This window comes from Kocuria sp. BT304 (assembly GCF_003290245.1).
Taxonomy (GTDB): Bacteria; Actinomycetota; Actinomycetes; order Actinomycetales; family Micrococcaceae; genus Kocuria; species Kocuria rhizophila_A.
Genome location: NZ_CP030039.1, coordinates 683827 through 914512, shown reverse-complemented (window position 1 = coordinate 914512; position 230686 = coordinate 683827). Strand labels below are relative to the sequence as shown.

Genomic DNA, 230686 nt, shown 5'->3' with positions numbered 1-230686 from the left:
GGCCGCAAGGTCGAGTCCCCCCGTTCGCTGGAGGAGACGTACACGCTCCTGCAGCGCGTGATCGACCGTTCCGAGGGGGACGAGCACGGTTCCGAGTCCGTCCTCGCGTGGATCGGGCTGTACCGGCCCACGCCCGAGGAGATCCGGTCCCTGGCCGAGCACTTCCAGCTCCACGAGCTCGCCGTGGAGGACACCATCCAGGCGCACCAGCGGCCCAAGATGGAGCGCTACGGGCAGACGCTGTTCACCGTGATCCGCCCGGCCGTGTACCAGGACGAGACCGAGACCGTGGAGATCGGGGAGATCCACATCTTCACCGGCCCGAACTTCGTGATCACCATCCGCCACTCCGAGTCCAGCGGGGTGAGCCGCGTGCGCAAGCGCGTGGAGGAGGACCAGGAGCTGCTGTGCCTCGGCCCGGACGGCGTGCTCTACGCGCTGCTGGACCAGATCGTGGACGACTACTTCCCCGTGCTCTCCGGGCTGGAGAACGACATCGACGAGATCGAGGACGCCCTGTTCGCCGGGCAGCCGAACGTGTCCCAGCGGATCTACGAGCTCGCCCGCGAGATCAACGACTTCCACCGCGGCGTGGCCCCGCTCAGCGACGTGATGCAGCGCTACTTCGCAGGGTTCACCAAGTACGGCACCCACCAGGAGCTGCAGCACCGGCTGCGGGACGTGCTGGACCACGTGATCGCGGTCAGCGGCAAGCTCGAGTCCATGCGCGCCTCCCTCACGGACGCCATGAGCGTGGACTCCACCCTCACCACGGCCCGGCAGAACGAGGCCGCGATGGTGCAGAACGAGCAGATGAAGAAGATCTCCTCGTGGGCGGCCATCCTGTTCGCGCCCTCGATCGTGGGCTCCATCTACGGCATGAACTTCAAGGCCATGCCCGAGTTGGAGTGGGCCCTCGGCTACCCCATGGCGCTCGTGCTCATGCTGCTCGTGGGCCTGGTGCTCTACGTGGTGTTCAAGGTCAAGGACTGGCTGTGAGCGGGCGGGCCCGTAAACCTGCGGGCCCGCCCGGTCGCCCGTTGGCCGTGAGCTCGCGGCGCTGCGAGCGGGCCCGACGGTCCGTCGGCTCGCGCGTGACGGGACGACGTCGCCCGCCCGGGTGACGCCCACCCCGCACCGAGCGCGCGCCCACCCCGGGCCGATACGCTGAACCGTGATGCACAATCTCGAATTCTGGCTCGACAAACCCTTCCGTGTGCTCCTGGTGCTGCTGGGGGCCGTGATCGTCTCCGCCGTGGTGCGCGTGGTGATCCGCAAGGTGACCCGCGGAATCGCGCGCGGCACGCAGTCCCGGATCGTCAAGCGCTTCGACCACGGGCAGTCCCGATGGGTCCAGGACGCCGGCGTCGCCGCGGAACGCCAGGCCCTGAGGGCGCGGACCATCGGGGCGGTGCTGGCCTCGGTGTCCACGATCGTGGTGTGGGCCATCGCGATCCTCATGATCATCTCCGAACTCGGCTTCAACATCGCCCCGGTGATCGCCTCCGCCGGGATCGCGGGCGTGGCGCTGTCCTTCGGCGCGCAGTCCCTGGTGAAGGACTACCTCTCGGGCATCTTCATGGTCGCCGAGGACCAGCTGGGCATCGGGGACTCCGTGGACGTGGGCGAGGCCATCGGCACCGTGGAGAACGTGGGCCTGCGGGTCACCCAGGTGCGGGACGTCAAGGGCACCCTGTGGCACGTGCGCAACGGGGAGATCCTGCGGGTGGGCAACCAGTCCCAGGGCTGGGCGCGCTGCGTGCTGGACATCCCCGTGCCCTACGACACCAACATCGACCTCGTGGCGGACATGATCGAGCACGAGGCCCAGCTGGTGCGCGACGATCCGGACGTGGGCCCCAGCATCGTGGCCGACCCCGAGGTGTGGGGCGTGGAGAACGTCACGGGTGAGAGCATCGTGATCCGGCTCGCCGTGAAGACCGCCCCGCTCGAGCAGTGGGACGTGGCCCGCGTGATGCGCGTGCGGATCAAGAAGATGCTGGACCGGGACGGGCTGCGCATCCCCCTGATCAACCAGGTCACGGTGCGCACCGGTTCCGAGCCGGAGACCCGCGCGGACATGCCCACCACGTCCTTCCCCGTGCCGCGCGTTCCCACCACGGGGCAGGTGCGGACCACGCCGGTCTACCCGCACGCCTCCCCCGCCCAGAGCCACACCCCGGACGGTCGCACGCCCAGCCGGGACGAGACGGGCGAGGGCACCAGCTCCTCGGAGCGCCGCGGGGACGGCTGAGCCCCCGGCCGCACCTGACGTCCCGTTCCCGCAGGCCCGGCTGACGCCGCCGCCCGGGGCCTTCTCCGCTCCGGTTGACGTGGTGCCGGACAACGCCCTCCGGTTCAGCGCCGCTTCTTGGAGCGGCTGTTCTTGACCTTGCGCCCGGGCTTGCGACGCAACCCCGGCTTGGTGCTCGCCCCGGCCTTCGCCCACCCACCGGACTGTGCCCTGCCGCTGCGCTTCGCGGGCACCTTCTCGCTCGTCGCGCCCGCCTCCGCCGGGGACGTCGTGCGCTCCGGGGCACCGGCGGCACCCTGGCGGGTGGTCATCGGCGCCGCATCCCGTCCGCCGTTCGCGGTGGCACGGACCCCGCACGGGTGTCCCCCTGTCTGGGACCCCGCGGACGACGCCGCGGGTTCGTCCCGCCCGCTGGACTCCTTGCGCCCGCGCACGATGCCCACGAAGCGCTGCACGGCGCCCTCCATGTCCTCGTCCAGACCCCGGGGCCAGACGAGGAAGACGGGAACGGTCGGGGCGTCCGTGAGTTCGCGGGCGGTGACGTCCTTGCGGGCGTGCAGCCGCGCCACGGACATGGGCAGCACCACGGGACCCACACCGGCGGCCGCGAGTTCCACGGCCATGGCGGCGACGTCGATGTCCGCGTGCGCCTGGGGTGTGGACTCCTCGTGGAGCTGCGCGGTGGTGAGGGTGTCCAGGACGCTCAGGACGTCGTCGGTGCTGAGCACGACCACCTGCCGCTCGTCGTAGAGGTGCACGGCGTGGTGGGTGGTCCGCAGCTGCTCCAGGGTGGGGTCCACAGACGACCAGCCGAGGCGCACGAAGCACGCGGTGACACTCGCGGAGTCCAGGGCCTCCCGCCAGCCGGCGGCCGTCAGCAGCTCGTCGCGCAGCACGGGCCGCAGGCGACGCTCACGCCACCGGCCGAGCCATTTCCCCGGCATCACGCCGGGAACGTAGCCGACGGTGAAGGCGGGGCCGGCGGCGTCGTGATCCTCGCCGGACCGTGAGTCCGGGCGGGGAAGGGCGTCCTCGTGCCCCGGAGCGGCAGCGGTCTCGCCCGGGGTCGGTGCGGCGGCGTCGTCGCCCGTGGGTGGTGCGGCAGCGGCGTCACCCGTGGTTGGTTCGGGAACGGCTTCCTCATGGGCCCGTGCGGCGGCGTCGCCGTGGGCCGCGGCGGGGGCACCGGTGCGGCCCGCCTCGTCGTGGCCGTCTGCGGAGCCCGCGGACGGGAGCTCGGGCGAGGATGGTGTGGGGTCCGCTGCGGTCATGGACCCACTGTAGGGCCAGCGCCGCGGCGGCGATCACGGGCCCGGTACGCCCGGTGCCCGGTGGATGTGCGAAATCGGCGCGGGAGGACTACAGTGACTCCTGTTGTTCGGGGCCTTAGCTCAGTTGGTAGAGCGTTTCGTTCGCAATGAAAAGGTCAGGGGTTCGATTCCCCTAGGCTCCACAGCAGTCCCCCGGACGAGCACCCCTCGACCCGCGGGCGACCACGAGAGGGTCCTGGAACGTCAGCGTTCCGGGGCCCTCTCGTCGTCTCCGATGATTCCTGACGCAGGGGCCGTGCATCCTGCCCGGGCAGCGACCGACCGACCGCGCGAGGATACGGTGGGCCCATGACCATCCTCGTGACCGGCTTCGAACCCTTCGGCGGTGAGACGGAGAACGCGAGCGGCGCGGCCGTTCAGCGCCTCGCCAAGATCAACGCCCCGGACGGCGTGCAGCTCGCCACGGCGATCCTCCCGGTGACGTGGTCCGGGGCCGCACCGGCGCTGCTGCGGGCCGTTGAGGAGCACCGACCGGACGCGATCGTGGCGGTGGGGGAAGCGGGTGGCCGCGCCGTCGTCACCCCGGAGCGCTGGGCCAGGAACCTGGGGCACGGGCGCATCCCGGACAACAACGGTGTGGTGCGCGACGCCGCTCCCCTGGCCCGCGGACCCGAACGCCTCGAGTCCCGCCTCGACCCGTTCGCGCTGACCCACGCCATCCGGAACGCGGGCGTCCCCGCGGAGGTGTCCGACGACGCCGGCGCGTTCCTGTGCAATGCCATCTTCTGGACCGCCCTGCACGGAACGGACCTGCCCGCCGCGTTCCTCCACGTGCCCGCGGCCAGGTCACGGGGAACGGCACACATCGGCGCCGAGACCGACCCGGAGCACGCGCACGCGGATTCCGCACTGGGTCTCGACGACATCACTCAGGCGCTGGCCGCCGCGGTGCACGCCGCGGCGCGCAGGACACACGCACGGCCGGCCTGAACACCCCGGTCACGCGGCCACCCATCATCGCGGGCCCCCGCGGGCTGGGGCGTTTCCCCGTGGACTGCACCCGGTCATGGCCGTTGCGCAGCGCAACGGCTCCCACTGCGGTGGAACGAAACGGCCCTCGCCGGGCCCGGGTGCGGTGGCACAGCAGACCTTGGGGCGATATCATCGCCCTATGGCGATCAGTCCCACCGACCTCCCCGCACTCGACGAGCGGGCCACCCAGGCCTACGCCCACCTCTTCCAGGCCCTGGGCGAACCCACGCGCCTGGCCGTCCTGCAGCACCTGGCCTCCGGCGAGCACCGTGTGCGGGATCTCGTGGGGCACATGGAGCTGGCCCAGTCCACGGTGAGCAAGCACCTCAGTTTTCTGGCGCAGTGCGGTCTCGTCCGTGCCCGCCCCGAGGGTCGCGCCACGTGGTACTCCCTCACGCACCCCCGCGACCTTGCGGGACTCTTCGCGGTGGCCGAGCAGCTGCTGCACGTGACTGGCACCCGCGCGACGCTGTGCTCCCACCTCCACCACCCGCCCGCGGACCACGAGCCCTTGCCGGACGGCCCCCTCTCCGGGGCCGTTTCCGGGCACTCGGACACGGGCGCCCCGCTCACCGGGGCCGCAGCTGCGCCGACGACGCCGCGGCAGGAGTCCCTCTGATGGGCGCCGGTCACACGCACGAGCACGGCACGGGAGCGGGCGACCACCGCGGACGGCTGTGGATCGCGTTCGGCCTGACCGCCGGAATGGTCGTGGCGCAGGCAGTGGGCTCCGTGCTCACCGGGAGCCTCGCCCTGCTCACGGACACCGTGCACGCCCTCACGGACGCCCTCGGCCTGCTCGTCGCTCTGGTGGCGGCCCACCTGATGCGCCGCCCCGCGAGCTCCAAGCACACGTGGGGCTTCCGCCGCGTGGAGGTCATTGCGGCGCTCGCGCAGGCCACCCTCCTGCTGGGCGTGGGGATCTTCGCCGTGGTGGAGGGCATCCGGCGGCTGCTGGAACCGCGGGACGTTCCCCCCACCGAGCTGCTGGTGTTCGGGGTGATCGGCCTGGCGTGCAACGTGATCGCCATCCTGGTGCTGGCCTCCGGGCGCGGGGCCAACTTCAACATGCGCGCCGCGTTCCTGGAGGTGGCCAACGACGCCCTGGGATCGCTCGGGGTGATCGTGGCCGCCGTGGTCATCGCCACCACCGGCTTCCAGCGCGCGGACACCGTGGCCGCCCTGTTCATCGCTGCACTGATCCTGCCGCGGGCGGTGACCATCATGCGGGAGACCGCCGCGGTGCTCATGGAGTTCACGCCGCGGGGCCTGGACCTGGACCTGTTCCGCGAGCACATCATGGGACTGCAGCACGTGGTGGACGTGCACGACGTCCACGCCTCCACGGTGGCCACGGGACTGCCCACCATCAGCGCGCACGTGGTGGTGGAGGACGAGTGCTTCCGGGACGGCCACGCCGCGGACCTGCTGCGGGACGTGAAGACATGCGTGGCGGAGCACTTCGACGTCTCCGTGCACCACTCCACGTTCCAGATCGAGACCGTGGAGATCCGCGACTCCGAGTCCCACGAGATCCTGCACGCCTGACCCGTGCCCGGCCGCCCCGGGGTGACCCGTGCCCCGCCACCCCGGGGTGACCGGCTGATCAGTCCCGCTGCAGGCGCCGCCACGCGAGCTCGGCGAGCGCCGCGGCCTGGGCGCCCAGCACGGCGTCGTCGAACAGCACCGTGGGCGAGTGGTTCCACCCGGGATTCTCCTGGGCCAGGTCCGGGGGGCTGCACTCCAGGAAAAAGAAGCAGCCCGGGACCTGGTCGAGCACGAACGAGAAGTCCTCCGAGCCCATGAGCGGGTTCGCGTCCAGTCGCACGTGGTCCTCGCCCACGAGCCCCGCGAGGGTGCCGGCCACGAACGCGGTCTCGGCGTCGTCGTTGCGGGTCAGCGGGTACAGCACGGTCCAGTCGACCTCGGCCCGGACGCCGTGGGCGGCGGCGATGCCGTGGGCGAGCTCGCGCACCGCGGCGGGGAAGGCCTCGTCACTGGCCGCCGAGAGCGTGCGCACGCTCGCCCCGAGGCTCGCACGGTCCGGGATCACGTTGAGGGCCTCCCCCGCGGAGAGCTGCGTGATGGAGGCGACCACCGGGTCGAACACGCTGAACCGGCGCGTGACCATCGTCTGCAGGGCGGTGCCGAACTCGAGCAGCGCGGGCACCGGGTCCTTGGCCGTGTGGGGCTGGGAGCCGTGCCCGCCCTCACCGTGGAAAGTGACCCGCATGTAGTTGGCGCCTGCCATGGCCGTGCCCGGGCGGTAGCTGAACAGCCCGCGCTGCCCCGGGAACACGTGGATGCCGTACGCGGCCAGGGGCTTCTCACCCGTGATCTCCAGGAGCCCCTCCTCGATCATGGGCTTGGCGCCACCCGGGCCCTCCTCCCCCGGCTGGAACATGAACACGATGTTCCCGGCGAGCTCCTCCCGGCGCGCGCTCAGCAGCCGGGCCGCCCCCACGAGACCGGCCATGTGCAGGTCGTGCCCGCACGCGTGCATCGCACCGTTGGTCGAGGCGTAGTCGAGCCCGGTCTGCTCCACCACCGGCAGCCCGTCCATGTCACCGCGCAGCAGCACCGTGGGCCCGGGCTTTGCCCCGCGCAGCACCGCCACCACGGAGGAGACCGAGCGCCCCAGGGTGATCTCCAGATCCAGCCCGTCCAGGGCGTCCACGATCCGCTGCTGGGTCCACGGGAGGTCGTTGCCCACCTCGGGGTGGGCGTGCAGGGCGCGGCGCAGAGCCACGAGCTCCGGCTGCAGGGATGCGGCATGGTCGAGGAACGTCATGGTGGAACTCCTTCACATCGGGAACGGATGGGTGGTGGTCGGTGGGCAGCGCGGCAACCCGGCCACGAAGGCGGCGGGCCGGCGCGCGGTGTCCGGGCAGCGTCGACGGACGAGGCCGGAACGAGTGCGGGCGGATCAGCCCCGCGCCACCCGCTCCCACGCCACCTCGGCGAGCGCGGCGGCCTGGTCCCCCAGGACGGAGTCGTCGAAGAGCACCGTGGGCGAGTGGTTCCAGCCGACGTCCGCGGGGTCCACCTCGGGCGGGGTGCAGTGCAGGAAGAAGTAGCACCCGGGGACCTCGCGCAGCACGAAGGAGAAGTCCTCCGAGCCCATGCGAGGGTCCGGGTTGCGGGACACGCGCTCCGGGCCGAACACCCGGGCGAGCGTGTCGCTCACTAAGGCGGCTTCGGCGGCGTCGTTGACCGTGGGCGGGTACAGCGGCGACCAGTCCACCTGCGCGGTGAGGCCGTGGGCTGCGGCGATCCCGTCCACGAGCTCCGTCACGAGCCGCGGGAAGCGTGCAGACGTCTCCGGGGACAGGGTGCGCACGTCCCCGGAGATCCAGGCGCTCTCCGGGATCACGTTGTTCACCTCGCCCGCGGAGAGCCGGGTCATGGTGGCCACCACGGGGTCGAACACGCCGAAGCGGCGGGTGACCATGGTCTGCAGCGCGGTGCCGAACTCGCACACGGCCGTCACGGGGTCCAGCGCGGTGTGCGGCTGCGAGCCGTGCCCGCCGCGTCCGTGGAAGGTCACGGTGAGGTTGTTGGCCCCGGCCATCGCGGTGCCGGGCCGGTAGCTGAACTGCCCCAGCGGTCCGGGGTTCACGTGGATGCCGTAGGCCGCCACCACCCGCTCCCCGGCGATGTCCAGCACGCCCTCCTCGATCATGGGCTTGGCCCCGCCCGGGCCCTCCTCGCCCGGCTGGAACATGAACACGATGTTCCCGGCCAGCTCGTCCCGGCGCGCGCTCAGCAGTCGGGCCGCGCCCACGAGGGCTGCGGTGTGCAGATCGTGGCCGCATGCGTGCATGGCCCCGTTGGTCGAGGCGTACGCCAGCCCGGTCTGCTCGACCACGGGCAGGCCGTCCATGTCACCGCGCAGCAGCACCGTGGGCCCGGGCTTCGCCCCTCGCAGCACCGCGGTCACCGACGTGATCGACTCGCCCTTCGTGAGCTCCAACCCGCACCCGTCCAGCGCGGCGAGGACCTGCTGCTGCGTCCACGGCAGGTCGGTACCCAGTTCGGGGTTGGTGTGCAGTGTGCGGCGCAGCGCCACCAGCTCGTCGTGGAGCCGGCGGGCGTCGTCCAGGAAGCTCACGTGGGGACTCCTCGGTCTCGGCGGGCGGGCTCACTCCCCGTCCGCGGGCATCCCCGCGAGGTCCGGTCCCGGTGCCAGCCGGATGGGACCGCGGGCTGTACAAGGGTCCACTGTCTCACCTTTCTGGGTGACCGTGATCTCACCCACACCGGCCATGTCGCCCGCCACGTCCCGGATCTGCGGCATGAGGTCCCGCCACTGCTCCCCGCCCAGGGTGCGGGCCACGTCCGACGGGCAGATGGTCTTGCCCGCCCGGTGCCGCAGCAGCGCGCGGATGGTCGCCGCCTCCCGCGCACGCAGCCCGTCCTCGGAGGGCTCCTCCCACCACGGTTCGCCGCGCTCGCCCAGCGCGACCTTCGCGTCCTGCACGCGGTCCCGCGCGTGCTCGTCCCTGGACTTCACGGCGCGCCGAGCGCTCATGAGCTCCGCGACCAGCTCCTTCCGGAATTTCTCGGGGATCCCGGTGTCCGTGGCCCGCCACTTCCGGCCGTTGACCACGATGTGGTGCCCGTCCGGGGTGCGATCCGGACCTGACGACGACGCCGCCGCGCCGCCTCCCTGCCCGTCCTCGCCCTGTCCCGCGAGACCGTTCGCACAGTCCTTGCCCGGCCCCGCGGACCCGTTCGAGCAGTCCTTGCCGGGTTCCGCGGACCCGTTTCCGCAATCCTTGCCGGGCCCCGCTGGCCCGTTTGCGCGGTCCTTGCCGGGCCTCGACGGCCCGTTCGCGCGCTCCTCGCCAGGCCCCGCGGACCCCTTCCCGCGTGCCTCGTCCGTGCTCATGCGCTCAGTCCCAGCCGGTGGATCAGGTGCTCGTGGCGCCGCAGCCCTGCGGCCACCACGGACGGGTGCTCCGCGTACCAGCGCAGGTGCTCGGCGGCGATGTCCTGCGCGGGAACGTGCTCTCCGTGGATGATCCAGTCCTCGTGCGGCCCGCCCTCCAGCTCGGCGGGGTCGTGCCCGAGGGCCTCGAGGGTGCTCGCCAGGATGGGTGCCCGGATGCCGCCCAGCAGCACCCGGCCCGGGTCGGGGACCGGCGCGGACAGCCCAGCCTCGTCCAGGACCGCGGACGCCACGGCCCGCAGCACCCCGTTGCCCGGGTGGTTGATCACGTGCACCGCGTTGGGCCCGGCGGCGTCCAGCAGGGAGGCGGCGTCGAGCGTGCGGTGGGCCTCCTGACGCAGCCGGAGCTGGTGGAGGGACTCCTCGCGGGCGGCCCGGGCGGCTTCGGCCGACGGCGGGATGAGGTCCACGCTCCGCTCACCACGGGCGGCCGCGGTGAGCACCCGGAGGTCGTGGTACGGCGCGATGGGCGGGTCCCCGACCCCGGGAGCGCGCACGATCGCGAGCGTGGGCATCAGAGCGGTCCAGCGCATCGCCGGCACCCGCACCACCCGGGCGTCCGGGGACAGCAGCGGCAGGACGTCGTCGGTGCCCAGGGGCAGCCCGCGGTATCCCGCGGCCACCGGCTGGGTGACCAGCAGGGACAGCCGGGGCAGCAAAGCGTGCAGGTGCGGCAGGTCCTGCTCCAGCAGCTCGTGCACCGGGGGCATCCGCACCCCGTGCCAGTCACCGCCGAGCGCCCCGTGCAGCAGCACACGCAGGGACTCCGCCTGACAGTTGCCGTGCACCGCGAACAGCGGCCGGTCCGGCAGCTCGCTCAGCCCGTAGAAGTCCCCGTAGTGGGCGCGGCGGCCCTCGTCCTGCGGGTCGAATCCCAGCTCAGCCATGGTGTCCCACCCTGTCCTCGAGTCGTCGGTCGGTGTGTGCGGCGCGCACCGCGCAGTCGGCGTGCTCGGACGGGGTGCGCCGCGGAGACGACTCCCCGCGGTGCACGGCGCGCACCGAGCGCACCGTGAGCAGCCCGGGCACGTCGCTCTCGCCGCGCTCGCACCACACCCGCAGGGGCTCGCCCAGCGTCAGCGGAGCGTGGGCGTCCGCGAGCACGAGGGCGCGCTCCAGCAGCCCGGCCGGCGGCTCTCCCTTGCGAACGCGCGGGTCCGCAGCCAGCGCGGCCGGAACGTCCTGGCGGTCCACGAACCACAGCCCGGCGTCCGTGTCCCGGAGCAGGTGGCATGCGGTGAGGTAGGCCTCGGCGTCGTCGCGGTGGCCGTGCACGCGCACCACCGCCCAGGGCTGCGCGAAGACCACCCCGATCCCGCGCGTGCTCGGCAGCGGGATCCGCTGCGCGAGCGCGAGGGTCTCGGCGTCCTTCACTGCGCGGGTGTCCGCGCGCCCGCCCAGGTCCGGGCCGTCGTGCCATGCCCCGGCCCCGGGCACGTGGACCAGGTTGGCCCCGAGCTGCCGGCACCGGTGGGCGAGGTCCCAGTCCTCGCCGCCGTAGCCCACGAGGGACTCGTCGAAGCCGCCGCAGCGCTCGAACAGTTCCCGGTCCACGGCCAGCAGCGCACTGATGACCAGCCGGAAGTCCTCCACGCCCGCCTCGCGCAGATTCGCGGTGCGTGCGTAGCCGTCCGCGAGCCACGCGGGGTCCTGCAGCCGCCACGCCCCGGGGACGTCCTCCCCCGCCACCCAGCGCAGCACGTCCTGGATCTCCAGCCCGGACAGCTCCGCGTGGTGACGGGACCCCACGGCGAGCGCCCCGTGGCCGTCGTCCGCGGCATCGCGACCCGTGAGCAGCGCGGTGAGAAAACCGGGCTCGGGAATCATGTCCCCGTCCAGGAACACGAGCACCGTTCCCGACGCCGCCCGGGCACCCAGGTTGCGCGCCGCACCGGCCCGGAAGCCCAGGTTCTCCTGCCGCACCACCGAGCACGCGAACGAGGTGGCGGGGATGGCGGGCGGGGTGGCGGAGCCGTCGTCGGCCACGACCACCTCCATGTCGTGCGCGGGCATGTGCTGGCGGGCGAGCGCGGCGAGCAACCGGTCCAGGCCGCGCTGGTTCTCGAAGTAGGGGACCACCACGCTCACGCGGGGCGGGGCGGCGTGCTCAACCGTCATGACCGGCCTCCGCCGCCGGAGATCTGCTCCCACTGCACGGCCGCGGCCACTGCACTGGACGGCAGGTCGGTGGTGCGCCACTCGTCCGGCGCGATCCACGTGCCCGCCGGGTCCTCGAGGGCGCGGCGCAGCGCACCGGGAAGATCGTCGGTGAGGGTGAGGGCCCACGGCGCCCTGGTGGCGAGCTCCTCGAAGAAGGGGTGGGGCGTCACCAGCGGGCGGCGCCCCGCGCTGATCCACCGCCCCACGGAACCGGAGGCCGAGACGTGGGCGGGAGCGAGCACCGGGACGGTGACCTGCTGAGCGGCACGGGTCAGGGCGGCGTGGTCCAGGAAGCCCGTGGCGCGGAACGTGTGCCCGGCGCGGCGGGCGGCGCGGTCCAGCTCCCCCACGAGGTCCTCGTGACCGTCCGAGGCACGCCCGAGCGCGAGCACGTCCACCGGCAGCGGCACCCCGGCCAGCGCCTCCACCACGCGGTCGTGGCCCTTGCCGGGGTAGAGGAAGCCGAGCATGGCCACGGTGGGGCGCTCGTCCACGGCAGCGCGCCCTCGTGCGGCCTCCCAGGGCCCGCGCTCGGGCGGGTCCACCGGGAGCGGCGCCACGAGCACGTCGGGAACGAGGGACGCCGGGACGTGGCGGCGCAGCAGCTCGCGCTCGAAGGAGCTGCTCACGACCACCGCGGACGCGACCTCCACCACCCGCGCGTAGCACGCGCGGCGGGCCTCGAACGCGTGGCCGTTGGAGGGCTGCGGGAGGTCGTGCAGGGTCACGGTCACCGGCCGCGCGCGGGCGATGCCGGCCACCGCCTCCGCCGCCGCGGCCGGCGTGGGGCCGAAGATCCTGTCGGTGAAGTGCAGGTGCACCGCGCAGCGCTCGCCCAGCAGCTCGGACCGCACGCGCTCCAGCGGCCCGGCGAGCACCCGGGCGTGCGGCGTGTGGGCCGCGAGGTTCTCCGCGTGCATCCGCACGCCGTGCTGGGCGGGGCCCACGCAGGCCAGGAGGGGTGCTGTCACACGCCCACTGTAGCGAGCGCCCCGGCTCAGCACCGCCGGCGCGCAGGCACGTGGAGGGAGGTCGCCGTGCGCGGTGAGCGGAATCATACCCACCGGGCAAACTCTGCACTTGTGCAAGTTTGCACGAGTGCATAATGTGTACCCGTGACCACACCCCAGCCGTCCCTGCGTGAACGCAACCGCACCCGCACGCTCGCCGAGATCCACCAGGCCGCCCTTGAGCTCTCCGCCGAGGGCCGCTTCTCGGACACCACCGTGGACGCGATCGCCGAACGCGCGGGCGTGTCCCGGCGCACGTTCTTCAACTACTACGCGAGCAAGGAGGACGCGGTGCTGGGCATCACCCCGCCGCGGATCTCCGAGGCCGCGCACGCGCGCTACATGGACCGCAGCACCGGCGACGAGTTCGCCCGCACCGTGCGGCTGTTCATGGACGTGCTGCGGGACGCCACGGGTCCACCCGAGCTCATGGCCGAGCGCCGCGCGCTGGTGGACCACCACCCCGAGCTCAAGCGCCGCATCGGGATGCACGTGACCACCGCGGAGTCCCTCGTGGTCTCCACGGTCGCGGAGCACTCCGGGCGCGGCCCCACGCCCCGTTCCGAGGAGACCACGCACGCTTTCGTGCTGCTGGCCGGCTCGGTCATCAAGTTCGCATTCCGCACCGACACCCACCTGGCTGCCGTGTCCGACGACGCCGCCGTCCAGCGCGCGCTCGACCACGCCATCGGTGTCTTCCGCACCGCTCTCAAGGAGATCTCATGACCGCCACCGCCACCCGGGCTGTGTCCAGCCCTCCCGTGGACGAGAAACCACCCCACCTCGGACTGCTGTTCGCGAGCCTCATGGTCGTCATGCTGCTCGCGTCCCTCGGCCAGACCATCCTCTCCACCGCCCTGCCCACCATCGTGGGAGACCTCGGCGGTGTGGACCACATGAGCTGGGTCATCACCGGCTTCATCCTGGCGTCCACCGTGATGATGCCGGTCTACGGCCGCATCTCGGACCTCTTCGGCCGCAAGCCCGTGCTGATCGCGGCCATCGTGCTGTTCATCGCGGGCTCCGCCCTGGGTGCGGCGGCCGGGACCATGAGCTCGCTCATCACCGCCCGCGTGGTGCAGGGCCTGGGCGGCGGTGGTCTGATGATCCTCGCCCAGACCTCCATCGCGGACGTGGTCCCCGCCCGTGAGCGCGGCAAGTACATGGGTGTGATGGGCGCCGTGTTCGCCGTGTCCTCGGTGGCCGGGCCGCTGCTGGGCGGCTGGATCACGGAGGGTCCCGGCTGGCGCTGGGCGTTCTCCTTCAACATCCCGCTCGGCATCCTGGCCATCATCGCGGTGGCCGTGTTCCTCAAGCTGCCCCGGCGGCCCCGCGAGGAGCGCGAGCGCATCGACTATTTGGGCATGGTCCTGCTGGCCGGTGCCACCACGTGCCTGATCCTGGTGTGCACGTGGGGCGGGACCCAGTACGACTGGAACTCCCCTCAGATCCTGCTGCTGTGCGCCACCACCCTGGCCGGGGCCATCGCCTTCGTGATCGCCGAGACCCGCGCGAGCAGCCCCGTGATCCCCCTGTCCCTGTTCAAGGACCGCAACTTCACCCTGACCACCGTGTCCGGGCTCGCGGTGGGCGTGGCCATGTTCGGCGCGATCGGCTACATGCCCACCTACATCCAGATGGTCAAGGGCGTGGACGCCACCCAGGCCGGTCTGCTCATGACCCCCATGATGGCGTCCCTGCTGATCACCTCGATCGTCTCGGGCCAGATCGTCTCCCGCACGGGCCGGTACAAACTGTTCCCCCTGGTGGGCATGGTGATCATGGGCATCGGCCTGTGGCTGCTGTCCACCCTGGAAGTCTCGGACTCCACCGTGCGGATGTGCGTGTTCCTCGCCGTGTTCGGCGCGGGCATCGGGCTGAGCATGCAGATCCTGGTGCTCATCGTGCAGAACTCGGTGCCCAACCGGATCGTGGGCACCGCCACCGCCTCCAGCAACTTCTTCCGCCAGGTGGGAGCCACCGTGGGCTCCGCCGTGGTGGGCTCGCTGTTCATCTCCCGGCTGAAGGACCTGCTGGCGGAGAACCTGCCCAAGATCCCGGGCAAGTCCGCCGGGGCAATGGACGCCAACTCCTTCACCCCGCAGAGCGTGCACGGGCTGCCGGCCATGTTCCGCGACCCGGTGATCCAGTCCTACAACGACGCCCTGCTGCCCATCTTCCTGTTCATGATCCCGCTCGCGGTGCTCGCGTTCGTGCTGCTGCTGTTCGTGGAGGAGAAGCCCCTGGCCACCCGCGTGGACCTGAGCACGGGCGAGATCTCCACGGTCGAGGCCACGGCCACCGAGTCGGATGCGGCTGCGAGCACCTCGGAGCTCCCCGTGGACACCGCGCGTGAGCCGGAGGCCGTCACGGTCGGTGCCACGCCCGAGGCCACGCGCGCCCCGGAGGGCTCGCAGGCGTCGTCGTCACCGCAGGCAGCGGCGGCCACGCAGAGCGCGCCCCGCCCGGCCCGCAGGGGCCGTCGCGGCGGCCGCCCGGCACCGCGCCACCGGGCCTGACAAGGCGTTGCGGGGCCCGGGCGGTGCACGCCGTTCGGGCCCCGGAACCGGCCACTCCGCGCGGGCCGGGTGCGCTCGGTGGGACGAAGACTGCCTGTCCACCGCAGGGCCAGACATCACGGGCCCGAAGCCCGCGGGACAGCACCGCCCCGCCCCCGGGAGGCACACCGGGGGCGGGGCGGTGCTCGTCAGTCCTCCGAGGGCAGGGCGTCCCGCAGGTCCTCCACGAGGTCCTCGAGGATCTCCGCCGCCTCCAGCATCCTGTTGCGCAGCTCCATGAGCTCCACACCGTGCAGCACCCCCACCGCGTAGCGGTCCTTGCCGGTGCGCTGGAAGGAGCGGGCGGCGCGGGCCAGCCACTCCTCCATGACAGCGGCGTCGGTGATGACCCCGAGGTCGTCCTGGTAGTCCTTGGCCACCACGGCGGCACGCGTGCGCTTCTTCCCGGCCTTGGCGTGCACCCCGATCAGGGCCTCGGAGACGTAGCGTGCGGACTTGGCGGCTTTGCGGGTCTCGTGCAGCACGTCGAACGCCGCGGCGGTCTGCTGCGGGTCCTTGCCGGGCAGGCTGATCCGCTCCCCCACGTCCTGGGCCATCTGGCTCACGGCCACCTCGGCCCCGGCCTCCGGCGCGGTGGTGGTGGCCGTGACGAGCACCCGGTTCAGGGCCGCGCCGAGCACGGCCCTGGCGAAGTTCTTGTCGGAGAGCTGCGCGGCCCGCTCCGTGAAGCCCTCGCCCCGCCCGAGGGCTCGCAGGTCCCGGACCAGCTGCAGGTACTCGGCGCTGTCCAGCTCGCGACGCACGGCACGCCCCGTTCCCGTGCCCAGGTGCCGGGCCGCCTCGCGCAGCTCGTCCTTGGCTGTGGCGCTCAGCACCCCCGCCGGCTGCGCCTCGAGCAGCACGTCCAGCCGCTCCAGCGCCACCTCCTGGTCCCTTGCGTCCCCCAGCACGCGCGCCAGGTCCTTGAGACGCTGCTCCATGTCCGCGACCACGTCCTCCGCCACGAAGCCGCGGGAGGCCTGCAGCACGCTGCGCAGCGCCCGGGAGCGCACCCGCATCTGGTGCACTGCGTCCGGTGCGTCGATGCGCACCGCGAGGTCCCAGCGCTGCAGCTGCGCGGTGAGGTGCCCGATCATCTCCGACAGCGCGTCCGCCCCGGTGCGCTCTCCCGTGCTCCGGGACTCCTTCGGGGACGACGCCGCCCGCTCACCCGTGCCGGCGTCCGCTGCGGACCCGGCGCTCTGAGCAGCGGTGTCCTCGCGGTCCGCCGCCTTCGTGCGGTCCTTCGCGCCCTTCTTCCCGCCCTTCTTGCCGTGCATTGTGCCCGACTTCTTGCCGTCCTTCGTGCCCGCCGTGCCGTCGGTTTTCCCGTCCGTAGTGTCCTCGGAGGAGCCGTCCTGCCGAGCGGCATCCGCGCCCGACGGCGCCGCGTCCGTGGCGCTGCCCGGTGCCGCGAGCTCGGAACCGGTGCGGGCGTCGTCGTCGGTCGCCTCGGGCGCGTTCTGCGGGGAGACCACGCGGACGGTGTCCCCGCCGTCCTGGCCGAGGGCGCGCGCAATCTTGGCCACGGAGCTGGAGGGCTCCGCGCCCGCGGCGAACAGCACCGCCTCGACCGCGCGGAACACGGTCTTCGCCTGCTTCTCCGTGAGGTCCTCGCGGCTGAGCTCGACCTCGCACTCGGTCCACTCCCGGGTGACCCCGGCCCGCTCGTCCCGCGCGGAGACGGCGTCCAGGCACAGTTCCGCGTACTGGCCGTCCTCGCCGAGCACCGGGTAGAGGGTGCGGTGGGTGCCCACGGTGGCCACGGGGGTGAGCTCCTCGCCGAGCGTGAGCCCCAGCAACACCTTGCGCAGGGCGGCGGGCACGCGTTCGGGGGCGGTCTTCAGCGGTTCGAAGTGCAGTTCGCCGCGCACGGAGCCGGTCTCGTACTTCACGTGCCAGCCGTCGTCGCTGCCCCCGGTACGACGCCGCACGGCCACCTTCGCGCGGGCCAGCAGCAGCTCCGCGGTGTCGTAGTACGTGGCGCTCATGTCGTGCTCCACGGCCTCCCCCACCGTGAAGTGCTCGAGCTTGTGCAGCTTGAGCTTGGGCTTCTTCTTCCCGGCGACGTCGTACTTGCGTTCGATCTCAACCTGGTGGGTGACCATGGTGCTCCCTGTGTGGAACACGCCGCGGCCCTGGTGGGTCCGCGGCGTGCTGTCTGCAAAGTGGTGGGTTCGGAACGGGTCAGGCGCGGCGTCGCTTCAGGACGTCGTCGAGGTTCAGTGCGGCGGGTTCCGGCTCGCCCATGCGCACCGCGTCCTTGAGCGTGGTGGACGTGGCGGCGGGGCGCTCGGGCACCGGCAGCGGCTCGGGCTCGCGGCGGTGCACCACGGGGGCCTGGGTGTAGAGCGGCTTGGGCACGGGCACCGGCTCCCACGTGGCGGAGTCGGACGCGGTGGTGCGGGCCACCTTGAGGGCCTCCGCGCGCAGCTCGGCCACCGTGTAGCTGGGCTCGGGCGCGGGCTGCTGTACCTCGGCGGCCGCGGGCAGCTCGTCCCCGGCGGGCAGGTCCAGGGCGGCGTCGTCATGCAGCTGCTGCTCCGCGCGGTCCTGGCGGGCGCGGTCCTCGTGGTCGAAGATCGCGTGCTGGGCGGGTGCGCTGCGCTGCTCGGCGGAGCCAGCGGCGATGCCCGCCCGGTCGGTCACGGCCAGGTAGCGCAGCCCCGCGACGCACCCGGCGCCCAGCAGCAGCAGCACCACGGGCACGGCCCAGGTGACGGCGGTGAACGGCGCGGCCAGCGCGGTGATCAGGGCTGCGGCCACGAGCACCACGCCGGTGAGGAACACGATGGTGCGGTCCCACCTGATCCGCAGCCCCGCCAGGAACCCGTGCTGGACGGTGCTGGCGGACGGCGCGTGTGCCGTTGACTCCATGGCTGTCGTCTCCCGTTCGTGACAAAGATGTGATGGGGCGCTCACGCCCACTCTACTGGGCGCGGGGCGCGCGTGCTCGCGGGTGTGGACGGTGGGGTCGAGCTGCAGGTCCGGTGCCTCCACCTGGGCCAGCACGGGGATGCTCGTGCGCCGTGCCAGGTGCGGTGCGCACCACATGACACCCAGCACGATCACGGCCACCAGCACCGCTGAACTACTCACCCATGACAATCCCACCGACTAAGGGTAGGGCAGGCGCGAAGAATTCCCGCGGTGGAATAGGCGTGTTGCTCACATCAATGTAATTCGATGCTTCTGTGACGGTCCGTGACCCTCTCCCGGGCGCATCGTGGCCGGTCACGCGGCGGGTCCGCGGTGGGCGGTCATGGCCCGCGGTGCTCGCGTTCCCCGTCGGTTGACGCCCCGGACGACCCCCTGCGGAGGTGCTCAGTGGGGCGCGCGGCGCACGGTGATGCCGGTCTCGGAACCGGTGAACCGCTGCACCAGTCCGTCGGGGACCTCCTCGGCGGTGAGCGCGAAGCTGCGGTGGTCCGCCCACCGCCCGGCGATGTGCAGGAAGTCCTTGCGCAGACCCTCGTCCCGGAAGCCCAGCTTCTCGACCACGCGCAGGGACTTGGCGTTCTCCGGGCGGATGTTGATCTCCATCCGGTGCAGCCGCAGGTGCTGGAAGCAGTAGTCCGTGGCCATGGCCACCGCCATCGGTGCGATGCCCCGGCCCGCCTGGCCGCCGTCCACCCAGTACCCCAGGGTGGCGGAGCGGAAGGACCCGTACGTGATGCTCGAGACCGTCAGCTGGCCCACGAGCTCCTGCCGGCCCTGCCCCGGGTCCAGCTCCGTGATCAGCCACGGCAGGGTCTGGCCCGCGCGCGCCTGCTGCCGCATCAGCCGCACGAAGCGGCGGTACGACGGCGCCGCGGCACCCGCCTCGGGGTTGCTTGCCTCCCACGGCTCGAGCCACTGCCGGTTGCGCGCCCGCACCCGGTCCCACTGCTCCCGGTCACCCATGGACAGTGGGCGCAGCATCAGCTGCGCCCACTGCACCGTGACGGGCCACTGCGCCGCGTCCACGTCCGGAAGGGTCCTCAGGACTCGAGGGTCTGGGCGTAGTCCTTGATCCAGGAGCGTAGACCGGGGCCGAGGTCCTCGCGCTCGCACGCGAGTTCGATGTTGGCCTTGAGGTAGGACAGCTTGTCCCCGGTGTCGAAGCGGCGGCCCTTGAAGACCACGCCGTACATGCCGTGGGCGCTGTCCCCGCGGTCCGCGATGGTCTGCATGGCGTCCGTCAACTGGATCTCGTCCCCGCGGCCGGGCGCGGTGTTCTCGAGGATCTCGAAGATCTCCGGGTGCAGCACGTAGCGGCCGATGATGGCGAGGTTCGAGGGGGCGTCCTCGGGAGCGGGCTTCTCCACGAGCCCGTTGATCCGGACGTGGTCCTCACCCTCGAGCACCGTGACGTCCGCGCAGCCGTAGGCGCTGATGTTCTCGCGGGGCACCTCCATGAGGGCCACCACGGAGCCGCCCGTGCGCTCCTGGACCTCGATCATCCGGGAGAGCAGGTCCTCCTTCTCGTCGATGAGGTCGTCCCCGAGCAGCACCGCGAACGGGTCCTGCCCCACGTGGGTCTTGGCGCGCAGCACGGCGTGGCCGAGACCCTTGGGATCCTGCTGGCGCAGGTAGTGGATCTCGCCGAGCTCGGAGGCGTGCTCCACCCCGGCCAGCAGGGCGTCCTTGCCGGACTCCTTGAGCTGCGCCTCGAGCGCGGGAACGCGGTCGAAGTGGTCCTCCAGGGCCCGCTTGGAGCGCCCGGTGATCATGAGGACGTCGTCCAGACCGGCGTCCACGGCCTCCTGCACCACGTACTGGATGGCCGGGCGGTCCACGACCGGCAGCATCTCCTTGGGCATGGCCTTGGTGGCGGGCAGGAACCGGGTGCCCAGCCCCGCCGCGGGAATGACGGCCTTGTGAACGCGCTTCGTCTCGTGTGGGCTCATGGACTTAGGGTAAAGCACGACACATCGGCGCTGGCGCTCCAACCCCCGTGTGGTGCGGTGAGTCCGCTGATGTACTCCCAAGAGCGGACACTCACGGCAGGAGCACGCGGATGGGGCAGCCCGGAGGTGGGACCCACGAGAAGGCGCGGCTGCGTGCGCAGGTGCGGCAGCGGCGTCGTCGTCGCAGCGCCGGGGCGCGCCACGCCGCACAGGCGGGCTTCGCGGCGCAGCTCGCGCGGGTGCTCGCACAGACGGGCCCGGGCGACGTCGCCGCGTTCCTCCCCCTGCCCGACGAACCGCCGCTGCTGCCCGGGCTGGAGGCCGCGCACGCGGCGGGACGACGCGTGTGGCTGCCGGTCGTGGAGCCGGGGCACCGGCTCGCGTGGGTGCAGTGGCACCCGGGCGCCGAGCTCGTGGCCGGGTCCCTGCCGGGGCTGCTGGAACCGGCCGGACCCCGCCGGGAGCTGGACGTCTTCGCCGCGGTGCGGCTGCTGCTCGTGCCGGTGGTGGCGGTGGACCGCGACGGCGTGCGGCTCGGCTTCGGCGGCGGCTACTACGACCGCTTCCTGGAAGGTCTCGGGAGCGCGGGACACCGGCCGCGGACCATGGCGTGCTGCTTCGCGGACGAGGTGCTCCCCGCCGGGCACGCGCCCCGGGAACCCCACGACGCCGTGCTGGCCGAGGTGCTCACCGAGCGCGCGGTGCTGCGGCTGGGCGGAACCGACTGAGGGGCTGCCGCGAGTAGGATGAGGGGTCGCCGAACCCCACCCCACCGAAGGAAGCCCCGTGCCCGTATACGCCTACGCCTGCAAAGACTGCGGCCATGCTTTCGACATCCGTCAATCCTTCTCCGACGACGCCCTCACGGTATGCCCCGAGTGCGGCGGGCAGCTGCGGAAGAAGTTCAACTCGGTGGGCGTGGTGTTCAAGGGCTCCGGCTTCTACCGCAACGACTCCCGCTCGGACTCCTCGGCCGGCGGGCGCTCCTCCGGCACCGGGAGCGCCGGGTCCGGGGACTCCGGCCCGCAGAGCTCCACCGCCTCGACCTCCGGTGACGGCGCCAGCTCCAGCGGGGCGGGGGCCGCAACCTCCGGCACGTCGTCAGCCAGCTCCTCGACCTCCGGCGGCTCCGGAAGCGGCAGCTCGGGCGGCGACGGGAAGAAGTGACCGCAGCCGCCGCGGGCTGAGGGCCCGCGGCATCCGCCCTGCCCATCCTGCCCACCGACGCAGCGCGGGCCAGAGCTGTCCACCGCTCCCTGATCGACGGCCGGGGCCCGGGTCACCCGTGCCTAGCGTGCGGTCATGAGCTCATCGTCTCGCCCGCACTATCCGCTCGGACTGCGCCTGCGCACGGCGGTGCGGCGCCGCCACCGTCTCGTGGCCGCCGCGCTGTGCGCACTGGCCCTGACACTCGTGGTCCTCCGGCTGGCCCCTCCCGGGGCCCGGACCGCTCCCGTGGTGACGGCCGCGCACGAGGTCCCCGCGGGCACTTCCCTGGGCGCGGGCGACCTGGTGGTCTCGCAGTTCCCCGAGGCGCTGGCCCCCACCGGGGCGTACGCGTCCCCCGCCGAGGCACAGGGGCAGACCAGCGCCGTGGCGCTCACCCCGGGGCAGCCCGTGACGTCCTCCACCGTGCTGGGCCCCGGCGTACTCACCGGCCAGCCGACGGGCACCACGGCCGCCACCGTGCGCGTGAGTGATCCGGCGGTGCTGCGGCACGTGCGCCCGGGGGACGCCGTGGACGTGGTGCACCACACGGACGAGGCCCGCAGCGCCCGGGGGCGCACCGCGGCACGGGCGGTCACCGTGCTGTGGGCGGCCGGGGCACCGTCCGGCACCGGCAGCTCGCTGCTCGCGGCAGGCACCGACGACGACGCCGGCCTCGTGGTCCTGGCCGCGCCCCGTGAGACGGCCGCGGAGCTGGCGTCCCTGGAGGGCAGTGGACGCGTGTCGCTCGTGCTGGTGTCCCGGTGAGAGCGCACATGGCACCCCTCAGGGTCCTCAGCCCCAGTGCGGGGGCCGCTGCTCCCGCAGCCAGGTCTCGTGCCCCGATCCGCTCACGGCCTCGCGGGGGTCGGGGGCGTCCGCTCCGAGCTCCGGCTCCGCGTGACCCCAGTCCTGCGAGCCCAGCGCACGGTCCGGATCGCCGGAGGTGCCTCCCGTGACCCGCCGGTGCGAGCCACGACGACGCCCGCCCGGCCGGGTGCCGCCGGTGTCTTCCCGGGCCGGGGGTTCAGTCCCCATCCTGTGCCCCGCCCCGGACGCCCCGCGGCTCGGCGGACGTGTCCGCGGCACCGTCGGCGGGCGGCTCGCCCGCGAGTCCCAGGTAGCGCTGCACGAGTGCCGCCACGGTCTGGGGATCCGTGAACACCTCCACGGACCACAGGCTCACGTAGTTCCAGCCCGCGCGCTCCAGGTGCTGCGGGACCAGCCGGGAGCGCTCGCGCACGCTCAGCGCCCGGCTGCGCGGCGAGCCGTCCGAGCGCATGGCCACCGGGATCCGCACCGGGGCTTCCGGTGCGCTCGGCTGCAGCACCGCCCCGGCGGAGAGGGACTCCGCGTCCGCGTGGGCGGCCACGTCCACCGCGTGCGCGTAGCCGGTGTGCACGGTGGCCCCGGCGCTGCGCAGCCGGCGGGCCAGGTCTGCCACCAGGGCATCGGTCACCGCCTCCGCGTCCTGCGGCGGGGCGGGCGCCCGCTCGGACGTGGTCTGCTCCCCGAAGAGCACCTCGAGCATGTGGTACATGTCCTTGGCGCCGTACTGGAGCCGGCGGGGCTCCGTGTCCTTGGGATGGATGGACGTGACGATGTGCGTGTGCCGCCGCGCGCGGGTCATCCCCCGCACGAACGCCTGGCGGCCGTCGCGCTCCGAGAGCGCCCCCAGCTGCGGGGTGCTGCGCCCGGACGTGGTGCGGCCGAAGCCCAGGGAGAAGATCACGGTGTCCCGCTCGATCCCCGCGGCCCGGTGCAGCTCCACCACGCGGAAGGAGTCGTGGCCCGGGGCGAAGAACTCCGCCGACTCCCCGGTCTCCCGCAGCCGACGCTGCACGGCCTGCGCCACGCGGGCCGCGTGCATCGCGCTCGCGGTGACCACGGCCAGCGAGCGCTGCGGGTGGCGGGCGGCGTGCGCGAACACGAGGTCCACGGTGCGCTGGACCTCCGCGGTGGGCGCCTGCACCCCCTCGCTGCCCGCGGTGAGCACACCCACGCCGTCCGCCACGTACTCGGCGGAGAGCCCGGTGGTGGCGGCCACGAGCTCCGAGGCGTACGGGATCCGGGTCAGCCCGCCGTCGTAGAAGGCCTCGTTGAGGTAGTCGAACAGCCGGGGGTCCATGGGCCGCCGCACCGAGGTGAGGCTGCGCGAGTCCACCACGCGGGACAGCGCGTCCCACGCGGAGTCCACCTCGGTGGCGGGCGGCGCCACGTCCCGGGCGCTCACGTGCGGTGCCACGGTGAACGGCTGCGGGCCGCCCGCGTGCGGGTCGCCGAACGCGATCACCTGCCGGGCCTTCACGAGCGCGGGCAGCGTGGTCGCGAGGGGGGTGGACTCCGCGTCCAGCACCACCACGGTGTCCACGCTCTGCTCCTCCCCGAGGGTGGCGGTGAGCGCGAGCGGGCTGGCCGTCCACACGGGCACGAGCGCCGGGGTGAGGTGCTGCACCCGGTCCAGCTCCTCGGTGCGCACCCGTCCGCTGCGCAGCATGTCCCGCAGCAGCCGCGCCTCGCGAGGGAACTGCCGGGCCGCCAGGGACCACCGGGTGGCGAGCTCGTGCTCCAGGCGAGCGGGGGCCGCCGCCACGTGGGCCGAGTCGGCGCGTCGGAACGCGGACTCGGTCCTGCGCAGCTGGGTGCCGTCCGGCATGGCCACGAAGTCGTCCCCGCTGATCATGGCCTCCAGCACGGACTGCCACCACGCGAGCTCCAGCTCGTCGTCCACGCGCTCCGCGGGCACCCCGCGCGTCTCGAGGTCCTCGAGGAACTCGCCCAGGCCCCGGGCGCGCAGGTCCTCGAGCAGCACGGTGCGCTCGGGCAGGGTGCTCAGGTGGGGCTCGTCGTTGATCAGCTCGTCCAGGATCACCGCGAGCTCGTCCACGCTCGCGGACTCCAGCCGGGCCGCGGTGGCCGAGCCTTCCAGGGCGATCGCGAGGCCCTCGAGGTCCTCGCGGAAGCGCCGGTGGGTGCGCAGGGTCTCCTCCGCACGGTCGGAGACCGCGGGCTGCTCCAGGGTGGTGGCCCACTGCCGCCACCGGTCCCGCTCCGACTGCACCTTCACGAGGGCCGCGTGCAGGTCCGAGAGGTGCACGCCGGGACGGATGTACTCCTTGGCAGCCTTGCGCAGCCGGGAGCGCTGCAGGCCGCTGAGCTCGATCTCGTGGTCACGGCGCCAGGACGCGGACGCGGTGGCCGCGATCAGGTCCGTCACGGGGCGGTCGTAGATGTCCGGGGTGAGGTGGCGCAGCGAGTTGCCCACGTCGATCACGAGCTCCAGCTGCTGCTCCCACTCGGCGATCGTGGTGCCCACGCGCAGCCCCGAGACCCCCAGCACGTGCCGCATGGCCGTGGTGAGGGTGGTCAGCTCCAGCAGCAGGGACTTCGCGAGCTCGTGCGCCTGCCGGGCCTCGTCGTCGTTGACCAGCCGGGCACCGTGCCACGGGCTGGCCAGGGTGGCGGCGTCGAACGCGCCGAGCCCGGCCGCACGCTGCAGCTGGCGCCGCACCTCCGCGCGGTGGGACACGGCGTCGAGCACCGACCGGCGGAAGCGGACCGCGGTCTGCGGGCCGGGTTCGCGCGCCGTGAGCTCCGCGAGCGCCTGCATGGCCTCGTACGGCGAGGCCTGCCAGCGCGGGCGCCGGGCGTGCAGGGACTCCTCGTGCACCCGCAGCTGCTCGCGCGAGCGCCGGAGCACGTCATGGATCTGCTCCGTCTGCGGCTGGACGGCGCGCTCGTTGCGGGCGACGGCGCGCACGAGCCGCTCGGCGACGTCGTCCGGGCTGAGGTGCGAGCCCAGGGGCAGCACGAGCGAGTCGAGCCCCGTGCGGTTCCAGGCGCGGGTGAAGGCGGCCAGTGTGGTGCGGGACTCGCCCAGGACCACCACGCTGCGCCCCCCGTGCACCAGGGCGCCCACGGTGGAGACCACGGTGTCCACGGCGGGGGTCCCCACCGGGGTGCCCACCACGAAGCTCTCCCCCTGCTCGGCCAGGTCCACGACCTCCTGCTGGTCCGCGGCCAGGTCCGTGAGCAGCAGCTCTTGCGCTGGATCGCGCTCGTCCAGGGCAGGGGCACGGTTGGTGACGGGCTCGACCACCGGCAGCTTGCCCACCTCGGGGTTCTTCAACCGCGCCAGGTCCGCCACGAACCGGCTCCGGGCCACCACGTGCTCGTCCGCCGGGCGCTCGTGCAGGTCCGCGAACGTGGAGACCACCAGCTGGTGCTCCACGTGCATCCCGGGCACCTCCGCGGCCAGCTGGCGCAGGGTCTCGAGCACGGGCGCCGGGTCGAGCTTGCGCGTGCCGTACGCGAGCCGGGACATCTCCGCCGTGGCAAGCTCGACCCCGTGGTCCTCCCGCAGCCGGCGGACCAGCGCCGGGTTCAGGTGGGCGGGGCCCACGATGTGCAGCTCGAAGTCCTTGTGGTCCGGGCGCAGCTTCACGCTCACCGGGGCCAGCAGCACGGGGGCGATGAAGCGCCGCAGCCCGTCCGCCACCGGGTCCGCGAGCCAGGAGGCGGTGCCCGCCGCGAGGTAGGCGGCGTCCAGCCCGTGGCCCACGGACAGCTCGTGGATCTTGGTGCGCAGCGCCCGCGCGGAGCGCACCGCCCGGTCGTAGGCGGGGGTGTCCTGGTGGATCATCGTGGACAGCCGCGTGGGGCGCTGCATCAGCAGCTGCGCCTGCCCCGAGGAGTTCGCCTCCGTGAGGTCGATGCACACGTTGTCCACCTGATTGAAGTCCAGGAGGGTGTCCGGGCCGGTGTAGGCGTCCATCTGCTGGGTCCACGCCCGCAGGGACACACGGGGGTGCTGGCCGTCCGACGGCGAGGCACCCGCGTCCTGGGGTGTCTCGCGGGGGGCGTCGTGCGGTGCGGGTGTCGGCATGGTGCTCCTACTCACGAGTGCGCCGGTCTGCGCCACGGGGAAGTGGGGCCGACCGGCGCACCGGAACTGACGATGGTCCTCAGGGGGCGGGGGTCACTCCCACTCGATGGTTCCCGGCGGCTTGGACGTCACGTCCAGGACCACGCGGTTGATCTCCTCGACCTCGTTGGTGATCCGGTTGGACACCCGCGCCAGCAGCTCGGAGGGCAGCCGGGACCAGTCGGCGGTCATGGCGTCCTCGGAGCTGACCGGTCGCAGCACGATCGGGTGACCGTAGGTGCGGCCGTCGCCCTGCACGCCCACGGAGCGCACGTCCGCGAGCAGCACCACGGGCATCTGCCAGACCTCGTCGTCCAGACCCGCCCTGGTGAGCTCCTCGCGCGCGATCGCGTCCGCGCGGCGCAGGATGTCCAGGCGGTGCTCGGTGACCTCGCCGATGATGCGAATGCCCAGGCCGGGGCCGGGGAACGGCTGGCGGCCCACGATGTTCTCGGGCAGCCCGAGCTCGCGGCCCACCGCGCGGACCTCGTCCTTGAACAGGGCCCGCAGCGGCTCCACGAGCTCGAACTGCAGGTCCTCGGGCAGGCCGCCCACGTTGTGGTGGCTCTTGATGTTGGCCGCGCCCTCACCACCGCCCGACTCGACGACGTCCGGGTAGAGGGTGCCCTGGACCAGGAACCGCACGGGTTCGCCGTCCTGGGCCTCGGCGCGCAGCACCTTCTCCTCGGCGGCCTCGAACGCGCGGATGAACTCCCGGCCGATGGCCTTGCGCTTGGTCTCGGGGTCGGTGACTCCCTTGAGGGCCTCCAGGAAGCGGTCCTGCTCCCGAGCCACGTGCAGCTTGACGCCCGTGGCGGCCACGTAGTCCTTCTCGACCTGCTCGACCTCGTCCTGGCGCATCAGCCCGTGGTCCACGAGCACGCACGTGAGGCGGTCGCCGATGGCGCGCTGCACGAGGGCCGCGGCCACGGCGGAGTCCACGCCGCCGGAGAGCCCGCACAGGGCCTTGCCGTCACCCACCTGGGCGCGGATCGCGGCCACCTGCTCCTCGATGATGTTGCCGGTGGACCACGTGGGGCTCAGCTGGGCGCCGTTGAAGAGGAAGTTCTCCAGGATCTTCTGCCCGTACGCCGAGTGCTTGACCTCGGGGTGCCACTGCACGCCGTAGAGGCGGCGTTCGCGGTTCTCGAAGGCCGCCACGGGGGCGCCCTCGGTGGTGGCCAGGGTGGTGAAGCCCCCGGGGGCGGCCGTGACGGAGTCACCGTGGCTCATCCACACGGTCTGCACGTCCGGGGTGCCGTCCAGGAGGGTGCCCACGGCGGTGTCCTGGCACGTGGCGGTGGTGGCACCGTACTCGCGCACCCCCGTGCGCTCCACGGTCCCGCCCAGGGCGGCGGCCATGACCTGGAACCCGTAGCAGATGCCCAGGACGGGTACGCCGGCCTCGAACAGCTCGGCATCGCGCTGCGGCGCGCCGGGCGCGTACACGGAGGCGGGGCCGCCGGAGAGGATCAGGGCAGCGGGGTTGCGCTGCAGGATCTGCTCCGTGGACCAGGTGTGCGGGACGATCTCGGAGTACACGTTGGCCTCGCGCACCCTGCGGGCGATCAGCTGCGCGTACTGCGCACCGTAGTCGACCACGAGTACCGGGCGTTGCTCCAGTTCGCTCAGGTTGTCAGGGGTTTCAGTCACGCCCCCAAGTCTAGAACACGTGGGCCCGTGCCCCGGCGGGCCTCAGTAGCGTTTGGCGGCCTTGGGATTGGCCGCGAGCTCCGCCTCGGTGGAGCGGTGGATCTTGCGCTCCACGATGAACGAGAGGAACGGCACCACACCGCCCAGCGCCATGACGATCAGCTGCGGGAACGGCCAGCGCATGAGGGACCACACGCGCAGGCACGAGAGCAGGTAGACCACGTAGAACCAGCCGTGCACGATCAGGATCCAGGTGGACACGTTCACGCCACCGGCCAGGTTCTCGAGATCCAGGTTCTGCCAGCCCAGGGCCACGCTCTGCCCCGTGGTCTTGTCGGTGCCCCCGGCGATGAGGTCGTAGCCGAGCGCGTAGCGGGTGACCATCTCGGCCACGAGCAGCAGCAGGAACGTGCCGGAGACCCACGCGCACACCTTGTAGATGTTCAGCGCGGTCCGGATCTGCGCCTCGGTGCCGCCGAAGCGGCGTCGCGGCCTGAGGGCGGCGGCCTTGGCACGCACGCTGTCCGGGACGGTCGCGCGCTCGGGGCTGGCGTCTTCCGGGGCGCTCACGCGCACACCGTCGGTGCGTCGCACCGGGCGGGGCTGCTGGTCGGGCTGCGGCGTCTGGTCAGTCATGGGTGGCTCCGTTGTCGGGTCGCGGGGTGTCGCGGGGCGGGGTGCGCTGCTGCCCACCGGCCACCGCGGGCTGGTCGTCGAAGTAGTAGTAGCGCTGGTCCTGGGCGTCCCAGTAGTAGTAGGACTGCTCGGACTCGTCCCAGAAGTAGTCGCCGTCGAAGTAGAAGTACTGCTCGGGGTTCTCGCGGCGCAGGTGCTCGTCCCGCACGAAACGCCACCACAGGAAGATGGCGAACCCCGCGAAGACCACCCACTCCACGGCGTAGAACAGGTTCAGTGCGTGCACGGAGGTGTCCGTGGGCTGCTGGTCGATCTGCAGCCGGGACAGCCCCGCCCCCAGGGGCCCGGCCGACGCCGCCACGGTTCCGTCATCGGCCAGCGGCGCGGGGTACTCCCCCGGACCCTCCGCGAACGCGGCCACGTACCCCGAGTACAGGGGCGCGTTCCACAGGTTGCTCAGCTGGGCGGAGGCCACCGAGGCCACCTGCCCGCGCTCGGTGTTTTGACTGGGCAGCGGGGAGTCGGTGGGCATCAGGCGACCGGTGACCCGGATCTCCCCCGTGGGCGCCCGGGGTGCGTCCTCCGGGGAGGCCACCCAGCCACGTGCCACGGCGATCCCGAGGTCCTGGTCCGCGGCATCCCAGCGCTGACGGGACTCGGGCAGCACCAGCTCGGTGACCACCCAGTACCCGGAGACGCCGTCCTGGAGCCTGCCGGGGACCAGCACCGTGGTCTCCGGGCGATAGGTGCCCACGGCGGTGACCACGTGGTCCGCCTGCTGGGCGGTGGTCGCCTCGCCGGGCGGGACCACGCTCTCCAGGTTGCTCACCCGGTCCTTGGAGGGGTCCGCCACGGTGGTGGAGGTCAGGGACGCGTTGAGCTGCCAGCGGCTCAGGAGGACGAACAGCACCGCCACGAGCAGGGCGACCGCCAGGAAGGCCAGGGAGCGGGGACGCAGGGCGGATTTCAGCACCCCTCAACCCTACTGGCCACCCCTGGACGTTCTCCACACTCCCGAGGCTGCACTCAGCTGCGGATGACCACCTCGGCGCGCTGGAACTCCTTGAGGTCCGAGTAGCCGGTGGTGGCCATGGCCCGGCGCAGCGCGCCCATCACGTTGGAGGAGCCGTCCACGTGGCGGGAGGGCCCGTTGAGCAGCTCGTCCAGGGGGCCCACCGTGCCCACGTGGGTGCGCACACCGCGGGGCGAGTGCGGGTTGTGCGCCTCCGCGCCCCACAGCCAGCCTTGACCGGGTGCCTCCTCCGCGCGGGCCAGCAGGGTGCCGAGCATCACGGCGTCTGCGCCCATGGCGATGGCCTTGACGATGTCGCCCGAGGTGCCCAGACCGCCGTCGGCGATCACGTGGACGTAGCGCCCGCCGGACTCGTCGAGGTAGTCGCGGCGGGCCGCGGCGACGTCCGAGATGGCCGAGGCCATGGCCGCGTGGATGCCCAGGATGGACTCGGTGCGCAGGGACGCTCCCCCGCCGAAACCCACGAGCACGCCGGCCGCGCCCGTGCGCATGAGGTGCAGTGCCGGGGTGTACCCCGCGGCGCCGCCCACGATCACCGGGACGTCGAGGTCGTAGATGAACTGCTTGAGGTCCAGCGGGTCCTGGGTCTTGGACACGTGCTCCGCGGAGACCGTGGTGCCTCGGATCACGAACAGGTCCACACCGGCCTCGAGCACGGTGCGGTAGTGCTCCACCACGCGCTGCGGGGACAGGGACCCGGACACGCTGACCCCCGCCTCGCGGATCTCGGCGAGCCGGGCGGTGATCAGCTCGGGCTGGATGGGCGCCGAGTACAGCTGCTGCATGCGGCGCGTGGCCTGCGGCAGGTTCTCGGAGCTGAGGTCCGCGATCTCGTCCAGGACGGGCTGCGGGTCCTCGTAGCGGGTCCACAGGCCCTCGAGGTCCAGCACGCCCAGCCCGCCGGCTCGGCCGAGGTCGATGGCCGTGGCCGGGGACATCACCGAGTCCATGGGCGCACCCACCACGGGGATGTCGAACTGGTAGGCGTCGATCTGCCACGCCGTGCTCACGTCCTGCGGGTCGCGCGTGCGCCGGGAGGGCACCAGGGCGATCTCGTCCAGGCTGAACGTGCGGCGCGCCCGTTTGGAACGCCCGATCTCGATGTCGTAGCTCACGAAGGGTCCTTTCACCGCGCGGTGCGCACGGGGGTGGGTGCGGCGCGGATCAGCGCTTGTAGTTGGGGGCTTCCACCGTCATGGTGATGTCGTGCGGGTGGGACTCCTTGAGCCCCGCCGGGGTGATCCGCACGAAGCGGCCCTTGTGCTTGAGCTCGTCCACGCTGTGCGCGCCCACGTAGAACATGGTCTGGCGCAGCCCGCCGTCCAGCTGGTGCAGCACGGAGGACAACGGCCCACGGTAGGGCACCTGGCCCTCGATGCCCTCGGGGATGAGCTTCTCGTCGTCGGAGACGTCCGCCTGGAAGTAGCGGTCCTTGGAGTAGGACGTGTTCTTGCCGCGGGACTGCATGGCTCCCAGCGAGCCCATGCCGCGGTAGGCCTTGAACTGCTTGCCCTGCACGAACACGAGCTCCCCCGGGGACTCGTCGCAGCCCGCGAGCAGCGAGCCGAGCATCACGGAGTCCGCGCCGGCCACGAGCGCCTTGCCGATGTCGCCGGAGAACTGCAGCCCGCCGTCGGCGATCAGCGGCACGCCCGCGGGGATGGTCACCTGGGCGGCCTCGTTGATCGCGGTGATCTGCGGGACGCCCACGCCCGCGATGATGCGGGTGGTGCAGATGGAGCCCGGGCCCACGCCCACCTTCACGGCGTCCGCGCCGGCGTCCACGATCGCCTGGGCGCCGGCGCGCGTGGCGGCCTGTCCGCCGATGACGTCGACGTGCGCCGCCGCGGGCTCCTTCTTGAGCCGGGCGATCATGTCCAGCACGCCCTGCGAGTGGCCGTTGGCGGTGTCGATGAACAGCGCGTCCACCCCGGCCTCCACCAGGGTCATCGCGCGCTCCCAGCCGTCGCCGAAGAAGCCCACGGCCGCACCCACGCGCAGCCGACCCTCATCGTCCTTGGTGGCCAGGGGGTACTGCTCCGCCTTGGTGAAGTCCTTGACGGTGATCAGCCCGGTCAGCCGGTCCTGCTCGTCCACCAGCGGCAGCTTCTCGATCTTGTGCTGGGCGAGCAGCGCGTGGGCCTCGTCCTTGCCCATCCCCACCTTGCCCGTGACCAGCGGCATGGGGGTCATCACGTCGCGCACCAGGCGGGTGTCGAAGTCGCTCTCGGGCAGGTAGCGGGTGTCGCGGTTGGTGATGATGCCCAGCAGCCGCTGGTCCTCGTCCACCACGGGCAGCCCGGAGACCTTGTAGTAGCCGCACAGCCGGTCCAGCTCCGCCAGGGTGGCGTCCGGAGACACCGTCACCGGGTTGGTGATCATCCCGGACTCGCTGCGCTTGACGCGGTCCACGTGGTCCGCCTGGTCCTGGATGGACAGGTTGCGGTGGATCACGCCCATGCCGCCCTGGCGGGCCATGGAGATGGCCATCGCGGACTCGGTCACGGTGTCCATGGCGGCGGAGAGCACGGGGGCCTGCAGCGTGATCCGGCGCGAGAGCCGCGTGCTGGTGGAGGCCTCCGAGGGGATCACGTCCGTGTTGCCGGGGAGCAGCAGGACGTCGTCGTAGGTCAGTCCGGTGAAGCCGAACGGGTCGTCCATGAGTGCCGTGGGCACGTTGTCAGACACGGGTAGTCCCTTCCACGCGAGAATGTCGCCCCCAGTCTACGGGCCGCGAACGCCCTCCCGGCGTCGGGCGCCCACCCCGCGGCACCCCGGACGACGACGCCGCTGCCGCGCTGCCCCGCCCGTCTCACCCCAGCTGCTCCACGGCCGCCACGAGGTCCTCCCGCAGCAGCGGCGCCATGCTGCGCGCGTAGTCCCACGTGAGGTGGTGGGAGTCCAGCCACACGTTCAGGTTGCCGATCACGGGAGCGCACACGCCCTGCGGGCAGATCAGGGGCGTCGGGTCGATGCCCCTGTAGCCCGTGATGGACTCCAACGACCGGGCGGGGTTCTCCGCCGCGAGCACCTCGTCCTTCGCAGTGGTACAGGACGGGTCCTCGCGGCCCTTCTCCGCGACGCACCGGGTGGGGTCGTGGCCCAGGCGCGGGTTGTCCCGCAGGCCCACCACCGTGGCGCCGTGGTCCGTGAGGCGCCGGACCACGGGCTCCAGGCCGTCGACCACGTGCTCGGCGCCCCCGTCCATGAGCTCGGCGCGGGTGGAGGTGGTCAGCACGGCGTCCGGCTGCAGCTGGTCCAGGTACTCGAGCACGGCCTCGTTGCCCTTGCGGCACTGCGGACTCTGCCCCTCGACGCCCAGCCCGCACCCGGGCTGGAGCACCGAGACCAGCTGCCAGTTCTCCTCCTCGGCCACCGGGATCACCGCACCCATGTACTGCTCCATGTGGGAGTTGCCCACCACGGCCACCACCTTGGTGGGGTTCTCCACGGCGCGTGTCTGGTGACAGAAGTCCTGCGCCACCGCGTTGTCGGCCTTCAGCGGGCCGCGGCAGGACTGCGGCAGTCCCACCCACTGGTCCGCCATTGACGCTGGCAGCACGGGTGCGTTGGGATCCCCCTCGAACTCGACACCGGGCTCCAGCACGCGTGCCCCGGGATTGTTGAGCTCCGCCTGCGCCTCGAGCTTCGCCTCCCGGTGGTGCGCCGCCGCGGCCCAGGATCCCGCCACGGTCAGCACCAGGCCCATACACACCGCGATCACCAGACCCAGCCGCCAGTTCTTCGCCTCGGGCCACGCCCAGTTCTTCAGGGGAGTTTCCACGAGACGGGTGAGCAGCAGGGCGAGCAGCAGCGAGACCACGACGATGACCATGCCCGAGCGGGGCCCGGCGACGGGACGTTCCCGGACGACCAGGTAGGTGATCAGCAGCGGCCAGTGCACGAGGTAGAGGGCGTAGGCGGCGTCGCCCATGCGCACCACCGGTGCCCACGAGAGGAACCGGTCGAAACCGATCGGCGAACCGGACTGTCCCGCCACGATGATCGCGGCAGCCGAGAGCAGCGGCCACAGCGCGATCCACCCCGGGAAGGCGCCCCGGACGTCCACGAGGAGGCCCACGGACACCATGCTCACGAAGCCCACCCAGCCCAGGAGCACCCGGAGCCAGCGGCTCGGCCGCAGGTACGGGATGGCCAGGGCCACGAGGGACCCCAGTGCGAACTCCCACAGCCGCGCGCGGGTGTCGAAGTACGCGAACGCCTGCTGAGTGTGGGTGGTGATCACCGAGAACGCCAGTGAGATGACGAAGACCGCCCCGAAACACCCCGCGAGCACGGGCACGCTGCTACGCCCGGTACGCCTCTTGACGAGCCACGCGAGCGCGAAGATGAGCGGCCACGCCAGGAACACCTGCCCCTGGACCGACAGCGACCAGAAGTGCTGGAACGGGGAGGCGCTGGAGTGGTCCGCCGCGTAGTAGTCCACGGCGTTGAAAGCGAGCGACCAGTTCTCCACGTACAGGATCGACGCCACGCCCTGGGAGCGGAAGGACGCCGCGTCCGCCACCGGGTAGAACAGCCACAGCAGCAAGAACGTCCCCAGGATCACCAGGGTGGCCAGCGGCAGCAGCCGCTTGAACGTGTGCAGCCAGTACCGGCCCAGCCCGAGCGGCCGCCCACCCTCGATCTTGTGCACGAAGGAGAGGGTCATGAAGAACGCGGAGATGAACAGGAAGATGTCCACCCCGCCGGAGACCCGCCCCACGAACACGTGGTAGACCACCACGAGCAGCACCGCCACCGCGCGCAGGCCCTGTACCTCGGGGCGGAACCCCGAGTACCGCGCCACGCGCTCGGAGGGGGTCGAGCTCGCCGCGGTGCCGACGCCCGGACCTCGGGTGTCCCAGGGCGGGGTCTTCTCGGGATGCAAAAGCGGGGGTGGGGGGAAGCGCATCGCGTCAGGCTATGCCAGGCGCGCAAGCGGGGCCAACCCGGGCACTGCTCGTGGGTCTCCCCGAACGGCCTCGTGCCCGGGCACCCCGGACGACGCCGCTCGTGCGGGAGCCGCGTGGCGTGGCACCCCCGCCGCGGGCAGCGCAGCGGCCCGCTCCGTGTGGAGCGGGCCCTCTCGCCGTCCCTGGCCCGGCGCGCGGTGCGCCCGGGAGAACGCCCGACGGCCCGAACGATCCCGGGCACGGCAACGGCGGCCCACTCCCTCGGGAGTGGACCGCCGTTGCGTTCACCCGCTCAGCCCGGGGCGCCCCCGCCGGAGCGGGCAGGGCACCCACGGGAGCGCGGGACCGGGATCAGTCCTCGTCCTGGTCCTTCTTCTCGGCGACGAGAGTCTCGGTGGTGAGCACCAGGGCCGCGATGGACGCCGCGTTCTGCAGGGCGGAACGGGTGACCTTCACGGGGTCGATGATGCCCGCCGAGAGCAGGTTCTCGTACTCGCCGGTCAGGGCGTTGTAGCCATTGCCCGGCTCCATCTCGGCCACGCGGGAGGCCACCACGTTGCCGTCCTGGCCCGCGTTCTCCGCGATCCAGCGCAGGGGCTGGGTCAGGGCGCGGCGGACGATGTTGACGGCCGTGGCGGCGTCGCCCTCGAGGCCGAGGTCCGTGCCGTTGAGGGACGCGGAGGCGTGGACCAGCGCGGAACCGCCGCCGGCCACGATGCCCTCCTCGAGCGCAGCACGCGTGGAGGACACGGCGTCCTCGATGCGGTGCTTGCGCTCCTTCTGCTCCACCTCGGTGGCGGCGCCGACCTTGATCACGGAGATGCCGCCGGCCAGGCGCGCGAGGCGCTCCTGCAGCTTCTCGCGGTCCCACTCGGAGTCCGTGCGGGCGATCTCGGAGCGGATCTCGGCCACGCGCTCGGCCACGGCGTCCGAGGACCCGGCACCGTCCACGAGCGTGGTCTGGTTCTTGGTCACCGTGATGCGGCGGGCGCGGCCCAGCTGGGAGAGCTCCACGCCCTCCAGGGAGATGCCGAGCTCCGGGGTGATCACGGTGGCATCCGTGAGCACCGCGAGGTCCTGCATGATCGCCTTGCGGCGGTCGCCGAAGCCGGGGGCCTTGAGGGCCACGACGTCCAGCGTGCCGCGCAGCTTGTTGACCACCAGGGTGGACAGGGCCTCGCCCTCGACGTCCTCCGCGATGATGGTCAGCGGCTTCTTGGCCTGCAGCACCTTCTCCAGCACGGGCATGAGGTCCTGGATGGCGGAGATCTTGCCCTGGAACAGCAGCACGTAGGTGTCGTCCAGGACGGCCTCCTGGCGCTCCTGGTCCGTGATGAAGGACGGGGACAGGTAGCCCTTGTCGAACTGCATGCCCTCGGTGACGTCCAGCTCCACCTCGGTGGAGGAGCCGTCCTCGATGGTGATCACGCCGTCCGTGCCCACGGTCTCGAAGGCGCGGGCGATCAGCTCGCCGATCTCCTCGGACTGGGCGGAGATCGCGGCCACGTGCGCCACGTCCTTGCCCTCCACGGGACGGGCGTTGTCGAGCAGGCGCTGGGACACGGTGGCCACCGCGGCCTCGACCCCGCGCTTGATGTCGCTGGGGGCGGCGCCCGCGGCCACGTTGCGCAGGCCCTCCTTCACAATGGCCTGGGCGAGCACCGTGGCGGTGGTGGTGCCGTCACCGGCGACGTCGTTGGTCTTGGTGGCCACTTCCTTGGCCAGCTGGGCGCCGAGGTTCTCGTACGGGTCCTCGAGCTCCACCTCACGGGCGATGGTCACGCCGTCGTTGGTGATGGTGGGCGCGCCCCACTTCTTGTCCAGGACCACGTTGCGGCCGCGGGGGCCGAGGGTGACCTTGACGGTGTCGGCCAGGCGGTTCACGCCGGCCTCGAGCGCTTTGCGAGCGGTGTCGTCGAACACCAACTGCTTGGGCATGTGAGTTGCTCCTTAGGGAACCGGGAAAGAGTGCGGAGACGACGTACGCGGTGCCCGCGCGGCCCGTTGCCGGGCGGTCGGGCACCGCGTACGAAAAGGGTGTGGAGAAGTTACTTCTCGATGACGGCCAGCACGTCGCGCGCCGGGAGCACCAGGTACTCCTCGCCGTTGTACTTGACCTCGGTCCCGCCGTACTTGGAGAAGATGACCAGGTCACCCTCGTTGACGTCCACGGGGATGCGGTTGCCCTTGTCGTCCACGCGGCCCGGGCCCACGGCCAGGACGGTGCCCTCCTGGGGCTTCTCCTTGGCGGTGTCCGGGATGACCAGACCGGAGGCGGTGGTCTGTTCAGCGGCCAGCGGCTGAACCACGATGCGATCCTCGAGGGGCTTGATGGAGACCGACACGATCTCTCCCTTTCTTCTAGGCGTGTGAGACGGTGTGCGTCCGCCGCGTGCCATGGGGTCCCATGACGGCGAGCGCCACAGGCCAGTTGGCGTGCCAACCGTCGTCGCGGTGCCGATTGAGCGCCTGGCCTTTAGCACCCTCCCTGGGAGAGTGCTAATAGCACTGTAGGGACGCGGGACGCGCCCGGTCAAGGCGCGCCCGCGCCACTCCCCTGTGGGCTGAACCGGGCCTCCGGGCACGTCCCGTCACGACGCCGCCCGGTCCCCTCGACCGCCTCGCCGCACCGTCCCCGGGGTCGCGCGAGCACGTTCCCGCAGCGCCGGCGCCCGGATCCCGCGCGGGGGCGGCCCGCTCCGTGCCCGGAGAGGGCGAGGTGGCGCGCCCGGGCGAGGAGCGGCGTCGTGACCCTCAGTAGTAGACCGCGAGCCGTCCGCCGGGGCCGTCGTGGCACGTGACCGGGGTGTCGAAGACGCGGGTGAGGGTCTCGTCCGTCATGATCCGGACGGGCGTGCCGAACTCCACGACCTTCCCGTCCTTGACCGCGCAGATCCGGTCCGCGTAGTGGCTCGCGAAGTTGATGTCGTGCAGCACGATCACCACGGTGCGCCCCAGCTCGTCCGCCACGCGGCGCAGGTGCTGCATCATGTGCACCGAGTGGCGCATGTCCAGGTTGTTCAGGGGCTCGTCCAGCAGCAGGTAGGCGGTCTGCTGGCACAGCACCATGGCCACGTAGGCGCGCTGGCGCTGCCCGCCCGAGAGCTGGTCCAGGTACCGGTCCTGGAGAGGGCCCAGGTCGAAGAACTCGATGGACTCGGAGATGATCCTCTCGTCCTCCTTGTTGATCCGCCCCCGCGTGTACGGGAAGCGGCCCAGGCCCACGAGCTGGCGCACCGTGAGCCGCGCCGTGAAGTGGTTCTCCTGGCGCAGCGTGGACACCACGGTGGCGAGCGTGCGCGGCGGGGTGGTGGTGACGTCGTGGCCGCCCACCACCACGGTCCCGGCGTCCGGGCCCAGCAGCCGGCCCATCATGGTCAGCAGGGTGGACTTGCCCGCCCCGTTGGGTCCCACGAGGGCCGTGATGCCGCCCTCGGGGATCTCCAGGTCCACCGGCCCGATGGCGGTGTCCGTCCCGTACTGCTTGATCAGTCCGTCCAGCCGGATCACAGTCTGCCCTTTCTCAGGATCACCACGAGGAACACGGTTCCGCCCACCAGCTCGATGATGATGGACACCGCGCCCTCCGCGTAGAAGACGTTCTTGAGGATGAAGTAGGCCCCGGAGAGCACCGCGAAGCCCAGCAGCACCGCCATGGGGAACACGAAGCGGTGCTCGTGGGTGTCCGCGAACTGGTAGGCCAGGGTGGCCACCAGGAACCCCAGGAACGTCATGGGCCCCACCAGGGAGGTGGACACCGCCATCAGCACCGAGACCCAGAACAGGGTGATCACCAGTTCCCTGCGGTGCTCCAGCCCCAGGTTCGTGGCCACGTCCCGCCCGGCGGCCATCACGTCCAGCCTCCGGGAGCGCAGCAGCAGCGCGGCGGTGCCCGCCGCGCACAGGGGCACCGCCAGCGGGAAGTAGGCGGGGTCCGCGTTGGACACAGAGCCGAAGAGCCGGGCGCTGAGCACGTCGAACTCGCTCGGTGACAGCAGCCGCTGCATGAACGTGGACAGTGACCCCAGCCCGCCGCCCAGCACGATGCCGATCAGCAGCATCACCTGCACGTTCGCATGCTTGCCGGACAGCAGCCGCCCGTACAGCACCAGGGCGAAGAGGACCATGAGGGCCACCTGCAGGGCGTACTGCGTGAGCCCCTGCACCGCGGAGACCCCCGCGACGCCCAGCGCGTACACCGCGGTGGTCTGCACCAGCACGTACAGGGACTCGAAGCCCATGATGGACGGGGTGACGATCCGGTTCTCGGCCGCGGTCTGGAAGGCCACGGTGGCCATGGCCTGGCACACGGCCACCACGGCGATCACCACCACGGCGCTCGCGCGAGCCCCGGCAATGCGCCAGAACCCCGCGGTGCCGAACGGCAGCGGGTTGGCCCACGTGAGGATCCCGGCGCAGAACAGCGCACCAGCGAGGGCCAGGGCCACCATGACGAGCCAGTACCGGCGCCGGTGGGCGGCGAAGGTGAACGCACGGGAGCCCCCGGCGGCGGGCCGGTCCGCACGGCGCCCGCAGCGGGCTCCTGCGGCAACGGAGGCCACGTGCCCGGGAACGGGTGCGGCCCCGGCAGGCGGCCGGGCGGCGTCGTGCCCGCGGGCCGGAGTGACCGGGGGACCGGCGGGGCGGCGGGAGCGCAGCTCAGACACGGCGGCGGCTCCTGAGCAGCAGCACGATGAACACGGCCGCTCCCACGACGCCCAGGATCAGCGAGACCGGGACTTCGAAGGGCATGATGACCGTGCGCCCGATCAGGTCGCACACCGTGACGAGCCCGATCCCCAGCAGGCACACCCACGGCAGGTTGGAGCGCAGGTCGTCCCCGCGGAACAGGGAGACCACGTTGGGCACGATCAGCCCCAGGAACGGCAGGTTGCCCACCACCACGGTGACCACGCCCGTGGCCACCGCCACGAGCGCGGTGCCCACCAGGATGATGCGCTCGTAGTTCAGACCCACGTTGGTGGCGACGTCCTCGCCGAGCCCCGCCACGGTGAGCCTGTCCGCGGCGAGGAACACCAGCACGGCCACGGCCGCGACGACCCACAGGGTCTCGTACTGGCCCTTGAGCACGGACGTGAAGCTGCCAGCGAACCACACCCCGAGGTTCTGCAGCCGGTCCGTGACGAGCGCCAGGTAGGTGGACACGGAGCCCACCACCGCGCCGAGCATGATGCCCACGATCGGCACGATCAGCGAGGAGCGCAGCGTGATCCGGCGCAGCACCGCGAAGAACACCATGGTCCCCGCGAACGCCGCGACCACGGAGCCCAGCATCCGTGCGCTCAGCCCGGCGTCCGGGGCCACGACCATCATGACCAGCAGCCCCAGCCCGGCCCACTCCGTGGTGCCCGTGGTGGTGGGCTCCACGAAGCGGTTCTGCGTGAGCAGCTGCATGACCAGTCCGGACATGGCCATGGCCGCGCCGGCGAGCACGAGGGCGAGGGTGCGCGGGATCCTCGTGAGGGTCAGGAACCGGCGGCCCTCCTCCGGGTCGGAGAGGTCCGCGACCCCCGTGAGCACCGAGGCGGCCAGCAGCCCCAGCACCAGGAGGGACGCCGCCCAGAACCAGGGGTCCCGCAGCACCCCGGTGGGTGCGGAGCGGGCCCTCGGTGCGGGGGCGGTGGCTGCGGCTGTCGCGGTCATGGGTACCTGTGTGCTTCCGTGTGCTCGTGCCGCGGCCCCGCGCGTGGCTGGCGCGGGGCCGCGGGATGGGGGCCTGGCGGCCCGGTCAGCTCTTGCCGTTGCGCTCCAGCTTGTCCGCGAGGTCGTTGAGGATCTCGGTGTAGGTCTGGATACCCTCGTTGGTGTAGGTGTCTGCGGGCAGGTACACCACGTTGCCGTTCTTCACCGCCGGGACGTCCTTGAGCGCCTCGGACTTCTCGATGACCTCGGCGGCCGGGGTGGAGTCCTTCTGGGACTTCAGGGCGGCGTCCCGGTCCATCACGATCAGCAGCTCGGGCTGGGCCTTGGCGATGGCCTCCACGGAGATGTCGTCCCCCTGGTGGTCGTCCGAGCCCTTGGTCTCGAGGGCGGGCTTGAGCCCCACCATCTCGAACAGCGGGCCGATGGTGCGCCCGGTCTTCGGCACCACGTATCCCATGTTCCCGCCCGAGACGATCAGGCCCATGGTGGACTGGCCGCTGTAGGCGTCCTTGGCGCGCTGCTCGGCCTTGTCGAGGGCCTCGGCGAGCTTGCCGGCGTCCTCCTGCTTGCCGAAGACCTCTCCCAGTGCCGAGGTCTGGCGCTTGAGCTCGGAGTCGAGGGGCTGGTCCTCCCGCGGGTCGAGTTGGAGCATGGTGGCGTCCGGCACGAGCTTGTGGATGGCGTCGTAGTGCTGCGCGAAGCGCTGGCCGTTGATCACGAGGTCCGGGTCCACGCCGGCCACTGCTTCCAGGTTGGGCTCACGGTGCGAGCCGAGGTCCACCACGGAGTCGTCGTGGGAGTAGGAGATGGTGTCCGGGACCAGCCGCTTGGGGGCGGCCTTGAGCGGCACCTCCCAGTCCGCGAGGGTCTCGAACACGCGGTTGTCGGTGGCCACCACGGAGCGCGGCGGCACGGTGACCTTCTGCTCGCCCTTGTCGTCCTGGATGCTCACGGTGGACGAGGAGGCGCTGGCCGAGGGATCGGCGGAGCCCCCGGAGGTGCCGCAGCCCGCGAGGGCGAGAACGGCGGCGGTGCACAGTGCCGCACCGGGCAGCAGGCGGTGGGAGGACATGGGTGTCTCGCATTCTGGTGGAGTCGTCAGGGAACGGGCGGCCGGCCACCAGGTGAGCCTAACCTAATTACGCATCATGTTTCCTTCGTAATTCGCATGCCCCGCCCGGAGCCCGTCCCGGCGCCGCCGCGGGGGCTGCGTGCCGCGCGTCCGGGTGCTCCGTGCACGGGCGGGCCCGCCCGTGGTCTGATGGAGCGGTGACTCCACCCACCGCACCCGACGACGCCGAGGCCCACGGCCTCGCCCGCCTGCTCACCCCCGAGGGCCGCGAGCTGCTGGACTCCCTGCCCCCGTACGACGCCGCGGCGTCCCTCGCGCTCAACGAGACCCTGCGCGCCCAGGGCCACGACCCCGAGCTGGTGGCCGCGGCCCTCACCCAGTCGCGGCTGCGCGAGAAGGCCCGGGCCAAGTTCGGCGAGTTCGCCCAGCACATGGTCTTCACCCGCGACGGCGTGGAGCAGGCCACCCGCTGGTCCGTGGCCGCGCTGCACGCCCAGCGCTTCGCGCAGGCCGGGATCGGGCACGTGGTGGACCTCGGCTGCGGGATCGGGGCGGACGCCATGGCGCTGGCCGCCCTGGACCGCACCGTCACCGCGGTGGAGCTCGATCCGCTCACGGCGGCGGCCGCCACCCTCAACCTCACCGGCTGGCCGCACGCTCGCGTGGTCTGCACGGACGCCCGGTCCCTGGACCTGCGGTCCCTCGAGGCCGGCCCCGCCCAGGGCGTGTGGCTTGACCCGGCGCGGCGCGTCACGGGGGACGGACGCACCCGGCGGGTCTTCGACCCCGAGGCCTTCTCCCCTCCCCTGTCCTTCGTCGCGGGACTCGCGGAGGCGGGACTGGCCGTCGGGGCCAAGCTGGGGCCCGGCATCCCCCACGAGCACGTCCCGCCCGGCGCGGAGGCCCAGTGGATCTCCGACCGCGGGGACGTGGTGGAGGCCGTGCTGTGGTTCAACGCGGTGCGCCGCCCGGACGTGGCCCGTGCGGCACTCGTGCTGGGGCGCGGTGCCGGCCCCGCGGCGTCGTCGGCGGTGGAGCTGACCGCGCGGACCTGGCAGTCCCCGCCCGCCGACGGCGCCCTGCTGGGTCCCGTGGGCGGGTACCTCCACGAGCCCGACGGCGCCGTGATCCGCGCGGGGCTCGTCACGGATCTCGCGCAGCGCCTGGACGCCCACCTGGTGCACCCGAGCATCGCCTACCTCTCCTCGGACACCCCCGTGGACACACCCCTTGCCCGGTCGTACGCGGTGCGCGAGGTGCTGCCGCACACCGTGAAGGTGCTGCGGCGCTGGGTGCGCGAGCACGACGTGGGCACCCTGGACGTCAAGAAGCGCGGCACGGACGTGACCCCCGAGCAGCTGCGCCGCCAGCTGGCCCCCCGCGGCACGCGGCGCGCGACCTTCGTGATGACACGCGTGGTGGACTCCGGCAGGGAGCGGCGCGTGGTGCTGGTGGTCGACCCCCTAGACTGAGGTTCCCTGTTCCAGGGACCACGGCAGCGCGTGGCCCGGTCCGCACCGCGGTCCAGGGCACCGATGCCGTTCCCGGCGCACCCACGAGAGGACCACGCCGTGCACATTGATTTCGAGACCTCCGAGAACTCCACCCTGGGTGTGGAATGGGAGGTCGCGCTCGTGGACCGCGAGTCCGGTGAGCTCGCCCCGCGCGCCCAGGAGGTCCTGGAGGCCGTGGTGGGCGAGTACCCCGAGCTCGGGGAGGAGGGCGACCACCCGCAGGTCACGGGCGAGTTCCTGCAGAACACCGTGGAGATGGTCACGGGCGTGTGCAGCGCCGTTCCCGAGGCGGTGGAGCACCTCGCGCAGACCCAGGACCGGATCCGGAAGATCACCGACCCCCGCTCCCTGGAGATCTTCGCCGCGGGCACCCACCCGTTCTCGGACTGGACCGAGCAGCCCGTGGTGGACGCGGAGCGCTACTACAAGGTCCTGGACCGGGCGCAGTACTGGGGCCGGCAGATGGTGATCTTCGGCATGCACGTGCACGTGGGCATCGACCACCGGGACAAGGCGCTGCCCGTGCTCGACGGGCTCATGAACTACTACCCCCACCTGCTGGCGCTGTCCGCGAACTCCCCCTACTGGTGCGGCCACGACACCGGCTACGCCTCCCACCGGGCGCTGATCTTCCAGCAGCTCTCCACCGCGGGGCTGCCCTTCCACTTCGACTCCTGGAGCGAGTACGAGGCCTACGTCTCGGACCTCATGGAGACCGGCGTGATCGAGGAGATCTCCGAGAACCGCTGGGACATCCGCCCCGTGCCGCGCTTCGGCACCGTGGAGATGCGCGTGTGCGACGGGCCCTCCAACCTCCGGGAGATCGGCGCCCTGGCCGCGCTGACGCAGTGCCTCGTGGAGTCCTTCTCCCGCACCCTGGACGAGGGGCGCAGCATTGCGGTGATGCCCCCGTGGCACCACCAGGAGAACAAGTGGCGGGCCGCCCGCTACGGGCTGGACGCCGTGGTGATCCGGGACGCCCAGAACCACGAGCGCCCCGTGGCGGAGGACCTCACCGAGGTGCTCAACCGGCTGGAGCCCCTCGCCGCCGAACTCGGCTGCGCCGACGAGCTGGGCTACGTGGAGACCATGATGACGGGCGAGACCGGCTATCAGCGCCAGCGGCGGATCGCGGAGGCCAACGGCGGGGACCTGCGCGCCGTGGTGCGGGACATCGTGGCGCAGAACCGCGAGATCCGCTGACCCCTGGGCCGGCCCGGAGCGCGCTCCGCGCGGCCGGGTGCCCAGGGCGCGGCCCGCGCGTGCGGCGCGGTGCCCGCCCCGCCACGTTCCGACCGAGCGGGGCGGGGCTTTTCTGACGGGGCCGTGCGGGCCGGGCCGACTCAGGCCGGGACGGGCACCGACACCGTGGTCACGGGCAACCCCGGATCCGCGGTGAACCCGATCCCCGTGGGCGCCACACCCCGGCTCACCAGCCGCGCGCCGAGCGCCGCCACCATGGCCCCGTTGTCCGTGCACAGGGACAGCGGCGGCACCACCACACGGATGCCGTGCTGCGCGCAGCGCTGCGTGACGAGCTCCCGCAGCCGGGAGTTCGCGGCCACTCCCCCGCCCATCAGCAGCGTGGTGATCCCGTGCTCGGTGCACGCCAGCACGGTCTTGCGGGAGATCACGTCCACCACGGACTCCTGGAAACTCGCGGCCACGTCCGCCACGGGCACGGGCTGACCGGCGGCCTCGAAGGCCTCGACCACCCGGGCCACTGCGGTCTTGAGCCCCGAGAAGGAGAGGTCGTAGCGGTGGGAGCCCGGGTGCTGCGCCGATCCCATGTACTTGCCCGCGGTCAGCCCGCGCGGGAAGCGGAACGCCTCGGGGTCCCCGTCCCGAGCGGCCCGGTCGATGGCGGGGCCTCCAGGGTAGGCCAGCCCGAGCAGCCGGGCGACCTTGTCGTAGGCCTCGCCCGCGGCGTCGTCGATCGTAGCGCCCAGCAGCCGGACGTCCCCCGTGATGTCCCCCACGGCGAGGATCTCCGTGTGTCCGCCGGAGACCAGCAGCGCGCCGAGGTGCTCGGGCAGCGCACCGTCCCCGTCCAGCAGCCCCACGCCCACGTGGGCCACGAGGTGGTTGACGGCGTACAGGGGCGTGCCCGTGGCCACCGCGAGCGCCTTGGCCGCTGCCACGCCCACCATGAGCGCCCCGGCGAGGCCCGGGCCGGAGGTCACCGCGATCGCGTCGAGCTCTCCGAGCGTGACCCCCGCCTCCGCGAGCGCCTGCTGCACCGTGGGCACGAAGGCCTCGAGGTGGGCGCGCGAGGCGATCTCTGGGATCACGCCGCCGAAGCGCACGTGCTGCTCCATGGAGGAGGACACGGTGTTGGTGAGCAGCTCGGTGCCCCGCACGATCCCCACACCGGTCTCGTCGCACGAGGACTCGATGCCGAGCACGAGGGGTTCAGCGGTGTTCATGAATGGTCCTTCCGTCCGCGCTGCGCTCCTGCGGCCCGGGCGGGACCAGTGCGCAGCGCATGATCAGGGCGTGGAGGCCGGGCCCGTAGTAGTGGGCGCGGCTGTGGATGTGCTCGTAGCCGAAGCGGCGGTACAACGCCTGCGCGCGAGGGTTGTCGGCCCGGACCTCGAGCATCATCTCGGTGGCGCCGCCGCGCACGGCGGCCTCGTGCAGCACGCGCAGCAGGGTGCTCCCGAGCCCCCGGCCCTCGTGGGCGGCGGCCACCGCGATGGTCTGGACGTCCGCGACCGGCGGGATGCACATCATCCCGGCGTACGCCACGATCTCCCCGTTCCGGGTGAGCACCCAGTACGCGCGCGTGGGGTGCGCCAGCTCCTCGTCGAACATGTGCCGCGGCCAGGCGTCCTCGGGGAACAGCACGGTCTCCAGCGCGTGCACGGCGTCCAGGTCCCCGGGCTGCATGGGCCGCAGCGCGTAGCCGCGCGGCAGGGACGACGCCGCCGCGCTCGCCGCACCGGGCGCGGACCCCTGCGGGCCCGTCACGCCGTGGTCCGCTTCGCGAACGCCGGCACCTTGGCGTCCGACTCCCGCAGGTACAGGGGCGAGGTGTCGGTGCTCAGGGGGGTGCCGCGGCTCGTGAGGGCCCACGCCGCGCGCGCAAGATCCGCCGCGGTGGGGTGCAGGTCCCCGGTGCCCGGCACGGGGTGCGCGAGCCGCTGCGGGTACAGCGCGGTGCCGGGACCGCAGCTCGGCAGGGCCGGGACGTCCTCGGGCGCGCCCACGCGGGGCTCACTGAGGGCCACGGCGGTTGCGGCGGTGTCCTCGAGCACGCGGTAGGGGCGCCAGTAGAGCTCCTTGCGGCGCGCGTCGATGACCACCGCGAACTCCTCGTGACCGGCCTCGGCGAGCCGGGGCGCGATCCGGTGGGCGGCGGCGTCGAGCGAGCAGAGCCCGTGCACGGGCAGCCCCCACGCGAAGCCCAGGGCACGGGCGGTCGCGAGTCCGGCGCGCAGCCCCGTGAACGGGCCGGGCCCGGTGCCCACGAGCACGGCGTCGAGGTCCGCGCCGGTGAGCCCCTCCGCGGACAGCACGTCGCGCACCGCGGGGGCCAGGGCCTCGGCGTGGGAGCGGGTGTCGGCGGTGGCGCTCTCCCGCAGCACCTCGCCGTCGCGGGCCAGGGCCACGGAGGCGATCGAGGAGGAATCGAGACTCAGCACAAGCACCCGCACAGTCTAAGCCCGCACGGAAAAGCCCCTCCGCGCGCGCCCGGGACGGGAGCTGCGGAGGGGCCTTCTCGTCAGACCTGCGGAGCTACTGCTGCGCGGTGAGGCGCGCGGCGGCCTTCGCGTTGTTGCGCTCGATCAGGCCGAACAGCACGCGGTACGCCACCAGACCCACCAGCGTGATGCCCACCAGGAACCACAGGATGGTGGAGAAGTAGTCGCCCTCGGCGGAGCCACCCACACTCAGTGCGCCGAACCACGTGGGCTTGGCGGACATCAGCATGGCCGTGTAGGCCACGCCGATCGGGGAGGCCACGTTGATCACCAGGTTGTAGAAGCCCACGGCCACGCCGGACTTCGCGGCGGGCATCAGCAGCAGCGCGCTGGACATGAGCGGTGCGTACAGCAGGCCGAAGCCCACCGAGAACATGGCCATCGCGATCACCATGGCCACCACGGACACGTTGATGAACACCCCGGCCACCGCGAGAGCGAGCGCCAGCAGGCACAGCGCCAGGGTCACGGCCTGCTTGGAGTCCAGCCGCTTGCTCACGGCACCGGACATCGCCGCAGTGGAGGCACCCAGCACGTAGCCCGGGATGGTGAGCAGCGAGACCTTGTCCATGGCCATCCCGTGCACGCCGTGGATGGCGAACGGGAACAGGAACACGAACGCCAGGTTCACCGAGTAGATGATGAACACGATCACCAGCGCGCTGATGTACGGGCGGTTGGTGAAGAAGGAGGCGTCCACGAGGGCGCGGGAGTTGGTGCGCACGTGGTGCACGAACAGCACGGTGGCCACCACCACGGGGATCCACCACCACCACGTGAAGTCCTGCATGAACATGATCAGCCCGGTGGCGATCACGCCCACCAGGAACAGCCCGTACACGTCCACGCCGGAGCTCGTGTGCTCGACGTCGTCCGACACGCGGGTCTTGATGAACGGCAGGGACAGCACGATCAGCAGCGGGATCAGGAACATCCACGTCCAGGACACATAGGTGGCCAGGAACCCGGAGACCAGCGTGCCGATGAGCGAGGCCAGCTGGAAGGACATGTTGGAGAAGCCCAGGTACTTCTTGAGCTCCACGCCCTGGAAGTGCTTGGTCACGTAGACCACGTAGAGGGTCTCCGCCGCGGCGAGGCCGGCCGTCTGGACCACACGGCCCACGAGCACCACCCCGAAGGACGCGGAGCCCACGAAGCCGATCACCGAGCCCACCACGATCAGCCCGATGCTCAGGTACAGCAGCTTGCGGATGGCCACGGAGTCCGCGAGCGCGGAGTACACCACGGCGCCGATGCCGATCAGCACGCCCGTGAGGGTGGCCTGCAGGCTCACGGTGGACTCGCTCAAGGACAGCGCCTCGGCCATGGGCTGGGACGTGAACTTGAAGCCCTGGTCGATCACCAGGCAGAAGATGAACAGGAACAGCAGCACGGGCACGGCCCGGCGCGGGTTCACGCCGCCCGCGGTGCGGGGGGCCTCGGCGGTGCCCGCATGGGTCGCGGGGACGGCCGCCGCGGGCGTCGAGGCGGCGCTGTCGGGGCCCGCGGTCTGGGCGAGGTCCGGGTTCTCGTCGGGGTGGTTCATGGGGTTCACAGCTCCGTCACCGTTGCGGCCAGCTCGATCATCTGCGCGAAGCCCGTCTGGCGCTGCTCCGGGGTCATCTGCGCGTGGGTGGCCAGGTTGTCCGAGACCGTGAACATGGCGAGCGCCTCCACGCCCGCGGCGGCCGCGTTGGCGTAGAGCCCCACGGTCTCCATCTCCACGGCGAGCACACCCATTTTCGCCCAGCGCTCGGTGGTGTCGTCCTGGGCGTGGTAGAAGGTGTCCGAGGAGACCACGTTGCCCGCGTGGGCGGTGATCCCCCGGCTCTCGGCGGCCCGGTACACGTGGTCCAGCAACCGGAAGGAACCGGTGGGGGCCCACGTGCCGGGCAGGTCGAACTGCGCGAGGTAGTTGGAGTCGGTGGACGCCGCCTGCGCGAGCACGAGGTCGTTGAGCGCGAGGCCCTCCGTGAGTCCCCCGCAGGAGCCGATGCGCACCAGCTTGGTGCAGCCGAACACGTTGATCAGCTCCCAGCTGTACAGCGCGATGGACGGGATCCCCATCCCGGTGCCCATCACGGACAGCTCACGGCCCTGGTACGTGCCGGTGTAGCCGAACATGTTGCGCACGGAGTTGAACTGCACGGCGTCCTCGAGGAACGTCTCGGCGATGAACTTGGCCCGCAGGGGGTCGCCGGGCAGCAGGATGGTCTCGGCGATCGGTGCGCCCTGGGGGTTGATGTGCGGTGTCGATGTCGGTGACAAACGATCCTCCTCGGGTCAGTCCGCGACGGAGGCGGCCGAGTCCTGCGGAACGACGACGCCGTCGGGTCCCCCTGGGGGTCGCACCGTCTGCGGTGGACGTTGGTGCTGCCCCCATTGTGGCACGTCGGGGCCCTACTGACGGCGTGTCCCGCGGGGGATCCTGGCGTGTTCCCGACGGGGCGCGCGACGGGGTTCACGGCGGGGTGCGCGGGTCCTGGTGCGGGACCGCCCGGGGACGCCGGGCAGCCGCGAAAGCCCCTCGTGCGACGTCGTCCCGGGGCGGTGCGCGGTGGTGCCGTTCGGGCACAGGGGATCCCGCCCGCGGTGCGCGGTGACCCGTCGCGCGGCACGACGTTCACCGGACCCGCGCGCGGCGTGGCCTCACACGCGCGGCGGCTCGGTCCAGCGCGGGCCCACGCCCCGCAGGGTGATCTGCCGGACCTCCCCCGCCGAGGCGTCCTCCTCCCACTGCGCGCCGAGCTGCGCGAGAACGCCCGCCAGGTCCGCCTGCTCGGGGGCCGCCTGCGCGCCGCGGGCACGCTCGATGTCGACCACCAGCCGGGACGCACTCAGGTGCTCGACCTTGGAGGTGCCCCACTCCACCACCGTGACGCACGTGTCCAGGGTGTCCTCGAGGTCGATGCTCTCGACGTCCTCGGCCGAGCCCAGCCGGTACGCGTCCACGTGCACGAGGTCCGGGCCGCCCGGGCGCGGCCCGTCCGCCAGGTTGGGGTGGCGGCGGGCCAGCACGAACGTGGGCGAAATGATGCCCTCGCGCACCCCCAGCCCCGCGCCGAGGCCCTGCGTGAACGTGGTCTTGCCCGCGCCGAGCTCCCCGTTGAGCAGCACGAGGTCCCCCGCGCGCAGGTGCGGGGCGAGCGCCGCCGCGAGCGCCCGGGTCTCCTCCGCGTTCGCGAGCTCCCGCGTGATGCTCCAGTTCTCACCCGCGGCACCCGCCCCGGGACCGTCCTGCGCGCCGTCCCCGGGCACGACGCCGCCCGGCCCGGCACCCGCCCCGTGGTCGCGGTCCGCGCCGGGGCCATCCACGGGCTCCGCGCCGGGGTGCCCACCGTGCTCCACGCTCCGGCTCCGGTCGCTGTCGCGCTGCGGCTCCAGCCCCACGTGCTCGCGGGGAACGCGCGGGGAGATGCGGGTGACCACCTCGTAGTTGATGGTGCCCGCCGCGTCCGCCCAGTCCGTCACGGACGGGTTCGAGCCCGCACCGAAGAGCACCGCCTCGTCCCCGATCCGCACGGTGTGCTCGGGGGCAGCACCGGGCTTCCCCGCGGCCTCCGTCACGGGCCGGCTCCGGGAGAGGTCCACGACGCACTGGTCCATGGCGATCCGGCCCACCACGGGGTGCAGCCGGTCCCCGATCCGCACCGGGGCGCCCGTGGCCACGCGCGGCACACCGTCCGCGTAGCCGAGCGGAATCAGGGCGAGCCGGGTGGGGCCCTCCGTGCGGTACGTGAGCCCGTAGGAGACCCCCGCTCCGGCGGGGACGTCCTTCACGTTGGCCACGCGGGTCCGCAGCATCATGGCCGGAACCAGCCCGAAGTCCTCGGGGGTGCGGTCCGCAAAGGGGCTCAGCCCGTACAGTCCCAGACCCACGCGCACGGCGTCCCGCAGCATCGCGTCGGGGTCCTCCCGGTCCGCGGCCGAAAGCAGCCCGGGGGTGTTGGCGGCGTGCACCATCGTGGGGCTCAGCCCGGCCTCCCGGGCCGAGCGCACCGCGGTGGTGAGGGTGGCGAGCTGCTCGGCCGTCTCGGGGCGGGCGGGTTCGTCCGCGACCGCGAGGTGCGTGAAGATCCCCTCCACCGAGAGCAGACCCTCCCCCTCGGCCTCCCGCACGCGCCGGACCAGGGCGGGCCACTGCTCGGGCGTGGCACCGTTGCGCCCCAGCCCCGAGTCGAGCTTGAGGTGGACCACCGCCGGGCGGCCGGCCTCACGGGCGGCGGCCAGCACGGCGTCGAGCTCTCCCCCGCTCACGCCCAGCCGCACGTCCTCCCGCACGGCCGCGGCGAAGTCGGTCGATGGGGTGTGCAGCCACGCGAGCACGGGGGCCGTGATCCCCTCCGCGCGCAGCGCGAGCGCCTCGGACACGTGGGCCGTGCCGAGCATGTGCGCACCCGCCTCGAGCGCCGCACGGGCCACCTGCGGTGCGCCGTGACCGTAGGCGTTCGCCTTGACCACCGCGATCAGGGTGCGCCCCCGCGCCAGCTCGAGCAGCCGCCCCACGTTGTGGCGCACCGCCGCGAGGTCCACCACCGCGCTGCGCTCGCTGGGCTGCCGGTTCTGCTCCGAGGTCATCTCACTCACGCCCCCCATTGTGCCCCGACTCCGCCGCGTGTCCCGAGGCCGTGGCCCGGCCTTCCCGACCGCGCGGTCGACGCGCCGCCGGATCTCGCGGGTCACGGCGATGCCGTCCGGCCTCCCCCGACCGCGCGGTCTGCGCGGGGCGCCGCCGGTGCGGGAGGTGCCGCCCGGCCACGGCGAGTTCGCGGGCGGGGCGCGGAGGGCCTGTGGCTGACCACCCGAGGGGCCGGCAGGGCCGACCCGTGTGTGACCCCGGGGCGCCGCCGGGGCTGAGGCGGGTCCGTTCGGGGCCCGCCCCCGCCGCCGTCCGCGCGCGCCGGTAGGCTGGGCCCGTGCCTCCCGCCTGCCCAGACCGCGTGCTGCTGCTCAGCATGCACACCTCCCCCGTGGACCAGCCGGGCTCCGGGGATGCCGGTGGGATGAACGTCTACGTGTGGCACCTCGCCCGCGCCCTGGCGCAGGCCGGGTGGCGCGTGGACATGGCCACGCTCGACCGCGATCCCTCCCGCACCGAGGGCGTGCACCCCACGGACCTGGCACCGGGCATCCGCCTGCTCGCCGTGTCCCTGCCCGGCGCGGGCGCAGCCCCCAAGCAGGACCTCCCGCGCTTCGCCGAGCCCTTCGGCCGTGCGCTCGCGCACTTCTACGACGGCGACGACGCCGCCCCGCGCGTGCTGCACGCCCACTACTGGCTGTCCGCGGTGGCAGGTGTGGAGCTCGCCGAGCACCTGCACGCCCCCCTGATGCTGACCCTGCACACGTCCGCGGCCGCCAAGAACCTGCGCGCCGGAGCGGACGAGGCCCCCGAGACCCGGGAGCGCGAGGAGGCCGAGCGTTTCGTGGTCTCCCGGGCGTGCCGCACCGTGGTCAACACCCCGGTGGAGAAGCACCAGCTCGTGGAGCTCTACGGCGCGGACCCGGAGCGCGTGGAGGTGATCCCGCCCGGGGTGGACCCCACCGTGTTCCGCCCCGTTCCCCGGGAACCGCTGCCGCGGTCCCCCCGGTCCGCAGCCGTGCCCCGCGCCGGGGACCACCCGGCCGCGCACCCCGACGACGCCCCGAGCGCCCCGAGCGGCGACCCCGGGGCGTCCCCGGACCATCAAGCACCCTTCACCGTGCTGTGCGCGGGTCGCATGCAGCCGCTCAAGGGCCAGCAGGTGCTCGTGCGGGCGCTCGGCCAGCTGCGCCGCACCCACCCGGAGACCCCCGTTCGGCTGGTCCTGGCCGGCGCGGGCTCCCCCGAGTTCCTGAACCACCTGCGGGAGCTGGCGCGCACGGAGGGGGTCGCGGGCGACGTCGTGCTGCGCGGCTCCCTGCCCCGCCCCGAGCTCGCCAGGCTCATGGGCTCGGTGGACGCGGTGGCCGTGCCGTCCTCCTCCGAGACTTTCGGGCTCGTGGCCGTGGAGGCCCAGGCGTGCGGGACCCCCGTGCTCGCCACGGACGTGGACGGGCTGCGCTACGCGGTGCGCGACGGCGAGACGGGCCGCCTGGTGCCCGGCCGGGACCCCGCCGTGTGGGCCGAGGCGCTGCACCGCGCGGCCGCGGACCCGAGCGCATGGAGAGCAATGTCACACGCCGCGACCCGGCGGGCCCGGGAACTGACCTGGGACGACGTCGCCGCGCGGCACGCGGGCGCGTACCTCGCCTGTGCGGGCGCCGCGGCCACCGCCTAAACTCCCCTGTGTGACCACCGCGTACCTGAGTCGAGACGCCCTCGCCCGATACCTGGACCGCTCCCGCATCACCGGAGCCGTCGCCACGCCGCGCGAGGCCAACCTGCGCAACGTCCAGGGGTTCCTGGACGGGGACCAGCACCAGCACATGGGGGTCGAGCGCACCCGCGAGTGGGACTTCGACTCCGTGTTCGGGCTCATGCGCGACCGCGTGGGCATCAACGACGACCCCTCCTACGTGAGCGGTCAGGACTCCATTTCCGCGCAGCTGTGCGTGGCCCGGCTGGACGAGTACGCGGAGATCTTCAGCCGCGCCGTCCAGGGCCGCAAGCGCCTGCTCTTCGCCACGGGCCACCCCTCGGGTCTGGCCCCCGTGTACGCCCGCCTGGCCCGTGTGGCCCGCGCCTCCGGGGCCCGGGTGATCCGCTTCGACGAGGCGCTGCCCTTCGAGGACGGGGACGTCCGCCAGATCGAGGACGTGGTGATGGTCGAGCAGTACGGCGGGCTGCGCCACACCCACTTCCCCGAGCCCATGCGGCTCGTGCTCGAGCATCTGCAGGAACAGGGTCGGCAGGCACCGGACCTCGTGATCGCCGACCACGGCATGGCCGGGTGGGCCGGTTCCCGCGCCGGGCTGCCCACCATTGCCATGGGCGACTGCAACGACCCCGGGATCTTCGTGGCCGAAGCGCAGGGCCAGGTGGAGGTGGTGGTGCCCCTGGACGACAACGTGGCCCCGCACCTCTACGACCCCCTGGTGGACTACATCATCTCCCGCGCGGGCCTGGCGGGGCAGGAGCGCCCCTGAGCCGCACCTCCCGCACGCGGGCGGACCCCGGAGGCACCACGGCGCCCGGCACCGGTTCTCCCGGTGCCGGGCGCCGTGGTCGGTGCCGGGTGCGTCAGCCGCTCAGCGCTCCACCTCGCCTCGGATGAACTTCTCCACGTTCTCGCGGGCGGTGTCGTCGTCGAACTGCTCGGGCGGGGACTTCATGAAGTAGGAGGACGCCGAGGTCAGCGGCCCGCCGATGCCGCGGTCCAGGCCGATCTTGGCGGCGCGGATCGCGTCGATGATGACGCCCGCTGAGTTCGGTGAGTCCCACACCTCGAGCTTGTACTCGAGGGAGATGGGCGCGTTGCCGAAGCCGTGGCCCTCCAGGCGCACGAACGCGAACTTGCGGTCGTCCAGCCAGCCCACGTAGTCGGACGGGCCAATGTGGACGTCCTTGGCGCGCATCTCGTGCGGCACGTTGGAGGTCACCGCCTGGGTCTTGGAGATCTTCTTGGACTCCAGCCGCGAGCGCTCCAGCATGTTCTTGAAGTCCATGTTGCCGCCCACGTTGAGCTGGTACGTGCGGTCCAGCACGTAGCCGCGGTCCTCCAGAAGCTTCGCCAGCACGCGGTGGGTGATGGTGGCGCCCACCTGGGACTTGATGTCGTCGCCCACGATCGGCAGGCCGGCGTCCGTGAACTTCTGCGCCCACTCCTCCGTGCCCGCGATGAACACGGGCAGGGCGTTGACGAAGGCCACCCCGGCGTCTATTGCGGCCTGCGCGTAGAAGCGGTCCGCCTCCTCCGAGCCCACCGGGAGGTATGACACGAGCACGTCCACCTCGCGCTCGCGCAGCACCTGCGCCACGTCCACGGGCTCGGCGTCGGACTCCGTGATGGTCTCGCGGTAGTACTGCCCCAGCCCGTCCAGGGTGGGGCCGCGGTCCACGGTCACGTCCAGGGGCGGGACCTTGGCGATCTCCATCGTGTTGTTCTCGCCGGCCAGGATGGCCTGGGACAGGTCCAGGCCCACCTTGGCGGCGTCCACGTCGAACGCGGCGACGAACTGCACGTCCCGCACGTGGTAGTCACCGAACTGCACGTGCATGAGCCCGGGCACGGAGTCGGAGGGATCGGCGTCACGGTAGAAGTGCACGCCCTGGATGAGCGAAGTGGCGCAGTTGCCCACGCCGGCAATGGCCACGCGGATGGGATGTTCGGACACGGTTCTCCTCGACTGGGTTGCTGACGGTCCGCGCGGACACGCCACGCACGCCGGGGCGCGGGCGGGGTGTCGTCCCCCGCGACCGCGCGGCCGTCGACCGGTTTCCCAGTGTAACCAGGCTCACGCCGGGTTCCCTCCCGCTGCCGTTTCACGACGCCGCCCGGTCGCGTGCGCCCCGCGGCGTCCCCGCAAACGACGTCGCCGCGCCAGGTCCCCCACCGCCCCCGTACATTCCTCCGCCGGCACCGGGGCTCACACCGTGAGCACGGCCTCCACGAACAGTCCCAGCGCCACGAGCACGAACACCACGCCCGAGACGATCTCGACCTCCGCGGAGCGGGCCCGGAAACGGCGAGCCAGTGCGGGCACGGATCCGAGCCACGCCACGGCCAGGAACCACGCGAGCCCCACCGCCACGAGCATTCCCAGGGCCGTGAGTCCCTCCCACCACTGCAGTCCCGTGGGCACCACGGAGCCGAACAGCGCCACGAAGAACACCACGGCCTTCGCATTGGCCAGGTTGGTGACCGTGCCCTGCACCAGTGCGCGCAGCGGCGTCAGACCGCTCGCGCCCAGCAGCGTGGTGCGCCCGCCGGCCGCGATCTCCTCGGCCACGGCGGCGTCGTCCGCCATCAGGGGATCCGTGGGTGGCTGCGCCGCGGGCCCGGAGGTGAGGGAGGACGCGACCTCCCCGTGCCCGGAGCTCTGCGCCCCGAGCCGCTGCGAGGCGTGGGGCGCGCCCACGGCCGCCGCGACGTCGTCGTCCGCCCCCGAGGCACCCGGCTCCGTGCTGGCCACCACGCGGGAGTGTCCCACCGCGGCACCGGAGCGGGCGGCGAGACCGGCGCGGATGGCGCCGTAGCCCATGCGCACGAGGAACAGGGCCCCGCCGATCTGCACCACCAGTTTGAGCACGTGGTTCCCGCTGATGAACACCGTCACGCCCAGGAGAGAGAGGGTGATCCACGCGAGGTTGCCCACCATCACGCCCAGCGCCGTGAACACCGCGCTGCGCCGCGAGGACAGGAACGCGTTGCGCAGGATGATGAAGATGTCCGGGCCCGGGACCACGATCCCCGCGATCCACAGCCCCAGCAGAGCGGCGTACTGCGCCCCCGTCATGCGTGCTTGGAGTCGGTGGCCGCGCTCCAGATGTTCACGCCGGCGTCCGTGACGAGCCCGTCGATCCGGCGCAACTCCTCCGCGGAGAACTCCAGGTTGGCCACGGCGCACGCGGAGTCCTCGATCTGCCGCGCCGAGGAGGCCCCCACCAGCGCGGAGGTGACCTGCCCAGAGTCCTGCGGGCGCAGGGTCCACGCGATCGCCATCTGCGCGAGGGTTTGCCCGCGCTCCTGCGCCATGGTGTTGAGCTCACGGATCTGGTCCAGGGTCTGCTCGCTGAGCCAGGACGGGTCCAGGGACTTGTCCTCGGACGCGCGGGATCCCTCGGGCACCCCGTGCAGGTACTTGTCGGTGAGCATGCCCTGCGCGAGCGGGGTGAAGCAGATGGATCCCATGCCGGCCTCGGTCAGCGCGCCCAGCAGGTTCTTCCCTCCGGCCTGCTCATTGGGCTGCTCGATCCAGCGGTTGAGCATCGAGTAGGAGGGCTGGTGGATCACCAGCGGCGTGCCGAGCGCGCGCATGATCCGCTGCGCCTCGAGCGTGAGGTCCGCACCGTAGGAGGAGACGCCCACGTAGGTGGCGCGACCGGAGCGCACGATGTGGTCCAGCGCCTGCATGGTCTCCTCGAGCGGCGTCTCGGGGTCCGGGCGGTGGTGGTAGAACACGTCCACGTGGTCCAGGCCCATGCGCTCGAGCGACTGGTCCAGGGAGGTCACCAGGTACTGGCGCGAACCACCCACGTCACCGTACGGGCCGGGCCACATGTCCCACCCGGCCTTGGTGGAGATCACCAGCTCGTGGCGGTGCCCCGCGAAGTCCTCCTTGAGGATCCGGCCGAAGTTGAGCTCCGCCGAGCCCGCGGGCGGGCCGTAGTTGTTGGCCAGGTCAAAGTGCGTGATGCCCAGGTCGAACGCGCGGCGCAGGGTCGCGCGCATGCCCGCCACGGGCTTGTCGTCCCCGAAGTTGTGCCACAGCCCCAGGGACACGGCGGGCAGCTTCAGCCCGGACTCCCCCACACGCCGGTACGGCATGGTCTCGTAGCGGTTCTCGGCAGGGGTCCACACGGTGTCGTCGCCATAGATCAGCATGGATCCCAGTCTGCCACCGCTCGACTCCGCACACCGCACCGCATGACGGCGCACCACGCCGCCGGGCTCGTTCGCGTGCCGGGCGACATCGGGCGGGGTCGGCGGCGGCGCACTGGCCCCGTGGGGTCCTGCGACGCCGGCGGCGCCCTGCGGGACCGGCAGCTCGATGGCAGGACCGGGCGTCCGCAGCGCCGTAACGGTTCGGTGGCGTCGCGCGGGGCAGGCCGCGCGGCGTCGTCGGGACCGGGGCCCGCGCACGGGCGCCGGTCCCGCGGGCGGTCTCAGACGCGCAGCACCACGGCGGTCTCCGGGGCCACGCGCACCGTGCCCTCGGCCCCGGGTTCGGGTCCGGTGCCGCTCGTGAACAGCAGCCGGGGCGCGTCCCCGCCCATCAGCGGCAGGTTGCGGGGCTCCCGCCCCAGGTTGATGGCGATCACCACGCCATGCTCGGACTCGGGCTCGGTCATGCGCTTGAGCACGAACCACTGCTCGGAGTCGCTGGCCTGGGTGGCCACGGTGTCCCAGCGCTGGTCCGTGAGCTCGGGGGTGTTCCGGCGCAGGGCGATGAGATCCCGGTAGGCCCGGTAGATCCGCTCGTGGTCGCCCTCGTGGACCTCGGACCAGTTCAGCTTGGAGCGCTCGAACGTCTGCGGGTCCTGCGGGTCCGGCACCGTGGCGTGGTCCCACGCCATCTGCGCGAACTCGGCCTTGCGGCCCTTCGCCACGGCCTCTCCCAGCTCCGGTTCGGGGTGCGCGGTGAAGAACTGCCAGGGGGTGCTCGCCCCGTACTCCTCCCCCATGAACAGCATGGGGGTGAAGGGCTGGGCCATGAGCCACGTGGCGGCGGCGATCGCGCGGTCCACGCTCATGGACTGGTTCATCCGGTCCCCGGCGGCCCGGTTGCCCACCTGGTCGTGGTTCTGCAGGAACGTGACGAACTGGTAGGGGCGCTGCTCCACGGGGTCGATCTCCCGGCCGTGGGAGCGGCCGCGGAACGTGGAGTACGTCCCGTTGTGGAAGTACGCGGTGTGCATGGTCTTCTCGAGGGCGTGCAGGGACGCGAAGTCCCCGTAGTAGCCCTGGGTCTCGCCCGTGAAGGCCGTGTGCGCGGCGTGGTGGACGTCGTCCAGCCACTGCGCGTCCATGCCCAGCCCGTGGCGGTGCGTGGCCGCAATCATGCGGGGGTCGTTGAGGTCCGACTCCGCAATGGTCACCAGGTCCTTGCCGGTGCGCTGCGCCTCCTCGGCCACGCGCTCGGCGATCTCCTCGAGGATGTGTTTCGCGCTGGAGTCCGCGAGGGCGTGCACGGCGTCCAGACGGAAGCCGTCCACGTGGTACTCGCGCAACCACATGGTCACGTTGTCCAGGATGTACTCGCGCACCCCGTCCGCGCCCCAGCCGTCCAGGTTGATGAGGTCCCCCCAGCTGGAGGCACCCGGCTTGAAGTAGTCCGCGAACAGGGGCAGGTAGTTCCCGCTCGGGCCCAGGTGGTTGTAGACCACGTCCTGGATCACGGACAGGCCCCTGGCGTGGCACGCGTCCACGAACCGCTGGTAGGCCTCGGGCCCGCCGTAGGGCTCGGCCACGGTGTACCACGCGACGCCGTCGTAGCCCCAGTTGTGCTCGCCGTTGAAGCCGTTGACCGGCAGCAGCTCCACCGCGGTGACGCCCAGGTCCACCAGGTGGTCCAGCCTGCCGATGGCCGCGTCCAGCGTGCCCTCGGGGGTGAACGTGCCGGGGTGCAGCTCGTAGAGCACGGAGTCCTGCAGCGGACGGGGGCGGAAGTCGGCGTCGTGCCACTCGAAGGCGTCCGCGTCGAACGTGCACGAGAGGTCGTGGACGCCCTGCGGTTGTCGGCGCGAGCGTGGGTCCGGCAGCACGTCCGAGACCTGCTCGCGCTCCTCGGGGGTGCCCTCGTCGAAGGTCTTGGTCAGGATGTAGCCGTAGCGCACGGTGCCCTGCGGGGCGGCGTCGTCGGCGGGCAGCGTCCACCAGCCGGGGCGGCCATCGAGACCCTCCATGGGGTGGTCCTCGCCCTCGATGCGCACGGTGACCTTGCGGGCGTGCGGGGCCCAGACGTCGAAGCGGTGGTCGGTGCTCATGGTTCAGCCGTCCTTCCGGCGCAGGATCGCCACGGGGTAGGTGTCGAGGAGTTCGGCGAGCGTGACGCGCGCATCCTGGGCGGCCGTGAACTCGCGGTGGGTCAGGACGTCCTGCCACAGGCCGGGGGCCAGCGCGACGGTCTCGTCCGTGAAACCGCCCTCGGCGGCGAGCGTGGCGGGGAAGCGCGTGACCACGGTGGCCGCGCCGCCGCGGTCGAAGCCCAGGGCGTGCTCCGCGAGCGCACCCGTGGTCTCCAGCGGCGTGTAGTCCGTGAAGAGCTCGGGGTGATCGCGGCGCAGCCGCAGGGCGCGGGAGGTCAGCAGCATCCGCGCGGCGCCGGTCTCGTCCGCTGCGGGCGTGGCTGCCGCAGAACCCGGCGCGGCGGCGTCGAGATCGGTCAGCATCGCCTCTCGCGCCGTGAAGTCCACGGAGCGGCGGTTGTCCGGGTCCACGAGGGACGGCTCCCACAGCTCCTGGCCCTGGTAGATGTCCGGAACACCCGGCAGGGTCAGCTGCAGCGCCGTGGCGGCCAGGGCGTTGGCCCAGCCCGGGCCGCTCACGCGGGCCACGCAGCCCTCCACGACGCCGCGGGCGCGCGGGTTCGTGAACAGGAAGTCGATGAAGCGGGTGAGCTCCCGCTCGAAGTTCTCGTCCCCGTCCACCCACGCGGTGGACACGGACGCCTCGCGCACGGCCTTCATGGCGTAGTCGACGGCGCGGTCCCGCTCCAGGGGCCACGCGCCCACCACGGCCTGCAGCACGAGGTTCACGGCGGGACCGTCCGAGAGCGAGATCCCGGCGTCCTTCGCGCGGCCCACGAGGGTGGAGACGGTCTCGGACCACACGCGCGGCAGCTCGGAGAGCACCGTGATGCGCGCACGGACCGCGGCGGAGCGCTTGGTGTCGTGGGTGGTCAGCGCATTCATGGTGGCCGGAGACTCGCGCTGGCGCTTCGCGGCCTCCTCGTGGAACTGCTCCGGGGTCAGGGAGAAGATCGAGGGGTCGCCGCCCACCTCCGTGAGGGACGTGAGCTTGGTCCAGCGGTAGAACGCGGTGTCCTCCACGCCCTTGGCCATGATCATCCCGGAGGTCTGCTGGAAGCGCCGGGCCACCTCCGCCAGGTCCTCCTGCCGGGTGGCCCCCTGCCCCAGCACGCGGGCGAGATCCGTGAGCACGACGTCGAGGTCCGCGCGCCGCTCCCGTGCTGCGGCCACCGCCACGCGCAGGTGCTCCGCGCCCTCGGGGAGGTAGGTGCGATACACGGGGAAGTTGGCGGCGATCTCCGCCAGCCCGTCGTAGGACGCCTCCGCGCCGTGCGGGAAGTCCCCGGGCAGCTCGCGCACCAGGCGGTGGATCTCTGCGGACAGGCCCTCGTCCGCCATGCGGCGCTTGGTCTCGTGGATCAGCTCGTCCCAACGCACGGGGGTGCCGCCGCGCAGCTTCGTGTCCAGGGAGGCGAGCTCGTAGTGGCCCCGCGCATCGGTCAGCACACGGTCGATCCACCCCAGGGAGTCGTAGCCCGTGGTGCCGGCCGTGCGCCAGTCCTCGGGGAGGTACTCCCCCGGTTCCAGGATCTTCTCCACCACGGTCCATGCGCCATCCGTGACCCCGGCCAGCATCTCGAGGTAGCCGCGCGGGTCCCGCACGCCGTCCGGGTGGTCGATCCGCAGCCCGTCCACGAGACCCTTGCGGAACCAGCGGGAGACCTCCGCGTGGGACTCGTCGAAGACCGCCCGGTCCTCCACGCGCACACCGGCCAGCGTGGCCACGGTGAAGAAGCGGCGGTAGTTCAGCTCGGAGTCCCCCCGGCGCCAGTTGACCAGCTCGTAGTGCTGGCGCGAGTGCACCTCCGCGGGGTTGTCGCCCTCGGACCAGGTGCCCTCGGCGAGCGGGTAGACGTTGTCGTAGTAGCGCAGCGTGCCGTCCTGGAGGGTCAGCGCCGAGAGGTCCTCGTCGCCGTCACCCAGCACCGGGATCAGCACCTTGCCGTGCCCGGCCTCCCAGTCGACGTCGAACGCGTCCGCGTAGCGGCTCTCACGTCCCTCGGCGAGCAGGGACCACCACCACGGGTTCTGCTGCGGCTCGGCCACCCCCTGGTGGTTGGGGACGATGTCCACCACCACGCCCAGCCCCGCGGCGTGCGCGGCCTCGGAGAGGGCTCGGAGCCCCTCGGAGCCACCGCGCTCGGGGTCCACCTCGGTGGGGTCCACCACGTCGTAGCCGTGGTCGGAGCCGCTCGTGGCCCGCAGGATCGGTGAGAGGTACACCCAGTCCGCCCCGAGGCGCCGGATGTACAGGACCAGCTCCGCCGCGCGGTGGAGGTCCTGCTGGGACGTGATCTGGAGACGGTACGTGGAAGTGGGTGTCAGCACCCCTCCAGTCTCGCGGAGTGCGCGCGCTCGTGCCAGTCCATCCGCCCAGGGCGAGCACCCCGCACCGGACACGACGACCGCGCCACCCCCGGGAGGGTGGCGCGGTCGTCACGGGTGCTCAGCCGCGTGGTCCGGCCGCCGGGCAGTCGCGGTCGGTGCTCAGCCCTCGTCCGCGTACACCGCGACCGACGCCGCCACGGAGGCGTCCGGCTCTTCCTCGGGCTCCTCCCACGCGCGCAGCAGCACGGTGGACTTTCCGTCCATCTGCAGCACGCTGGAGTGCTCCCGCACGTCCCCGTCCGAGTGCCGGCCGGCGGTGTCCAGGATCTCCTCCCACTTCAAGCCGTACTCGGCCGGGGGCAGGGTCACGTCCACGGGCTCCGGATTCGAGTTGAAGTACACGATGAAGTTGTCGTCCGTGATCCGGCGGCCGCGCATGTCCACGCCCGCGATGCCCTCACCGTTGAGCCACATGCCCACCGCGCGGGCCAGGGGCTCGTCCCAGTCGGAGGGAACCATGGGCGTGCCGTCGGTGTTGAGCCACGCGATGTCCGGCATGGCATCTCCCTCGCCCAGCTCCCCCATGTCCACGGGGCGGCCGTCGAAGAACTGCGAGCGCCGGAACGTGGGGTGCTCGTGGCGCAGCCGGGTGATGGCCGCGGTGAATTCCACGAGGGGCGCGTCCACCTTCTCCCAGTTGATCCACGTGAGCTCGTTGTCCTGGCAGTACGTGTTGTTGTTGCCCTTCTGGGTGCGCCCCAGCTCGTCCCCGTGCAGCAGCATGGGGGTGCCCTGGGAGAGCATCAGGGTGGCCAGGAAGTTGCGCTGCTGGCGGGCGCGCAGGGCCAGCACCGCGGCGTCGTCCGTGGGGCCCTCCTCGCCGCAGTTCCACGAGCGGTTGTGGGACTCGCCGTCGTTGTTGTCCTCGCCGTTGGCCTCGTTGTGCTTCTCGTTGTAGGAGACCAGGTCCCGCAGGGTGAAGCCGTCGTGGGCGGTCACGAAGTTCACGGAGGCGAACGGGCGGCGGCCGCTGTTCTCGTAGAGGTCCGCGGAGCCGGTCACGCGGGACGCGAACTCCCCGAGCGTTGCGGGCTCCCCGCGCCAGAAGTCGCGCACGGTGTCCCGGTACTTGCCGTTCCACTCGGTCCACTGCGGCGGGAAGTTGCCCACCTGGTAGCCGCCGGGGCCGATGTCCCAGGGTTCCGCGATGAGCTTGACCTGCGAGACGATCGGGTCCTGCTGCACGAGCTCGAAGAACGTGGAGAGCTTGTCCACGTCGTAGAACTCCCGCGCGAGGGTGGCGGCGAGGTCGAAGCGGAAGCCGTCCACGCGCATCTCGGTGACCCAGTAGCGCAGCGAGTCCATGATCAGCTGCAGCGAGTGCGGGTGGCGCACGTTGAGCGAGTTCCCGGTGCCCGTGTAGTCCATGTAGAACTTGTGGTCGTCGTCCACGGTGCGGTAGTAGGCGTTGTTGTCGATGCCCTTCATGGACAGCGTGGGGCCCATGTGGTTGCCCTCGGCCGTGTGGTTGTACACCACGTCCAGGATGACCTCGATGTCCGCCTGGTGCAGGGCGCGGACCATGGCCTTGAACTCCTGCACCTGGCTGCCCAGGTGGGAGGCGGCGCTGTACTCGTTGTGCGGGGCGAAGAACGCGATGGTGTTGTAGCCCCAGTAGTTGCGCAGCCCCTTCTCCAGCAGCGTGGAGTCCTGCACGAACTGGTGCACGGGCATCAGCTCCACCGCGGTGACGCCGAGCTTCTTGAGGTGGGCGATCACCGCGGGGTGGGAGACCCCCGCGTAGGTGCCGCGCTGCTCCTCGGGAACCTCGGGGTGCTGCTCGGTGAGGCCCTTGACGTGCGCCTCGTAGATCACGGACTTGTGGTACGGGGTGTGGGGGGTGCGGTCGCCCTCCCAGTCGAAGAACGGGTTGATCACCACGCCCTTCATCATGTGCGCGGCGGAGTCCTGGTGGTTCTCGGAGTCCTCGTCGCCGAAGTTGTAGGAGAACAGGGACTCGTCCCAGTCGATCCCGCCCTCCACGGCCTTGGCGTAGGGGTCCAGCAGCAGCTTGTCGGGGTTGCAGCGCAGCCCCTGGGAGGGGTCCCACGGGCCGTGCACACGGTAGCCGTAGCGCTGACCGGGCTGGACGGCCGGGAGGTAGCAGTGCCACACGTAGCTGTCCACGGCGGTGACCTCCACGCGGGTCTCGGCGCCGTCCTCGTCGAACAGGCACAGCTCCACGCGGTCGGCGACCTCCGAGAAGATCGCGAAATTGGTCCCTGTGCCGTCGAACGTGGCGCCCAGTGGATACGGGTGTCCGGGCCAAACTTCCATGTGGTTCTCCTCAGGGTGTGGTGGGGCCGAGCACGGGTCCCCCGCTCTCGGCCAACGTCCAACCATAGCCGTTCCGGGTGGCGCTCACGGACGGGTGAGGACCGCGCGGACGTTCTCGGCGAGTACGGACGGGGGCACGGGGCCCTCCCCGTGGGCGCGCGATGCGAGCGCGTGCAGCCCGGCTCCCAGCGCCGCGGCCGCGGCCCACCGGCCGTCCCCGCACGCCCACGGGCCGAGGCCGGCGAGGGCGTCCAGGTGCTCGGCCACGTGGGCGAGCACGGTACCGAGGATCCCGGCGAGGGTGTCCCCGGACCCCGCGGTCGCAAGCCAGGCACTGGCACCGCCCACGCTGAGGCACAGGCACTCGTCCGGCGTGCTCGGGGACGCCTCGCGGTGCGCGGTGCTCGACGACGCCGCGGGGTCGGCTCCGCCGCCCTGCTCCCGGTCCGGGCGGGGCTCGGACGGGGCCGCTGCCGCGTACTCCGCCCGGTGCCCCGGTGCGGAGGCAACGGGTGAGGCGATCACGGTGGTGGCCCCCTTGAGCAGCACGGTGGCCCCGGTCAGCCGGGCGGCCTCGCGGGCCCAGTGCAGCGGGTTCGCCTCGATCTCCGTGCGCTCGACCCCCGCCTCGCACAGCCCGAAGCCGTGCAGCCAGTCGAAGATCTGTGACAGCTCTCCCGCGTGCGGGGTGAGGACCTTGTGCGGACCCAGCCGGGCGTCCGCGACCGAGCGCGCCGCGGCGTCGAGCGCCCCGGCGTCCAGCACCGCGGGCTCGGCGGCCTCGATCACGGCCTGCACGCGCGCGGCCTGGGACTCGTCCCCCACCACGCCGGGGCCCGCGAGCCAGGCCTGCACGTGGACGTCCCACGGCTGGTCGTCGGAGCACACCACCTCGGGGCTGCGCGTAAGCACCATGGCCCGTGCCGCGGCGTCCCCCAGGAAGCGGACCATCCCGGCTCCGGCGTTCACGGCGGCCTGCGTGCACATGATGGCCGCACCGGGATAGCTGGGGGCCCCGGCGACCACGCCGAGCACCCCGCGCGAGTACTTGGTGTCGGTGGCCGTGGGCCGCGGCCACGCCTCCAGGACGTCCCGGTGCTCCACACGGTGCACGGCCGCGGGGCCCAGCAGGTCCTCGATGCCGATCGACACCACGGTCAGCGCACCCGCGGCCTGCTCCCCCGGGGAGACGACGTGGCCGGTCTTCGCGCTGCCGAACGTCACGGTCGCGTCCGCCGTGAGCACGGGCCCGGGGCTCTGCCCGGTGTCCGCGGACACGCCCGAGACGATGTCGCACGCCACCACGCGAGGGCGGCGCTGCCCGCCGCGCGCGTCCCGGCCCCGGCGCACCTCGAATTCCCGCACCAGGTCCGCGACCGGCCCCCTGAGCCCGCCGCTCGCGCCGGTGCCGAGCACAGCGTCCACCACGAGGTCCGCCGCCCACAGCAGCTCCGCCGCCCCGGCCACGTCGACGGGTTCCGCGGCGGCCACCGCCTCCGCCGGGGAATCCGCCGTGGCCGTCCGGTCTCCGGTCCTCCTGCTGCCACGACCTCCCGCGCCCGCTCCGTGGGTGGCCGCGCCGGTGCCGTCGGTGGCCGGGCCGTCCGAGCCCGCCCCATTGCCGGGGCTCGCACCCGCCTCGTCGCGAGCCGCCCCTGCCTGTTCTCCGGCCGCGCCGGGCCCGTGGCCGCGCACGGCGTCCTCGACCAGCCGCGTGACGACGCCGCCCGCCCGCCTGAACGCCTCCAGGCCCGCCTCGTGCGCGCGGGAACCCGTCAGCACGGCCACCACCGCCACGCCGCGGCGGCGCAGGAACGCCCCGGCCCAGAGGCCGTCGCCACCGTTGTTGCCCGGGCCCACGAGCACCACCGCCCGGGTGCCGCCGAGGGCCCCGGAACCGGCGCGCAGCTGCGCCTCGCACGCGCGGGCGAGCCCGCGGGCCGCCCGGTGCATGAGGGCGTCCCCCTGTCCCGCGTCGAGCAGGGGCTGCTCGGCTCGACGGATGCTCTCACCGGAGCGGGCCTCAATCATCACGGGATCCTTCCTGTGCCTCGGCCACCACGAACGCCACGGCCATGCCGCCGTCGTGGGAAATGCTCACGTGCCACGTGTCCACACCGCGGGCCCGCTGCTGCCGGGCCACCGTCCCGGTGGTGTGCAGGTGGGGCGCGCCGTGCTCGTCGTTGCTGACCCAGCAGTCCTGCCAGATCATCCCCGGCGGCGCCAGCAGTGCTTTGGCCGCCGCCTCCTTGACCGCGAAGCGCGCGGCCAGCGACCGCGGGGCCAGCTCCCGCTCGTGCGGCACGAACAGCCGCTCCCGCAGCCGGGGGGTGCGCTCGAGCTGCCGCTCGAAACGCGCGATGTCCACGATGTCCACGCCGGTGCCCACGATCATGCCGTCAGCCTAGCGGCGCCCTCCGACCCTCAGAAGGCACCGCGCGACGTCGCCCGCGCACCCCGGCGCCGCGCGGCCCGCTCCCCCGCCGGGGCACCGCGGCGTCGTCGTCCCCGCGGCGGCCGCCCCGGCAACGACGACGGCGGGTGACACCCTGTGAGAGGGCACCACCCGCCGTGTGCGGGAACGAGCTGCGGCTACTCGACCGTGACGGACTTCGCGAGGTTGCGCGGCTGGTCCACGTCGTAGCCCTTGGCCCCGGCGAGCTCGCACGCGAAGATCTGCAGGGGCACCGTGGCCAGCAGGGGCTGCAGCAGCGTGGGGGCCTCGGGCACGTGGAACACGTGCGTGGCGAACTCGCGCACGGCGTCGTCGCCCTCCTCTGCGATCACGATCGTCTCCGCACCCCGAGCGCGGATCTCCTGGATGTTGGAGACCACCTTGGCGTGCAGCGAGTCCCGGCCGCGGGGAGAGGGCACGATCACGATCACGGGCTGACCCTGGTCGATCAGCGCGATGGGGCCGTGCTTGAGCTCACCCGCCGCGAAGCCCTCGGCGTGGATGTAGGCGATCTCCTTGAGCTTGAGGGCGCCCTCCATGGCCACGGGGTAGCCCACGTGACGGCCCAGGAACAGCACGGACTCGGCGTCCTCCATGCTCGTGGCGAGCTCCTTGACCTGCGGCTCCACCTCGTCCAGCACGCGCTGGATCTTGGCGGGCATGGCCTCGAGCTCGGAGAGGATGCCGCCGATCTCGTCCTGGTACTTGTTGCCGCGCAGCTGCGCGAGGTACAGCCCCAGCAGGTACGCCGCGGTGATCTGCGCGAGGAACGCCTTGGTGGAGGCCACCGCGATCTCGGGGCCGGCGTGGGTGTACAGCACGGCGTCGGCCTCGCGCGGAATCGTGGAGCCGTTGGTGTTGCAGATGGCCACCACCTTGGCGCCCTGCTCCTGCGCGTGGCGCACGGCCATCAGCGTGTCCATGGTCTCGCCGGACTGGGAGACGGCCACCACCAGGGTCTTCTCGTTGACGATCGGGTCCCGGTAGCGGAACTCGTGGGCCAGCTCCACCTCGGTGGGGATCCGGCACCAGTGCTCGATGGCGTAGCGGGCCACCTGCCCGGCGTAGGCCGCGGTGCCGCACGCGATGACCACGATCTTGTCGATCGAGCGCAGCACGGACTCGTCGATCTTGATCTCGTCCAGCGTGAGCCGGCCGTTCTCGTCCAGGCGGCCTAGCAGGGTGTCCCCCACCGCGGCGGGCTGGTCGTGGATCTCCTTCTCCATGAAGGAGGGGTAGCCGTCCTTCTCGGCGGCGGCGGCGTCCCACTCGATGTCGAAGGGCTTGCCCTCGGCAGGGCTGCCGTGGAAGTCCACGATCGAGTAGTCGTCCGCGGTGATGGTCACGATCTGGTCCTGGCCCATCTCCACGGCCCGCTTGGTGTAGTCGATGAAGCCGGAGACGTCCGAGCCCAGGAAGTTCTCGCCCTCGCCCAGCCCGATCACGAGCGGGGAGTTGCGGCGGGCGGCCACCACGCGGTCCGGGACGTCGGCGTGCACGGCCAGCAGCGTGAACGCACCCTCGAGGCGGCGGCACGTGTCCTGCATGGCCACCGTGAGGTCCTTGTGACCGTCGTCCTGGGCGTTGTAGGTGCGGGCCAGCAGCACGGCGGCCACCTCGGTGTCCGTCTCGGACACGAAGGTCTCGCCCTGCGCGACCAGTTCGCGCTTGATCTCACTGAAGTTCTCGATGATGCCGTTGTGGATCATGGCGAGCTTGCCGCCGTCCACCACGTGCGGGTGGGCGTTGACGTCCGAGGGCCCGCCGTGCGTGGCCCACCGGGTGTGCCCGATGCCGATCGTGGAGTCGGGCAGGGGGTGGGCCTCCAGCTCCGCCACGAGATTGCTGAGCTTGCCGGCCTTCTTGCGGTACTCGACCTCGCCGTCCGCGATCACGGCGACCCCGGCGGAGTCGTAGCCGCGGTACTCGAGGCGGCGCAACCCTTCGAGGATCACGTCGAGCGCGGTGTGCGTCCGACCGTCAGCACCCTTGGAGCCCACATATCCCACAATTCCACACATGAGAGTGGATTCTACCGGAAACGGGTCCCCTCGTGCGCCGGTGCGGTACGGGCGGGCCTACACTGGTCCGAGCATGAGCACACAGCCCACCACCCAGCGCGTCTCCCCGTTCGTGGAGCTGGATCGTCAGACGTGGTCCAGACTCTCCCACGAAATCGACGTCCCTCTCACCGCGCAGGAGATCGAGAACCTGCGCGGTCTCGGTGACCGCCTGGACGTGGACGAGGTGCGCGAGGTCTACCTCCCGCTGTCGCGACTGCTGACCCTCTACGACATGTCCTCCACGCAGCTCAACGCCGCGACCAACTCGTTCCTGGGCGAGCACCACGCGCGCACCCCCTTCGTGATCGGGATCGCCGGCTCCGTGGCTGCGGGCAAGTCCACCACCGCCCGCCTGCTGCGGGAGATGCTCTCCCGCTGGCCCTCCACCCCGAACGTCCAGCTGGTCACCACGGACGGCTTCCTCCACCCCAACGCGGAGCTGCGGCGCCGCGGGCTCATGGACCGCAAGGGCTTCCCGGAGTCCTACGACCGCCGCGCCCTGCTACGCTTCGTGGCCGAGATCAAGTCCGGGGCCGCCGAGGTGCGGGCCCCCAAGTACTCCCACGTGACCTACGACATCCTCCCGGACGAGGAGGTGGTGGTCACCCGCCCGGACGTCGTGATCGTGGAGGGACTCAACGTGCTGGCGCCCGCCAAGCTGGAGAGCGGCAACCGCACGGCTCTGGCCCTGAGCGACTTCTTCGACTTCAGCATCTACGTGGACGCGCGCACCGCGGACATCGAGCGCTGGTACGTGGAACGGTTCCAGGCGCTGCGCTCCTCGGCCTTCGCGGACCCCCATTCCTACTTCCACCGCTACGCCAACCTCACCGACACCGAGGCCCGGGACGTGGCCACCGACATCTGGCACCGGATCAACGAGCCCAACCTGGAGCAGAACGTCCGGCCCACCCGGGGACGGGCCCGCCTGATCCTCTCCAAGGACCACGACCACAAGATCCGCCGGGTGCTGCTGCGCAAGAACTGACGGGGGCACGGCGGGTGATCACTGCGCTGCGCCGCCCCCGCGTCACGACACGTGCTCAGGCCCTCAGAATTTCCTGAATGATCGTGCGTCTCTGTACTGTGAGCGCCATGCTTAGTGGTTTCAAGGAATTCATCATGAAGGGCAACGTGATGGATCTCGCGGTTGCCGTCATCATCGGTGCCGCGTTCTCCAAGATCGTCAACGCCCTCGTGGAGAGCGTGCTCATGCCCGCCATATCCGCCGTCGTCGGGTCCCCCAACTTCGACACCTTCGCCGTGGTCACCCTGCGCGGCAACGAGCTGAAGTTCGGCGTGCTGCTCACCGCGGTCGTCAACTTCCTGCTCATTGCGGCCGCGGTGTACTTCTGCATCGTGCTCCCCATGAACAAGATGATCGAGCGTCGCAACCGCCGCATGGGCATCGAGCCCACCGCGGAGCCCGCCGATCCCAACACGGTGCTGCTCACCGAGATCCGTGACGCCCTCGCCGGCAACCCCGCCGCGCCGGGCGCCGAGGGTCGTCACTCCGGCCCTGCCGTCTGACCGCCCGTCCCTTCCGACCACGGGGGCCCCGCATCCACCAGGATGCGGGGCCCTCGTCCGTGCGTGGTTCAGCTCTGCAGGCTGAGGTGCTCCTCCACGGCGGAGACGAGCTGCTCCGCCTCCCGGCGGGCGTCCTCGTGCGTGGCGGCCTCGACCATCACGCGCACCACCGGCTCGGTACCGGACGGGCGCAGCAGCACACGGCCCTCCGCCCCGAGCCGCTCCTCGGTGCGGGCCACGGCCTCGAGGACCGGTTCGCTGGTCTTGGCCGCGGCCTTGTCCACGTTCTTCACATTGATCATCACCTGCGGCATCCGCGTCATGGTGCGGGCGAGCTCCTGCAGGGGCATGCCCGTCTGGGCCACGCGGGAGGCCAGCATCAGCCCGGTCAGCAGACCGTCCCCCGTGGTGGCGTAGTCCGCCATGATCACGTGTCCGGACTGCTCCCCGCCCAGGTTGTAGCCGTTGGCCACCATGGACTCCAGGACGTAGCGGTCCCCCACGGAGGCGCGCACCAGGGTGATCCCGGCCTCGTCGAGGGCGAGCTGCAGACCCAGGTTGCTCATCACCGTGGCCACCAGGGTGTCCTGGTTCAGCCGCCCGGCCTCCTTCATCGCAACGGCCAGGATGCACATGATCTGGTCCCCGTCCACCTCCGTGCCGGTGTGGTCCACCGCGAGGCAGCGGTCGGCGTCGCCGTCGTGCGCGATCCCGAGGTCCGCGCCCAGCTCCCGGACCGCCTGCTTGAGCGGGCCCAGGTGCGTGGAGCCCACGCCGTCGTTGATGTTCAGGCCGTCGGGCTCCGCACCGATCACGTGCACGGTGGCGCCCGCGTCCCGGAAGGCGTCCGGGGAGGCTCCCGAGGCCGCGCCGTTGGCGCAGTCCAGCACGATGGACAGTCCGTCCAGGCGGTGCGGGATGGCGCCCACCAGGTGCAGGATGTAGCGGTCCTCGGCGTCGGACAGGCGGGTCACACGGCCCACCTCGGCGCCCGTGGGGCGCACGAAGTCCTTGGCCTCGTAGACCTGCTGGATGGTGTCCTCCACGGCGTCGGGCAGCTTCTTGCCGCCGTGGGCCAGGAACTTGATCCCGTTGTCCGGCGCGGGGTTGTGCGAGGCGGAGATCATCACGCCGAAGTCGGCGTCGATGTCCCCCACCAGGTACGCCGCGGCCGGGGTGGGGAGCACGCCGGCGTCGTAGACGTCCACGCCGGAGCTCGCGAGACCCGCGGTGACGGCGGCGCCGATGAACTCACCGCTCGCCCGGCCGTCCCGCGCCACCACGGCCGTGGGGCGCTGTCCCTCCGGTGCGTGGCGGTGGCCCAGGACGATCGCCGCGGCCTGCGACAGCTCCATGGCCAGTTCTGCTGTGAGGAGGCCGTTCGCGAGACCGCGGACGCCGTCCGTTCCAAAGATTCTAGACATCGCAGATCATCCTACGACCATCCTCTGGGCGTTGGCGGCGCACCCGGCTCAGTCCTTGCCGGGGCGGACCACCGGGAAGCCGTCCGGGTTGGCGCCGTTGTCGTCCGTGAAGTCCGTGGCGCCGCCCACGATCTTGGAGTCCACCGAACCCACCAGGGAGTGGTCCTTGTTGGGGTAGTCGAACTGCGTGAGCACGTAGCGCATGGCCTCCAGCCGGGCGCGCTTCTTGTCGTTGGACTTGATCACGGTCCAGGGCGCGTCTCCGGTGTCCGTGTAGAAGAACATCGCCTCCTTGGCCTCGGTGTAGTCGTCCCACTTGTCCAGGGACGCCACGTCCGTGGGCGAGAGCTTCCACTGGCGCACGGGGTCCGTGCGGCGCGACTGGAAGCGCGCCAGCTGCTCGGCACGCGTGACCGAGAACCAGAACTTGATCAGGTGGGTGTCCGAGTTCACGAGCATCCGCTCGAACTCCGGGGCCTGGCGCATGAACTCGTAGTACTGCTGGGAGGTGCAGTAGCCCATCACGCGCTCCACGCCGGCCCGGTTGTACCACGAGCGGTCCATGAGCACGATCTCGCCGCCCGAGGGCAGGTGCTGCACGTAGCGCTGGAAGTACCACTGCGTCTGCTCGATGTCGGTGGGCTTCTCGAGTGCCACCACGCGCGCGCCACGGGGGTTCAGGTGCTCCGTGAAGCGCTTGATCGCTCCACCCTTGCCCGCCGCGTCACGACCCTCGAAGATGATGAGCAGCTTCTGGCCGGTCTCCTTGATCCACAGCTGCAGCTTGAGCAGCTCGATCTGCAGGGCACGCTTGGTGCGCTCGTAGTCCTTGCGGGAGAGCTTCTCATCGTAGGGGTAGCCGATCTTCCAGGCCTGCGAGTCCTCCGCGCCGCGCTTCTTGTGCAGCTTCCTGTCCAGCTCGCCGATCTCGTCGAGCTCCGCCGCGTAGTCCTCGACCACCGACACCCGGTGCTGCTCCTTCTTGAGGGCCTCGTCCACCGCGCTGTCCTGACGGGCGTGCTGCGCCGCCTCGTCCTCGGCCTTCGCGATGATGGCGTTCTCCTGCTGCTGGTCCGGCTGCTTGCTCATACGGGCCCTCTCGTGACGGTGCGGTGGGGCTGCGGTGCCCCACCTCGCACTTTACGCCCGCGTCACGTTGCGGATACCCGCGCAACACCGGTCACGACGACGCCGCGTGCGGCTCCCCCGCTCGTCCCACCCACCGCGCGGCGAACCCGGGCGCGAAACGAGGCAGGGCCCCGACCCCCGGCCGAAGCCGAGGAACGGGACCCTGCAAGGCGCAGTCCGGCCGGGGGGCCGGGTGGCGTCGTTTAGCGCTTGGAGTACTGCGGAGCCTTGCGCGCCTTCTTGAGGCCGGCCTTCTTGCGCTCGATGACGCGGGCGTCACGGGTGAGGAAGCCGGCCTTCTTCAGCGCCGGGCGGTTGTGCTCGGCGTCGATCTCGTTGAGGGCACGGGCCACGCCAAGGCGCAGCGCACCGGCCTGGCCGGAGGGGCCGCCGCCGCTGATGCGGGCGATGACGTCGTAGCCGCCCTGCAGCTCCAGCAGCGTGAAGGGGTCGTTGACCTCCTGCTGGTGCAGCTTGTTGGGGAAGTACTCCTCCAGGCTGCGGCCGTTGACGGTCCACTTGCCGGAACCGGGAACCAGGCGCACGCGGGCGATGGCCTGCTTGCGGCGGCCCACGGCCTGGCCGGGGACGGTCAGCGCGGGGCGCTCGGACATGGCGGCGGAGCCGGCCACGGACTCGGTGGACTCGGAGGTGTAGCTGGTCAGCTCCACGTCCTCGGTGATCTGCTCTTCAGTGTTCTGAGCCACGATTCTCCTTGTATGTTCTTCGTTGGCCCGAATTACTGGGCGACCTGCGTGAATTCGTAGGGCTTGGGCTGCTGGGCCTGGTGCGGGTGCTCGGCACCGGCGTAGACCTTGAGCTTGGACAGCTGCTGGGCGGCCAACTTGTTCTTGGGCAGCATGCCCTTGATGGCCTTCTCCACGGCGCGCGTGGGGTTCTTCTCGAGCAGCTCGGCGTAGCTGGTGGACTTGAGTCCGCCCGGGTAGCCGGAGTGCCGATAGGCGCGCTTCTTCTGGAGCTTGGAGCCGGTGAGGGCCACCTTCTCCGCGTTGATGATGATGACGAAGTCGCCGGTGTCCACGTGGGGAGCGAAGGTCGGCTTGTGCTTCCCGCGCAGCAGCGTTGCGGTCTGGCTGGCAAGACGACCCAGGACGACGTCGGTGGCGTCGATGACGTGCCACTGACGCTGGACGTCACCGGGCTTCGGAGTGTACGTACGCACGTTGATCTGCCTTCGTTTGTCTGGTGAAGACACGATTACTCGTGTCGATCGGTTCCGCTGTGCTTCGGGGCCCGGGTGAGATCCGGGCGGCATCCGTGCGTCCGCAACCCGGTGCACCGCACGGCCTTGCGCTCTGCAACATGAGCGACCGCTGCGGGTACACGTGAACCGGGGCAGAACACGCACAACAGCGTTCGATGATACCCGATCCCCGCGGACCCCGCCAGTGCCGGGCCGTGTGCCCGGGGTGGGCCCGCCGATGCCGCTCAGTCGCCGCCGCGCCGCGCGCGGGTGACGCGGGCACGCTCGGCGAGCAGGGCGTCGTCGGGATAGGCCACGGCGTCGAGCACCAGACCGTGCGCCGGGGCCATCACGATGGCCGCGTCCCGCGTGCGGGCCCGCAGCCGTTCCCCCGGCCAGGAGGGCCCGTGGCGGCCCTCCCCCACGCGCACCAGGGCCCCCACCACGGAACGGACCATGTGGTGGCAGAAGGCGTCCGCGGTGAGGGCCACGGTGATCATGCCGTGCTCGTCACGGTCCACGGTGGCGCGCTGCAGCTCGCGCACGGTGGTGGCTCCCGCCCGTGGCTTGCAGTAGCTCAGGAAGTCGTGCAGCCCCAGCAGCTCGCGGACCGCGCCGTCCATGGCCGCGACGTCCAGTTGCGGGTCGACCCACCACGAGAACGTGCGGGTCAGCGGGTCGTGGCCCGTCCGGGCGTCCGCCACGCGGTACCGGTACGCGCGGGAGAGCGCCGAGAACCGCGCGTCGAAGCCCGGCGGCGCCTGCGCCACGCTCTGCACGACCACCGCGCCCACCACGGGCTCCCAGCCCCGGTCGGCGCGGTCCTTGCCGAGCACGCGGTTCAGGGCGCCGTTGAGCCGCCGGGCCAGCACCGGGTCCACGGGCCCCCGTGCGTCGGACGCCGCAACCGGTCCTGTCGTGGCTGCCGTGGCTGCCGTGGCGGAAGCGTGCGCGGGGTCCGGGGACGCCGGCAGCGCTCCGGCGACGCGGCCCGTTCCCCTGCTCCGCGTCACCCGTTCCCATGCCTCGCGGGGCACGTCCACGTGCACGGTCTGGCTCCGGGCGTGGACGCCCGTGTCGGTCCGCCCGGCCACCACGGTGGGGCAGCGCACCCGGAAGACCAGGCAGAGCGCGTCCTCCACGGCCTCCTGGACGCTGGGCAGCCCGGGCTGGCGGGCCCAGCCGCGGAACGGCGCGCCGTCGTAGGCCAGGTCGATCCGCAGCCGCACGCACGGGTCCTGCTCGGGCATCCTCACTCCTCCTCGGATACGACGACGCCGCCGCAGGCAACCTGCGGCGGCGTCGTTCCGGCCGTCCCCTCGCGGGGAGATCCCTCGACTACTCGGAGATCTTCTGGGCGGCGGCTCCACCGGCCGGCTGGAAGCCGGCGGCCTCGGCGTTGGCCGGGGAGTCGAACCAGATCTCGGCGGTGGTACCGGAGTACCAGCGCGAACCGGGCACGTGGTACTTCATGGAGTTGCGGTTGCCCTTGACGGCGAAGCCCTCGGGGGCCTCACCGGACTCGAGCGGTGCGTGCGAACCCGGGAACTCGGCGTCCTGGTTCTCCGCGGCGACCTCGGCGGCCTCCTCGGAGCCCACGGCGGGAGCCTGCTCGTCGGCCGGGATCTCCTTCTCCTGCACGTCCGCGGTGGTGGAACCGGCGGGGGTGTCCACGGGAGCGACGGGAGCCGGGGCGGCCTTGGCGGTGGCGCGCTCGGCCTCGGACACGGTGGCCTTGGAGGCGACCGGCTCCATGACCAGCTCGATCACGGCCATGGGGGCGTTGTCGCCCTTGCGGTTGCCGATCTTGGTGATGCGGGTGTAGCCACCCTCGCGGCCGTCCATGGCCGGTGCGATGCTCGTGAAGAGCTCGTGCACCACGGACTTGTCGGTCAGCTGGCGCATCACGCGGCGACGGGAGGCCAGGTCACCGCGCTTGGCGAAGGTGATCAGGCGCTCGGCCACGGGACGCAGGCGCTTGGCCTTGGTCACGGTGGTGGTGATGCGCTTGTGCTCGAACAGCTGCTGGGACATGTTCGAGAGGATCATGCGCTCGTGGGTCGGCCCGGCGCCGAGACGGGGTCCCTTGGTAGGGGTAGGCATATCAGGTCTCCTGGTGATCGGGCCCGCGCGGTAGGCTCAGCCGCCGCGGGGCACGGAAAGTGGTGTGGGCGTCAGTCGAGGTCGACGTCGAACGGGTTGTTGTTGTCGTCCTCGTCCTCGAGGGACGCCGCGTGGGCGGCGAGGTCGTAGCCCGGAGGGGAATCCTTCAGGGCCAGACCGAGCTCGCCGAGCTTGTCCTTGACCTCGTCGATGGACTTCGCACCGAAGTTGCGGATGTCCATGAGGTCCGCCTCGGAACGGCCCACGAGCTCACCCACGCTGTGGATGCCCTCGCGCTTGAGGCAGTTGTAGGACCGCACCGACAGCTCGAGATCCTCGATGGGCAGCGCCATGTCCGCGGCGGCGGCCGCGTCCGTGGGCGACGGCCCGATCTCGATGCCCTCGGCGGAGGAGTTCAGCTCGCGGGCGAGCCCGAACAGCTCCACCAGGGTGGTGCCGGCAGAGGCCACCGCGTCACGCGGGGAGATGGCCTCCTTGGTCTCCACGTCCAGGATGAGCTTGTCGAAGTCGGTGCGCTGCTCGACACGGGTGGCCTCCACGCGGAAGGTCACCTTGAGCACCGGGGAGTAGATCGAGTCCACGGGGATCCGACCGACCTCCGCGTCACCGGACTTGTTCTGGGACGCCGAGACGTAGCCGCGGCCGCGCTCGATGGTCAGCTCGATCTCGAGCTGGCCCTTCGAGTTCAGCGTGGCGATGTGCAGCTCGGGGTTGTGGACCTCCACCCCGGCCGGGGCCGAGATGTCAGCCGCGGTGACCTCACCCGGGCCCTGCTTGCGCAGCCACGCCGTGACGGGCTCGTCCTCCTCGGAGGACAGGGAGAGCTTCTTGATGTTCAGGATGAGCTCGGTGACGTCCTCCTTGACGCCCTCCACGGTGGAGAACTCGTGCAGCACGCCGTCGATGCGGATGCTGGTCACGGAGGCCCCGGGGATGGAGGACAGGAGCGTGCGACGCAGGGAGTTACCGAGGGTGTACCCGAAACCCGGCTCGAGGGGTTCGATCACGAACCGGGAGCGGTTCTCGGCCACAGCCTCTTCCGTGAGGGTGGGGCGCTGTGCGATGAGCACTGATGTTTCCTTTCAGCGTGCCTCCGCCATATGACGCACGCAGGTGGTGGAAAACAAAATGGGTGGATGCCGCGGTGAGCAGGCGAGGTCACCGCGTCGATGCGTGGTCACCGGGCTCGTGAGAGCCCGGTGACCACGCGACACGAGTCAGACGCGGCGGCGCTTCGGGGGACGGCAGCCGTTGTGCGCGGACGGGGTCACGTCCTGGATGGAGCCGACCTCCAGCCCGGTGGCCTGCAGGGCGCGGATCGCGGTCTCGCGCCCCGAGCCCGGTCCCTTGACGAACACATCCACCTTGCGCATTCCGTGCTCCTGGGCGCCCTTGGCTGCGGCCTCTGCGGCCTGCTGCGCGGCGAACGGAGTGGACTTGCGCGAGCCCTTGAAGCCCATGCCGCCGGCCGAGGCCCACGACAGGACCGCACCCGAGGGGTCGGTGATGGACACGATGGTGTTGTTGAACGTGGACTTGATGTGAGCCTGTCCCTGGGTCACATTCTTGTTCACCTTGCGACGCGGCTTGCGAGCGGCCGTCGCGCGAGTTTTCTGGGCCATGGATTCTCCTACAAAGATCTTCGACGTCGGTCAGCCGCCCACCGGACGGCGGCCGCGATTACTTCTTCTTACCGGCGACCGTGCGCTTGGGACCCTTGCGGGTGCGGGCGTTGGTCTTGGTGCGCTGGCCGTGGACGGGCAGACCCCGACGGTGACGCAGGCCCTGGTAGCTGCCGATCTCGACCTTGCGGCGGATGTCGGCGGCCACCTCACGGCGAAGATCGCCTTCGACCTTGTAGTTGCCTTCGATGTAGTCGCGCAGCTCCACGAGCTGCGGATCGGTGAGATCCTTGACGCGCACGTCCCCGGAGATGCCCGTGGCTTCCAGGGTTTCGAGTGCGCGGGTACGGCCCACGCCGTAGATGTAGGTCAGCGCAACTTCCAGCCGCTTTTCACGGGGAAGGTCGACGCCTGCGAGACGAGCCATAGTGGCGGTTCTCCTTGATGTTCCGGAGGTCTTGAACACCGCGTCCCGATCGGTTCACGATCGGTCTCCGGCCTCCGTGCCGGGGGTTGCCGCGCCCTGGGGCGGCGGCTGCGGTGTCCGTTCTTGTCAATCCACTTGCGTGGGCGGGAGCGTTCCCGTCAGCCCTGGCGCTGCTTGTGCCGGGGGTTCTCGCAGATCACCATGACCCGGCCGTTGCGGCGGATCACCTTGCACTTGTCGCAGATCTGCTTGACGCTCGGTTGGACCTTCATCGCATTCCTTCGCGTACTAGTAATGGCGTATGCACTGTGGCCCCGGAGCGCGCAGGTGTCCCTGGCGCGGCGGTGGCCGCGGATGCTACTTGTAGCGGTAGACGATCCGGCCTCGGGAGAGGTCATAGGGGCTGAGCTCCACCACAACGCGGTCCTCGGGGAGGATCCGGATGTAGTGCTGGCGCATCTTGCCCGAGATGTGGGCGAGCACCTTGTGACCGTTGGTCAGCTCAACACGGAACGACGCATTGGGCAGTGCCTCGACCACAGTGCCTTCAATCTCGATGACTCCGTCTTTCTTGGCCATATCCTCCGCTAACTTCTCGAGGGGTCCGGGTGTCTATCCGGACGGCGGTGCTCCGATCCAGCCCACCAGATGAACAACCCCGCACTGCACGCGGCAGCGGGGGTCGGGGTTCTGGGCACGGCTCGACCTGCGAGCACAAACAACCAACGGACGACACTACGCCTTTCCGGTGGTTTCCGCAAGGCACGACGCCGCCGCGCCCGGCTCCAGGCGGCGCGCCGCTCCCGCGCGGTGGACCGCTCAGGCCTCCGTGGCCAGCTGGCCGCAGGCGCCGTCGATGTCCGAGCCCCGGGTGTCCCGCACCGTGGTGGGGATGCCGTGGGCGCGCAGCCGCTCCACGAAGTTCTGCTCCACCCCGGGCCGCGAGGCGGTCCACTTGGAGCCGGGCGTGGGGTTGAGCGGGATGGGGTTCACGTGCACCCATCCCCCACCCCGCTTGTTGAGCTTCTCCCCCAGCAGGTCCGCGCGCCAGCCCTGGTCGTTGATGTCGCGGATCAGCGCGTACTCGATGGACACGCGGCGGCCCGTGGCGTCGTAGTAGTCGCGGGCGGCGTCGAGCGCCTCGTCCACCTTCCACCGGGTGTTGATGGGGATCAGCTCGTCCCGCAGCTCGTCGTCGGGGGCGTGCAGGGACAGCGCGAGCGTGATGGGCAGCTTCTCGAGGGTGAACTTGCGGATGCCGGGCACCAGGCCCACCGTGGACATCGTGAGCCCGCGGGCGGAGATGCCCAGGCCCTCGGGCGACGGGTCGATGATCCGGTGCACCGCACCCATGGTGGCCTTGTAGTTCGCGAGCGCCTCGCCCATGCCCATGAACACGATGTTGGACACCCGCTGCGGCGCCTCCTCCGGGTCCCCCACCGCACCGTCACGCAGTGCGCGCACGCCCTGCACCACCTGGTCCACGATCTCCGCCGCGGACAGGTTGCGGGTGAGCCCCGACTGGCCGGTCGCGCAGAAGGGGCAGTTCATGCCGCAGCCGGCCTGCGAGGAGATGCACATGGTCACGCGCTTGTCGTAGCGCATCAGCACGGACTCCACCATGGCGTTGTCGAAGAGCCGGTGCACGGACTTGACGGTCATCCCCTCGTCCGCGCGCAGCTGCCGGACGGTCTTGAGCAGCGGCGGCATGGCCTTGGCCACGAGCTCCTCCCGCTGCCCCGCGGGAAGGTCCGTCATGGCGGCGGGATCGGCCTCGAAGCGCTCGAAGTAGTGCTTGGACAGCTGCGACGCCCGGAACGCCGGGTAGCCGGCCGCCCGCAGGAACTCCTTGCGCCCGGCCATGTCGAAGTCCGCCAGGTGCAGCGGCGGCTTGCCCCGGCGGGCGGGCTTGAACACCAGCTGGCCGGTCTCGGGCCTCGGTGTGATCTCCACGGGTGTCGTGGTCATGGCTGTCCTCTTCCGTGTCGGTGTCCGGGTGTCCGGGTGTCCGGGTGTCCGGGTGTCCGGGTGTCCGGGTGTCCGGGTGTCCGGGTGTCCGGGGTCAGGATCCCGGGATCGGGACCGGGTGGATCCCGAGCGGCTCGAGTCCGGAGGCTCCGCCGTCCTCGGCCGTGAGCACCCACACGCCCCGGCTGTGCAGGCACACGCTGTGCTCCCACTGGCTCGCCCGGGAGCCGTCCACGGTCACGACCGTCCAGTCGTCGGCGAGCACGCTGGTCTCGATGCCGCCGCGCACGAGCATGGGCTCGATGGCCAGTGCCGTGCCGGGAACCAGCTTGGGACCGCGGTGCTTGATCGCGAAGTTTGGCACGTCCGGGGCCATGTGCATCTCGGTGCCGATGCCGTGGCCCACGTAGTCCTCGAGGATCCCGAGGCGCCCACCCACGGTCCCGCGCACGTGGTTCTCCACCGCGAGACCGATGTCGCCCACGTGCGTGCCCGTGGCCATGGCGGCGATGCCGCGCCACATGGCGGCCCGTGTGACGTCCGAGAGCTCCTGGTCCGCGGGGTCCTGGGACTCGCCCACGAGCACCGTGCGGGCGGAGTCCCCGTGCCAGCCGGCCACCACGGCCCCGCCGTCGATCGAGACGATGTCCCCGTCGCGCAGCTCCCGCTCCCCCGGGATGCCGTGGACCACCTCCTCGTTGACGGAGGTGCACACCGTGGCCGGGTAGCCGTAGTAGCCCAGGAAGTTGGACTCCGCCCCGTACTCGTCCAGCACCGCGCGGAAGGCGCGGTCGAGGTCCGCGGTGGTGGCCCCGGGCACGGCCGCGGCCACCGCGGCGTCGAGCGCGCGGGACGTCACGACGCCCGCCCGGGCCATGGCGGCCAGCTCGGCGTCGGACTTGAGTTGGATCTTGCGGCGTCCCAGCACGGTGCTCGGGTCCTCCCTGGATGCGTCCCGCTCGCTGCGGGTGTCGATGGTGGAGCCCCCGGGCCCGTGCTGTGCACCGGCCCGGGGGCCCTCTCGTGGTCTCGTGCCGCCCTGACGGTCCCGTGCGGGAGCCGTCGCAGCGGCGGGCGGGCTCAGCGCTCGAGCGCCGCCATGATGCGTTCGGTGACGTGGTCGATGCTGCCCAGCCCGTCCACGCGCACCACGATGCCGCGGTCCTCGTAGACGCCCACCACCGGGGCGGTCTGCTCGTCGTAGACGTCCAGACGGTGGCGGATCACGTCCTCGGTGTCGTCCGTGCGGCCCTGCTCCTGGGCCCGGCCCAGCAGCCGGGACACGAGCTCGTCGTTGTCCGCGGTCAGCAGCAGCACCACGTCGAGGCCCACGCCGTTCGCCTCGAGGATCCGGTCGAGCTCCTCGACCTGCGCCACGGTGCGGGGGTAGCCGTCGAGCAGGAACCCTCCGGAGACGTCCTCGTGCGAGAGCCGGTCCCGCACCATCTCGTTGGTCACGGAGTCCGGCACGAGGTTGCCCGCGTCCGTGTAGCGCTGCGCCTCACGGCCCAGTTCGGTCTGGTCCTTGATGTTCGCTCGGAAGATGTCCCCGGTGGAGATGGCGGGCACGCCCAGTCGCTCGGAGATCCGGGCGGCTTGCGTGCCCTTGCCTGCACCTGGCGGTCCGATGATCAACATGCGGGTCATGATCTCTCCTTGCGTGAGCGGGTACGTGCTGCCACTCTACCGGGGCGCCCGGACGCGCTCGACGTGACCGGGCGGCGTCGTCACCCGCCAGAGGCACCCTGACGACGACGCCGCGGCGCGGCTCAGGCGCGCAGCAGGCCCTCGTAGTGGCGCTGCTGCAGCTGGGCGTCGATCTGCTTGACCGTGTCCAGGCCCACGCCCACCATGATCAGCAGGGACGGACCGCCGAACGGGAAGTTCTGGTTCGCGCCGAAGGCCACGAGCGCGATCAGCGGGATCATGGACAGGATGCCCAGGTACAGCGCGCCCGGCAGGGTGATGCGCGAGAGCACGTAGCGCAGGTAGTTCTCTGTGGGACGGCCCGCGCGGACCCCCGGGATGAAGCCGCCGTAGCGCTTCATGTTGTTGGAGACCTCCTCCGGGTTGAACGTGATGGACACGTAGAAGTACGTGAACGCCACGATCAGCAGGAAGTAGACCGTCATGTACACGGGGTGGTCGCCGCGGGCCAGGTACGTGTTGATCCAGTTGACCCACCCGGGCACGGGGCTGCCGTCGTCGGGCATGGCGAACTGGGCCAGCATGGTGGGCAGCATGAGCATGGAGGACGCGAAGATGATGGGGATCACGCCGGCCATGTTGACCTTCAGCGGGATGTAGGTGCTGGTGCCGCCGATCGTGCGGCGCCCCACCATGCGCTTGGCGTACTGCACCGGGATCCGGCGCTGGGACTGTTCCACGAACACCACGCACGTGATGACCACCAGCCCGATCGCGCACACGCCCAGGAAGATCCCCCAGCCGCGGGTGCGCAGGATCTCACCGAGCGCGGACGGGAAGGTCGCGGCGATCGAGGTGAAAATCAGCAGGGACATGCCGTTGCCCACGCCGCGGTCCGTGATGCGCTCACCGAGCCACATGATCACGGTGGTGCCGGCCGTCATGGTGATGATCATGACCACCAGCACGAACAGGGAGTCGTCCGGGATCACCGGTAGCGGGCAGTTGCCCAGCAGGTTCCCGGAGCGCGCCAGCGAGATCACCGTGGTGGCGTTGAGCGCGGCCAGGCCGATGGTGAGGTAGCGGGTGTACTGCGTGAGCTTGGTCTGCCCCTGGGCGCCCTCCTCGTGCAGCTCCTGGAAGCGCGGGATGACCACGCGCAGCAGTTGCACGATGATGCTCGCCGTGATGTAGGGCATCACACCGAGGGCGAAGACCGACAGCTGCAGCAGGGCGCCGCCGCTGAACAGGTTGACCAGGTCGTACGCGCCGCCCGTGGTGTTGCCCATCGCCAGGCACTGCTGGACGTTGCCGTAGTCCACCCCCGGCGCGGGGATGAAAGTCCCCAGCCGGTAGATCACGATGATCCCGAGCGTGAACAGCAGCTTGTTGCGCAGCTCCGGCGTGGTGAACGCCCGCGCGAAAGCACTGAGCACTGGTCCTCCTCCAAAAACGTGGTGGCCCGGGAGGTCCCGGCCCCGGGCAAGTCTAGCGAAGGATGCGCGGCAGCCCTGTGGCCCGCCGCAGAGGCATCCCGGGAAAGCAGTGGGCCCCGCGCCGTCGAGACGGCACGGGGCCCACTCCAGTTCAGGGACTCACCCTACAACCGGATGCTGGAAACGGGTCACGCGTTCTGCGTGGAACCGCCGGCCGCGGAGATCTTCTCGGCCGCGGAGGCCGAGAACTTGTCCGCGGTGATGTTCAGGGCCACGGAGATCTCCCCGCTGCCCAGCACCTTCACCGGCTGGTTCTTGCGCACTGCGCCCTTGGACACGAGGTCCGCGACGGTGACGGTGCCACCCTCGGGGAACAGCTCCGCGAGACGGTCCAGGTTGACGACCTGGTACTCCACGCGGAACGGGTTCTTGAACCCGCGCAGCTTCGGCAGACGCATGTGCAGCGGCAGCTGCCCGCCCGCGAAGCCGGCCTTGACCTGGTAGCGCGCCTTGGTGCCCTTGGTACCGCGACCCGCCGTCTTGCCCTTGGAGGCCTCACCGCGGCCAAGACGGGTCTTGGCCTGGTGCGATCCGGGGGCCGGACGCAGGTGGTGAACCTTCAGAGCGTGGCGCTTGTTCTGGGTGTTCTCAGCCATGCTCAAGCCTCCTCAACCTCAACGAGATGGGTCACCGTGTTGATCATGCCCACGGTGGCCGCATCGGCCTTGCGCTCCACGACCTGGCCGGGGCGCTTGAGACCCAGCGAACGCAGCGTGTCGCGCATGTTCTGCTTCTGACCGACCACGGAACGGACCTGCTTGACACGCAGGGTCGCGCCGGTGGCCTGGATGCGCTTTCCGTTCATCAGGCACCTGCCTTCTGGATGTCACGCAGCAACGGCGCCGGGACGACCTCGTCCATGGGCAGGCCACGGCGGGCCGCCACGGACGCGGGCTCCTCAAGCTCACGCAGCGCCTGGATGGTCGCGTGCACGATGTTGATCTGGTTGGACGAGCCGAGCGACTTGGACAGCACGTCGTGGATGCCGGCGCACTCGAGCACCGCACGCACCGGACCGCCGGCGATCACACCGGTACCCGGGGTGGCGGGACGGAGCATGACGACGCCGGCCGCGGCCTCACCCTGCACGCGGTGCGGGATGGTGCGGTCCTCCACACGCGGGACGCGGAAGAAGTTCTTCTTCGCCTCCTCGACGCCCTTGGAGATGGCCGCGGGAACTTCCTTGGCCTTGCCGTAGCCCACGCCCACCATGCCGTTGCCGTCGCCGACGACCACGAGAGCGGTGAAGCTGAAGCGACGACCGCCCTTCACGACCTTCGACACGCGGTTGATGGTGACGACGCGCTCGAGGAACTTGTCCTTCTCCTCGTCACGCCCGCCACGACCACCACGGCCGCCGCGGTCGTTGCGCGAACCGCGCTCGTTCCGGCCACCGCGCTCATTGCGACCGCCGCGGGCACCGCGGTTGTCGTCGGAACCACGCTGCGAGGCGTTCGCCCCGGCAGTCTCGTTGGAACCGTTGGTGGCTTCGCTCACCTGAGTTTCCTTCTCGTTCTTCTGCTCGCTCACAGCGCCAGACCTCCTTCACGGGCACCCTCGGCCACCGCGGCCACACGGCCGTGGTACTTGTTGCCGCCGCGGTCGAACACGACGGTCTCGATCCCCGCGGCCTTGGCGCGCTCGGCGATCAGCTCACCGATGCGCTTGGCCTTGGCGGTCTTGTCGTCGGACGACGCACGCAGGTCGTTCTCCATGGTGGACGCGGAGACCAGGGTGGAGCCCTTGTCGTCGTCGATCACCTGGGCGACCATGTGGCGGGTGGAACGCGTGACCACCAGACGGGGGCGCAGCGCGGTTCCGGCGATGTGCTTGCGGACGCGACGGTGACGCCGCGCGCGCTGGGCAGCCTTCGACTTTCCCTTGATTACGAGAGCCATGATTACTTACCAGCCTTTCCGGCCTTGCGGCGGATCTGCTCGCCCGCGTAGCGGACACCCTTGCCCTTGTAGGGATCGGGCAGACGCAGGGAGCGGATCTTCGCGGCGACCTGGCCAACCTGCTGCTTGTCGATACCGGAAACGGTGACCTTGTTGTTCCCCTCGACGGACAGCGTGATGCCGTCCGGCGCGGAGAAGGGAACCGGGTGGCTGTAGCCCAGAGCGAACTCCAGGTCGGCCCCCTTGGCCTGCACGCGGTAACCCGTGCCCACGATCTCCAGCTGCTTGGTGTATCCCTCGGACACACCCTGGATCATGTTGGCGATCAGGGAACGCGTGAGACCGTGCAAGGAGCGGGACTCGCGCTCGTCGTTGGGGCGGGACACCTGAACGGTGCCGTCCTCCACGACCACCGTGATGGGTGCCGAAACAGTGTGGGTCAGCGTGCCCTTGGGGCCCTTGACCGACACCGCGGAACCGTCCACGGAAACCTCCACACCGGCGGGCACAGAGATCGGGAGACGTCCAATACGTGACATGTCTTCTTCCTTTCTTCTTCTGTGCTACCGGTTACCAGACGTACGCGAGGACTTCCCCGCCCACGCCCTTCTTGCCGGCCTGCTTGTCAGTGAGCAGTCCAGAGGACGTGGAGAGGATCGCGATGCCGAGGCCGCCGAACACCCGGGGGAGGTTCGTGGACTTCGCGTACACGCGCAGGCCCGGCTTGGAGATGCGGCGCACACCAGCAATCGAGCGCTCACGGTTGGACCCGAACTTCAGCGACAGGGTCAGCGTCTTGCCGACCCGCGCGGGCTCCTCGGACCAGTCCGCGATGTAGCCCTCGGCCTTGAGGATCTCCGCGATCCGAGCCTTCAGCTTGGAGTACGGCATGCTCACGGTGTCGTGGTAGGCGGAGTTCGCGTTGCGCAGACGCGTCAGCATGTCTGCGACGGGATCTGTCATTGTCATGTGGGCTTCAGCCCTTCCTCGCCACGGTTTCCCTGCCGGTTGCAGCCCGCAGGGACCTTCTGGCGTCGATGGAATTAGTTGGTCTTGAACGGGAAGCCGAGCGCCTTGAGCAGCGCACGACCCTCGTCGTCGGTCTTGGCGGACGTGACCACGGTGATGTCCATGCCACGCACGCGGTCGATCTTGTCCTGATCGATCTCGTGGAACATGGACTGCTCCGTCAGACCGAAGGTGTAGTTGCCGTTGCCGTCGAAGTGACGGTCGGACAGCCCACGGAAGTCACGGATGCGCGGCAGCGCGAGCGTGACCAGGCGGTCCAGGAACTCCCACATGCGGTCGCCGCGCATGGTGACGTGCGCGCCGATCGGCATGCCCTCACGCAGCTTGAACTGCGCGATGGACTTCTTGGCACGGTTGATCACGGGCTTCTGGCCGGTGATGGCGGTGAGGTCCTTGATGGCGTTGTCCACCAGCTTGGAGTCCTTGGCCGCCTCGCCCAGACCCATGTTGACCACGACCTTGACCACGCGCGGCATCTCCATGACGTTCGCGTAGCCGAACTGCTCCTGAAGCGCCGGAGCAACGGTCTCCTGGTACTTGGTCTTGAACCGGGGGGTGAACTTGGTTTCGGTCGTTTCGCTCATCACAGATCCTTGCCGGTGCTCTTGGACACGCGAACGCGGACGGTCTTCTGCTTGCCGTCGCGCTCCACGGTCTCGGTGCGGTAGCCCACACGGGTCGGCTTGCCGGTCTCCGGGTCCACGAGCATCACGTTGGAGATGTGGATGGGAGCCTCGGACTTGACGAGGCCGCCGGCTTCGCCCTGGGCGTTGGCGCGCTTGTGCTTGGTCACGACGTTCACACCCTCGACCACCACGCGGGAGGTCTCGGTGATCACGCGCAGTACCTTGCCCTGCTCGCCCTTGTTCTTGCCGGTGATGACCTGCACGAGGTCGCCGGTCTTGATCTTGAATTTAGCCATGTCAGAGCACCTCCGGAGCCAGCGAGACGATCTTCATGAACTTCTTGTCGCGCAGCTCGCGGCCCACGGGGCCGAAGATGCGCGTGCCGCGGGGGTCCCCGTCGTTCTTCAAGATCACTGCGGCGTTCTCGTCGAAACGGATGTAGGAACCGTCGGGACGGCGCCTCTGCTTCTTGGTACGGACCACAACCGCCTTGACCACGTCGCCCTTCTTGACGTTGCCGCCGGGGATGGCGTCCTTGACGGTGGCGACGATGACGTCACCAATGCCTGCGTAACGGCGTCCGGATCCACCGAGCACACGGATGGTGAGAATTTCCTTCGCACCCGTGTTGTCGGCAACCCGCAGCCGCGATTCCTGCTGAATCACTGAATACTCCTGTCGTCGCGCCGGTTCTCATCCAAACCTGCTGAATGTCGAGCCTTGCGGAACGGTGGTCGTGTGAACGCTCCCCGCCACGGTGTCCCCCGAGGCCGTAGGAGGGGCCCGGGGCGCTGCGCGGAGTTTGCACGCGGTGATCGCACATGTGGGCGAGGGATCTCGCCGAGCTGCCCTGCCCGGATCCGGTGCTGAGCGCAGAATCAACGGGCAAGTTCTCGCAGCGTTCGCACCGAGCGGGTGCGGCGCCTTCCGCGGCGGACCGCGGGACTTGCCGCCAACGGGCACGCACCTCGAGGGCGCGGCGTTGGTCGTGGATTCTGACTCAGCAGGGTCGAAGCCAGAAGGGCACACGTGTGACGACACGCGTACCGGCCTAATCTACCGCATGCAGGGGGCGAACTCCAATCAGCCGGGGCCCTCCCCCGGAACGGGCTCAGCCCCCACCCGGCAGTGCCGGACGGGGGCTGAGAAACGATCTCGCGGAAAGGACCTACTTGGCCTTCTCGACGATCTCCACGACCCGCCAGTTCTTGTTGGCGGACAGCGGACGGGTCTCGACGATGCGTACGAGGTCCCCCACGCCGCAGGAGTTCTCCTCGTCGTGGGCCTTCACGCGCTTGGACTTGCGCAGGACCTTGCCGTAGAGCGCGTGCTTGACGCGGTCCTCGACCTGGACCACCACGGTCTTGTCCATCTTGTCGGAGACCACGTAGCCCTGGCGGGACTTGCGGTCACCGCGCTCGGCCGCGGCCGTTTCGTTGTTGACCTGCTCGCTCACTTGGCATCATCCTCAGACTTGGCAGCCTTCTTCGAGGCCTTCTTCTCGGTCTTCGCGGCAGCCGGCGCCACGTCCTCGCGGATGCCGAGCTCGCGCTCGCGCAGGACGGTGTAGATCCGGGCGATGTCGCGCTTGACGGACTTCAGCCGGGTGTTGCTCTCGAGCTGACCGGTCGCAGCCTGGAAGCGCAGGTTGAACAGCTCTTCCTTGGACTTGCGCAGCTGGTCGGTGAGGGCACCGGTGTCAAGAGCCGCAAGGTTGTCCATGTTCAGATCCTTGGATCCAATAGCCATTGATCATTCACCGCCTTCGCGACGCACGATGCGTGCCTTCATCGGGAGCTTGTGGATTGCCAGGCGCAGGGCCTCACGGGCCACGTCCTCGCTCACGCCCGAGATCTCGAACATGACGCGTCCGGGCTTGACGTTGGCGATCCACCACTCGGGGGAACCCTTACCGGAACCCATGCGGGTCTCGGCGGGCTTCTTGGTCAGGGGACGGTCCGGGTAGATGTTGATCCAGACCTTGCCGCCACGCTTGATGTGGCGGGTCATGGCGATACGCGCGGCCTCGATCTGACGGTTCGTGACGTACGCCGGGCTCATCGCCTGGATGCCCCACTCGCCGAACGTGACCTGGGTTCCGCCCTTGGCCTGACCGCGACGACGCGGGTGGTGCTGCTTGCGGAACTTCACACGACGTGGGATAAGCATTACTTACCACCCTCTGCGTTGTTGGCCTCCGCAGCGCTGTTCTGCTGGGGGGCGGCGGCGGAGTCGCGCTCACGGCGCCCGCCACGGTCGTTACGGTCATTCGGGCGACGACGACGCTCGCCACCGCCACCGCCGCGACGGTCGTTGCGACCCCGCGAGGAGGGAGCAGCGGCCTGCTGGGCAGCGAGTTCCTTGTCGGTCAGGTCGCCCTTGTAGATCCAGACCTTCACGCCGATGCGGCCGAAGGTGGTCTTCGCCTCGAAGAAGCCGTAGTCGATGTTCGCGCGCAGGGTGTGCAGGGGCACACGGCCTTCGCGGTAGAACTCCGAGCGGGACATCTCGGCGCCGCCCAGACGGCCGGCGCACTGGATGCGGATGCCCTTGGCGCCCGCGCGCTGCGCGGACTGGATGGCCTTCTTCATGGCGCGGCGGAACGCGACACGGGAGGCCAGCTGCTCGGCCACGCCCTGCGCGACGAGCTGGGCGTCGATCTCCGGGTTCTTGACCTCGAGGATGTTGAGCTGGATCTGCTTGCCGGTGAGCTTCTCGAGCTCGCCGCGGATGCGGTCCGCCTCGGCACCGCGGCGGCCGATCACGATGCCCGGACGTGCCGTGTGGATGTCCACGCGGACGCGGTCACGGGTGCGCTCGATCTCGACCTTGGAGATCCCGGCGCGGTCCATGCCCTTGGACATGAGCTCGCGGATCTTGACGTCCTCGCGGATGTAGTCCTTGTAGCGCTGACCCGGCTGGTTGGAGTCGGCGTACCAGTGCGAGACGTGGTCGGTGGTGATGCCCAGACGGAATCCGTTGGGGTTGATTTTCTGTCCCACTTAGCGGACCTCCTCCTTCTCCGGGGTCGCCACGACCACGGTCACGTGGCTCGTGCGCTTGTTGATGCGGAACGCACGGCCCTGGGCACGCGGCTGGAACCGCTTCATGGTGGGTCCCTCGTCCACGAAGGCCGCGGAGACCACGAGGTCTTCCGGCTTGAACGCGAGTCCCTCGCGGTCGGCCTTCTGCCGGGCGTTGGCCACGGCGGATTCGAGAACCTTGAACACCGGCTCGGAAGCTGCCTGGGGGGCAAACTTCAGAATCGCCAATGCCTCATTCGCCTGCTGGCCACGAATCAGGTTGACGACGCGCCGGGCCTTCATAGGCGTCACGCGGATGTAGCGCGCAGATGCCTTGGCTTCCATTGCTTTCCTTCTCTCGTCTTGTCGAAGAAGTGCAGCGTTGCGACCGCGAGGGTCAGCGACGCTTGCCCTTCTTGTCGTCCTTCACATGGCCGCGGAACGTGCGGGTGGGCGCGAACTCGCCGAGCTTGTGCCCGACCATCGACTCCGTGATGAAGACCGGAACGTGCTTGCGTCCGTCGTGCACGGCGATCGTGTGGCCGAGCATGTCGGGGATGATCATCGAGCGGCGGGACCACGTCTTGATGACGTTCTTGGTGCCCTTCTCGTTCTCCTTGGCGACCTTCACGAAGAGGTGCTGATCAACGAAAGGGCCCTTTTTGAGACTGCGTGGCATGGTTCAGGCTCCTTAGCGCTTGTTCTTGCCGGTACGACGGCGACGCACGATGAGCTTGTCGCTTTCCTTGTTGGGGCGACGGGTGCGTCCCTCGGGCTTGCCGTTGGGGTTGACCGGGTGGCGACCACCGGAGGTCTTGCCCTCGCCACCGCCGTGGGGGTGGTCCACGGGGTTCATGACGACGCCGCGCACGGTCGGGCGGACGCCCTTCCAGCGGTTGCGGCCGGCCTTGCCCCAGTTGATGTTCGACTGCTCGGCGTTGCCGACCTCGCCGATGGTCGCGCGGCAGCGCACGTCCACGTTGCGGATCTCACCGGAGGGCAGGCGCAGCTGGCCGTACTTGCCCTCACGGGCGACGAGCTGCACGGAGGCACCTGCGGAGCGGGCGAGCTTGGCTCCCCCACCCGGACGCAGCTCCACCGCGTGCAGGACGGTGCCCACCGGGATGTTGCGCAGCGGCAGGTTGTTGCCGGGCTTGATGTCCGCGTTGGGGCCGGACTCCACCACGTCACCCTGCTGGAGACGGTTCGGCGCGATGATGTAGCGCTTGGTGCCGTCCACGTAGTGCAGCAGGGCGATGCGGGCGGTGCGGTTGGGGTCGTACTCGATGTGAGCGACCTTCGCGTCCACGCCGTCCTTGTCGTGACGACGGAAGTCGATCACGCGGTACTGGCGCTTGTGCCCACCGCCCTTGTGGCGGGTGGTGATGCGGCCGGTGTTGTTGCGGCCGCCCTTCTTGGGCAGGGGACGCACCAGCGACTTCTCGGGCGTGGTGCGCGTGATTTCTACGAAGTCCGCAACCGACGAGCCACGACGGCCCGGGGTTGTCGGCTTGTGCTTACGGATAGCCATGATTTGAGTTCCTCGTTAAAGTGGTCTCCGCTCAGGAGAGCGGACCGCCGAAGATGTCGATGGAGCCTTCCCGGAGGGACACGACGGCACGCTTGGTTGCCTTCCGCTGTCCCCAGCCGAAGCGAGTGCGCTTGCGCTTGCCGGGACGGTTGAGGGTGTTCACGGACGCGACCTTGACACCGAAGATGTGCTCGATCGCGTACTTGATCTCGGTCTTGTTCGCGGAGGGGTCCACCTGGAAGGTGTACTTGCCCTCGTCGATCAGGCCGTAGGACTTCTCGGAGACCACGGGACGGATGATGACGTCGCGCGGGTCCTTGTTATAGATAACGCTCACTTGGCGTCCTCCTGCTTGCTACCGGACGCGGCTGCGACGAACGACTCGTAGGCGGCCTTGGTGAAGACCACGTCGTCCGAGACGAGCACGTCGTACGTGTTGAGCTGGTCCGCGTACACCGCGTGCACGTTCACCAGGTTGCGCACGGACAGCGCGGCGTTGTCCTCGCCGCGGCCCAGCACGACCAGCAGGTTCTTGCGTTCGGAGATGGAGCGCAGCGCCTGCTTGGCGGCCTTGGTGGACGGCTCGGCGCCGCCCAGCTCGGCGACCACGTGGATGCGGCCGTTGCGGGCCCGGTCGGAGAGGGCACCGCGCAGTGCGGCGGCCTTCATCTTCTTGGGGGTCCGCTGCGAGTAGTCGCGCGGCGTGGGGCCGTGCACCACGCCACCACCGGTCATGTGCGGGGCGCGGATGGAGCCCTGACGAGCCCGGCCGGTGCCCTTCTGCTTGAACGGCTTGCGGCCGGCGCCGGAGACCTCTGCGCGGGTCTTGGTCTTGTGCGTGCCCTGACGGGCAGCGGCCAGCTGGGCGACGACGACCTGGTGCAGCAGCGCCACGTTGGTCTGTGCGTCGAAGATCTCAGCGGGCAGCTCGACGTTGACGGTTTCAGTTGCCATGGGTATCAAGCTCCCTTCACGGTGGAACGGACGAGGACGACCGATCCCTTGGGGCCCGGCAGGGCGCCCTTGATGAGCAGCAGGGAGTTCTCGGCGTCAACGGCGTGCACGGTCAGGTTCATGGTGGTGTGACGGGCGTTGCCCATCCGGCCAGCCATGCGCATGCCCTTGAACACGCGTGCGGGGTACGACGCGCCGCCGATGGAGCCCGGCTTGCGGTGGTTCTTGTGCGCACCGTGGGAAGCACCCACGCCGGAGAAGCCGTGACGCTTCATCACACCGGCGGTGCCCTTGCCCTTGGTGGTGCCGACCACGTCGACCTTGGCGCCGGCCTCGAAGAGCTCGACGGACAGTTCCTGTCCCAGCTCGTACTCGGCGGCATCGGAAGTACGGAGTTCGACGACGTGGCGGCGGGGCGTCACGCCTGCAGCGGCGAAGTGGCCGGCCAGGGGCTTGGTCACCTTGCGGGGATCGATCGCACCGAAGCCGATCTGGACGGCGTTGTAGCCGTCCTTGTCCGTGTTGCGCAGCTGCGTCACGACGTTGGAGTCGGCCTTGACCACGGTCACCGGCACGAACTTCCCGTTCTCGTCCCAGACCTGGGTCATGCCGAGCTTGGTGCCCAGCAGGCCCTTCACCTGGCGTTCGAAAGTGGTAGTCATTGGGATGCGATCCTTTTTACAGCTTGATTTCGATGTTCACGTCAGCCGGCAGGTCGAGACGCATGAGCGAGTCGACAGCCTTGGGCGTGGGGTCGATGATGTCGATCAGCCGCTTGTGCGTGCGCATCTCGAAGTGCTCACGGCTGTCCTTGTACTTGTGCGGCGAGCGGATCACGCAGTACACATTCTTCTCGGTGGGCAGCGGGACGGGTCCCACCACCGTGGCGCCTGCGCGCGTCACCGTCTCAACGATCTTCCGGGCCGAGACGTCGATGACCTCGTGGTCATAGGACTTCAGCCGGATGCGGATTTTTTGTCCCGCCATGGCGTCGTGACTCTCTTTCTTCAAGTACTTCCCTGTATGGGGTCCTGGGACCCCTTGTGTCCGGCGGCCTCTGCCGCCACCCCGCACAGACTGAATCCGGGTTCTCCCGGGTTCCTCACCCTGCCGAGGCTCCGGCACCCGAACTCGGGCGTGTCGCGCTGGGCGACGAGGCCGAGTCCACACAGTGATGCGGTGCCGGTGAAGTGCTGCTGTTCGCGGCGCGGTCGCGCGGAGCTGCGTGCATCGCGGTTGCTTCGGCTGCACACGTGCTCTGCACCCGGTTCTCGCGATGGACGTTGCGTTCATGACGAGCGCGCGTGGAACTCGCGCCGCTGAGCGAACAACAGCGACCATTCTGCCAGAGATCAGCGGGTGGGCGCAAACGCGGTCTCCCCCGCCGGCCCCACCACTCTTGCAAGCCCGATGGGGCAGGCTCGCTGGACGCGTGCCGCAGCTTCCCGGCATCAGCGCGGGCCCCGGGCACGCGAAAGCCCCGCGGTTCGTGAGAACCACGGGGCTTTCGGGAGGACCGGCTCAGCGCACGGTCCCGATCATCGGGAGGTCTTACTTGATGATCTTGGTCACGCGGCCGGAGCCCACGGTGCGGCCACCCTCACGGATGGCGAAGCCGAGGCCCTCCTCCATGGCGATCGGCTGGATCAGCTCGACCGTCATCTCGGTGTTGTCGCCGGGCATGACCATCTCGGTGCCCTCGGGCAGGGTGATGACGCCGGTCACGTCCGTGGTGCGGAAGTAGAACTGCGGACGGTAGTTCGAGTAGAACGGGTTGTGACGCCCGCCCTCTTCCTTGGACAGGATGTAGACGTTGGCCTCGAAGTCGGTGTGCGGGGTGATGGAACCCGGCTTGCACACGACCTGGCCGCGCTCGACGTCGTCACGCTTGAGACCGCGCAGCAGCAGGCCGCAGTTCTCGCCCGCCATGGCCTCGTCCATCTGCTTGTGGAACATCTCGATGCCGGTGACCGTGGTCTTCTGCACGGGGCGGATGCCCACGATCTCGACCTCGGAGTTGATCGGCAGGGTGCCGCGCTCGGCGCGACCCGTCACCACGGTGCCACGACCGGTGATGGTGAAGACGTCCTCGATGGGCATGAGGAAGGGCTTGTCGGTGTCGCGGACGGGGTCCGGCACGTTCTCGTCCACGGCCTCCATGAGGTCCTCGACGGACTTGACCCACTGGGCGTCGCCCTCGAGGGCCTTCAGAGCGGAGACGCGCACCACGGGGGCGTTGTCGCCGTCAAAGCCCTGGTCCGACAGCAGCTCGCGGACCTCCATCTCGACGAGGTCGAGCAGCTCTTCGTCGTCCACCATGTCGGACTTGTTCAGCGCCACCAGCAGGTAGGGCACGCCCACCTGGCGGGCGAGCAGCACGTGCTCGCGGGTCTGCGCCATGGGGCCGTCGGTGGCGGCGACCACGAGGATCGCGCCGTCCATCTGAGCGGCACCGGTGATCATGTTCTTCACGTAGTCGGCGTGGCCCGGGGCGTCGACGTGCGCGTAGTGGCGCTTGTCGGTCTGGTACTCGATGTGCGCGATGTTGATGGTGATGCCGCGCTGCTTCTCCTCCGGGGCGGAGTCGATGGCACCGAAGTCGCGCTGCTCGTTGACGTCCGGGTACTTGTCGGCCAGGACCTTGGAGATCGCAGCGGTGAGCGTGGTCTTGCCGTGGTCAACGTGGCCAATGGTGCCAATGTTGAGGTGCGGCTTGTTGCGCTCGAACTTGGCCTTCGCCATGATGTGTTCCTCCTAGAACATTGAGGTGAGACTTGCTCGACTGCTCCGAGCCCCGGAGCATGTGACCACAGCGCGTCGGCGCTGAGCGTGTCGAAACCTGTGCAAGTCTACTTCTGGATTGCGAATTTACTGAAATTACGGGGCGAACCCCGGTGGCTCACTCGCCGCGGTTCTTCTGGATGATCTCCTCGGCCACGGCCTTGGGGACCTCTGAGTAGCTGTCGAACTGCATCGAGTAAACGGCGCGGCCCTGCGTCTTGGAGCGCAGGTCGCCGATGTAGCCGAACATCTCGGACAGCGGCACGAGGGCCGAGACCAGCTTGACGCCCGTGACGTCCTCCATGGACTGGATCTGGCCACGGCGGGAGTTGAGGTCGCCGATGACGTCGCCCATGTACTCCTCGGGCGTGCGCACCTCCACGGCCATCAGGGGCTCGAGCAGCACCGGGTTGGCACGGCGGGCGCCTTCCTTGAACACCATGGAGCCGGCGATCTTGAACGCCATCTCCGAGGAGTCGACGTCGTGGTACGCGCCGTCCACCAGGGTGGCCTTGACGCCCACCACGGGGTAGCCGGCCAGGATGCCGAGCTGCATGGCGTCCTGGATGCCGTGGTCCACGGAGGGGATGTACTCGCGCGGCACGCGACCACCGGTCACGGCGTTGTCGAACTCGTACAGCTCTTCGGCGTCCAGCGGCAGCGGCTCGAAGGAGACCTGCACCTTGGCGAACTGGCCGGAACCACCGGTCTGCTTCTTGTGCGTGTAGTCGACCTTCTCGACGGCCTTCTTGATGGTCTCGCGGTAGGCCACCTGCGGCTTGCCCACGTTCGCCTCGACCTTGAACTCGCGCTTCATGCGGTCCACCAGGATGTCCAGGTGGAGCTCGCCCATGCCGCCGATCTCGGTCTGGCCGGTCTCGTCGTTGAGGGACACCGTGAAGGTGGGATCCTCGGCGGAGAGCTTCTGGATGGCGGTGGAGAGCTTCTCCTGGTCACCCTTGGTCTTGGGCTCGATGGCCACGAAGATCACGGGGGCCGGGAAGCTCATGGACTCCAGCACGATCTGGTTGCTGGGATCGGAGAGGGTGTCACCGGTGGTGGTGTCCTTCAGCCCGATCGCGGCGTAGATGTGACCGGCGGAGATCTCCTCCACCGGGTTCTCCTTGTTGGAGTGCATCTGGAAGAGCTTGCCGATGCGCTCGCGCTTGCCCTTGGTGGAGTTCATGACCTGCTCGCCGGCCTTGGCCTTGCCGGAGTACACGCGGATGTACGTGAGCTGGCCGTAGAACGGGTGCGAGGCGACCTTGAACGCCAGCGCCGCGAAGGGGCCGTCGGCGTCCGCGGTGCGGGTCATGACCTCTTCCTCGTCGTTGATGGCGTGGCCCTGCACGTCCTCCACGTCCAGCGGGGAGGGCAGGTAGTCCACCACGGCGTCGAGCATGGGCTGCACACCGCGGTTCTTGAACGCCGAGCCACACAGCACGGGGTAGGCCTGGGAGGTGATCGTCAGCTTGCGGATGCCGGCCTTGATCTCGTCCTCGGTGAGCTCCTCGCCGCCGAGGTACTTCTCCATGAGCTCGTCGTCCGCCTCCGCGACGGCCTCGACCAGCTGGTTGCGGTACTCCGCGGCGCGGTCCTGGAGGTCCTCGGGGATCTCGCGGGTCTCATACTTGGCACCCAGGGAGACGTCACCCTTGGAGTCGCCCTCCCAGACCAGGGCCTTCATGGTGATGAGGTCCACGACGCCCACGAAGTCGTTCTCGGCGCCGATCGGCAGCTGCAGCACGAGCGGGGTGGCGCCCAGGCGGGACTTGATGGTGTCCACGGTGAAGTAGAAGTCCGCGCCCAGCTTGTCCATCTTGTTGACGAAGCAGATGCGGGGCACTTCGTACTTGTCGGCCTGGCGCCACACGGTCTCGGACTGCGGCTCCACGCCCTCCTTGCCGTCGAAGACGGCCACGGCGCCGTCGAGCACGCGCAGGGAGCGCTCGACCTCGACCGTGAAGTCCACGTGGCCCGGGGTGTCGATGATGTTGATCTGGTAGTCGTGCCAGTAGCACGAGGTGGCGGCGGAGGTGATGGTGATGCCGCGTTCCTGCTCCTGGGCCATCCAGTCCATCGTGGAGGCACCGTCGTGCGTCTCGCCGAGCTTGTGGTTGATGCCCGTGTAGAACAGGATTCGTTCGGTGGTCGTGGTCTTACCGGCATCGATGTGAGCCATGATGCCGATATTGCGGACCTTCTTGAGGTCGGTAAGCACGTCGAGTGCCACGATGGTTCCCTTCGTAAAAGGTGGTGCCGGGCCCTGGAGGTCGGCCCCGCCCGGGGCGGGGCCGACAGGACTACCGAATTTTACCAGCGGTAGTGGGCGAAGGCCTTGTTGGATTCGGCCATCTTGTGGGTGTCCTCGCGGCGCTTGACAGCGGCACCGAGGCCGTTGGAGGCGTCGAGGATCTCGTTCTGCAGGCGCTCGGTCATGGTGTTCTCACGGCGGGCCTTGGAGTAGCCCACGAGCCAGCGCAGGGACAGCGCCTGGGCACGGCCGGCCTTGACCTCCACGGGCACCTGGTAGGTGGCGCCGCCCACACGACGGGAGCGGACCTCGAGGGCCGGCTTCACGTTCTCGAGGGCCTTCTTCAGGGTGGCCACGGGATCGGAGTTGGTCTTGTTGCGCACACCCTCGAGGGCACCGTAGACGATGCGCTCGGCGGTGGACTTCTTGCCGTCCTGCAGGACCTTGTTGATCAGCTGCGTGACCACGGGCGAACCGTAGACGGGATCGACGACGAGGGGGCGCTTGGGAGCGGGACCTTTACGAGGCATTACTTCTTCTCCTTCTTGGCGCCGTAGCGGGAGCGGGCCTGCTGGCGACCCTTGACACCCTGGGTGTCGAGCGCGCCGCGCACGATCTTGTAGCGGACACCGGGGAGGTCCTTCACACGACCGCCGCGCACGAGCACGATGGAGTGCTCCTGCAGGTTGTGACCCTCGCCCGGGATGTAGGCGGTGACTTCCACGCCGCCGTTGAGCTTCACACGGGCCACCTTGCGCAGCGCGGAGTTCGGCTTCTTGGGGGTGGTGGTGAACACGCGGGTGCAGACGCCGCGCTTCATGGGGTTGCCCTTGAGCGCGGGAGCCTTGGTCTTCACGACCTTGGAGTGCCGGCCCTTGCGGACCAGTTGCTGGATAGTTGGCACAGTGCCTCCTGTTGGGGCGGGTGCGCGGTGTGTGCCGGCCCCGCCGATGACGGAACGTTGATCCCGGGGTGCCCGGTGCGTGCCGGGGCGAACGCCTCGGAAACCGCACCTGAGCATGACGAAAGATGGCATCTAGGTACATGGTGCGTACCACAGGACGGAGTCCGATTTGCCATCTCATTGCAAACTGCCCGGAATCGAGCAATTCTGGCCCATCGTATCAGCCACGGCAGCTCAGGGGAAACCGACGCCCCAGACCACCGAGCCCGCACCCAGCCACGCGTGATCAGCGCCCTGCGTCCGAGGGCACCCCGCGCAGTGGGACGTCCAGCAGCGCGGCGAGCCCGGCGGCGTCGATCCCGAAGGTCTCGCGCACCGTGACGGCGCCGTCCGCGAGGTCGAACACCGCGAGGTCCGTGTACACGCGAGAGACGCACTCCACGCCCGTCAGCGGCATGGTGCACCGCTGCACGAGCTTGGGCCGGCCCTCCCGGGTGAGCAGGCGCATCATCACGAAGGTCTGCTTGGCCCCGGTGGCGAGGTCCATGGCGCCTCCCACCGCCGGGATCGCGTCGGGGCTGCCCGTATGCCAGTTGGCGAGGTTGCCGTGCACGTCCACCTGGAACGCCCCCAGCACGCAGCAGTCCAGGTGCCCGCCACGCATCATGGCGAAGGAGTCCGCGTGGTGGAAGTAGGAGCACCCGGGGGTCTCCAGCACGGGGATCTTCCCGGCGTTGACGAGGTCCGGGTCCACCTGCTCCCCGTGGGCCTCGGGCCCCATGCCCAGCATCCCGTTCTCGGTGTGCAGGGTGACGTCGTCCTCGGGCCCCAGGTGGTTGGCCACGAGGGTGGGCTGGCCGATCCCGAGGTTCACGTAGGCGCCGGCGGGGATGTCGCGGGCCACCACCTGGGCCAGCTGCTCGGAGCTCAGGCTGTGGTCCCTGGTCTGCGGGGCGTTCATGCCGCACCGTCCTCTCGCGGGTCCTGCTGCTCGGGGGCCGGGATGCGCACCACGGTGTCCACGTAGATCCCGGGTGTCACCACGGTCTCGGGGTCCAGGGCCCCGCGGTCGACGATCTCCGCCACCTGCACGACGGAGTGCGCGGCGGCCGCGGCCATCACCGGGCCGAAATTGCGCGCCGTCCTGCGGTAGACCAGGTTCCCGGCGCGGTCCGCGCGGTGCGCCTTGGTGAGGGCGACGTCCGCGTGGATCGCGCGCTCGAGCACCTGGTGCCTGCCGTCCAGCACCCGCACCTCCTTGCCCTCGGCCAGCGGCGTGCCGTAGCCGGTGGGGGTGAAGAATGCCCCGATGCCGGCTCCCGCGGCCCGGATCCGCTCCGCGAGGTTGCCCTGGGGCACCACCTCCAGCTCGATGAGCCCGGCGCGGTACTTCTCGTCGAAGTGCCACGAGTCCGCCTGGCGCGGGAACGAGCAGATGATCTTGCGCACCCGCCCCAGCCGGATCAGCTCCGCGAGCCCCACGTCCCCGTTGCCGGCGTTGTTGCTCACCACCGTGAGATCGCCGGCGCCCTGGGCGATCAGGGCGTCGATGAGCTCCACGGGCTGCCCGGCCACGCCGAAGCCCCCGATCATCACGGTGGATCCGTCCTGCACGGGAGCGACCGCCGCCGCGGCGTCCTCTGCGATGTTCAGCATGCGCTGCCTTCCTAGTTCTCGGTTCGTGGGGTGCGCCGCCGCGGGCGTGCGCGCGGGTGCCCGGCGGGCGCGGCGCCGGAGCTAGTCCGTGTCCTGCGCCAGGGCCTTCTGCGCGTGCTTGAACGCGTTGTTGGCCGAGGGGACGGAGAGGTAGACGGCCGACTGCAGGATGACCTCCTGGATCTCGGCCACGCCGAGCCCGTTGCGGCGCGCGGCGCGCACGTGCATCTCGAACTCGTCCCAGTGCCCTCCGGCGATCAGTGCCGTGAGCACGCACGCGTTGCGCATCCTGCGGTCCAGTCCCGGCCGGGTCCAGATCTCGCCCCACGCGCAGCGGGTGATGTAGTCCTGGAAGTCGGCGGTGAACGCGGTGGTCCCGGCCTCCGCACGGTCCACGTGGGCGTCCGAGAGCACGGCTCGACGCACCGCCATCCCCTCCCGTCGCGTCTGCGCCTCGGTGCGCTCCATCGGTTCCGTCATGGGGTCCTCCTGCCACGTGCGTCGCTGTACCGGTTGTGCTGCGCGGGTGCCGGGTGGCTCCCGCATGCTGGTGGGACGACGACGCCGCACCGCCGGCTTCCGGGGGCACCTCCCGGTCGGCGGGGCGCGCCGGAGGTCGCCGGGCTCGTCGGGTTCACGAGTGCACCTCGGCCACGAGCCCCAGGACCGTGGCCGCCACACGATCGGGGGCCGCCACGGGGATCAGGTGGGCGGCGCCGTCGACGATCTCGCAGCGCGCGGCGAGCGCCTCCGCGAGGTCGCGGGCGACGTCGGGCCCCGTCATCGCGTCCTCGGTGCCGGCGATCACCGCGGTGGGCACGGGCGCGGGCCGCGTGCGCTGCCGCAGGTCGAAGCCGCCGAGGGCTCGGCAGGCCGCGGCGTAGCTGAACCGGTCGGTGCCCTGGAGATCGTGCAGCAGCGGTGTGCAGTGCTCGGGACGTCCGCTCAGCAGGTCCGGGGCGAACCACGCCCTGGCGCACGTGGCCACCTGGGTGGGGGTTCCGGCGGCGGCCACCAGCTCGGCACGCTCGCGCCACGCGCCCGGGTCGGGGAAGAAGGGGGAGGTGGCCACGAGCGTGGCGGACGCGACGTCGGCGCCACCCCGTGAGAGCAGCTCCTGCACCACCGCGCCGCCGATCGAGGTGCCCACCATGTGGCGCGGCCCCGGGCCGGTGTGCTCGTCCAGGGCGTGCACCACGGCGTCGGCGAGCCCCGCGACGTCGAACTCCTGCGCGGGGTCGCTCGTCCCGTGGCCCGGCAGGTCCCACCCGAGCACCCGGCACCGGTCCGCGAGCAGGGGCGCGAGCTGGGCGTAGAGGTGGCCCACGGACGTGCCGAGGGCGGGGCCGAGCACCACGAGCGGGGCGTCCTCGGCGGGGCCCTGCCGCGGTGTGAACTCCACGAGTCCCACACGGTCCACGGTCATCGGTTTCTCCTCTCGTCGTGCCGGGCCACGGCCCGGTCGCACAGCTGGGGGGCCGCACCCAGGTGGGCCCGCGGGTCCGTGAGCGGGCGCAGCCAGGCCGCGAGCGCCCCAGTGCTCCGGGCGTCCACCCCGGGGGGCGCCACCGCCCCGTCCGAGGCCGCGACCGCCTCCGCGAGGCGCTCGGTGAGGGCCCCGACGTCGTGGGGTTCGGCGCGCACGGCGTCCCGCACGAGCTGCCGCGCGGTGTCCGCCCCGCGCTCCCCGAGCACCGGGGCGAGCGCGACGGCGAGCGGCTCCGCGAGCACCCCCGTGCCCGCGTCCGCGAGGTTGCGTGCCATGCGCGGCGCGTCCACCGTGAGTCCCTCAGCGAGCTCGGCCGCGTGGGACGACGCCGCCGCGGTCAGCTCCGCGAGCTCCCCCAGCGCGGGCCACTCGGCGTGCCAGCCGCCGTCGGGCCGCTCGTCCACCGCGGCACCCGCTCCCGCGAGCACCCCGGACGCGAGCCCCGGGGCCAGCAGTGCCGTGCGCTTGAGCAGGACGCTCAGCACCGGATTCTGCTTCTGCGGCATCGCGGAGGACGCCCCGCGTCCGGGGGCCGTGGGCTCCCGCAGCTCGCCGATCTCGGGGCGGGACAGGAGAAGGACGTCGTTGGCCAGGCGCGACAGGGCCGCTGCGACCTCCGCGAGCGCCCCGGCGGCGCGCACCACGGGGGTCCTGGTGGTGTGCCACGGCGCGTCCGGCACCTCGAGCCCCAGCTGCCCGGCCCAGTGGTGCAGCAGCCGCTGCGTCGGGTCGAGCGGCTGATCGTGGGCGGCGCCCTGCGCACTGGACTGCGCACCGGGTGCGGTCCCGGACACCAGCGCCACCGTGGCGGCGAGGGTTCCGGCGGCACCGCCGCAGGACAGCGGGAGGCGGACCCGCGCCGAGACCTCGTCGGCGGCGTCGTCCACCGCAGCCAGCCACCCGGCCGCCTTGAGGCCGAACGTGGTGGGCAGCGCGTGCTGAGTGAGCGTGCGTGCGACCATCGGCGTCCCCCGGTGCCGGCGCACCAGTTCGGCGAGAGCGTCCCCCGCGCGCGTGAGGTCGCCGACGACGCGGCGGCGCACGGACGAGAGCAGGTGGGCGAGCGCGGTGTCCATGACGTCCTGGCTCGTGAGGGAGGCGTGCACGGCGGGCAGCGGCCGGCCGAGCACCTGCTCGACCGCGCGGCGGTAGGCCCCCAGCACGGGGATCACCGGATTGCCACCGCCCTCGGAGGCGGTAACGAGCTCCCGGAGGTGGTGCGGGTCCGTGCCCACGCGGTCGACGGCCGCGTGCGCCGCGGCCGCCTCCTCGGCGGAGACCAGGCCCTCCCGGTGCTGCGCGGCGACCCATGCGTCCTCGACCGCGAGGATCGTGCAGACCACGGCCCGGTCGTCGAGCAGCTCCTGCGCGCGGTGGACGCCGGGGCGCAGCAGGTCGGACACCATCAGGCGCTGCCCGGGTAGGCGAGGAACACGGTCTCGCGGGGGCCCTGCAGGTGCACGTCGAAGCGCAGGGAGCCGTCCGCCTCCCGCTCGGCGACCAGGGTGCGCCGCTCCTCCTCGGGCAGCGAGGCCAGCAGCGGGTCCGCCGCGAGCGCCTCCGCGTCCTCGGGGAGGTAGATCCGGGTGAACAGTCGGTTCAGCAGCCCTCTGGCGAAGACCGTGAGGCAGATGAACGGCGCCCGTCCGGGTTCGGTGGCCCCGGGGTCCACGGTGGTGACGTCGTAGTGGCCCACGTTGTCCACGGCCACGCGGCCGAAGCCCGTGAACGTGTAGCCGTCCCGCAGCAGCGAGCCCGGTTCCTGGGACACCCGTCCGTGCTCGTCCGCCTGCCAGACCTCGAGCAGCGCGTCCGGCACGGGCTCCCCTCGGCCGTCGTGCACGGTGCCGTGCAGGCGCGCCGCACGCGGGTGCGAGCGCTCCACCAGCTGCTCGCCGCCCTCGTACGGCAGCGCGTAGCCGTAGAACGGGCCGATGGTCTGCCCCGGTGTGGGCACCAGCTCCGGTGTGCTCTCAGGCATCGCCGTCCTCCTCCGTCCAGGTCCGCCGGGACCCGCTCAGCACCACGTCCCACCGGTAGCCCAGCAGCCACTCGTGCTCCGAGACGTCGTGGTCGTACTGTGCCACGAGCCGCTCCCGGGCGCGGGGGTCCACGATCAACTGGTAGATCGGGTCCAGGGCGAACAGCGGGTCCCCCGGGAAGTACCTCTGGGTGATCATCCGCTGCGTGAAGTCCGTGCCGAACAGGGAGAAGTGCACGTGCGCCGGACGCCACGCGTTGTGGTGGTTCTTCCACGGGTACGGGCCGGGCTTGATGGTCACGAACGAGTAGGAGCCGTCCTCCCCCGTGAGGCACCGCCCCACGCCCGTGAAGTGCGGGTCGATCGGGGCCGGGTGCTGGTCCCTCTTGTGGATGTAGCGCCCGGCGGCGTTGGCCTGCCAGATCTCCACGAGCTGACCCCGCACGGGGCGCCCGTCCCCGTCCAGGATGCGCCCGGAGATCCGGATCCGCTCCCCGATGGGCTCCCCGCCGTCCTGGATGGTGAGGTCCGACTCCAGCGGGTGGACGTCCCGCTCGCCGAACGCCGGCGCGTGGAGCTCGATGGTCTCCGGGTCCGCGTGCCGGGGGTTCTTGGTGGGGTGGCGCAGGATCGAGCTGCGGTACGGGGCGTAGTCCAGCCTCGGCTGGGTCTCCGTGACCCCGGATGCCTCGTACTGCGCCGTGATCTGCGCCATCTCGGCGTCGAGCTGGGACTGGGAGTCCGCGGCGTCGTCCGCACCCTTGACGTAGGGCGGGTCGAACGCGTCGTCGGTGGTGGCGCTCATGGTCTCCTCCTCGGTGGCTGGACGGCGGCCCGCGCTGTCGCTGCGGTTGCCGGGCTGCGGTGCTCAGCCGTGCCCGGCGCGTCCGTGTCCCCAGTATGCGGACGCCTCGTGAGGTGGGTCACGTCTGTTCCGTTCAACGGAATCTGCGCGATGAGGTCCGGTTGGCAAACGATCGCGGTTGTCAGAGCGCACCGAGAGCGCGGGAGATGCCGTGTCCCGCAACCCGCAGCGTTTGCACCACCGTGGGCACCTCCGCATCGGCCATGTCCTCGACGGGCAGCACGACCCCCAGGACGGCCGTCCGGTGGCCCCTGGGGACCTTGAGGGGCACGGCCACTCCCCCGGCGCCGCGGTCGATGCGCTCCCGCTGGATCGCGTAGCCGCGCTGCGCGAAGACGGCGAGGTCCGCGAGCAGGCGCTCGGGCGTCGTCGGCAGTCCCACGGCGACGGCGTCCTCCGCGCGGCCCATGAGGGCGCGGTGGTAGTCGCGCACGAACGCCTCGGGGCACTGGCACAGCAGGGCGAGCCCCGTGGCGGCCCGTGCAGCGGGAGGCGACCCGCGACGATCGAGCGCAGGGGCACCGGGGAGCCGCTCGCCTCGATGCGCTCCGCGAAGAGCACGTCGAAGCCCTCCACCACGCCCACGTGCACGTGCTGGCGCAGCACCGCGTGGACGTCGGACATGTACGGGATGGCCGCCGCGGCGAGACCCTCAGCGGGTGCCGCGCGGGAGGCGAGCTCCCACAGCCGCGTCCCCACCCGGTAGGTGCGGGCGGGCCCGGACTCCAGCCAGCCGGCGCGGGTCATGTCCCCCAGGATGCGGTGCGCCGTGGAGGGCGGCAGCCGCGTGGCCGCGCAGACCTCCCGGAACGTGAGCTGCGGGTGGGCAGGGCCGAACGCGTCCAGGACACGGTCGAAGCGGGCGATCAGCGGTTCCCCGGAGGGCGAGTTGGCCACGAGCGACTCCTTCGTGGATCCGGCGCGTGCGCCCCAGCCTAGCCCCGGAGCAGCCGGCAGCAGCCCGCGCGGGTACGACGAAGCCCGGGTGGGCCTCCCCGCGGGGAGGCCCACCCGGGCCGGGTCGATCTCAGAGGACCCTACCGGGTCACCGCGCGAACGCACGGCACCCGGTGCGGGTCCGGCTCAGTTGCCGCCGAAGTCGTAGTCGTCGAGCGGGATCGCCTGGAACTCGGAACCGAGCCCCCCCGCGTTCTCCTCTGCGTAGCTGAAGTCGGCGAACGCGGAGGGATCCGTGAACATCTGGGCCTTCGCCTCCTCGGTGGGCTCCACGTCCACGCTGTTGTACCGGTCCAGACCGGTGCCGGCGGGGATGAGCTTGCCGATGATCACGTTCTCCTTCAGGCCCAGCAGCGGATCCGACTTGCCCTCCATGGCGGCCTGCGTGAGCACACGCGTGGTCTCCTGGAAGGACGCGGCGGACAGCCACGAGTCCGTGGCCAGCGAGGCCTTGGTGATGCCCATGAGCTCCGGACGGCCGGCGGCGGGACGCTTGCCCTCGGCCACCGCACCGCGGTTGGCCTCGAGGAAGCGCACGTTGTCCACCAGCTCACCCGGCAGCAACGAGGTGTCACCGGACTCGATGATGGTCACGCGACGCAGCATCTGCCGGACGATGACCTCCACGTGCTTGTCGTGGATGCCCACGCCCTGCGAGCGGTAGACGCCCTGGACCTCGTCCACGAGGTGCTTCTGCGCCTCGCGGGGACCGCGGATGCGCAGCACCTCCTTGGGGTCCACCGCGCCGGTGACCAGCTGCTGGCCCACGTCCACGTGGTCGCCGTCGGCCACGAGCAGCTTGGCGCGACGCAGCACCGGGTAGGCGAACTCCTCGTCGCCGTTGTCCGGGACCACCACGATCTTGAGGGACTTGTCCGTGTCCTCGATGCGGATCCGGCCGGCCACCTCGGAGATCGGGGCCACACCCTTGGGGGTGCGGGCCTCGAAGAGCTCCTGGATACGGGGCAGACCCTGCGTGATGTCACCGTCCGAGGACGCCACACCACCGGTGTGGAACGTGCGCATGGTCAGCTGGGTACCGGGCTCGCCGATGGACTGCGCGGCCACGATGCCCACGGCCTCGCCGATGTCCACCAGCTGGTTGGTGGCCAGCGAGCGGCCGTAGCACGCCGCGCACACGCCCACCGCGGACTCACAGGTCAGCACCGAGCGCACGCGCACCTGGTCCACACCCGCCGCGTAGAGCTTCTCGATCATGGCGTCGGACATGTCCGCGCCGGCCTCGGCCAGCACCTCGCCGTTCTCGTCCGCCACGGCGCTGGCCAGCACGCGGCCGTGCACCGTGTTCTCCACGTCCTCGGACAGGGTGCGCACACCCGTGTCCGTGATGTCGGACAGCGGCAGCGTGAGCCCGCGCACCGTCTGGCAGTCGGACTCGCGCACGATCACGTCCTGCGAGACGTCCACCAGACGACGGGTCAGGTAGCCCGAGTTGGCGGTACGCAGCGCGGTGTCCGCGAGGCCCTTGCGGGCACCGTGGGTGGCGATGAAGTACTCCAGCACCGACAGGCCCTCACGGTAGGAGGACTTGATCGGGCGGGGCATGATCTCGCCCTTCGGGTTGGCCACCAGGCCGCGGATGCCGGCGATCTGGCGGACCTGCATCCAGTTGCCTCGTGCACCCGAGGACACCATGCGGTTGATGGTGTTGGTGGGCTCGAGGTTGTCCCGCATGGCCTGCGCGACCTCGTCGGTGGCCTTGGACCAGATGTCGATGAGCTCCGAGCGGCGCTCGTCGTCGTCGATCAGACCCTTGTCGTACTGACCCTGGATGCGCGCGGCCTGCGCCTCGTAGCCCTCCATGATGGCGGGCTTCTCCGGCGGGGTCGCGATGTCCGAAATGGCCACCGTGACACCCGAGCGCGAGGCCCAGTGGAAGCCGGCGTCCTTGAGGTTGTCCAGCGTCTTGGCCACGCGGGTCATCGGGTAGCGCTCCGCGAGGTCGTTCACGAGCGCGGACAGGTGCTTCTTGTCCGCGACGTTCTCGTCCCACGGGTAGTCCTCGGGCAGCGTCTCGTTGAACAGCACGCGTCCCAGGGTGGTCTCCACGACGGCAGGCTGACCCGGCTCCCAACCCTCGGGGGCCTCCCAGCCGGCGTACGGCACGAAGTCCTCGAGGCGGATCTTGCACTTGGCGTTGAGGTGCAGCTCACCGGAGTCGTTGGCCATGATGGCCTCGGCCACGGAGGAGTAGGTGTTGCCCTCCCCGGCCCAGCCCTCACGCACGGTGGTGAGGTGGTACAGGCCGATGATCATGTCCTGCGAGGGCAGGGCGATCGGCTTGCCGTCCGAGGGCTTGAGGATGTTGTTCGAGGACAGCATCAGCACGCGCGCCTCGGCCTGGGCCTCCGGGGACAGCGGCAGGTGCACCGCCATCTGGTCACCGTCGAAGTCCGCGTTGAACGCACCGCACACGAGCGGGTGCAGCTGGATGGCCTTGCCCTCCACGAGCTGCGGCTCGAACGCCTGGATGCCCAGACGGTGCAGGGTGGGCGCACGGTTCAGCAGCACGGGGTGCTCGGTGATGACCTCTTCCAGCACGTCCCACACCTGCGGGCGGTAGCGCTCCACCATCCGCTTGGCGGACTTGATGTTCTGCGCGTGGTTCAGGTCCACCAGGCGCTTCATCACGAACGGCTTGAACAGCTCCAGCGCCATCTGCTTGGGCAGACCGCACTGGTGCAGCTTCAGCTGCGGGCCCACCACGATCACGGAACGGCCGGAGTAGTCCACGCGCTTGCCCAGCAGGTTCTGGCGGAAGCGGCCCTGCTTGCCCTTGAGCATGTCGGACAGCGACTTCAGGGCACGGTTGCCCGGACCCGTGACGGGGCGGCCACGGCGGCCGTTGTCGAACAGCGAGTCCACGGCCTCCTGCAGCATGCGCTTCTCGTTGTTCACGATGATCTCGGGGGCACCGAGGTCCAGCAGGCGCTTCAGGCGGTTGTTGCGGTTGATCACACGACGGTAGAGGTCGTTGAGGTCGGACGTCGCGAAGCGCCCACCGTCCAGCTGCACCATGGGGCGCAGCTCCGGCGGGATCACCGGAACGGCGTCCAGGACCATGCCCAGCGGCGAGTTGTCCGTGGTGAGGAACGCGTTGACCACCTTGAGGCGCTTCAGGGCGCGGGTCTTGCGCTGGCCCTTGCCCGTGGCGATGGTCTCGCGCAGCGCCTCGGCCTCGGCCGCGAGGTCGAAGGTCTCCAGGCGCTTCTTGATGGACTCAGCACCCATGGAGCCCTCGAAGTACATGCCGTAGCGGTCCACCATCTGGCGGTACAGGGCCTCGTCGCCCTCGAGGTCGTTGACCTTGAGGTTCTTGAAGCGGTCCCAGACCTTCTCCAGGTAGTCGATCTCGCGGTCCGCGCGCTTGCGCACGTTGGCCATCTGGCGGTCCGCGGAGTCGCGCAGCTTGCGCTTCTCGGCGGCCTTGCCGCCCTCCTCCTCGACGCGCGCGAGGTCGTTCTCGAGGTCGCGGGCGATCGCGTTGATATCCGCGTCCCGGGTGTCCTCGAGCTGCTTCTTCTCGCGGTCGATCGCGGCCTGGAGGTTGGGCAGGTCGTCGTGGCGGGCCTGCTCGTCCACGGACGTGATCATGTACGCCGCGAAGTAGATGACCTTCTCGAGGTCCTTGGGCGCGAGGTCCAGCAGGTAGCCCAAGCGTGAGGGCACGCCCTTGAAGTACCAGATGTGGGTCACGGGAGCGGCGAGCTCGATGTGGCCCATGCGCTCACGGCGCACCTTGGCACGCGTGACCTCCACGCCGCAGCGCTCACAGATGATGCCCTTGTAGCGCACACGCTTGTACTTGCCGCAGTAGCACTCCCAGTCCCGGGTGGGACCGAAGATCTTCTCGCAGAACAAGCCGTCCTTCTCGGGCTTGAGCGTGCGGTAGTTGATGGTTTCCGGCTTCTTGACCTCGCCGTAGGACCAGCCGCGGATCTGATCCGCGGTGGCCAGGCCGATCTGCATGAGACCCAGTGAAGAATCGTTGGACATAAGGTCCTGTCCCTCTTTCGTAAAATCCTGAAGTGTGACGAGCTGTTCTCTGGACGAGCGGGTTCTCAGACCTCTTCGACCGAGCTGGGCTCGGAGTGGGAGAGGTCGATGCCGAGCTCGTCGGCAGCCCGGAAGCTGTCGTCGTCGGAATCACGCATTTCCACTGCGTTGCCGTCCGCGGAGAGGACCTCCACGTTCAGGCACAGGGACTGCATCTCCTTGATGAGCACCTTGAAGGACTCGGGCACACCCGGTTCGGGGATGTTCTCGCCCTTGACGATGGCCTCGTACACCTTCACGCGGCCGTGGACGTCGTCGGACTTGACGGTGAGCAGCTCCTGCAGCGTGTAGGCCGCGCCGTACGCCTCGAGGGCCCACACCTCCATCTCGCCGAAGCGCTGGCCACCGAACTGCGCCTTACCGCCCAGCGGCTGCTGGGTGATCATGGAGTAGGGGCCGGTGGAGCGGGCGTGGATCTTGTCGTCCACCAGGTGGTGGAGCTTCAAGATGTACTGGTAGCCCACGGACACGGGGTCCGGGAACGGCTGGCCGGAGCGGCCGTCGAACAGCTTGGCCTTGCCGGAGCGCCCGATCAGGCGCTGGCCATCACGGGTGGGGTTCGTGTGGTCGAGCAGGTCGAAGATCTCGTCCTCGCGCGCGCCGTCGAACACCGGAGTGGCCACGTTGGTGGGACCGGTGCTCTTGGGGAAGTTGCTCAGCCCCTTGAGCCACTCGGGGTCGCCCTCGATGTTCCAGCCCTGCTTGGCGAGCCAGCCGGTGTGGACCTCGAGCACCTGGCCGAGGTTCATGCGCCCGGGCACGCCCAGCGGGTTCAGGATCACGTCCACCGGGGTGCCGTCCTCCATAAATGGCATGTCCTCGATGGGCAGGATCTTGGAGATGACGCCCTTGTTGCCGTGGCGTCCGGCGAGCTTGTCGCCGTCCGTGATCTTGCGCTTCTGCGCCACGTACACGCGCACCACCTGGTTGACGCCGGCCGGGAGGTCGTCGTCCTCGTCCTCGCGGTCGAAGACGCGCACGCCGATGACCGTGCCGGACTCGCCGTGGGGCACCTTCAGGGAGGTGTCGCGGACCTCGCGGGACTTCTCGCCGAAGATCGCGCGCAGCAGCCGCTCCTCCGGGGTCAGCTCCGTCTCGCCCTTCGGGGTCACCTTGCCCACGAGGATGTCGCCGGCCTGGACCTCGGCACCGATGTGGATGATGCCGCGCTCGTCCAGTGCGGAGAGCACCTCCTCCGACACGTTCGGGATGTCACGCGTGATCTCCTCGGCACCGAGCTTGGTGTCGCGGGCGTCGATCTCGTGCTCCTCGATGTGGATGGACGTCAGGACGTCCTCGGAGACCATGCGCTGGGAGAGGATGATGGCGTCCTCGTAGTTGAGGCCCTCCCAGGACATGTACGCGATCAGCAGGTTCTTGCCCAGTGCCAGCTCGCCGTGGTCGGTCGAGGGACCGTCCGCGATGACCGTGCGAGGCTCCACGCGCTGGCCCTCGGAGACGATCACGCGCTGGTTGTACGTGTTGCCCGGGTTCGAGCGCACGAACTTGTTGATCGGGTAGAGCTTGGTGGTGCCGTCGTCGTTGAGCACGGTCACGAGGTCAGCGGAGACCTCCTCGACCACGCCCGGCTTGGTGGCGAGCACCGAGTCCCCGGCGTCCAGCGCCGAGTAGCGCTCCATGCCGGTGCCCACGAGCGGGGCCTCGGACGTGAGCAACGGCACGGCCTGGCGCTGCATGTTCGCGCCCATGAGGGCACGGTTGGCGTCGTCGTGCTCGAGGTACGGGATCAGGGCCGTGGCCACCGACACCATCTGGCGCGGGGAGACGTCCATGAACTCGATGTCCTCGGGGGCCACCAGCACGGCCTCGCCGGAGCCGTCGGAGGCGCGCGAGAGCACGGCGTCCTCAGCGAAGTGGCCGTCCTCGGTCAGCGGCGCGTTGGCCTGCGCGATCGTGAGCCCGCGCTCGTCGTCCGCAGTGAGGTAGACGACGTCGTCAGTGACGGTGCCGTCCACGACCTTGCGGTACGGGGTCTCGATGAACCCGAACGGGTTGATCCGCGCGTACGTGGCGAGCGAGCCGATCAGACCGATGTTCGAGCCCTCAGGGGTCTCGATCGGGCACATGCGGCCGTAGTGCGACGGGTGGACGTCACGGACCTCCATGCCTGCGCGATCGCGCGAGAGGCCACCGGGGCCCAGCGCGGACAGGCGGCGCTTGTGGGTCAGACCCGCGAGCGGGTTGTTCTGGTCCATGAACTGCGAGAGCTGGGAGGTTCCGAAGAACTCCTTGATCGCGGCCACCACGGGGCGGATGTTGATCAGGGTCTGCGGCGTGATGGCCTCGACGTCCTGGGTGGTCATCCGCTCGCGGACCACGCGCTCCATGCGGGACAGGCCCGTGCGGATCTGGTTCTCGATCAGCTCGCCCACGGCGCGGATGCGACGGTTGCCGAAGTGGTCGATGTCGTCCACGTCCACGTGGATCTCGCGGGACTCGCCGTCACGCGTGCCGGGCATGGTGGAGCCGCCGTCGTGCAGGGTCACGAGGTAGCGGATCATGGCCACGATGTCGTCCAGGGACAGCACGGAGGCGTCCGGGTCCGTGAACGGCTTGTCCAGGCCCAGCTTGCGGTTGAGCTTGTAGCGGCCCACCTTGGCGAGGTCGTAGCGCTTGGGGTTGAAGTACATGTTGTCCAGCAGGGACTGGGCGGCGTCGACCGTGGGCGGCTCCCCCGGGCGCAGCTTGCGGTAGATGTCGAGCAGCGCCTCCTCGCGGGTCTCGGTGGCGTCCTTCTCGAGGGTCGCGCGGATGGAGTCGAACTCGCCGAACTCCTCGAGGATCTTGGACTCGCTCCAGCCCAGGGCCTTGAGCAGCACGGTCACGGACTGCTTGCGCTTGCGGTCCAGGCGCACACCCACCTGGTCGCGCTTGTCGATCTCGAGCTCGAACCACGCACCGCGGGAGGGGATGATCTTGGCGGAGTAGATGTCCTTGTCGGACGTGCGGTCCTGGCCCTTCTCGAAGTAGGCGCCCGGGGAGCGGACCAGCTGGGAGACCACCACGCGCTCGGACCCGTTGATCACGAACGTGCCCTTGTCGGTCATGAGCGGGAAGTCACCCATGAACACGGTCTGCTGCTTGATCTCGCCCGTGTTGTTGTTCATGAACTCGGCCTTGACGTACAGCGGCGCCGAGTAGGTGGCGTCACGGTCCTTGCACTCGTCCATGGTGTACTTCGGGTCGTAGAACTCCGGCTCCGAGAACGAGAGGGACATGGTGCCCTGGAAGTCCTCGATCGGGGAGATCTCCTCGAAGATGTCCGAGAGCCCGGACGTGGTGGACACGCTGGTGTCACCGGTCTCCTGGGCCTCGACCACGCGGGCCTGCCAGCGCTCGTTGCCCACCAGGCGGTCGAAGCTGTCGGTCTGCAGCGCGAGCAGGTTGGGGACGTCCAGCGGTTCGTGGATCTTCGCGAAGGAAACGCGGCGAGGAATGTTGTCGCTCGTGGGGTGGTTGGCGGAGACGTTCGTATCGGTGCTCGAGGCGACCAAGATGTGATCCTTCCACAGACATGCAGTGAATACGCGAGGTTCCCGGGGAGAGAAAAAGGGGCCGGTGACGAGGACTGTCGACAACCGCCCCTGCGGCGCCCACCGCTATATGAAGGCACGCATGCATAAGGGACAACGCAAAGCACTAGCTTAGGGCACTCCCGGCGTGTTGTCCACACCCGTGCTGGACGAATGCCCGCCCGGGCCGTAAGATGCCCGGCCGCCGCTCAGGCGACGCCGTTGGCGCGCGCCTGGTACGCCGCGCGCTGCGCCCCGAGGCGCCAGGGGTCGCCGTGTCCGGGCAGCACGACCGTGGCCCGGGTGGCCGCGATCGCGTCCAGGGACGTGAGAGCCATCTGCGCATCTGCGGTGGCCGCGCCGGCCACGACCCGGGGCCCGGTGAGCCCGGTGTAGGGGTCGAGGGTCACCAGCGCGTCCCCGGAGAGCACGGCGTCCGCGTCGGGGACGTGCAGGGCGCAGTGCCCGTAGGTGTGGCCCGCGGTGAGGACGACTCGTGGACTGCCTGGAACGGGAACCGTCTGGCCCACGGCGAGGGACCGGGTGACGGTCACTCCCTTCACACCCGCTGCTCCCCCGGCGAGCATCGACACCAGCACCGGAATGGCCCGGGGGTGCCTCAGTGGGTACAGAGCCGTGGGGCTCTCGTGCGCGTAGCTGTAGGGGTGCGCCGCGAGGTGGCGCTCCCTCTGGTGGGCGAACACGGGGACGCCGAGCCGCTCCACGAGTCTGGCGGCGACACCCACGTGGTCGAAGTGCGCGTGGGTCAGCACCAGAGCCCTGATCTCGTGCGGTGCGCGTCCGAGCTCGCGCACCGCCCATCCCAGCTCGTTCCACACCCGCGGCAGCCCTGCGTCCACGAGCGTCAGACCGCGCTCGTCCTCCAGCAGGTAGCAGTTGACGTTGTGGTTCTGGATCAGGTGGATCCCGGGGGCGACGTCGCGCAGGAACATGGCTTCTCCTTCTCCGCCCGCCCCACTCCCGCGAGGCGAGCACTCTGCCGGCCCGCACGGCGCTCGGGTCGAGTGTGACGGAGCGGGCCTGCTAGGAAACTACTCCCGGCAGGCCCGCTCGCGGTACCACCCCTGGGGGTCGTGCGGGGTCAGCCCCGTGTGTAGAACGGCATGGCCGTCCGTGCCACCTCGACGCCGCGGCCGCGCGCGTCCTGGACGCTCACGGTCCCGGCGGCGATCTCGTCCAGGGCGTCCGTGGCCACGAGGGCCATGGCCACGGGCTTGCCGAGGGTGGGCGAGGGCAGGCCGCTCGTGACCTCCCCGATGGTCCGCTCCCCCGACAGCACGGTGTACCCGGCGCGGATGGGCTTGCGTCCGAGGCCCTCCAGCCCGATCAGGGTGCGCTCGGGGGTGCTCCGCAGCATGGCGGCCAGTGCGTCGTGGCCCACGGTGCGGGTCCCGGCCTCGTCCTTCTTGCGCAGGGCGACCTCCACGAGCTTGCCGAGCCCCGCCTCCACGGGCGTGATCTCGGTCGAGAGCTCGTGGCCGTACAGCGGCATGCCGGCCTCCAGGCGCAGGGAGTCCCGCGCCGCCAGTCCTGCCGGCTGCACGGGTGCGTCCTCGGTGCCGAGCTGCTCGACGGTCGCGAGCAGGGCGTTCCACAGGGTCTCGGCATCGGCATTCGCGCAGTACAGCTCGAAGCCGTCCTCACCGGTGTAGCCCGTGCGCGCGGCCAGCACGTCCACACCGCCGCAGCGGGCGACGGCGCACGCGTAGTACTTCAGGCCCGCCACCTCCTCGACGGGGTCCAGACCGGTGGCCCGGAGCACCTCGAGCGCCCGGGGGCCCTGCACTGCGATCAGGGACGTCTCCGGGCCCTGGTCCTGCACCGTGACGTCGAAGCCCTCGGCCCGCTGTCGCAGCGCCTCGACCACCGTGTCCTGGTTGCCGGCGTTCGGCACCACGAGGTAGCGCTCCTCGCCTAGGCGGTACGTGATGAGGTCGTCCAGCACGCGGCCGGCCTCGTCCACGATCAGCGAGTACTTGGCCCGGCCCACGCCGATGCCCGAGAGCACACCCACGAGGGCGTGGTCCAGGAAGGCCCCGGCCTGCGGCCCGGTCACCTCCACCTCGCCCATGTGGGAGAGGTCGAAGATCCCGGCGCCGCGGCGCACGGCGTGGTGCTCGGCGGTGTCGCTGGCGTAGCGCACGGGCATGGACCAGCCGCCGAAGTCGGTGAACCGGGCTCCGAGCCGTTCGTGGGCCCCGTGCAGTGCGGTCCGACGCTCGCTCATCACTTCTCCTGTCCCGCCGCGGCGGTGTACGCGGCGTCGAACGCCTCGATGGGTGGGCACTCGCACACGAGGTTCCTGTCCCCCGCGGCGTTGTCGATGCGTCCCACCGGGGGCCAGTACTTCACGCGGCGCAGCCCGGACACCGGGTAGCCGGCCTGGCTGCGGGAGTAGGACCGGTCCCACTCGTCCGCGGTGAGCACCTGCGCGGTGTGCGGGGCGTGGCGGATCACGGAGTCCTCCAGCGAGACCTTCCCGTCCGCGATCTCCTGCATCTCGGCGTGGATGGTGCGCATGGCCTCGATGAAGCGGTCCAGCTCCTCGATCCCCTCGGACTCGGTGGGCTCCACCATGAGCGTGCCCGCCACGGGGAACGCGAGCGTGGGCGCGTGGAAGCCGAAGTCCACGAGCCGCTTGCAGACGTCCTCCGCGGTGACGCCCGAGACCTTGGTCATGGGCCGCAGGTCCAGGATGCACTCGTGCGCCACCAGCCCGCCGTCCCCGGTGTAGAGCGTGGGGAACACGTTCGAGAGCCGACGGGAGATGTAGTTCGCGCCCAGCACGGCGGTGCGGGAGGACTCGGTGAGTCCCTCCGCGCCGGTCATGGCGATGTACATCCACGTGATGGGCAGCACGCCCGCGGAGCCGTGGGGCGCCTGGGCCACGGGGAAGCCCGCGCCGCGCTCGTCGAGGTCCGCGGTGGCGGGGTTGCCGGGCAGGTAGGGCACGAGGTGCTCGGCCACGGCCACGGGGCCCACGCCGGGTCCGCCGCCGCCGTGGGGGATGCAGAACGTCTTGTGCAGGTTCAGGTGGGAGACGTCCCCGCCGAAGCGGCCCGGACGCGCCAGGCCCATGAGCGCGTTGAGGTTGGCGCCGTCCACGTAGACCTGCCCGCCGGCGTCGTGCACCGCCGCGCAGACCTGCGTGATGTCGGTGTCGTACACGCCGTGCGTGGAGGGGTACGTGACCATGATGCCGGCCAGCTCGTCACCCACGGAGTCGATCTTGGCCCGGAGGTCGTCCTGGTCGATCGTGCCGTCCTGCGCGGTGGCCACCACCACGACCTTGAGGTCCGCGAGCACCGCGGACGCCGCGTTGGTGCCGTGGGCGGAGGACGGGATCAGGATGGTCTTGCGCTGGTGCTCACCGCGGTCCACCTGGTAGCGGCGGATGGCCAGCAGACCGGCCAGTTCGCCCTGGGAGCCTGCGTTCGGCTGCACGGAGACCGCGGCGTAGCCGGTGATCTCCGCGAGCCAGCCCTCCAGCTGCTCGATCAGCTCGGTCCACCCGCGGGTCTGGTCCTCGGGGGCCAGGGGGTGGATGCTCGCGAACTCGGGCCACGAGATGGGCTCCATCTCCGCCGCCGCGTTGAGCTTCATGGTGCACGAGCCCAGCGGGATCATGGTGCGGTCCAGTGCGAGGTCCTTGTCGGAGAGCTCGCGCAGCCAGCGCATGAGCGAGGTCTCGGAGCGGTGGGTGTGGAACACCGGGTGGGTCAGGTACTCGTCCGTGCGCAGCAGCGCCTCCGGCAGCTCGAACGCGGAGCCGTCCGCCCCGGACTCACCCTCGGCGGCACCGCACGCCTCGGTCACGGCGGTGAGCACCTCCACCACGTCCCGGTTCGTGTGCGGCTCGCCGAAGCTCACGCCCACGGTGTCCCCGTCCACCCGGCGCAGGTTGTACCCGCGGTCCGCGGCGGCGGCCACCACGGCGTCGGCCTGGCCGGGCACCGAGAAGGTCACGGTGTCGAAGAACTGCTCGTGCGCCACCTCGACGCCCCGGGCCCTCAGCCCGGCGGCGAGGTCCGCCGCCATGTCGTGCAGCCGCCCGGCCAGGGCACGCAACGCCACCGGGCCGTGGTGCACCGCGTACGCCGCGGCCACGATGGCCAGCAGCGCCTGGGCGGTGCAGATGTTGGAGGTGGCCTTCTCACGGCGGATGTGCTGCTCGCGGGTCTGCAGCGCCAGGCGGTACGCGGGAGCCCCGGAGGAGTCCGTGGACACGCCCACGATGCGCCCGGGCAGGGAGCGTTCGGTGCCCTTGCGGGAGGCCAGGAACGCGGCGTGGGGGCCGCCGAAAAACAGCGGGACGCCGAAGCGCTGGGCCGAGCCCACCGCGATGTCCGCGCCCATCTCCCCCGGGCTGCGCAGCATGGTCAGGGCAAGCAGGTCCGTGCTCACGCTCACGAGCGCGCCGGCCTCGTGCGCGGCCTCGATCACGGCGGTGGGGTCCGTGACGTCCCCGTCCGCACCGATCTGCGCGACGACGACGCCGAAGAAGTCCCCCGCTGAGATCGCCTGCGCGGCGGCGTCGGGATCCCCGAGGTCCGCGAGCACCAGCTCGATACCCGCGGCGCGCGTGCGCCCCGTGAGCACCGCGAGCGTCTGCGGCAGGCTGCGGCTGTCCACGAGCACGCGCATGCTCTTGGAACGGCGGTTGGCGCGGCGCATCATGAGCACCGCCTCGGCCACGGCGGAGGACTCGTCCAGCAGGGACGCGTTCGCGACCTCCAGACCGGTGAGGTCGATGACCGCGTTCTGGAAGGTCAGCAGCAGCTCCAGGCGGCCCTGGGAGATCTCCGGCTGGTACGGCGTGTAGGACGTGTAGAAGCCCGGGTTCTCCAGGATGTTGCGGCGGATCGCGGCGGGGGTCACGGTGTCGTGGTAGCCCTGGCCGATCATCTGGCGCATCACGGTGTTGCGGGAGGCGATCCGCCGCAGCGCGGACAGCGCCTCGGGCTCGTCCAGGGGCTCCGGCAGCTCGAGGGACTCGCGCATCCGGATGCTCTCCGGGACGGCGCGGTCGATGAGCTGGTCCAGGCTCTCGGCGCCCACGGCGTCGAGCATGGTGGTGAGGTCATCGGCGTCCGGGCCGATGTGGCGTGACAGGAAGGACATCTGACAGTCTCCTGGGCTGCTCGTGGGCACGGGGTGCCCGATGAGTCCTCCCCGCTCTGTTCCATGACCTGAGAGATTTCGTCGGGGCCGCTCTCGGCGTGCCACCGACCTGCCCCGCCGGTGCTCCCCGCCCCGCAGGACGGTGAACTCTTCAGAGTGGCCTGGTGCGGCGGTACGGGTGCCTGAGAGGTTCCCGGGGAGGGTTTGCTCCTTCGGCGATGGCGCGGTCCCGGACGGTTCCCCGCCCCTGACCCACCACGCTCTCCCGCCGCACTGTGACGGCCGAATGGTCAGAAGACAGTTTCGCACATCACACCGACCACCGGAACGCCCGGGCCGGGATCGCCGCCGGGCCGAGTCGGCAGGCCCGGGGGAACGCCCGGGGCCGCCCCCGGGCCTGGGAGCCCCGGGCCCGCAGGCTGCGCACCCCGAAGCCCGAACGCCGGGACCCGGACCCAGACCTGGACCCGGCCCCGGCCCCGGACAGCACGGAACCCCGCACCGTGCGGTACGGGGTTCCGTGGGAGGTGTGCGCCGTGAGGGCCCGGGACGCTCGGTCCCGTGGACCCTCAGGCGGCACGAGCGGCGCGCAAGGCGCCGGAAGTCACTTGACGGTGACGGTGGCGCCGGCGCCCTCGAGGGCTTCCTTCGCCTTGTCAGCGGCTTCCTTGGTGGCGCCCTCGAGGACGGCCTTGGGGGCGCTGTCCACGAGGTCCTTGGCCTCCTTGAGGCCCAGGGAGGTCAGGCCGCGAACTTCCTTGATGACCTGGATCTTCTTGTCACCGGCGGACTCGAGCACGACGTCGAACTCGGTCTTCTCCTCCTCGGCGGCACCGGCGTCGCCGGCGGCGGGGGCCGCACCGGCCACGGCCACGGGGGCGGCTGCGGTGACGTCGAAGGTCTCCTCGAAGGCCTTCACGAAGTCGGACAGCTCGATGAGGGACAGTTCCTTGAAGGCCTCGATGAGCTCTTCGGTGGTCAGCTTAGCCATGGTGTTGGCTCCTTACTTGTACGTGGTGCCGGGGCGGGTGGCTCCGGCGCGGTGTGCGTGGGAAGAACACGGGTCTGTGCCGGGCCGTGGCCCGACCACCCGGAACCTGAGGTTCCCCGAAGGGGATCAGGCGGCGTTCTCGCCCTGTTCGTCCAGCTTGGCGCGCAGCGCGTCTGCGGTGCGCACGGTCTTGGAGAGCGGGGCCTGGAACAGCGCTGCGGCCTTGGACATCGACGCCTTGGCGGCACCGGCGACCTTGGACAGCAGAACCTCGCGGGACTCGAGGTCCGCGAGCTTCTTGATCTCGTTCTCGTCCATTGCGACGCCGTCCAGGTAACCGCCCTTGACGACCAGCTGGGGGTTGTCCTTGGCGAAGTCACGCAGGCTCTTGGCAGCCTCGACGGCGTCACCGGACACGAAGGCGATGGCCGAGGGGCCGTTGAGCTGCCCCTCGAACGCCTCGATGCCGGATTCACGCGCGGCAATGGCGGTGAGCGTGTTCTTCACCACGGCGTATTCAGCGTTCTCACCGAGTGCGCGGCGCAGCGTCTTCAGCTGAGCCACGGTGAGCCCGCGGTACTCCGTCAGGACGGCAGCGTGCGAGTTGGAGAACAAGTCCTTCAACTCTGCAACCGCGGCAGCCTTTTCAGGATTCGCCATGGTGCTCCTTCCTTACATGTGGGTGCCGGCTCCGTGTCGGCCGGAGGCTGACACGACAAAAGCCCCGCGCAGATGCCCGGGGCTCGACCATGTTCGGAGCACGCACTTGTGTGCGTGGTCCGAAGAAGGATTCGTGCTGGTTCACCTGCGCTGGACGGTCCTCGTGGCCGAGAACCTCTTAGACCACGCACACGGAGGCGTGCATGATGACCGGCGGTCTTTGGTGGTTCCACCGTACCCGCTGCCGCGGCCGGAGCCAAATCCCCGGCTCACGGGCTCGTGATGCGCTCCGGGTGGCAGTAGACGTTGCATGTGCCGCGGCGGTTGAAGCCCACCACGGTCACGCCCCGCTCCCGTCCGGTGGCCACGGCCAGGGCGGACGGTGCGCTCACGGCGGAGAGCACGGGGATCCCGGCCATGGCGGCCTTGCCCACGAGCTCGAAGGAGGCCCGCGCGGAGACCTGCAGCACCACCTCGTGCAGCGGGAGCAGCCCGCGCTGCACGGCCCACCCGACCACCTTGTCCACGGCGTTGTGCCGGCCCACGTCCTCCCGCACCACGAGGGGCTCGTCCCGCCCCACGGGGAAGAGGGCGGCGGCGTGCACCCCACCGGTGGCGTCGAAGACCCGCTGGTGCCCGCGCAGCTCGTCCGGCAGGGCCACGAGCCGGGCGGCGCTCACGAGGGGACGGGGCCGGGCCACCGGGTGGGCGCTCGGCTTCTCCACGGTGTCCAGGGACGGCGTGCCGCACACCCCGCACGAGGAGCTCGTGAACACCTGGCGCCGGGCGCCGCGGTCCGGTCCGGGGGCCTGCGGGGAGAGCCGCACGTCCACCACGTTGTACGTGCGGTGCCCGTCCTGGTCCACGCCCGAGCGGTAGTCCATCTTGACCACGTGCGAGACCTCCGTGATCACGGCTTCGCTCAGCAGCAGTCCGGTCACGAGCTCGAAGTCGTCCCCCGGGGTGCGCATGGTCACGGTGAACTGCTCGCCGTCCAGGCGGATCTCGAGGGGCTCCTCCCCCGCGAGCCGGTCCGGGCCCACCCGGAGCTGGCCGGTGGCGTCGTACGTGCGCACCCGGGCGGGCACGATTCTGCGCGCGGCCATCTCAGGCGTCCAGCCCCACCCAGGTGTGCTGCCCGTCCGCGAAGCTCTCGCGCTTCCAGATGGGCACGCTCGCCTTGATCCGGTCCACCAGCGCGGAGCACGCGGCGAAGGCCTCGGTGCGGTGGGCCGCGGCCACGGCGACCTCCAGGGCGCTGTCACCCACCGCGAGCGCCCCGATCCTGTGCTCGGCCCACACGCGGGTGCCGGGGTGCTCCCGCGCGGTCCCCGCCACGACCTCCGCCATGACCTGCGCAGCACTCGGGTGCGCGCTGTACGCCAGTCCGGTCACGCCGTCCCGGCCGCCGTCGTGGTCGCGGATCACCCCGCTGAAGCCCACCACCGCGCCGCAGCCGGGATCGGCCACCTCGCGCCGGGCGAGCTCCCCGTCGAGCGGTTCCTCGGTGATCCCCGCCCGCAGCACGGCGCCCGCCCCCGACCGTCCGCGGCCGGCTTCGCCGGTCTCCGGGGGCGACGACGCCGCGTCCGGGACCCGTGCGGCGTCGTCGGCCGGTGCGGCGTCGTGGCCAGGCCCGGCAGCGCCGGCAGGCTCGGCTCCCTGCGCAGCCGAGCCGACCGGGTCGACCGAGCTGGCCGAGACGGCGAAACCGGCCGAGGACGCCGGGGAGGCGGCGCCCTCGGCGGGGAGGACCTCGTCGCCCGAGCGGGTCACGGACCGGTCCTCACCGTGGCCGTGGACGTCCTCCAGCTGGGCGCTGATGTGGTCGATCAACGGGTCCAGCACGGCCATGCCGTCCTTGACACCCCCGCGCGAACCAGGGAGGTTCACGAGGAACGTGCGGCCCACCTGCCCGGCCACGCCGCGGCTCATCGCGGCGGTCGGGGTCTTGCGCAGCCCCTGGGCCCACAGCGCGTGCATGATGCCCGGAGACTGGCGCTCGAGCACCCGGGCCGTGGACTCGGGGGTCACGTCGTCCGAGTTCAGCCCCGTGCCCCCGGAGGTGACCACCAGCCGGGGTCCGTCCGCCGTGTGGGAGTCCTCGGTGAGCTCCCGCAGCACCGTGAGCACCTCGGGGCCGTCCGGGACCACATGGACCCGGACCCGCAAGCCCCTGCCCTCGAGCCACGTGCGCAGCACGGGGCCGCAGAGGTCCTCGGCCGTGCCGCGGGCCGCGGAGCTGGAGACGATCACCACCTCGGCACGGCGGCCCACGAGGTGGAAGTCCCCGATCTCGTCCCGGTGGGCCGGGCGCTCCGCACCCATGTGCCGTTCGCCGTGACCGCTCATCGCGCGCTCCAGTCGCCGCTCTTGCCGCCGGACTTGGCCAGCACCCGGGTGTCCGTGATGGTGGCGGCCCGGTCCACGGCCTTGATCATGTCGTACAGCGTGAGCGCGGCCACGCTCGCCGCGGTCAGCGCTTCCATCTCCACGCCCGTGACACCGCGTGTGCGCACGGTCGCCTCGACCACCACCCGGTCCTGCTGCGGGGTGAGGTCCACGCTGACTTTGCTCAGCGGCAGCGGGTGGCACAGCGGCACGAGGTCCGGCGTGCGCTTGGCGGCCATGATGCCCGCGATCCGCGCCACCGCCAGGGCGTCCCCCTTCGGGAGGTCCCCGCTCGCGAGCAGCTCGACCACGTCCGGACGCGTGAGCAGCACCGCCTGGGCCGTGGCCTCCCGGGACGTGACGGCCTTCTCGCTGACGTCCACCATGTGCGCGGTGCCGTCCTCCCGCACGTGCGTGAGGCGCTGCTGCGCCCCTTCCTGCTGCTGCTCGCTCACCGTTGTCCTCCTGGTCGTGTGTCTCCTGTCCCGCCCCCGGCGGGCGGCGGCGCGGCCCGTCCGGGCCGACGTGCCGCGGGGTCCGGGTCCGCGCGCGGCGCGGGGTGCCCCGGCCGCCCGGGTCCGGGCGGGTGGTGCTCGTGCGCGGTCTCCTCGCCGGGCCCGGCCGCGGCGGGGAGTCCGGGCAGCACCCCTCCGGCCAGTCCCAGCACCGCCACCGGCTCGCCCTCCGGCAGCTCGCGCGCCCCCGGCGGGATGCACACGAGAACGTCCGCGCGGGCGGCGGCGGTCATCAGGTGCGAGGACGCGCCGCCCACGAGGGCGACCCGCGGCGGCGTCGTGCTCAGCAGGGTGCCGCGGCGCAGCTGCGTGCGGGAGTCCAGGGGCTGCACCGGGGCGTCGAGCGCGGCGGTGGACCAGCGCGCGGGCGGGCAGCACCCCCACACGTCCGCGAGCGCGGGGCGCACGAAGGCCTCGCACGAGACCCATGTGCTCACGGGGTTGCCCGGCAGGCACAGCACCGGCACCCCGCGGACGAGCCCGCAGCCCTGGGGCCCTCCGGGCTGCACGGCCACGTGGCCGAACCACATGCCGGTGCCCTCCCGTTCCAGACCCTGGCGCACCACCTCGAAGGCCCCGGCGCTGATCCCGCCGCTCGTGACCACGAGCTCGGCCCCGGAGCCGGTCAGGGCGTCGTGCAGCGCCGCGACGAACGCCGCGGGGTCGTCGTCCACGCGCAGCCTGGCCACGTGCTCGACGCCGTTCTCGCGCAGCCACGCCTCGAGCAGCGGCCCGTTGGCGTCGTGCACGGAGCCCGCGGGCAGCGGCCGCCCGGCGGGCACCACCTCGTCGCCGCCGCTGACCACGAGCACCCGCGGTCCGCGGTGCACCGTCACGGTGTCCTCGCCCGTGAGCCCGAGGGCGGCGCAGGCTCCCCGGGCCGCCGCGCCGAGCACCGTTCCGGCGGGCAGCGCCACCTGCCCACGGGCGACGTCGCTGCCGGCCTCCCGCACGAAGGTCCCCTCCCGCGTGGCGCGCGCGGTCTCGGCGGGAACGGTCACGGGTGAGGTGTCGAAGCGCGGGGGGACCACACGCTCCACGGGAACCACGGCGTCCGCACCCGCGGGCAGCACCGCCCCGGTCATCACGGCGGTCGCGGTGCCGGGCGTGTGGCGCGCGGGGGCCGCTCCGGCTGCGCGCGTGTCGTGGACCGCGAGCACCACGTCCTCGCCGCTGTGGGCGGCCGCGAGGTCCGCGACGCGCACGGCGAAGCCGTCCATCTGCGAGTCCGTGTGGGGTGGCAGGGCCAGCGGGGCCAGGAGGTCCCGGGCAAGCACCCGCCCCGCGGCGGCGTGCAGCGGCACGGCCCGCGCGACGTCGTCCGGTCGGGTCCGCGCGAGCAGCGCACGGACCGCGTCCCGGTGCTCGGGGATGCTGCGGTGCTCGGGCGTGCTGCGGGACATGCCTCCAGGGTAGCCACCCGTCCGGGGCTGCGAGGGTGTCGGAGCAGGCCCCTACACTGGGGCGCATGTCCGTTTTCCTCGGCAATCCCCAGGTGCTCCCCCGGGAAGTGCCCACGCAGGGACCGCTCACGGACCGCTTCGGACGGACCGCCACGGACCTGCGCATCTCCATCACCGACAAGTGCAACCTGCGGTGCACGTACTGCATGCCCGCCGAGGGCATGAAGTGGCTTCCCCGCGAGTCCCTGCTGAGCGTCGCGGAGATCGTGCGGCTCGCGGGCATCGCCGTGAGCGAGTTCGGGGTGCGCGAGATCCGGCTCACGGGCGGTGAGCCCCTGATCCGCCCGGACCTCGAGGAGCTGGTGGGCTCCCTGCACGCCACCCTGCCCGGGATCCCGGTGTCCATGACGAGCAACGGCATCGGGCTGGCGGCGCGGGCGCAGGGCCTCGCGGATGCCGGCATGACCCGCGTGAACGTCTCGCTGGACACCCTGTGCGCGGAGACCTACGCCCGGCTGGCCCGGCGGGGGCGGCTCACCGAGGCCCTGGAGGGTGTGGCGGCCGCACGGCGCGCGGGGATGAGTCCCGTGAAGATCAACGCGGTGCTGATGCGCGGCGTGAACGAGCGCGAGGCGCCCGAGCTGCTGCACTGGGCGCTGGAGAACGAGTGCGACCTGCGCTTCATCGAGCAGATGCCCCTGGATGCCGACCACGGCTGGACCCGCGAGAACATGGTGACCGCCGCGCAGATCCGGCAGAGCCTCTCCCGCGACTTCGACCTCTCCCCGGACAGCGCCCCCCGCGGCGGCGCCCCCGCGGAGAAGTACCTCGTGCGGCGCCGGGGCCACCGGCAGGTGCTCGGCACCGTGGGCATCATCGCCTCCGTCACCGAGCCCTTCTGCGAGGATTGCACGCGCACACGTATCACGGCCGAGGGGCACGTGCGCTCGTGCCTGTTCTCCCACCACGAGACCGACCTCATGCACCTGCTGCGCTCGGGTGCCACGGACGCAGACGTCGCCCAGCGCTGGCGCGAGGCCATGTGGGTCAAGCCCCGGGCCCACGGCATGGACCACACCGGGCTCGACTCCGGGGACTACGTCCAGCCGGAGCGCAGCATGAGTGCGATCGGGGGCTGAGGCGTGCTGGTGAGATACTTCGCGGCTGCGGCCGCCGCTGCCGGGACCGAGGAGGAGCACGTGGCCACCGCCACGATCCTCACCCGCGAGGACCTCGAGCAGCTGCTCGTGTCCCTGCACCCCGTGGCCCCGCCCGGTGAGCCCACCCTGGCCCGGGTGCTCCCCCGGTGCTCGTGGCTCGTGGACGGGGTCACCGCCAGGGATCCCCGGGCGCCGCTCGCCCCGGGGGCCACCGTGGACGTCCTGCCGCCCTTCGCCGGTGGCTGAGCCCGTGACCACCCCGCCCGATCCCGCCTGGGCCCGCGGTCTGGACACCCTGCACCACGCCGGGCGGGACGCCGCCCGCGAACTCGCCCACCGCGCGGGCCTCGCGCTCGCAGCGTCGCACGCCGCGGCACCCTCGGAAGGGCCCGCCACCGAGGACCGGACCGGAACGGGCACCGGGTGCCCGGCTCCCGCCCACCACGACGACGCCGCCCCGCACGGTCCGAGCCACGGTCGCGGTGCGCCCTGCGCGGCCACGGAACGGGTCCCCCTGGACCGGGCCTGTGGTCGCGTGCTGGCCGAGGACGTCCGTGCCCTGTGCCCCGTTCCGCACTACGCGTCCAGCGCCATGGACGGCTACGCGGTGAACGGCCCCGGACCCTGGACGCTGCTCCGCACCCGGACCACCCCGCGCGAGGGCACCACGCTGTCCGAGGACGCCACGCCACTCGACGGTGCCGCGCTGCCGAGCGAGGCCTCGGCGGTGTCCCTGACCCCCGGCACGGCCGTGCCCGTGGTCACGGGCGGCGTGATCCCGCAGGGCACCACCGGTGTGGTCCGCGAGGAGTACACCGCCCGCGAGGGCGATCGCGTGGCGCTGCGCGCGGACGCGCCCCGCTCGGAGCTGGCGGGCCGTCACATCCGCCCCGCCGGCACCGAGTGCGGGTCCGACGAGGTGGTGTTCAGCGCGGGCAGACGGCTCTCCCCCGCGGACGCCGCGTTCGCCGCGGTGGCCGGCCTGGACGCCCTCCCCGTGCGTCGCGTGCCCCGGGTCGCGCTGCTGCTCACGGGTTCGGAGGTGCGCACGAGCGGGGTGCCGGGCCCCGGCCACGTGCGGGACGCGTTCAGCATGTCCCTGCCCCACGTGCTCCGCGCCCACGGCGCCGCGGTGGGCACCGTGCAACGGATCGACGACGATCCCGCGGCCCTCGAGGCCGCGGTGCGTACCGCCTGCGCGGACCACGACCTCGTGCTCACCACCGGGGGCACGGCCCGTTCGGGCGCCGACCACGTGCGTCCGCTGCTGGAACGGGACACCCGGCTGCTCCTGGACCAGCTCGACCTGCAGCCGGGGCACCCCGCCCTACTGGGGGCCGCCGAACGCAGCGCGGTGCTCGCGCTGCCCGGGAACCCGCTGGGCGCCGTGGTGGTGCTGCTGCTGGTGGGCGGCGCACTGCTGGCCGGGCTCTCCGGCCGCCCCGCACCGCAGCTGCTGCCCGTCACCGCGGGGGCCGCCGCGGGCGGGCGCAGCGAGCGGCTCGTTCCCGCACGACGTCGCGACGGCGCCTGGGTGCCGTGCCGTGCCGTGGGCTCCAACATGCTGCGGGGCCTGAGCGAGGCGGACGGGCTGCTCTGCGTGCCGCGCGGTGGACTCGAACCGGGGGACTCCTCCGCGGTGCTCGCTTTACCCTGGTGACCTCCGTGCACCTCGCGGTGCCGGGGCTCACCGCGCCCGCCGCGGGGCGTGGACGCGCCGCCCTCCGGGCCTCCCCCGGTGCACCGGCGCGGCGCGGGGGTCAGTGGATGCTGAAGTCCTGCTCCCAGATGGCCGACTGCCCGGCGTCCCGGAAGCCGAGCTGCGCATTGACCCAGTTCATGCGGTCGTTGCCGCTGTGGGTCCACGAGTACACCGTGGCCACGTCCGGGGCCACCTGGGCGAGCTGCTCCAGGTTGGCGAGCTTCAGGCGCATGCCCAGCCGGTGCCCGCGGTGCTCGCGGACCACGAGGGTCTCGTCCTGCAGTGCGAGCGTGGGGCGGTGCTGCGCGATGATCAGCTCCGTCATCCCCACCAGCTCCCCGCTGCGCAGGTCCTGCACCACGGCCATGAGAGAACGGTCCCCGTCCTCCTGCCGCAGCTGCTCCGTGCGGCGCACCCGGGCGCCGTCCCACGGATCCGGGTCCGCGACGATCGGGCGCACGAACGAGTCCGTGGGGATCTTGGCGTGCAGCTGCGCGAGCGGGGACAGCAGCTCCTCGGGCGCCTCCCCCACCCACGTGTGCATCCGGTAGTGCTCGGCGAACGGGCTGGCGGCCAGCGAGTCCTGGATCCGCTGGTACCGCTGCGCCTGCAGCGGCACGGGCAGCAGCGCGAAGCTGCTCACGGTGCGCAGCCCGTAGCCCGCGTGCTGCGCGAACCGGGTCTGCCGGTGGCTCGCGGGCAGCCGCCCGGAGCCGTCCGCGGCGTCGAGCCACTCGACAGGTTCCGCCGGTTTCTGGACGGGGGCCCCGGAGTCCTCGGTGTCGGCGCTGCCGTCCGCGCTGCCGTCCCCCGGACCGAAGGGGTCCCGCGCCTCCGACGCCGGGTGCTCGGTGACCAGGCGGATCAGCCGCCGCGACTCCCCGTGGGCCAGCTGCTCCGCCGCCCCCAGCAGACCGCGGCCGATGCCCTCGGAGGTCTCCTCCGGGTCAACGTGCACCACGATCTGCGCCATGTCCGTGTCCGAGATCAGCGGCATCCGCACCTCGGCACGGCCCACCAGGCGGTCCTCCACGAAGGCGCACAGGATGTTGACCCGCTCGTACGGGTCCTTGAGGTCACGGAAGATGTCGTGCGCCTCGTTGCTGAGCTGACCCGTGCCCCACACGTGGCGCCGGGAGGCCTGCACGAGGGCCGCCACGTCCCCCAGCACCCGCTGGGCCTCGTGGTCGAAGGCATCGGGGATGCGCAGCAGCTCGATGCGCACCGGTGACGTCTGCGTCACTGTATTCTCCTTCCGTGCCGTCGTCAGCCCCGACGGCACCGCGGTCGTGGCCCCCGGGAGGGCCCCCGTCCAGTACATCATGAATGCCCCGCGGCGACTCGGAGCCGGACATGAAAGTAGGGCCCGGCCTGGGACGGCACGGACCCTACTGTCGTCACCGCCGCGGCCCCGTGGGGGCCGGCGGCGGAGCGGACTCACGCCTGGGTGGTCACCTCGGTGGCGTTCGGGTCCACGGGGATGCCCGGGCCGAACGTGGTGGCCACGGTGGCCTTGGTGATGTAACGACCCTTGGAGGCGGAGGGCTTCAGACGAAGCACCTCCTCCAGGGCTGCACCGTAGTTCTCGGCGAGCTTCTGGGCGTCGAAGGACGCCTTGCCGATGATGAAGTGCAGGTTGGAGTGCTTGTCCACGCGGAAGTCGATCTTGCCGCCCTTGATGTCGTTCACGGCCTTCGCGACGTCCATGGTCACGGTGCCGGTCTTCGGGTTCGGCATGAGGTTGCGGGGACCCAGGATCTTGCCCAGGCGACCCACCTTGCCCATCATGTCCGGGGTGGCCACGGCGGCGTCGAAGTCCGTCCAGCCGCCCTGGATCCTGGCGATGAGGTCGTCGTTGCCCACGAAGTCCGCACCGGCGGCCTCGGCCGCGGCGGCCTTGTCACCCGTGGCGAAGACGACCACGCGGGCGGTCTTGCCAGTGCCGTTGGGCAGGTTCACCGTGCCGCGGACCATCTGGTCCGCCTTGCGGGGATCCACGCCCAGGCGCATGGCCACCTCAACGGTGGGGTCCGACTTGCTGCCTTCGGCCAGTTCCTTGGCCAGGGCGACCGCCTCGGCGGGAGCGTAGAACTTGCCCGCCTCGATCTTCTCGGCAGCTGCCCGGTATGCCTTGCTGCGCTTTGCCATCTGCTTCTTCTCCTTGTGCAGTTGTGGTCTGCGGACCGCGCTCGGCCCTGCCACGAATGTCTACGTGCTGGTGAGTCCGGAAGGGACTCAGTTGACCTCGATGCCCATGGAGCGGGCGGTGCCGGCGATGATCTTCGCGGCGGCGTCGATGTCGTTGGCGTTGAGGTCTTCCTTCTTGGTCTCGGCGATCTCACGGACCTGGTCCATGGTGATCTTGCCCACCTTGGTGGTGTGGGGCACGCCGGAACCCTTGGCGACGCCGGCGGCCTTCTTGATCAGCTGGGCGGCCGGAGGGGTCTTGGTGATGAAGGAGAACGAGCGGTCCTCGTAGACGGTGATCTCCACCGGCACGATGTTGCCGCGCTGGGATTCCGTGGCCGCGTTGTAGGCCTTGCAGAACTCCATGATGTTGACGCCGTGCTGACCCAGCGCCGGACCCACGGGAGGAGCCGGGTTGGCGGCGCCTGCCTGGATCTGCAGCTTGATCAGGCCTGCGACCTTCTTCTTCTTGGGAGCCATGTGATGGTCCTCTTTCTGGCTGTGCGTACCGCCGCACAGGAGCGTACGACGGCGGGTGGTCGCCGTGGCGCGGCAACCGGACGGAGAAGCCCCGGACCAAAGCGCGTCCGGGGAACTCCGAAGACTGGGAGCTAGATCTTGGTGACCTGGTTGAAGCCCAGGGTCACGGGGGTCTCACGCTCGAAGATGGACACCAGCACCACCAGCTGCTGGGACTCCACCTTGATCTCGGAGATCGTGGCGGGGAGGGTCTCGAACGGGCCCTCCTTCACGATCACGGACTCGCCGACCTCGAAGTCCACGGTGACCTGCTGGGCGGCCCCGCCCTGGGACCCGGCACCGGGGCCGGCGGTCTCGCCGAGGCCCTTGGCCTTCTCGGGCGTCTCGAACGTGGGGGCGAGCATGTCGAAGACCTCGTCCAGGCGCAGCGGGGCGGGGTTGTAGGCGTCCTGGCCCACGAAGCCCGTGACACCCGGGGTGTGGCGCACCGCGCCCCAGGAGGCGTCGGTGAGGTTCATGCGCACCAGCACATAGCCCGGGATGCGCACTCGGCGCACGGTCTTGCGCTGGGAGTTCTTGATCTCCACGACCTCTTCCATGGGCACCTCGATCTGGAAGATGTCCTCTTCCATGTTGAGGGACTGGATGCGGGTCTCGAGGTTGGTCTTCACGCGGTTCTCGTAGCCCGCGTAGGTGTGGATGACGAACCAGTCGCCCTCCTGGCGGCGCAGGTTGGCCTTGAACTCGGCCACGGGGTCGACGTCGTCCTCGACGGCCTCCTCGGTGACCTCCACCTCCACGAGCGGCACGGGAGTGGCCTCGCCGTTGCCCTCGGCGGCGTCGAGGTCAACCTCCTGCACGGCCTTCTCATCCGTGACCTCCTGCGCGTCCGTGGACTCGACGGTCTCGACAGTGTCGGACACGGTCTCCGCCGACTCCTCACGCGCAGCGTCACCGGAGGTGGTGTCGAGCTGCGCGGTGCGGGCGTCGTCGTTCTCGAGCTCGTGATCGGTCACTGGGTTCTCCTGCTTTCTGTGGACGGCTGGACGTGCTGGGGAGGGCTTACTGGGGCTGGTTGCCGTTGCCGAAGAGCCAGATGGCCAGCTGGCCGAAGCCCAGGTCCAGCAGGGAGATCAGCACCATCATGAATGCCACGAACACCAGCACCACCAGGACGTAGTTCACCAGTTCGCGCCGGGAGGGGGTGACAACCTTCTTGAGCTCCCCCACGACCTGGCGGATGAACAGCCAGATGCGTCCGAAGATCCCGCGCTTGCGCTCCGAGCCGGTGGGGCGACCCGGGGTCTGTCCTGTGACGGTGTGCGACATCGGCTCTCCCCTGCGTGGAGCAGTTTCTCGGCGGTGGTGTTCGTGCCGTTGTGGGTCGTGAAGCAGGGCAGACAGGACTCGAACCTGCAACCTGCGGTTTTGGAGACCGCTGCGCTACCAATTGCGCCACTGCCCTTCAGCTCTGTAGGTCGCGGACGACCGGAGCACGGTGCCCGAGCCTACCACCGGCCCGCGGCCACCGGTCCTCGCCGCCAGCACGGCAGCAGGAGCGCCGGTGACGGCACCAGCCAACCATGGTACGCGGCGGCTGTGATCCGTGCAAAGCCGGGCCCGTGCCACCTAAGCTGGGGGCGGCGCCCGGGACACCGCGGGCACCACCGGACGAGCCCAGGAGAGATGATCCCCATGTCACCAGCGCAGCAGCGCATCGCGCACCGGATCGCCGCGATCGCGGAGTCCGCGACCCTCGCGGTGGACGCCAAGGCCAAGGCTCTCAAGGCCCAGGGGCGCCCCGTGATCGGCTTCGGCGCGGGTGAACCGGACTTCTCCACCCCGGACTACATTGTGGCCGCCGCGGCCGAGGCGCTGCGGGACCCCGCCAACTTCCGCTACTCCCCGGCTGCGGGGCAGCCCCGGCTGCGCGAGGCGATCGCCGGTGCGACCGCGCGGGACAGCGGCTGGGACGTGGACAGCTCCCAGGTGCTCGTGACCAACGGCGGCAAGCAGGCCGTCTACCAGGCCTTCCAGACCGTGGTGGACGACGGCGACGACGTCCTGCTGCCCGCCCCGTACTGGACCACCTACCCGGAGGCCGTCCGCTTGGCCGGCGGCAACCCCGTGGAGGTCTTCGCGGGTGCGGACAACGACTACAAGGTCACCCCGGAGCAGCTCGAGGCGGCGTCCACCCCCGCCACCAAGGCGCTGCTGTTCTGCTCCCCCTCCAACCCCACGGGCTCGGTGTACACCGAGGAGGAGACCCGCGCGATCGGCGAGTGGGCCGCGGACAGGGGGATCTTCGTGATCAGCGACGAGATCTACCAGCACCTCACCTACGACGACGTCCGGTTCGTCTCCATGGCCCAGGCCGTTCCCGCGCTGCACGAGCACCTGATCCTGCTCAACGGTGTGGCCAAGACCTACGCGATGACGGGCTGGCGCGTGGGCTGGATGGTGGGCCCGAAGGACGTGGTGAAGGCCGCGACCAACCTGCAGTCCCACCTGTCCTCCAACGTGAACAACGTGGCGCAGGCCGCGGCACTGGCCGCCCTGGAGGGCCCCATGGACAAGGTGGCCGAGATGCGCGAGGCCTTCGACCGGCGTCGTCGGACCATCGTGGAGGGGCTGAACGCGATCGAGGGTGTGAACTGCCCGGTGCCCACGGGCGCGTTCTACGCGTACCCGGACGTCACCGCGCTGCTGGGGCGCGAGTTCGACGGCGTCACGCCGCACACCTCCGCCGAGCTCGCCGAGCTGATCCTCGAGAAGGCCGAGGTGGCCGTGGTCCCGGGCGAGGCGTTCGGTCCGTCCGGGTACCTGCGGCTGTCCTACGCCCTGGGCGACGACGACCTCGCCGAGGGTCTGCGTCGGCTGCAGGACTTCCTGGGGTCGGCACGGTGAGCCCGCTCGCGCTGCAGGGTCCAAGCACCCGGCTGCCCTCCCCGGTGACCGTTCCGAGCGCCGCGCTCGTGACCGCGGGACTGATCGGCGGCTACGCCACGGCCCGCGCCACCGGTGTGCGTGCCCTGGGTGGCGCCGCACTGCTCGCGTGCGGGGTGGCGGCCGGGCGCACGTGGCTCGCCTCGGCCGGTCCCGCAACCACGGCGGGTCTCGGGGCGCTGTACGTGGCCGGATTCGGCCTCTCCCACCCGCTCGCGAAGCCCCTGGGCGCGTGGCCCGCGGTGCTCACGGTCACGGCCGTCAACGCCGCCGCGTCCTGGGCCCTCGTGGACCGTCACAACTTCGGGCCCGACGCCGCCTGAGCACCACCGCACGCCGGGTGCGGGTCCCGCGTTCGGGGCCCGCACCCGGCGCGGTGTCAGTGCGAGGTCGACCGCACCGTGTCGTCCGGTGCGGTGCCGCCCTGCGCCGGGGTGGCCCCGGCGTTCGAGGTGCCCGTGGGCTCCCAGCCGGCCGGGCGACGCCGTGCCCGGAGGCCCACGAGCAGGTCCACCGCGAGGAAGCACAGCAGGGACAGCCCCAGGACGGGCAAGAACAGCCCCACTGCGAGCGCCCCGAGACCCACCAGGGCCCAAACCCACGCCGGAGCGGCTCGCAGTGCCCCGCGCGGCGGGAGCAGAGCGAACGCGACACCCGGGGCGCGCGTGGGGCGGCGTCGCCACCACATGGTGTATCCGCTCACCACGAGGACCACCACGGCCAGCGCGAGGCCCAGCAGCACCAGCTGGTTGGCGAGGCCGAAGAGCAGGCCCATGTGCGCGGCGATCGCCCACTGGGTGAGCTTGGCAGGCAGGCCCCACTCCGAGAACCGCACGTGGTCCGTGACCGTGGGCCGCTGGGGATCCACCGCCACGCTGTCCACCTGGGTGGGCCAGGAGCGCACGTTCTCCGCCACGGTCCACGCCGCACCCTCGGCCGCGGGGGGCTTGATCTCCACGACGTCCGCGTCCAGTCCGGCGCCGCGGGCGGTGGCCAGGACGGCGACGAAGGACCCGGGCCCGGCGGCCGCGCGGTGGCCGTGGCCGTGGTGCTCCGCGTGCTCGTCACCGGGTGCGGAGGAGCCCCCGCCAAGCTCCGTGGACACCTTGGGCGTGGTCCAGCCCAGGGCCGTGCGCAGCTGGGAGACGTTCTCCCCCGCGTACGCGGACCACGTGAGACCCGAGGCGGAGAGGAACAGCAGCCCCACCGCGAGCCACACGCCGGTGGCCGTGTGCCACGAGCGCGTGCGGCGGTAGGCGTTGGCCTCGCCCGGGCGCGGCACGAGGGCCACGCGGGCGCGCCTGCCGCGGGCCACGCGGCGGCGGTGGAGCACCACGAGCACCACGCCGCTGAGGGCGAGGACCCCCAGCCATGACGCGGCCAGTTCACTGTAGAGACGCCCGGTCTCCCCGAGCAGCAGGTCGCGGTGCAGGCGGTCGATCGTGGTGCGCAGCGGCAGGGCCCCGCTGGTTGCGTACACGGTCATCTCCCCCGTGACGCGGCCCGTGCCGGGGTCCACGAACACGGCGCGGGACTCCCCGCGCTCGAGGGCGGGATCCGCGAACATCACGCGCGTGGTGCCGCCCTCAGAGGCCGGGCGGACGTTGACCGGGGACTCCTCGGTGCCGGTGGTGCGGCGCGCGGCGGCCACCTGCTGGTCCAGGGTCAGCGGCTGGGCCGCGGTGGTGCCGGTGAGGGCCTCGGCGTAGACCTCCCGCTCGAGCTGCGGGGTGAACACGTACAGGGCCCCGGTGAGCGCGGCGACCACCAGGAAGGGGCCCACGAAGAGCCCCGCGTAGAAGTGCAGTCTGCGCAGCAGCGGCAGCAGCCACGGCGCGGTGGGGTGCGAGCCCGTGCGGGCGCGCTCGGACGACGGTGCGTCCAGTGATGTGGACATGGTGAAGTACCTCTCGATGACAGGACGGAACGACACCGCCCCGGGACGGACCGGGGGCGCCGTCGGTGGTGGACTGCTCAGATCGAGAGGAGAGGGGGTCCGCGTCGGCGGATGACGCGCACGAGTGAGAACGTGCGCGGGGGCAGCAGGAAGGCCGGGGGCACCGGGCGTGGTGCGTGGCACGGCACGAGGGCCGGGACCAGCAGCTGGACGGCCGTGAAGATCACGCGCACCGCGGCGTGCACGAGCCGCCACCAGCCGTCCTCCGCGTGCCGGACCAGCACGTACGTGACCACGGCGGCGGCCACGTGGGCCCAGCGCATCGAGCCATGGCCCGTCACCGCGGCGATCTGCTCCACACCCGGGGCGCCCGTCGTCTGGGCGGCCACGGTGTGCGCGTGGTGCGCGGAGGACGACGCCGCCGCGTGGGCCGCGTGCCCGCCCGCGGAGAAGAGGGCGTGGAACGGCAGCTGGCTCAGCGCCACCGCGCCCGCCGTGCGCACCGCACCGAGCCGGCGCCCGGCCAGCAGCACGCACACCGCGCCCGCGATCGCGAGACTCAGCCCCAGCAGCACGGGGTCCGGGGCCGCCGGGTCCACCGCGAAGTGGGAGCTGGCCGCGCACAGCGTGGACACGACGGCGGCCGCCCAGCCCCGCAACAGGCGGGCTGGGCGGCTCTCGTAAGGGGTCGGACGGGGCTGCGGAGGGTGTCAGTCGTCCACGGCGTCACGGCCTCGGCGCACGATCAGCGGGTCCGGCGGGTAGACCACCGAGGTGTCCTTGTCCTCGTAGTCGAACTGGTTGAGGAAGAAGCGCATGGCGTTCAGACGCGCCCGCTTCTTGTCGTTGGACTTGATGGTGATCCACGGTGCATGGTCCGTGTCCGTGCGGCGGAAGGTCTCCTCCTTGGCCACGGTGTAGTCCTCCCAGCGGTCCAGGGACGCCAGGTCCATGGGCGAGAGCTTCCAGCGGCGCACGGGGTCGATCTGACGGATCGCGAAGCGCGTGCGCTGCTCGTGCTGAGTCACGGAGAACCAGAACTTGGTGAGGTGGATCCCGGAGTCCACGAGCATCTTCTCGAACACCGGGGCCTGCAGCATGAACTCCTCGTACTGCTCGTCCGTGCAGAAGCCCATCACGCGCTCCACGTTGCCGCGGTTGTACCACGAGCGGTCGAACAGCACGATCTCCCCGTTGGTGGGCAGGTGCTGGATGTAGCGCTGGAAGTACCACTGGCCCTGCTCGCGGTCCGAGGGCTTGTTCAGCGCCACCACTCGTGCCGCGCGGGGGTTCAGGTGCTCCGTGAAGCGCTTGATGGTCCCGCCCTTACCCGCGGCGTCCCGGCCCTCGAACACGATCACGTGCTTGAGGTCGTTGTCCTGGCCCCAGTACTGGAACTTCAGCAGCTCGATCTGCAGCTGGTACTTCTCCAGCTCGTAGTCCTCGCGGGACATCCGCTCGTCGTACGGGTACCCCTCGCGCCACGTCTCCACGGCGCTTCCCCCCGGGTCGATGAGGTCCGGGTCCGGCGACTGCCCGTCCCGCACCGTGTAGCCCTGGTCCACGAGCTTGTCGATGAACTCGCGCAGGTTCTCACGGGCCGGTTCTTGCTGGGCGGTCATCTGGTCCTCCTGGTGGCCTGACGTCGCGAACGGCGTGTTCACAGTTCTCGGCTCCGATCCTAGTGGCCCCGCGCCGCCGGGACGCGGAGCACGGCGGCGGTGCGCGGCGTCGACCCGGGGTGCGCGGAAACTCCCCGGAAGGAGGGTGTGCACCCGGCCCGCGGCCCCCACGGTCACTAGGATGGACGGTGTCAGGTAGGACGCGACAGCACAGAGGAGCGCTGACCCACTCATGCGAATCGGGCTTATGACCAGCGGCGGGGACTGCCCCGGACTCAACGCGGTGATCCGCGGTGCAGTGCTGCACGGCATCAAATCCTTCGGCCACGACTTCGTGGGCTTCCGGGACGGCTGGCGCGGTGTGGTGGAGGGCGACATCATGGAGCTGCCCCGCCAGAGCGTGCGCGGGCTCGCCCGCCAGGGCGGCACCATCCTGGGCACCTCCCGCACCAACCCGTTCGACGGGCCCCAGGGCGGGCCGGAAAACATCGCCAAGGTGCTCGAGGCCAACGGCATCGACGCCGTGGTGGCCATCGGCGGCGAGGGCACCCTGGCCGGCGCCAAGCGCCTCGCGGACGCCGGGCTGCCTGTGGTGGGCGTGCCCAAGACCATCGACAACGACCTCCAGGCCACGGACTACACGTTCGGCTTCGACACCGCGGTCTCCATCGCCACGGACGCCATGGACCGCATCCGCACCACCGGCGAGTCCCACCACCGGTGCATGGTGGCGGAGGTGATGGGCCGCCACGTGGGGTGGATCGCCCTGCACTCCGGCATGGCCGCGGGCGCCCACGCGATCCTGATCCCCGAGTTCCGCGAGTCCATGGAACAGGTCTCCGAGTGGGTCCGCGAGGTCCACGACCGCGGCCGCTCCCCGCTCGTGGTGGTGGCGGAGGGCTTCATCCCGGACAACCGGGAGGAGGCCATTGCCGGCAAGGGCGTGGAGGCGTCCGGTCGTCCGCGCCTGGGCGGGATCGGCGAGTACGTGACGCACGAGATCGAGGACATCACGGGTATCGAGACCCGCAACACCATCCTGGGCCACATCCAGCGCGGCGGCGCGCCCACGGGCTTCGACCGTGTGCTGGCCACGCGCCTGGGCATCGCCGCGGTCACCATGGCCTCCGAGCAGCAGTGGGGCAAGATGTGCGCGCTGCGCGGCACGGACGTGGTGCGCGTGGACTTCGCCGAGGCCCTCGACGGTCTCAAGGCGGTCCCGCGCGACCGCTACGACGAGGCCAAGGAGCTCTTCGGCCGCTGAGCGCCGCTCCACCCACGCCGCGGCCCCCGGAGGATCTGCTCCGGGGGCCGAGGTCTGCGTGGGGTGAGCTGGTGCGGCGTCAGCGGGACGCGCGGTTCAGCGCGCGGTGCCGCGCGGCCCGCGCATGAGGCCCTGGGCGCGCCCGACCACCGAACCGGCGTCCGGGGGCACCACCACGGTCTGGCTCGCGGCCCACTGCTCCGTGACGGGCTCGGACTCCGCGTCCGGGGCCGCGCCCGGGGTGTCGCGGACCGTGAGCACCGCCTCCGGGTCCACGGAGCGCTTGAGCACGGCCAGGGCGATGGGCCCGGCCTCGTGGTGCAGCTGCGCGGCCGTCACCCGACCCACCACGCGGCCGCCGGCCTCCACGGTGGCGCCCGCCTCGGGGAGGGTGTGCTGGGAGCCGTCCAGGTCCAGGAACGTGAGACGGCGCGGCGGGTGGCCCAGGTTGTGCACGCGGGCCACGGTCTCCTGGCCCTTGTAGCAGCCCTTCGACAGGTGCACCGCGGTGCGCATCCAGTCCAGTTCGTGGGGGATGGTCTTCTCGTCCGTCTCGGCGCCCCAGCGGGGACGCCACGCCTCTATCCGCAGGGCTTCAGCGGCCCAGGACCCGGCCAGACCGATGCCCTCGCGCTCGAGACCGGCCACCACCTCGGGCAGCGCTCCCAGCGGCACGAGGTGCTCGAACCACGCACGGGAGCGCCCCGGGTGCTCCGGGGTGGTGGCGTAGCCGTGACCGCCCTCGGCCACGTCGGGCCAGGGATCCCGCCACACGAGCACGTGGGCGGACGTCACGGACGGCTCGCCCGCTGCGTCGTGCGGGGAGACCTCCGTGGCGGGTCCCGCGGAGAGCAGCTCGGCCATGCGTCCGCCGAGGTCCCGGGTGGCCCCGAGCACGGCCCACTGCCGGCTGACGTCCTGGACCTCGACCCGCAGGGCGAAGCGCATGGAGGTGAGCCAGTCGGCGAGACCGGGGGCCTCGTCCGCCTCGGTGATGAGCCAGGTGGTGGTCCCGTCGTCCAGCACGTGCGGGGCGAACTCGATGCGCCCCTGCACGCTCAGGAACAGGGTCTCGGTGCCGCGGCCGGGTTCCAGGCCGGTGAGCACCTGAGAGGACAGCGTGGTGAGCCAGCTCAGCCGGTCCGGTCCGGTGACGGTCACGACGCCGCGCTGGGAGGCGTCCACGACGGCCCGGCCGCGGGCGAGGGCCCGCTGCTCGTGCACGGGATCCCCGTAGTGGGCGGCCACGCCGCGGTCCAGCCCGTGGGCGGCCACGGCACCGTGACGGGCCAGCAGGGCGGAGGTGTGGACGGTCGGCACCGCGCTCACGACCCGGAGGGGGCCGCGGGCTCGATCCTGGTCAGCTCCGCCGAGGCGTGGGTGGCCAGCTCGCGGCCGTCCGCGGCCATGTCCCAGGCCCACATGAGGTGGTTGTTCACGAGCCCGTAGAGCCGGGTGCCGGACTGGTACTCCTTGGCGCCCTGGGCGCGGATCACGGCGTCGGTGCGCAGGTCCACCCGGGGGCCCTTGATCTGCCCGAGGTACAGCTCCGCCACGCCACCGGGCTGGAGGATGCTCACGGAGATGTCGAAGCCGCCGTCCGCGTTGCGCAGCTTCTCGACGTCCTCCGCGGAGGTGAGCACGGGGACGGGATCGGGGGGCAGCATGCCGGGGCCGATGTCACCGTCCTCGCGCGGTCGCGCGAGCTCCCAGAAGCCCTGCTCGTACGTGGCCTCGCGCTGCGGCTCGCCCTCTTCGTCGAGGAGCGTGGTCTGCGCGCGGTAGATCACGAACGGGAGGCCGGTCTGCTCGAACGTGACGCGCTGCCGGAAGGCACGCTGCTCGGCATCGCCGTACCCCATGAAGCCGTTGCCCTCCCACGTGCCCAGGAGCCACGCGAAGGGGACGAGTTCGGGGGTCAGGTCCGTGGGGATCTCGATGGGCACGAGTTACATCTGCCCCTTGAACAGGCTGAACACGACCTTGGCGCCGATTCCGAGGATGGCGAGGGTCGCGAGACCGAGGAGCGCGAGGTAGAAGATTTCGAGTGCAAGCATGGTCTCACGCTACCACGGAGGCCAGCACCTGACTGGCGAAAACCGCCACCATTCCGAGCAGCGCCACGGGGGTCACACCGAGGGTGATCATGCCCCTGCGCTGCAGGTGCTCGGGGGCCGCGGAGATCACCCGGGCGCCCGCCACCACCAGGATCACCGTGAGGGGTGCACCCACCCCGGCGACCGTGAGCCAGCCGCTGAGTCCCTGCTCGTGGGCCACGCGGGAGAACGCGATCCACCCCGAGGACGCCACCGCCGCGAGCACTCCCGTGACCGAGGCCAGGGCGGACTCCAGACGGTGCTCGGCACCCTCCCCGCGCACCAGCTCGGCCACGCACACCGCCATGAACGAGACGCCGATGATCGCGGGCAGCCACACGAGCCGCTGCGAGGGCACGAGCTGCACGAGCAGGCACGCGAGCGTCCCGGCCACCGCGATCAGCACGTTGTGCCGGCGCCGCGCGTGGATCCCCGCGGCGGCGGGCCATCCCACGCCGGTGGTCACGGCCATGCCCACGGACACCACGAACGGCGCCCAGCCGCCCAGGACTCCGGCCACGAGCGCGAGGACCAGCGCCACCACGGCGGCGATGACGATGCGCGCGTACTTCATGGGCTGGTCCTTCCGGGCCTGGCTGTCGAGCGGGCAGCGGTCGCTGCGCCCTCCCGCCAGCGTAGCCGCACCGCGTCCCGCCCCGGGCCAGGCCCCGCGCCCCGCCGCCCTTCCGGGCGCCCCTCCCCGGGCACGACGCCGCCGCGGCGCCACCGTCCCGGGCCTCCCCGGGGGCGACGCCGCTCCCGGGCCCTCCGTGCGGGTCCCGCGGTCCCGCGCGGCGGGCCCGCCCTATACTGGCCCGGTCATCGGCCGCACCCGTCCCGGGGCCGGCCACCTCGCGTCCGAGCGGATCCCACCGTGTCCCACATCGCCCTGCTCAGCCCCAGCGCCCGCGCGGTGGAGACGGCGCTGCCCGCCCTGGAGCTGCTCTCGCACACCGTGGTGCTGCACTCCTTCGACGCCACCGGATCACTCGGCGGCTCGGCCCGCCCGGACGTGGTGCTGCTGGACGGCACTGCGGACCTCGTGGGAGCCCGCAACGCGGCCCAGGCACTGTCCGCCCTGGAGCGCCCGCTGCCCGTGGTGCTGTGCGTGACCGAGGGCGGGATGGCGGCCGTGGCGGCGTCGTGGTGCGTGGACGACGTCGTGCTGGACAGCGCCGGGCCCGCCGAGGTGGAGACCAGGCTGCGGCTCGCCTGCGCGCACGCAGTCTCCGCCGAGCCCGAGACGGAGCGCTCCGTGCTGCGCGCGGGCTCCGTGAGCATAGACGAGGACTCGTACACCGTGAAGCTCGCGGGACGCCCCCTGAACCTCACGTTCAAGGAGTTCGAGCTGCTCAAGTTCCTGGTGCAGCACGTGGGCCGGGTGTTCACCCGCCAGCAGCTGCTCTCCGAGGTGTGGGGCTACGACTACTACGGCGGAACCCGCACCGTGGACGTGCACATCCGGCGGCTGCGCGCCAAGCTGGGCTCGGACCACGAGCACCTGATCACCACAGTGCGTAACGTGGGGTACAACTTCGCCGCGGGCAGGGAGCCCTCTGCCTGAGCGGACCGCCGCACGAACGCCGAGGAGGCACCCATGTCCGTGACCGTGACCCCGTACGACAGCATCCCTTTCCCCGACGAGCTCGTGGCGCTCGCCGAGCGCTCCCGCGCGGCGGACGGCGAACCCCCGTTCTCGGACCAGACGCTCGTGGACATCCGCTCCGGGCGCGCGGGCGCCACGTGCGTGGCGGCCACCGACGGGGACGAGCTGGTGGGCGCCGCGGTGGTGGTGCCGCAGCAGGACGCCGCGTCCACGTTCACGGTGGAGCTCACCGTGGCGCCCGGGCACCGGGACCAGGGGGTGGCCACGGCGATCGCGGGCCAGCTGCGCGCCATGGTGGACGGCACCGTGGAGGCCTGGGCCCACGGGGACCAGCCTGCCTCCCGCCGGCTCGCGGAGCTCTACGGACTCACCGCGGTGCGGGACCTGCTCCAGCTCAAGCGCACGGTATCCGGCGCGCAGGACATCCCCCTGGAGGTCTCCCTGCCGCAGGGCGTGCGGATCCGCCCGTTCGAGGTGGGCCGGGACGAGCAGGCGTGGCTGCACGTCAACTCCCGCGCGTTCGCGCAGCACCCCGAGCAGGGCCGGATCACCCTCGGGGACCTGCAGGAGCGCGAGGGGCAGTCCTGGTTCGACCCCCGCGGCTTCCTGCTGGCGGTCTCCGAGCAGGACCCCGACCGGGTGCTGGGGTTCCACTGGACCAAGGTGCACCCGGGCTCCGGGGACTCTCCGGCGCTCGGGGAGGTCTACGCGGTGGGCGTGGACCCGGAGCAGCAGGGCAGCGGACTCGGGCGCGCCCTCACCGCGGCGGGGATCAACCACCTCGCGCAGGAGGGACTCTGCGAGGTGATGCTCTACGTGGACGCGGACAACTCCGCGGCCATGGCGCTGTACGAGTCCCTGGGCTTCGAGCGCTGGCACGTGGACGTCATGTACCGCAGCTGAGCACCACTACCATCGTTACCGGATCCCCGCCCCGCCCATGCGGGTGGGGCATGAGCTTCTGAGCACGGAGAGCAGACCATGGCGAAGAACACCACCACGGGCAAGTACGACATCCTCGCCGCGGGGTGTCTCTGCTGGCGGGTGGTGGACGGCGAGCTGCAGGTGCTGGTGATCCACCGCCCGCGCTACGACGACTGGTCCTGGCCCAAGGGCAAGCAGGACTCCGGGGAGACCCTGCCCGAGACCGCCGTGCGCGAGCTGCGCGAGGAGACCGGGCTGCGCATCACCCTGGGCGTGCACCTCGCGGATTCCGAGTACAAGGTGCGCGGCCACGACAAGCTGGTGCGCTACTGGGCCGCCGAGGTTCCCCCGAACGCCCGCGCCGTGCCCGAGGACGACGAGGTGGACGTGATGAGGTGGGTGACCCCGGAGCAGGCCCGGGAGATGCTCACCAACACGGACGACCGCGCTCCCCTGGACGAGCTGCTGCGGCTGCACTCCCGGGCGAGCCTGGCCACCCGCCCCGTGATCGTGATCCGCCACGCCAAGGCCAAGCCCCGCTCCTCGTGGCAGCGCGCCGAGGGGGACCGCCCCCTCGCGGCCACCGGCAAGCGGCAGGCCCTGGCCGTGACCCGGCTGCTCGCGGCGTGGCAGCCCGAGCGCGTGGTCACCTCACCGTGGCTGCGCTGCATGTCCACCGTGGTGCCCTACGCCAAGAAGCACGGCGTGAAGGTCAAGGAGCGCTCGCAGCTCACCGAGGCCACGCACAAGCGCCACCCCAAGCGGGCCGCACAGGTCACGGAGCAGCTCTTCGACACCGAGCGGCCCGTGGTGCTGTGCACCCACCGCCCGGTGCTGCCCACGGTGCTCAAGGTGCTCGCCAAGCACATGCCCTCGGGGATGGCCGCGCAGCTGCCAAACACGGACCCGTACCTGAGCCCGGGCCAGATGATCGTGCTGCACATGCCGCGCGGCTCCCAGCACTCGCGCGCCGTGGCGTTCGAGATCATCTCCCCGTTCGACGACTGACCACCGCGCGGTGGTGCCACCGCGACCCCCGCACGCAGACAGCGCGACGCGAGCGAGCGGCGTCGTGAGAGGAGAGCCATGACCGAGATCCCCACACCGTACGAGGACCTGCTGCGGGACGTCCTGGAGCACGGGACGCCCAAGACGGACCGCACCGGGACCGGGACGCTGTCGGTGTTCGGGCGCCAGATCCGCTACGACCTCAGCCACTCTTTCCCCCTGCTGACCACCAAGCGCGTGCACTTCCGCTCCCTGGCGCTCGAGCTGCTGTGGTTCCTCTCCGGCTCCTCCAACGTGCGCTGGCTGCAGGAGCGCGGCGTGAGCATCTGGGACGAGTGGGCGGACGAGAACGGGGACCTGGGCCCGGTGTACGGCGTGCAGTGGCGCAGCTGGCCCGCCGGGCACGGAGAGACGATCGACCAGATCGCGCGCGTGGTCGAGTCCATCCGCACCACCCCGGACTCCCGGCGGCACATCGTCACGGCGTGGAATCCCGCGGAGGTGGACCGGATGGCGCTGCCGCCGTGCCACGCGCTGTTCCAGTTCTACGTGCAGCCGCGCGAGGACGGCCCGGACGCCCTGAGCTGCCAGCTCTACCAGCGCTCCGCGGACCTGTTCCTGGGGGTGCCGTTCAACATCGCCTCCTACGCGCTGCTCACCGTGATGGTGGCCCAGCAGTGCGACCTGGTGCCCGGCGAGTTCGTGTGGACCGGCGGTGACTGCCACATCTACACCAACCACCTGGAGCAGGTGCGCACGCAGCTCGCGCGCGAGCCCTACCCGTACCCCACGCTGCGGCTCACGCGCCGCCCGGACTCGATCTTCGACTACCGCTTCGAGGACTTCGCGGTGGAGGGCTACCAGCACCACCCCGGCATCAAGGCTCCGGTGGCGGTGTGAGCGCGGACCGTTTCCCCGCCCCGTCCCGGACGCGGCCCCCGGCGGACGACGACGCCGCTCGCGCCCCGTCCGCGAGCGGCCCCGGCGCGGGCGGCATCGGCCCGGGCGGCACCGTGGTGGGGGCCATCTGGGCGCAGAGTCCCGACGGCGTGATCGGGGTGGACGGCAGGATCCCGTGGCACCTGTCCGAGGACCTGAAGTTCTTCGCGCGCACCACCATCGGGCACCCCGTGATCATGGGTCGGCGCACGTGGGAGTCCTTCCCCGAGCAGTTCCGCCCGCTGCCGGGACGCCCGAACATCGTGATCACGTCCCGCCCCGAGTCCGTGCCCGCGGACGGCGAGCGCGTGTGGGCCGTGGGTTCCTACGCCGAGGCGCTGGAGCTCGCCGTGTCCCTGCTGCCGGCTCCCGGACCGGAGCACGAGGAGCCCGCCCGCGAGGTGTGGGTGATCGGCGGGCCGGGCGTGTGGCGCGAGGCCGTGTCCCACCGTCCACTGCCGCTGACCCGGGCCCTGGTGACCACCGTGGACCTGGACGTCACCGGGGACACCCACGCCCCCGCACTGGACGGCTCCTGGTCCCGCCGTGAGGTGGCGGGCTGGACGGAGGCGCGCAACGGCACCCGGTTCCGGATCGACGAGTGGACGCGTACCCCCGTGGGGTAGCGTGATGTCCCACACACACCGAGTGGAGGAGTCCCCCGTGAGCGACGAGAGCACACCGAGCACCATCACGAGCCCCGAGCTGCGGATCGTGCCCAACCACGACGACTCCCGCTACGAGCTGTGGGACGGCGGGCAGTACATCGGTTTCCTGGGCGTGGAGGTGCTGCCGGACGGCACCGTGGACCTGCAGCACACCATCATCTCCGAGGCCTTCGGACGCCGCGGCTACGCCCGCACGCTCGTGACCCGCGTGCTGGACGAGTACCGCGAGCGCGGCACGAGGGTCCGGGCCACGTGCAGCTACGTGCAGGATTTCATGGACCGTTTTCCCTCCTACCGGGACCTGCTGGCCACCACCCCGGATCCGCGCGCCGAGAGCTGAGACCCGGGGCACCGGCCCCCGGGTCCGGGGCTTGTTCGGCGGGGTGTGCTCCGCGTCCGGGCGACCCGCGCAGGCATCCCCGTCCTGTGCGGGTCGACCTCGGCCCCGTCCGGGCGGCGTCCCACGCCGGCTCCCCCGGTCCGGGCCACGGCCTCCCCACCCGCCACCGCGGGCAGGGGCGGGAGGCCGCTCTGCGCGGGTCGGCGCTGCACGGGCCCTGGCTAGACTGGGCGGCATGACTTCACACCCCGCCGCCGTAGGTTTCATCGGTTGGCGCGGCATGGTCGGCTCCGTGCTCATGGACCGCCTGCGCGCCGAGAACGACTTCGCGGAGCTGGACCCCGTGTTCTTCTCCACCTCCGCCGCGGGAGGCCCGGCACCGGGGATCGAGGGACTCGGGGACACCGGCACCCTGCAGGACGCCCACGACCTCGACGCGCTGGCCAAGCTCCCGGTGCTCGTGACCACGCAGGGCGGGGACTACACCACGGCCGTCCACGGTGCGCTGCGCGCCGCCGGCTGGGACGGGATCTGGATCGACGCCGCCTCCACGCTGCGCATGGACGACGACGCCGTGATCGTGCTGGACCCCGTCAACCGGGACGTCATCGACGCCGCCCTGGACCGGGGCGTCAAGGACTTCGTGGGCGGCAACTGCACGGTCTCCTGCATGCTCATGGGCCTGGGCGGTCTGTTCCGCAACGGGCTGGTGGAGTGGGCCACCTCCATGACCTACCAGGCGGCCTCCGGCGGCGGTGCCCGCCACATGCGGGAGGTGCTGCGGCAGTTCGGGGACCTCAACGCCACCGTGGCCGAGCAGCTGGCCGATCCGGCGTCCGCGATCCTGGAGATCGACCGCGCCGTGCTCGCCGCCCAGCGCGGCGGGGAACTGGACACCACCCAGTTCGGTGTGCCCCTGGCGGGCTCGCTCATCCCCTGGATCGACGCGGACCTCGGCAACGGTCAGTCCCGTGAGGAGTGGAAGGCCCAGGCGGAGACCAACAAGATCCTGGGCCGCTCCGGGGACACCACCATCCCGGTGGACGGGCTGTGCGTGCGGATCGCCGCCATGCGCTCCCACTCCCAGGCGCTGACCCTCAAGCTGCGCGAGGAGATCCCCGTGCCCGAGATCGAGCGGATCCTGGACGCGGACAACGAGTGGGCCACCGTGGTGCCCAACACCAGGGAGGACACCATGAGGGACCTCACCCCCGTGGCCGCCTCCGGGTCGCTGCAGATTCCCGTGGGCCGCATCCGCACCCTGTCCATGGGACCGCAGCACATCTCTGCGTTCACCGTGGGTGACCAGCTGCTGTGGGGCGCGGCCGAACCCGTGCGGCGCATGCTCAAGATCGCCCTCGGGACCCTCTGAGTCGGCTGGTTACCGTCCGGAGACGTGGCCCCCGCGACGGCGGCCCCTCGTCAGTGCCGCGGCTCGCGTGCAGCGGTCGCCGTGGTCACTGACGTGTCGAAGGGTCCGTGGCACGCATGTGCCGCGGTCCCTGCACCCACGCATGGGGTTTGTCCCGGGCCCGGCGGTAGCGCCACCCGGCCAGGAGGTTCGACCACCAGCGCCACACCCGCAGCGCCGCGCGCTTGATGCGCAGGTTGAGCCGGTGCGCCCACTCGAACTCGGTACTCCACACCCCCAGGCCCAGGAAGATGAACAGCCAGCCCGGCCCCGGGGTGACCAGCATGATGATCCCCGCGAGCCCCAGCACACCGCCCAGCACGATCACGATGAGCTTGTGCAGTACCCGCAGCGCGGGATGGCGCTCGGACCACGCGCGCAGCCGCAGGACGGCCTGGTGCACCTTGCCTCCGCGTTCGCCGCGCTCGATCTCCTCGTGGAACTCGGAGCTCACGACAGCACCACCGGGGCCACGGCGCGCGGGGTGAGCGTGCGGGGCACGCCCGTCACAGGGACAGCCCGAGCAGCACCGGTTCCGGCTCCAGGCGCACGCCGAAGACCTGCTCCACCCCGTGCTGCACGGTGCGGGCCACGGCCGCGACGTCCTCCCCCGAGGCCTCGCCCCGGTTGGTCATGGCCAGGGTGTGCTTGCCGGACAGGGACGCCCGTCCCCCGGCGACGTCCTCCCCGACCAGGTCCAGCAGCTCGTTGCGCGTGCCGGGCAGCCCGAAGCCCTTGCCGAAGCCGGCGTGGTCGATGAGCCACGCCGCGGAGAACTTCACGGCGCCCTCCACCGTGCCCCCGCGGGCGTCCAGCACCGGGTACCGGGGGGCGTCCGCGGGGATCCGGTCCGTGAGCTCGTGCTCGGGCACCACGGGGTTCGTGAAGAAGGAGCCCGTGCTGAAGGTGTCCCGGTCCGCGGGGTCCAGCACCATGCCCTTGCCCGCCCGCAGTCGCAGGACGGTCTCCCGCACCGTGGCCAGCGGGGCGCGCTCCCCCACCTCCACGCCCAGGGCCGTGGCCAGCTGCGCGTAGCGGACGGGAGTAGAGTCCTCCCGGCGCTCCAGGCGGAACGTCACGGAGAGCACCACGTAGCGCGGGGAGCCGTGGTCCATGCTGCGCTTGAGCAGGGAGTCCCGGTAGGAGAACTGCAGGTCCTCGAAGGAGAACGTCCGTCGCCGCTGCTCCTGCCGGTCCCACACGCGCACGGCGACGATGTTCTGGGAGACCTCCGAGCCGTAGGCGCCCACGTTCTGCACCGGGGTGGCGCCGGTGGTGCCCGGGATCCCGGAGAGGGTTTCCAGCCCGGCGAGCCCGAGCTCCACGGTCTCTCGGACGAGGTCGTCCCACGGGTGCCCGGCGGCCGCCTCCACGAGCACGGAGCGCTCGTCCCAGGCGTCACCCCCGGTCGCGGTCGCGGTGCCGCCGTCGGCCGGGTGCAGATGCCGGTCACTGCCGTGGTGGGCCCCGCCGTCGGGAGATCCGGCGGCCGGCCCGCGGGCGGCGTCGTCGCCTGCGCCCGTGTGGTCCGCCGCGCGGGAAGGATCCGAGACCGTGAACCCGCGCGTGCCCACGAGCACCACCGTGCCCTCGAACGGCTCGTCCGAGGCGAGGATGTTGGACCCCCCGCCCACCACGAGCACCCGCTCCCCCGCGCGATCGGCACGGGAGACCGCCGCCACGAGGTCCTCCTCCGCGCCGGCCTCGACGTAGCGGGAGACGGGGCCGCCCACGGCCGTGGTCGTGAGCTGGGAGAGGCGCGGTGCAGTCATGGTGGTCAATCCTAGTGTGGGAACCTCACGACGGCCTGGGCCTTGACGAGCACCTTGAGCGGTGCGGCGGAAGCCGGGTCCGCGTCCGGCGCGGAGAGGTCCGGTGCGGTCACGGCGAGGTCCACGCGCGCGGTGCGGGCCTCGGCGTCGAGTGCCCCGACCACCCCGCTCACCGTGAGCGTGGTGCTCGGCTCCACCGCCGTGCCGTACGCGTTGGGCACCACCACGGGCTTGGTGAACCGCGTCTGGTAGTCCACCACGGCACCCGGATCACCGGCCCACTCGGTCACGAGCCCCACGGCTGCGCCCATGGTGAACATGCCGTGGGCGATCACGTTCGGCAGGCCCACGGAGCGGGCGAACGCCTCGTTCCAGTGGATGGGGTTCATGTCCCCGGACGCGCCCGCGTAGGCCACGAGGTCCGCGCGGGACACCTCGATGCGCCGTTCGCCGATCTGCTGGCCCTTCTCGAGGGTCTCGAACTCCACGGTCACTGGTCCTCTCCTCGCACGAGCAGCGACGACACGGTGGTCGCCACCTTCTCCCCCTCCACCGTGGTGACCTCCACGCGGGACGTCACCATGGCGCCCGAACCGAGCGGGCGCACGGCGTCCACCGTGACGGCGGCCGTCAGCTCGTCCCCGGCCACGATGGGCCGGTGATGCGTGAAGCGCTGGTCCGCGTGGACCACGCGGGAGAAGTCGATCCCGGCCTCCGGGTCGTTCACCAGGGCGGCGTCGGCCCGCTGGGAGACCACGATGGCGAACGTGGGCGGAGCCACGAGGTCCGCGTACCCGGCGGCCTGCGCCGCGGCGACGTCGTGATGCACGGGATCCGAGGCCTTCACGGCCGTGGCGAACTCGCGGATCTTCTCGCGCCCCACCTGGTACGCAGGGATGGACGGGTAGGTGGTGCCCACCACGTCAGCGGATACGGCCATGGTCTCCTCGATTCGACGGACGGCTTTGCGCCCCAGCCTATCGGCCCCCGCTCGCACCGGGCCCGACGACGCCGCTCGGCCCCGGGACGCTGCCCTCGCGCTCGTCGGGTCCGGGGCCGGCGGCGGAGCCGGGCACGGAAAAGGCGCCGCTCCCCGAGGGGAACGGCGCCTGAACAGTAGCGGTGGACGGGCTCGATCCGTCGACCTCACGATTATGAGTCGTGCGCTCTAACCAGCTGAGCTACACCGCCACATCATGGATGAAACCTGCGGTTCACAGGGTTCCGCAGGTTGTCATCATGAGAGCCCCGACCGGGAATCGATCCCGGGACCTCCATCTTACCAAGATGGCGCTCTACCACTGAGCTATCGGGGCAACGCGGAATACTCTAACAGCATCCCAGCGCGATGCACAAAACGGCTCCGACCCCTGAAGCACGCGCCGCGCGCCCGCCCACGGCGCCGGCGAATCGGCCCGCACAGGGGGGGCGCTGGTCGTCGCAGGGGTTTGGCGGCGCAGGCAGCGGCCGGCGCGGAGGGTCGCCGGTGCGGATGCTGCGAGGTGGAGTAAATACAGCACAGGGCTCCGATTTCTGCACTGACGGAGCAAATGCACACCCCCGGGTGGGTGCTCGACTGACCGCCCAGCTCCGGGGGTCGGGTGGCCGCCCCACCACCCGGTCCCCCGAACGATGAGCGGCCCCTCACTCCACCGGGGATCCTGCGAGGATGCACCGGGGCGTGAGGGGCTGCGCGTCAGTGGTGGTCGGATCAGCGGCCCGAGTAGCCGCCGTTGTTCCGGCCGTAGCTCTTCTTGCGGGGACGGTCCTGGTAGGAGGACCCGCCGCCGCGGGGGCGCCCGCCACCACGGTCGTCACGGTAGCCACCGCGGTCCTCGCGGTACCCGCCACGGTCACCGCGATCGTCCCGGTAGCCGCCGCGGTCGTCCCGATAGCCGCCACGGTCACCGCGGTACCCGCCGCGGTCCCCACGGTCGTTGCGGGGGCCGCGGTCACGGTCCCCGCCGCGGAAGCGGTTGCCGCCGCCACTGCGGGCACCACCGGGTCCGCGGTCCTCCTGGATGCGGATGGGGGCGCCGTTGATCTGGGTGTTGGAGAGCTTGTCGAGGGTGCCCGCGGGCAGGTTCTCGGGCAGGCCCACCAGGGTGAACGTGGGGCGGATGTCGATCGCGCCGATCTGCGAGCCGTTGAGCCCGCCCTCGTGCGTGAGCGCACCCACCACGGCACCGGGCACCACGCGGTCCCGGTGGCCCACGGCCAGCTTGTAGGTCTTCATGCCGGCCTCGTCGCCCGGGGAGCGGCGGTTGCGGGGTCCGTCCCCGTCGCGGCGCTCACGGTCCCGCTTGCGCTGGGGCATCTCGGGGAGGTCCTCCACGAGGAACGGGCGGCCGTTCTGCGCGATCACGGCCAGGGCCGCGGCGATCTCGACGGCGTCCACGTCGTGCTCGGACTCGTAGCGCTCCACCAGCTCGCGGAACAGCCCGAGGTCCTCGGACTCGATGGTCTCCTCGATCTGCTGCGCGAAGTTGTCCTTGCGGGTCTGGTTGACCTCGTCCGTGGTGGGCACGCGCATCTGCTCCACGGGCTGACGGGTGGCCTTCTCGATGGCGCGCAGCAGGTACTTCTCGCGCGGCGTCATGAACAGGATGGCCTCGCCCTTGCGCCCGGCACGGCCGGTGCGCCCGATGCGGTGGACGTAGGACTCGGTGTCGTGGGGGATGTCGTAGTTGACCACCAGGGAGATCCGCTCCACATCCAGCCCGCGCGCGGCCACGTCCGTGGCCACGAGGATGTCGATCTTTCCCTCGCGCAGGGAGTCCACGGTGCGCTCACGCAGGTTCTGCGGGATGTCGCCGTTGATCGCGGCGGCGGTGTAGCCGCGGGCCTTGAGCTTGTCCGCGATCTCCTCGGTGGCGGCCTTGGTGCGCACGAAGACGATCACGCCGTCGTAGTCCTCGACCTCGAGCACGCGGGTCATGGCGTCCAGCTTGTGGGGGCCCATGACCTGCATGTAGCGCTGGCGGGTGTTGGTGCCCGTGGTGGTCTTGGCCTTGACCGTGATCTCCTGGGGATCCCGCAGGTACTGCTGCGCGATCCGCCGGATGGCCTTGGGCATGGTCGCGGAGAACAGGGCCACCTGCTTCTCCACGGGGGTCTGGGCGAGGATCTTCTCCACGTCCTCCGAGAAGCCCATGCGCAGCATCTCGTCGGCCTCGTCCAGCACCACGTACGCGATGTCGTCGAGCTTGAGCGAGCCCTTGGAGAGGTGGTCGATCACACGGCCGGGCGTGCCCACGACCACCTGCGCGCCGCGCTTGAGCCCGGCCAGCTGCGGACCGTATGAGGAGCCGCCGTACACGGGCAGCACGGTGAAGTCCTCCAGGTGCATGGCGTAGGAGCCGAACGCCTCGGCCACCTGCAGCGCGAGCTCACGGGTGGGGGCCAGCACGAGCACGCGGGTGCTGCGCTGCGGGCCGTGCAGGTCCGAGAGCTCCGCGAGCTTGGACAGCGCGGGCACCGCGAACGCGGCGGTCTTGCCGGTGCCGGTCTGGGCCAGGCCCACGACGTCCCGGCCGCTGAGCAGCGCGGGGATGGTGGCGGCCTGGATGGGCGAGGGGTACTCGTAGCCCACCTCGTCCAGGGCGGCCAGCACGCGGCCGTCCACGCCGAGCTCGGCGAACGTGGGCGTGGTGGGCTCGGAGGAGGCCGCGGGCTTCTCGGCGGACGCCTGCGCGGGCCCGGCGGTGGACGACGCCGCGTCGGCGGCGGGGGCCTCGGCGGGAACCTGCCCGGCGGCGTCGTTGGGGGCCTGCTCGGCGGCGCCGGCGTCGACGACCGTCGTCTCGCCCGGCTCGCTCGCGGGAGCCACGGTGTGGGCGGTCTCGTTCTCGGGGATGTTGTCAGTGGGCACGGAAGAACCTCGCTTCGGTGGAATGGAGTGACTGGCACCGGTGCGAGCGGAACGTCCGCTGAAGTCCAGGACCGACATGCCGGGAACGGCGAAACGGTGGTGTAGGACGGAAGACCGGGATGATGAACCCCCAGTCTAGCGCACCGGCTCCCCGGAACCGGCTCCGGAGCGGGCCACCACGATGTTCGCCTCGTCACTCACCACGGTGTACTCCGTGCCGTAGACGTCGCGCGCGTACCCGGGGACGTCCTCGGGTGCCGTGCCGCCCCACGTGGCCCCCGCGCGGTCCACCACCACGTACTCGGGGGCGGGGTCCTCGCCGTTGCCGATCCAGTGGACGTCCGCGCGGCCCACGAGCGCGTTCATGAGGGAGAGGTCGGTGCCCACGCTCGCTCCCGGCGGGACCTCCGCCACCGCGGCCGCCTTGGCGTCCCGCCGCGGGTCGGGCTGCCACGCCTCGGGCGCGACCAGCCCGGCGAGGGGCAGCTGGCTCCCCACCGCGAGCGCGACGGTCAGCGCGGCCCACGGCGCCACCGCGCCCATCCCGCCCAGCACGGCGGCTTCCGCACCGCCTCGGGTGGCGCGGGCCCGGGCGGCGTCCGCGCGCAGCCGCACGACCGCGTCCACGAGCGCCACGAACACCACGGGCATCAGCACGGCACTGTAGTGCCAGCCCGGGCCCCAGTACCCCTCGTTCGGGGAGAGCATCCGCCACAGCAGCGTGGGCAGCGCCACGAGCGCGATCGGCGAGCGCACCGCCACCACGGCCCCCGCCAGCAGGAGCAGCAGCCACGTGCCCAGCTTCTGCACGGGCACCACCTGCAGGATCACCGCGCTGGCGGGGTCCCGCAGCAGCCCGGCGACGTCCAGCTTGTCCGCGTACGCGAACTCCCCCGCGGGGTTCAGCGCGGGCAGCACCACCCCCACCGCGAGGGCCGTGACCCCCGCTCCCCAGACCACGAGCGCCGCGCCCCACGCGAGTGCCGGGCGCCGCGGGCCGGGCACCGGGGCCTCCCCCGCACCCCGCTCGGACGACGACGCCGCACGGCCGGCTCCGCGCGTGGACTCGCGAGCCGATGCCGCGGGAACCGGGGCGGCGGCGGGCGCACGGTCGACACCGAGCGCGGGCGCCCCCGATCGGCGGTGCGCCTCGGCCGCGGATCCTCGGGGTTCCTCCCCCGACCCGCCGGAGCGCACGGGCGCGGGCGCAGAGACGGCGGCCCAGCGGCGTCGTCCCGCGGACAGTCCGCGGCGCAGGGCGGGGTGCAGCGCGTGGGCGACCATGAGCGCGCCGACCACGGCCACGGTCAGCCCGAGGTCCTCCTTGACGAGGGCCACCGGTGCGCTCCACATGGCTGCGGCCCGCCAGCGGTGCTCCCGCAGGGCGGCGAGACCCGCCGCGAGCAGGGGCACCGCGAGCGCAACCTCGTGGAACTGCACGGTCACGGCGTTCTGCAGCCCGAAGCTCAGGGCGTAGGCCACCCCGATCGCGGCGGCGGGAGCGGCGGGCAGCACGCGCACGGCGCAGCGGGTCACCGCGACCGCCGAGATCCCCAGCAGCACGTCCTGCACGAGCATCACCGTGAGCGCGGAGGGGAACAGCGCGTAGACCGGCGCCAGGACGATCAGCAGGGGGTGGAAGTGGTCCCCCAGGAGGTTGAAGCCGTGGCCCTTGATGTCCACCACGGGCCCCGCGCCGGCGGCGTAGGAGGACAGCAGCTGCGTGAAGATCGCGTTGTCCCACGAGGGGACGTCCCAGCGGATCCACTGGCTCCACGAGAGCGCGCCGTACAGGGCGGTGGCGAGCGAGCCCACCAGGAGGGGCAGCAGCCAGTGCCCCCGGGCGCGGGCCCCTGCGCCGGGGCGGGGAGAACGACGCCGCCGCGGCACGGCCCACGGGTCGCGTCCCCACGGGTCCGCGCAACGTGAGTGAGGGTGCAACGGTCCTCCGTCCGCAGTGTCGTGGGCCCGTCGTCGGGAGGGCCCGGGGAGCCTCACCGGTTCTGCGTGCTCCGTGGGCCCTGTGTGCTCAGTGGGCCCTGCGTGCCCATGGAACGCACACTACCGGCGCGGGTGGCGCGTGGGTGTCGGAGGGCGGTGGCATCATCGCGGCATGACCACGGAGGTGACCACGCGCGGCACGGCCCCGGGCGGTGCCCCCGCCCGGCTCCGGTGGAGCCCACCCGGTCCTCTGCACCTGGGCCAGACCCTGCGGGTGCTCGGCCGCGGCGCCGAGGACCCCACCGCGCGGGTGCTCGGCGAGGACTGCGCGTGGATCACCACCCGGTGCCGCGGCCTGCCCGTGAGCGCCCGCTTCACCCGCCCCGCGCGGCAGCCCGGTGAGAACCCGCTCGACCGGGACGTGGTGGTGGACGCGTGGGGCCCGGGTGCCCGGGACTGGCTGCCGCAGGCACCCCGGTGGGTCGGGTCCGAGGACGCCTGGGACGAGTTCGAGTCCTCGGACGCGTTCTCCGCCCTGCCCCCCACGCTCGTGCGTGCGCGCCACGAGCACCCCGGGCTGCGCCTGCCCGCCACAGGCACGGTGCTGGAACGGGCCGTGGTGGCGGTCCTCGAGCAGCGGGTCACGGCCATCGAAGCCGTCCGCGCCCACCGCACGCTGCTGCGCTGGATCGCCGAGGACGCCCCTGGGCCCGCCCCGCACGGCATGAAGGTTCCGCCGACCCCGCAGCAGTGGCGGGCCGTCCCCTCCTGGCAGTGGCACCGTGCGGGGGTGGACCCGGCGCGCTCCGCCACGCTCATGCGCACCATGCACCGCGCCTCCGCCCTGGAACGGCTCTCCCACGAGCGGGACCCCGCCCGGGTGCGCGCGGCCCTGCAGTCGATCAGCGGCATCGGGGTGTGGACGGCCGCCGAGATCACCCAGTGCAGCCACGGGGATCCGGACGGGGTCAGCGTGAAGGACTACCACCTGGCGGACTACGTGTGCTGGTTCTTCGACGGCGCCCCCGGCTCCGACGAGCGCATGCTCGAGCTGCTGGAGCCGTGGCGCGGGCACCGCCAGCGGGTCGTGCGGCTCATCAAGGCCAGCGGGCACCGCAAGCCCTCGTTCGGCCCCCGGCTCAGCCCTCAGGACCACCGCCACCACTGACCTCCTCCCCGCTGCGCGGTCCCCCGCGCGGGCACGGGATGAGGTTTGCCTGCCCTGCCTGGCGCCACCCCGGGATCCAGCGCACACTTGCTGGCATGTCACTTCATTCCATGGCAGAACCCCATGCCGAGAAGTCCGGGGACCGACTCAACAAGCTCCGCGCCGCCGTGCTCGGCGCCAACGACGGCATCGTGTCCGTGGCCGCCACCGTGGTGGGCGTGGCCGGTGCCACCGCTGCCACCGGACCCATCCTGATCGCGGGCTCGGCGGCCGTGATCGGCGGCGCCCTGTCCATGGCGCTGGGCGAGTACGTCTCCGTGTCCAGCCAGAAGGACTCCGAGGAAGCCCTCATCGAGAAGGAGAAGCGGGAGCTCGAGGAGATGCCCGAGGCCGAGCTGGAGGAGCTCGCCGAGCTCTACCGGGAGCGGGGCCTGAGCGAGGCCACGGCCAAGCAGGTGGCCATCGAGCTCTCGGAGAAGGACGTCCTGCGGGCGCACCTGGATGCGGAACTGGGCATCGACCCGGACGACATCGTGAACCCGTGGTCCGCCGCGATCTCCTCCGCGCTGGCGTTCTTCCTGGGCTCGCTGCTGCCGATGCTCGCGATCCTGCTCCCGCCGCCGGAGCTGCGGATCCCCATCACGTTCGTGGCCGTGCTCGTGGCGCTGGGCCTCACGGGCACCCTGGGTGCCCGCCTGGGCAAGACCCCGCACGTGGCGCGCGCGGCCGTGCGCGTGGTCGTGGGCGGCGCCATCGCGCTCGGGGCCACGTTCCTCATCGGCTCCCTGCTGGGGGTCTCCGCCGCGTAGCGGACGACGCCGCCCGGTTCCCCGGGTGCCGCAGGCGCGGTCCCGACCGGGCGGGCGGCTCGCCGGCCCCGACGAGGGTCCGCGCCCCGCAGGGCATGCATCCCGCACGGCGCACACCCCGTATCGCACGCACACCGTATGGCACGAGGGCGGTTCCCCTGGTGGGGGGAACCGCCCTCGTGCTCGTTCCGGTCCGCGGACCGCACCGCCGGTCGGCCGGTGGTGCGAGGCCGCGGAAGCCTCAGCTCTGCGGGGCCTCCGGCTCCGCGGCGGACTCGGCCTCGGCGGCCTGCTTCTCCACCTCGGCACGCACCTCGTTCATGTCGAGGTTCTTGACGGCGGTGATCACCTCGTCCAGCGAGGACGCGGGGAGCGCACCCGGCTGGGAGAAGACGAGGATGCCCTCGCGGAACGCCATCAGCGTGGGGATCGAGGAGATCTGGGCGGCGGCGGCCAGGCCCTGCTCGGACTCGGTGTCCACCTTGCCGAACACGATCTCGGGGTTCTTCTCGGACGCGGCCTCGTAGGTGGGGGCGAACTGCTTGCACGGTCCGCACCACTCCGCCCACCAGTCCAGCAGGACGATGTCGTTGTCGGAAATGGTCTGGCCCAGGGTGTCCTGGGTGATGTCAACGGTAGCCATGCGCTCCACACTAGAAGCCCGCCCCGGGTGGTCTCCAGACCGTTCACTGGTGGCACAAGGAACGCTCGCCGGGCGTGTTGGACGGACAGCGTTCCTGCGGCGTGGGGCCCCACCGTCCTGACGCTCGTGGGAGCACAAACGCGGGGGGCCGACACGCGAAAGGGGCCTCCCGGACCGTGCGGTCCGGAAAGCCCCTGGTGATGTCGTGGACATCGAGTGCGGTGGCAGGTGAGGGATTCGAACCCCCGTAGGCAATGCCAGCTGATTTACAGTCAGCCCCCTTTGGCCGCTCGGGTAACCTGCCGAGACGCCCAGCGCACGGGTGAACCGTGCGCGGCGAAGCACCTCAACAGTACACAACGAGCCGCGACGCCCCCAAATCCCCGCCCGGCCGGTCCACCCGCCACCCGGCCCCTGAGCCCGGTCGAGTAGCACAGGGGTGCTCCGACCACCACCGGCCGACCCCGTTGACCCGGCCTGATCAGCAGGCTGATCATGGGGGCGGACAGCACTTGGAAGGAGCGGCTCCCGGACCGTCCACGGCCCCGGATGCGCGCTCCGCACACGGAAGGCGGACCCATGCCCCACGCCTCAGCACCCACCCGGGCCATCGTCCTGGGCGGCGGCGGAACCGCCGGGATCGCATGGGAGAGCGGTCTGCTCGGGGGCCTGCTGGAAGCGGGTGCGGACCTGGAGGCCGCGGACCTCGTGGTCGGGACCTCCGCGGGATCCGCGGTGGCCGTGCGGCTGCGCGCCGGCGCTCTGCACCTGGCCGCCCTGCGCTCCGAGATGACCCGGGAGGACGCCGCACCGCAGCCCCCGGCCGAGGACACCGCCCCGGCCTTCGACGCCGAGCAGTTCATGCAGATGATGGGGGAATCGGCCCGCGGTGCCACGAGCCCCGAGGCGGGCCGGGCCGCGATCGGTGCGCGGGCGGCGTCGTGCCCGGTGGCGCTGAGTGAGCAGACGTGGGTCGCGCGGATGGCCGGGATGCTCCCCGCCGAGTGGCCCGCGGGCCGGCTCGCGATCACCGCGGTGGACGCGGGCAGCGGCGAGTTCGTGGTGTTCGACGCGGACAGCGGCGTCCCCCTGGACCGGGCGGTCGCGGCGAGCTGCACCGTGCCCATGGTGTTCCCGCTCGTGCACGTGGGGGGCCGCGACTGCATGGACGGCGGCATCCGCTCGGCCACCAACGCGGACCTGGCCGCGGGCTTCGACCGGGTGCTCGTGGTCTCGTGCAACCCCGAGCCGCCCACCAGCCCGTTCGGCCCCACGCTGGACCAGTCCCTGCGGATGATCGAGGAGGCCGGCTCGGCCCTGCACGTCACCGCGGACGACGCCGCCCGGGCGGCCTTCGGCACGAATCCCCTGGACCCCGCGAGTCGGCTACCCTCGTTCGAAGCCGGTCTCGCGCAGGCGCGACAGCTCGCGGACCGGGTCGCAGAGTTCTGGAACGCGTGAGCGCAGCACCCCGCGTTCCGCCGATCGCATCGCAGCCGAGGAGCGTGGCATGGCATCAGAATCATCGTTCGACGTGGTCAGCAAGGTGGACAAGCAGGAAGTGGCGAACGCCCTGAACCAGGCGCAGAAGGAAGTGGCCCAGCGCTACGACTTCCGCGGCGTGGGCGCGGACATCGACTTCTCCGGGGAGAAGATCCTCATCAAGGCCAACTCGCAGGAGCGCGCCGAGGCCGTGCTGGACGTGTTCCAGTCCAAGCTGGTCAAGCGCGGGATCTCCCTGAAGTCCCTGGACTCCGGCGAGCCCTACGCCTCCGGCAAGGAGTACCGGATCGAGTCCTCCATCAAGGAGGGCATCGCCCAGGACCAGGCCAAGAAGATCACCAAGCTCATCCGGGACGAGGGCCCCAGGGGCGTGAAGGCCACCATCCAGGGTGACGAGCTGCGCGTCTCGTCCAAGTCCCGTGACGACCTGCAGGAGATCATCTCCCTGCTCAAGGGCTCGGACCTGGAGGTCGACCTGCAGTTCGTGAACTACCGCTGAGCGCGCACCGCACCGCGGACGCGAAGGGGCCGGAACGGATCATCCGTTCCGGCCCCTTCGCACTGTCCCCCGCGGTGGGGGCGCCCGGCCGAGGTGGGATGCACGGTGCGCGGCGGCGTCGTCGGCACGGCGGCCCCCGCGCCCGTTCCGGCGGGGCGGCCGCGTGGCCGTTGTGGCGCGGGCCACCGCGCGGCGGGCGGCAGCGCCCGGCGTCAGCGACCTGCCGGATTGCCTCCCCCGGCGCGGGCCATGTTCTCCAGCCGTGCGATCCGGTCCGCCGTGGCCGGGTGCGTGCGGAAGAGCCCGGTGACGGCGCCGCCGCGGAACGGGTTGGCGATCATCAGGTGGGACGTGTTGACCACCTTCTGGTCCTCGGGGTCCATGGGGAACTGCGAGGCCCCGCCCTCGATCTTGCGCAGCGCTGAGGCCAGGGCCAGGGGGTCCCCGGTGAGCTTGGAGCCGTCCTCGTCCGCGTCGTACTCGCGGGTCCGGGAGATCGCCAGCTGGATCACGGTGGCGGCCAGCGGTGCCAGCAGGGCGAGCAGCAGACCCACCAGGGGGTTGCCGCCGCGGTTGTCGTTGTCCCGTCCGCCGCCGAAGATCGCGGCGAACTGCAGCATCTGGGCCGCGGAGGTGATGATCCCCGCCACGGCCGCCGCCACCGACGAGGTCAGGATGTCCCGGTTGTACACGTGCATGAGCTCGTGGCCCAGCACGCCGCGCAGCTCGCGCTCGTCGAGCAGCTGCAGGATGCCCTCGGTGCAGCACACCGCGGCGTGCTCGGGGTTGCGCCCCGTGGCGAAGGCGTTGGGGCTCATGGTGGGGGCGATGAACAGGCGGGGCATGGGCTGCCCGGCGGCCTGGGACAGCTCGTGCACGATCCGGTACATGGCCGGAGCCTGCTGCGGGGTCACGGGAACGGCGCGCATGGACCGGATGGCCAGCTTGTCCGAGTTCCAGTAGCTGTAGGCCGTGCCGAGCAGGCCCACCACCGCGAAGATCATGATGAAGGCCGAGTTGCGGGTGGCTCCGGCGATGGCCCAGCCGATCGCGAGCAGCACCACCCACATCCCGCCCAGGAGCAGGACGGTCTTGAGGCCGTTGTAGTGCCGGTGCATCAGGTATTTCTCCTCAGGGGTGTGGAGGGGGGGTGCGCACGGTCGGGCGGCCTACGGGATGCAGACCTCGATGCCCCCGGGTATGGGGACCCAGTGGCACGAGCCGTCGGAAGGGGTGGGTGTGGGTGCGGGGGTGGCGCCGCCGCCGCCCGGGCTCGGCGTGGGCTCGGGGACGGTGGGCACGGGGCTGGGGGTGGGCTCGACCGGGTCGGGGCTCACCGGATCGGGGCTCGCCGGTTCTGGATCCACGGGATCGGGCGGCACGGGGTCGCCATCCACGCGCGGGAGGGTGGGGTACGGCACGGACACCGGCAGGTCGGGCACGGGGCCCACGATGGCCGGGTCGACGTCCGGGAGGAACGGGGCGGGCAGGGCGGTGGACTCGGACCGCTCCACCGCGGCGTCCTGCGCGGCCTCGGCACCCGGCGCACCCTGGGCCTGGTCCGCGTCCGGCACGGCGGCGCCGTTCCCGCCGGGCGCGGCCCCCTGTGCGGGCGCACCGCTCGCGGGGTCCTGCCTGCCAGGCTCCCCCGCGGCTCGGCTGCCCGCTCCGCCCGGCTCGGCCGAGCCCGCGGCCGTGGGCGGGGCCTCCTCGGAACCGCTGTTCAGGGCCACGAGTCCCGCGGTGGAGGCACCGACCACGAGCACCGCGCCCACGGCGAGCGCGAGCCCCGTGCTGGACCCCAGCACCGCTCCGAGTCCGCCCGCGGCGGAGCCCGCCGCAGAGGATCCCGCGGCCGACGCCGCGGCGCCCGTCCCCGCGGCACCGCCCGTTCCAGCCGTTCCAGCGGCCGCCCCGGCGGCGTCGGCCGCTCCGGCAGCGCCACCCGTCCCGGCGAGACCGCGCACCCCGGCGGCGTCGACAACCCCGGCCGTGCCGCCAGCCCCGGTGGTGCCGGCCCCGGCACCTCCCGCGGCGGCGAGCGCGGGGGAACCACCGAGCAGCGGCAGCCCTCCGAGGGACTCCGCGAGCCGGCCGCCGACCCCGCCCCACAGGGGCAGCCCGGCGAGCACGGGCAGCATCCAGCCGCGCAGCCCGAGCCCGAGGTCCTGGAGCTGGAGGTACTCGGCGGTGCAGCGGCGGCAGCCGTCAAGGTGGTCCTGGACCACGGCGGTACGGGAGGGGGTGAGCGCGCCCCGGGCGAAGGCGCCCAGCTGGGAGGAGAACTGGTAGCAGTCCTCCAGCGCCTGCGCGGAGACGTGCTCCTGCATGTAGGCGGTGCGCAGCCCCTCGCGGGCGCGCTTGCCGAGGGCGGACACGGCGTTGGGCTGGACGCCCACCACGGAGGCCACCTGCCGCGGGCGGCGCCCCTCGACCTCGAGGTACCACAGGATCTCCTGCCAGCGCTCCGGCAGGCTCGCGAAGGCTTGCGCCACCACGGCGGAGTCCACCTGCTTGACCACGAGGTCGTCGAAGAGCTCCACGCGGTCCAGCGGACCGTTGGGCTGGGGCGCCTCGGGGCGGGTGCGGGTGAGGTCGTTCGCGCGGTCCGCGGCCAGGCGGGAGACGGCGGTGACCAGGTAGGCGCGCAGGAACTGCCGGGGCCCGCGGCCCTCGCGCAGCAGCCCCAGCACGCGGGTGAAGGCCTCGGACACGAGGTCCTGGGCGTCGGCGTCGTTGCGGGAGTGCATGCGGGCCACGGCCAACACGGCCCCGCGGTGGCGTTCGTAGAGCTCGGCGAACGCGGAGGAGTCACCCTCGCGCACGGCGGTGAGCAGCTGCTCGTCGCTCGCGGGGTGCTCGGTGTGGACCCCCGGATCACGGGGCCCGGAACCTGCACTGTCTGGCATGACACTCTCTTGACGCGTGTGGTCTGGACGTGACTCCCCATTGTCTCAGCCCCCGCGGAGAACCGACAGACCGCGAGCCAGCATTGCGCTGGGCGGGGCCCGCAGGCCTCGCGCTGCCGGTGGCGGCACCCGGTGTGGCGGTCGGGGACGGAACCAGCCCCCACCGGTCCCGTCCCCGTCTCCTAGTACCGCTCTCCCCCGTCTCCCGCAGGGCAGCCCGCCCGGCCGGGAGCCGCTCTTGCCCTCCATGTGCCGCGTGATGCGTCCCCTTACTGACCGCGGCACCGGATCGTCGGCCCCAGAGCGATCGGGCCGTCCGGAATCGCGTGCAGCCCGCACGCGATTCACTGTGTAGACACGCGGGTGGGCGGATCGTGACGCGGTTCGGGAAAACTTTTTTTCGGGGCCTCATGGCGACGCCGCACGGCCGGGCCGCGGGGTCCCGCACCTCGTCTGTTCCGCCCCTCCAGCGGAGCGCCCCGCGCTCGGGGTCCAGCCGGGCCGCCGGCGCGCTTGCCGCCGGCCTCAGCCCCCGCAGCCCGGGCGCCGGTTCCAACCCCGGTTCCGGCCGGCCTCCGGCATGCGCTCCGGCCCGTTGTCCGTCCCGTGTGGGTGCCCTGACCCGAGCGCGGCCCCGCCCCGGAGCCCGGTGTGATCACGGGTGCGAGCGGGATCACACCACCTATTGTGAATTGCTCAGAATAAGGCTAGGCTCGACGCCATGGAGACCACCGCCGAGATCTCATCGCATCCCTCGCGGGAGGAGTGGACCTCGCACCTGCGCTCCCACGGGCGCAGGGTCACCAGGCAACGTCTCGCGGTGCTGGATGCCGTGGACGCTGTGCCGCACGCCACGGCGGAGGACACGGTCAAGCAGGTCCGCTCGGTCCTGCCCAACATGTCCGTGCAGTCCGTCTACGTGGTCCTCGCGGACCTCGCGGCCATCGGCATGGTGTCCAAGTTCGAACCGCCCGGATCTCCGGCGCGGTACGAGATCCGCACCGGTGACAACCACCACCACGCGTACTGCATCCACTGCGGCGTCATCCAGGACGTGCCGTGCGCGGTGGGACACGCCCCGTGTCTCACGCCTTCGCAGGACCACGGCTTCCAGCTGCTGTCCGCGGAGGTGGTGTACCGGGGGGTCTGTCCGCAGTGTCAGCAGGACATCGCGGCAGGCGCCCTCGAGGCGCAGCAATTCCCATCTTCCGTCGGATCCCATCCATCACCCAGGAGGAACCATGTCTGACACCACTCCCCACGAGCGCGGACTGCGCGAGACCGGGTCGTTCACCACCACCCAGGAGGGCCTGCCGGTCCCCACCAACGCGGACGCGCACTCCCTCAGCGTGGGCGCGGACGGGCCCATCGTGCTGCACGACTCCTACGTCGTGGAGAAGCTCGCGGCCTTCGACCGTGAGCGCGTCCCCGAGCGCGTGGTCCACGCCAAGGGCGCCGGCGCCTTCGGCGAGCTCGAGATCACCGAGGACGTCTCCCAGTACACCAAGGCCGCCGTGTTCCAGCCGGGCACCAAGACCCCCATGCTGGCGCGCTTCTCCACCGTGGCCGGCGAGCAGGGCTCGCCGGACACCTGGCGCGACCCCCGCGGCTTCGCCCTGAAGTTCTACACCACCGAGGGCAACCTGGACATCGTGGGCAACAACACCCCGATCTTCTTCGTCCGCGACGGCATCAAGTTCCCGGACTTCATCCACTCGCAGAAGCGTCTGCCGGGCTCCGGCATGCGTGACAACACCATGCAGTGGGACTTCTGGACCCAGTCGCCCGAGTCCGCCCACCAGGTCACCTACCTGATGGGCCCGCGCGGCATCCCGAAGGACTACCGCCACATGAACGGCTACGGCTCCCACACCTACCAGTGGAGCAACGAGGCCGGCGAGCGGTTCTGGGTCAAGTACCACTTCATCTCGGACCAGGGCACCGAGGGCCTGACCGGCCCGGAGGCCGAGGAGATCGCCGGCAAGGACGCCGATGCCCACCGCCGCGACCTCTACGAGTCCATCGAGAAGGGCGACTTCCCGTCCTGGACCATGTACGTGCAGGTCATGCCGTACGAGGACGCCAAGACGTACCGCTTCAACCCCTTCGACGTCACCAAGACGATCTCCAAGAAGGACTACCCGCGCATCAAGGTGGGCAAGTTCACACTGAACCAGAACCCGCTGAACTACTTCGCGCAGATCGAGCAGGCGGCGTTCTCCCCCAGCAACACCGTTCCCGGTGTGGAGATCTCCCCGGACAAGATGCTCATGACCCGCGTGTTCTCCTACCCGGACACGCACCGTCACCGCATCGGCGCGAACTTCGCGGACCTGCCCGTGAACTTTCCGTACCGCGCGGAGCAGAACTCGTACTCCCAGGACGGGCCCATGCGGTACACGTTCAAGCACCCGAACCAGCCGGTCTACGCGCCCAACACCCAGGGCGGCCCCGTGGCCGGTGCGGGCCCCGCCGTGGCGGACAACATGCGGTGGGAGTCCGACGGTGAGCTGCTGCGCACCGCCGCCACCCTGCACTCCGAGGACGACGACTTCGGCCAGGCCGGGACCCTCTACCGCGAGGTGTTCTCCGACGAGGAGAAGGCCGAGGCGGTCGAGAACATCGCCGGGCACGTGGGCGACGTGATGGACGAGACCATCAAGGAGGCCGCCTTCCAGTACTGGGAGAAGGTGGACCCCGAGCTCGGCCGCCGCGTGCGCGAGGCCGAGGCCCGCAACTCCGGTTCGGACGCCTACGGCATCTGATCCGCTCGGGTGGGCCGGTGCCCCGGCACCGGCCCACCCACCGGGCTGACACCACGCAGGCCCCGTTCCCGCTCCGGCGGGCACGGGGCCTGCGTCACACCCGGGCTACGTCATATCCAGTCTGCGCCGTCTCCTGTCTGCGGCGTCTCCGGGATGAGGACTGCGCGAGGCGCGTGCCTCCCCGGGGCGCCGGTCCGCATCCCGCCGCGAGCAAGCGGTGCGGACCGGCGTCGCGCTCCGGTCCGGCACCCTGGCCCCTGGCGGCGTTCCCGACCGCGGCGTCGCCCTAGTTCGCGGCGTCGCCCTGGTTCGGCGCGGCAGCCTGCCCCGCGGCGTCGTTGGCTGCGGCTGCGCCCGGGCCCGGGCCCGCTTCGCCGCGCTGGTCCGCGGCCGTGGCCTGCTCACGCTGGGCGATGAGCTCGAGCATCTCGCGCAGCTGCTCGGTGGGCAGCGTGGCCACCGGCGCCACGGCGTTGAGGCAGATCGCGGCGGCACCGGCGTCCAGCGCGAACTGGAGGATCTGCCGGGACGGTGCCGAGCGCACGGTCAGCGCCGGGTCCAGGGCAGCGACCTCCGCGGCCGAGGTGAACACCAGCAGCGTGTCCGGGGCGGCCCCCTCCTGCTCGGGCTGGAGCATCACCGGCAGGGCGTCGTCCCCCTGGTCCCGGGTGCCCAGCATCAGGTGCCCCTGCGGGTTGAACAGCGCCCCCAGCAGGTTGGCCATGTTGTCGTCCAGCAGGGCCTGCTTGAGGGGCTCGTTGTGCGGGGAGCGCGTGACCCACTCGATCTGCTCGCGGGAGATCCGCGTGGCGTGCCCGGAGGACGGGTCCACCACGATCTCGTCGTACTGCTCGTCCTGCGCCACCATCGCCAGCATGGCGCTCGCGCGCTGGCGCAGCAGCACGGGCTCGCCCATGTGGGGGTTGCGGTTGCTGCTCGCGAACATCTGCCGGGCCTCGTCCGTGCTGGTGTACACCGCCAGGCAGCGCTTGCCGTCCGCCTGGGTGACCGTCTGCACGCGGATGTCGGACTTCGGGCCCACGGGCTGGCCGTCCTCCCCCGGGACCAGCTCGGACCCGGAGACGTCCAGCAGCACGATCCCCGCGAGGGCCTCCCGCAGCACCCCGGCCAGGGCCCGGTCCCCCGGTTCCCGGGACCACGCCTCGGCGGCGGCCCGCAGCCGGGGGTGCACGTCCCCGTGGGCGTCGTCCGACTCCGGCTCCGCGAACGGCAGCTCGACGCCGGCCCCCTGCGCGAGCTCCACGGCCCACAGCGGCGTGCGCTCCTGGGTCCTGGGGAACGCGCTGAGCTGCGTGAGCACGTCCTGCGCGGTGTAGGGGCCCTCCTGGGCGTACGTGTGGGGCTCGTCGTGCACGTGGTAGGACGCACTCGTGTGCAGCGTGGGCTCGGGCCAGTCCCGGGCGGCGAGCGTCAGGGACATGGAGAACCAGCTGCCGCGGCCGGGCACGTAGCACGCGCGCTGCAGCTCGGAGAGCACCTCCAGCACGGGGCTGTCCTCCTTGATGGGCCCGGCGGCCCCGGGGATCACGGTGCCCGCACGGTTCTCGATGACCCGCAGGTGCACCCGCCCGCCCTGCGGCTTGAACTCCACGAGCATGGAGTCCCACCCGGGCTCGGTGCGCAGCACGGACATGACCCACTCACCCAGGCGGGTCACGAGGTCTCGCTCACCACCGGCGGAGGTCTGCCGTGCGGTCGGGTCCGAGGCGGGCTGGGGTGCGGAGCTCATGTGGTGTCAGTGTCCCTTCGACCCGATCGCTGCGGGTCCGCTCGACGTGTGGTCACGCGCGGCACCGGGGCCCCGGGCGCACGCACGCCCCAGCCTAGCCAATGTGGGGCACGTCACCGGGGTGGCCGCCGCGGTGCCGGGCGTTCCCCGGCCCTGCCACCGGGGGGCGGTGCCCGGGTCCGCGGCGCTGTGGGAGTCGGCGCCAGTTGTTAGCCTGGGCCCATGACGAAAACTTTGCAGGAGCTGATCGACGAGTCGATCTTCATCTCCACCGAGTACCAGGCAGTGCTGGCCGAGCTGTCCCAGGGTGCGGATTGGGACGTGGACTTCTCCGCGCCGTCGTTCACCCTGCAGACCACCCCGCCGGTCACCCTCACCCCGTACCTGCTGGGCACCGAGTCCGCGGCCCGCGGGTCCTTCGTGTGGTGCTGGCAGGAGCTGGGGCACTTCAACCCGGAGGTGGTCTCCGCGGCGGTGCAGGCCAAGCAGGCCGGTGAGCGCCACGAGGTCCCGGAGCTGAGCACCGCAGAGCTGACCCTGCAGGACGGCCTCGCACGCCGTCTCACGCTGGCCGCCAAGGCCGCCACCGGCCTGTACGCGCACTACCCCGCGCGCGCCGGGGGCAACATCACCGCGTGGCTGCTGCTGGACGGCCCGCAGTTCGAGCTGCCGCGCCTGACCGAGCAGCGGATGATGCAGGTGATCGGCGAGTCCCTCACCACGGACACCGCGGTGGACCACAACCTGGCCGTGGCCAGCTACGCCAAGCTGCGCGGCGCGCACGTGGAGTGGGACACGGACGCCACGTGCGTGGTCACGGTCCACGACGGCGCCCAGCGCTTCTGGTTCGACGACCACCAGATCACGGGCGTGGAGCCAGCCGAGCCCTCCGTGGGCGAGGACGAGCTGCGCGAGCTCGAGCGCCGGGCCGAGGCCCTGCGCGCGGCTCTCACCGAGGACCGCCGCGCCGCCGTGACCCAGGCGGAGCGCCTCGGGGAGCAGCAGCGCGCCGAGGCCGCCGAGCGCAAGGTGCGCGAGCGCGAGGAGGCCGCCGCGGCGGCGTCGTCCGCGCCCGCCGCCGGGGAGGAGCCGCTGCCGAGCGAGCTGTCCCCCGAGGACATCGAGGCGCCGGAGCCCGAGCAGCCCGAGGGGGACGTCGCCGTTCCCGCGAGCCGTGTGCGGGACGCGGACCTGCCCTTCGACCAGGAGCCCACCGGCCCCGCCGAGCCCGGCCGCGTGGAGACCACCGTGCTGCCCGGTTCCGAGGGGACCCTCACCGCGGGCCCGCAGGCCTCCCCGCACCCCAACACCACCGCCATGTCCCGGATCCCGGACCCGGACTTCGCCGCGACCCAGCCGGGCACCTCCGAGGAAGGCCCCGCCGCGGAGACCCGCACCGGGGCGCCCGTCGAGACCGGCCGTGGCGCGGACGCCGAGCAGCGCACCGAGCACGAGGCAGAGGTCTCCCCCGCCGTCACGAGGGAGGAGGTCCGCACCGAGCGCGCGGTGTCCGAGGACCGCGTGGAGCGCGAGACCGGCGAGGAGACCGTGGTGGAGCGCGAGACCGTCGCGGGCCCGGGTGCCCCCGAGGACGACCTCTCCGCCCCCGCCGTGGTGGACGGCCAGGAGGTCGAGACCAACGAGCAGGCCGAGCGCAAGGGCCGCAAGAAGCGCGGTTTCCTGAGCCGCTTCTTCGACCTGTAGGCCCCACCGCGCGTTCAGCGCCCCTCGTCACCGGCGGTAGGATGCTCCGGTGAGTAACGAGATAACTTCCGGCCCGGATCCCGACCAGCACCGTCGGGGCCGGGCCGGAGTCGGCTACGGCTTCGGGGCCTACGCCATCTGGGGTCTGCTGCCCCTGTACTTCGTGCTGCTGGCACCGGCCACCCCGTACGAGATCGTGGCCATGCGCGTGGTCTTCTCCCTGCTGTTCTGCCTGCTGCTGCTCGCGGCCACCCGGGGTCTGCGCCAGTACGGGCGGCTGTTCCGGGACCGCCAGGCGGTACTGGCCCTGACCGTGGCCGGTGTGCTGATCGCGGGCAACTGGCTGCTGTACACGGTGGCCGCCACCACGGGCCACACGCTGGAGGCGTCCCTGGGGTACTTCATCAACCCCATCGTGGCCATCCTGCTGGGCGTACTCGTGCTGCACGAGACGCTGCGGCCCCTGCAGTGGGCTGCCATCGGGGTGGGGGTGGTCGCGGTGCTCGTGATGGCCGTGTTCTACGGCGCCATCCCGTGGCTGTCCCTGGGGCTCGCGTTCACGTTCGGCTTCTACGGCCTGGTCAAGTCCCGCCTGGGCGCGCGCTACCCCGCGCTGGTCACGCTCGCCGCGGAGACCACCATGATCACCCCGCTCGCCCTCGTGGCCGTGGGAGTGCTGGGTGCGGCCGGGCAGATCACCCTGGTCTCCGAGGGGCCCGGGCACTTCCTGCTCCTGCTGGCCGCGGGCGTGATCACCGCCGTGCCGCTGCTGCTGTTCGGCGCGGCCGCCTCCCGCCTGCCGCTGAGCACTCTGGGGATGATCCAGTACGTGGCACCGATCGGCCAGTTCATCCTGGCCATCGCCCTGTTCCACGAGGAGATGCCCCCGCAGCGCTGGGCCGGTTTCGTGCTCGTGTGGATCGCCGTGGTGCTGCTGGTGCTCGACGCCGTCCGCGCACCGCGCGCACCCCGCCTGCCCCGCCGCTGAGCGCGGCTGCCCGCCACCCGACCACGGTGCCGGGGAGGCACGAAGGCCACCCCGGACGCCGTGTCCGTGGTGGCCTTCGTGGTGCGGTGCGGGTCAGCCGCGGTGGCCCGGGGCCTGCTCGGCCCCCGGTGCGCCCGCGGCGCTGCGCTGACCGGTGCGGGCGACGTCGCCGTCCCCCGCGCGGTGGGTGACGTCACCGTGGGCGGGGACGCGGGCGGCGTCGTCCTGCGCCGTGCGGCCGTCCGCCTGCTCGCCCTCGGCGGGGGTGTCGAGCTCGTCCACCTGCTCCGGGGAGCGCTTGATGTTGACGAGCGCCAGGACCAGCCCGCCCCACACGAGGAGCATGGCCACGACCATCATGACGACTGCGGAGGTGTTCATGAGAGTTCTCCTTCGGAGGTGCGGGTCGCGGTGCCCGCAGAGGCGGTCTGCTGGGCGGCGCCGTCACCGGCGGGGGTGCGGGACCACGGCATGGTGCGCTGCACCACGGTGCCGCGGTCGATGGCGCGCAGGGAGAAGTCCTGGTCCAGCGCGGCGGTGCGCCCGGCGGTGTCCGGGTAGTGGGTCAGCGAGCGCTGCTCGGCCAGGGCCTTGCGGTCCAGGTAGGCGTCCTGCACGGACGGTGCGGGGCTCGTGAAGGCCTCACGGGTGCGCCTGCTCCACGGCAGCTTGGACAGCAGGTAGGAGATCACGATCAGCCCCACGGCCATGCCCCACCCGAAGACGTTCACGAACCACTGCGGCATGTCGTTGTAGCCCTCGGCCACGGTCTGGGTGAGCTGGTCGATGAGGATGTAGCCCAGGATCACCGGGGTCACACCGCCGGCCATGATCATCCAGGTGCGTCCGAGCTTGAAGGAGGACACCGAGTTGATGTGGTCGCGCAGCGTGGGCAGCGCGGTGAACCCGGAGGTCAGCAGAAGCACGGACATCAGCGCGGCGGCCACGATGCCGAAGTTGTTGACGAACGCGTCCACCACGTCCAGCAGGTTCAGGCCCGTGGTGGTGGGGAAGAACAGCAGGGACACCGCGGCCAGCGGCAGCACCACGAGGGCCACGGCCGCCGGGCGGGAGAGCCCGAGCTTGTCACGCACACCGGCCACGATGACCTCCACGATGGAGATCAGGGACGTGAAGCCCGCGAAGGCTAGGGCGCCGAAGAACAGCACGCCGATCAGCGTGCCGAACGGGGCCTGGGAGATGATCGCGGGGAACGCGATGAACGCGAGGCCGATGCCGGAGGTGGCCACGTCCGCCACCTGGGTCCCGGACGCGGTGGCCATGAAGCCCAGCGCGGCGAACACGCCGATGCCCGCGAGCAGCTCGAAGGAGGAGTTCGCGAAGCCCACCACCAGAGCGGAGCCGGAGAGGTCCGAGCGGGGCTTGAGGTAGGAGGCGTAGGTGACCATGATGCCGAAGCCCACGGACAGGGAGAAGAAGATCTGCCCGTACGCGGCCACCCACACGGAGGAGTCGCCCAGGGCGTCCCAGGAGGGGGTGAACAGGGCGTTCAGGCCCGCGGAGGCACCGGGCAGGGTCAGCGCCATGCCCACCATGATGAGGAACATCAGCACGAGCAGCGGGATCAGCACCACGTTGAGCTTGCCGATGCCGTTCTGCACGCCCATCATCAGCACCACGAGCAGCACGAGCCACGCGATGGCGGTGGCGATGAACACCGGCCAGATGAAGTCGAAGCCGATGGTCACGGTGTCCGAGACCTTCATGTAGTCCTTCATGAAGAAGGAGGAGGGGTCGTCACCCCACGCCTTGCTGAAGGAGAACACGGTGTACTGCATGGCCCAGCCGATGATCAGCGCGTAGTAGATGGCGATGACCACGCAGATGCTCAGCTGCCACCACCCGATGGTCTCGAGCTTGGGGTGCAGCCGGCGGAAGGACAGCGGGGCGGAGCCGCGGTAGCGGTGGCCGATCGCGTAGTCCAGCATGAGCAGGGGGATCCCCGCGGTGAGCAGTGCCACCAGGTAGGGGATGATGAAGGCGCCGCCGCCGTTGTCGAACGCGACGTACGGGAAGCGCCAGATGTTGCCGAGACCCACGGCGGAGCCGATCGCGGCGAAGATGAACATGGTGCGCCCGGAAAATGCTTCCTTGGCGGCGCCGCCACGTGCTTTTTCTGTGGACATGAGTGACCTCACACGGGAAGAGTTCCCTTAGGCGCGCGTCCGGAGGGTCGGTGGCGCGCGAGTGGCTGATGAATTCCTAAAGCTTACTGAGAACTCAGCCGTTGCGGTGGACCACCGCGTGGGCGAATTCGATCAGTGCCGCCTTGGCCACGGACTCCGGCAGGGGTGCCAGTGCCTCGATGGCCTCGTCCGCCCACCGGTTGGCGATCTGCCAGGCCTCGGCGGCCGCGGGATGGTCCGAGACGGCCGCCACGGCGGTGGCCAGGGCGGCGTCGTCGGTGAGGTCCCCGTCGATCAGACGGAGGATGTTCTGGGCGGAGGCCGCGGCGGCGGGGTCATCGCCGGCGGCGTCGCGGCGCAGCAGGAGCACAGGAAGGGTGTCCACGCCCTCGCGCAGGTCCGTGCCGCGGGTCTTGCCGGAGACGTCCGGGTGGCCCGTGAGGTCGATGATGTCGTCCGCGAGCTGGAACGCGAGGCCCACCTTCTCGCCGTAGACCACCATGAGGTCCACCACGGAGCGGGGTGCCCCGCCCAGCAGCGCGCCGTACTGGCCGCTGGCGGCGATCAGGGAGCCGGTCTTGCCGGCGATCACGTCGAGGTAGTGCTCCAGGGGGTCCTGGCCCTCGGCGGGGCCGGTGGTCTCGCGCAGCTGCCCGATCACGAGCCGCTCGAAGGTGCTGGCCTGGATCATGAGGGACTCCTGGCCCAGGGCGGAGACCATGGCCGAGGCGCGGGCGAAGATCATGTCCCCGGTGAGGATCGCCACGGTGTTGCCCCACACGGTGTGCGCGGTCTCCACGCCGCGGCGCATGGGCGCGGAGTCCATGACGTCGTCGTGGTAGAGGGAGGCCAGGTGGGTGAGCTCCACGACCACGGCGGCCTCGATGACGTCCTCGTTGACGGAACCGGCCACCTCCGCGGCGAGCAGCGCCAGCAGGGGGCGGACCCGCTTGCCACCGGCGGCGAGCAGGTGGTGTGCAGTGACGTCCGCGAGCTGGTCCGAGGAGCGCACGGACTCCCCCAGCCGCTGCTCCACGCGTTCGAGGGAGCCCAGCATGAGGGGCCCCAGGTGGGGGTCCTGGGCAATGAGCTCAAACCCTGCGGGCAGGCGCAAGGTGCCATCGAGGCGGCTGGGTTCAGTCACGGTCCACCACTCTATCGACAATTCAGCGCGCGGGTGTCAGCGCGTCGAGCACTGCGATGGCGCGGTCGGTCACACTGCGGGCGGGGGTGTCGGAGAGCTCGGTCATGAGCTGCACGGCGAAGCGCATCAGCGCGGGCACGCGCATCCCGGCGCGCACCGCTGCGGAGAGGATCGCGGGGTGGCCGATGAGCTCGGCGAGCGCCCGGCCCTGCGTGAAGTGGGCGCCCCACTCGGCGCGCACGAGCTGCGGGTACCGCGCGAGGGCGTTCTCGCGCTGCTGGGCGCCGTTGGCCGCGGCGGCGTCGAGCACGCAGGACGCCGCGAAGAGCCCGGACTCCATGGCGTTGGAGATCCCCTCGCCGTTGAACGGGGAGACGAGCCCGGCGGCGTCGCCCAGGAGCATGAGCCCTGGGACGTAGTGGGGGGTGCGGTTGCCTGCCATGGGCAGGGCCGCGGAGCCGATCCGGCCCACCTGGTGCTCGGGGTCGAAGGTCCAGTCCGCGGGCATCGAGGCCACCCAGTCCCGCAGCACGCAGCGGTAGTCCAGGGTGCCGAAGGCGGGCGAGGTGTCCAGGATGCCGAGCCCCACGTTGGCGGTGCCGTCCCCCACGCCGAACACCCAGCCGTAGCCGGGCAGCAGCGGGCGGGCGGGGTCGGAGCCGTCCTGCAGCTCGAGCCAGCCCTCCATCCAGTCCAGCGCGGAGCGCGGCGAGCGGTAGTACGTGCGCACGGCCACGCCCATGGGGCGGTCGGCGCGCCGGTGCAGTCCCGCGGCGATCGCCGTGCGGGTGGAGTTGCCGTCCGCGGCGAGCACGAGGTCCGCGGTGTGCTCCTCGGTCTCGGCGGTGCGCCGCCCGGTGGCGGGGTCCATCACGGTGGCACGCACGCCCACCACGCGCCCGGTGCCGTCCCGCAGCACGTCCTTCACGGCGCGGTGCTCCACGATCTCCGCCCCGGCCCGCTGCGCGTGGCGCACGAGGTCCTCGTCGAAGCCCGCGCGCGTGCGCACCAGCCCGTAGGAGGGGAAGTCGGTGAGCTCGGGCCACGGGAACTCCACGGTGCGCCCGGCCGCCACGAGCCGCAGCCCGCGGTTGCGCGTGTAGCCCTCGGCCTCGCCGTGGGGCAGGCCCATGAGCTGCATCTGCCGCACCGCGCGGGGCGTGAGACCGTCCCCGCACACCTTCTCCCGGGGGTAGCCGGTCTTCTCGAGCACCGTCACGCGGATGCCCTGGCTCGCGAGCCAGTACGCCGCCGTGGCGCCGGCGGGGCCACCCCCGCTGATCACTACCTTCACTGCGCCGCAGCCCTCCGCGTTCTCGTCCGTGCCGGGGGCGCACCGGCAGTGCGCGCCCCTCCTGGGATCCGGCGTCCATTGTGTCACTGCCCTCCGACGCCGCCCGCCGCCCCGGCGGCCACCCCGGCGCGCCGCGCGTCCTATGCTGGTGGGCGATGACACCCGAGTTCCCCGCGCCCCGTCTGAGCGCGCTCACCCTCCCCCTCTCGGACGTCCCCGCCGCCGCGGACCTCGCGCGCGATCCGGACGTCCGCCGCCTACTCGCCAGCCCGGACCCGGCCACGTGGATCGTGCGCGGCCGGGGTCTCGTGGGCCTCGGGCGCGCCGCGGCCTTCCGGGTGCGCGGGGGCACGCGGTTCACGTCCGCGCGCGTGTGGTGGGACGCCGTGCGGGACGCCGCCCGGGTCACGGACCCGTTCGCGCTGCCGGGCACCGGGCTGCTCGCCTTCGGGGCGTTCGCGTTCGCGCCGTCCTCCACCGTGGACTCGGGCCTCATGGTCCCCGAGCTGGTGGTGGGCACCTCGGACGACGCCGCCTGGGTCACCCTCATCACGCCCGACCCCTCCCCCGCGCCCTCGGACGTGGACGCCGCGTGGCGGCGCCTCGCGCGCCTCACCCCCGCCGCGCACGACGCCGCCGCCCCGGCCACCGACGCAGCGTCACCATCCGTGCGGGCCGGGTCCACTGACATCGATGCCCCGGCCGCACGCGCGGACGCCACCGCGGAAACTCCCCGTGACGCCGCGGCGCGCAGTGACTCTGGCAACGCGTCTCCCGAGGCCGCGACGGGCCGTGCCTCCGCCGACCCGGCCCGCGAGGTGACGGGGGCCGCGGACGGTGGCGCAGCGGCGTCGTACCCCACGGCGGTGCCCGGTGCGCTGGACGAGCAGCGCTGGATGGCGGCCGTGGCGGACGGTGTGGGGATGATCCGCGCCGGGGAGCTGGACAAGCTCGTGCTCGCGCGGGACGTGGTGGTGGACACCGGTGCGGACATCGAGCTGGGTGCGGTGCTCGGGACGCTGAGCGAGCGCTTCGACACGTGCTGGACGTACTGCGTGCGGCTGGGCGGGGAAGGGTCCCCGAACGCCGGCCGGCTGCTGGGGGCCACCCCGGAGATGCTGATCCGCGTGCACCGCGGCACCGCCACCGCGCGCGTGCTGGCCGGGACCCTGGACCGCCAGGACCTCCCCGAGGGGGCGAACCCCGAGGACTTCGCGGGCACCGAACTGGGCGGCTCCGACAAGCAGCAGCGCGAGCACCGCTTCGCCGTGGACTCGCTGATCGCGGGACTGTCCCCGTACGCGGACGAGGTCTCCGGCGGGGAGCGGCCCTTCATCCTGGCGCTGCCCAACGTGTGGCACCTGGCCTCGGACGTCACCGCCCACCTGCGCACCGGCGTGGACGGCACCCTGCCCTCCGCGCTGGAGCTCGCGGAGGCCGTGCACCCCACCGCCGCCGTGTGCGGCACGCCCACCGAGACCGCGGGGGCCGTGATCGAGGACCTCGAGCGCATGGACCGCGGCCTCTACGCGGGGCCGGTGGGCTGGCTCGACGGCGCGGGCAACGGCGAGTGGGGCATCGCCCTGCGCGGGGCGGTCCAGCTGGACGGGCACCGCGCCCGGGTCAGCGCCGGCTGCGGGATCGTGGCCGAGTCCGACCCGCGCGCCGAGCTCGCCGAGACGTGGGCGAAGCTGCGGCCCATGCTGGAGTCGCTGCCCGCGCGCGGGCTGGAGTAGCGGGCCCGGCCGGGGCACCGGAGCCGCATAGTACGATCGCCACAGGTCCAGGCCACTCAACGAGGAGCCCCCCATGCCCGCTCCACGTCGCATCGCGTCCGCGGTCGCCGCTGTCTGCGCCGCGGGCATGGCGGTGACCGGCTGCGGCACCTCCTCGGGTGACCGTTCGGAGGAGAGCCGCTCCCCCGAGGCCTTCCGGGTGTGCACCAACTCCCCCTACGCCCCGTTCGAGTTCGAGCGCGACGGCCAGACCGTGGGCTTCGACATGTCCCTGGGCCACGAGATCGCCCGGGACATGGGCCGCACCCTCACCCTGGCGCAGGCGGACTTCCACACCCTGGAGTCCGGCGCCGCCCTGAACGAGGACCGCTGCGATGCCGCCATCTCCGGGATGACCATCACGGACCAGCGCCGCCAGGTGGTGGACTTCTCGCAGCCCTACTTCAACGACCAGATCGCCCTGCTGACCACCAGGAACTCGGGCATCACCGGATTCGACTCGGTGGGGAAGAACACCGTGGGGGTCCAGCACGCGACGTCCGGCGAGCAGTACGCGCGGGACAAGAAGCTGCGGGTGCGCCGGTTCGAGGACGTGGGCCGGATGTTCTCGGCACTGGAGGACGGTCAGGTGAAGGCGGTCTCCGGCAACATCTCCACGCTCTCCCGCCAGGCCAAGGACCGCCCGGAGCTGCGCCTGGTGCAGACGGTGGACACCAACGAGAACCTGGGCATCGCGGTGAAGAAGGGCAACACCGAAATCCTGGACGCCGTGAACCGCACCCTGGACCGGGTCCGCACGGACGGCACCGTGGACTCCCTCAAGGAGGAGTGGATGGGCCTGTAGCCCTCCCGCTCAGCGCATCCCGGAGGGGCGCACGGAGATGACCTCCACCTCGGAGGTGCGCTCGGCGTCCACCGCCATGCGGACCGCCGCGGCGATCTGCTCGGGCTGGATCCACTCCTCCGGGCGGTACTCCCGGCCCATGTACTCGTGCAGCTGCTCCTGCATGTCCGTGGCCACGCGGCCCGGATGCACCGAGGACACCCGCACGCCGTGCTCGCGCTCCTCCTCGCGCAGGGCGTCCGTGAACGCGCGCAGCGCGAACTTGGTGCCCGAGTACAGCGCCGCCGATTTGTTGGACGTGAACCCCGAGCCGGAGTTGATGGCCACCACGTCCCCCTGCGCGGCGCGCAGCTCGGGCAGGGTGAGCCGGGTCAGCTGCGCCACGGAGATCACGTTCACGTCGAAGATCTGCTCCCACATCTCACGCGGGGCATCCGCCACGAGGGACTGCGGTGCGATGCCCGCGGAGTGCACCAAGACGTTCAGGGCGCCGAACTCCTCGCGCAGGGGCGCCCACGCGGCGGCCGCCTGCTCGTCGTCGGTCACGTCCGCCACGAACGGGCGGGTTCCGGGGCCCACGCCGGCGAGCTCGGCGCGCAGGCGCTCGACGTCCTCGGCCGAGCGGCCTCCCACGAACACCACGTGGTCGGCGGCGAGGTCCCGGGCGATCGCGCGGCCGATGCCGCGGGTCGCGCCCGTGACCAGGGCGGTGCGAGGGGTGCTCTGCTGTGCGGTCTGTTCACTCATGACGCCATGCTAACGAGCGGCCCCGCACCCTGCGCCAGCGGGAGCACCGTCGCAACCGGCAGAGGCGCCGCCGCGGCCGCGGGTCGGGTGCGGGCTCCACCGACGACCGGCAGGCACGCGCCGGTCCACGGCCTCCACGGCCCGCTGTGGTCTTCTGCGGCCCTCGGCAGCACGACGCCGCCCGGTGCGGGCGGTCTCCCGGGTTCGGCTCGGTCGGTGCTCGGCTCAGCCGCGCGTGAGGTGCTCCTGCGCGGCCCGCGCTCCCGCCTGCCGCGCCCCGGCGTTGAGGTCCCGCAGGGTGTCACGCGCCATGGGCACCTCGACCACCCGCCGCCCCACCACGGGCTCCGCGAGCACCGCGGTAAGGTCCTCGACCGTGTCCACGCGCACGTGCTCAACCCCGTACGCCGCGCACAGCTGCGCGACCCCCGCCCGGTGCGGAGTGCCGAAGAACCGCTCCACGGCTGCCGTGTAGCGCTCGTCCAGGCCCAGCCCACCGTGCTCGAGGGTCTGGAAGATGCCCCCTCCGGAGTCGTTGACCACCACCAGGTGCACGTCCGGGACCTGCTCCCCCGGGCCCACGAGCAGCCCCCCGGCGTCGTGCAGGAAGGTGAGGTCGCCCATCACGGCGCGCACCGGGCGCCCGGTGCCCAGCCCCACGCCGTGGGCGGTGGCCACCGTGCCGTCGATCCCGGCCAGGCCGCGGTTCGCGATCACGGGCACGGGTGTCTGCGCCCGCGCCACGAGGTCCACGTCCCGCACCACCGTGGAGGAACCCACCACCAGCACGGCGCCGTCCCGGCAGCTCGCGTCCCACACCGCGCGGGCCACGTGCAGCCGGGTCAGCTGCTCCTGGGTGTCCGCGTGGTGCAGCACGGCGGCGTCGGCGGCGTCCCCGGCCTCGCGCCACGCACCGAGCCAGCCCTCGGCCACGGTCCCGACGGCGCTTGCGGCCTCCGCGAAACCGCGCACCTCGGTCTCGGGGCGGCGCCCCGGCTCGAACCACGGTGCGGGGTCCGGGCGCACCGCCACCACCTGCACGTCGGAACGCTTGAACAGGGCGGAGACCGCGCGGCTCAGGGTGGGCCGTCCCACGAGGACCACGGTGTCGATCTGCCGCCCCAGGGTGGTGTCCAGGAGGCTCTCGTAGGAGGCGATCGCCTCCCCCTCGCGGGCGTTCGAGGAGGGTTCAGCAAGCAGGGGGATGCCGTGTTCCCGGGCGAAGCGCGCGGCGGCCCGCCCGGCACCGTCGCCCGCGAAGACCACCGGGTGCGACGGTGCGGACGTCGGACCCGCCGGTCCCGATCCGCTGCGGTGGGACGCCTGGTCGTGGGGGCGCTCAGGGGCGGCTCCCTCGTACGTGCTGCTCTCGCGCGGCGCGGAGGAATCCCGCCGCGATTCCTCCGGGGGCACCCCGGCCCTGGCCCCCATCGGGGTCACGGAGGCGGGTGCCGCGCTCGACGCGGAGACCGCTGCGGCCGAGTCGCGGGCCGGTGCGCCACCCATCGGGGCGCTGTCGGTCGACAGGTCGGCGGGGAGGAACGGTTCGGGCAGCACCGACCACGGGTGGGCCGTGAGTTCGGAGGGGCCGTCTGACCGGGTTCGGCGCAACTCTGCGGCCAGCTCCCGGGCCCAGTCCTTCAGGTGCTCGTGGTCCTCGTCCGAGACCGGGTAGAGGGGGTCCCGCAGCGCGATGTTGAGCTGCACCGGGCCCGGCGCGGCGTCCCGGCTCCCAGCGAGCGCGGCGAGCGGGGCGAGCAGGGCGGCGTCGATCTCGGCGCGCTGCTCGGCCTCGGTCCCGGAGCCGCCCGGGGGCAGCACGTCCACCTCCGCGCGCACGAACGTGCTGAACATTCCGGGCTGGCGCGTGGTCTGGTTGGCGCCGGTGCCGCGCAGCTCGGGCGGGCGGTCGGCGCTGAGCACCACCACGGGCACCCCCGCGTGGGCGGCCTCCAGCACGGCGGGCAGCAACTCCCCCACGGCGGTGCCGCTCGTGGTGAGCACGCCACACGGGTGACCCGTGGAGCGCGCGATCCCGAGGGCGGTGAACGCGGCGTCCCGCTCGTCGATCCGCACGTGCACACTCAACGCACCGCTCGCGTGGGCAGCCGCCGCGGCGTAGGCCAACGGCGCGGAACGGGAGCCCGGGGACACCACCAGGTGCCGCATCCCGCGCTCCGCGAGCGCGCGCAGAACCGTGGTGGCCGTGAGGATGCTGGGGGTGATCACCCTCCCGAGGGTACTCAGCCGCACCGACGCCGCCCGAGCGACCGACAGCGCCGGGCCCGGCACCCACCCGGCGGCACCGCGGGACGGGACCGGGCTGCGTCGTCAGGCGGGGGTCAGATGGCCCACTCCCCCGCGTCCGCGCGGAGGCTGCCGAGCACGCCCGGGGTGTGGACGCTGTCGTCCTGGACCATGCCCGCGGCCTGGGTGCGCCCGGACTGCGGGTCGATCAGCAGGAACGATCCGAGCGAGTGGGACTGGGTGTACGCGGTGGTGAACAGGGGCTCGGCCACGCGGATGCTCACCCGCCCGATGTCGTTGAGCTCGAACGCGCCCACGGACTCTGCGGCGAGGCTCTCCAGGTTGAGCCGCCCGTCCAGCGAGCCGACGATGCCGCGGACCACGCGCGTGGTGTGCTTGAGCAGCACGCGCTGGCCCTCGCGCAGGGGGTTCTCGTCGTCCAGCCAGCACACCACGGCGTCCACGGTCTTGGAGCCCCGCGGCGCCGCGGCCGGTTCCGCGAGCAGGTCACCGCGGCTGATGTCGATCTGGTCCGCGAGGCTCAGCGTGACGGACTGCCCCGCCACGGCGTGCTCGGCGGGGGCGCCGGCCACGTCGATGCGGGTGACCGTGGTGGTGCGCCCCGCGGGCTGGACCGCCACGGAATCGCCCACGGCCACGGAGCCGGAGGCGATCTGTCCCGCGTAGCCGCGGTAGTCCGTGAACTCCGGGGACACCGCTGCGGACTGCGGGCGGATCACGGTCTGCACGGGCAGCGCGAAGGGTTCGGCGCTCGTGAGCTGGGCGGCGTCCGGGAGGTTCTCCAGCCAGCCCAGCAGGGAGGGCCCCGAGTACCAGGGGGTGGCCCCGGAGGGCTCCACCACGTTGTCCCCGCGCAGCGCGGAGACCGGGATGCTCTGCAGGTTCAGCACGCCCAGCTCGTCCGCGAGCGCGTGCAGGTCCCGCTCCAGTGCCTCGAAGGCGTCCTGGGCGTCCGGGACCAGGTCGATCTTGTTGACCGCCACGATCAGGTGCGGCACGCCCAGCAGCGCGGCCACGGCCAGGTGGCGGCGGGTCTGCTCCACGATCCCGTGGGTCACGTCCACCAGCACGATCAGGGCGTCCGCCGTGGACGCACCGGTCACGGTGTTGCGGGTGTACTGCACGTGCCCGGGGCAGTCGGCCAGGATGAAGCTGCGCACGGGGGTCGCGAAGTAGCGGTAGGCCACGTCGATGGTGATCCCCTGCTCGCGCTCCGCCCGCAGCCCGTCGGTCAGCAGGGCCAGGTCCGCGGAGCTCAGACCGCGGGACTCGCTGACCCGCTCGATGGCCTCCAGCTGGTCCACCAGGATGTTCTTGGTGTCGTGCAGCAGCCGCCCCACCAGGGTGGACTTGCCGTCGTCCACGCTGCCGGCCGTGGCGATGCGCAGCAGGCTCGCTTGGTTCTCGGTGCTCATCTCTAGAAGTAGCCCTCTCGCTTGCGGTCCTCCATGGCGGCCTCGGACACGCGGTCGTCCGCGCGGGTGGCCCCGCGCTCGGTGAGCGTGCTGGTCCTGACCTCGGCCAGCACGTCCTGCGCGGTGGCGGCCGGGGACTCAACGGCGCCCGTGCAGCTCATGTCCCCCACCGTCCGGTAGCGCACGGTGCGGGGCTGCACGGTCTCGCCCTCGCGCGGGCTCACGTGCTCGCCCACGGCCAGCCACATGCCGTCCCGGCTCACCACGTCCCGCTCATGGGCGTAGTAGAGGGAGGGCAGCTCGATGCCCTGCTCGGTGATGTAGGACCAGATGTCCAGCTCGGTCCAGTTGGACAGCGGGAACACCCGCACGTGCTCCCCGGGGCGGTGGCGCGTGTTGTAGAGGCTCCACAGTTCGGGGCGCTGGTTGCGGGGGTCCCACTGGCCGAACTCGTCCCGCAGGCTGATGATCCGCTCCTTGGCGCGGGCCTTCTCCTCGTCCCGCCGGGCGCCGCCGTAGACCACGTCGTGGCGGCCCTCCGTGATGGCGTCCAGCAGGGGCACGGTCTGCAGCTGGTTGCGGGTGCCGTCCGGGCGCTCGGTGAGGCGGCCGTCGTCGAGGTAGTCCTGCACGGACGCAACCTCCAGGCGGATGTGCAGCCGCTCGACGGTGCGGTCCCGGAACTCCAGGACCTCCGGGAAGTTGTGCCCGGTGTCCACGTGCAGCACGGGGAACGGGATGGGTGCTGGCCAGAAGGCCTTGGCGGCCAGGTGCAGCATGACCACCGAGTCCTTGCCGCCGGAGAACAGCAGCACGGGGCGTTCGCCCTCCGCCGCGGTCTCGCGGAAGATGTGGATGGACTCGGCCTCGAGCCGCTGCAGCTGGCTCAGCGCCGTCTCTGTGGGGGCAGTCGTGGTGCTCACAGGTGGATCCCGCATTCTGTCTTGCCCACACCGGACCAGCGTCCGGCGCGGGGGTCTTCTCCGGGGGCGACCTTGCGCGTGCACGGGGCGCACCCGATGGACGGGTAGCCCTGGCTCAGCAGCGGGTTGACCACCACCAAGTTCTCCTCGGCGTACGCGACCACGTGGTCGAAGGTCCAGTCCACGATGGCGTTGATCTTGACCATCTGGTGGTGCTCGTCCCACTCCACGGGCGCGGCGTTCGCGCGGTGCGGCGTCTCCTCACGACGCAGCCCGGTCACCCACGCCTCGTACCCGGCCAGGGCCTTGTCCAGCGGCGCGACCTTGCGCATCCCGCAGCACAGCCCCGGGTCGCGGTCGTGGAGCTGGGCGCCGTACTTCGCGTCCTGCTCGGGGACGGTGAGCTCGGGCAGCAGGGTGCGCACGTTCACGGGCCAGTCCCGGGCGAAGTCGTCACGGGTCTGCAGGGTCTCCGGGAAGTGGTAGCCGGTCTCCAGGAACAGCACGTCCACGTTCTTCAGGTGGGTGCTGACCAGCGCGGGCACCACGGTGTCCGAGGCCATGGAGCACGCCACCGCCAGGCGGAGCCCGAAGGTCTCCGCGGCCCACGCGAGCACCTCGTCCGGGTCCGCGTCCCGCGCGCCGAAGCGCTCACGTGCCTCCTCCACGAGGGCCTTGAGCTCCTCGGTGGAGCGGGTGCGCCCCGGCGACACCCCCTGGGAGGTGGCCGGTGTCGCGGAGCCCGCGGGCGGCGTCGTTGTGCCGCGGGCGTCCAGGGCCGCAGCGGACGACGCCGCCGGGTCCCCGCCCTGCCCCGCGGCGAGCGGGTGCGTGGTGAGCTGGATGTCGGTGGCTGTCATCGCAGGGAATCCTCCTCGGCGCTCAGCGCCCACTCGGCGAAAGACTGTTCCGGGCCGCGCTCCCGCAGGAAGGTGCGGGTCACGCGCTCCACGTAGTCGGAGAGGTCGTCCGCGGTGACCTTGAGCCCGCGCACGGTGCGCCCCAGGCCGCCCTCCTCGCGGTCGGTGGAGGCCAGCCCGCCGCCCAGGTGGACCTGGAACACGTACTCCTCCCCGATGTACTGGCCCTTGAGCCCGATGTCCGCGGTCTGGATGCGGGCGCACGAGTTGGGGCAGCCGTTGATGTGCAGGGAGATGGGCGTGGGGATCTCCACGTCCGCCAGGCGGTCCTCCATGTCGTCGATCACCCGGGCCGCCAGGCCCTTGGTCTCCACGAACGCGAGCTTGCAGAACTCGATGCCCGTGCAGGCAATGGTCGAGCGGCGGAACGGGCTGGGCTTCGCGTGCAGCCCCAGGGGCCGCACGGCCTCGATCAACCCGTCCACGTTGTCCTCGGGCACGTCCAGCACCAGCACCTTCTGGTGCGGGGTCAGGCGGATGCGCTGGGAACCGGCGGCCTCGGCGGCGTCGGCCAGGGCCACGAGCGCGTCCCCGGAGAGCCGGCCCGCGGTGAGAGCGAAGCCCACGTACCGGTTGCCGTCCACCTGCTCGTGCACGCCCACGTGGTCCGAGTGGCCCACCGCGCGCTCGGGGGCGGGGCCGTCCGGCAGCTCGAAGCCCAGGTACTCGTCCTGCAGCACCTGCCGGAACTTCTCCGTGCCCCACTCGGCCAGCAGGAACTTGAGGCGGGCCTTGGTGCGCTGCTTGCGGTAGCCGTAGTCGCGGAAGATTCCGCACACCCCAGCCCACACGGGCACCACGTTCTCTCGGGAGACGAACGCGCCCAGGCGCTCACCGAGCCGCGGCGCCACGGACAGCGCCCCGCCCACCCACAGGTCGTAGCCGGGGCCGAGCTCGGGGTGGTTCACACCCACGAAGCTGACGTCGTTGATCTCGTGCACCACATCCAGCGTGGGGCTGCCGGTGATCGCGGTCTTGAACTTGCGCGGCAGGTTCACGTACTCGGGGTTGCCCACGAACTCCTCGCGCAGGGCGGCGAGGTCCTCGCTCGGGTCGATGATCGCGTTCTTCTCCACCCCGGCCACGGGGCTGCCGAGGAGCACGCGCGGGGTGTCCCCGCAGGCCTCCAGGGTGGTCAGGCCCACGGAGTCCAGCCGCTCCCACATCTCGGGGACGTCCTCGATGCGCAGCCAGTGCAGCTGAATGTTCTGCCGGTCCGAGACGTCCGCCGTGCCGCGCGCGAAGTCCCGAGAGACCTCGCCCACCACGCGGGCCTGCTCGGTGCTCAGCTGCCCGCCGTCCAGGCGGATGCGCTGCATGAAGTACTCGTCCGAGAGGGACTCGGCGTCCAGCTTGGAGGTGTTCGCGCCGGCCACACCCTGCTTGCGCTGCGTGTAGAGGCCCAGCCAGCGGAAGCGGCCGTGGACGTCGTCCGCGGGAATCGAGGCGTAGCCCGTCTTCGAGTACGTGTCGATGATCCGCTGCCGCACGTCCAGCGAGTTCTCCTCCGCCTTGAACTCCTCGTTGTGGTTCAGGGGGGTGCGGCCGCTGACCTTCCACTGGCCCAGGTCCGTGCCCTTGCGGGGTCCGCGCACACGGCCGGACGCGCTCTTGGGGGGCACTGTCCCGGTGTCTGTCGAGGTGGTCATGGCTGCTCCTTGGGTGAGAGGGAGGCGAGTCGCTCCAACGTACCGACCGGGCCACCCGGGCCCATACTTTCCGTCACAAACACGTCACATACCGGGCGTTTCCCCAGGTCAAGCCAGGGTTGGGGCCCGACGACGCCGCCGGACCTCGCGCGCGGGTGGCACGGGCGACGTCGTCGTCAGGGCACGGAAAAGCGGCTCATCCGAATCCAGGGTGTAGTCGGGGTCTGAACCCGCCGGTCTCGAGCAGGGATCTGGCGATGTAGTTGGTCAGGTTGCGGAACCCCAGCGCCGAGCCGCGCAGGTGCTCGAGCCTGCCGTTGATCGCCTCGGTGGGCCCGTTGGAGGTGCTGGGCCGGTCGAAGTAGGCCAGGACGTCGGCGGCGCGCTTCTTCAGCGTCCTGCCGAGCTTGGTGATCTCGACCAGGGCCTTGGGGACGCCGGTGCTGATCGAGTCGATGAGCCGGGCCATCAGCTCGCGGCCGTGGCGCCGGTTCTCGTGGCGGTAGGCGGCGATCATGCGCTGGTAGACGCTCCAGGTGACCTCGACCTCGACGTGGGCGTCGTCGGCGAACAGGGTGTCCAGTCGGTCCTTCTGCTTGTCGTTGAGCAGGTCGGCGCCGGTGGACAGGGTCCGGCGGGCGGCATAGAGCGGGTCGCCCTTGCGGCCGCGGTGCCCACAGATGGCCTGCTGAACTCGCCGTCGGCACTCATCGAGCGCCTCGCCAGCGAGGCGCGTGACGTGGAAGGGATCTAGCACGGTCACCACGTCGGGCAGTTCCTCGACGGCGGCGGTCTTGAACCCGGTGAAGCCGTCCATCGCGACCACCTCCACGCCGTCGCGCCACTCCTGCGGGCGGTCGGCCAGCCAGGTCTTGAACGCCTGCTTGGAGCGTCCTTCGACCATGTCCAGCAGCCGTGCCGGGCCGGTGCCATCTCGCACTGGGGTGAGGTCGATGATCACGGTGACGTACCTGTCGCCGCGACGGGTGTGCCTCCACACGTGCTCATCGACCCCGACGACCTTCACCCCCTCGAAGCGGTGCTCCTCGTCGATCAGCACCCGCTTGCCCTCGGCCATAACGGCGTCGTTGGCGGTGTCCCAGGCCACCCCGAGCCCCTCGGCGACCCGAGCCACGGTCAGGTGCTGGACCACGATCCCTTCCAGCGCCCACCGCAGAGCGCGCCGAGACAACTTGGCCCGGGGCTCGGCCGCGGCGGTGGTGTCCTGGCGCCACACATACCCGCAGCCGCTGCAGCGGTAACGGCGCACGACGACCTCCAGCGTCGTGGGCCGCCAGCCCAGTGGTTCGTGGGCAAGCCGTCGGACCACGGTGTCACGTGGTCTCCCTTCGCAGCCGCAGCGCCGGCACCACTGGTCGGGCTCGACCACCTGACAGGCCAATACGGCACGATCCGGCTCGAGTCGCTGCCCGGTGACAACGAGGCCGAGTTCGTCGAGGCGGCAGAAGGCAGTCAGGTCGGGGCTGGCGAACGCATCAGCGCGCCCGCCGACGGTAGCGTCGTGCACGTCGAGGTCTTTCGGGCTGAGTGTGTAGGAGCTCTCATCCTCGGGAGACCTCGACCTCTATCCGGCCACCGACGCGCCGGCCCGCCGCGCGACGTGCGCTACACCCTCATCTGGGAAGAGCCGGTTTCCCCCGGCCGTGAATGCCCTGCGCAACCAGCGTCTCGACGGTCTGCTTCCCAGCGTCCTGCGCCAAGAACATGCCCCCCGCACCAATGTTCTGAGCTTTCTCGCCACGCAACCTGAGCTTCCCAGCATCGAGTACTGGGTCAACTTGATGTCTGCGCATGATCGGGACATCCAGCTGGCGGAACTCGACCGAGCCGTGGAAGCCCACCCCCGATTGCGTGACTCCATCCACGTGCGCCCGTACGTGGACGGGGAGTCGAAGCACAACCCGCTATCAAAGGACGAGACTCTCTCGCTCTTGAACACCTGATTCCCCCTCCCCCTAGGAATTCCATGCCGTTGACCATCCAGTACTACCCCGACGCCGAGTGCCACCGCGTACGCATAGAACTGCAGTTCCTGCGAGAACTGGTCAGTGAGCGCGATTGGCTCCTGACCACCAAACTGTACGACCGCGGGCGCGCCATCCCCTCAGAATGGATCAGCTGGCCGTACTCCGGTCTCGTAGACGCCAACTACCAGTACATTGATGCCGATTTCGAGTCCCACTGGGAGGCCGCACCGCTGAACTCCCAGGGTGCCTTCGACCAGGCTGAATTCTCGATCCTTCCCTGGTCGCCGAACGCCAAAGCCAAACGGATTTCACCGGCTCTTCCCAGATGAGGGTGTAGCGCACGTCGCGCGGCGGGCCGGCGCGTCGGTGGCCGGATAGAGGTCGAGGTCTCCCGAGGATGAGAGCTCCTACACACTCAGCCCGAAAGACCTCGACGTGCACGACGCTACCGTCGGCGGGCGCGCTGATGCGTTCGCCAGCCCCGACCTGACTGCCTTCTGCCGCCTCGACGAACTCGGCCTCGTTGTCACCGGGCAGCGACTCGAGCCGGATCGTGCCGTATTGGCCTGTCAGGTGGTCGAGCCCGACCAGTGGTGCCGGCGCTGCGGCTGCGAAGGGAGACCACGTGACACCGTGGTCCGACGGCTTGCCCACGAACCACTGGGCTGGCGGCCCACGACGCTGGAGGTCGTCGTGCGCCGTTACCGCTGCAGCGGCTGCGGGTATGTGTGGCGCCAGGACACCACCGCCGCGGCCGAGCCCCGGGCCAAGTTGTCTCGGCGCGCTCTGCGGTGGGCGCTGGAAGGGATCGTGGTCCAGCACCTGACCGTGGCTCGGGTCGCCGAGGGGCTCGGGGTGGCCTGGGACACCGCCAACGACGCCGTTATGGCCGAGGGCAAGCGGGTGCTGATCGACGAGGAGCACCGCTTCGAGGGGGTGAAGGTCGTCGGGGTCGATGAGCACGTGTGGAGGCACACCCGTCGCGGCGACAGGTACGTCACCGTGATCATCGACCTCACCCCAGTGCGAGATGGCACCGGCCCGGCACGGCTGCTGGACATGGTCGAAGGACGCTCCAAGCAGGCGTTCAAGACCTGGCTGGCCGACCGCCCGCAGGAGTGGCGCGACGGCGTGGAGGTGGTCGCGATGGACGGCTTCACCGGGTTCAAGACCGCCGCCGTCGAGGAACTGCCCGACGTGGTGACCGTGCTAGATCCCTTCCACGTCACGCGCCTCGCTGGCGAGGCGCTCGATGAGTGCCGACGGCGAGTTCAGCAGGCCATCTGTGGGCACCGCGGCCGCAAGGGCGACCCGCTCTATGCCGCCCGCCGGACCCTGTCCACCGGCGCCGACCTGCTCAACGACAAGCAGAAGGACCGACTGGACACCCTGTTCGCCGACGACGCCCACGTCGAGGTCGAGGTCACCTGGAGCGTCTACCAGCGCATGATCGCCGCCTACCGCCACGAGAACCGGCGCCACGGCCGCGAGCTGATGGCCCGGCTCATCGACTCGATCAGCACCGGCGTCCCCAAGGCCCTGGTCGAGATCACCAAGCTCGGCAGGACGCTGAAGAAGCGCGCCGCCGACGTCCTGGCCTACTTCGACCGGCCCAGCACCTCCAACGGGCCCACCGAGGCGATCAACGGCAGGCTCGAGCACCTGCGCGGCTCGGCGCTGGGGTTCCGCAACCTGACCAACTACATCGCCAGATCCCTGCTCGAGACCGGCGGGTTCAGACCCCGACTACACCCTGGATTCGGATGAGCCGGAAAAGCGGGCGGGGCCGCGGCTGCCCGCGATCCCGCCCGCCTGCCCGGGCCGGGGGGTCTCAGCTCTCGTAGCTCCTGGGGGCCTGCTCGGCGCGCTGCTGCAGCTCCTGGGTGGGCTTGTCGTCGTAGCCGCGGTACTTGGGGCCGGTCTTGCCGTTCTTGCGGCGTTTGTCCTGGTTCGCGCCCTTGCCCGGCTGGTCGCTCACGCCGCCCGGGAACTGGGGCTTGTTGTTCCGGTTCTTGCGGAACACCTGGATCACGGACGGGCGCGGCATGGAGAACTCGCCCGGCTCCAGGCGCGTGGGCAGCGCGTAGTCCGGGAAGTACGAGCGGGGCTGCTCGAAGGAGCCGTCCTCACCCGGGTGCTGCACGGCGATGTAGACCATGCCCTCGGTGTCGTGGACCACCGGGCCGCACGTCTCCGCGTCCTGCGGGACCGAGAGGAACTGCTGCACGCGGCCACGCTCGGAGCCGTTGAGGGTCACCTTGAACAGGCCGTCGTTGTAGCCGATCTTGGACGGCGCGCCATCCGTGGAGATCCACAGGTTGCCGGAGTTGTCGAAAGCGACGTTGTCCGGGCAGGAGATCGGGGAGACCTTCTCCTTGGGGAAGCCGCCGAAGTACGTGCCGGAGTCCTTGGTGGGGTCACCGCACACCAGCAGCAGGTTCCAGTCGAAGCGGGTGGCCTGCGGGAGGTTGTGGCGCTCGGTGAGCTCCAGGACGTAGCCGTCCCGGTTGCCGGTCCTCGGGTTGGCCTCGTCCACGCCGGCCTTGCCCGCCGTGCCGCGGTCCGAGTTGTTGGTCAGCGCGGCGTACACCTTGCCGGTATGCGGGTTGGGCTCCACGTCCTCCGGTCGGTCCATCTTGGTGGCACCGGCCTTGTCCGCGGCCAGGCGGGTGTAGACGAGCACCTGCTCCACGGACATGCCCTTAATCATGGACCTGCCGCCCTTGACCAGGGGCAGCCACTCGCCGGAGCCGTCGAACTCGCCGTCCCTGGGCAGGGTGCCGTCCCCGGTGATCTGCCTCTTGGGAGAGTTGCCCTTGAGCCGGGCCACGTAGAGGTCGCCCTCGGACAGCAGGGTCATGTTGTGCTTCTTGTCGCCCTGCTTGTACTTCTTGGCGGAGACGAACTTGTAGATGTACTCGAACTTCTCGTCGTCACCGGAGTACGCCACCACGGTGCCGTCGTCGCCCACGCGCACGTTGGCGCCCTCGTGCTTGAAGCGGCCCATCGCGGTGTGCTTGAGCGGGGCGGAGTTGGGGTTCTGGGGATCGATCTCCACCACCCAGCCGAAGCGGTTGGGCTCGTTCTTGTACCCGGGGATGCGGGCGTCGAAGCGCTTCTCCACCTCGGGCCAGCGGCGCGAGGGCATGGTGGTGGGGAAGCCGTAGCGCTTCTCCTCGGCGGTGCCGGAGGTGATGAAGTACTGGTGGACGTTCTCCTCGCCGGAGAGCACGGTGCCCCACGGGGTCACGCCTCCCGAGCAGTTGTTCTGGGTGCCCAGCACGCGCCTGCCGGTGGGGTCGTCCTGGGTTGTGAGCAGGTCCGAGCCGGCCGCGGGGCCGTCCACGACGAACGGCGTGGTCAGGGTGATGCGCCGGTTGCGGGCGCCGCCGCGCACGTAGGTCCAGGGCTCCCCCACCTTGGCGCGGGTGATCTCCACGACCGACATGCCGTGCGCCTGGCTGGCGGTCCTGACCATGTTGGTGAGGTTCGTCTTCTCGTAGCCCGTGGGGAACATGGTGTTCTCGTTGGTGTACTCGTGGTTGTTCACCAGCACACCCGTGAGTCCGTTGGGGTCCGGGATGATGTCCAGATAGTCCGAGTTGAAGCCGAACTGCTTGGACTGGGACTCCGGGCTCTGGTTCTCGGGGTCGAACTCCGGGGAGTCGTAGAACAGGGGATCGCCCCAGCGGATGATCGGCGACCAGTCGTAGCCCTTGGGGACGGTGAGGTCGTCCACCGTCATGTTCACCGGCTTGATGGGGGTGAAGTCCAGGCGCGCCCTGCCCTGACCCCAGTAGCCGTACGTGGCCTGAGCGGGCTGGGCGGTCGCGGCCACCAGCCCCACCGTCACCGCCCCGGCGGCACCGAGCCCGAGTGCGGCGCGGCGGCTCATCGCGGCGGAGATGACGTCGTGCACGTACTCGTTGGACGAGGTGTTGGCGTCCGGGGTCATGCACTGGCTGCCGCACTTGAGCTCGCACGTGAGCGGGCTGCGCTTGCCGTTCACGTGGCCCAGCATGGGCAGGAGACGGCGGCGTTCGGGTGCTTGGGTCATGGAGTGGCTCCCTGGGTGAGACATGCGTCCGTGCATGTCAGCGAGTGTTTCCGTGAGCCACCTCACCACTGGCGAGTGATCGTCGTGCGACTGCCGGGCGAACTGGAGGTTAACCCGGCGGGCGCAGTCCGCCGACGCCGCCGCGCGGCACCGCGCCCGGCGCCACCGGACCTCCCCGCCCCTCAGCCACTGGCCCCGCCCACCCCGGTCCCGCGCAGCGCTGCACCTGCGGGACACGCTGGGCCGTCGCCCGGCGTCGTGCACCGCAGCGGCGACGGCCGCGCGGCAGGCCGCGGGCGGCGTCGCCCTCCCCCTGGTCTACTGCGCGGCGAGCAGCGCGTGGGTGCGGCGCAGCCGGTCCAGCCACCAGTCCCGGCGCTCGCCGGTGACGGCGTGCTCGGCGAGCAGGGCCTCATCCACGGCGACGTCCCGCACGGGCAGGAACCCGTCCACGGGGCGCAGGGGCTCGGCGGTCACATCCGCGGTCATGAGAGAGAGGGTGCCGAGCCCGCACGCGTACGGCAGCTCGGGCAGCGCGGCAGCCAGGGCGACGCCCGCGCGGATCCCCACGGAGGAGTCGATCGCCGAGCTGACGACGGCGGGAAGCCCCGCCTGCGCCACGACGTCCAGCGCGCGGCGCACTCCCCCGAGCGGCGCGACCTTCACGACGATCAGGTCCGCGGCACCCGCGCGCGCCACCGCAAGCGGGTCCTCGGCCTTGCGCACGGACTCGTCCGCCGCGATCAGCGTGCCCACGCCCTGTTCCCGCAGCCGACGCCGCACGCTCGCCAGACCCTTGACGCTCGCCACGGGCTGCTCCGCGTAGGCGATGCGGAACTCGCTGAGCGCGCTGAGGGCGGTCACGGCGTCGTCCTCGTCCCAGCCCGCGTTGGCGTCCACCCGCAGCTCGGCGTCCGGGAGGAGGTGCCGGACGGCGGCGACGCGGGCGACGTCGTCCGCGAGACTCTGGCCGCGCTCGGCCACCTTGATCTTCACGGCGTGGACCTGCCCGGCGTAGCCGCCGAGGACGTCCACGACGCGCTCGGCCGGGACCGCTGGGACGGTGGCGTTGACGGGCACCCGGTCACGGACGGGCTCCGGGACGCCCTGCCAGGCGGCCTCGATGCCGGCGCGCAGCCACGCGGCGGCCTCGGCGTCCCCGTACTCGGGGAACGGGCCGAACTCGCCCCACCCGGCGGGGCCGCGGAAGACGACGGTCTCCCGCTCGGTGACGCCGCGGAAGGTGACGCGCATGGGGAGGGAGACCACGTGGGCGGAGTCGAGGAGGTCGGCGAGCGGGGGGAGTGGCAGGGACCGCGAAAAGCTCAACACGCGTTCAGGATACGCGGCCGCGGGGCGGCCCCACGGCCGCTCGCACCGCGCCGCGGACGACGACCACGAGCGTCCCGAGCTGCGCCGCAGTCTAATTCTCGGTGAACCTGCCCTTAACTTCTTGCCCCCGTTTATTACGCTTGTGCGTATAAACCTCCGGGAATTCCCGCGGCTTTAGTCAGCTCGCAGTGTTTCACCCCCCGTCCGGCCCACGAGAGCATGAGGTCAAGTTCTTTGCACTGTTTGCCATGGTAATTGCCGTCTGAGAACCTGAAGGCGCGCCATGTGGCGTGGTGTGATCAGGTCAGTGCGCATCCGGGGGGATGGACGCGGTGCCCGCGGGGTGAATTCGGGGGAATTCATGATGCATGTCCACATGACGTCCGGAACGGCGAATGTCGGGGAGGCGCTCCAGATGTTCCTGCAGGGCGGCAGTCGCGTCCTGCTGATGATCGCCATGGCGCTGTTCCTGGCCTACATGATCTTCTTCCTGGCCACCTCGCGATGCACCCAGGGGAAGAAGGCCGTACCCTGCACGTCTTCCGGCACCGGACCCACGGAGGTGCCGTGGGCGGTGCGCTCCGGCAACCTCAACGGCCTCGCGGAGGTGCCACTGGACTACATCGACTCCAACGACGTGTACCTGATCTACTCGGACCTCTTCTACGACCTGGTGGGTTCAGACGCCCCCGCGGTGAAGCAGGCCGCGGTGCGCCTGGAGGACGTGGGCCCGGAGTCCGACCCGAAAGACCTGCGCCGCGTGGCTGATTACCTCGCGTCCGAGAACGTCCCGTTCCAGGTGGCCGTGATCCCCATCCAGATCGGGCAGAACAAGGACGGCTCCGACTGGTACGGGCTCAGCCTCACCGACCGGCCCGAGGTCGTGGACGCCCTGACGTACATGCAGGGCAAGGGTGGCACGCTCATCCAGCACGGCACCACGCACCAGATGGGCACCATGGACAACCCGTACAGCGGGCGTTCCGGTGAGGACTACGAGTTCCACCGGTTCGGGTGCACCTCCACCGACACCGCGCCCTACGCGTTCGAGGAGCGCACCAACGACTCCTACATCACGCCCGTGGGCCGCGCGGCCCAGGACGACGTGGACGAGTGGGGGGACCGCCTGGACGCGGGACGCTCCGTGATGGAGGACGCCGGTCTGGGTGAGCCCACGATCTTCGAGACACCGCACTACGGCGGTTCCGTGAACTCGTGCGTGGCCATGGCCCAGGAGTACAACGCGCGCTACGAACAGGGCGGCTACTACGCGAGCATCCTCACGGGGCAGCCCTCCGAGGCCGGCAAGTCCTACAGCCAGCAGTTCCCGTACACCGTGCACGACATCTACGGCGGCGCCGTGTATCCCGAGAACCTGGGCAACATCACCGAGGGCGAGCAGAACAACCACGCGATCCGCGATCCCAAGTTCCTGATCTCCCGGGCGAAGGCGAACCTCACGGCGCGCGAATCCACCGCAAGCTTCTTCTTCCACCCGTATCTGGATCTGAACTACCTCAAGCAGACGGTGCACGGGATCAAGGAGCTCGGTTACGAGTTCGCACCGGTCACGGAGCTGAAGTAGTGCACGCCCGGGCCGGCGCCCCCACTCGGGACGCCGGCCCAGACGCACCACACCGCGGGTTCAGCCGCGGGTCAGCGCCTCTCCACGAGCGCGGTCGTGTTCTGGGCAGTGCGGATCATGGAGATCACGAACTCCAGGAACACGCGCATCAGCACGATGTTGATCAGGACGCTCACGAGCCCGAAGACCACGAACAGCAGACCCGCGGCGCTCTCCGTGAGTGCGACCAATCCAGAGATCACCATGATCAATCCGCCCAGTGCGCTGAGCGCGATCGACAGGACGTAGATGAACTTCGCGAACTTGATGGTGATGAAGTGCTTGAAATCCAGGTCGAACAACGCGGCCAGGAAGCCCGGCTCGTTATCGGGGCGGTGCGGCGCGTGCGGGGGCTGCGCAGCGCCGTCGTGCGGGGCGGGGTACGCATCGTAGCGGGGGGTGCTACCGGCGGCGTAGGGGTGACCACCGTCCGCTCGGGGACCGGCCACCGGCTCCCGGGGATCGTTGTGGTCGTAGCGGGGGTAATTCTGCTCGGACATGACACTTCCTCGTGGGGGCGATAAGTGAAGGACACGGGGCCGCGGACAGCAGCCCCGCCCTCATTCTGACCCGCGGGCGTGCATTCGCAAACGATTGCTCTGTGACGCCGATGTCGAAGCGCGGACATTACGCGCCGGACGACGCCGCGCCGCGCGGCTCCCCGGCCCGTCCTTGCCGAACGGGCCCGTGCTCGAGGTGAGCGGTCGGGTCCCTCCCCCTGGAGCGCTCAGTTGTCCGCGCGCCCTCTGGCAGATGCCCGAGACCCGGAACGCGCGAACACCCGGCCAGGATCACTGACCGGGTGTTCGCACGCGTGTGAACGTCAGGGGTGGGCGGCCATCGGCGGCCGGGAGCCCCGCACGGTGATCATCCCACCGCGCCCGGGCCCACCGAACTCACCCGGGGTCCGTTCACCCCCGGAGCGTTACTCGCTGATCTCGGAGTTGCTCGTGGGGTCCTCGTCCACGCCCATGCCCGGAACCTCGGGGTTGGCGGCGTTGGACTTGACGGCCTCCTCGATACGCTGACCGATGTTCTCGTCCACGTTCTTCCAGTAGTGGAAGGCGTTCGAGAGCACCGGCTCCTCGACACCATCGAGGGCGCCGGCCACGGTCTGCACGAACCGCGCGCGCTGCGCGTCGTTGAAGACCTCGCGGATCAGGGTGCCCGGCTGACCGAAGTCGTCGTCGTCCTGACGCAAGGTGTAGGCCTCGCGGACCAGAGCGCCGTCGTCCTCCCAGCCGTTGTCCACGGGACCGGTCTCGTCCGACCAGGAGTCACCGAAGGAGTTCGGGGCGTACACCCGCCGGGCACCGCTGTGGTGATACGTCATGCTGCCCTCGAAGTTGTAGGTGTGCACTTCGTTGATCGGGCGGTTCACCGGCAGCTGCTGGAAGTTGGTGCCGACGCGGTAGAGCTGGGCGTCCGCGTAGGCGAAAGTGCGCCCCAGTAGCATCTTGTCCGGGGAGTTGCCGGTGCCCGGGACCATGTTCGCCGGGGAGAAGGCCGCCTGCTCGATCTGGGCGAAGAAATTCTCCGGGTTGCGGTTCAGGGTCATGGTGCCCACCTTGTGCCGCGGGTAGTCCTTCTTGGACCAGGTCTTGGTCAGGTCGAAGGGGTTGAACCGGTAGGTCTTGGCCTCCTCGTACGGCATGATCTGGAAGTACAGGTCCCACTTCGGGTACTCGCCCCGCTCGATCGCCTCGAACAAGTCGCGACGGTGGACGTCGCCATCGGCTCCAGCCAGGCGCTCGGCCTCTTCGTTGCTGAGGCTCTCCACGCCCTGCCGCGACTCGAAGTGCCACTTGACCCAGAACTTCTCGCCCTCGGCATTGACCAGCATGTAGGTGTGCGAGCCGTAGCCGTTCATGTGGCGCCAAGTCTTGGGCAGGCCGCGCTCACCCATCAGGTAGGTGACCTGGTGGGCGGACTCGGGGTTGTTGGTCCAGAAGTCCCACTGCATGGTGCCGTCACGCAGCCCGGAGTCCGGCAGGCGCTTCTGCGAGCGGATGAAGTGCGGGAACTTCATGGGGTCGCGCACGAAGAAGATCGGGGTGTTGTTCCCGACCATGTCGAAGTTGCCTTCTTCGGTGTAGAACTTCAGGGCGAAGCCACGGACGTCACGCCAGGTGTCCGGGGAGCCCAGCTCGCCGGCCACGGTGGAGAAGCGGGCCAGCATCTCGGTCTTCTTGCCCGGCTGCAGGAAGTCCGCCTTGGTCCACTGCGAGACGTCCTCGGTGATCTCCAGGGTGCCGAACGCGCCCGCGCCCTTGGCGTGGGGACGACGCTCGGGAACGTTCATCCGGTTGAAGTGCTGCAGGGTCTCCACCAGGTGGTGGTCGTGCAGCACGATGGCTCCGTCGCGGCCCGTGGTCAGCGAGTTGCGGTCGCTGACAGCGGGGATGCCGGCCTGGGTCGTGGACCCGGTGGCGTGCGGGGTGGGTTCCGTCATCGCGTACTCCTTGATGGGGTTGGGATGGGTGGGTGAACCGGTAGCCCGGATGGGTTCCCGGAGCTCAGGGGTCTAGACGGGCAGCGCGGTCGCACCGGCCCGCTGGGCCGAGCAGTCGGAACACACGCCTTGGTAGACGACATCGGCCACGTGGATGCTCATCCCGTGGGTCTCGCTGGGGGTCAGGCACGGTGCATGCCCCACGGCACAGGCCACGTCCTCGATGCGTCCACACACCGTGCACACGGCATGGTGGTGGTTATCGTCGACCCGGGTTTCGTACCGTGCCGGGGAGTTCGCCAGGTCCAGCTGGCGCAACAGTCCGGCGTCCGTGAGCGAGTGCAGCACCACGTAGATGGACTGCACCGTGATCTCCGGCAATGCCGTGCGCGCGTCCGCGAGCACCTCGTCCGCGGTGGCGTGCTGGTGCCGCTCGAGCGCGTCCAGCACCGCCAGTCGGGGCTTGGTGACCCTCAGTCCGGCCGCCCGGATCCGATCGGTCCACGGCACGGGCACGACGGCGCCGCCGCCGTTCTCCCGTCCCCCGGGCTGATCGGTCAGTGTTGTCGAGGTCATAGCTTCACTATGTCATGTTTTGAGTTACTCATCAAAAGGTTGCGGGGTGTGCCGGGCGACGCGGGAATGACGGGAGGGTGAACCCTCGGGGAGGGCGGCTTGCCCCTCCTCACCCTCTGGCGCCGCGGCAAACGCACTCCACTACGTCCATGCCGCGATCCGCACGGTTCTTCCCTGTTTTCTGATCGTTCTGCACCACAGATGTTCCCACCCGCTGTCCATCGGCGCGTCCGTTCGCGCGGGCCATCGACGACGCCGCCCGCGGCCTCCGCGGCGCCCAACGGCGGGCGGCCGTACTACCTGTCCGGGTGCTTCACGGCAGGGTACAAACCCGCGAGCCCACAGAGGGTCTCCAACAGGGGCAGGTCACACTGTCACCAGTTCGTGCAACAGACCCATTTGGTTCCGCTGGTTGGCCGGCACCAGATCCGAGAACCTTCAGCTCACAAAAAGCCGCGAAGAGAACAGCTTCTCATTGCCCCCCTCGTAGACTGCACGGTAGACCCCCGCCCCACCGAGTAAGGCAGCCACCCGCCGTGTTCAACCACGCCTCCTTCATCTGGGGTGCCGCAGACATCCTGCGCGGCACCTATAAGCAGCACCAGTACGGGGATGTGATCCTGCCGTTCACGGTCCTGTTCCGCCTGGACGCCGTGCTGGCCCCCACCAAAGAGGACGTCCTCGAGGCCATCGGCCCCACCTACGTGGACACTGAGCCACCCCTGGCGATGATCCGCAACCGCACCAAGCAGGCCGGCAACGAGCACACGTACAACTTCTTCAACCGCTCCCGCCACACCCTCAAGACCTTGCAGGGTGACCCCGACAACCTCGAGGAGAACCTGCGAGACTACGTCAACGCCTTCTCGGAGAACGTGCGCGAGATCTTCCAGAAGTACGAGTTCGAGCAGACCATCTCCGGCCTCGCCCAGCACGATCTGCTCCTGCAGGTCCTGCAGCACTTCACCAAGGCCAACCTGCACCCGGATGCGGTGTCCAACGAGCAGATGGGCCACATCTTCGAAGAACTGATCCGCAAGTTCGCGGAGGCGTCCAACGAGACCGCGGGTGAGCACTTCACCCCGCGCGAGGTCATCGACCTCATGGTCACGCTGCTGCTCCACGACGACGAGGAGCTCACCACCCCCGGCATCGGCCGCGACGTCTACGACCCCACCGCCGGCACCGGCGGCATGCTCTCCGCCGCCGAGAACAAGATCAAGCAGTTCAACAGCGAGGCCTGGGTCAACCTGCTGGGCCAGGAGATCAACCCCGCTTCCTACGCGATCTGCAAGGCCGACATGGTGGTCAAGGGCCAGCCCATCGACAACATCGTCCTGGGCAACACACTGACCAACCCGGCATTCGAGAACCGCACGTTCCACTACTGCCTGTCCAACCCGCCCTTCGGCGTGGATTGGAAGCAGCACCGCAAGGCCGTGGAGACCGAACATCAGATCGCAGGTTTCGCCGGCCGCTTCGGCCCCGGCCTGCCCCGTGTCTCGGACGGCTCGCTCCTTTTCCTGATGCACCTGATCTCCAAGATGCGCGAACCCAGCGCCACGGAGGAGAACCAGTCGGCCGGCCGCGCGGCCATCGTGCTCAACGGCTCCCCCTTGTTCACGGGCGGTGCCGGCTCCGGGGAGTCCAACATCCGCAAGTGGGTGCTGGACAACGACTACCTCGAAGCGATCATCGGTCTGCCCACGGACATGTTCTACAACACCGGTATCTCCACCTACGTCTGGATCCTGTCCAAGGACAAGGCCCCCGAACGCCGCGCCAAGGTCCAGTTGATCGACGCCACCGGCATGTTCGTGAAGATGCGCAAATCCGTGGGCTCCAAGCGCAAGGAACTCTCGAAGGAGAACATCAAGGAAATCACCGACCTCTACGCCGTGTTCACCGAGTCCAAGCACTCCAAGATCTTCCGCACCGAGGACTTCTTCTACCGCACCATCACGGTGGAGCGCCCCCTGCGCCTGAACTTTGCGTTCACCGCCGAGCGCATCGAGCGCGTCATGGCCTCCAAGCCGGTCGCCAAGCTCCCCGACGACGACGCCGCCGCACTCCGTTCCGCCCTTGACACCCGGTTCCAGCGCGCAGCCGGAGAGGTCAGCACCAATAAGAGCGCATTCACGTCGGAACTTCTCGAGGTCCTGGCCGAAGCCGGTGTCGTGGTGAAGCCCGCGGCACTCAAGGCCATCGTGGCCGAGCTCAGTGAGCGGGACGAGAACGGGGAGCTGCAAACAAACCGTGTGAAAGACCCGGAACCGGACCCCACGCTGCGGGACACCGAGAACGTCCCCTGGGGCCAGGACATCCACGAGTACCTGGAGCGCGAGGTCAAACCCTTCGTCCCTGACGCCTGGATCGACGAGTCCAAGACCAAGGAGGGCACGGAGATCCCCTTCACCCGCCACTTCTACGAGTACGTTCCGCCGAGACCACTGGAAGACATCGACCGCGACCTCGACGAGGTCCTGGGCCGCATCCGCGCGCGACTGGAGGAGGTGAAGCGGTGAAAAATGTGCCGCTGAAATATATGTCCGTCATCTCGCTCGGAAAGATGCTCCAATCCACTCCAGCGCGTGCGGATCAGGAAGTCTTTCCCTACCTAAAGGCATCCACCCTCACGGAGAACGGCCTTGACTTGAGCTCGCTCCAGCAGATGCCTTTTAGCCGCCGGGAGCAGGAGATACTTCAACTCCAAAAAGACGATGTTGTAGTCGTTGAAGGTGGATCAATCGGCCGGAGTGCGTGGATTTCCGAAGATATGGCGGGAATATACTTCCAGAACTCCATCAACCGAGTTAGGCCCAAAATTTTCGCAGACGGGCGCTATCTAAAATATACAATAGAGTCACGTCGCGCATCAGGTTTCTTTGACGCAATCACCAACCAAGCGACGATCCGCCACCTGACGGCGGACAAGTTGGCAAACACCCCAGTTCCTTACTTAAACCAGGAACGGCAGCGTAAGATAGCGGACTACCTCGACCACGAGACCGCCGAAATCGATGCTTTTGTCGCTAGTTCAGAGAACTTTCATCGGTTAGCTAATGAACGTCACCTTGCTGAGGTCGAGAGTGAGGTATGGAACGAAGGATATCCCCTAGTTCGGATCAAGTTTATTACGGATGTGCTTCCAGGATTCTCTTTTAGGAGTGGCGATTATAAAGAATACTCAGAGGGTGCGGTAAGGCTACTTCGCGGCATCAATGTCACCCCTGGCGAAATCAATTGGGGTAATTGCGTCGCTCTTCCAGAGACTGAATCAAGAAATTATTATGAATACTTGCTACGGACTGGTGATTTCGTTCTCGGCCTTGATCGTCCGATTGTGGGGTCAGGGCTACGGCTTGCTGAGATCGATGAGGAGTCCGAAGGTTCCCTGTTAGTGCAACGGGTTGCCCGAATTCGGTTAACTTCTGGGATGGTGCTCCGTCGGTGGCTGTATGCAGCTTTGCAAGGAACGCGCTTCGAAGCCCATCTCACGCCTAGTTTCACGGGAGTCAGCGTTCCACACATGAGTCCTGGCCAACTGGAAAATTTCGCAATTCCCGTCCCGCTCCCCGAGACCCAGAACGCCAAGCTGAGAATATTAAGTCGGGCCAGCGAGCAGCACGCTCTATTAGAAAAAGACATTTCGGCGGCAATCTCCCTTGCCCGCGAGCGGCGCGCCGCCCTCATCACCGCGGCGGTGACCGGACAGATCGACGTCACCGCTAAGAACAAGCCCGCAGCGGAGCAGCTCGAGGACGACGTCGCGCAGGGTCTGCACAGGGAGTACGCATGAGCGCACCGCATCAGGAAAAACCATTCCAGAGAGAGATCGCGGAGTACCTGGAGGGGCACGGGTGGTACCACTCCCCCAACTCCGGCGGTTACGACAAAGAGCGGGCGCTGTTCCCCGAGGACGTTCTCGGGTGGCTGCAAGACACCCAGCCGGAGCAGTACGCGCGGATCGTTCCCGAGCACGGGGATGACGCCGCGCGGGCCAAGGGCGAGCGCCGGATTCTGGATCGCCTGGCATCTCAGCTGGAGCAGTCGGAAAAGGCCGGCGGTGGCACCCTCAATACGCTTCGTCGCGGCTTCTCGGTCCCCGGGGCGCAGCGGTTCAGCATGCTCACGGCTCCCCCGGCGGACGACCGCAATCCTCGGATCACGGAGCGCTACGCGAAGAACCGGGTGCGGGTGGTGCAGGAGGTCGGCTACTCCACGCGGAAGAGCGACCGCATCGACCTGGTGCTGTTCCTCAACGGGCTGCCCGTGGCGACCGTCGAGATCAAGACGAACTTCACGCAGTCGCTGCAGGCGGCCATCGAGCAGTACAAGACGGACCGCACACCGGCCGGGGAGCCGTTGCTGACCCCGCATCGGGGTTCGCTCGTGCACTTCGCGCTCACCGAGAACGATGTCTACATGACCACCCAGCTCAGGGGCGCGGACACCTCGTTCCTGCCCTTCAACCAGGGGCACGACAACGGAGCGGGCAACCCACCGTCGAAGGATGGCGTGGCCACGTCCTACTTCTGGGAGCGGATCCTGCACAAGGACACGTGGATCACCATTCTCACCAAGTTCGTGTACGTGAACCACGAGAAGAAGACCGATCCCCGGACCGGGCGGATCACGGAGTCCAGCCAGATCCGCTTCCCGCGCTTCCACCAGTGGCGTGCGGTCACCAAGCTGACCGAGGCCGCCAGGACAGAGGGCCCGGGGCAGAAGTACCTGATCCAGCACTCGGCGGGCTCGGGCAAGACGGACTCGATCGCGTGGACCGCCCACCGCATGGCCTCCCTGCACACTCCGGAGGGCGAGAAGGTCTTCGACACCGTGTTCGTCATTGCGGACCGGCAGGTGCTGGACCGCCAGCTCCAGGACGCGGTGGATCAGCTGGTCGTGACCACGGGAACCTTCGAACCCGTCACCTCCGGTTCCGAGGGCTCCAAGACCGAGCGCCTGCTGGAGGCGTTGCGGGCGGGCACGCAGATCATCGGCGTGACCCTGCAGACCTTCCCGTACGCCCTCGCCAAGATCCGGGAAAAGGGCGGGACATTCGAGGGCAAGCGCTTCGCGGTGATCGCGGACGAGGCGCATTCGTCGCAGACCGGCGCGGCGGCGTCGTCGGTCAAGGACCTGCTGTACCGCAACGACCCGACCGCGGCGCAGGCGGGCGAAGAGACCGAGCTGGAGCCGGGCGCGGACCAGGACGCCCTGGTCCAGATGGCCGCACAGGCGGACGACGGTCGTCGGATCAGCTACTTCGCGTTCACCGCAACCCCCAAGGCCAAGACCCTGGATCTGTTCGGCACCCCGGGTCCGGACGGTAAGCGACAGGCGTTCGACCTGTACTCCATGAAGCAGGCCATCCAGGAGGGGTTCATCCTGGATGTGCTCAAGAACTACACCACGTACGAGATGGCCGCCCGGATCGCCCTCAAGGGTGCGGACCCCGAGACGGTGCCCGAGGGCAGGACGGGGACTGCGGCGGCGTCGACCGAGGACGAGGTGGACGTGCGCAAGGGGACGCGCGCGTACATCGGGTTCGTGGAGCTGCACCCCACGAACGTGGATTCCAAGGTGGACGTGATCCTCAAGCACTATCAGCACACCGTGAAGGAGGAGCTGGGCGGGCGCGCGAAGGCCATGGTGGTGACGGGGTCGCGTGCGTCCGCGGTGAAGTACCAGCGGGCGTTCCAGAAGCACATCGAACGCGAGAAACTGCCGCTGCAAACCCTCGTGGCGTTCTCGGGCTCGCTGCCGGATCCGGATGTTACCGCGATCGGTAACTCGGTTGTGCCGGAGGTGACCGAGGCGTCCATGAACCCGGAACTGCGCGGGAGGGACCTGGCCGGGGTGTTTAGCCAGGAGGACCAGAACATCCTGATCGTGGCGAACAAGTACCAGACGGGCTTCGACCAGCCGCTACTCACGGCCATGTACGTGGACAAGCAGCTCTCCGGGATCGCCGCGGTGCAGACGTTGTCGCGGCTCAACCGGCGCGCGGACGGCAAGAAGAACACGTACGTGCTGGACTTCGTCAACGACCCCGCCCAGATCCTGGCGGCGTTCCAGGACTACTACGAGGACGCGCGCATCGAAACCGATTCGGACCCGGACCTCGTGGCCAAGCAGATGACCAAGCTGGATGCCGCCAACATCTACACACCCGCGGAGGTCGACCGGGTGTGGGCGGCGTGGTCGGACAGGAACGGCAAGCGCGGCACGCTGACCTCGGCGCTGGCGCCGGCGGTCGAGCGGTTCACCAACCGCTGGTCCCGCGCCGTGTACGACGACGACGCCGCAGCGCGCGACGAGCTCGACGAGTTCCGTTCCCTGCTGGACCAGTACACGAAGTCCTATGCGTTCTTCTCCCAGATCCTCAACTTCGGGGACACGTACTACCTCAAGCTCTCGGTGTTCGCGGACCTGTTGGCGCGACTGCTGCGCGAGCAGCTGGACGGCGGCGAGCGCGAGACGGTGACCGCGGACGACGTCGTCCTCACCCACTACCGACTGGAGAAGCAGCGGGACGAGGACCTGCAACTGGAGGACGGCGAGGCCCGAGGGCTGCAGGGCATGACCGAGGCCGGGATGGCCCGCCAGCAGGAACGCGAGCGGGCGGCCAAGGCCGAGCTGGTGGAGAAGGTCAACAGATTCCTCGGAGGCCTGGACGCCAGCGACGAGCACAAGGTGAGCGCGGTGGAACTACTGGTCCGCGAGGCCGCCGAGAACAAGGACCTGCAGCAACAGGCGCGCAACAACACCAGGGTGGACTTCTCGCATTCCCCGCAGGTGCGTCTTGTGCTGGAGGATTCCGTATGGAATCAGAACCGCCAGTCCGAGGCGATCGCCAAGCGATTCCAGGAGCTTCCACCCACCGATCTGGTGGAACTGGCCATGGCGTTCGATTTGTGGGAACGGTCGCGGGCAGGGTAGGGCTTATCCCTGAAAGCACGTGTTAGGGGGCCGCGACGCCGGGGAGAACTCAGGAGTACGAGTGAATACGACACGACGCGGGGGCACGGGGGACGTGGCAACCGCAACGGACGGGGCGCCACGCAAGCGGCGACTGGTGGGGATCGATGCCGCCCGGGGGCTGGCACTGATCGGGCTCATGGCCATCCACCTGCTGCCCGCGTGGAACGAGCAGACCGGGGAGGCCAGCTGGTCCTGGCGACTGTTCTCCGGGCACTCGGCGGCCCTGTTCGCGCTGCTGGCCGGAGTGGGCCTGGCGCTGGGCTCCGGCGCCCGGCAACCACGCGAGGGGCGAGCCCTGACCGCTGACCGGGTGAGTGTCCTGGTCCGCGCCCTGCTGATCGTCACGGTGGGCATGACCGTCAACGCCGCGATGCCGGAGGATCCTCCCGCCTACAACATCCTGTTCTACTACGGCATGTTCTTCATCCTGGCCATCCCGTTCCTGCATGCCCGCCCCAAGACGCTGTTCATCTGGGCCGCCGCGTTCGGGATCCTCTCGCCCCTGCTGATGCAGCGCATGCTGGATGTTCTGCCGGAGTGGTGGTACTACAACCCCACGCTGCCCAATGTCCTCAGCAACCCCGCGGGCACGCTTTCTCAGCTCCTGCTGACGGGCAACTACCCGGCGCTGCCGTACATGACGTATCTACTGGTGGGGATGGGGCTGGGCCGCTTGGATTTGCGAGCAGTGCGCACCCAGGTCCGCCTGGTGATCGTGGGCGTCGCGCTCACCGTGTTGGCCCAGCTCGTGTCCGCCGTGCTCCTCTACGGCCTCGGGGGCTACTCCGTATTGCAGGAGGCATCGCGCTTGAGCGAGTCCACGCTCGACGAGATCCTGGTGTGGGGTACTGGCTCGCTACCAACCGACACCGGGTGGTGGTTGGCCATCACGACCCCGCATTCCAACACGCCGCTGACCATTGCGACCAGCCTCGGACTGAGTTTGGCGGTGCTGGGGGTGTTCCTGCTGATCAGTCAGAAGATCGGGGACTGGCTACTGCCGTTGTCGGCGATGGGATCCATGACCCTCACGCTGTACTCGGCGCACCTGCTGGCGCTGTCCCTCGAGCTGCATTACGACTCCCCCTACCTCTGGTACCTCGTGCACGTACTTGTGGCCGCCGTCTTCGCGGTCATCTGGCAACGGACTCTGGGGCAGGGACCGCTCGAGCGGGTGGTCGCCTACTGCGCGAAGGGGACGCGTCGCCTCGTCGCCGGGCAGGGCGGCAATGCCAATCCTGGAAAAACCCGCAACTCCTAACTGGCGTCAACATTGTCCCGCGGTACCCGCTCTGGCGTTCGACCTATGGGAGCGGCTGCGGCAGAGCGAGGGCTGCTGATCATCTGGGAATCTCCCGGCCAACACTGGTCAAGCTGCTGGAGCAAGGTGATATCCCATTCACCAAGGTCGGAAGGCACCGCAGAGTCCTGCTGACTAATCTCATTGCCTACGAAGAACGTCTCGAGAAGACACGCCGCGAAGGTCTCCGACAGGCAACTCACGAGGCAGCGAACCACGGCACATACTTCGACATCCCGGCAGACCCGGCCACCCGGTAACTCCCCATGTCGTTCCCGGTGGTTCTCGATGCATGCGTATTGATTCCCATGCCTATCGCAGATCTACTACTGCGTCTGGCCACGGCCAAGCAATTCAGGCCGCTCTGGTCGAGAACTACGAGAGCCTCGTGCCTGCCATGACCAATGACCCCAAGGCCAGACATGTGCTGGCGGCAGCGGTCCGTTCAAGAGCCGAGCTCATCGTGACATCCAACCAGAAGGACTTCCCGACGACCGCCCTCAAGCCCTGTGACGTTGCGGTGCGGTCTCCGGATGACTTCTTACTCGACCAGTTGGATTTGGACCCTTCAACAGTGGTCCGCATCGCCGAAGAAGTGGTGGCGGACATGCGGAGTCCGGAGATCACGTGGAATGGGTACCTCGAGGGTCTCGCTCGCGCCGGCTTGCCCCTATTTGCTATGGAACTCGAAAAGCGGACCGCAGGAGTCGGCTAGAAGCCAGTTCCAAGGGGCACCCCACAACGCTGACTGCCCATCTTCATCGTCGCCGGGCGGGGTGACTCGTAGCTCACCCCAACTCCCCATCTCCCATGAACCCCTCCAACCGCTCGAGGTACGGGGCGATGTCCAATCCCTCCCCCGCCAGCCACTCGTCCGAGTAGTACTTGTCCAGGTAGCGGTCCCCGGGGTCGCACAGCAGCGCGATCACGCTGCCCCGCTCCCCCGCCCGCACCATCTCGGAGATGATGCGCAACGCCGCCCACAGCCCCGTGCCCGTGGAGGCCCCGGCCTTGCGACCGATCAGGGTGTCCAGGTGGCGGATCGCGGCGACCGCGGCGGCGTCGGGAACGCGGATCATCCGGTCGATCGCCGAGCCCATGAAGCTCGGCTCCACGCGCTGCCGGCCGATGCCCTCGATCCGGGACCCGAGCGGCGTCGTCACCGAGGGGTCCTGCTCGCGCCAAGCCGGGAGGAAGGCCGAGTTCTCCGGGTCCGCCACGCACACCCCCGTCTGGCGGCCGGTGTAGCGCACGTAGCGGGCGATCGTCGCAGAGGTCCCGCCGGTGCCTGCCGTGGCCACGATCCACGCGGGATCCGGATAGCGCTCCTGGGACATCTGCGCGAACAGCGACTCCGCGATGTTGTTGTTCCCGCGCCAATCCGTGGCCCGTTCGGCGAACGCGAACTGGTCCATGTAGTGACCGCCGGTCTCGCGCGCGAGGCCCGCGGCGACGTCGTACACCTGGTCCGGGCGCTCCACGAAATGGCAGCGACCGCCATGCAGCTCGATCAGGCGGATCTTGTCACGGCTGGTCCCCTGGGCCATGACGGCGATGAACGGCACCCCGATCAGCCGTGCAAAGTACGCCTCGGACACCGCCGTGGACCCGCTCGACGCCTCGATCACCGGCCGCCCCTTGCGCACCCACCCGTTGCACAGCGCGTGCAGGAACAGCGAGCGCGCCAGGCGGTGCTTGAGCGAGCCCGTGGGGTGCGTGGACTCGTCCTTGAGGTACAGGTCCACGCCCCACTCCTCGGGCAGCGGCACCGATAGCAGGTGCGTGTCCGACGACCGGTTGCCCTCCGCCCGCACCTTCGCCACGGCCTCGGCGCACCATCGCCGGGCCTCCGCGTCGAAACGGTCGATGTCCTCCTCGGGCGCCACCGCCGACGACGACGCCGCTCGCTCCCCCACGCTCATTCCTCGAGTGCTCATGAGGGAACCCTATGCCGGACCCACTTCCCCGCGGGGCATCCCGTCACCGCAGCCAGCCGGGGCGGGCGTCACCCGTCAGCGCGGTCAGCCAGTAGTCCGGCAGCAGGTCCGCCAATCGCTTCCACACGACCGCCGTGGGATCGTCCCGGCCCGCCACCGCCGCACCGTGCTCCGACCCGTCCGGAAACCGGGTTTCGAGTAGTGCCTTGCACTCGGTCACGACGTAGTCCAGAGCGGAAGTGTCCATGGCCGGAGCCTATCGGGGAGCGCGCCGCATGGGTCGATTGGCCAGTCGGCCAGAGTTGCCCGCGGTACGACCACGTTCCGACGCCGGCCCGGCGGACGATCGAACCCTCGGACCGACCGAGGTGACGGTCGCACGGTGGAGCTGCAGCGGCGTCGTCTCCTCGCGGACGTGCAGGCGCACCAGCGCAACGTGGCGCACGAAGGGGGCCCGGCGGCCTCGCACTGAGAGGGCACGAACGTGTGAGGCGGGGCCTGACCGGCGACCCGCGCCGGCCACGAGCCGCCCTGGCTCCGCCGGCCACGACCGCCCCGCCTGATGGTGGCAGCGGCGCTCACCTGTGGTGCAACCCGACCCGGCATTGCCCGCCCCAACCACCACTGATACCCGTTCCGCATGAAACTCAAGAGTAAGTGTTCTGGGTCACCCATCCATTGTATGAATGGGAGTCTCCGGTTGTCCGCCCCTCCGCGAGCGCGAGAGGGGCCGGACCCGGTCGATCCGTCGGACCCGTTCAGTGGAGGCCCCATGCCCCGTACACTCAACCGCCGCGCGCTCCTGGCCGCAGCGGCGTCGTTACCCGTGCTGGCCGGTGTGGCCGGGTGCTCAGGCGGCTCGAAGGCCGCCGGGGGCTCCCCGCAGCTCGTGTGGTCCACGTACGGAGTGGGCACGGGCACGTACAACGACCTCGCCGCGGTGGCCAACACGCTGACCCAGAAGACGGGACGGCAGATCCGGCTGATGACCTCGGACACCGGCATCGGGCGCCTGGCGCCGCTGATCAACGGGACCGCGCAGTACTCGCGCACCGGGGACGAGTACTACTACGCGTTCGAGGGCAACGACGAGTACTGCTCCGAGCAGTGGGGCCCGCAGGCGCTGCGCCTGGTGTGGACTCCCCCGGGCAACTACGGGGTGCTGGTGCGCAAGGACAGCGGCATCGAGACCGTGGCGGACCTCAAGGGGAAGAAGTTCCCCAAGCTGATCGCGAGCACGTCCATCAACCGCAAGATGGAGGCGATCCTCAACTTCGGCGGCCTCACCGGCAAGGACGTCCAGATGGTGGACGTCACCTACAGCGGCCAGATCGAGGCGCTGAAGACCGGGCAGATCGACACCCTGTACCAGAACGTGGTGGGCGCCAACGTCTCCGAGCTCGCGTCCCAGTACCCCATCCGCTGGCTGAACCTGGGCGGCGGCACACCCTCCCAGTACGCCACGTGGAAGGAGCTGGCCCCCATGGTCAAGCCCGGCGAGTTCTCCAAGGGCGCGGGTCTGGCCAAGGGCGAGACGGCGGTGAACATGCAGTACACCATCCCGGTGGTCGCCCGCGCGGACCGCCCCGCGGAGGAGGTGGCCGCGCTGGTCGCGGACATGGACCGCTACTACCCGGACTACAAGGACACCACCCCGGACGCCCACCGCTTCGGCACGGACCAGATCCAACTCACGCCCCTGGTGATCCCGTTCCACGACGCCATGGTGGAGTTCCTCACCAGCAAGGGCCGCTGGAGCAGGGACTTGCAGACCCGTCAGGACGCCCTGCTGGAGCGCGAGCGCCGCATGCACGAGGCCTGGCCCGCGTTCTGGCAGGACCACAAGGACCGCGAGGACCCCAAGTCCGCGCGCAAGGAGTGGGTGGACTGGAAGAAGGCCAACCTCCCCGAGCTCCCGGACACCCCCGGCACCCTGCCCGGCGCCTCGTCCACCACCGCACCCTCCGGAGGCCACGCATGAGCACCCCGTACCAGACCGGCGACGCCGCCGGCCCCGCCAGTGCCTCGGCTCCCGCTGGCACCGCTGGCCCCATCACCACCCCCGGGCCGGCCATCGACCCCCGCACCGGCGCTGAGATCACCGCCACGCACCCGCACGGGGGCGACGACGCCGCCCAGCCCACCATGCCCTCGGACGTCTCCCTGCACGACGCGAGCCCCCGACTGACGCCGTTCTGGCGCAGCCTGGTGATCGTGCTGACCGTGGTGGGCGTGCTGCTGACCATGAACCAGGTGTTCTTCTGGAACGTGGGCGGGGTGACCATCCCCACCAACTCGTTCCTGTACCTGCTGATCGCCGTGTTCGTGCCGATCGTGTTCATCGTGACCCCCATCCGCAAGCACGCCCCCGGGTCCGCGGCTCGGCAGCGGCGGGGCGTGCCGTGGTACGACGTGCTCCTGGTGCTGGCCGTGGTGGTCACCAGCGTGTACTTCGCGGTCCACGGCATCGAGATCCAGGAATACGGCTGGCAGTACATGGCCCCCACCCTGGCCACCGTGCTCAGCTTCATCTTCTGGGCCCTGATCCTGGAGACCCTGCGCCGGGCCGCCGGGTGGGTGGTGCTGGTGATCGCGTTCCTCTTCTCGGTGTACCCGTTGATCGCCGGGGTGATCCCGCTGTCCTTCCTGCAGGGCATCTCCTACGACCTCCCCACCCTCGCCACCGTGCACACCATGGGAGTGGACAGCGTCCTGGGCCTGCCCCTGCAGACCGCGGGCACCATCCTGGTGGGCTTCCTGCTCTTCGGCGTGGTGCTGCAGCACACCGGCGGGGCGGACTTCTTCCACGAGCTGTCCATGGCTCTGTTCGGCCGCTACCGCGGCGGCTCCGCCAAGGTGGCCGTGGCCAGCTCCGCGGCCATGGGCATGATGAGCGGCTCGGCGGTGTCCAACGTGCTGACCACCGGGCCCATGACCATTCCGGCCATGAAGCGCTCCGGGTTCAGCGCGCGGGTGGCCGGCGCCGTGGAGGCCACCGCGTCCTCCGGCGGTTCCATCACCCCGCCCATCATGGGCACCGCGGCGTTCCTGATGGTCTCCTTCGTGGGCGTCCCCTACACCACGATCCTCGTGGCCGCGACGATCCCCGCGATCCTGTACTACCTGGGCATCTTCCTTCAGATCGACGGCTACGCCGCCCAGCGCGGGCTGCGGGGCACCCCGAAGGACCTGCTGCCCCGGGCCCGTCACGCCCTGCTCCAGGGCTGGCCCTACCTGGGCGCGCTGGCCGTGCTGACCGTGCTGCTGTTCACCACGGACTCCGAGGCCCAGGTCCCCTACTGGGTGGTGGCCATCCTCCTGCTCATCGCCCTGGTCAAGCCCGGTGTCACGTTCGGACCGCGGCAGTGGGTGGACATGGGCGTGGACGTGGGCAAGACGCTCGCGCAGATCGTGGGCATCATCGCCGGCGTGGGCCTGATCCTGGGCGGTCTGACCGCCACGGGTGTGGCGCTGTCCCTGTCCCGCGACCTGGTGGCCCTGGTGGGCGACAACGTGGTGCTGATCCTGATCGCCGGGGCCGTGGTGTGCTTCATCCTGGGCATGGGCCTGACCATCTCCGCCGCGTACGTGTTCCTGGCCATCGTGATGGTCCCGGCCGTCACGGCACTGGGCGTGGACCCGATCGCCGCCCACCTGTTCGTCATCTACTGGGCCTCGGTCTCCTACATCACCCCGCCCGTGGGGCTCGCGGCCTTCGCGGCGGCGGGCATCTCCAAGGCCTCCCCCATGGCCACGTGCTTCTCCGCCATGAGGCTCGGCGCGGTGAAGTACGTGGTGCCGTTCGGCTTCGCGCTCAACCCCGCGCTGGTGGCCCAGGGGGAGCCGGTGCACATCGTGCTGGCCTTCCTCTCCAGCCTCGTGGCGGTCTACGCGATCGCCGCGGCCATGGGCGGCTGGCTCACGTTCGTGGAACGCCAGCTGCCCCTGTACCTGCGGGTGGTTCTCGCGGTGGGCGGATTCATGATGTTCTTGCCTGGGGCCCTGGTCACGCTCATCGGTCTGGCGCTGGTGGTCGCGGCCGCGGTGCTCGCGCGCCTGAGCCGGCCGCGCGCCGTCGTCGACCCCGAGACCGGGCAGATCACCCGGGTGCCGGAGGGAGCCGAGGTTCCCGACGCCGCCCGCGGCACGCACGGCGCGCACGGCACCGGTGGTGCCCCCGCGGGTGCGCACGCCCCGCACGAGAACACGAAGGAGAACGCATCATGAGCGCAGAGAACACCGACGTCCTGACCGTGGATGTCACGGACGGGATCGCCCTGGTCACCGTGAACCGGCCGGAGGTGCGCAACGCGATCAACGCGACCGTGCTGCGGGCCATCACCGAGACCCTCGCGGAGCTGGCCGAGAACGATGACGTGCAGGTGCTGGTCTTCACCGGCGCCGGGGACAAGGCGTTCGTGGCGGGCGCGGACATCAACGAGCTCGCCGTGCGCACCCCCAAGGACGGGCTGAAGGCCACCATGCAGGGCGTGTACGAGAAGGTGGAGCAGTTCCCCAAGCCCACCATCGCGGCCGTGAACGGCTACGCGTTCGGCGGCGGGCACGAGCTCGCCCTGGCGTGCGACATCCGTGTGGCCTCCACCAACGCGCAGTTCGCGCTGCCCGAGACCGGGCTGGGCATCATGCCCGCCGCGGGCGGCACGCAGCGCCTGGCCAAGCTCGTGGGCCTGGGCCGGGCCACCGAGATCGTGCTCACCGGGCGCCGCGTGAAGGCGGACGAGGCCCTGGACATGGGGCTCGTGACGCAGGTGGTGGAGCCGGGCGAGCTGCTGGCCACCGCCCGCGAGGCGGCGCAGGCCATCATGGCCAAGGGGCCGCTGGCCATCCAGCTCGCCAAGACCGTGATCCGCCACGGCTTCGACGTGGACCACCAGACCGGGATCCTGCTGGAGCGCCTGGCCCAGTCCGTGCTCTACAGCAGCGCCGAGAAGGCCGAGGGAACCACCGCGTTCCTGGAGAAGCGGACCCCCGATTTCCACAGCGCAGCACAGAAGGACGCGCCGCAGAACGCACAGAAGGACGTGAGCAAGTGAGCGAGAACCCCCTGAAGGACATCCAGCACATCACCGTGATCGGCGCCGGGGCCATGGGCTCCCAGATCGCTATGGTGTGCGCCCTGGCCGGGTACGACACGGACGTGGTGGACATCAAGCAGGAGGCCGTGGACAAGGCCTCCGAGCAGCTGCACTCCCGCATGGACCGGGACGTCAGCAAGGGCCGGCGCACCCAGGAGGACGTCGATGCCGCGTTCGAGCGCCTGACGTTCTCCACGGACCGGGACGTGTGCGCCGCGCAGGCGGACTTCGTGATCGAGGCCGCGGTGGAGGACCTCACCATCAAGCGCCAGGTCTTCGCGGAACTGGACGCCGTGTGCCCCGAGCACACCATCCTGGCCACGAACTCCTCGAACATCGTCTCCTCGCGCGTGGCGGACGCCACGAACCGCCCGGAGAAGGTGTGCAACGTGCACTTCTTCAACCCCGCGCTGGTGATGAAGTGCGTGGAGGTGGTCCCCCATGAGGGCACCTCGCGCGAGACCGTGGAGACCGCCATGGAGCTGGCCCGCTCGATCGGCAAGGCCCCCGTGGAGCTCAAGAAGGAGGTCCCGGGCTTCGTGGCCAACCGCCTGCTGGGTGCGCTGCGCTCCGAGGCGCTGAAGCTCTACGAAGACGGTGTGGCGGACTACAAGGACATCGACGTGGCCGCCAAGACCGCCCTGAACCACCCCATGGGTCCGTTCGAGCTCATGGACATGGTGGGCATCGACGTGGTCTACCTGATCCGGCTGGCCGAGTACGAGCAGACCGGCGACCCCGCGTCCCTGCCGGCGGAGTCCGTCAAGGAGAAGTACGAGGCCGGTGACTACGGCCGCAAGACCGGCCACGGGTGGTACGACTACGAGTAGGACCCGCTAGCTGTACAGCTAGCTCCCGGGGACCTCTGCAGCCTGGCCGCGGGGGTCCCCGTAGAGGTTCTGGGCCAGGCGCACCACAGCGCGCAGCGCGGGGTTGGAGTCCGCCGCCCGCCACACGAGCTGCACGTCCAGGGGGCGCTGCGGCTGGGCGAGGGGCCGGAACACCACGCCGTCCGAGGACACGTTGTCCCGCACGGTGTCCAGGCTCAGGGCGCAGCCGATCTGGGCGGCCACGAGCACCACCAGCGTCCACGAGTCCGGTGCCACCTGGGCCACCCGCGGCACGAAGCCCGCGGCGGTGGCCAGGGAGGTCAGCCGGTTCTGCAGCGCGGCCCCCGGACCCGCGGGCAGGATCACCCAGGACTCCTCGGCCAGCTGGGACATCTCCACCCGGGGCGCCTCCGCGAGCGGGTGGTTGCTGGGCAGCACCACCATGACCTCCTCGTGCCCGATCACGGACGAGCGCAGCTCCGAGGGGATGAAGTCCCACCGCCCGATGGCCACGTCCAGGGAGCCGTCCAGCACCTTCTGCATGGCGGTGTGGGAGAACTGCGAGCCGTGCAGCTCCAGGTGCACCCCGGGGCGGTGGGTGCGCACGTGGCGGGCCAGCTCCCCCACCTTCCGGTTGATGGACGCCCCCGCGAACCCGAGGCGCACCCGCCCGGTCTCCCCGGTCATGGACTTGGCCACCGCGGTGCGGGCCTGCTCCGAGGCCGCCACCAGCTCCCGTGCAGGCTCCACGAGGGCCGCACCGGCCGGGGTGAGCGAGACCTGCCGGGTGCTGCGCTCGAACAGCTGCGCGCCCAGGGACTTCTCGATGCTCTTGATCAGCCGGCTCAGGGGTGGCTGCGCGATCCGCAGGGTGGCGGCGGCCCGCCCGAAGTGCAGCTCCTCCGCAACCGCCAGGAAAGCCTTGGCCTCGTGGACTTCCATGGGCGGAGCCTACGTGATTGTTGCCACATCCGCATCAGTCCCCCGCTCTTTTTGCATTGGACAGAACCCAATGGCGGTGGTTGTGTGGGATGCAACACAGTCCCCGTCACAGTGGAGCGTTCATGTCCCTCACCCAGGATCCTGCGACCCCCGGGCCGCTCAGCGGAGTGGTCGTCGCGGACTTCTCCCGCGTGCTCGCGGGCCCCTACTGCACCATGCTGCTCGCGGACATGGGCGCCACCGTGGTCAAGGTGGAGGGCCCCGCCGGGGACGACACCCGCGGGTACAAGCCGCCCAGCCGGGACGGGGTGGGCACCTACTACCTCTCCGTGAACCGCAACAAGCACTCCATCGTGCTGGACCTGCGCGATCCGGCGGACCTGGAGACCGCGTACGAGATCATCGACGCCGCGGACGTGTTCGTCGAGAACTTCAAGCCCGGCGGGCTGGCCCGCTATGGGCTGGACCCCGAGGCCGTGGCCGAGCGGTGGCCCGGGCTCATCCACACGAGCATCACCGGATTCGGCACGGACCGCGGCGCGCACCTGCCCGGCTACGACCTGCTGGTCCAGGGTGTCTCGGGCTTCATGTCCGTGACCGGCTCCGCGGACGGCCCGCCCCAGCGTGCGGGCGTGGCGATGTTCGACGTCCTCACCGGCCTGCACGCCGCCGTGGCCATTCTGGGCGCCCTGCACGAGCGGGACGCCTCCGGGAAGGGCCAGCACATCCACCTGGACCTGCTCTCCTCGGCGCTGTCCTCCCTGGTCAACCAGACCACGGGCTACGCCGCGTGCGGCAACGACCCCCAGCGCATGGGCAACGACCACCCCAGCCTGTTCCCCTACGGCCCCTTCCCCACCGCGGACAAGGACCTCATCATCACGGTGGGCAACAACCCCCAGTTCCGGCGCTTCGTCACGGTCCTCGGGCTGCCCGAGCTCGCCGAGGATCCTCGCTTCGACACCGTGGAGAACCGCAACCACCACCGGGACGAGCTGCGCCCGCTGCTCAACGAGGCGCTGTCCTCGGACACCGCCGAGGTGTGGGCGTCCCGGCTGCAGGCGGAGGGCCTGCCGTGCGCCCCCATCCTCACCATCCCGGAGGGCGTGGAGTACGCGGCCTCCCTGGGCCTGGAGCCCGTGGTCGAGGTGGGCGAGGGCGAGGAGGCCGTGCCCCTGATCAAGAACCCCGTGACCTTCAGCCGCACCCCGGTGCGCTACGACAAGGCCCCGCCCGCCCTCGGCGCGGACGGCACCGAGGTCATGGACTGGCTCCGCACCCACCGAAAGGACATCCCATGAGCGAACTGCTCGAGAACCCCGACTTCTTCCTGCTGGACCAGCAGCTCTCCGCCGAGGAGACCGCCCTGCGTGACCGCGTGCGGGCCTACGGCCAGGAGCACGTGCTGCCCGCGATCAACGCGTTCTGGGAGCGCGGCGAGCACCCCCTGCCCGTGTTCAAGGGCCTCGCGGAGCTGGGGATCGTGGGCACGTTCATCGAGGGCTACGGCTGCCCCGGGCTCTCCCGGCAGGCCGCCGGGCTGGTGGCCCGGGAGATGGGCCGGATCGACGGCTCCGTGAACACGTTCTTCGGGGTGCACTCCAACCTGTGCATGGGCAGCATCTACATGCTGGGCAACGAGGAGCAGCGCCAACGGTGGCTGCCCACCATGGCGACGATCGAGAAGACCGGGGCGTTCGCGCTCACCGAGCCCACCCACGGCTCGGACTCGGTGTCCCTGGAGACCTCCGCGCGCCGGGACGGGGACCACTGGGTGCTCAACGGGCACAAGCGCTGGATCGGCAACGGCCACGCCGCGGACGTGATCGTGCTCTACGCCCGGGACGAGGCGGACGGGCAGGTCAAGTGCTTCGTGGTGGAGAAGCAGGAGGACGGCGAGTACCCGCAGGGCTACCGCCCCACCGTGATCGACGGCAAGATCGGCAAGCGCGCCATCAACCAGGCGGACATCGTGATCGAGGGCCTGCGGATCCCCGAGGAGAACCGGCTGGAGAACTGCCACAGCTTCAAGGACGTCAACAAGGTGCTCAAGGCCACCCGCGGCGGTGCCTCGTGGGAGGCCGTGGGCCACGGCATGGCGGCGTTCGAGATCGCCGCGAACTACGCCCTGGAGCGCGAGCAGTTCGGCATGCCGATCGCCAACTACCAGCTGGTGCAGGAGCGCCTGGCCACCATGCTCTCGGACCTGACCTCCATGCAGCTGCTGTGCACCCGCATGGCGCAGCTGCAGGAGAGCGACCAGCTCACGGACGCCATGGCCTCCCTGGTGAAGATGACCACGTCCCGCAAGGCCCTGGACATGTGCCGCACCGCCCGGGACATGCTGGGCGGCAACGGGCTGCTGCTGGAGAACCACATCGGCCGCCACCTCACGGACATGGAGGTGGTCTCCACGTACGAGGGCACGGACTCCGTGCAGGCGCTCATCGTGGGCCGGGCGATCACCGGCGTCTCCGCGTTCACGCGCACCCGCCGCTGAGCCGCCGCGGGGGCGGCTCACAGCCAGTACCGGGCGGAGCATGCCACCATGGAGGGCCGGGTCCACGCCGTCCGAGAGGACCCGTCCGTTCTCTCCCCGATGAGGTCCGCCGTCCGTGTCCTACAGCCAGCACCCCCCAGGTCCCGATCCCTACCGCGGTGACCAGTACCCCGCTCCCGGGTACGGCGCACCGGGCCACCCCGGCTCCGGTTACCCGAGTCCCGGCCAGCCCGGGGTCGGCTACCCGACTGCGGGCCAGCCCGGCCCCGCCGCCCCGTCGTCCCGCCCCGTGGGCGCGCGCACCGTGATCGGGGCGCTCGTGTGGCTGGCCGTGCTGTGGGGACTCGTGCTGCTGATCGCCCACGGCGGGCTGGGCACCATGACCGGTCAGGCGCTGGACGAGGCCGCGCTGCAGCAGGCCAAGGCGGACCGCAACACGTTCTTCCCGGGACCGGTGCTGGTGGCCGCGCAGCTGCTGCCGGAGGTCGTGGCGGTGGCCGCGGGTCTGCTGGCGCTCGTGTGGGCCGTGCGGCACCGGCGGTGGATCGCCGCGCCGTGCGCGCTGGCCGCCGTGGTGGCGGCGAACCTCACCACCCAGGTGCTCAAGCACGGGGTCTTCGACAAGCCGGACCTGGGCGTGCAGCAGATCGCGTCCAACTCCTTGCCCTCCGGGCACACCACCGCCGCGGCTTCGCTGCTCATGGCCGCGCTGCTGGTGGCGCCCGCGCACCGTCGCGCCCGCGCCGGGCGGTGGGGTGCGTTCACCGCGGCACTCGTGGGCATGACCACCGTGCTCAACGGCTGGCACCGCCCCACGGACGCGGTGGCCGCGCTGCTCATCGTGGGCGGCTGGGGTGTCGTGGCCGCGCTCGTCGCCCAGCTTCTCGACGCCGCCCTCGCCCGCACCCGCGCCGGAACCTCCCCGGCCCGGGCCTACCAGCGGCTGCGCGAGGACCGTTCCCGCCGCCGCCAGGAACGCGCGTGGAGCACGGACCGCGGCGACAGCGCCTGGGTGCCACCCGCCCACGAGCGGGACGCGCTGCAGCGCGAGCGGGCGGCGTCGTCCTCCGTGCGCCAGAACGCTCCCCGGAACGCGGGGTGGGGCGGGGTCGAGCCGTGGCAGGTGGTGCCGTACGGTCCCGGTGCGCCGGTGCGGCCCCGGCTGGGGACGGCCATCACCCTGACCGTGCTCACCGCGGTGCTGCTGGCGGTGGCCGTGTGGTGGCCCTATCCCACCCTGGCGGGCACGTTCGCCGGGCGGATCACGCTGACGGCGGGGTATCTGGGGATTGCGTCCGCGGCCGCGCTGGGGTGGTCGGTGGTGTCGCGTCGGCTGCGTCCTGTGAGGCGATGAGCGCCCAGCGGTCCAGGAACACGCGCGCCACCCCGGCCTGGTAGGGCAGGCGGTACATGGCCGCGGTGGACGGGCCCTCCTCGGAGCGGTGGACGTCCCGGGCGCGCTGGATGGCGAGCTCCATGGTGTCCGCCTGCTGCGTCACGAAGTTCACGGACACCGGGGTGCCGTGGCCCGGCACGAACGCCGTGTAGCGCTCCAGCGTGGCCAGCGCCCGCAGGGACTCCACCCAGCGCTGCGGGAAGGCGTCCTCGAAGTTCGGGTCCGCGCCCTCCTCGATGAGGTCCCCGCAGAAGACGACGTCGTCCACGCCCACGCAGACGTCGTTGTCCGTGTGGCCGGGGCCCAGAAAGAACAGGGTCACGGGACGCTCGCCCAGGTCGATGCGCGTGAGCGAGGGGCGCAGCCCCGTGCCCGGAAGCGTGTTGGTGGGCAGCACCAGGCGGGTGTCGATGCCCTCGCCCGCGCCCATCTCCGGCTCCTGCGTGCTCACGAAGCTGCGCTGGTACTCCCCCACCTCGGCCATGGCGCTCGCGCACGCCTTGTGGGCCCAGAACTCCGTGGCCCCGGCACGGGCGAACACGGCGTTGCCCATGTAGTGGTCGTAGTGCGCATGGGTGTTCGCCACGGTCAGCGGCAGGTCCGTGACCTCCCGGACGGCCGCGAGGATCTCCCGGCCCTGACGCGGCCCGGCACCCGTGTCCACCACCAGGGCGCGCTGAGTGCCCAGCACCAGACCGGAGTTGAGTCTCCAGTTCTCGGTGCCGATCACGTAGACGCCGGGGCGCAGCTCCTGGGTGCGTGCCATGACCTTCATTCTATCCGTAACGCACTACCGGTCCCGCATCCGCTGGAGGCCCGCGGACCCCGGGGACCGGGCCGCAGGGGCGTGGTGCGGGCCTGTGCACGGGGCCGGTGGAGGCCTGCGCACCGGGCCGGTGGGGGCCGCGGTTCCCCCTGCCGGCCCGCTGGCCGCCGGTGCTACTGTCTCTCGCGTGACTGCCCGCCACCCCGAGACCGCCCCTGCCCCCGCGGGCCGCTTCGCGCCGTCGCCGTCCGGGGACCTGCACCTGGGCAACCTGCGCACCGCCCTGGCCGCGTGGGGTTTCGCGCGCGCCACCGGCCGCCGTTTCCTGCTGCGCGTGGAGGACCTGGACCGGGTGAAGCGGGGCGCCGCCGAGCGCAACGTCGAGGACCTGCGGTCCATCGGCCTGGACTGGGACGGGCCCGTGGACGTCCAGTCCGAGCGCATCCCCGTGTTCCTGGACCGGGTGCGCGCCCTCACGGAGGCGGGCCTCACCTACGAGTGCTTCTGCACGCGCAAGGAGATCCACGCGGCGGCTTCCGCACCCCACGGCATTCCGGGCGCCTACCCGGGCACGTGCCGGGAGCTGACCGACACCCAGCGGGAACGACGCCGCACGGAGCGTCCTCCCGCCGTGCGGCTCCGCGCCGGGGTGCGTGAGTTCACCGTGCACGACAGCTTTGCGGGCGAGTTCACGGGTGCCGTGGACGACATGGTGCTGGTGCGCAACGACGGCACGCCCGCCTACAACCTGGCGGTGGTGGTGGACGACGCCGAGCAGGGCGTGGACCAGGTGGTGCGCGGGGACGACCTGCTGCCCTCCGCTCCCCGCCAGGCGTACCTGGCGGAGCTCATGGGCTACGAGGTCCCGGAGTACGCGCACGTGCCCCTGGTGCTCGGGCCCTCCGGGGACCGGCTGGCCAAGCGGGACGGCGCCGTGACCCTGCGGGAGCTGCAGGAACTGGGGTGCACGGCGCAGGACGTGGTGGGGTGGCTGGCCCGCTCCCTGGGGATCGCCCACCCGGTCCGCACCGCCGCGGACGTGCTGGAGCACTGGGATCCGCCGAGCTGGAACCGGGAGCCCACCACCTTCAAGCCCTGGCCGGACGCGCGCGACACCTGAGGGTCACGTGCCGCGGCGGGGCATGGCCGCCGCGCAGGGAAGCTTTCCCCTCACCCCGGCCCAGCTGCGCCCCCACCTCGACGCGGCAGCAGCACGGCGGTGACGGCGCCCGGCGAGGCGCGATTCCCGCGAGCGGGGGGCCGAGACACCTGCGGTCTGCGGCCCCGCCCTGGCGAGCGGTGGCAACCGTATCATGGTGACGCAGCTCACTTCATGAATTCCGGTGGATGTTCACACCCCTATACAGTGGGCGCAGTCCAACGATCCCGTACCGGAAGGCACGCGTATGTCCGATCAGGCGTACCAACTCATGGCGATCCTGGCGTACTTCATCGCCATGATCTGCATCGGCCTGTGGGCCAACAGCAAGACCAAGAACCTCGACGACTACATGCTGGGCGGGCGCAACCTCAAGCCCGGTGTGGCGGCACTGTCCGCCGGGGCGTCGGACATGTCCGGGTGGCTGCTCATGGGCCTGCCCGGTGCGGTGTACCTCTCCGGGCTGGTGGAGGCGTGGCTGGCCATCGGCCTGACCGCCGGTGCGTGGGTCAACTGGAAGATCGTGGCGCCGCGGCTGCGCGCGTACACGGAGGTCTCCCACAACTCCATCACCATCCCCTCCTTCCTGGACAACCGGCTCAAGGGCAACACCCGGATCCTGCGCGTGATCTCCGGCGTGATCATCCTGGTGTTCTTCACGTTCTACGTGTCCTCCGGCATGGTGGCCGGCGGCGTGTTCTTCCAGTCCTCGTTCGGCACCAGCTACCTCACGGGCATGCTGCTGGTGGCCGGGGTGACCGTGCTCTACACGTTCTTCGGCGGCTTCCTGGGGGCGTCCTACACGGACCTGTTCCAGGGTCTGCTGATGCTCGCCGCGCTGCTGCTGGTGCCCATCGTGGGCATCTTCCTGGTGGGCGGGCCCGGTGAGATGGTCAACCGGATCGAGAACGTGAACCCCAACGCGCTGTCCCTGTTCGCGGGCGGCACCGCGGTGGGCATCATCTCCTCGCTCGCGTGGGGCCTGGGCTACTTCGGCCAGCCGCACATCATCGTGCGCTTCATGGCGCTGCGCACCCCCGCGGACGCCAAGTCCGGGCGCCGGATCGGCATCGGCTGGATGGTCCTCACGGTGCTGGGCGCCATCGGCACCGCCCTGGTGGGCATGGCCTACTACGGCAACCGCCCGGGCCAGGAGCCCACGGACCCGGAGGCCATCTTCCTGGACATGTCCCAGGTGCTGTTCCACCCGCTGATCGCGGGCCTCGTGCTCGCCGCGGTGCTGGCGGCCGTGATGTCCACGATCTCCTCGCAGCTGATCGTCTCCTCCTCCGCCCTGGTGGAGGACCTCTACAACCTGGCCGCCAAGCGCACCCCGTCCCCCAAGGCGCAGGTGTGGCTGGGCCGCGGCGGCGTGCTGCTCGTGGCCGTGGTGGCCGCCGGGCTCGCGTGGGAGCAGAACTCCACCATCCTGGATCTCGTGGGCTTCGCGTGGGCCGGGTTCGGTGCCGCCTTCGGCCCCGTGGTGCTGATGAGCCTGTTCTGGCGCAAGCTCACCAACGCGGGCGCCATCAGCGCCATGGTGGTGGGTGCGCTGGTGGTCTTCACGTGGCAGTACACCCCGTGGAGCGATCTCTACGAGATCATCCCGGGCTTCATCCTGGGTGGCCTGGTGGGCATCGTGGTCTCGCTGCTCACGCACCGTGAGAACCCCGAGATCGACCGCGAGTTCGACGAGACCCTGCGCCTCGTCAACCACCCCGAGCAGGCCGATCCCGCGGCCGCCGCGCACGCCGCTGCCGGCGACGCTCCTGCCGGGACCGTCTGAGTTCCAGGCCTGCGCCTCGGCGCAGACGGACGACGCCCTCGCACCGCACGGTGCGAGGGCGTCGTTCATTCCCGTGGACCCCGTTGCCCCGGGGTGCGCGGGCTCAGAAGCCGAGGTCGCGCAGCGAGGCCCGCATGGTCTCCACGGACGCGCGCAGCTGCTGCTTCTCCGGCTCGCCCATGGGGATGCGCAGCTGCTGGCCCACACCGGTGCCACCCACCACGGACGGCACGGACAGGGCCACGCCGCTCACGCCGTAGTAGTCCTCGAGCACCGTGGACACGGACAGCACCGACTGCTGGTCCTTGAGCACGGCCTCCGCGATCCGCACGCCGGCCAGGCCGATCGCGTAGTTGGTGGCGCCCTTGCCCTCGATCACGCGGTACGCGGCGTTGACCACCTGGTCCTTGAGCTCGTCCAGGCGCTCGGGGGTGAAGGGCCGGTGCCCGTCCACCTCCCACTCGCTGAGCGGCACCTGGCCGATGCTCGCGGAGGACCACACGGGGAACTCGCTGTCCCCGTGCTCGCCGATGATGTAGGCGTGCACGCTGCTGGTGTTCACCTGCGCCTCGCTGCCGATCAGCCAGCGCAGCCGGGAGGTGTCCAGCACGGTGCCGGAGCTCATGATCCGCTGGTGGGGCAGCCCGGTGATCTGCTGGGCCACCACGGTGAGCACGTCGCACGGGTTGGTCACCAGCACGAAGACCGCCTGTGGCGCCTGCTCCACGAGTTGCGGCATCAGCGACTTGAGGATCGCGGTGTTGGCACCGGCCAGGTCCAGGCGGGTCTGCCCCGGCTTCTGCTTGGCGCCCGCGGTCACGAAGATGATGTCCGCGTCCTTGAGCACGGCGACGTCGTCCGAGCCCTCCACCCGGACACCCGGGGCGAACATCTGGCCGTGGGAGAGGTCCAGGGCCTCGGCCTCCACCTTGGCGGTCTGCAGGTCGTAGAGGGCGATGTCCGTGGACGTGCCCCGGATCATCGCGGCGTAGGCCAGGGAGGTTCCCACGGAACCCGCTCCCACGATTCCGATCTTGGTGCGGCGGACGGTGGTTTCGATGGACGGGCTCACGGGGTCACTTCTCCATTCGACGCTGACGGCCCGGCCGCACCCGGCCACCTCGGCGGCGCGAACACGGTCCGGTTGGCGGAAACGCCTCCCAGTTCCGCGCCCGGCCGAGGCCGGATACAGATGGCACCGAAATGCATTCCCGCCACCATCTTCCGCCGTCGCCCCCGGCCAGGCAATGACGCGGCCCACTCCGCGGCGGCGTGTCTCCGTCGGGGCCCAACCACGGGCCGGGGGCCCTCCGTCACTCCCCTACCGCGGCCGTGCCCGACGGCGCGGGGATGCGCGGGTGCCCGACGCCCCGGGGGCGTGCTGGCACCGGACGGCGCGGGGACCTGCGGGTGCCGGACGGGGAGGGGACGGGCGCGCACGAGACGGCGCGGCGGCGTCGTCATCCGGGGATGACGACGCCGCCGCGCCGGGTTCTGCACGCGCGCCCGGTGCCGGGCGCCGCGCGGAATCAGCAGTGGTAGGTGTCCGTGGGGGCCTCGAAGTGCATGTCGTAGCCCTCCGGCAGGCGCATGCCGAACGCCGTGGCCAGGCCCAGCACCTTGCGGGCGCGGGCCAGGCGGGGCAGGTCGGAGCCGTTGCGGATCTGGCCGCCGTCCTCCTCGAACTCCTGCAGGAACTCGGTGGCCCACGAGAGCTCGCTGAGGGACGGGGACAGACCCTCGTTGACCGTGGCGGTCTGCTCGGGCATGAGGCACAGCTTGCCGGTCATGCCGAACTCGTCCGTGATGCCCGTGGCCTCGGCGAGCTTGGCGCCCAGCGCACCCACCGCCGGGCCGTCGATGGGACCCGGGAGGTTCGCGGCGCGGGACGCGATGGTGAACTGCGAGCGCGTGTACGCGAGCGCCATGGGGTTCTCGCCGAAGCCGGTGTCACGGCGGTAGTCGCCGATGCCGAACGCCAGGCGGTAGGTGGAGCGCGCGGTGGCGATGTCCTGCAGGTTCTGCACCCCGCGGGCGGTCTCCACGAGGGCCACGATCCGGGTGCCGCGCAGCATCTCGGCGGTGCGGGTCACGTGCTCGGGGGACTCGGTCATGGCCAGCATCACGCCGTCCAGGCCGGGGACGTCACGCAGGGCGCGGAGGTCGTCCTCCCACCACGCGGTGCCGAAGCCGTTGATGCGCACCCACGCGCGGTTGAGCTGACCGTCCTGGTTGCGGGAACCGAGCCACGCGATCACGTTCTCGCGGGCCTGGGCCTTGTCCGCGGGCGCCACGGAGTCCTCGACGTCCAGCACCACGGCGTCCGCGGCGCTCTGCGCGGCCTGGTCGAAGCGGGACGTGTGGGAGCCGTTGACGAGCAGCCACGAACGGGCCAGCTCCGGCCCCACGGCGGGGGTCTCGGTGGGATCAATGGTCATGGTGGTTTCAGCAGTGGTGGTGGTCATGAGAGTCACTTCGCGATCTGTGTCTGAGAACGGACACGCCCCCTCAGGCCTCGGTGTCCGGGCACGTGCGGGCGGTGAGCCGCGGCTGCGCGGGTGCTCTCCGGCCCTCCCGTGCGGCGTGACGGGTGAGGTGGGGTGGCGCGGGCCAGCCGATCACACGGACCGGCCTGAACGATGAGGGGCCGGTGCGGGTCGTCTGCCAGTCGTGCTGCCCGGTGCTTCCGCGCCGTGAGGTGAACGGTCGGACCCGGGGCGCACGTGGTGATGCACTCCGGGAATGGGCGAAACTTCACCGTAACGCAGCTCACAGTCGATCTCAAACGGGGTGTCCACGGCCGTCCCGGCTGCACCGCAACGCCTCCGCGGTCACGGGTCGGCGGCCTCCGCCCACCTGCACCGTTCCGTCCCGTCCCGCCCCGGACCGGCGCGACCGTCCAGACTCCACCGCCCCCGCCGCGTGCGCACACCGGGCCCGCGATGGCCCCCGCGCCTGAACCCCTGCTCAGCCCTCCCGCCGCAGGGCCCGCGAGGTCTTGGCGGTGGCCACCGCGTTCCACGGGTCCTCGGGCCAGGGGTGCTTGGGGTAGCGCCCGCGCATCTCCGCGCGCACCTGGGCGTAGGGCCCGGACCAGAACGAGGCGAGGTCCTCCGTGATGGCCAGCGTGGCCTTCCCGGGGGAGAGCAGGTGGAACTGCACGGGCACGCGGCCGTCCGCCACGCGCGGGGTCTCCGCCCAGCCGAAGCACTCCTGCAGCTTCACCGCGACCACCGGGGGCTGGGCGGGGTCATCCTCGTCGAAGACCTCCGGATAGGCGATCCGGGCGGTGTTCCCGCTGGGCACGTCCAGCCGCCGCGGGGCCAGCTCGTCCAGCCGGGCGGCGTCGGGCCACGGCAGCAGCCGGCGCAGGGCGTCCGCCACCCGCACCGAGCGCAGCGACCCGCCGCGGGCCACGTCCCGCAGCTCGGGGCCCAGCCACTCCTCGGATCGGGCGAGCAGGGCGGCGTCGTCCACCGCGGGCCACGGCTGCCCCAGGTGACGACGCAGCAGGGCGAGGCGCGCGCGCAGCCCCCGGGCGGCGTCGTCCCAGGGCAGCAGGTCCAGGCCCTCGGCGGCGAGCGCGGCGCGGATGGCGGGCACGGCGGTGTCCGGGTCCGCGCGGACGGGCGTGGCGGAGAGCTCGATCGCGCCCACCGCGCGCACCTCACGGGTGCTCACGCGCCCGTTCGAGAAGCTCGCGCGGGTCTCGGTGCGCGCGAGCGAACCCGCGACGAGCTGCGCGTGCTGCAGGTCAAGGGGTGCCGCCGCACGGATCACCGCGCCGGTACCCGCGGCGGCCCGTCCCGCGGCGCGCGTCAGTTCGGCGACGGCCAGCCACTCGTGGTGGCGCAGCGGGCTCCCGGCCTCAAGCCCAGCGCGCGTGCCGGAGGCGAGCAGCCACTGGTCCCCGTGGGCGTCCGCCCGCCGGGCCATCCACTCGGGCCGCGCCAGGCCCACGACGACGCCCTCCCGGACCTCGGCGGGCACGTCCGGTTCCGGACCGCGAGGCGGCGCATCCGTGTTCTCCCCGGACCCGTCCGCCGAGCCGCCGGCCGCGGGGTGCGCCGCCATCCGCTCCAGCCGCTGCACCTCGCGGCGCCACCGGGTGGACTCGCCACCGCGGGAGGAGCGCAGACCGCGCACCAGGGCAGGGATGTCCGCGGCGGGCACGCGGGCGCCGTCGGAGACTGAGGCGATGACCTCCGCCGCCGTTCTGGCGCCCACGAGGTCCGCACCGTCCAGCAGGGCGCGACCCCAGCGGGGTTCCACCGGCAGGGAGACCAGCAGGCGCCCGAGATCCGTGGCGCGGCCGTCCTCGGCCACAGCACCCAGCCGGACCAGCTCGGCGTCGGCGTCCGCGCGGGCCCGGGGCGGCAGCGGGTCCGGCAGGGCCATGCCCTCCCCACCCGGGGAGCCCCACACGGCGAGCGCGAGGCACGCGGCGGTGAGGTCCGCGGTGCGCACCTCGGGGACGGTGTGGGCGGGCATGGCGCCCCAGGCGGAGTCGTCGTAGCAGCGCACCACCGTGCCCGGGCCCTGGCGGGCGGCGCGGCCGGCGCGCTGCTCGGCCGACGCCTTGGACGCGGAGACCGTGACGAGCCCGGAGATCCCGCGCCCGGCGTCCCGGCGGGGCTGGCGGGCCAGCCCGGAGTCCACCACGAGGCGCACGCCGTTGACCGTGAGCGAGGACTCCGCGAGGGACGTGGTGACCACGATGCGCGGGCGCTCCCCCGGCCCGCGTCCCGCCACGGCGCGGTCCTGCTCGCGAGGGGGCAGCTGGCCGTGCAGCTCCATGACCTCGGCGTCGGTGAGACCGCGTAGCTCGGCCGCCACGTGGGAGACCTCCCGGGCACCGGGGAGGAACACGAGGGCGTCCACGGACGGGTCCTGTGCCAGGGCCCTGCGATGTGCGTCGGCCGCTGTGCGGGCCATGTGGGAAAGGAACGAGGGGGTGACGCCCCGTTCGTCGAGACGCTGCGGGCCCGGCGCCCACTGGACCGCGAGCGGGTGCAGGGCCGACGGGCAGTCCACCACGGGCGCGGGAGCCTCCCCTCCCAGCAGACCCGCGAACCGCTCCGCCTCCACCGTGGCGGACATCGCCACGAGCACGAGGTCCTCCCGCAGCTGCCGCAGCTCCGCGAGCATCCCCACGAGCAGGTCCGACTCCACGCCGCGCTCGTGCACCTCGTCCAGCACCACGGCCGCGGCCCCGGCCAGCTCCGGGTCCCGCAGCAGGCGGCGCAGCAGGATTCCGGGGGTCACGAACTCCACGCGCGTGGCCTTCGACGTCTTCCGCTCGCCCCGCACGCTCCAGCCGACGACGCCGCCCGGCTCCGTTCCCGTGAGCGCCGCCAGCCGGCGCGCGGCGGCCCGGGCGGCCACCCGGCGGGGCTGGACGATGACGACGCGGGCGGCGGTGGGATCGAGCGCGGGGGCGGCCGTGTCCGTGGAAATGCGCGATTGGCCCGGGGCTCCCGCCGTGGCGGAGGAGGCGTGCGCACCGCGGTCGTCGACGTCCGCTGGACCGGTGGGGTCTGCTGTCTCGGCAGGTGAGGCCGTGGACCCGCTCTCCGCGAGAACCAGGTTGGCCACGACGGGCGGGACCACCGTGGTCTTGCCCGTGCCCGGAGGGGCCTGGACCACGGCCACTCCCCCACGCAGGGCGCGCTCCAGCTCGGGAACGGACTCCGCGAACGGGAGCCCCGCGCCGATGCGGTCCAGGTCGAAGGGGGTGAGCATGGTGTCCAGTATCGCGGAGCGCCCCGACCCCGGGTCACACCAGCAGGTACAACGACCCCAGCACCGTGACCACGATGACCGCGGTGTCGAAGACCCGCTGCCGGATGCGCGTGATCGCCCACCGCCCCGCGAAGGCACCGAGCACCACGCCGGGGACCAGCAGTGCGTCGAGCACGAGGGTCTGCGTGGTGATGAGCCCGAGCCCCACGGATACCGGGACCTTCAGCAGGTTCATCACCGCGAAGAACCACGCCGCCGTGCCCAGGAACGCGTGCTTGGGGAAGCGCGCGGCCAGGAAGTACATGGACATCACGGGCCCCCCGGCATTGGCGACCATGGTGGTGAACCCGCCCAGCGAGCCGTACCCCGCGGCCACGGCGCGAGAGGCAGGGGCGGGCGGAGCGGCATCGTCGTCCCGGGGTGCGGAGTCCCGGTGACGCTGCCAGAGCGTGAGCGCCATGAGCATCAGCAGCATCACGCCGATCACGCGGCGGACGAGGGAGTCCCCCGCGAACGCGAGGAACACGGCACCCAGCGCGAGACCCACCAGAACGGCCGGGAGCATGCGGACCAGCGTGGGCCAGTGCGCGTGCTTGCGGTAGGTCCACAGCGCGAACATGTCCCCCACGATCAGCAGCAGGAGCAGCGCGCCGGTGGACGGCTTGGCGGGAAGAACGGCTGCGAAGATCGCGACGGCCAGGGTGTTGATGCCCGGCAGCGCCGTCTTGGAGAACCCCACGAGCACTGCGCTCACCGCCAGGGCGGCCCAGGCGAGGGTGCTCAGGTCGGGGAGCAGGGTCATGGCAGGTCCTTTCCGCGTGACGGGCGGAGAACTTCCCCGGCGCCCCGCACAATCTAGTGGAACAAAGACAGCCCAGCGACCCGAAATCTGCACTGACGGAGCACATGCAGGTGCCCGGGCGGGCGGGGGTGGCACCGGCCATCGAGGGCGGGCGAGGGCACCGCCCACCCCGTCCTACAGTGGTACCCATGACCAACGCGCAACTTCCGGACCGGGTGTCCGAGATCTTCGACCCCCAGCAGTGGCGGCCCGTGGAGGGCTTCACCGATCTGCAGGACATCACCTACCACCGCGGGGTGGGGCGGGATGCCAGCGGCGCCGTGGTGAAGGACCTCCCGTGGGTGCGCATCGCGTTCGACCGTCCGGAGGTGCGCAACGCGTTCCGCCCCGGCACCGTGGACGAGCTCTACCGCACGCTGGACCACGCCCGCATGTCCTCGGACGTGGGCGCCGTGATCCTCACGGGCAACGGACCCTCCGCCAAGGACGGCGGCTGGGCGTTCTGCTCCGGCGGGGACCAGCGCATCCGCGGCCGGGACGGCTACCACTACGCCGAGGGCGAGACCGCGGACTCCATCGACCCCGCCCGCGCCGGGCGCCTGCACATCCTGGAGGTGCAGCGCCTGATCCGCACGATGCCCAAGGTGGTGATCGCGGCGGTCTCGGGCTGGGCCGCTGGCGGCGGGCACTCGCTGCACGTGGTGTGCGACCTCACCATCGCCTCCGCCGAGCACGGGAAGTTCAAGCAGACGGACGCCACCGTGGGATCGTTCGACGCCGGCTACGGTTCCGCGCTGCTCGCCCGCCAGGTGGGCCAGAAGTTCGCCCGGGAGATCTTCTTCCTGGCCGATGAGTATTCCGCCGAGGACATGCACCGCATGGGCGCCGTGAACCGCGTGGTCCCCCACGCCGAGCTCGAGTCCACCGCCCTGGAGTGGGCCCGGAAGATCACCGCCCAGTCCCCGCAGGCCGTGCGCATGCTCAAGTACGCGTTCAACCTCCCGGACGACGGCATGGTGGGCCAGCAGGTCTTTGCCGGGGAGGCCACCCGCATGGGCTACATGACGGACGAAGCCGTGGAGGGCCGCGACGCCTTCCTGCAGAAGCGGGACCCGGACTGGTCCGCGTTCCCCTACTACTTCTGAGCCGCCGCGTGAGCCCCGGTTCCACCCCCTTCCCCGACGACGACGCCGTGCCCGCCCCCCGCGGGTCCGGCTCCTCCGTTTCCGGACCAGAGCCTGGCCACCCGCTCGACGCCCCGCAGACCGCGGAGCTGCCGAGCGACGTCGTGCTGCTGGACGGCCCCGTGGCGGGGGACCCCGCCGAGCTGCTGCCCCGGCTGCGGGCGGTGCTGTCCCGCCCGGGGCCCGCGGTGGTCGTGGCCACCTCGGGCTCCACGGGACGCCCCAAGAAGACCGTGCTGAGTTCGGAGGCCCTGACCGCCTCCGGACGGGCCACCGAGCGCGCAACCTCCGGGCCCGGCCAGTGGATGCTGTGCCTGCCCGCGCACTACGTGGCCGGGGTGCAGGTCCTGGCACGCTCGGTGCTCGCGGGCACCACCCCGGTGGTCCTGGGCGCGGAGCACTTCACCCCCGAGGCGTTCGCACATGCCGCCGAGAGCATGGAGCACGCGGTGCGCTACGTGTCCGTGGTGCCCACCCAGCTGCAGCGCATCCTGGACCCGGCGGACGGCTCCCCGGATTCCCGCGCGGTGGCGGCGCTCGCGCGCTTCGACGCCGTGCTCGTGGGCGGCTCCCCCCTCTCCCCTGCGCTGGCGGCCCTGGCCGACGCCTCCGGAGTGCGGGTGGCCCGCACGTACGGCATGTCGGAGACGTGCGGGGGCTGCGTCTACAACGGGGTGCCTCTCGACACGGTCACCGTCCGCATCCTGCCCGACGACGCCGATCCCCACCTCGCGCACATCCCCGCACCGAGCACCCCTCCCGCCGAGGAGCAGTCCATGGGAACTTCCTCTGCCGAGGATGGGCCGGTGGGGAACTCGCCCGCAGAGGTGGGGGCTGCGGGGACCTTGCCCGCAGAGGCGGGGTCGGCGGTGGCTCCCTCCGTGGCGGCAGGCTCTGCCAGTGAACCGTCCCCGGTGGCACCGGTCGAGGGCCGCATCTGGCTGGGAGGTGAGGTGGTTGCCTCGGGCTACCTGGACGACCCCGAGCAAACCGCCGCGCACTTCCGCGTGGCGGACGGGCGGCGCTGGTACCGCACCGACGACCTCGGCAGCCTGGACGAGCACGGCCGGCTCACCGTGCTGGGCCGCACCGACGACGTGATCAACACCGGCGGCGTGAAGGTCTCCGCGGGTCGGGTCGCCGAGGTGCTGCTGGCGGATGAACGGGTCCGCCAGGCGCTCGTGGTGCCGGTGGCGCACCCGGAGTGGGGGCAGACCGTGGCCGCGGTCGTGGCCGCGCGGACTCCCCGATCCCACGAAGGCACCCGGTCGCAGGGCTCCTCCCCCGAGCATCGGGATCTGGAGCACGACCTCTCCCGGGCCGTCCGCGAACGCCTGGGCGCCCCCGCCGTTCCCAAGCAGTGGCGCCACGTGGCGCACCTGCCGCTGCTGACCACCGGCAAGCCGGACCGCAGGGCCGCCGGGGCGTTGTTCACCGAGGAACCCGCAGCACCCCCGCAGGCGTCGGACGAGCGACCGAGTGCACCCCGGCAGGGGCCCCAGCACCCGGACCGCGCTTCGTCCTGACCGGAGGATCCATGCCCCTGCACTCCCTGGACCTCGTGTTCTCCCCCGCCCACGACGCCGCGATCCGTGAGCGCTGGGACGCCCTCGAGCGCGCGGGGCTGCCCAACCTGGCCCGCCACCGCGGATCATCCAACGCCCCGCACGTGACGGTGCTGTCCGCACCGCGCTTCGAGGAGTCGGTGCTGCAGCGTGCCAGGGAGCTGTTCGGGACCCTGCTGCCGTGCACCCTGCCCGTCACGGGCCTCGTGGTCCTGGGCAGGGGCCCGTGGGTGCTGGCCGAGGCGCTGGCGGTCCCGGCCGCGGTGCTCACGGCCGTCGAGGACCTCCGGGCTCTGCAAACGGACGGCCCCGAGGAGTCCCGGCCGTGGGTCCCGCACGTGACCCTGGCCAAGCGTATGGACGGGCCCACCGTGGCCCGGGCCCTCGAGGTCCTCGGTGCCAGCCCGGCGCCGGAGGTCCTGGAGGTCACCGCGCTGCGCCGCTGGAATCCCGAGCTGCGGGAGACCACGGTGGAGGCCCCCTGACCCGTTCCGGCAGCACCGAACGCCCGACACGTCAGAGCTCGCCGCCCTGCGCCGCGGGGACCCCCACCGGTTGGACGTCCCTGTCGCAGTCCCCTGGCCCACCCCCACGCCCTCCCCGGACGCCCGGGGCATCGGCCGGGGCGGGCGGCATCGTGCGCCGACAGGCCCGACAACCCCGGACGCCCGGGGCATGTGCACCTGCACAGCGCGTGGGACAATGGGATGAATTCGCCGTCAGTTCACGAAAGGTTGCACCGTGGCCACACCAGCTCAGTGGGTCGAGGGGGCGCGGCTCCGCACACTGCCCATGGCCGCGGCACCCGTGATCGCCGGAACCGCGGCCGCGCAGGCCATGTTCGGCGCGCGGATCGGCCCGGCGCTGCTCGCGCTGGTCGTCGCGCTTGCCCTGCAGGTGGGTGTGAACTACGCCAACGACTACTCGGACGGCGTGCGCGGCACCGATGACGAGCGCGTGGGGCCCCTGCGGCTCACCGGCTCCGGGGCCGCCGCTCCCCACCAGGTCAGGCTGGCCGCGTTCGCGTGCTTCGGGGTGGCCGCGCTGGCCGGTGCCGCGCTCGTGGTGCTCTCCCAGCAGTGGTGGCTCGCGCTCGTGGGTCTGCTGGCGATTGCCGCGGCCTGGGGCTACACGGGCGGGCGCAAACCCTACGGCTACATGGGCCTCGGGGACGTGTTCGTGTTCATCTTCTTCGGGCTCGTGGCCACCCTGGGCACCACGCTCACCCAGGCGGGGCGGCTGAACGCGGACGCGTGGGTCATGTCCGTCTCCACCGGGCTGTTCGCGTGCGCGCTGCTCATGGCCAACAACGTGCGGGACATCCCCGGTGACCGGGAGGTGGGCAAGCAGACCCTGGCGGTGCGGCTCGGCGATCCCCGGGCGCGCCTCGCGTTCACGGCGGAGCTGCTCGTGGGCATGCTCCTGCCGCTGCTGCTGGTGCCCCACAACCCCTGGGTGCTGCTGGTCTACGCCATGAGCCCGCTGGCCGTGGGCGCGGCGAGCACGGTGCTCCAGACCCCCGAGCGGCGCGAGCTG

Annotated in this window: 205 protein-coding genes, 5 tRNA genes, 1 pseudogene and 1 riboswitch (2 of these 212 running past the window's edge); of the genes and pseudogenes, 63 read left to right on the top strand and 148 right to left on the bottom strand. The window is 71.1% G+C overall.

Annotated features, from left to right (window positions below; all coding sequences use genetic code 11):
* Window positions 1-999 carry the 3' portion of a magnesium/cobalt transporter CorA gene (gene corA / locus DNL27_RS04180; protein ID WP_112234774.1) on the top strand. 33 nt of this gene lie to the left of the window's left edge, so only the last 999 of its 1032 coding nucleotides appear in the window; the start codon falls outside the window, past its left edge; the stop codon is at window positions 997-999.
* Window positions 1000-1177: 178 nt separating this feature from the next.
* Window positions 1178-2254, top strand: a complete 1077-nt coding sequence (locus DNL27_RS04175) for a mechanosensitive ion channel family protein (RefSeq protein WP_041297305.1) — start codon at window positions 1178-1180, stop codon at window positions 2252-2254.
* Between the two features lie 104 nt (window positions 2255-2358).
* Here the strand turns inward: DNL27_RS04175 and DNL27_RS04170 are convergent, their stop codons facing one another.
* The gene (locus tag DNL27_RS04170; protein WP_112234773.1) at window positions 2359-3525 is read right to left on the bottom strand and encodes a LysR substrate-binding domain-containing protein; all 1167 of its coding nucleotides are present in this window, start codon (window positions 3523-3525) and stop codon (window positions 2359-2361) included.
* 109 nt (window positions 3526-3634) lie between these two features.
* Here DNL27_RS04170 and DNL27_RS04165 point away from each other — a divergent pair.
* The 4 genes from DNL27_RS04165 (at window position 3635) to DNL27_RS04150 (ending at window position 6105) form a co-directional block, all read left to right on the top strand.
* A tRNA-Ala gene (locus DNL27_RS04165) sits at window positions 3635-3707 on the top strand.
* A gap of 166 nt (window positions 3708-3873) precedes the next feature.
* Complete coding sequence (locus DNL27_RS04160; protein ID WP_112234772.1) at window positions 3874-4515, top strand: pyroglutamyl-peptidase I; 642 nt, start codon at window positions 3874-3876, stop codon at window positions 4513-4515.
* Between the two features lie 181 nt (window positions 4516-4696).
* Window positions 4697-5176, top strand: coding sequence for a helix-turn-helix transcriptional regulator (locus tag DNL27_RS04155; RefSeq protein ID WP_112234771.1), 480 nt, complete (start codon window positions 4697-4699; stop codon window positions 5174-5176).
* Window positions 5176-6105: a cation diffusion facilitator family transporter gene (locus DNL27_RS04150; protein WP_112234770.1), complete on the top strand. Its 930-nt coding sequence runs from the start codon at window positions 5176-5178 to the stop codon at window positions 6103-6105. Before DNL27_RS04155 ends, DNL27_RS04150 begins: the two co-directional genes overlap by 1 nt.
* A 58-nt stretch (window positions 6106-6163) precedes the next feature.
* Here the strand turns inward: DNL27_RS04150 and DNL27_RS04145 are convergent, their stop codons facing one another.
* The 6 genes from DNL27_RS04145 to DNL27_RS04120 all read right to left on the bottom strand — a co-directional run bounded on the left by DNL27_RS04145 (window position 6164) and on the right by DNL27_RS04120 (window position 12639).
* Window positions 6164-7348 (bottom strand): M20 family metallopeptidase, encoded by a 1185-nt coding sequence (locus DNL27_RS04145; protein ID WP_112234769.1) that lies wholly within the window; start codon window positions 7346-7348, stop codon window positions 6164-6166.
* Window positions 7349-7483: 135 nt separating this feature from the next.
* On the bottom strand, window positions 7484-8668 hold the full coding sequence (locus tag DNL27_RS04140) for a M20 family metallopeptidase (protein WP_112234768.1): 1185 nt from the start codon (window positions 8666-8668) through the stop codon (window positions 7484-7486).
* A gap of 30 nt (window positions 8669-8698) precedes the next feature.
* Entirely contained in the window at window positions 8699-9448 is a 750-nt protein-coding gene (locus tag DNL27_RS12240) for a DUF3253 domain-containing protein (protein ID WP_204360329.1), read from the bottom strand.
* Window positions 9445-10395: a WcbI family polysaccharide biosynthesis putative acetyltransferase gene (locus DNL27_RS04130; RefSeq protein WP_112234767.1), complete on the bottom strand. Its 951-nt coding sequence runs from the start codon at window positions 10393-10395 to the stop codon at window positions 9445-9447. The genes DNL27_RS12240 and DNL27_RS04130 overlap by 4 nt, the downstream gene beginning before the upstream one ends.
* Window positions 10388-11626, bottom strand: a complete 1239-nt coding sequence (locus tag DNL27_RS04125; protein WP_112234766.1) for a glycosyltransferase family 2 protein — start codon at window positions 11624-11626, stop codon at window positions 10388-10390. The genes DNL27_RS04130 and DNL27_RS04125 overlap by 8 nt, the downstream gene beginning before the upstream one ends.
* Window positions 11623-12639: a hypothetical protein gene (locus DNL27_RS04120; protein ID WP_112234765.1), complete on the bottom strand. Its 1017-nt coding sequence runs from the start codon at window positions 12637-12639 to the stop codon at window positions 11623-11625. The genes DNL27_RS04125 and DNL27_RS04120 overlap by 4 nt, the downstream gene beginning before the upstream one ends.
* A gap of 144 nt (window positions 12640-12783) precedes the next feature.
* On the opposite strand from DNL27_RS04120, the gene DNL27_RS04115 reads away from it, so the two are divergent.
* Both DNL27_RS04115 and DNL27_RS04110 read left to right on the top strand, forming a co-directional pair.
* Window positions 12784-13404 carry a TetR/AcrR family transcriptional regulator gene (locus DNL27_RS04115; protein ID WP_112234764.1) on the top strand — a complete coding sequence of 207 codons (621 nt, stop codon included), beginning with the start codon at window positions 12784-12786 and terminating at the stop codon, window positions 13402-13404.
* Entirely contained in the window at window positions 13401-15197 is a 1797-nt protein-coding gene (locus tag DNL27_RS04110; RefSeq protein ID WP_112234763.1) for an MDR family MFS transporter, read from the top strand. Before DNL27_RS04115 ends, DNL27_RS04110 begins: the two co-directional genes overlap by 4 nt.
* Before the next feature lie 188 nt (window positions 15198-15385).
* Here DNL27_RS04110 and DNL27_RS04105 read toward each other — a convergent pair whose 3' ends face one another.
* The 4 genes from DNL27_RS04105 to galU form a co-directional block, all read right to left on the bottom strand.
* Window positions 15386-17344 (bottom strand): CYTH and CHAD domain-containing protein, encoded by a 1959-nt coding sequence (locus tag DNL27_RS04105; RefSeq protein WP_204360328.1) that lies wholly within the window; start codon window positions 17342-17344, stop codon window positions 15386-15388.
* A 79-nt stretch (window positions 17345-17423) separates the two neighbouring features.
* Window positions 17424-18335, bottom strand: a complete 912-nt coding sequence (locus tag DNL27_RS04100) for a hypothetical protein (protein WP_239494443.1) — start codon at window positions 18333-18335, stop codon at window positions 17424-17426.
* 225 nt (window positions 18336-18560) lie between these two features.
* Window positions 18561-19202, bottom strand: coding sequence for a GNAT family N-acetyltransferase (locus DNL27_RS04095; protein ID WP_239494442.1), 642 nt, complete (start codon window positions 19200-19202; stop codon window positions 18561-18563).
* Between the two features lie 14 nt (window positions 19203-19216).
* The gene (gene galU / locus DNL27_RS04090; protein WP_112234760.1) at window positions 19217-20125 is read right to left on the bottom strand and encodes a UTP--glucose-1-phosphate uridylyltransferase GalU; all 909 of its coding nucleotides are present in this window, start codon (window positions 20123-20125) and stop codon (window positions 19217-19219) included.
* Window positions 20126-20235: 110 nt separating this feature from the next.
* Between galU and DNL27_RS04085 the strand changes: the two genes are divergently transcribed.
* The 3 genes from DNL27_RS04085 to cpaB all read left to right on the top strand — a co-directional run bounded on the left by DNL27_RS04085 (window position 20236) and on the right by cpaB (window position 22099).
* Window positions 20236-20853 carry a 5-formyltetrahydrofolate cyclo-ligase gene (locus tag DNL27_RS04085; protein WP_112234759.1) on the top strand — a complete coding sequence of 206 codons (618 nt, stop codon included), beginning with the start codon at window positions 20236-20238 and terminating at the stop codon, window positions 20851-20853.
* Window positions 20854-20911: 58 nt separating this feature from the next.
* Window positions 20912-21292 (top strand): FmdB family zinc ribbon protein, encoded by a 381-nt coding sequence (locus tag DNL27_RS04080; protein WP_112234758.1) that lies wholly within the window; start codon window positions 20912-20914, stop codon window positions 21290-21292.
* Window positions 21293-21427: 135 nt separating this feature from the next.
* Entirely contained in the window at window positions 21428-22099 is a 672-nt protein-coding gene (gene cpaB, locus DNL27_RS04075; protein ID WP_112234757.1) for a Flp pilus assembly protein CpaB, read from the top strand.
* A gap of 27 nt (window positions 22100-22126) precedes the next feature.
* On the opposite strand, the gene DNL27_RS04070 is transcribed toward cpaB, so the two are convergent.
* The 14 genes from DNL27_RS04070 to DNL27_RS04005 all read right to left on the bottom strand — a co-directional run bounded on the left by DNL27_RS04070 (window position 22127) and on the right by DNL27_RS04005 (window position 41229).
* On the bottom strand, window positions 22127-22369 hold the full coding sequence (locus DNL27_RS04070) for a hypothetical protein (RefSeq protein ID WP_012397756.1): 243 nt from the start codon (window positions 22367-22369) through the stop codon (window positions 22127-22129).
* Window positions 22359-26216 carry a DEAD/DEAH box helicase gene (locus tag DNL27_RS04065; protein WP_204360327.1) on the bottom strand — a complete coding sequence of 1286 codons (3858 nt, stop codon included), beginning with the start codon at window positions 26214-26216 and terminating at the stop codon, window positions 22359-22361. The genes DNL27_RS04070 and DNL27_RS04065 overlap by 11 nt, the downstream gene beginning before the upstream one ends.
* A 93-nt stretch (window positions 26217-26309) precedes the next feature.
* The gene (guaA, locus tag DNL27_RS04060; RefSeq protein ID WP_112234755.1) at window positions 26310-27908 is read right to left on the bottom strand and encodes a glutamine-hydrolyzing GMP synthase; all 1599 of its coding nucleotides are present in this window, start codon (window positions 27906-27908) and stop codon (window positions 26310-26312) included.
* Window positions 27909-27950: 42 nt separating this feature from the next.
* Window positions 27951-28544, bottom strand: coding sequence for a DUF3817 domain-containing protein (locus tag DNL27_RS04055; RefSeq protein ID WP_112234754.1), 594 nt, complete (start codon window positions 28542-28544; stop codon window positions 27951-27953).
* Window positions 28537-29517, bottom strand: coding sequence for an SURF1 family protein (locus tag DNL27_RS04050; protein WP_012397752.1), 981 nt, complete (start codon window positions 29515-29517; stop codon window positions 28537-28539). Before DNL27_RS04050 ends, DNL27_RS04055 begins: the two co-directional genes overlap by 8 nt.
* A 53-nt stretch (window positions 29518-29570) precedes the next feature.
* A complete protein-coding gene (locus DNL27_RS04045; RefSeq protein WP_112234753.1) occupies window positions 29571-30692 on the bottom strand; it encodes a GuaB3 family IMP dehydrogenase-related protein in 1122 nt (373 codons plus the stop codon).
* A gap of 49 nt (window positions 30693-30741) precedes the next feature.
* Window positions 30742-32238, bottom strand: coding sequence for an IMP dehydrogenase (guaB, locus tag DNL27_RS04040; RefSeq protein WP_058955290.1), 1497 nt, complete (start codon window positions 32236-32238; stop codon window positions 30742-30744).
* A gap of 151 nt (window positions 32239-32389) precedes the next feature.
* Entirely contained in the window at window positions 32390-34492 is a 2103-nt protein-coding gene (locus DNL27_RS04035; protein ID WP_239494441.1) for an acyltransferase family protein, read from the bottom strand.
* Between the two features lie 352 nt (window positions 34493-34844).
* Window positions 34845-36431, bottom strand: coding sequence for a chaperonin GroEL (gene groL, locus DNL27_RS04030; RefSeq protein WP_012397748.1), 1587 nt, complete (start codon window positions 36429-36431; stop codon window positions 34845-34847).
* Between the two features lie 110 nt (window positions 36432-36541).
* A complete protein-coding gene (gene groES / locus DNL27_RS04025) occupies window positions 36542-36838 on the bottom strand; it encodes a co-chaperone GroES (RefSeq protein WP_012397747.1) in 297 nt (98 codons plus the stop codon).
* A 409-nt stretch (window positions 36839-37247) separates the two neighbouring features.
* Window positions 37248-38003: an ABC transporter ATP-binding protein gene (locus tag DNL27_RS04020; RefSeq protein ID WP_112234751.1), complete on the bottom strand. Its 756-nt coding sequence runs from the start codon at window positions 38001-38003 to the stop codon at window positions 37248-37250.
* Entirely contained in the window at window positions 38000-39055 is a 1056-nt protein-coding gene (locus DNL27_RS04015; protein ID WP_112235747.1) for an iron chelate uptake ABC transporter family permease subunit, read from the bottom strand. The genes DNL27_RS04020 and DNL27_RS04015 overlap by 4 nt, the downstream gene beginning before the upstream one ends.
* Before the next feature lie 97 nt (window positions 39056-39152).
* Window positions 39153-40157 (bottom strand): ABC transporter permease, encoded by a 1005-nt coding sequence (locus DNL27_RS04010; protein ID WP_112234750.1) that lies wholly within the window; start codon window positions 40155-40157, stop codon window positions 39153-39155.
* Between the two features lie 85 nt (window positions 40158-40242).
* Window positions 40243-41229 (bottom strand): siderophore ABC transporter substrate-binding protein, encoded by a 987-nt coding sequence (locus DNL27_RS04005; RefSeq protein ID WP_112234749.1) that lies wholly within the window; start codon window positions 41227-41229, stop codon window positions 40243-40245.
* Window positions 41230-41426: 197 nt separating this feature from the next.
* Between DNL27_RS04005 and DNL27_RS04000 the strand changes: the two genes are divergently transcribed.
* A complete protein-coding gene (locus DNL27_RS04000; protein WP_112234748.1) occupies window positions 41427-42701 on the top strand; it encodes a class I SAM-dependent methyltransferase in 1275 nt (424 codons plus the stop codon).
* 99 nt (window positions 42702-42800) lie between these two features.
* Window positions 42801-43946: a glutamate--cysteine ligase gene (locus tag DNL27_RS03995; RefSeq protein ID WP_041297302.1), complete on the top strand. Its 1146-nt coding sequence runs from the start codon at window positions 42801-42803 to the stop codon at window positions 43944-43946.
* 140 nt (window positions 43947-44086) lie between these two features.
* Here DNL27_RS03995 and tsaD read toward each other — a convergent pair whose 3' ends face one another.
* From tsaD to alr, 6 genes are all read right to left on the bottom strand, one after another.
* Complete coding sequence (gene tsaD, locus DNL27_RS03990) at window positions 44087-45169, bottom strand: tRNA (adenosine(37)-N6)-threonylcarbamoyltransferase complex transferase subunit TsaD (RefSeq protein ID WP_012397740.1); 1083 nt, start codon at window positions 45167-45169, stop codon at window positions 44087-44089.
* Entirely contained in the window at window positions 45156-45713 is a 558-nt protein-coding gene (gene rimI / locus DNL27_RS03985; RefSeq protein ID WP_112234747.1) for a ribosomal protein S18-alanine N-acetyltransferase, read from the bottom strand. Before rimI ends, tsaD begins: the two co-directional genes overlap by 14 nt.
* Complete coding sequence (gene tsaB, locus DNL27_RS03980; protein WP_110920629.1) at window positions 45710-46399, bottom strand: tRNA (adenosine(37)-N6)-threonylcarbamoyltransferase complex dimerization subunit type 1 TsaB; 690 nt, start codon at window positions 46397-46399, stop codon at window positions 45710-45712. Before tsaB ends, rimI begins: the two co-directional genes overlap by 4 nt.
* A gap of 82 nt (window positions 46400-46481) precedes the next feature.
* Window positions 46482-47993: an MFS transporter gene (locus DNL27_RS03975; protein WP_012397737.1), complete on the bottom strand. Its 1512-nt coding sequence runs from the start codon at window positions 47991-47993 to the stop codon at window positions 46482-46484.
* Window positions 47994-47998: 5 nt separating this feature from the next.
* Window positions 47999-48715, bottom strand: coding sequence for a purine-nucleoside phosphorylase (gene deoD / locus DNL27_RS03970; protein ID WP_012397736.1), 717 nt, complete (start codon window positions 48713-48715; stop codon window positions 47999-48001).
* 381 nt (window positions 48716-49096) lie between these two features.
* Entirely contained in the window at window positions 49097-51025 is a 1929-nt protein-coding gene (alr, locus tag DNL27_RS12610; RefSeq protein WP_112235746.1) for an alanine racemase, read from the bottom strand.
* A 338-nt stretch (window positions 51026-51363) separates the two neighbouring features.
* Here alr and DNL27_RS03960 point away from each other — a divergent pair, with 338 nt between their 5' ends.
* Both DNL27_RS03960 and DNL27_RS03955 read left to right on the top strand, forming a co-directional pair.
* Window positions 51364-52704: a glycosyltransferase gene (locus tag DNL27_RS03960; protein WP_012397734.1), complete on the top strand. Its 1341-nt coding sequence runs from the start codon at window positions 51364-51366 to the stop codon at window positions 52702-52704.
* 10 nt (window positions 52705-52714) lie between these two features.
* On the top strand, window positions 52715-53512 hold the full coding sequence (locus tag DNL27_RS03955; RefSeq protein WP_012397733.1) for a phosphatase: 798 nt from the start codon (window positions 52715-52717) through the stop codon (window positions 53510-53512).
* 102 nt (window positions 53513-53614) lie between these two features.
* On the opposite strand, the gene DNL27_RS03950 is transcribed toward DNL27_RS03955, so the two are convergent.
* From DNL27_RS03950 to glmS, 9 genes are all read right to left on the bottom strand, one after another.
* Complete coding sequence (locus DNL27_RS03950; RefSeq protein WP_112234746.1) at window positions 53615-54700, bottom strand: inositol-3-phosphate synthase; 1086 nt, start codon at window positions 54698-54700, stop codon at window positions 53615-53617.
* A 252-nt stretch (window positions 54701-54952) separates the two neighbouring features.
* Complete coding sequence (locus tag DNL27_RS03945; protein WP_112234745.1) at window positions 54953-55822, bottom strand: LysE family translocator; 870 nt, start codon at window positions 55820-55822, stop codon at window positions 54953-54955.
* Entirely contained in the window at window positions 55819-56910 is a 1092-nt protein-coding gene (gene mgrA / locus DNL27_RS03940) for an L-glyceraldehyde 3-phosphate reductase (protein ID WP_112234744.1), read from the bottom strand. Before mgrA ends, DNL27_RS03945 begins: the two co-directional genes overlap by 4 nt.
* Window positions 56911-57191: 281 nt before the next feature.
* Window positions 57192-59012: a malto-oligosyltrehalose trehalohydrolase gene (gene treZ / locus DNL27_RS03935; RefSeq protein WP_112234743.1), complete on the bottom strand. Its 1821-nt coding sequence runs from the start codon at window positions 59010-59012 to the stop codon at window positions 57192-57194.
* A gap of 3 nt (window positions 59013-59015) precedes the next feature.
* Window positions 59016-61385: a malto-oligosyltrehalose synthase gene (gene treY, locus DNL27_RS03930; protein ID WP_112234742.1), complete on the bottom strand. Its 2370-nt coding sequence runs from the start codon at window positions 61383-61385 to the stop codon at window positions 59016-59018.
* Window positions 61386-61544: 159 nt separating this feature from the next.
* Window positions 61545-63722, bottom strand: coding sequence for a glycogen debranching protein GlgX (gene glgX / locus DNL27_RS03925; protein ID WP_012397727.1), 2178 nt, complete (start codon window positions 63720-63722; stop codon window positions 61545-61547).
* A gap of 84 nt (window positions 63723-63806) precedes the next feature.
* Window positions 63807-65753: a bifunctional ADP-dependent NAD(P)H-hydrate dehydratase/NAD(P)H-hydrate epimerase gene (locus DNL27_RS03920; protein ID WP_112234741.1), complete on the bottom strand. Its 1947-nt coding sequence runs from the start codon at window positions 65751-65753 to the stop codon at window positions 63807-63809.
* Complete coding sequence (locus DNL27_RS03915; RefSeq protein WP_012397725.1) at window positions 65746-66117, bottom strand: holo-ACP synthase; 372 nt, start codon at window positions 66115-66117, stop codon at window positions 65746-65748. Before DNL27_RS03915 ends, DNL27_RS03920 begins: the two co-directional genes overlap by 8 nt.
* Window positions 66118-66314: 197 nt before the next feature.
* A complete protein-coding gene (gene glmS / locus DNL27_RS03910; RefSeq protein ID WP_012397724.1) occupies window positions 66315-68198 on the bottom strand; it encodes a glutamine--fructose-6-phosphate transaminase (isomerizing) in 1884 nt (627 codons plus the stop codon).
* Between the two features lie 73 nt (window positions 68199-68271).
* Between glmS and coaA the strand changes: the two genes are divergently transcribed.
* Both coaA and mscL read left to right on the top strand, forming a co-directional pair.
* Complete coding sequence (gene coaA / locus DNL27_RS03905) at window positions 68272-69228, top strand: type I pantothenate kinase (RefSeq protein ID WP_012397723.1); 957 nt, start codon at window positions 68272-68274, stop codon at window positions 69226-69228.
* A 107-nt stretch (window positions 69229-69335) separates the two neighbouring features.
* Window positions 69336-69770, top strand: coding sequence for a large conductance mechanosensitive channel protein MscL (gene mscL, locus DNL27_RS03900; RefSeq protein WP_012397722.1), 435 nt, complete (start codon window positions 69336-69338; stop codon window positions 69768-69770).
* Between the two features lie 68 nt (window positions 69771-69838).
* On the opposite strand, the gene glmM is transcribed toward mscL, so the two are convergent.
* The 59 genes and pseudogenes from glmM to glp form a co-directional block, all read right to left on the bottom strand.
* On the bottom strand, window positions 69839-71194 hold the full coding sequence (gene glmM / locus DNL27_RS03895; RefSeq protein ID WP_012397721.1) for a phosphoglucosamine mutase: 1356 nt from the start codon (window positions 71192-71194) through the stop codon (window positions 69839-69841).
* Between the two features lie 48 nt (window positions 71195-71242).
* On the bottom strand, window positions 71243-72283 hold the full coding sequence (ppk2, locus tag DNL27_RS03890) for a polyphosphate kinase 2 (RefSeq protein WP_041297300.1): 1041 nt from the start codon (window positions 72281-72283) through the stop codon (window positions 71243-71245).
* Window positions 72284-72525: 242 nt separating this feature from the next.
* Window positions 72526-73029: a 30S ribosomal protein S9 gene (gene rpsI, locus DNL27_RS03885; protein ID WP_012397719.1), complete on the bottom strand. Its 504-nt coding sequence runs from the start codon at window positions 73027-73029 to the stop codon at window positions 72526-72528.
* 32 nt (window positions 73030-73061) lie between these two features.
* Window positions 73062-73505, bottom strand: a complete 444-nt coding sequence (rplM, locus tag DNL27_RS03880) for a 50S ribosomal protein L13 (protein WP_012397718.1) — start codon at window positions 73503-73505, stop codon at window positions 73062-73064.
* A 266-nt stretch (window positions 73506-73771) separates the two neighbouring features.
* Window positions 73772-74776 (bottom strand): tRNA pseudouridine(38-40) synthase TruA, encoded by a 1005-nt coding sequence (locus DNL27_RS03875; RefSeq protein WP_112234740.1) that lies wholly within the window; start codon window positions 74774-74776, stop codon window positions 73772-73774.
* Between the two features lie 88 nt (window positions 74777-74864).
* Complete coding sequence (rplQ, locus tag DNL27_RS03870) at window positions 74865-75629, bottom strand: 50S ribosomal protein L17 (protein ID WP_012397716.1); 765 nt, start codon at window positions 75627-75629, stop codon at window positions 74865-74867.
* 71 nt (window positions 75630-75700) lie between these two features.
* Window positions 75701-76720: a DNA-directed RNA polymerase subunit alpha gene (locus tag DNL27_RS03865; protein WP_012397715.1), complete on the bottom strand. Its 1020-nt coding sequence runs from the start codon at window positions 76718-76720 to the stop codon at window positions 75701-75703.
* 147 nt (window positions 76721-76867) lie between these two features.
* Window positions 76868-77272, bottom strand: coding sequence for a 30S ribosomal protein S11 (gene rpsK, locus DNL27_RS03860; protein WP_012397714.1), 405 nt, complete (start codon window positions 77270-77272; stop codon window positions 76868-76870).
* A gap of 58 nt (window positions 77273-77330) precedes the next feature.
* On the bottom strand, window positions 77331-77699 hold the full coding sequence (gene rpsM / locus DNL27_RS03855) for a 30S ribosomal protein S13 (RefSeq protein WP_012397713.1): 369 nt from the start codon (window positions 77697-77699) through the stop codon (window positions 77331-77333).
* 158 nt (window positions 77700-77857) lie between these two features.
* Window positions 77858-77971: a 50S ribosomal protein L36 gene (rpmJ, locus tag DNL27_RS03850; protein ID WP_012397712.1), complete on the bottom strand. Its 114-nt coding sequence runs from the start codon at window positions 77969-77971 to the stop codon at window positions 77858-77860.
* 85 nt (window positions 77972-78056) lie between these two features.
* On the bottom strand, window positions 78057-78278 hold the full coding sequence (infA, locus tag DNL27_RS03845; RefSeq protein ID WP_012397711.1) for a translation initiation factor IF-1: 222 nt from the start codon (window positions 78276-78278) through the stop codon (window positions 78057-78059).
* Between the two features lie 240 nt (window positions 78279-78518).
* The gene (gene rlmN / locus DNL27_RS03840; RefSeq protein WP_012397710.1) at window positions 78519-79667 is read right to left on the bottom strand and encodes a 23S rRNA (adenine(2503)-C(2))-methyltransferase RlmN; all 1149 of its coding nucleotides are present in this window, start codon (window positions 79665-79667) and stop codon (window positions 78519-78521) included.
* Between the two features lie 94 nt (window positions 79668-79761).
* A complete protein-coding gene (gene map, locus DNL27_RS03835; protein ID WP_370447111.1) occupies window positions 79762-80544 on the bottom strand; it encodes a type I methionyl aminopeptidase in 783 nt (260 codons plus the stop codon).
* A gap of 203 nt (window positions 80545-80747) precedes the next feature.
* Complete coding sequence (locus tag DNL27_RS03830) at window positions 80748-81314, bottom strand: adenylate kinase (RefSeq protein WP_012397708.1); 567 nt, start codon at window positions 81312-81314, stop codon at window positions 80748-80750.
* Between the two features lie 122 nt (window positions 81315-81436).
* A complete protein-coding gene (gene secY / locus DNL27_RS03825; protein ID WP_012397707.1) occupies window positions 81437-82750 on the bottom strand; it encodes a preprotein translocase subunit SecY in 1314 nt (437 codons plus the stop codon).
* Window positions 82751-82938: 188 nt separating this feature from the next.
* Window positions 82939-83406, bottom strand: a complete 468-nt coding sequence (gene rplO / locus DNL27_RS03820) for a 50S ribosomal protein L15 (RefSeq protein ID WP_012397706.1) — start codon at window positions 83404-83406, stop codon at window positions 82939-82941.
* 2 nt (window positions 83407-83408) lie between these two features.
* Window positions 83409-83615 (bottom strand): 50S ribosomal protein L30, encoded by a 207-nt coding sequence (gene rpmD / locus DNL27_RS03815; protein WP_012397705.1) that lies wholly within the window; start codon window positions 83613-83615, stop codon window positions 83409-83411.
* On the bottom strand, window positions 83615-84340 hold the full coding sequence (rpsE, locus tag DNL27_RS03810) for a 30S ribosomal protein S5 (protein WP_041297299.1): 726 nt from the start codon (window positions 84338-84340) through the stop codon (window positions 83615-83617). Before rpsE ends, rpmD begins: the two co-directional genes overlap by 1 nt.
* A complete protein-coding gene (rplR, locus tag DNL27_RS03805) occupies window positions 84337-84708 on the bottom strand; it encodes a 50S ribosomal protein L18 (RefSeq protein ID WP_112234738.1) in 372 nt (123 codons plus the stop codon). The genes rpsE and rplR overlap by 4 nt, the downstream gene beginning before the upstream one ends.
* A 2-nt stretch (window positions 84709-84710) precedes the next feature.
* Window positions 84711-85247, bottom strand: a complete 537-nt coding sequence (rplF, locus tag DNL27_RS03800; RefSeq protein ID WP_012397702.1) for a 50S ribosomal protein L6 — start codon at window positions 85245-85247, stop codon at window positions 84711-84713.
* Window positions 85248-85278: 31 nt separating this feature from the next.
* On the bottom strand, window positions 85279-85677 hold the full coding sequence (gene rpsH, locus DNL27_RS03795; RefSeq protein WP_012397701.1) for a 30S ribosomal protein S8: 399 nt from the start codon (window positions 85675-85677) through the stop codon (window positions 85279-85281).
* Between the two features lie 74 nt (window positions 85678-85751).
* Window positions 85752-86321 (bottom strand): 50S ribosomal protein L5, encoded by a 570-nt coding sequence (gene rplE / locus DNL27_RS03790; RefSeq protein ID WP_012397700.1) that lies wholly within the window; start codon window positions 86319-86321, stop codon window positions 85752-85754.
* Window positions 86321-86659, bottom strand: a complete 339-nt coding sequence (gene rplX / locus DNL27_RS03785; protein ID WP_019309641.1) for a 50S ribosomal protein L24 — start codon at window positions 86657-86659, stop codon at window positions 86321-86323. Before rplX ends, rplE begins: the two co-directional genes overlap by 1 nt.
* Window position 86660: 1 nt before the next feature.
* Complete coding sequence (gene rplN, locus DNL27_RS03780; RefSeq protein ID WP_012397698.1) at window positions 86661-87029, bottom strand: 50S ribosomal protein L14; 369 nt, start codon at window positions 87027-87029, stop codon at window positions 86661-86663.
* Between the two features lie 502 nt (window positions 87030-87531).
* A complete protein-coding gene (rpsQ, locus tag DNL27_RS03775) occupies window positions 87532-87819 on the bottom strand; it encodes a 30S ribosomal protein S17 (RefSeq protein WP_012397697.1) in 288 nt (95 codons plus the stop codon).
* Window positions 87816-88112 carry a 50S ribosomal protein L29 gene (rpmC, locus tag DNL27_RS03770; RefSeq protein WP_012397696.1) on the bottom strand — a complete coding sequence of 99 codons (297 nt, stop codon included), beginning with the start codon at window positions 88110-88112 and terminating at the stop codon, window positions 87816-87818. The genes rpsQ and rpmC overlap by 4 nt, the downstream gene beginning before the upstream one ends.
* 3 nt (window positions 88113-88115) lie before the next feature.
* Window positions 88116-88532, bottom strand: a complete 417-nt coding sequence (gene rplP, locus DNL27_RS03765) for a 50S ribosomal protein L16 (RefSeq protein WP_012397695.1) — start codon at window positions 88530-88532, stop codon at window positions 88116-88118.
* Window positions 88532-89365 carry a 30S ribosomal protein S3 gene (gene rpsC / locus DNL27_RS03760; RefSeq protein ID WP_012397694.1) on the bottom strand — a complete coding sequence of 278 codons (834 nt, stop codon included), beginning with the start codon at window positions 89363-89365 and terminating at the stop codon, window positions 88532-88534. Before rpsC ends, rplP begins: the two co-directional genes overlap by 1 nt.
* Complete coding sequence (gene rplV, locus DNL27_RS03755) at window positions 89366-89731, bottom strand: 50S ribosomal protein L22 (protein ID WP_012397693.1); 366 nt, start codon at window positions 89729-89731, stop codon at window positions 89366-89368. It lies immediately after the preceding gene.
* 52 nt (window positions 89732-89783) lie between these two features.
* On the bottom strand, window positions 89784-90065 hold the full coding sequence (gene rpsS / locus DNL27_RS03750; RefSeq protein WP_012397692.1) for a 30S ribosomal protein S19: 282 nt from the start codon (window positions 90063-90065) through the stop codon (window positions 89784-89786).
* A gap of 12 nt (window positions 90066-90077) precedes the next feature.
* On the bottom strand, window positions 90078-90917 hold the full coding sequence (gene rplB, locus DNL27_RS03745; protein ID WP_012397691.1) for a 50S ribosomal protein L2: 840 nt from the start codon (window positions 90915-90917) through the stop codon (window positions 90078-90080).
* Window positions 90918-90948: 31 nt separating this feature from the next.
* Window positions 90949-91254, bottom strand: a complete 306-nt coding sequence (rplW, locus tag DNL27_RS03740) for a 50S ribosomal protein L23 (protein WP_012397690.1) — start codon at window positions 91252-91254, stop codon at window positions 90949-90951.
* Entirely contained in the window at window positions 91251-91871 is a 621-nt protein-coding gene (gene rplD, locus DNL27_RS03735) for a 50S ribosomal protein L4 (protein WP_012397689.1), read from the bottom strand. Before rplD ends, rplW begins: the two co-directional genes overlap by 4 nt.
* Window positions 91872-91876: 5 nt before the next feature.
* Window positions 91877-92533 (bottom strand): 50S ribosomal protein L3, encoded by a 657-nt coding sequence (gene rplC / locus DNL27_RS03730; protein ID WP_012397688.1) that lies wholly within the window; start codon window positions 92531-92533, stop codon window positions 91877-91879.
* Window positions 92534-92549: 16 nt separating this feature from the next.
* Window positions 92550-92858 carry a 30S ribosomal protein S10 gene (gene rpsJ, locus DNL27_RS03725; protein WP_003803825.1) on the bottom strand — a complete coding sequence of 103 codons (309 nt, stop codon included), beginning with the start codon at window positions 92856-92858 and terminating at the stop codon, window positions 92550-92552.
* A 564-nt stretch (window positions 92859-93422) separates the two neighbouring features.
* Complete coding sequence (gene tuf / locus DNL27_RS03720; protein ID WP_012397687.1) at window positions 93423-94613, bottom strand: elongation factor Tu; 1191 nt, start codon at window positions 94611-94613, stop codon at window positions 93423-93425.
* 157 nt (window positions 94614-94770) lie between these two features.
* Window positions 94771-96885 (bottom strand): elongation factor G, encoded by a 2115-nt coding sequence (gene fusA, locus DNL27_RS03715; protein ID WP_012397686.1) that lies wholly within the window; start codon window positions 96883-96885, stop codon window positions 94771-94773.
* A gap of 80 nt (window positions 96886-96965) precedes the next feature.
* On the bottom strand, window positions 96966-97436 hold the full coding sequence (gene rpsG, locus DNL27_RS03710) for a 30S ribosomal protein S7 (protein ID WP_012397685.1): 471 nt from the start codon (window positions 97434-97436) through the stop codon (window positions 96966-96968).
* The gene (rpsL, locus tag DNL27_RS03705; protein WP_012397684.1) at window positions 97436-97810 is read right to left on the bottom strand and encodes a 30S ribosomal protein S12; all 375 of its coding nucleotides are present in this window, start codon (window positions 97808-97810) and stop codon (window positions 97436-97438) included. Before rpsL ends, rpsG begins: the two co-directional genes overlap by 1 nt.
* 286 nt (window positions 97811-98096) lie before the next feature.
* Complete coding sequence (locus DNL27_RS03700; RefSeq protein WP_012397683.1) at window positions 98097-98771, bottom strand: 3-oxoacid CoA-transferase subunit B; 675 nt, start codon at window positions 98769-98771, stop codon at window positions 98097-98099.
* Window positions 98768-99466, bottom strand: coding sequence for a 3-oxoacid CoA-transferase subunit A (locus tag DNL27_RS03695; RefSeq protein ID WP_012397682.1), 699 nt, complete (start codon window positions 99464-99466; stop codon window positions 98768-98770). Before DNL27_RS03695 ends, DNL27_RS03700 begins: the two co-directional genes overlap by 4 nt.
* 81 nt (window positions 99467-99547) lie before the next feature.
* Complete coding sequence (locus DNL27_RS03690) at window positions 99548-99946, bottom strand: carboxymuconolactone decarboxylase family protein (protein WP_112234737.1); 399 nt, start codon at window positions 99944-99946, stop codon at window positions 99548-99550.
* 154 nt (window positions 99947-100100) lie between these two features.
* A complete protein-coding gene (locus DNL27_RS03685; protein WP_112234736.1) occupies window positions 100101-100892 on the bottom strand; it encodes an alpha/beta fold hydrolase in 792 nt (263 codons plus the stop codon).
* A complete protein-coding gene (locus DNL27_RS03680) occupies window positions 100889-102361 on the bottom strand; it encodes a lyase family protein (RefSeq protein WP_239494440.1) in 1473 nt (490 codons plus the stop codon). Before DNL27_RS03680 ends, DNL27_RS03685 begins: the two co-directional genes overlap by 4 nt.
* Window positions 102361-102936, bottom strand: a complete 576-nt coding sequence (pcaG, locus tag DNL27_RS03675; RefSeq protein ID WP_112234734.1) for a protocatechuate 3,4-dioxygenase subunit alpha — start codon at window positions 102934-102936, stop codon at window positions 102361-102363. Before pcaG ends, DNL27_RS03680 begins: the two co-directional genes overlap by 1 nt.
* Window positions 102929-103741, bottom strand: coding sequence for a protocatechuate 3,4-dioxygenase subunit beta (gene pcaH, locus DNL27_RS03670; protein WP_112234733.1), 813 nt, complete (start codon window positions 103739-103741; stop codon window positions 102929-102931). The genes pcaG and pcaH overlap by 8 nt, the downstream gene beginning before the upstream one ends.
* A 181-nt stretch (window positions 103742-103922) precedes the next feature.
* Entirely contained in the window at window positions 103923-104234 is a 312-nt protein-coding gene (locus tag DNL27_RS12390; RefSeq protein ID WP_239494439.1) for an IclR family transcriptional regulator C-terminal domain-containing protein, read from the bottom strand.
* A 299-nt stretch (window positions 104235-104533) separates the two neighbouring features.
* Window positions 104534-104698, bottom strand: a pseudogene (locus DNL27_RS12605) (helix-turn-helix domain-containing protein); the annotation flags it as partial.
* A gap of 186 nt (window positions 104699-104884) precedes the next feature.
* A complete protein-coding gene (locus tag DNL27_RS03650; protein ID WP_012397675.1) occupies window positions 104885-108775 on the bottom strand; it encodes a DNA-directed RNA polymerase subunit beta' in 3891 nt (1296 codons plus the stop codon).
* A gap of 65 nt (window positions 108776-108840) precedes the next feature.
* Window positions 108841-112350, bottom strand: coding sequence for a DNA-directed RNA polymerase subunit beta (rpoB, locus tag DNL27_RS03645; RefSeq protein ID WP_012397674.1), 3510 nt, complete (start codon window positions 112348-112350; stop codon window positions 108841-108843).
* 227 nt (window positions 112351-112577) lie between these two features.
* On the bottom strand, window positions 112578-113321 hold the full coding sequence (locus DNL27_RS03640) for an MBL fold metallo-hydrolase (RefSeq protein ID WP_012397673.1): 744 nt from the start codon (window positions 113319-113321) through the stop codon (window positions 112578-112580).
* Between the two features lie 149 nt (window positions 113322-113470).
* Entirely contained in the window at window positions 113471-114616 is a 1146-nt protein-coding gene (gcvT, locus tag DNL27_RS03635; protein ID WP_112234730.1) for a glycine cleavage system aminomethyltransferase GcvT, read from the bottom strand.
* Window positions 114616-117510, bottom strand: a complete 2895-nt coding sequence (gene gcvP / locus DNL27_RS03630) for an aminomethyl-transferring glycine dehydrogenase (protein ID WP_112234729.1) — start codon at window positions 117508-117510, stop codon at window positions 114616-114618. Before gcvP ends, gcvT begins: the two co-directional genes overlap by 1 nt.
* Window positions 117511-117670: 160 nt before the next feature.
* Window positions 117671-117788: riboswitch (glycine riboswitch) on the bottom strand.
* Between the two features lie 326 nt (window positions 117789-118114).
* Window positions 118115-118501: a 50S ribosomal protein L7/L12 gene (gene rplL / locus DNL27_RS03625; RefSeq protein WP_012397669.1), complete on the bottom strand. Its 387-nt coding sequence runs from the start codon at window positions 118499-118501 to the stop codon at window positions 118115-118117.
* 126 nt (window positions 118502-118627) lie between these two features.
* Window positions 118628-119161 carry a 50S ribosomal protein L10 gene (gene rplJ / locus DNL27_RS03620; protein WP_012397668.1) on the bottom strand — a complete coding sequence of 178 codons (534 nt, stop codon included), beginning with the start codon at window positions 119159-119161 and terminating at the stop codon, window positions 118628-118630.
* A gap of 269 nt (window positions 119162-119430) precedes the next feature.
* A complete protein-coding gene (gene fdhD, locus DNL27_RS03615) occupies window positions 119431-120267 on the bottom strand; it encodes a formate dehydrogenase accessory sulfurtransferase FdhD (RefSeq protein ID WP_012397667.1) in 837 nt (278 codons plus the stop codon).
* A gap of 1 nt (window position 120268) precedes the next feature.
* Window positions 120269-121513, bottom strand: coding sequence for a molybdenum cofactor biosynthesis protein MoaE (locus DNL27_RS12575; RefSeq protein WP_305037654.1), 1245 nt, complete (start codon window positions 121511-121513; stop codon window positions 120269-120271).
* Entirely contained in the window at window positions 121510-121938 is a 429-nt protein-coding gene (gene moaC, locus DNL27_RS03605; RefSeq protein ID WP_229565485.1) for a cyclic pyranopterin monophosphate synthase MoaC, read from the bottom strand. Before moaC ends, DNL27_RS12575 begins: the two co-directional genes overlap by 4 nt.
* Window positions 121939-122003: 65 nt before the next feature.
* Window positions 122004-123470, bottom strand: coding sequence for a gephyrin-like molybdotransferase Glp (gene glp / locus DNL27_RS03600; RefSeq protein WP_112234727.1), 1467 nt, complete (start codon window positions 123468-123470; stop codon window positions 122004-122006).
* A gap of 65 nt (window positions 123471-123535) precedes the next feature.
* Between glp and moaA the strand changes: the two genes are divergently transcribed.
* From moaA to DNL27_RS03585, 3 genes are read left to right on the top strand one after another with little or no spacing between them, the layout of a single operon-like run.
* Window positions 123536-124609: a GTP 3',8-cyclase MoaA gene (moaA, locus tag DNL27_RS03595; protein ID WP_112234726.1), complete on the top strand. Its 1074-nt coding sequence runs from the start codon at window positions 123536-123538 to the stop codon at window positions 124607-124609.
* Window positions 124610-124612: 3 nt separating this feature from the next.
* Entirely contained in the window at window positions 124613-124876 is a 264-nt protein-coding gene (locus DNL27_RS03590; protein WP_058955110.1) for a MoaD/ThiS family protein, read from the top strand.
* The gene (locus tag DNL27_RS03585; protein WP_112234725.1) at window positions 124869-126290 is read left to right on the top strand and encodes a molybdopterin molybdotransferase MoeA; all 1422 of its coding nucleotides are present in this window, start codon (window positions 124869-124871) and stop codon (window positions 126288-126290) included. Before DNL27_RS03590 ends, DNL27_RS03585 begins: the two co-directional genes overlap by 8 nt.
* A gap of 100 nt (window positions 126291-126390) precedes the next feature.
* Here the strand turns inward: DNL27_RS03585 and DNL27_RS03580 are convergent, their stop codons facing one another.
* The 6 genes from DNL27_RS03580 to DNL27_RS03555 form a co-directional block, all read right to left on the bottom strand.
* The gene (locus DNL27_RS03580; protein WP_012397660.1) at window positions 126391-127575 is read right to left on the bottom strand and encodes a GNAT family N-acetyltransferase; all 1185 of its coding nucleotides are present in this window, start codon (window positions 127573-127575) and stop codon (window positions 126391-126393) included.
* A 194-nt stretch (window positions 127576-127769) separates the two neighbouring features.
* Window positions 127770-128480 (bottom strand): 50S ribosomal protein L1, encoded by a 711-nt coding sequence (gene rplA / locus DNL27_RS03575; protein WP_012397659.1) that lies wholly within the window; start codon window positions 128478-128480, stop codon window positions 127770-127772.
* An 87-nt stretch (window positions 128481-128567) separates the two neighbouring features.
* A complete protein-coding gene (rplK, locus tag DNL27_RS03570) occupies window positions 128568-128999 on the bottom strand; it encodes a 50S ribosomal protein L11 (RefSeq protein ID WP_012397658.1) in 432 nt (143 codons plus the stop codon).
* A 131-nt stretch (window positions 129000-129130) separates the two neighbouring features.
* Window positions 129131-130015, bottom strand: a complete 885-nt coding sequence (nusG, locus tag DNL27_RS03565) for a transcription termination/antitermination protein NusG (protein ID WP_112234724.1) — start codon at window positions 130013-130015, stop codon at window positions 129131-129133.
* A gap of 46 nt (window positions 130016-130061) precedes the next feature.
* Window positions 130062-130328: a preprotein translocase subunit SecE gene (secE, locus tag DNL27_RS03560; protein WP_012397656.1), complete on the bottom strand. Its 267-nt coding sequence runs from the start codon at window positions 130326-130328 to the stop codon at window positions 130062-130064.
* 63 nt (window positions 130329-130391) lie between these two features.
* Window positions 130392-130464, bottom strand: a tRNA-Trp gene (locus DNL27_RS03555).
* 230 nt (window positions 130465-130694) lie between these two features.
* Between DNL27_RS03555 and DNL27_RS03550 the strand changes: the two genes are divergently transcribed.
* A complete protein-coding gene (locus DNL27_RS03550; protein WP_112235744.1) occupies window positions 130695-131906 on the top strand; it encodes a pyridoxal phosphate-dependent aminotransferase in 1212 nt (403 codons plus the stop codon).
* Window positions 131903-132268 carry a hypothetical protein gene (locus tag DNL27_RS03545; RefSeq protein ID WP_012397654.1) on the top strand — a complete coding sequence of 122 codons (366 nt, stop codon included), beginning with the start codon at window positions 131903-131905 and terminating at the stop codon, window positions 132266-132268. Before DNL27_RS03550 ends, DNL27_RS03545 begins: the two co-directional genes overlap by 4 nt.
* Window positions 132269-132324: 56 nt before the next feature.
* Here DNL27_RS03545 and DNL27_RS03540 read toward each other — a convergent pair whose 3' ends face one another.
* From DNL27_RS03540 to ppk2 (DNL27_RS03530), 3 genes are all read right to left on the bottom strand, one after another.
* Complete coding sequence (locus DNL27_RS03540; RefSeq protein WP_112234723.1) at window positions 132325-133842, bottom strand: PepSY domain-containing protein; 1518 nt, start codon at window positions 133840-133842, stop codon at window positions 132325-132327.
* A 77-nt stretch (window positions 133843-133919) separates the two neighbouring features.
* On the bottom strand, window positions 133920-134477 hold the full coding sequence (locus tag DNL27_RS03535) for a hypothetical protein (protein WP_239494438.1): 558 nt from the start codon (window positions 134475-134477) through the stop codon (window positions 133920-133922).
* A gap of 75 nt (window positions 134478-134552) precedes the next feature.
* Window positions 134553-135464, bottom strand: a complete 912-nt coding sequence (gene ppk2 / locus DNL27_RS03530) for a polyphosphate kinase 2 (RefSeq protein WP_172599355.1) — start codon at window positions 135462-135464, stop codon at window positions 134553-134555.
* 232 nt (window positions 135465-135696) lie between these two features.
* Here ppk2 (DNL27_RS03530) and DNL27_RS03525 point away from each other — a divergent pair, with 232 nt between their 5' ends.
* Entirely contained in the window at window positions 135697-136728 is a 1032-nt protein-coding gene (locus tag DNL27_RS03525) for a 6-phosphofructokinase (protein WP_012397650.1), read from the top strand.
* A gap of 96 nt (window positions 136729-136824) precedes the next feature.
* Here the strand turns inward: DNL27_RS03525 and DNL27_RS03520 are convergent, their stop codons facing one another.
* The 3 genes from DNL27_RS03520 to DNL27_RS03510 all read right to left on the bottom strand — a co-directional run bounded on the left by DNL27_RS03520 (window position 136825) and on the right by DNL27_RS03510 (window position 139398).
* Window positions 136825-138057, bottom strand: coding sequence for a folate-binding protein YgfZ (locus DNL27_RS03520; protein WP_112234721.1), 1233 nt, complete (start codon window positions 138055-138057; stop codon window positions 136825-136827).
* Window positions 138054-138674 carry an FABP family protein gene (locus DNL27_RS03515; protein ID WP_012397648.1) on the bottom strand — a complete coding sequence of 207 codons (621 nt, stop codon included), beginning with the start codon at window positions 138672-138674 and terminating at the stop codon, window positions 138054-138056. Before DNL27_RS03515 ends, DNL27_RS03520 begins: the two co-directional genes overlap by 4 nt.
* A gap of 115 nt (window positions 138675-138789) precedes the next feature.
* A complete protein-coding gene (locus DNL27_RS03510; protein WP_041297297.1) occupies window positions 138790-139398 on the bottom strand; it encodes a hypothetical protein in 609 nt (202 codons plus the stop codon).
* A gap of 300 nt (window positions 139399-139698) precedes the next feature.
* Here DNL27_RS03510 and DNL27_RS03505 point away from each other — a divergent pair, with 300 nt between their 5' ends.
* From DNL27_RS03505 to asd, 7 genes are all read left to right on the top strand, one after another.
* Window positions 139699-140388: a response regulator transcription factor gene (locus DNL27_RS03505; protein WP_012397645.1), complete on the top strand. Its 690-nt coding sequence runs from the start codon at window positions 139699-139701 to the stop codon at window positions 140386-140388.
* Window positions 140389-140421: 33 nt separating this feature from the next.
* Window positions 140422-141333: a mycothiol synthase gene (gene mshD, locus DNL27_RS03500; protein WP_012397644.1), complete on the top strand. Its 912-nt coding sequence runs from the start codon at window positions 140422-140424 to the stop codon at window positions 141331-141333.
* A 78-nt stretch (window positions 141334-141411) separates the two neighbouring features.
* Window positions 141412-142362 carry an NUDIX hydrolase gene (locus tag DNL27_RS03495; RefSeq protein ID WP_112234719.1) on the top strand — a complete coding sequence of 317 codons (951 nt, stop codon included), beginning with the start codon at window positions 141412-141414 and terminating at the stop codon, window positions 142360-142362.
* A 78-nt stretch (window positions 142363-142440) separates the two neighbouring features.
* On the top strand, window positions 142441-143262 hold the full coding sequence (locus DNL27_RS03490; RefSeq protein ID WP_012397642.1) for a thymidylate synthase: 822 nt from the start codon (window positions 142441-142443) through the stop codon (window positions 143260-143262).
* Window positions 143259-143927, top strand: a complete 669-nt coding sequence (locus DNL27_RS03485; RefSeq protein WP_239494437.1) for a dihydrofolate reductase — start codon at window positions 143259-143261, stop codon at window positions 143925-143927. The genes DNL27_RS03490 and DNL27_RS03485 overlap by 4 nt, the downstream gene beginning before the upstream one ends.
* A gap of 37 nt (window positions 143928-143964) precedes the next feature.
* Window positions 143965-144309, top strand: a complete 345-nt coding sequence (locus DNL27_RS03480) for a GNAT family N-acetyltransferase (protein ID WP_050738091.1) — start codon at window positions 143965-143967, stop codon at window positions 144307-144309.
* 235 nt (window positions 144310-144544) lie between these two features.
* Complete coding sequence (asd, locus tag DNL27_RS03475; protein WP_012397638.1) at window positions 144545-145681, top strand: aspartate-semialdehyde dehydrogenase; 1137 nt, start codon at window positions 144545-144547, stop codon at window positions 145679-145681.
* Window positions 145682-145766: 85 nt separating this feature from the next.
* Here the strand turns inward: asd and DNL27_RS03470 are convergent, their stop codons facing one another.
* The 8 genes from DNL27_RS03470 to DNL27_RS03435 all read right to left on the bottom strand — a co-directional run bounded on the left by DNL27_RS03470 (window position 145767) and on the right by DNL27_RS03435 (window position 153304).
* Window positions 145767-146174: a PGPGW domain-containing protein gene (locus DNL27_RS03470; protein ID WP_012397637.1), complete on the bottom strand. Its 408-nt coding sequence runs from the start codon at window positions 146172-146174 to the stop codon at window positions 145767-145769.
* A gap of 52 nt (window positions 146175-146226) precedes the next feature.
* Entirely contained in the window at window positions 146227-147492 is a 1266-nt protein-coding gene (locus DNL27_RS03465; protein WP_012397636.1) for a UDP-N-acetylmuramate dehydrogenase, read from the bottom strand.
* A gap of 11 nt (window positions 147493-147503) precedes the next feature.
* Window positions 147504-147986 carry a MaoC family dehydratase gene (locus DNL27_RS03460; RefSeq protein WP_012397635.1) on the bottom strand — a complete coding sequence of 161 codons (483 nt, stop codon included), beginning with the start codon at window positions 147984-147986 and terminating at the stop codon, window positions 147504-147506.
* A complete protein-coding gene (locus DNL27_RS03455) occupies window positions 147983-148432 on the bottom strand; it encodes a MaoC family dehydratase N-terminal domain-containing protein (protein WP_012397634.1) in 450 nt (149 codons plus the stop codon). The genes DNL27_RS03460 and DNL27_RS03455 overlap by 4 nt, the downstream gene beginning before the upstream one ends.
* Before the next feature lie 177 nt (window positions 148433-148609).
* Window positions 148610-148683, bottom strand: a tRNA-Met gene (locus tag DNL27_RS03450).
* 53 nt (window positions 148684-148736) lie between these two features.
* A tRNA-Thr gene (locus tag DNL27_RS03445) sits at window positions 148737-148808 on the bottom strand.
* 395 nt (window positions 148809-149203) lie between these two features.
* Window positions 149204-151363, bottom strand: coding sequence for a DEAD/DEAH box helicase (locus DNL27_RS03440; RefSeq protein WP_112234718.1), 2160 nt, complete (start codon window positions 151361-151363; stop codon window positions 149204-149206).
* Between the two features lie 135 nt (window positions 151364-151498).
* Window positions 151499-153304: a DUF2079 domain-containing protein gene (locus DNL27_RS03435; RefSeq protein ID WP_239494436.1), complete on the bottom strand. Its 1806-nt coding sequence runs from the start codon at window positions 153302-153304 to the stop codon at window positions 151499-151501.
* Between the two features lie 172 nt (window positions 153305-153476).
* Here DNL27_RS03435 and DNL27_RS03430 point away from each other — a divergent pair, with 172 nt between their 5' ends.
* Entirely contained in the window at window positions 153477-154472 is a 996-nt protein-coding gene (locus tag DNL27_RS03430; protein WP_055083261.1) for a DNA-3-methyladenine glycosylase, read from the top strand.
* A 95-nt stretch (window positions 154473-154567) separates the two neighbouring features.
* Window positions 154568-155281: a VIT family protein gene (locus tag DNL27_RS03425; protein WP_041297296.1), complete on the top strand. Its 714-nt coding sequence runs from the start codon at window positions 154568-154570 to the stop codon at window positions 155279-155281.
* 241 nt (window positions 155282-155522) lie between these two features.
* Here DNL27_RS03425 and DNL27_RS03420 read toward each other — a convergent pair whose 3' ends face one another.
* Both DNL27_RS03420 and DNL27_RS03415 read right to left on the bottom strand, forming a co-directional pair.
* Window positions 155523-155924: a co-chaperone YbbN gene (locus DNL27_RS03420; RefSeq protein WP_012397629.1), complete on the bottom strand. Its 402-nt coding sequence runs from the start codon at window positions 155922-155924 to the stop codon at window positions 155523-155525.
* A 222-nt stretch (window positions 155925-156146) separates the two neighbouring features.
* Window positions 156147-156228 (bottom strand) — tRNA-Tyr (locus DNL27_RS03415).
* Between the two features lie 275 nt (window positions 156229-156503).
* On the opposite strand from DNL27_RS03415, the gene DNL27_RS03410 reads away from it, so the two are divergent.
* Together DNL27_RS03410 and DNL27_RS03405 are read left to right on the top strand one after the other, a co-directional pair.
* Entirely contained in the window at window positions 156504-157385 is an 882-nt protein-coding gene (locus DNL27_RS03410) for a patatin-like phospholipase family protein (RefSeq protein WP_239494435.1), read from the top strand.
* 49 nt (window positions 157386-157434) lie between these two features.
* The gene (locus tag DNL27_RS03405; RefSeq protein ID WP_112234715.1) at window positions 157435-157926 is read left to right on the top strand and encodes a YajQ family cyclic di-GMP-binding protein; all 492 of its coding nucleotides are present in this window, start codon (window positions 157435-157437) and stop codon (window positions 157924-157926) included.
* 212 nt (window positions 157927-158138) lie between these two features.
* Here the strand turns inward: DNL27_RS03405 and htpX are convergent, their stop codons facing one another.
* Entirely contained in the window at window positions 158139-159044 is a 906-nt protein-coding gene (htpX, locus tag DNL27_RS03400) for a zinc metalloprotease HtpX (RefSeq protein WP_058955128.1), read from the bottom strand.
* Between the two features lie 51 nt (window positions 159045-159095).
* Window positions 159096-160835, bottom strand: coding sequence for a sigma-70 family RNA polymerase sigma factor (locus tag DNL27_RS03395; RefSeq protein ID WP_112234714.1), 1740 nt, complete (start codon window positions 160833-160835; stop codon window positions 159096-159098).
* Window positions 160836-161556: 721 nt separating this feature from the next.
* Between DNL27_RS03395 and DNL27_RS03390 the strand changes: the two genes are divergently transcribed.
* Window positions 161557-162084 carry a Fur family transcriptional regulator gene (locus tag DNL27_RS03390; protein ID WP_012397624.1) on the top strand — a complete coding sequence of 176 codons (528 nt, stop codon included), beginning with the start codon at window positions 161557-161559 and terminating at the stop codon, window positions 162082-162084.
* Window positions 162077-163600 carry a catalase gene (locus DNL27_RS03385; RefSeq protein ID WP_012397623.1) on the top strand — a complete coding sequence of 508 codons (1524 nt, stop codon included), beginning with the start codon at window positions 162077-162079 and terminating at the stop codon, window positions 163598-163600. The genes DNL27_RS03390 and DNL27_RS03385 overlap by 8 nt, the downstream gene beginning before the upstream one ends.
* Before the next feature lie 286 nt (window positions 163601-163886).
* Here the strand turns inward: DNL27_RS03385 and DNL27_RS03380 are convergent, their stop codons facing one another.
* Window positions 163887-165350: an SseB family protein gene (locus DNL27_RS03380; RefSeq protein WP_012397622.1), complete on the bottom strand. Its 1464-nt coding sequence runs from the start codon at window positions 165348-165350 to the stop codon at window positions 163887-163889.
* A 222-nt stretch (window positions 165351-165572) separates the two neighbouring features.
* On the opposite strand from DNL27_RS03380, the gene DNL27_RS03375 reads away from it, so the two are divergent.
* The gene (locus DNL27_RS03375) at window positions 165573-167054 is read left to right on the top strand and encodes a DUF6882 domain-containing protein (protein ID WP_112234713.1); all 1482 of its coding nucleotides are present in this window, start codon (window positions 165573-165575) and stop codon (window positions 167052-167054) included.
* 49 nt (window positions 167055-167103) lie between these two features.
* Complete coding sequence (rarD, locus tag DNL27_RS03370; RefSeq protein WP_012397620.1) at window positions 167104-168042, top strand: EamA family transporter RarD; 939 nt, start codon at window positions 167104-167106, stop codon at window positions 168040-168042.
* 93 nt (window positions 168043-168135) lie between these two features.
* Here rarD and DNL27_RS03365 read toward each other — a convergent pair whose 3' ends face one another.
* The 4 genes from DNL27_RS03365 to DNL27_RS03350 all read right to left on the bottom strand — a co-directional run bounded on the left by DNL27_RS03365 (window position 168136) and on the right by DNL27_RS03350 (window position 172627).
* Window positions 168136-168423: a methionine/alanine import family NSS transporter small subunit gene (locus DNL27_RS03365; protein ID WP_112234712.1), complete on the bottom strand. Its 288-nt coding sequence runs from the start codon at window positions 168421-168423 to the stop codon at window positions 168136-168138.
* Entirely contained in the window at window positions 168420-170189 is a 1770-nt protein-coding gene (locus DNL27_RS03360; protein WP_112234711.1) for a sodium-dependent transporter, read from the bottom strand. The genes DNL27_RS03365 and DNL27_RS03360 overlap by 4 nt, the downstream gene beginning before the upstream one ends.
* A 94-nt stretch (window positions 170190-170283) precedes the next feature.
* Complete coding sequence (locus DNL27_RS03355) at window positions 170284-171333, bottom strand: polyprenyl synthetase family protein (RefSeq protein WP_186320690.1); 1050 nt, start codon at window positions 171331-171333, stop codon at window positions 170284-170286.
* 22 nt (window positions 171334-171355) lie between these two features.
* A complete protein-coding gene (locus tag DNL27_RS03350) occupies window positions 171356-172627 on the bottom strand; it encodes a geranylgeranyl reductase family protein (protein ID WP_112234709.1) in 1272 nt (423 codons plus the stop codon).
* A gap of 155 nt (window positions 172628-172782) precedes the next feature.
* Between DNL27_RS03350 and DNL27_RS03345 the strand changes: the two genes are divergently transcribed.
* Both DNL27_RS03345 and DNL27_RS03340 read left to right on the top strand, forming a co-directional pair.
* A complete protein-coding gene (locus DNL27_RS03345; protein WP_112234708.1) occupies window positions 172783-174363 on the top strand; it encodes an isochorismate synthase MenF in 1581 nt (526 codons plus the stop codon).
* Window positions 174364-174436: 73 nt separating this feature from the next.
* Entirely contained in the window at window positions 174437-175207 is a 771-nt protein-coding gene (locus DNL27_RS03340) for an ABC transporter substrate-binding protein (protein ID WP_112234707.1), read from the top strand.
* A 9-nt stretch (window positions 175208-175216) separates the two neighbouring features.
* On the opposite strand, the gene DNL27_RS03335 is transcribed toward DNL27_RS03340, so the two are convergent.
* The 7 genes from DNL27_RS03335 to DNL27_RS03305 all read right to left on the bottom strand — a co-directional run bounded on the left by DNL27_RS03335 (window position 175217) and on the right by DNL27_RS03305 (window position 184657).
* Window positions 175217-175954 carry an SDR family oxidoreductase gene (locus DNL27_RS03335; RefSeq protein WP_058956016.1) on the bottom strand — a complete coding sequence of 246 codons (738 nt, stop codon included), beginning with the start codon at window positions 175952-175954 and terminating at the stop codon, window positions 175217-175219.
* A gap of 225 nt (window positions 175955-176179) precedes the next feature.
* The gene (gene menD / locus DNL27_RS03330; RefSeq protein WP_112234706.1) at window positions 176180-178183 is read right to left on the bottom strand and encodes a 2-succinyl-5-enolpyruvyl-6-hydroxy-3-cyclohexene-1-carboxylate synthase; all 2004 of its coding nucleotides are present in this window, start codon (window positions 178181-178183) and stop codon (window positions 176180-176182) included.
* Window positions 178184-178296: 113 nt separating this feature from the next.
* A complete protein-coding gene (locus DNL27_RS03325; RefSeq protein WP_112234705.1) occupies window positions 178297-179637 on the bottom strand; it encodes a sulfate adenylyltransferase subunit 1 in 1341 nt (446 codons plus the stop codon).
* A 2-nt stretch (window positions 179638-179639) separates the two neighbouring features.
* Window positions 179640-180575, bottom strand: coding sequence for a sulfate adenylyltransferase subunit CysD (gene cysD / locus DNL27_RS03320; protein ID WP_112234704.1), 936 nt, complete (start codon window positions 180573-180575; stop codon window positions 179640-179642).
* Complete coding sequence (locus DNL27_RS03315) at window positions 180557-181420, bottom strand: phosphoadenylyl-sulfate reductase (RefSeq protein ID WP_112234703.1); 864 nt, start codon at window positions 181418-181420, stop codon at window positions 180557-180559. Before DNL27_RS03315 ends, cysD begins: the two co-directional genes overlap by 19 nt.
* Window positions 181417-183129, bottom strand: a complete 1713-nt coding sequence (locus tag DNL27_RS03310; protein WP_112234702.1) for a nitrite/sulfite reductase — start codon at window positions 183127-183129, stop codon at window positions 181417-181419. Before DNL27_RS03310 ends, DNL27_RS03315 begins: the two co-directional genes overlap by 4 nt.
* A 196-nt stretch (window positions 183130-183325) precedes the next feature.
* The gene (locus DNL27_RS03305; protein WP_087137594.1) at window positions 183326-184657 is read right to left on the bottom strand and encodes an ISL3-like element ISPfr3 family transposase; all 1332 of its coding nucleotides are present in this window, start codon (window positions 184655-184657) and stop codon (window positions 183326-183328) included.
* 136 nt (window positions 184658-184793) lie between these two features.
* On the opposite strand from DNL27_RS03305, the gene DNL27_RS03300 reads away from it, so the two are divergent.
* The 3 genes from DNL27_RS03300 (at window position 184794) to DNL27_RS03290 (ending at window position 186884) form a co-directional block, all read left to right on the top strand.
* Window positions 184794-185093, top strand: coding sequence for a hypothetical protein (locus DNL27_RS03300; protein WP_112234701.1), 300 nt, complete (start codon window positions 184794-184796; stop codon window positions 185091-185093).
* 23 nt (window positions 185094-185116) lie between these two features.
* Window positions 185117-185446 (top strand): hypothetical protein, encoded by a 330-nt coding sequence (locus tag DNL27_RS03295; RefSeq protein WP_112234700.1) that lies wholly within the window; start codon window positions 185117-185119, stop codon window positions 185444-185446.
* A gap of 106 nt (window positions 185447-185552) precedes the next feature.
* The gene (locus DNL27_RS03290) at window positions 185553-186884 is read left to right on the top strand and encodes an ISL3-like element ISPfr3 family transposase (protein WP_087137594.1); all 1332 of its coding nucleotides are present in this window, start codon (window positions 185553-185555) and stop codon (window positions 186882-186884) included.
* Between the two features lie 64 nt (window positions 186885-186948).
* Here the strand turns inward: DNL27_RS03290 and DNL27_RS03285 are convergent, their stop codons facing one another.
* Both DNL27_RS03285 and DNL27_RS03280 read right to left on the bottom strand, forming a co-directional pair.
* Window positions 186949-189174, bottom strand: a complete 2226-nt coding sequence (locus tag DNL27_RS03285; RefSeq protein ID WP_112234699.1) for a PhoX family phosphatase — start codon at window positions 189172-189174, stop codon at window positions 186949-186951.
* A 318-nt stretch (window positions 189175-189492) separates the two neighbouring features.
* A complete protein-coding gene (locus tag DNL27_RS03280; RefSeq protein ID WP_239494475.1) occupies window positions 189493-190428 on the bottom strand; it encodes an o-succinylbenzoate synthase in 936 nt (311 codons plus the stop codon).
* Between the two features lie 454 nt (window positions 190429-190882).
* Here DNL27_RS03280 and DNL27_RS03275 point away from each other — a divergent pair, with 454 nt between their 5' ends.
* Window positions 190883-192091, top strand: coding sequence for a DUF2334 domain-containing protein (locus tag DNL27_RS03275; protein ID WP_162627092.1), 1209 nt, complete (start codon window positions 190883-190885; stop codon window positions 192089-192091).
* 71 nt (window positions 192092-192162) lie between these two features.
* Here the strand turns inward: DNL27_RS03275 and DNL27_RS03270 are convergent, their stop codons facing one another.
* The 3 genes from DNL27_RS03270 to DNL27_RS03260 all read right to left on the bottom strand — a co-directional run bounded on the left by DNL27_RS03270 (window position 192163) and on the right by DNL27_RS03260 (window position 195158).
* Window positions 192163-192630 (bottom strand): DUF4282 domain-containing protein, encoded by a 468-nt coding sequence (locus tag DNL27_RS03270; RefSeq protein WP_112234697.1) that lies wholly within the window; start codon window positions 192628-192630, stop codon window positions 192163-192165.
* Between the two features lie 425 nt (window positions 192631-193055).
* Window positions 193056-194582 carry a catalase gene (locus DNL27_RS03265; protein WP_112234696.1) on the bottom strand — a complete coding sequence of 509 codons (1527 nt, stop codon included), beginning with the start codon at window positions 194580-194582 and terminating at the stop codon, window positions 193056-193058.
* A 72-nt stretch (window positions 194583-194654) separates the two neighbouring features.
* A complete protein-coding gene (locus tag DNL27_RS03260) occupies window positions 194655-195158 on the bottom strand; it encodes a Fur family transcriptional regulator (RefSeq protein WP_239494434.1) in 504 nt (167 codons plus the stop codon).
* A 536-nt stretch (window positions 195159-195694) separates the two neighbouring features.
* Here DNL27_RS03260 and DNL27_RS03255 point away from each other — a divergent pair.
* The 6 genes from DNL27_RS03255 (at window position 195695) to DNL27_RS03230 (ending at window position 204160) form a co-directional block, all read left to right on the top strand.
* Window positions 195695-197683, top strand: coding sequence for a class I SAM-dependent DNA methyltransferase (locus DNL27_RS03255; protein WP_112234695.1), 1989 nt, complete (start codon window positions 195695-195697; stop codon window positions 197681-197683).
* Window positions 197680-198957 (top strand): restriction endonuclease subunit S, encoded by a 1278-nt coding sequence (locus DNL27_RS03250; protein ID WP_162627091.1) that lies wholly within the window; start codon window positions 197680-197682, stop codon window positions 198955-198957. Before DNL27_RS03255 ends, DNL27_RS03250 begins: the two co-directional genes overlap by 4 nt.
* Entirely contained in the window at window positions 198954-202103 is a 3150-nt protein-coding gene (locus DNL27_RS03245; RefSeq protein ID WP_112234693.1) for a type I restriction endonuclease subunit R, read from the top strand. The genes DNL27_RS03250 and DNL27_RS03245 overlap by 4 nt, the downstream gene beginning before the upstream one ends.
* A 94-nt stretch (window positions 202104-202197) precedes the next feature.
* Entirely contained in the window at window positions 202198-203406 is a 1209-nt protein-coding gene (locus DNL27_RS03240) for a heparan-alpha-glucosaminide N-acetyltransferase domain-containing protein (RefSeq protein ID WP_112235740.1), read from the top strand.
* Window positions 203331-203705 carry an excisionase family DNA-binding protein gene (locus tag DNL27_RS12370; RefSeq protein WP_239494474.1) on the top strand — a complete coding sequence of 125 codons (375 nt, stop codon included), beginning with the start codon at window positions 203331-203333 and terminating at the stop codon, window positions 203703-203705. Before DNL27_RS03240 ends, DNL27_RS12370 begins: the two co-directional genes overlap by 76 nt.
* Before the next feature lie 32 nt (window positions 203706-203737).
* A complete protein-coding gene (locus DNL27_RS03230; RefSeq protein WP_204360325.1) occupies window positions 203738-204160 on the top strand; it encodes a hypothetical protein in 423 nt (140 codons plus the stop codon).
* Between the two features lie 73 nt (window positions 204161-204233).
* On the opposite strand, the gene DNL27_RS03225 is transcribed toward DNL27_RS03230, so the two are convergent.
* Window positions 204234-205382 (bottom strand): PLP-dependent cysteine synthase family protein, encoded by a 1149-nt coding sequence (locus DNL27_RS03225; protein WP_112234692.1) that lies wholly within the window; start codon window positions 205380-205382, stop codon window positions 204234-204236.
* 43 nt (window positions 205383-205425) lie between these two features.
* Window positions 205426-205629: a hypothetical protein gene (locus tag DNL27_RS03220; RefSeq protein WP_112234691.1), complete on the bottom strand. Its 204-nt coding sequence runs from the start codon at window positions 205627-205629 to the stop codon at window positions 205426-205428.
* A 525-nt stretch (window positions 205630-206154) separates the two neighbouring features.
* On the opposite strand from DNL27_RS03220, the gene DNL27_RS03215 reads away from it, so the two are divergent.
* The 4 genes from DNL27_RS03215 to DNL27_RS03200 are packed head-to-tail and all read left to right on the top strand — an operon-like array spanning window position 206155 to window position 211308.
* Window positions 206155-207363, top strand: a complete 1209-nt coding sequence (locus DNL27_RS03215; protein ID WP_112234690.1) for a TAXI family TRAP transporter solute-binding subunit — start codon at window positions 206155-206157, stop codon at window positions 207361-207363.
* Window positions 207360-209609 carry a TRAP transporter permease gene (locus DNL27_RS03210; RefSeq protein ID WP_112234689.1) on the top strand — a complete coding sequence of 750 codons (2250 nt, stop codon included), beginning with the start codon at window positions 207360-207362 and terminating at the stop codon, window positions 209607-209609. The genes DNL27_RS03215 and DNL27_RS03210 overlap by 4 nt, the downstream gene beginning before the upstream one ends.
* The gene (locus DNL27_RS03205; protein ID WP_112234688.1) at window positions 209606-210436 is read left to right on the top strand and encodes an enoyl-CoA hydratase/isomerase family protein; all 831 of its coding nucleotides are present in this window, start codon (window positions 209606-209608) and stop codon (window positions 210434-210436) included. Before DNL27_RS03210 ends, DNL27_RS03205 begins: the two co-directional genes overlap by 4 nt.
* Window positions 210433-211308, top strand: coding sequence for a 3-hydroxyacyl-CoA dehydrogenase family protein (locus DNL27_RS03200; RefSeq protein WP_112234687.1), 876 nt, complete (start codon window positions 210433-210435; stop codon window positions 211306-211308). Before DNL27_RS03205 ends, DNL27_RS03200 begins: the two co-directional genes overlap by 4 nt.
* A gap of 18 nt (window positions 211309-211326) precedes the next feature.
* Here the strand turns inward: DNL27_RS03200 and DNL27_RS03195 are convergent, their stop codons facing one another.
* Window positions 211327-212250, bottom strand: a complete 924-nt coding sequence (locus DNL27_RS03195; RefSeq protein ID WP_012397581.1) for a LysR family transcriptional regulator — start codon at window positions 212248-212250, stop codon at window positions 211327-211329.
* Window positions 212251-212372: 122 nt separating this feature from the next.
* Here DNL27_RS03195 and DNL27_RS03190 point away from each other — a divergent pair, with 122 nt between their 5' ends.
* From DNL27_RS03190 to DNL27_RS03180, 3 genes are all read left to right on the top strand, one after another.
* Window positions 212373-213551 (top strand): CaiB/BaiF CoA-transferase family protein, encoded by a 1179-nt coding sequence (locus DNL27_RS03190; RefSeq protein ID WP_112234686.1) that lies wholly within the window; start codon window positions 212373-212375, stop codon window positions 213549-213551.
* On the top strand, window positions 213548-214750 hold the full coding sequence (locus DNL27_RS03185; protein ID WP_112234685.1) for an acyl-CoA dehydrogenase family protein: 1203 nt from the start codon (window positions 213548-213550) through the stop codon (window positions 214748-214750). The genes DNL27_RS03190 and DNL27_RS03185 overlap by 4 nt, the downstream gene beginning before the upstream one ends.
* Before the next feature lie 115 nt (window positions 214751-214865).
* The gene (locus DNL27_RS03180; RefSeq protein WP_239494432.1) at window positions 214866-216104 is read left to right on the top strand and encodes a phosphatase PAP2 family protein; all 1239 of its coding nucleotides are present in this window, start codon (window positions 214866-214868) and stop codon (window positions 216102-216104) included.
* Here DNL27_RS03180 and DNL27_RS03175 read toward each other — a convergent pair.
* Entirely contained in the window at window positions 216013-216912 is a 900-nt protein-coding gene (locus DNL27_RS03175; protein WP_204360324.1) for an MBL fold metallo-hydrolase, read from the bottom strand. The two genes, DNL27_RS03180 and DNL27_RS03175, sit on opposite strands and share 92 nt — an antisense overlap.
* Window positions 216913-217099: 187 nt before the next feature.
* Here DNL27_RS03175 and gluQRS point away from each other — a divergent pair, with 187 nt between their 5' ends.
* Window positions 217100-218032 (top strand): tRNA glutamyl-Q(34) synthetase GluQRS, encoded by a 933-nt coding sequence (gene gluQRS / locus DNL27_RS03170; RefSeq protein WP_112234683.1) that lies wholly within the window; start codon window positions 217100-217102, stop codon window positions 218030-218032.
* 286 nt (window positions 218033-218318) lie between these two features.
* Window positions 218319-219857: a sodium/proline symporter PutP gene (gene putP, locus DNL27_RS03165; protein ID WP_012397575.1), complete on the top strand. Its 1539-nt coding sequence runs from the start codon at window positions 218319-218321 to the stop codon at window positions 219855-219857.
* Between the two features lie 103 nt (window positions 219858-219960).
* Here putP and DNL27_RS03160 read toward each other — a convergent pair whose 3' ends face one another.
* From DNL27_RS03160 to DNL27_RS03145, 4 genes are all read right to left on the bottom strand, one after another.
* Window positions 219961-220929: an L-lactate dehydrogenase gene (locus tag DNL27_RS03160; protein WP_112234682.1), complete on the bottom strand. Its 969-nt coding sequence runs from the start codon at window positions 220927-220929 to the stop codon at window positions 219961-219963.
* A gap of 457 nt (window positions 220930-221386) precedes the next feature.
* Complete coding sequence (locus DNL27_RS03155; protein WP_041297291.1) at window positions 221387-222322, bottom strand: CoA ester lyase; 936 nt, start codon at window positions 222320-222322, stop codon at window positions 221387-221389.
* 502 nt (window positions 222323-222824) lie between these two features.
* On the bottom strand, window positions 222825-225599 hold the full coding sequence (gene hrpB, locus DNL27_RS03150) for an ATP-dependent helicase HrpB (protein WP_112234681.1): 2775 nt from the start codon (window positions 225597-225599) through the stop codon (window positions 222825-222827).
* Between the two features lie 34 nt (window positions 225600-225633).
* Window positions 225634-226401 carry a sulfite exporter TauE/SafE family protein gene (locus DNL27_RS03145; RefSeq protein WP_012397571.1) on the bottom strand — a complete coding sequence of 256 codons (768 nt, stop codon included), beginning with the start codon at window positions 226399-226401 and terminating at the stop codon, window positions 225634-225636.
* 188 nt (window positions 226402-226589) lie between these two features.
* On the opposite strand from DNL27_RS03145, the gene DNL27_RS03140 reads away from it, so the two are divergent.
* The 4 genes from DNL27_RS03140 to DNL27_RS03125 all read left to right on the top strand — a co-directional run.
* Entirely contained in the window at window positions 226590-227546 is a 957-nt protein-coding gene (locus DNL27_RS03140) for a 1,4-dihydroxy-2-naphthoyl-CoA synthase (protein WP_112234680.1), read from the top strand.
* Window positions 227547-227554: 8 nt separating this feature from the next.
* Window positions 227555-229111, top strand: a complete 1557-nt coding sequence (locus DNL27_RS03135; protein ID WP_112234679.1) for an AMP-binding protein — start codon at window positions 227555-227557, stop codon at window positions 229109-229111.
* Window positions 229112-229122: 11 nt separating this feature from the next.
* Window positions 229123-229635, top strand: a complete 513-nt coding sequence (locus DNL27_RS03130; protein ID WP_112234678.1) for a 2'-5' RNA ligase family protein — start codon at window positions 229123-229125, stop codon at window positions 229633-229635.
* 256 nt (window positions 229636-229891) lie between these two features.
* Window positions 229892-230686 carry the 5' portion of a 1,4-dihydroxy-2-naphthoate polyprenyltransferase gene (locus DNL27_RS03125; protein ID WP_012397567.1) on the top strand. Its footprint extends 90 nt past the window's final position, so the window shows 795 of its 885 coding nt (coding positions 1-795); the start codon lies at window positions 229892-229894; the stop codon falls past the right edge of the window.

What these genes read in the sequence shown, in the direction of transcription:
- DNL27_RS03190 (WP_112234686.1), top strand. Translation starts at nt 212,373, where the DNA reads ATGTCCCTCACCCAGGATCCTGCGACCCCCGGGCCGCTCAGCGGAGTG.
- mshD (WP_012397644.1), top strand. Translation starts at nt 140,422, where the DNA reads ATGTCCGTGACCGTGACCCCGTACGACAGCATCCCTTTCCCCGACGAG.
- DNL27_RS03360 (WP_112234711.1), bottom strand. Translation starts at nt 170,189, where the DNA reads ATGTCCACAGAAAAAGCACGTGGCGGCGCCGCCAAGGAAGCATTTTCC.
- DNL27_RS04010 (WP_112234750.1), bottom strand. Translation starts at nt 40,157, where the DNA reads ATGACCGCGACAGCCGCAGCCACCGCCCCCGCACCGAGGGCCCGCTCC.
- rlmN (WP_012397710.1), bottom strand. Translation starts at nt 79,667, where the DNA reads ATGACCACGACACCCGTGGAGATCACACCGAGGCCCGAGACCGGCCAG.
- map (WP_370447111.1), bottom strand. Translation starts at nt 80,544, where the DNA reads ATGGCCCGGGCGGGCGTCGTGACGTCCCGCGCGCTCGACGCCGCGGTG.
- rplX (WP_019309641.1), bottom strand. Translation starts at nt 86,659, where the DNA reads ATGGCTAAATTCAAGATCAAGACCGGCGACCTCGTGCAGGTCATCACC.
- DNL27_RS03685 (WP_112234736.1), bottom strand. Translation starts at nt 100,892, where the DNA reads ATGACCGTGGACCGTGTGGGACTCGTGGAGTTCACACCGCGGCAGGGC.
- DNL27_RS03510 (WP_041297297.1), bottom strand. Translation starts at nt 139,398, where the DNA reads ATGAAGTACGCGCGCATCGTCATCGCCGCCGTGGTGGCGCTGGTCCTC.
- DNL27_RS03465 (WP_012397636.1), bottom strand. Translation starts at nt 147,492, where the DNA reads ATGACTGCACCGCGCCTCTCCCAGCTCACGACCACGGCCGTGGGCGGC.
- DNL27_RS03130 (WP_112234678.1), top strand. Translation starts at nt 229,123, where the DNA reads ATGCCCCTGCACTCCCTGGACCTCGTGTTCTCCCCCGCCCACGACGCC.
- DNL27_RS03945 (WP_112234745.1), bottom strand. Translation starts at nt 55,822, where the DNA reads ATGACGGGGGCGCAGTACGCCGCTCTGCTGGGGCTGTGGATCGCGGGG.
- htpX (WP_058955128.1), bottom strand. Translation starts at nt 159,044, where the DNA reads ATGCACCGGCACTACAACGGCCTCAAGACCGTCCTGCTCCTGGGCGGG.
- DNL27_RS03680 (WP_239494440.1), bottom strand. Translation starts at nt 102,361, where the DNA reads ATGGTGTCCGACCTGCTGCGCCCCGGCGTCCACCGCGCGCAGGAGCTG.
- infA (WP_012397711.1), bottom strand. Translation starts at nt 78,278, where the DNA reads ATGGCCAAGAAAGACGGAGTCATCGAGATTGAAGGCACTGTGGTCGAG.
- DNL27_RS03920 (WP_112234741.1), bottom strand. Translation starts at nt 65,753, where the DNA reads ATGATTGAGGCCCGCTCCGGTGAGAGCATCCGTCGAGCCGAGCAGCCC.
- rpsM (WP_012397713.1), bottom strand. Translation starts at nt 77,699, where the DNA reads ATGGCTCGTCTCGCAGGCGTCGACCTTCCCCGTGAAAAGCGGCTGGAA.
- DNL27_RS03975 (WP_012397737.1), bottom strand. Translation starts at nt 47,993, where the DNA reads ATGAACCACCCCGACGAGAACCCGGACCTCGCCCAGACCGCGGGCCCC.
- DNL27_RS03345 (WP_112234708.1), top strand. Translation starts at nt 172,783, where the DNA reads ATGACACCCGAGTTCCCCGCGCCCCGTCTGAGCGCGCTCACCCTCCCC.
- DNL27_RS03375 (WP_112234713.1), top strand. Translation starts at nt 165,573, where the DNA reads ATGACGAAAACTTTGCAGGAGCTGATCGACGAGTCGATCTTCATCTCC.
- DNL27_RS12240 (WP_204360329.1), bottom strand. Translation starts at nt 9,448, where the DNA reads ATGAGCACGGACGAGGCACGCGGGAAGGGGTCCGCGGGGCCTGGCGAG.
- asd (WP_012397638.1), top strand. Translation starts at nt 144,545, where the DNA reads ATGACTTCACACCCCGCCGCCGTAGGTTTCATCGGTTGGCGCGGCATG.
- DNL27_RS04160 (WP_112234772.1), top strand. Translation starts at nt 3,874, where the DNA reads ATGACCATCCTCGTGACCGGCTTCGAACCCTTCGGCGGTGAGACGGAG.
- DNL27_RS04110 (WP_112234763.1), top strand. Translation starts at nt 13,401, where the DNA reads ATGACCGCCACCGCCACCCGGGCTGTGTCCAGCCCTCCCGTGGACGAG.
- rpmC (WP_012397696.1), bottom strand. Translation starts at nt 88,112, where the DNA reads ATGGCTATTGGATCCAAGGATCTGAACATGGACAACCTTGCGGCTCTT.
- DNL27_RS03385 (WP_012397623.1), top strand. Translation starts at nt 162,077, where the DNA reads ATGTCTGACACCACTCCCCACGAGCGCGGACTGCGCGAGACCGGGTCG.
- rplA (WP_012397659.1), bottom strand. Translation starts at nt 128,480, where the DNA reads ATGGCAAAGCGCAGCAAGGCATACCGGGCAGCTGCCGAGAAGATCGAG.
- treZ (WP_112234743.1), bottom strand. Translation starts at nt 59,012, where the DNA reads ATGAGCACCGACCACCGCTTCGACGTCTGGGCCCCGCACGCCCGCAAG.
- glmS (WP_012397724.1), bottom strand. Translation starts at nt 68,198, where the DNA reads ATGTGTGGAATTGTGGGATATGTGGGCTCCAAGGGTGCTGACGGTCGG.
- DNL27_RS04105 (WP_204360328.1), bottom strand. Translation starts at nt 17,344, where the DNA reads ATGGTCACCCACCAGGTTGAGATCGAACGCAAGTACGACGTCGCCGGG.
- tuf (WP_012397687.1), bottom strand. Translation starts at nt 94,613, where the DNA reads ATGGCGAAGGCCAAGTTCGAGCGCAACAAGCCGCACCTCAACATTGGC.
- ppk2 (WP_041297300.1), bottom strand. Translation starts at nt 72,283, where the DNA reads ATGAGCAAGCAGCCGGACCAGCAGCAGGAGAACGCCATCATCGCGAAG.
- rplR (WP_112234738.1), bottom strand. Translation starts at nt 84,708, where the DNA reads ATGGCTCTCGTAATCAAGGGAAAGTCGAAGGCTGCCCAGCGCGCGCGG.
- DNL27_RS03455 (WP_012397634.1), bottom strand. Translation starts at nt 148,432, where the DNA reads ATGGCCGTATCCGCTGACGTGGTGGGCACCACCTACCCGTCCATCCCT.
- DNL27_RS03295 (WP_112234700.1), top strand. Translation starts at nt 185,117, where the DNA reads ATGCCGTTGACCATCCAGTACTACCCCGACGCCGAGTGCCACCGCGTA.
- DNL27_RS03410 (WP_239494435.1), top strand. Translation starts at nt 156,504, where the DNA reads ATGCCCCACGCCTCAGCACCCACCCGGGCCATCGTCCTGGGCGGCGGC.
- DNL27_RS04175 (WP_041297305.1), top strand. Translation starts at nt 1,178, where the DNA reads ATGCACAATCTCGAATTCTGGCTCGACAAACCCTTCCGTGTGCTCCTG.
- rplJ (WP_012397668.1), bottom strand. Translation starts at nt 119,161, where the DNA reads ATGGCGAATCCTGAAAAGGCTGCCGCGGTTGCAGAGTTGAAGGACTTG.
- DNL27_RS04085 (WP_112234759.1), top strand. Translation starts at nt 20,236, where the DNA reads ATGGGGCAGCCCGGAGGTGGGACCCACGAGAAGGCGCGGCTGCGTGCG.
- DNL27_RS03275 (WP_162627092.1), top strand. Translation starts at nt 190,883, where the DNA reads ATGACGTCCGGAACGGCGAATGTCGGGGAGGCGCTCCAGATGTTCCTG.
- DNL27_RS03915 (WP_012397725.1), bottom strand. Translation starts at nt 66,117, where the DNA reads ATGATCGTGGGCACCGGCGTGGACATCGTGGACATCGCGCGTTTCGAG.
- rplL (WP_012397669.1), bottom strand. Translation starts at nt 118,501, where the DNA reads ATGGCTAAGCTGACCACCGAAGAGCTCATCGAGGCCTTCAAGGAACTG.
- DNL27_RS03285 (WP_112234699.1), bottom strand. Translation starts at nt 189,174, where the DNA reads ATGACCCAAGCACCCGAACGCCGCCGTCTCCTGCCCATGCTGGGCCAC.
- mscL (WP_012397722.1), top strand. Translation starts at nt 69,336, where the DNA reads ATGCTTAGTGGTTTCAAGGAATTCATCATGAAGGGCAACGTGATGGAT.
- fdhD (WP_012397667.1), bottom strand. Translation starts at nt 120,267, where the DNA reads ATGGCCGCGCGCAGAATCGTGCCCGCCCGGGTGCGCACGTACGACGCC.
- rplP (WP_012397695.1), bottom strand. Translation starts at nt 88,532, where the DNA reads ATGCTTATCCCACGTCGTGTGAAGTTCCGCAAGCAGCACCACCCGCGT.
- rplF (WP_012397702.1), bottom strand. Translation starts at nt 85,247, where the DNA reads ATGTCACGTATTGGACGTCTCCCGATCTCTGTGCCCGCCGGTGTGGAG.
- ppk2 (WP_172599355.1), bottom strand. Translation starts at nt 135,464, where the DNA reads ATGACCGCCCAGCAAGAACCGGCCCGTGAGAACCTGCGCGAGTTCATC.
- DNL27_RS03830 (WP_012397708.1), bottom strand. Translation starts at nt 81,314, where the DNA reads ATGACCCGCATGTTGATCATCGGACCGCCAGGTGCAGGCAAGGGCACG.
- DNL27_RS03390 (WP_012397624.1), top strand. Translation starts at nt 161,557, where the DNA reads ATGGAGACCACCGCCGAGATCTCATCGCATCCCTCGCGGGAGGAGTGG.
- rplD (WP_012397689.1), bottom strand. Translation starts at nt 91,871, where the DNA reads ATGGCAACTGAAACCGTCAACGTCGAGCTGCCCGCTGAGATCTTCGAC.
- DNL27_RS03245 (WP_112234693.1), top strand. Translation starts at nt 198,954, where the DNA reads ATGAGCGCACCGCATCAGGAAAAACCATTCCAGAGAGAGATCGCGGAG.
- DNL27_RS04170 (WP_112234773.1), bottom strand. Translation starts at nt 3,525, where the DNA reads ATGACCGCAGCGGACCCCACACCATCCTCGCCCGAGCTCCCGTCCGCG.
- DNL27_RS03420 (WP_012397629.1), bottom strand. Translation starts at nt 155,924, where the DNA reads ATGGCTACCGTTGACATCACCCAGGACACCCTGGGCCAGACCATTTCC.
- DNL27_RS03425 (WP_041297296.1), top strand. Translation starts at nt 154,568, where the DNA reads ATGTCACTTCATTCCATGGCAGAACCCCATGCCGAGAAGTCCGGGGAC.
- DNL27_RS03695 (WP_012397682.1), bottom strand. Translation starts at nt 99,466, where the DNA reads ATGCTGAACATCGCAGAGGACGCCGCGGCGGCGGTCGCTCCCGTGCAG.
- DNL27_RS03230 (WP_204360325.1), top strand. Translation starts at nt 203,738, where the DNA reads ATGCGTATTGATTCCCATGCCTATCGCAGATCTACTACTGCGTCTGGC.
- DNL27_RS04005 (WP_112234749.1), bottom strand. Translation starts at nt 41,229, where the DNA reads ATGTCCTCCCACCGCCTGCTGCCCGGTGCGGCACTGTGCACCGCCGCC.
- DNL27_RS04035 (WP_239494441.1), bottom strand. Translation starts at nt 34,492, where the DNA reads ATGCGCTTCCCCCCACCCCCGCTTTTGCATCCCGAGAAGACCCCGCCC.
- cpaB (WP_112234757.1), top strand. Translation starts at nt 21,428, where the DNA reads ATGAGCTCATCGTCTCGCCCGCACTATCCGCTCGGACTGCGCCTGCGC.
- pcaH (WP_112234733.1), bottom strand. Translation starts at nt 103,741, where the DNA reads ATGAGCGCCACCACCGACGACGCGTTCGACCCGCCCTACGTCAAGGGT.
- DNL27_RS03325 (WP_112234705.1), bottom strand. Translation starts at nt 179,637, where the DNA reads ATGAGCACCGAGAACCAAGCGAGCCTGCTGCGCATCGCCACGGCCGGC.
- DNL27_RS03525 (WP_012397650.1), top strand. Translation starts at nt 135,697, where the DNA reads ATGCGAATCGGGCTTATGACCAGCGGCGGGGACTGCCCCGGACTCAAC.
- DNL27_RS03490 (WP_012397642.1), top strand. Translation starts at nt 142,441, where the DNA reads ATGACCGAGATCCCCACACCGTACGAGGACCTGCTGCGGGACGTCCTG.
- DNL27_RS03195 (WP_012397581.1), bottom strand. Translation starts at nt 212,250, where the DNA reads ATGGAAGTCCACGAGGCCAAGGCTTTCCTGGCGGTTGCGGAGGAGCTG.
- rplC (WP_012397688.1), bottom strand. Translation starts at nt 92,533, where the DNA reads ATGACTACCACTTTCGAACGCCAGGTGAAGGGCCTGCTGGGCACCAAG.
- DNL27_RS03495 (WP_112234719.1), top strand. Translation starts at nt 141,412, where the DNA reads ATGGCGAAGAACACCACCACGGGCAAGTACGACATCCTCGCCGCGGGG.
- DNL27_RS03430 (WP_055083261.1), top strand. Translation starts at nt 153,477, where the DNA reads ATGACCACGGAGGTGACCACGCGCGGCACGGCCCCGGGCGGTGCCCCC.
- rplB (WP_012397691.1), bottom strand. Translation starts at nt 90,917, where the DNA reads ATGGCTATCCGTAAGCACAAGCCGACAACCCCGGGCCGTCGTGGCTCG.
- gcvP (WP_112234729.1), bottom strand. Translation starts at nt 117,510, where the DNA reads ATGTCCTTCCTGTCACGCCACATCGGCCCGGACGCCGATGACCTCACC.
- mgrA (WP_112234744.1), bottom strand. Translation starts at nt 56,910, where the DNA reads ATGCTGATCTATGGCGACGACACCGTGTGGACCCCTGCCGAGAACCGC.
- DNL27_RS03270 (WP_112234697.1), bottom strand. Translation starts at nt 192,630, where the DNA reads ATGTCCGAGCAGAATTACCCCCGCTACGACCACAACGATCCCCGGGAG.
- DNL27_RS03315 (WP_112234703.1), bottom strand. Translation starts at nt 181,420, where the DNA reads ATGACAGCCACCGACATCCAGCTCACCACGCACCCGCTCGCCGCGGGG.
- DNL27_RS03380 (WP_012397622.1), bottom strand. Translation starts at nt 165,350, where the DNA reads ATGAGCTCCGCACCCCAGCCCGCCTCGGACCCGACCGCACGGCAGACC.
- rplV (WP_012397693.1), bottom strand. Translation starts at nt 89,731, where the DNA reads ATGGAAGCCAAGGCATCTGCGCGCTACATCCGCGTGACGCCTATGAAG.
- DNL27_RS03340 (WP_112234707.1), top strand. Translation starts at nt 174,437, where the DNA reads ATGCCCGCTCCACGTCGCATCGCGTCCGCGGTCGCCGCTGTCTGCGCC.
- tsaD (WP_012397740.1), bottom strand. Translation starts at nt 45,169, where the DNA reads ATGAACACCGCTGAACCCCTCGTGCTCGGCATCGAGTCCTCGTGCGAC.
- glmM (WP_012397721.1), bottom strand. Translation starts at nt 71,194, where the DNA reads ATGTCTAGAATCTTTGGAACGGACGGCGTCCGCGGTCTCGCGAACGGC.
- rpmD (WP_012397705.1), bottom strand. Translation starts at nt 83,615, where the DNA reads ATGAACGGAAAGCGCATCCAGGCCACCGGCGCGACCCTGCGTGTCAAG.
- pcaG (WP_112234734.1), bottom strand. Translation starts at nt 102,936, where the DNA reads ATGCCTGAGAGCACACCGGAGCTGGTGCCCACACCGGGGCAGACCATC.
- rplK (WP_012397658.1), bottom strand. Translation starts at nt 128,999, where the DNA reads ATGGCTCCCAAGAAGAAGAAGGTCGCAGGCCTGATCAAGCTGCAGATC.
- coaA (WP_012397723.1), top strand. Translation starts at nt 68,272, where the DNA reads ATGAGCACACAGCCCACCACCCAGCGCGTCTCCCCGTTCGTGGAGCTG.
- rpsK (WP_012397714.1), bottom strand. Translation starts at nt 77,272, where the DNA reads ATGGCCCAGAAAACTCGCGCGACGGCCGCTCGCAAGCCGCGTCGCAAG.
- secE (WP_012397656.1), bottom strand. Translation starts at nt 130,328, where the DNA reads ATGTCGCACACCGTCACAGGACAGACCCCGGGTCGCCCCACCGGCTCG.
- DNL27_RS03280 (WP_239494475.1), bottom strand. Translation starts at nt 190,428, where the DNA reads ATGCGCGTCACCTTCCGCGGCGTCACCGAGCGGGAGACCGTCGTCTTC.
- DNL27_RS03140 (WP_112234680.1), top strand. Translation starts at nt 226,590, where the DNA reads ATGACCAACGCGCAACTTCCGGACCGGGTGTCCGAGATCTTCGACCCC.
- cysD (WP_112234704.1), bottom strand. Translation starts at nt 180,575, where the DNA reads ATGCGGGATCCACCTGTGAGCACCACGACTGCCCCCACAGAGACGGCG.
- DNL27_RS04125 (WP_112234766.1), bottom strand. Translation starts at nt 11,626, where the DNA reads ATGACGGTTGAGCACGCCGCCCCGCCCCGCGTGAGCGTGGTGGTCCCC.
- DNL27_RS03175 (WP_204360324.1), bottom strand. Translation starts at nt 216,912, where the DNA reads ATGGCACGCACCCAGGAGCTGCGCCCCGGCGTCTACGTGATCGGCACC.
- DNL27_RS12575 (WP_305037654.1), bottom strand. Translation starts at nt 121,513, where the DNA reads ATGAGCGGTCACGGCGAACGGCACATGGGTGCGGAGCGCCCGGCCCAC.
- DNL27_RS03700 (WP_012397683.1), bottom strand. Translation starts at nt 98,771, where the DNA reads ATGAACGCCCCGCAGACCAGGGACCACAGCCTGAGCTCCGAGCAGCTG.
- DNL27_RS03265 (WP_112234696.1), bottom strand. Translation starts at nt 194,582, where the DNA reads ATGACGGAACCCACCCCGCACGCCACCGGGTCCACGACCCAGGCCGGC.
- DNL27_RS03875 (WP_112234740.1), bottom strand. Translation starts at nt 74,776, where the DNA reads ATGCCCGAGCAGGACCCGTGCGTGCGGCTGCGGATCGACCTGGCCTAC.
- DNL27_RS04155 (WP_112234771.1), top strand. Translation starts at nt 4,697, where the DNA reads ATGGCGATCAGTCCCACCGACCTCCCCGCACTCGACGAGCGGGCCACC.
- rpmJ (WP_012397712.1), bottom strand. Translation starts at nt 77,971, where the DNA reads ATGAAGGTCCAACCGAGCGTCAAGCAGATCTGCGACAAGTGCAAGGTG.
- DNL27_RS03225 (WP_112234692.1), bottom strand. Translation starts at nt 205,382, where the DNA reads ATGAGCACTCGAGGAATGAGCGTGGGGGAGCGAGCGGCGTCGTCGTCG.
- DNL27_RS03210 (WP_112234689.1), top strand. Translation starts at nt 207,360, where the DNA reads ATGAGCACCCCGTACCAGACCGGCGACGCCGCCGGCCCCGCCAGTGCC.
- DNL27_RS03540 (WP_112234723.1), bottom strand. Translation starts at nt 133,842, where the DNA reads ATGTCCACATCACTGGACGCACCGTCGTCCGAGCGCGCCCGCACGGGC.
- DNL27_RS04150 (WP_112234770.1), top strand. Translation starts at nt 5,176, where the DNA reads ATGGGCGCCGGTCACACGCACGAGCACGGCACGGGAGCGGGCGACCAC.
- DNL27_RS03145 (WP_012397571.1), bottom strand. Translation starts at nt 226,401, where the DNA reads ATGACCCTGCTCCCCGACCTGAGCACCCTCGCCTGGGCCGCCCTGGCG.
- DNL27_RS03260 (WP_239494434.1), bottom strand. Translation starts at nt 195,158, where the DNA reads ATGACCTCGACAACACTGACCGATCAGCCCGGGGGACGGGAGAACGGC.
- rpsS (WP_012397692.1), bottom strand. Translation starts at nt 90,065, where the DNA reads ATGCCACGCAGTCTCAAAAAGGGCCCTTTCGTTGATCAGCACCTCTTC.
- rplQ (WP_012397716.1), bottom strand. Translation starts at nt 75,629, where the DNA reads ATGCCTACCCCTACCAAGGGACCCCGTCTCGGCGCCGGGCCGACCCAC.
- DNL27_RS03335 (WP_058956016.1), bottom strand. Translation starts at nt 175,954, where the DNA reads ATGAGTGAACAGACCGCACAGCAGAGCACCCCTCGCACCGCCCTGGTC.
- DNL27_RS03215 (WP_112234690.1), top strand. Translation starts at nt 206,155, where the DNA reads ATGCCCCGTACACTCAACCGCCGCGCGCTCCTGGCCGCAGCGGCGTCG.
- alr (WP_112235746.1), bottom strand. Translation starts at nt 51,025, where the DNA reads ATGACCTCGGAGCAGAACCGGCAGCCCAGCGAGCGCAGCGCGGTGGTG.
- hrpB (WP_112234681.1), bottom strand. Translation starts at nt 225,599, where the DNA reads ATGCTCACCCCCTTCGACCTGGACCGCATCGGCGCGGGGCTCCCGTTC.
- groL (WP_012397748.1), bottom strand. Translation starts at nt 36,431, where the DNA reads ATGCCCAAGCAGTTGGTGTTCGACGACACCGCTCGCAAAGCGCTCGAG.
- DNL27_RS03650 (WP_012397675.1), bottom strand. Translation starts at nt 108,775, where the DNA reads ATGTCCAACGATTCTTCACTGGGTCTCATGCAGATCGGCCTGGCCACC.
- DNL27_RS03690 (WP_112234737.1), bottom strand. Translation starts at nt 99,946, where the DNA reads ATGACGGAACCGATGGAGCGCACCGAGGCGCAGACGCGACGGGAGGGG.
- glgX (WP_012397727.1), bottom strand. Translation starts at nt 63,722, where the DNA reads ATGGAAGTTTGGCCCGGACACCCGTATCCACTGGGCGCCACGTTCGAC.
- rpsG (WP_012397685.1), bottom strand. Translation starts at nt 97,436, where the DNA reads ATGCCTCGTAAAGGTCCCGCTCCCAAGCGCCCCCTCGTCGTCGATCCC.
- DNL27_RS04070 (WP_012397756.1), bottom strand. Translation starts at nt 22,369, where the DNA reads ATGGGGACTGAACCCCCGGCCCGGGAAGACACCGGCGGCACCCGGCCG.
- DNL27_RS03365 (WP_112234712.1), bottom strand. Translation starts at nt 168,423, where the DNA reads ATGAACACCTCCGCAGTCGTCATGATGGTCGTGGCCATGCTCCTCGTG.
- DNL27_RS04065 (WP_204360327.1), bottom strand. Translation starts at nt 26,216, where the DNA reads ATGCCGACACCCGCACCGCACGACGCCCCCCGCGAGACACCCCAGGAC.
- rplE (WP_012397700.1), bottom strand. Translation starts at nt 86,321, where the DNA reads ATGAGCGAAACGACCGAAACCAAGTTCACCCCCCGGTTCAAGACCAAG.
- rpsJ (WP_003803825.1), bottom strand. Translation starts at nt 92,858, where the DNA reads ATGGCGGGACAAAAAATCCGCATCCGGCTGAAGTCCTATGACCACGAG.
- rpsH (WP_012397701.1), bottom strand. Translation starts at nt 85,677, where the DNA reads ATGACAATGACAGATCCCGTCGCAGACATGCTGACGCGTCTGCGCAAC.
- guaB (WP_058955290.1), bottom strand. Translation starts at nt 32,238, where the DNA reads ATGGACGACCCGTTCGGCTTCACCGGACTGACCTACGACGACGTCCTG.
- DNL27_RS03155 (WP_041297291.1), bottom strand. Translation starts at nt 222,322, where the DNA reads ATGACCACCACCACTGCTGAAACCACCATGACCATTGATCCCACCGAG.
- gcvT (WP_112234730.1), bottom strand. Translation starts at nt 114,616, where the DNA reads ATGAGCGAGCGTCGGACCGCACTGCACGGGGCCCACGAACGGCTCGGA.
- DNL27_RS03405 (WP_112234715.1), top strand. Translation starts at nt 157,435, where the DNA reads ATGGCATCAGAATCATCGTTCGACGTGGTCAGCAAGGTGGACAAGCAG.
- DNL27_RS04145 (WP_112234769.1), bottom strand. Translation starts at nt 7,348, where the DNA reads ATGACGTTCCTCGACCATGCCGCATCCCTGCAGCCGGAGCTCGTGGCT.
- putP (WP_012397575.1), top strand. Translation starts at nt 218,319, where the DNA reads ATGTCCGATCAGGCGTACCAACTCATGGCGATCCTGGCGTACTTCATC.
- DNL27_RS03205 (WP_112234688.1), top strand. Translation starts at nt 209,606, where the DNA reads ATGAGCGCAGAGAACACCGACGTCCTGACCGTGGATGTCACGGACGGG.
- moaC (WP_229565485.1), bottom strand. Translation starts at nt 121,938, where the DNA reads ATGGTGGACGTCAGCGAGAAGGCCGTCACGTCCCGGGAGGCCACGGCC.
- DNL27_RS03640 (WP_012397673.1), bottom strand. Translation starts at nt 113,321, where the DNA reads ATGTTCCTGCGCGACGTCGCCCCCGGGATCCACCTGATCCAGAACCAC.
- DNL27_RS04130 (WP_112234767.1), bottom strand. Translation starts at nt 10,395, where the DNA reads ATGGCTGAGCTGGGATTCGACCCGCAGGACGAGGGCCGCCGCGCCCAC.
- DNL27_RS03220 (WP_112234691.1), bottom strand. Translation starts at nt 205,629, where the DNA reads ATGGACACTTCCGCTCTGGACTACGTCGTGACCGAGTGCAAGGCACTA.
- DNL27_RS03395 (WP_112234714.1), bottom strand. Translation starts at nt 160,835, where the DNA reads ATGCCAGACAGTGCAGGTTCCGGGCCCCGTGATCCGGGGGTCCACACC.
- glp (WP_112234727.1), bottom strand. Translation starts at nt 123,470, where the DNA reads ATGTCCCGCAGCACGCCCGAGCACCGCAGCATCCCCGAGCACCGGGAC.
- galU (WP_112234760.1), bottom strand. Translation starts at nt 20,125, where the DNA reads ATGAGCCCACACGAGACGAAGCGCGTTCACAAGGCCGTCATTCCCGCG.
- DNL27_RS03185 (WP_112234685.1), top strand. Translation starts at nt 213,548, where the DNA reads ATGAGCGAACTGCTCGAGAACCCCGACTTCTTCCTGCTGGACCAGCAG.
- moaA (WP_112234726.1), top strand. Translation starts at nt 123,536, where the DNA reads ATGTCCGTTTTCCTCGGCAATCCCCAGGTGCTCCCCCGGGAAGTGCCC.
- DNL27_RS04055 (WP_112234754.1), bottom strand. Translation starts at nt 28,544, where the DNA reads ATGACTGACCAGACGCCGCAGCCCGACCAGCAGCCCCGCCCGGTGCGA.
- rplO (WP_012397706.1), bottom strand. Translation starts at nt 83,406, where the DNA reads ATGGCTGAGAACACCCAGAACAAGCGCCACGCTCTGAAGGTTCACCAC.
- DNL27_RS03310 (WP_112234702.1), bottom strand. Translation starts at nt 183,129, where the DNA reads ATGACCACCTCGACAGACACCGGGACAGTGCCCCCCAAGAGCGCGTCC.
- DNL27_RS03550 (WP_112235744.1), top strand. Translation starts at nt 130,695, where the DNA reads ATGTCACCAGCGCAGCAGCGCATCGCGCACCGGATCGCCGCGATCGCG.